Raw genomic sequence first — 230,686 nt, forward strand, 5'->3', positions numbered from 1 at the left:
ACATACAGCAAAGGGCTACATATCCACGCTAAATGCCGATAAAGCAATGCGTTAGCTACACAAGATGATCAATTTCATCGACACTTCGTTTATACTTCACCCCATATAAAATAATTGTTTTAACGGCAACTTTATTATGTCCGATACTATTTCTAGCAATACAGAAACCATTGCTGCACAAGCTACCGCACCAGGTCGTGGTGGTGTTGGTATTATTCGTGTTTCAGGTCCTTTAGCGACCAAAGCAGCGTCACATTTACTTGGTAAAGTACCAACGGTGAGAAAAGCAGAGTACTTGCCTTTTTTCGATCAACAACAGCAGGTCATAGATCAAGGCATTGCGCTATTTTTCCAAGGCCCTAATTCGTTTACTGGTGAGGATGTATTGGAGCTACAAGGTCATGGTGGACCGGTTATTCTTGATATGCTTCTAAACCACATATTGAGTTTAGATGGCATCCGTATGGCACGTCCCGGTGAGTTTTCAGAGCAAGCATTTATTAATGACAAACTGGATTTAACGCAAGCTGAAGCCATCGCAGATTTAATCAACTCCAGCTCAGAACAAGCCGCAAGAGCAGCTTTACATTCACTACAAGGTGACTTCTCTAAGCTGGTACACCAACTGGTTGACGAAGTTATTCACTTGCGTATGTATGTCGAGGCTGCCATTGATTTCCCTGAAGAAGAAATCGATTTCCTAGCCGATGACAAGGTAGGCGCGGATCTTCAGCAAATCATCAATAAAGTCGCTAGTGTATTAAAACAAGCACAACAAGGCGCCATCATTCGCGAAGGTATGCGAGTGGTTATTGCTGGCCGGCCAAATGCAGGTAAATCCAGCTTGCTTAATGCCCTCAGTGGCAAAGACTCCGCAATTGTTACCGATATTGAAGGTACCACTCGCGATGTTCTATCTGAACAGATCCACATCGATGGCATGCCCTTACATATCATTGATACCGCTGGTTTACGTGAATCGCCTGACAGGGTGGAACAAATAGGTATTGAGCGCGCTTGGAAAGAAATAGAGCAAGCTGACCGAGTATTATTGATGATCGAGTCGGGTAAAGGTGAAAGTAAAAATCCACAACAGTTTTGGCCAGAGTTTTTCGAGCGACTGCCAAAGGATTTAGGGCTTACGGTAGTTAAAAATAAAGCCGATATTAGCGGTATGAAAACCGGATCGAGTATCGAACACGGTAATGAAACCATTACGTTATCGGCAATGACAGGTGACGGTGTTGATGCGTTAAAAGAGCATTTGAAGCAAATTATGGGCTACCAAGGCTCAACAGAAGGCAGCTTTATGGCACGCCGTCGACACATCAGTGCCCTTGAAAAAGCTCAGCAGCACTTACAAGTAGGCCAAGACCAGCTACAGTCTTTTGTAGCTGGCGAGATACTGGCTGAAGAGCTACGCATATGCCAGCAACATCTAAACGAAATCACCGGTGAATTCACCTCGGATGATTTACTCGGTCAAATTTTCTCTTCGTTTTGTATAGGAAAATAGCCGAATTAAATTTAACGACAGTGCTTTATAAAGGTAACATCATCACATACAGGTGATGTTACCGATAACAAATAACGACCATATTAGCTATGTAAACACAGCCTAATAAGCGTCAATAACGGCGCTGAAAAACAAATTTAACCGTAAAATAAATCAGCAAAATCCCCTACTCGCCTACATACTTTACCCTGTAACTCACCATCTGTAGGCACGAAATAACCGTAAAATAAGGATAGCAAATGTCATCATTTCAAATCATTGTTGGCTCAATGTTGGGCAATACAGAGTACGTTGCAGAGGCTGCACAAGCAGCATTAGAAGAGCTCGGTCATCAGACAGTGATGCATTTTCAGCCAGATTTCTCAGCGATCGACAAGCAAGATCAAATATGGCTATTTTGTACATCAACTCATGGCGCTGGTGATTTTCCAGAAAACATCGAGATCTTTATCCACGATCTAAAACAAAGCGATCACAACTTTAGCGATCACCCCTTTTTAGTTATCGCAGTCGGTGACAGTAACTACGACACCTTCTGCATGGCTGGAAAGTCTATATATAACATGATGTTAGATAAAGGCGCCAAATCACTATCAGATACTTTTTGTATTGATATGGTTGAAATAGATGATCCAGAAGCTGCTGCCGATCAGTTTATCCGATCAATAAGTGATCACTTATAAATAACTTATACACAATTTACGATCCGAAAATAATCTTCTGTGAATAAATCTGGGGGAAAGGTATTAATTTTCTATTATTATTCAGTGTTCAAAATAAATCATGGATCTGCTTGTGGATAAAACAAGGTTTTGATCATAGCTTTCAAGGGACTTGATCAACCCTTGATCACAGCAAGTGATCTTATCTATCGCTATGATTTATATGGTTAATTTACCGTTATACACAGAGATCGTTGGATCTAATAAGAGATAATAATAAGATCTTTATATAGATCTTTATATATTATTTAAGATCGAGTGGAATTTCGATTTTCGATCTTTTTAACATTTTGATCATTTCCCTAACCAACAAATAACGGTACAATTAGCACCCTTTTGATTAAGATGAATTGAGGCATTTAATAAATGTGGTATCAAGATAACTTCGACGTTATTGTTATTGGTGGTGGTCATGCTGGTACAGAAGCCTGTTTAGCTGCAGCCCGTATGGGATGTAAGACCCTATTGTTAACACACAATATCGATACCCTAGGTGCTATGTCATGTAACCCTGCCATTGGTGGTATCGGTAAAGGCCATTTAGTAAAAGAAATTGATGCACTTGGTGGATTAATGGCAGAAGCGATTGATCACTCAGGGATCCAGTTTCGTACCTTAAATTCATCTAAAGGCCCAGCCGTTCGTGCGACTCGTGCACAAGCAGATCGTTTGTTGTACAAAGCATACGTGCGTAACTATCTTGAAAACCAAGAAAATTTAACTATTTTCCAACAAGCATGTAGTGATCTTATTTTTGAAGGTGATCGTGTTGTTGGCGTAAACACCGAAATGGGCTTGAAGTTTAAAGGCCAAAGTATTGTGTTAACGGTTGGTACTTTCCTTGCTGGTCAAATTCATATTGGTTTAAATAATTATCAAGGCGGTCGCGCAGGCGATCCGGCATCAACGAGTTTAGCGGCTCGCTTACGTGATATGCCATTTAGAATCGATCGCTTAAAAACGGGCACACCACCGCGCTTAGATGCGAGAACCCTAGATTTCTCACAAATGCAGGCTCAGCCAGGTGACGCGCCGGTACCGACATTTTCTTTTATGGGTAAAGCGGCTCATCATCCGCAGCAAATTAATTGCTACATCACTCATACCAACGATAAAACTCACGAGATCATTCGTGCAGGTTTAGATCGTTCACCAATGTACACAGGTGTTATTGAGGGTGTTGGCCCACGTTATTGCCCATCGATCGAAGATAAGATCATGCGCTTTAGCGACAAACAATCGCATCAGATCTTTGTTGAACCAGAAGGGTTAACAACCCATGAAATTTACCCTAATGGTATCTCAACAAGTTTACCGTTTGATGTACAAATGAATTTAGTGCGTTCAATTAAAGGTTTTGAAAATGCGGTAATCACCCGTCCAGGTTATGCGATTGAATACGATTTCTTCGATCCGCGTGATTTACAACAAACCTTAGAAAGTAAGTTTATTGAAAACTTATTCTTTGCGGGTCAAATTAACGGTACCACGGGTTATGAAGAAGCCGGTGCACAAGGCTTAATCGCTGGTTTAAACGCAGCGTGCCGTGCACAGGGTAAAGATGGCTGGACACCAGGTCGAGAGCAAGCCTACATGGGCGTATTGATTGATGACTTGTCGACTTTGGGCACCAAAGAACCATATCGTATGTTTACCTCTCGCGCTGAATACCGCTTGTTGTTACGTGAAGATAACGCTGATATTCGTTTAACTGCGAAAGGCCGAGAACTAGGTTTGATTAGCGATCAACGTTGGGCACGCTTTAATGAAAAGCTTGAAAATATCGAACTAGAGCGTCAACGCTTGCGTAGTACTTGGATCCATAAAGATCATGTTGCAGTCGATAAGCTTAATCCAATGTTAAAAACACCATTAGCTCGCGAAACAAACTTGGAAGATTTATTGCGTCGTCCTGAAACACGCTATGAAGATTTGATGTCAATCGCAGAGCTGGGACCGGGCATTGACGACAAACAAGCGGCAGAGCAGGTCGAGATCCAAACCAAATACCAAGGTTATATTGATCGTCAATTAGATGAAATTGACAAGAAAAAGCGTCATGAAAATACGGTAATACCGACCGATTTTGATTATTCGAAAATATCTGGTTTATCAAATGAAGTCGTTGCCAAATTAACAGATGCTAAACCTGAAACCTTAGGCAAGGCATCGCGTATTTCAGGTATTACTCCTGCGGCAATTTCACTGCTTTTGGTTTACTTGAAAAAACACGGTTTATTGCGCAAAAGCGCTTAACCGCGACAGACAACATCAAGGTCCGCCAAGTGCGGACCTTTTTATTAGCTAGCGAAGATTAAATCTTTATTCTGGCAAGCCTTCGAGATAAACTATAGCGCTAGGCTAATAGTAACCAATTTCTATTCCAATACTGAGGTCCACGATGGATTTAACTGCCAACTTACAAGCCCTACTTAAGCAAACTGATTTAGTGTTATCAGATCAGCAAATTGCCAAATTAGTTGGCTATGTTGAACTCCTTGATAAGTGGAATAAAGCATACAACTTAACGTCGGTTCGCAATCCACAAGACATGCTGGTTAAGCATATCCTAGATTCGCTTGTAAATGGTCCGCACTTGCAAGGTGAGCGTTTTATTGATGTTGGTACAGGTCCTGGTTTGCCAGGCATCCCATTAGCGATCATGTACCCAGAAAAACAATTTGTTTTGCTAGACAGTTTAGGTAAGCGCGTGACGTTTTTAAAACAAGTGGTGTTTCAACTAAAACTCGACAATGTTACGCCGGTGCAATCACGAGTAGAACAATATCCTGCTGAACCTGGTTTCGATGGCGTATTATCGCGCGCCTTTGCATCGCTTGAAGATATGCTGAGCTGGTGCAAACACTTAGTAGCGGAACATGGCAAATTTTATGCGTTAAAAGGCGTCTATCCTGCCGATGAGCTGGCTAAATTACCAGACGATATCGAGTTGGTAAAATCGACTAGCCTGCAAGTACCAGAGCTTGAAGGTGAACGCCATTTAATCGAATTGAAATTGCGTGAAAGTTAAAAAATAATTCACCACTGACTTAAAAAATTTGCTAAGTTAGTCAAGTTGACAGACTAATTTATAAACAATCGATATTTTAGATTTATTTAACGGGGAACACGTGGCTAAAACCATTGCAATTGCCAACCAAAAAGGCGGTGTTGGTAAAACCACCACATCGGTAAACCTTGCTGCATCGCTTGCTGCAACAAAGCGACGCGTATTACTTATTGATTTAGACCCGCAAGGTAATGCAACCATGGGCAGTGGCGTCGACAAGTACGAAGTACACGCTACTAGCTACGAGTTGTTGATTGATGAAAAGCCCCTAAACGAGGTAGTCTGTAAAGATACTTCGGGCGGTTACGATTTAGTTGCTGCAAATGCTGATGTAACGGCTGCTGAAATCAAGTTAATGGAAGTATTTGCACGTGAGTTACGTTTACGTCATTCATTAGAGCCATTTGCTGACCATTACGATTTTATAATTATTGATTGTCCTCCATCACTTAACATGCTGACCGTAAACGCTATGGGTGCGGCAGATTCGGTATTGGTGCCAATGCAATGTGAATATTATGCATTGGAAGGCTTAACGGCGTTGATGGATACGATTTCTAAGTTATCATCTGTCGTTAATAAGGATCTTCACATTGAAGGGATCCTGCGCACTATGTATGATCCTCGAAACCGATTAGCCAATGACGTATCTGAGCAGTTAAAACGTCATTTTGGTGACTTGGTTTATCGAACTGTGATCCCAAGAAACGTTCGTTTAGCAGAAGCGCCATCTTTTGGTGCACCTGCCATGTATTACGACAAATCAGCATCAGGTGCTAAAGCCTATTTGGCGCTAGCTGGTGAACTTATCAAACGTCAAGCGCAACCAGCCTCGGTTGCCTAACAAGTATTAGTAAAACGAAAGGATAGCAATGAGCAGCTCAAAGCGTCGTGGCCTTGGCCGTGGATTAGATGCCCTGTTAACATCAGCTCCAAGAAAACAACCTGAACAAGCAGAGGTTGTTGCTGAGCCAAGCGACTTACAAAAACTGCCTATTGAATTTCTTCAGCCTGGTAAATATCAGCCACGTAAAGATATGTCACAGCAAGCGCTGGAAGATTTAGCAAATTCAATTAAAGCGCAAGGTATTATCCAACCTATCGTGGTTCGTCCTCTTGCCCAAGAGCAATATGAAATTATCGCTGGTGAGCGTCGTTGGCGCGCAGCGCAACTTGCGCAAATGGATACAGTACCGGTCATCATTAAAGATGTACCTGATGAATCTGCTGTTGCTATCGCTTTGATTGAAAATATTCAGCGTGAAGATCTTAATGCCATGGAAGAAGCCGTGGCACTAGAACGCCTATTACAAGAATTTGAACTGACTCATCAAGAAGTTGCCACTGCCGTTGGTAAATCACGTACTACTGTAACCAATTTATTGCGTCTAAATAGCCTAAACGATGAAGTAAAAACCTTCCTTGAAAATGGCGACATTGAAATGGGACACGCTCGCGCACTATTGGCGCTTGAGGGTGAGCAGCAAACCAATACCGCAAGAACGGTAGCGGCCAAAGATTTAACCGTACGTGAAACAGAAAAACTCATCAAGAAAGTTCTACAGCCTGAAGCTGTAAAGACTCCTACAGAAAAAGACGCGAATACCCTGAAATTAGAGCAATCATTGGCAGAACGTATCGGCTCGCCAGTGACGATTAAGCATAACAAGAAAGGCAAAGGGCAAATGGTTATCTCTTATGCCTCACTTGATGAGCTTGATGGCATACTATCGAAAATTCGATGAACGGGTAACAAAATTCATTGTTAAATGACAACGGCTATAGCGTCGACGACAGGCATTATTATATGTCTAAAATTGTTGCCAAATTGCCGTAATGTGTGGGCCGTAAAAGTTGCAAAAAAGCTGTAAATCAGTATACTTGCGCACGCGTTTGACTAGAAAAAAGTCAACCACAAAAAAATAAGGCTTTATTGCGCAGTTTCTTGGGAGTTTCCGGTGACAAATGTATTAACGAAACCGGGTAAAAAATATGCTTACACACAATTGCTTATGCAGTTGTTGGTTACCCTCCTGAGTTCTGTAACAGTTTATTTAAATTGGGGATTTTCTCCTGCTGTATCGGCATTAGTCGGTGGTGCGGTGAGTATAGTCCCTAATTTTATATTTGCTCTAAAAGCATTTCGCTATGCTGGAGCGCGCCAGGCAAAACAAGTTGTCGATTCGTTTTACTCTGGTGTGAAGCTAAAAATGATGGTGACAGCAATTTTATTTGCATTGTCGTTCAAGTTTCTTGAATTACATCAGTTAGCATTTTTTGCGACGTTTTCCTTGGCTATGGTAGCGCCCTTCGTGACTGCCGTGGTTAATAAAATTTTTAACTTTAACTTACAATAACTAGGATAGAAGATGGCTGCAGATACAGGCTCTTATATCAAACACCATTTGACCAATGCGCAAATGTGTGTCAACGACGGTGGCATCGCTTTTAACAAAGCATGTGCCGATGCAGGTTTTTGGACTGTGCATGTTGATACCTTGGGCTGGTCAATTGTTCTTGGTTTGATTTTTCTACTTTCATTTCGCTCAGTAGCGAAAAAAGCAACCACTGGTGTTCCCGGCAAATGGCAATGTGCTGTGGAAATGGTCGTTGAATTTGTCGACAAGAGTGTTAAAGAAACATTCCACGGCAAAAACAACCTAATCGCGCCACTTTCCTTAACTATTTTTGTTTGGGTTCTACTAATGAACGCCATGGACTGGGTACCAGTTGATTGGATCCCTACCATTGCAGGTGCTATTGGCCAATACGGTTTTGGTATGGACCCTCACGATGTATACATCAAGTCAGTACCTACCACTGATATGAACATGACGTTCGCGCTATCTATTGGTGTATTCTTCCTAATCATTTACTACTCAATTAAAGTGAAAGGCGTTGGTGGCTTCATGAAAGAGCTTACTTTACAGCCATTTAACCACTGGGCATTCATCCCTGTGAACTTTATTCTTGAGTCAGTTACCCTTATCGCGCGTCCAGTGTCATTAGCACTACGTTTGTTCGGTAACTTGTACGCTGGTGAGTTGATCTTCATCTTGATCGCAACCATTGGTTTATTCCAATTACCAGTGCACTTCTTGTGGGCAGCGTTCCACTTGTTAGTAATTCCTCTTCAAGCGTTCATTTTCATGATGTTAACCATCGTGTATTTGAGCTTAGCGCATGAAGATCACTAACTCTTCGGGATTGAGTTAGAACATAACCATACGGTTATCACCCGAAGGGTAAAAGAGCACGGATGCTCGGAAAACAAATTTAATTTTTATTAAATACTTTAATTTTAATTTTTTAACTTTAACTAACTATAAAATAACTGGAGATACACATGTTATATATTGCTGTTGCTCTACTAATCGGCTTAGGTGCACTAGGTACTGCGATTGGTTTCGGTCTATTAGGTGGCAAATTCCTTGAGTCTGCTGCTCGTCAACCTGAACTAGCTCCACAGCTTCAAGTTAAAATGTTCATCGTAGCTGGTCTAATCGATGCGATCGCGATGATCGGTGTTGGTATCGGTCTATATCTACTATTCGCTGTTGGTGCATAAGACAAACCTTAACCCTTTGCGAATTAACTAGATATTAGGAGATACGAATATGAATATGAATGCTACCTTAATCGGTGAATCTATTGCATTTATCGTATTTGTGATCTTTTGTATGAAGTTTGTATGGCCGCCAATTATGGCTGCTATCGAAGATCGTCAAAAGACTATTGCTGACGGCCTTGCTGCTTCTGAGCGTGCAGAGAAAGATCTTGAGTTAGCTCAAGAGAAAGCTGCTGCACAGCTTAAAGAAGCGAAAGCTCAAGCTGCAGAAATCATTGAAGCTGCGAAAAAACGTGAAGCACAAATGATGGATGAAGCAACTGAGAAAGCCCAAGCTGAGCGCGATAAAATCATCGCATCAGGTCAAGCAGAAATTGAATCAGAGCGTAACCGCGCACGTGAAGAGCTACGTCAACAAGTAGCAACTCTAGCTGTAGCTGGTGCTGAGAAAATTCTTGAACGCTCTATTGATGGCGCTGCGCACAGCGACATCCTAGACAAACTAGTTGCTGAACTTTAAGAGAGGATTGAGCTATGTCTGAATTGACTACCATTGCTCGTCCTTACGCTAAAGCAGCGTTCGAATATGCCGTTGAAGCTCAAGCGATTAACGCTTGGTTAGAGATGCTAGTGTTTGCATCTGAAGTAAGCCAAAACGAAACTATGGCCAAGTACCTTTCTGGTGGTTTGGCTACGGAACAAATCACAGATTTGTTCCTTAAAGTTTGTGGCGAACAGCTAAACGACAAAGGTCAAAACTTTATTAAGGTGATGGCTGAAAACGGACGCTTGTTGGTGCTACCACAGGTAGTTGCTCAATTTGCTGAGCTAAAAGCAGAATATGAGCAGGAAGTATCTGTAGATGTAGCGTCTGCGGTAGAACTAAGCGCAGAACAAGTAACTACATTGAGCGCCGCGCTTGAAAAGCGTCTGGCTCGCAAAGTTAAGCTAAATTGCACAGTCGATGCCACCATCGTTTCTGGTCTTGTAATCAAGGCAGGTGACATGGTAATTGATGGTTCAGTACGTGGTAAACTGAATCGTTTGGCTAATACATTGCAATCCTAATCGGGGAAATGAGCATGCAATTGAATTCCACTGAAATCGCTGAATTGATCAAAGGTCGTATCGATCAATTCGACGTTGTAAGTGAAGCTCGTAACGAAGGTACTATCGTTTCTGTAACAGACGGTATCATTCGCATTCACGGCCTTGCAGATGTAATGCAAGGTGAGATGATCGAACTTCCTGGCAACCGTTTTGCTATCGCGTTAAACCTTGACCGTGATTCGGTAGGTGCGGTAGTAATGGGTCCTTATGCGGACCTTGCTGAAGGCGTAAAAGTAAAAGGTACTGGCCGTATTTTGGAAGTACCAGTAGGTCGTGGCCTGTTAGGTCGCGTTGTTAACACTCTAGGTGAGCCAATTGATGGTAAAGGCCCTATCGACAACGATGGCTTTGCTCCAGTTGAAGTTGTAGCACCAGGTGTTATCGATCGTAAGTCAGTTGACCAACCAGTACAAACTGGTATCAAGTCAATCGACTCAATGATTCCAATCGGTCGTGGTCAGCGTGAGCTTATCATCGGTGACCGTCAGGTTGGTAAATCTGCGATCGCACTAGATGCAATCATCAACCAGAAAGACACTGGTATTAAGTCTATCTACGTAGCTATTGGTCAAAAAGCATCAACAGTTGCTAACGTAGTACGTTCTCTAGAAGAGCACGGCGCTCTTGAGAACACGATTGTTGTTGTTGCAACTGCTTCTGAAGCGGCAGCACTACAATACTTAGCACCATACGCTGGTTGTACTATGGGTGAATACTTCCGTGACCGCGGTGAAGATGCCCTAATCGTATACGATGATTTGTCTAAGCAAGCTGTTGCTTACCGTCAAATCTCACTACTACTTCGTCGTCCTCCAGGACGTGAAGCATTCCCAGGTGACGTATTCTACCTTCACTCACGTCTACTAGAGCGTGCTGCTCGTGTAAACGAAGAGTATGTAGAGAAGTTCACTAATGGTGAAGTTAAAGGTAAGACTGGTTCACTAACTGCTCTACCTATCATTGAAACACAAGCTGGTGACGTATCTGCGTTCGTTCCTACAAACGTAATCTCAATCACCGATGGTCAGATCTTCCTTGAGTCTAACCTATTCAACGCTGGTATCCGTCCTGCTGTAAACGCAGGTATCTCGGTATCTCGTGTTGGTGGTGCAGCTCAAACTAAGATCATCAAGAAGCTTGGTGGTGGTATTCGTCTAGCACTTGCTCAATACGCAGAACTAGCTGCGTTCGCTCAGTTCGCATCAGATCTTGATGACGCAACTCGTGCACAACTTGAGCACGGTCAGCGCGTTACCGAACTAATGAAGCAAAAGCAATACAGCCCGCTTTCTGTGGCTGAAACTGCTGTTTCATTGTTCGCAGCGGAAAAAGGCTATTTAACTGACATCGAAATCAACAAGATTGGCGATTTCGAAGCAGCGCTACTTAGCTACGCGAATAACGAACACGCTGAGCTTATGACTACCATCAACGAAACTGGCAACTACGATAAAGATATCGAAGCAGGTTTAAACAAGTTACTTGAAACTTTCAAGTCAACTCAAACCTGGTAATTAACAGTTTTCGGAGACAATAGTCATGGCCGTCGGTAAAGAAATTAAAGACAAGATTGGAAGTGTAAAAAATACACAGAAAATCACCAGCGCAATGGAAATGGTTGCTGCATCGAAAATGCGTCGTGCGCAAGATCAGATGTCGTCAACTCGTCCATACGCTGAGAAAATCAGAAACGTGATCGGTCATATTGCATGCGGTCAGCTTGAATACCGCCATCCTTATTTGGAAGAGCGTCAAGCGAAGCGTGTAGGCTATATCGTAATTTCTACCGACCGTGGTCTTTGTGGTGGCTTAAACGTTAACTTGTTCAAACAGGTCTTAAAAGACTCAGCCAAATGGCAAGAACAAGGCGCTGAAGTAGAGTTTGCATTAATAGGTTCTAAAGCCTCAGCATTCTTTTCAAGCTTCGGCGCGAACGTAACCGCACAAAAATCCGGTTTAGGCGACAATCCTTCAGTTACTGATTTAATCGGTTCTGTTAAGGTGATGTTAGACGCCTATGATAAAGGTGAAATCGACCGTTTGTTCGTTGTGTACAATAAGTTTGAAAACACAATGAGCCAAAAGCCGACAATCGATCAATTGTTACCTTTGCCTAAGTCTGATGAAGACGAAATTGCTCACCGTTGGGACTACATCTACGAGCCAGATGCGCAAGCATTGCTTGACCAATTATTGGTTCGTTACGTTGAGTCTCAAGTATACCAAGGCGTGGTTGAAAACCTAGCGTCTGAACAAGCTGCTCGTATGGTTGCGATGAAAGCCGCAACTGACAACGCAGGCAGCCTAATTGATGACCTTCAATTGGTATACAACAAAGCGCGTCAAGCGGCGATCACTCAAGAGCTGGGTGAAATCGTAGCTGGTGCAGCAGCGGTATAGGCAGAGTTTAATTAATAGTTTAGAGGAATAAACATGAGTGCAGGTAAAATCGTGTCAGTAATTGGCGCAGTTGTGGACGTAGAGTTTCCACAAAATGCTGTACCTCAGGTATATGACGCATTGAACATCACTGAAGGTGACCTAGCTGGCCGCGTACTTGAAGTACAGCAGCAATTAGGCGGTGGCGTAGTACGTACTATCGCTATGGGTTCATCTGACGGTTTGCGTCGTGGTCTGAATGTAGAAAATACCGGTAACCCAATCCAAGTACCAGTTGGTACTGCGACTCTTGGTCGTATCATGGACGTATTGGGTAACCCAATCGATGAAGCTGGTGATATCCCAACTGAAGAGCGTTGGACTATTCACCGTGAAGCTCCATCTTATGAAGATCAATCAAACAGCAACGAACTACTAGAGACTGGTATCAAGGTTATCGACCTTGTATGTCCATTCGCTAAAGGTGGTAAAGTTGGTCTATTCGGTGGTGCCGGTGTTGGTAAAACCGTAAACATGATGGAACTTATCCGTAACATCGCAATCGAGCACAGCGGTTTCTCTGTATTCGCTGGTGTTGGTGAGCGTACTCGTGAAGGTAACGATTTCTATCATGAAATGAGCGAATCTAACGTACTTGATAAAGTAGCGCTAGTATACGGTCAGATGAATGAGCCACCGGGTAACCGTCTTCGTGTTGCGATGACTGGTCTAACTATGGCTGAGAAATTCCGTGACGAAGGTCGTGACGTTCTATTCTTCGTAGATAACATCTACCGTTACACCCTAGCGGGTACTGAGGTATCGGCACTTCTAGGTCGTATGCCATCAGCGGTAGGTTACCAGCCAACTCTTGCAGAAGAGATGGGTGTACTACAAGAGCGTATTACGTCAACTAAGACTGGTTCAATCACTTCAATCCAAGCGGTATACGTACCTGCGGATGACTTGACTGACCCTTCTCCAGCGACAACCTTCGCTCACTTAGATGCAACTGTTGTACTTTCTCGTGACATCGCTGCGCAAGGTATCTACCCTGCAATCGATCCACTAGATTCTACTTCTCGTCAGCTTGACCCACTAGTTGTTGGTAACGAGCACTACGACGTAGCACGTGGCGTACAGTCTACTCTACAACGTTACAAAGAACTTAAAGATATCATCGCTATCCTAGGTATGGACGAGCTTTCTGAAGAAGATAAGCAAACTGTTGCCCGTGCCCGTAAGATTGAGCGTTTCTTATCTCAACCGTTCTTCGTTGCTGAAGTATTCACTGGTTCACCAGGTAAGTACGTATCGCTTAAAGATACTATTTCAGGCTTCAAGGGCATCCTAGCGGGTGAACACGATGACCTACCAGAACAAGCGTTCTACATGGTTGGTTCGATCGAAGAAGCTATCGAAAAAGCGAAGAGCATGTAATTCGGCCTAAAGTTAGGTTCAGGAGACGAATATGGCAGCCATGACCACACATTTGGATGTAGTAAGTGCAGAAGAGAGCTTATTCTCTGGTCGCGTTGAATCATTGCAAATTACGGGTAGTGAAGGTGAGCTAGGTATTATGCCTGGTCACGCACCTTTGTTAACTACACTTAAACCAGGTATGGCGCGTATTGTTAAACAGCATGGCGAAGAAGAGGTAATTTACCTTTCAGGCGGCATGCTGGAAGTTCAACCGGGTTCAGTTACCGTATTGGCAGACGTTGCCGTACGCGGTGGTGAGCTGGATGAACAAGCTGCTTTAGAAGCCAAGCAACGTGCAGAAGAGCACATTGCCAACGCATCAGCTGATGTTGATTATGCAGAAGTTGCTGCAGAGCTAGCCAGAGCGGTAGCGCAATTACGTGTTATCCAGGAAGCAAACAAGTACAGAAAGTAAGCGATTACTTCTTGTTAAAAAGGCGCCATTAGGCGCCTTTTTTGTATCTATTGTTTTTTAAATGGATAAATGTTATCGTCGAAAAATGCGCTGTCATTGCGGCTAAGGTCGCAACCTAGCTGAGTAATAGAGTGTATCTAAAGTCACCCCACCATTTATACCAATCAACTAAATACATCGCATCTAATTCACATTTATTTTACACTTCGGGCAGTAATATAAGAAACGTGTTTATCAATCTTATTTAAACTGCTTATGAAATTTATCAAAATTAGTGTATCCATTATTGTATTACTCGCATTTGCTGTTTTTCTCTTGGCCTATTCATTTAGGCTTGGCATTGGCACACCGAATGATACTTATCAGGCGCAACCCGTTTACTCGCCAAATGGTGCCATTGCAACGAGTCAGCCATTGGCAAGTCAGGCCGGTATGCGTGTACTACAGAATGGTGGAAATGCAGTGGATGCTGCCGTTGCAGCTGCCGCGGTACTTAGTGTGGTTGAACCTTATATGACCGGCATTGGTGGAGACATGTTCGCCATACTTTGGTCTGAAGCAGATCAAAAGCTCATCGGTATTAATGGTAGCGGTTATGCTGGCTCGTTGATGAATAAGGAAGTTTTCGGTGACAGGAGTAAAGTCGATGATGAAGGCGCGTTATCAATCACATTACCCGGTGCACTTGGCGGCTGGGCAAAATTACTTGAGGAACATGGCACTATTACACTGTCAGAAGCGCTGCAACCTGCGATTGAACTCGCAGCTAATGGCTTTCCCATATCCGAAATAACAGCCAAAGAATGGGACATGTTTACCGGTAAGCTTGCGTATGATGAGGGGGCCCGAAAAACGTTTCTCATCGATAATGAAAGAGCTCCCATGCCTGGAGAGTGGTTCGTCAATCAAGATTATGCCAGTACACTGAAGTTAATAGCTGATCAAGGTATCGGCGTTTTATATGGTGGATCTTTAGGTAATAAGATAGCGGTACGAATACAAGAGTTGGGCGGTTTCATTACCGAGGATGATTTTGCCAACTATCAAGCTCAATGGATTGAACCAGTATCGGTGGAGTATCAAGGTTATCGTGTGTGGGAATTGCCTCCTAATGGTCAAGGCATTGCGGCATTGGAGATGTTAAAACTCCTTGAACCATATGACCTTAAAGCTATGGGGCACAATTCGGTTGATTATTTACACCACCTTATTGAAGCTAAAAAATTAGCTTACGCTAATCTTGAATATTACGTTGGCGACCCTGAGTTTATGCAAGTTACGCCTGAAAAACTTCTCTCTGACGAAGTCATAGAGAAACGGCGATTGCTTATTAATAGCGAGCAAGCCAGTGCGAGAGTCAACCCAGATAAGTCTTTAACAACCACAGAGACAACGTATATTAGTGTGACCGATAACCAGGGTAATATGGTGTCCTTTATCAATAGCTTAGCCGGCTCATTTGGTTCAGGTGTCGTTGTGCCTGGAACGGGCTTTGCCCTGCAAAATCGAGCGGTTGGTTTATCAATGAAACCCAATCGAGCAAATACTGTAGCTCCCGGCAGACGACCATTCCATACCATCATACCGGGATTCGTTACAAAAATAGGTACCGATGGTAAAGATACTCCTTGGCTAAGTTTTGGCATCGTTGGTGGAGCACAACAACCGCAAGCACATGTACAATTGCTACTTAATTTAATGCTGTTTGATATGAACCTGCAAGAAGCTATTGATGCTCCTCGATTTAGGCATTGGCAAGACAATCAAGTTAGCTTTGAATCTTCGATATCTGAAGATGTTGTCGACGGTTTGAGAAGCATGGGACACGCTCCACAAAACCCATTTATGGCGACAGCACAAAGCGTTTTTCTTGGCAATAATCGCGGTCTTATTTTTGGTGGAGGACAAGCGGTGATGAAATTAGATAAAGGATATATGGCAGCTTCGGATTCAAGAAGAGATAGAGCAGCAGCTGGGTATTAAACTCTTCTCTACAATTAAAAGTCTATTCGCCGCGATGGCTACCCTGAGGTGTGAAATAAAAAAGGCCAGTGCCTACTGGCGCTGACCTTTTTAAGTTAGTACATCTAAGCCACTATAAACTTAATGCTTTTCTCGCATTTCATGTCGTTGATGACCACGCGGCTTTTCTTGCCTGTGGTGCTGACGATGGTTAATCGCCTTGGCTTCACGCTTAACTTCGTGGCGCTTCACCTCATGGCGTTTTACTTCGTGACGTTTAATTTCACGGCGCTCTAGTTGTTTATGACGTTGAGGCTCGTGTTTACGCTCATGTACCTTGTGCTGTGGGCGTTTATGTTCACTCACTTTATGGTCGTTTACTTTATGATGCACTGGTTTTCGGTCACCTAAGCTAGGCTTACTGCCATGCTGTACTTTCACTGGTTGTGGGCGCTTAACCTCATGATGCACTTTATGCTTATTAAGCGCTTGTTCACGACGTAAGCGGCGATCATGGTGCTTATGCTGCCAACGGTGGCTATTGCTAACCGCTATTGGTTTACGTTGTCCACCTACGCTAATGTGCTCTTGGCGTCTGTCATAGTGACCATGGCTATACGACCTTTTGTGGCGAATATAATGGTGCTTATGACGATTGTAGTAGCGCTTATAGTAATGACGATGATGATCGTGATGATGCACTACCACATGGCCAAAGCGCCATTGCACACCAAATATAAACCAACCGTCGCTAATGGTAATCGCTGGCGACCAATGAAATGGCGAATGGTGGTGTCCGTGGTGGCGGTGGTGCGCATAATGCCAGTAAACAGGCGGAAACGCTGACCATGCCCAGTGTCCGTAGACTCTGCGGCTGTCATAATACGGCACGTACACGACTTCTTTTTGCACTGGCTGAATAATAATGGTTTGCTGATCTTGGCTTACCGTCATGTTGTCGATATTATTCAGCGTACCGGCATCCCAAGCTTTTTGACGTAGGCTTTGTACCGATGCCATCACTTGGTCTTCGTCAGTTAAGAACGCATCTCCCAGTTGCTCGGTCCAGCGTAGCTCACTGCTCATTTTATTCAGCACATCTTTAAATGGCAGTAACGCAATGATACTAGGGTCCCATTGCATCTCGTTGCCTTTGTCTATTAGCTGTTGCTTAGACAAGTGTTGATTGTTACTGACATAACGTTCAGCTTGCACCACCTCTAGAGGATAAGTACTGGCAACCAAAATATGCGTTAGTAGCGCATCTGGATATAGCGCAATAGGCGCCAGCATTTGTTCAAGCTCTGCTTGAGAGTATTGCTGTTGGCTCGCGGATACTGTCGCGTTATTTGCTTCACTGGCCTGAACACTAACTGTTGTTAGCGCTAAGCTTGCGGCAATCAATGCCAAACGGGCAATACCACGATGTCTTTGTTTGTTCATAACCACTCCTAATGGTTTTTCACGATTGCTTGCTAGTGTACAAAAGCCAAGCTGAACGGAATCTGAACATAGTATTTTTATTTTATGGATATAATTGATTAGCTCGTTAGTTATGTAGGCTGTTATCTACGGAGCAACCTAAGTAGTTACATAACTTGCTATCTATATAGCTAGCTTCTTGAATAAAAAGCGTTTTTTGTATTGGCAAAATGATATTGTTTAAGATGTTCTTTAGTTTAGCTATTGAAGTTGAATAGAAAACTTGGCACCGCCAAGCTCTGAACTTCGTGCTATATCTATGCTACCACCGTAACTTGTCACTAAATCTCTAACAATAGCCAAGCCGATGCCATGGCCTGCTTGATAAGTATCGGCTCTAACACCACGTTGTAATATCGCTTGTTGTTGAGCCTCGTCTATACCTGGGCCATCGTCTTCAATGACGACAAAAGAGTGAGCTTCATGTTCAGTCAAGGTAATTAAAACTTGCTTGTTTGCGGCTTTGCAGGCGTTATCAAGGATATTACCGATGATTTCCATTAAATCACGCTCGTCGCCTTTGAACGTGGCGTTATTGTCGAGTCGTAATGTGATATCAAGCTGCTTATCAAAATAGATTTTGCTCATGGTGTTAGCAAGCTTTTCAATGGTTTGAGCAATATTAATGCCCACATGCCAAGCTATATCACCGCCACTTTGCGCCCGCTTTAATTGGTGCTCAATAATGCCTGACATAGCTTGTAATTGCTGTTTACCGCTATCGTCTAACTGGCGTTGGTTGTTTAAAACGGCCAATGGCGTTTTTAAACTGTGGGCCAGATCACTTAATGCATTGGCAAAGCGTTGTTGCTGATGATGTAAGCTGTTAATTAAGCTATTTAATTGGTCGGCTAGTCGTTGTAATTCGTAAGGGTAACGGCCACTAAGTTGACCTTGCTTACCTTCTTCAACCTCGCTTAGTTCCTGTTGCAGTGCGCTTAGTGGTTTTAAAACCCATAATAAGTAAAAAAATTGCAACAACAGCAGAACGAATAAAATGGTGCTGCCCCATAGCCAAAGCTTGCTCTGGAAAGCGGTGAGTTGTTGTATAACAGGCGTTTTATCTTTTAATAAGTGTACTGTCAGGGCAAAGTCTTGTTCATTTGCGACAAAACTTACGCTAAAACTGTACAGTCGGTACGGGCGTTGTTGATAGCTAACATCTGTAAATTGCCCATTACCTACTGGCGGCTCATTTAAACGAAAGTCAATACTATTATCGGCGAATGATAATGAGCGCCATAATAGAGTTTGTTGTTGGCTAATAAAGGCGTATTGCCCAGAATCACTAGTATTGAAGTTAGGGTCAAGCAACACTTCAGGCATTTGCAATTGCTGATCGCTGACATCTGCAACCGCCAAAATGCTGTATGTATTGGCTATCAGCTCATTATCATGCGCTTGTTCCAGTTGTTGCTTTACAACCGTATTGAGTAACCAGGCTAAGGTTGGTACTAATATCAGCACCATAAACATAGCGCTGATCAGAATACGAAATGATAACGACCGAAAGTACTTATTAGCGCTTAGCATTATCTCCACCAACATCTCGATTGGCATCTCGAGCGCTTATGTCGACTAACATGTAGCCCTGACCGCGAAATGTTTCAATAAAACCATGGTTACCGTCGGGATCAAGCTTTTTACGCAAGCGACGAATAAATACCTCAATAACATTAGAATCAAGATCAAAATCTTCGTTATAAATATGCTCAGTTAAGGTAGCTTTTGAGTGTACTTCACCTAAGTGTAAAAACATATACTCTAACAGGCGGTATTCGCTGGCGCTTAAGTTGATTACCTGGCGATTAACACTGACTTGCTGACTTTTGGTATTGATCGCTAATGGACCATTTTCAATAACCGGGCTTGCCTGCCCTGCACTGCGACGAATTAACGCGTTTAAGCGCGCGAGGAGCTCTTCCATTATAAACGGCTTGGCGAGGTAATCATCTGCACCCGCGTCAAGGCCTGCTACCTTATCTTGCCAGTGATCACGTGCGGTAAGGATTAATATAGGGAAGTTGATCTGCTGTTTACGTAGCATTTCTATTAAGCTAATGCCATCGATAAAAGGCAAGCCAACATCGATAATAGCGGCATCGTAGGGAAATTCAGTCGCCTGAAATAAGCCAACTTTGCCATCTTCAGCAATATCAACACTAAATCCAGACTCTGTTAAGTTTTGTGCTAGCTGCTGTTGTAGATGCTTATCGTCTTCAACGACCAATATACGCATACGCTACCTTTTATTTGGAAACTTTGCCGGTTTGGGCATTTACTAAAGCGTAAATAATGTGGCCTTTATTGGTTAATAGCTTAACTCGGTAAGCCTTGCCATTAAGATCTTGTACTCCAAGCACTTTGCCGCCATATTTGTTTTTCGCCAATTTAGCAGCGTGTTGTTTGGATAAGACTTTACGTTGTTGCTTGATCTTTTGATGATGTGGTTTAAAAGACAGATCTTGACTTACCGGTAGTGCAGCAACGGCATTGACACTGAAGAACAACCAAGCTAACAACATATATTTCATAAAATTCAATGCTCTATCGTTTAATTATGGTGTTTAAATACACCTGCAAGTGTAAAAGATGCGCCATATTAAATAAACCTTTATCCGCCTAAAGATACCTGAGCTTAGCTGAACACTAGCTGAATAAAATTATCGGCATGCGTTCAGATTCTATTAAGTTAGCTTAGGTTTTAATAGCAACAAGCCCATACCAAAAAGGATAAGAGGTTTTCATGAAACAGCTTACGAGTACTCAGAGTATAGATAATCAACAAACATTTTTTCGTAGCTTGCTTTGGCTAGTGATGTTACTTGCCATCATCAACACGGCGCTTATCGTAAATAAAGCCTTTGCAAGTGAGCAAACATCAGCAAGTAGCCGCAGTTTAGCCAACTTTACACATGAGTTTGACGATACAGTACGCAAGCAATTGTTTTCATTACCTGCAACTGACTTAACAAAAAGTAAGCAGCGTTTACCTGAAAAGCTGCAGCGCTCAAGTAGCTTTGATCGACAAAGCAGTGATTATGGCATTACAGCGACCATGCATTATCAAAGTTTTAGTATTTATGATGCCGACAGCCGTTTATTCGATGATGAAGATTACGACGGCTACTATCAAACTTTTTCAGTTACTTTTGATGCCGATGTGATTTCTGGGAGCAGTGACCAAAGTGCAAGGGTGTACGCCCTACTGTACCTTAGTGAAAATAATGGTCCTTGGCAGCACTATTTCTCGACAGAAGACTTTGTAATTGTCGGCGATAGCAGTGAAGATGAGTATGAAGTATTTACCCAGTTGCTTGATGGTTATTACCCGAATGACTATGACGTTCTAATAGAGCTTTACCATGCCGATACGCAAGTATTGATTGCCACATTAAGTGCTGATGACAGCAATGCGTTATATGCATTACCACTTGAAAGCAGTGACTACGATGAGGTTTATGAAGATCACGTTGATGTTCATTACCACGGTAGTATCGGCTTATTTACGGCATTGTTTATGTTTTCTGTATTAATAATACGTAAGCAACGAAAATTCATTAGAAATCCGCGACTTTAGCCAGTAAAATTAGCCTATTTACAACAATAAACGGATTTCTTATGTCATTGTCAGTCGTTATTCTTGCTGCGGGTAAAGGTACCCGCATGCGCTCTTCCCTACCTAAAGTGTTACACAAGGTGGCGCATCAGCCGATGGTACAGCATGTGATTGACGCTGCACGCGCGGTAGATTCAGATAATATTTATCTTGTATATGGCTTTGGTGGTGAAGTACTTAAGGCGCAAATTAAAGGTGACGACTTAACGTTTGTTGAACAAGCTGAGCAATTAGGTACAGGTCATGCGGTTGATATGGCAAGCCCTTATCTAAAAGACGAAGAAGACGTGCTGGTGCTTTACGGCGATGTGCCATTAACGCAAGTATCGACTTTGCAACGCTTACTTACGGCAAAACCTGACGATGGTATGGGACTACTTACCGTGAAACTTGCTAACCCAACCGGTTATGGCCGTATTGTTCGTGATAATGGCACCGTCGTTGGTATTGTTGAACAAAAAGATGCAACCCCAGAGCAACTATTAATTGATGAATGCAACACGGGGATGTTGGTTGCGAACGGCGGTGATTTAAAGCGCTGGTTATCTAACCTCTCTAACGACAATGCTCAAGGTGAATACTACCTAACTGACATTATCGCTATGGCACACAGTGAAGGCAAAGTGATTGCGACGGCACACCCGGATAGCGAAATTGAAGTTGAAGGTGCTAACAATCGAGTGCAGCTGGCCAATTTAGAACGTGCTTACCAAGCCCGTCAAGCAGAAGAATTGATGATTGCAGGCGCCAGCTTACGCGATCCAAATCGTATTGACGTGCGTGGTAAAGTAACGGTTGGTAGCGAAGTTGAAATTGATGTGAACTGTATCTTTGAAGGTACGGTAAACCTAGCAGATAACGTTAAAATAGGCGCTAATTGCATCATTATTAACTCTGAAATTAAACATGGTGCAGTGATCAAGCCTAATTCGATAATTGAAAATGCGATTATTGGTGAAGGTTGTTCTGCAGGTCCATTTGCGCGCATTCGTCCTGGCAGTGAGATGAAACCTGACTCACACGTGGGTAACTTCGTGGAAATGAAAAAAACCACCATGGGTGAAGGTGCAAAAGCCGGTCACTTAACATACTTAGGTGATACTGAAGTCGGTAAAAACGTCAACATTGGTGCGGGTACCATAACTTGTAACTACGATGGTGTGAATAAATCGAAAACCATCATCAAAGACGGTGCCTTTATTGGTTCTAATGCCTCGTTAGTTGCTCCGGTTACGATTGGTGAAATGGCAACGACAGGCGCTGGTTCTACAATCACCAAAGATGTTGAAGACAATTCATTAGCAGTTGCGCGCACGAAGCAACGCAATATTAGCGACTGGGCTCGCCCGACCAAAAAAGATAGCTAAAAAGGTATATTAACCAACTCGTAATCAAGGGCGCTTTTGCGCCCTTTTCTTTACCTGCCGATTAAAGCATTCACACAAAACGCTAATCCTAAATTGTAAAGTTCACTGTAAACATTCAATAACATCAGATAGATAGTAGTTTTTTGAACGTTTGACGTAATCCTTATAGGTATGTTTAAGATAGTGCCTATACTTTGTTCCACGAAAATTCATTTTTGAGGAGACACTATGGCAAATGAAGGTTATCACGAACCCATAAATGAGCTATCTGACGAAACAAGAGATATGCACCGAGCTATAACATCGTTAATGGAAGAGTTGGAGGCCGTCGACTGGTATAACCAACGTATTGATGCTTGCAAAGATGACGAGCTCAAAGCGATATTGGCTCATAATCGAGATGAAGAAAAAGAACATGCCGCTATGGTCCTTGAATGGATAAGACGCCAAGACAGTACCTTTGATAAAGAGCTTAAGGATTACTTGTTTACCGACAAAAAGATAGCTCATAAATAACATCACCCTTCACCATACTCGACATTCAGATAGGTCCCTGTTCTAGGTGTCGAGTGTTTAGTTTGCTAAAATAGCGCCTTTTTGTGAGGTAAATCATGGAGGAAGCAATGCAATTAGCAGGTATTCATCATGTTGCAATCATTTGCTCTGACTATAACGTTTCTAAAGCCTTCTATACCGAGGTGCTTGGTTTTACTGTCGTTGCCGAACATTACCGAGCAACACGAAAATCCTATAAACTTGATCTAGCGTTACCAAGCGGTGAGCAAATTGAGTTGTTTTCATTTCCTGATGCTCCTGCCCGAGTTAGCCGACCAGAAGCGCAAGGCTTGAGGCATTTAGCCTTTCGAGTAGCGAGTGTAGATCGCTATGCGACATACTTACAAGATAATGGTGTCGAGGTCGAACCGATCCGTATCGACGAATATACCGGCAAACGCTTCACGTTTTTTCAAGATCCTGATGGCTTACCACTCGAGTTATATGAGCAATAAAAACTGATCAGTGTTTGATATGACATATAAATTGCTCTTGGTTGTTTGATAAGGTTGCTAACATGCCAGCCTCTGCTATGAGTTAATAAAGATTTAGTAGATAAACGACATGTAACGCCAACAATGAATAAACATAGCCACAACGAAGGCGATGATGATAACAATGACAAAATAAAACCGTCATCATCTGCATCGTGCCATCATTGCGATGATGCAAGCGATCCTGATAGTAAACACGCGATAGATTGGTTATTTTGGGGTTCTTTTTTATCGGTTTTTGCGCTTTACATTACAAGCCTTCTTCCCATACATAGCCTCGTTGAGGCACCTTGGCTAGTAACTATGGTAGATACGGTTAAACATATGGTGCACGCCATGTGGTGGGGTGTGGTTATAGGTATCGTATTCATAGGTGTATTAGGTAAAGTACCGCGTCAATTTATTATGTCGATATTAGGGCGAGGTGGTACGCTTACGGGACTATTACGTGCCACCGCTGCAGGCGTGTTACTGGATTTGTGTAGTCATGGTATTTTGATGGTGGCAAGCAAGTTATATGACCGCGGCGCCAGCATTGGCCAAGTCATTGCTTTTTTGCTTGCTAGCCCATGGAATTCCTTTTCTTTAACCTTGGTATTAATTGGTTTAATCGGTTGGCAGTGGACCCTTGCGTTCATCGTCATGTCTATGTTGATAGCCATCGTTACTGGTTGGTTGTTTGAACTGTTAGTGGCGCATCGCTGGTTGCCAGCCAACCATAATCAACAGCAAACACCCCAAGATTTTCACTTTTTTAAAGAGGCTAAACTACAGTTGGCTAGTCACCAATTTGATATGAGCTTCTTCAAGGATGTTTTAGTGAGTGGTGTTAAAGACTCGAAAATGGTGGTTCGCTGGTTGTTGTTTGGTGTTTTACTAGCGGCAATATTACGGGTTATCTTTGATCAAGCACAATTTGAGCAATTTTTTGGTCCAACATTGCTGGGTTTGCTTATCACAGTACTGGTGGCAACGGTTCTTGAAGTTTGCTCTGAAGGGTCAACTCCGATTGCTGCAGATATTCTTAATCGTGGTAACGCACCTGGCAATGGATTTGCCTTTTTAATGGCTGGAGTGGCCACGGATTATACCGAAATCATGGTGCTCAAAGACACTACTCGCAGCTGGAAGGTTGCTCTTTGTTTACCTATCATCACTGTACCACAAGTACTTATCGTTGCTTGGTTGATAAATAATGCCAGTGTTTAGTCGTCCTATATAACGTAGCTCGTTATTTTCGTCATATTAGCTGGCGAGTTATGGAAACTTTTTGTGTAGGTTAAAATTCGGGGTGTTGAGCCTATAATGTATTGATAAATAGGTTATCCAATAGGAGCGTTTATGATCACTCACGGCTTATCAATTGGCTTGCAACGTATCAATGATGATGTCTTTGTCGCGATAAAAGCGATTGGTACGTTAACTTATGACGACTATCAACGTATTGTACCTATTTTGGATTCCGCTTTTGAGCAAGTAACTGAGCCTAAAATTAAGGTGTTGTTTGATGCAACAGAATTTGACGGTTGGGAATTACGCGCTGCTTGGGATGACTTAAAACTTGGCATTCGTCATGGTTCGAAGTTCGATAAAATTGCTTTAATAGGCTCTCAATCGTGGCAGCAATGGGCGGCCAAAGTATCAAGTTGGTTTATTGATGGTGAAGTACAGTCGTTTACGGATAAACAACAAGCGCTAGATTGGTTGCTATCGTAAGCTAAACTTGCTCGCGATAGCATGGTTACAATTGGTTGGTGGTTAGCTAGTTAGCCGAAGTAGTGTTAGAAGAGGTACTATTAGGTGGATTAAAGGGAGTCTTAGCAAGCTAGTTTTACCGACTTGTCACTATTTATTCAATGCATCCTTTTAATTGGAAACCGCAGCTCGCTGTAGATTAAACATCCTATTTAATGTTATGGTAATTTTAACTAGAGGCAATTCACGACCAGTTTTAACATAATGAAATTAATAGCAAAATTAGCTTTTATTGGCTTTGTTGTGTTTGTCGCTTGGGTTCTTTACATAGCTAATACCGGTCAGCAAGCGATGTTCTCTTGGTTGTTAGTCGATATACCTTACGGCGATAAAGTTGGCCATTTTGGTTTGTTTTCTACTTTAACGATACTAGCGATATGGGCAAGCAATTTTCGTGTTGTTTATATTTGGCGAATCCCCTGCTATTGGGCAACGCTTGTCGTGTTGCTGTTTGTTGCCATTGAGGAGCTTAGTCAATATTTTATACCGTCGAGACGCATGGATATTTATGACTTCTATGCTGATGCGGCTGGTATTATTCTCGCCTCATTACTTGCGACATTGCTCCATGCATGGCTGTATCGCAAGCACCGAAAGCAACTAAATAGCGTGACCGAGTAAGCCTTTTTTGAGTTTACTTTCGATTACTCTCTAAGCTTGTTGCGTCGCTTCCCTGCGGTTACCATTTGTCAGTTTATTTTGTCATTTGAGCTATTCCTGCTAGACCTTAAATATTCACTTTGTTTTGGTCCTCCTACCAAAACGCAAATGATTATTCACTTAGGTAGAGAATATGAGCAACCCAATTATTGCCGATAATAAACCAGTTAAAGTTAACTTAGAGAAAGATAAAAAGTACTTTTTTTGTACCTGCGGGCGCTCTGCCTCTCAGCCATTTTGTGATGGTGCTCATGTCGGTAGCTCATTTAAACCAAAACCCTTTGTCGCTAACAACAATGAAGAGGCGTATTTGTGCCAATGTAAATACAGCGCTTCTCAGCCATTTTGTGATGGTAGTCATGGCCAATTTAAAGCCGACGATATAGGTCATGAGGGGCAGAGCATAGCAGATGCCGCAGACAAAACTGAAAATGATATGCCTAAGGCGCAAAACAGCAAAGAAGAGCCAACGGTCGAATTTATTCATCAACTTGCACGTAGTGGTTTAAGTGAGGTGGGTCATCACGGACCAATGGCCGCTATGGGAGTGCCACGCAATCAGTTGCCACATTGGGATGATATTCAATTAATGGTGGCACAAATGGCCCGCAAGCCTCTGCTTGATGAGGCCTCGGTAACCACTAAACTGACTATTGGTCCTGAAGCGAAAAAACCGTTGCAGCTGGATATCCCTTTATTTGTTTCCGATATGAGTTTTGGCTCATTATCGCAAGAGGCTAAAGTTGCCTTAGCTCGTGGTGCTGAGTTATCTGGTACAGGGATCTGTTCTGGGGAAGGCGGTATGCTTCCTGAGGAGCAAGCCGAAAACAGTCGTTACTTTTATGAACTAGCCAGTGCTCAGTTTGGTTATTGTGAAGATATATTAACTAAGGTTCAAAGCTTTCATTTTAAAGGTGGGCAAGCGGCAAAAACGGGTACCGGCGGGCATTTACCAGCCAGTAAAAACACCGCAAAAATTGCCGCAGTTCGAGGCATTGAGCAAGGTGTCGATGCAATATCGCCAGCAACATTTACAGATTTAACCACAGTTAAAGACTTCAAACGTTTTGCTGATCGGGTAAGAGAAATTAGTGGTGGTATACCTATTGGCTTTAAACTCAGCGCCAATCATATAGAGCGCGATATTCAGTTTGCCCTTGATGCCAGCGCTGACTATATTATTTTGGATGGCCGTGGTGGCGGCACGGGGGCGGCACCGACAATGTTCCGCGATCATATTTGCGTACCAACAATACCTGCACTAGCTAGGGCTCGACGTTATTTAGATCAGCAAGGAGCATCAGGGCGAGTAACGCTGATAATTACTGGTGGTTTACGGTTACCGATTGATTTTGTAAAAGCATTAGCTCTTGGCGCGGATGGTATCGCAGTGGCTAATAGTGCTATTCAGTCGATAGGGTGTGTAGCTGCACGAATATGCAATACCAACAACTGCCCTGCTGGCATTGCCACGCAAAAAGCAGATTTACGACAACGCCTCGATATTGATAAGTCTGCCAAGCAATTGGCTAATTTTTTTAATGCATCAACCGAGTTAATGAGCGTGATGGCCAGAGCCTGTGGTCATGATGCGCTTAGCAAATTTAACAAAGATGATTTAGCTACTTGGCATCGATACATGGCACATTTGGCTGGTGTTCGTTATAGCGGATACAGCCTTGATTAACAAAGCTATTATCATTATGTTATCGATTCTAAAAGAGGATTGCATAGATAACTTTTGATAGAACACATGATGAATAATACGCTTGAAGTTTTTTACCGCTTTTTTTTGTTAGGTTGGATAAGTTTCGGTGGTCCAGCCGCGCATATTGGCTATTTTCAAAAAGCCTTTGTAGACAAATTGCAATGGCTCGACAATAAAGAGTACGGCAAGCTTGTGGCCCTTAGCCAGTTTTTACCTGGTCCAGGTTCGAGCCAAGTTGGATTCGCGATAGGCCTACAACGGGCGGGCTTAGCCGGCGCTATCGCCGCATTTCTAGGGTTTACTCTACCATCTTTTTTGTTGATGTATGCATTGGCACAAAGCCAAACTTGGTTAGCAGGTTCAACCGCTGATGGGATTATTCACGGTTTGAAGCTGTTAGCGGTGGTCGTTGTTGCCGATGCTTGTGTCAGTATGTATCAAAGCTTTTGCAAGACTCGATTGGCGAAATCGATAGCAGCATTGAGCTTAGTGATTTTATTGGTTACCCCCGGCATAGGCGTACAAATTGGCGTGCTGTTACTGGCGGCTATTATCGGCGCGATATTTTGTAAGGATGAAGCAGAAAAACACCATACATTGACGTCAAATAAGCCTAACTACACACTGTTATTGGTATTTTTTATCTTATTCTTAGCGACGCCTTGGTTAGTCGAGCAACAAGGTATAGCGCAAGTGTTTGCTTATTTTTATCAATCGGGTGCGTTAGTGTTTGGCGGCGGTCACGTTGTATTGCCGCTGTTACAAGAAACCGCCGGACAAAATATCAATAACGATACCTTTTTAATGGGCTATGCCGCAGCGCAAGCCGTGCCTGGTCCTATGTTTACCTTAGCGTCGTTCTTAGGTGCTCACTCTTTTGCACAGGCACCGTTTATGGGATCGTTAGTGGCGACACTTGCGATTTTTTTACCTGGCTTTTTACTGGTGCTGGCGCTACAAGGCGCGTGGCAATCTATCAGCGCTAAGCCTCGAGTTGCAGGAGCCGTTGTTGCAATCAATGCGGCGGTTGTTGGTTTGTTATTGAGCGCCTTGTATTCTCCGGTATTTACTCTTGCGGTTGTGAGCAACCTTCATATGGCGTTGGTGGCTACAGGGCTCTTGTTATTGCGGGTGCTTAAGTTACCTATTGGTATTTTGGTTGTGGTATTTGCTTTGGCGGGCATCTTGCTTTAGCTAATAGGTATAACAAGCCATTGAAATTCAATGGCTTGTTGCTATTTTATAGAGGTTAACTGTTACTGCCATTTACGGAGCGGTTACTTGTATTGCCATTGCCCTCGGGGCGGTAATTCGTTACTGAAATCATCTCGTCTGTTAGGTTGTGTTTACCCGTAATGAGATCTTGTAAGCTACCGCTATCTTTATCAACAATACCTAACTCCCTTATCATAGTATCAACCAATGGTGCATTGGCTCGATAGCTCAATGCGGCACTGGTAATTTGTTCAGCAAGGCCACCTTGATTGGCATTGGGCTGTTCACCGTCGCCACTGCTAGTAACGCTTTGGCCGGCACCGTAACCTTGTAATATTTTTATGCCGTCGATGTTTTCTAAAGGCTTAACAGCTTGTGCAACAATCTCTGGTAAGGCCTTCAGTATTGCCAGAGATTTTTGTAATTCAACTTGCTCATCACGTAAGGTGTTTTCTGCTTCGTAAAGTGCACGTTTACCTTCCGCCTCGACCGCATAAACTTTTTCATCGGCTTCTGCTTTAAGTTTTTTCGCATCGGCATCCGCTTTTGCCTCGGTTAGTATGGCTTCGGCTTTATCTTGCGCGGCTTGTTTATCGGCCGCTGCCTGCACGGTAATACTTACAGCATCGCGTTCCGCTTCTTTTTTGGCATCGATGACTTCGATTTCTTTTTGACGATTGGCTATAGCCACTTGTTTAGCGGTTGCTACCGCTTCTTCTTTTTCAACTTTTAGCTTTTCTGCTTCCGCTGCTTTAGCTCGCGCCGCTGATTCTTCTTCAGATTTTTGAGCAACGGCTATTTGCTTTTCTTGTTTTGCCATTTCAATGTCTTTTTCTTGCTGAATGCGCGCTTGTTCGATGGCTTTGCGTTTGTCTATTTCTTGCGTATCAATTTGTTTAGCTTTTTCGATTTCGGCAAGCTCAATGGCGCGTAGTTTGGCAATTTCTGCTTCGCGCTCTTCACGTTGCTTGATTTCTTTTTGCTTAACGATTTCAGCTTGTTGTTCGGCACGTTTAAACTCTATCGCTTGTTGCTGAATAAGTTGTGCTTCCTGCTGTTCTTTTTCTATTTCCAATGATTGCTTTTCAGCTGCTAGGTTACGCTCTTCTATTTTGATGCGATTCTCTTGCTCTATATCGTTAGTTTCCTTACGTTTTTCTTCAATTATCTTAGCTAGTCTAGCTCTACCTTCGGCATCAAAGGCATTGTTTTCATTGAAAAACTGCAGGTCAGTTTGGTCAAAGCCGGTTAGCGAAACAGACTCGAGCTCCAAGCCATTCTTTTCCAGATCAGCCATAACATTTTGTTGAACTTTTTGCACAAACTCAGAGCGTTGTTCATGCATTTCTGTCATGGTCATCTCGGCAGCGACAGCACGTAGTACATCAACAAACTTAGATTCCATTAGCTTTTTAAGTTCTTCAACACGCATGGTACGAGTACCAAGTGTTTGTGCCGCCATCGAAATGCCCTCGGCATTTGGGGCAACGCGCAAATAGAAATCGGCTTTAACATCGACTCGCATGCGATCTTTGGTGATTAGCGCATCTTTTTGCGTTTTTTCCACTTCAATGCGCAAAGTATTCATGTTTACTGGAATTGTTTCGTGGACAACAGGTAACACAATTGCACCACCGTCTTTTACCACTTTTTCACCGCCCATACCGGTACGTACAAAGGCGATTTCTTTAGTTGCTCGCACATACAATTTGGCGATAATTAAACCTATGGTTAGTAGAGCCAGTAACACACTGCCCGCAATAATTAATATCATGGTGACGTTGTCACCGCCGGTTAAAGCGTTCATATAAATTCCTTATTATTATTGTTTTAATTCACTAGCTAGCCATATGTTTGCTTGCTTATGTAGTAATACGACAGTGGTGCCTTGAGGAAAGGTGTGTTGGGTTTGCTCTGGCTCAACCATCACATAATGCTTTTGATTAAATTCATCTTGTAACACGGCTTGTGCGGCATTGCCTTTACTGGCTTTACCAATGGTGATGGTCGCGACTTTGCCAACAAAGCCGTCTACCGATACGGCAGAGGATTCATTCTTAGGTACGATCTTCGCAATCGCTTCACCAAAGTAATGACAGCAAAAACCAGCACCTAACAACGCGAATGGTTTTGATAACCAATATAAAACGTCGATGTTAAGGCTACTGGCAATAATGTAATTATAAGTTAGCCCGCATAATGCAAAACTGGTTAGCATTATCACCAGCCATACCAGTAAAGGCAGTTTGTGCAGACATAACCAACCAAGCACAGAAGTTAAGCCGCCAGTGGTTACGTCGGCATCAACGTCAAGATTGAGGTCGACCATATCGTCAAGCAGACTCATAATACTGGCGCCAATAAGCAGCGCTAGGCCTTCAAGCAAAGACAGACCAACAACAATGGCTAACGCGACGTTGTAGACAAAATTGAGGTCAGACAGAATAAAATCGAGCAAAGCATCTCTCCATGATCAACGACATACGCAATAATCTTTAATGATCAATGCGTTAGCAATAAGTTTAATGTAACCATGTTGCAAAGATGTTGCAAAGTTAATTTTGATTTCTCTAATTAGTACGCAAACAATGCCGCTGTTAATGCCATTACAGGCTAGTTTTGGTGATTGTCACATCCAGTTTTTTCGTGTCGACTCTACGTCAAATAGGGTTTCATCTAGCCATTGATACCCTTGGTGCTGATTAATATATGGGACTGAAATGGCGCCTGACGCAAGAACCATTTGCACACTGCACAGTTGTCGACGCTGTAAAAACCAGCTTTGCATGAAATGTACTTGTTGTACTTTAAAGCGCTGAAAAATGTAATAGTTAACGCCAAGCCAGCCGTTGCGAATATAAATATATTTGTCATCAGTAGCCCAGCCCCAGCGGCGGTATCGAAGATAAAATAATGCGGTGATAACTAGACCACAAGCCGCTGAGATACTGAAAGCATTCGGGTTGCTATGGGTGATTAACATATAGGTTATAAAAGTCGTTACCGGTATCACAATCAGCATCATGTTACGTAAAAACAATCGCCGACTGACGTTGTTAAAGGCAATCTCAGTAATATTAACCTCGTTAAATGCATCTTGGATTAAGTGGTCACGCTCTTTGTGAGTAACCGATGGGACAATAATACGGTTGTTTTGTGCGTGCGACTCTGGCGTTTGGTGATTGGCATTCGATTGTTCAAACTTTAAGTTGCTGCGTCTTAACAGTACATCGAGCCAACTTTGCTGACAGACTATTTTTTGCAATCGCGACAAACGCATAGTGACTTCAGTTCGGGTAAAAAAGCCACTTCGGCGGATGTATTTGTCCTCATAACGACTTAGCTTAAAATCATGAAACATGATGATAGCGCCCAGTATGCTAAGTATGCTAATGAATAACATAATGGTGATAAATAGCGTTAAAAAGGTACTGGCAATTTGCCAAAAAGACTTGTCGGTAAACTCAAAGTACTGATCAAAGGTTATGCCCCAATAGGCGCTCCAGGCTCCAACTTTGTCTAGCAAGCCATCAATAAACGGCATTAGACCAGCGAGGATCAGCCATATTCGATTATTGGTTAAGCCATGAATCACCAAGTCGTCTAAGTTACGTCGATCGAGTATGACTTCATCTGCCTCATTATGCGTTGATGACGTCGTCGATTCAGTGTCGCTCGTTAGGCTTTCAGTTTGCTCTAATGAGATTGATTTGTTCTTTTGGCTGGCGAGAATTTGTTGTTTTAATTGTATGGCAAAGGGCTTGTGCACAGCGACAATTTTCGCCTCTTGACGAGCCGAACCTGCGGTATCAAATTGCATGCAGCAATAATTAAAGGGGCGATAATAAAATGGCTCTGCTAGTTCGACGTTTTGAATTTTGGCAAACGGAAGGTCGATGTACTTGCGGGCGAAAACACCAGAACGGATTTCTATTTGTTGTTCGGTTAAGCGATATTGGAAAAAATAAAAGCTTAATATCGCCGACAACAATATTAACGTAACGCCACTGTAGATAACCGGCCACCAAAGTCCTGGATTTTCTTCAACTTTACTATAGAGAATCAGTAAGGCAGGGAGAATGTAGACGACGTTACCTAATACAGACCGCACCAACGCTTGCACAAAATAAATGATAGCCACTGGCGATATGCGTTGCCATTGTTGGCTTTTACTATTATCCATGCAAGCCTAAGTCCTTGTGCGAGAGAATGTACTGGCGAATATTTTCTGCAGTTTGAATAGATAAGCCCGGTATTTCAAAGGTGTAAGCCGCACCACCGGCACTAAAAACTTGTAAGTTAGCAAGCCCCGCTTGACGCTCAAGTGGACCCCGTTTTATTTCGACATGTTGAATTCGCAAAATTGGTTGAGTTACAACCGAGCGAAATACAAGGCCACTTTGGTAACTTAAATCTTGTTCTCGCAAGGCATAGCCTTTTTTCGGGTCAGCTATATGACGATACAGAGTGGTTAGCAGGCCAACAACCGCACTAATATAGAGCGCAATTTCTACAAGGCGCAATAGTTTGCTTGGTAAGGTTAGCCAAGGTTGATTGATTATTATGGCGCATACAGCCACGAATAATAGCGTCGTATAGAGGCTGACTTTGCGATGCAGAGGTGGATAAGCTATGGCCAGTGGTTGAAAGTCTAGCTGTTGCAAAGAGCTTAGCTGTGAGCTGTTGATCTGGTTGTTTGAAAACTCTGACATGAAGGTTAGTTTGGGTATGGATTAAAGTGAGTGCCGATACCCTAACCTAGCAAATAATCGAGCACTGTGTAAATTATTCTCTACCGAATGCTCATGCCGGTATTATCAACACAGGTGAGATCATTTCATTTGTTGTTTTTTGTACAAATTATTAAGCTGATTTAGTACCTCTATGCGGGGGGGATGTCATCAGAAGTTATCGCGCTGTGAGCTTTTGACTACATAATAACCATTGTTCACTTTAATCCTGTAAGCTTAATATATCGCTAGGCTTTATATTGATATTCATGGGCTTAGATATAACCTTTGGTTCTAAAATGCAATGTAAAACAATCTTTTTGTTGGTTTTTTTACCGCTATAATCGACATAACATGGCTTTTATCTCTGATTGTTATGTCAGGTGTTAGCGCTAACCGCAACAACTAGAATTCGCCAGATGTTTCATTCACAATGCTAGTAAGGGTATCTGTTTATGGGAACCACAACGACACAGACGTTAAGTTCGCAGCAGTTTAAAAACAAAATATTGCATCACTTAAATTTTACGTGTTCGCAGTCGGATTACCACAGTAATCCTAGCGCTTTACAGCGTGCCGTTTGCTTAGCTGTTAATGAAGTGATTTATGAAAAATTAACTGCCACCAATTCGTACCATCAACAACACAAAACGCGCTCGATAAATTATCTCTCACTAGAGTATTTAATGGGTCGTATGCTGTCGAACAATCTTCATAATTTGGATCTATTTTATATTGCAGAGCAAGCGGTTGCTGAGTTGGGTTTTCAACTTGAAGATTTGTTTGAGCAAGGGCATGACTTAGCTCTTGGCAATGGTGGTTTAGGCCGTTTAGCGGCTTGTTTTCTTGATTCATTAGCGACTATGGATTTCAGCGCTTTTGGCTATGGTATTCATTATCAGCATGGCTTGTTTAAGCAACAGTTTCACCAAGGCAGGCAAATTGAAACGCCAGACGAATGGCGTGAGTATGGCAATGCTTGGGAGGTCTGCCGGCCTGAAGCACAGCAAACTATAGGCTTATTTGGTAGTGTTGAAACCTTGATTGGTAATGACGGCAAAGAAAAAAAAGTCTGGCACCCAGGACAAACCATTAAAGGTGTTGCATGGGATATTCCTATTGTTGGTTATCGCTCAAAAACGGTAAACACCTTGCGCTTGTGGGAGTCGCGAGCTTCAAGTTTTTTTGACTGGGATGAGTTTAACTCTGGTGCTTACCAAGATGCACATGCTGCACAAAATGCGGCGGAAACCATATCAAAAGTTTTGTACCCAAATGATGAAACGCCAGCAGGTAAGGAGCTGCGCTTTATTCAACAGTACTTTTTCTGTGCCTGTTCCATCAAAGATATCATTCATCGTTACCAACAAATGCATGGTGATGATTGGTCATTTTTTGCCGATAAAATGGTCATTCAGCTTAATGATACTCACCCAACCATCGCTATTATTGAACTCATGCGCATTCTTATCGATGAACAAGGCTTTACATGGCATGAAGCGTTTGCGTTGTGCCGACAATGTTTTGCTTATACCAACCATACTCTATTGCCTGAAGCGCTAGAAGCATGGTCGTTAAGCATGTTTGAGCGTGTGCTACCTCGACATTTAGAAATTTTATATGCCACCAACGAATACTTCCTGAACGAAGAGGTGGCGACTAAGTGGCCTAATGATTTACAAGTTCGTCGTAAATTATCGTTAATTGATGAGGGTGAAGAAAAAATGGTGCGTATGGCGCATTTGTGTGTCGTGGCATCATTTAAAGTGAATGGGGTGGCGCAAATTCATTCAGATTTAGTGAAAAGTGATTTGTTTCCCGAATTCAACGCGTTATACCCTGAAAAGCTTACTAATGTGACTAATGGGGTTACGCCTCGGCGTTGGCTGAAAGCCTGTAACCCAGCGTTATCGCAGTTACTTGATGATAAAGTCAGTGTCGATTGGGCAAAAAATCTCGATCAGTTGCAAAAAATTGCAGAGTTTGCCGAAGATATGGATTTCCAACGACAGTTTATGGCGATTAAATATCATAATAAGCAAAAACTGGCGCAAGAGATTTTAAAAACAACCGGTATTGAAGTCGATGCTAACGCAATTTTTGATGTACAAATAAAACGCTTACACGAGTACAAGCGACAGCACCTCAATTTATTGCATATTTTATTGTTATATAGAAGGTTACTTGCTGATAGTGACTTTGATATGCATCCTCGTGTTTATATTTTTGGTGCTAAAGCTGCCCCTGGCTACTACTTAGCGAAAGAAATTATTTATGCCATTAACAAAGTCGCTGAAAAGATAAATAGCGATGAACGTATTAATGGCAAGCTGAAAGTCGTTTTTATGCCAAATTATCGCGTATCTCTTGCTGAAAAAATTATTCCCGCAGCGGATGTATCAGAGCAAATATCTACTGCTGGTAAAGAGGCTTCTGGTACGGGGAACATGAAATTAGCACTAAATGGCGCGATTACCATTGGTACCCTTGATGGCGCGAATGTGGAAATTGCTGAAGAAGTAGGTGCTGATAATATCTTTATATTTGGCAATAGTGTTGAGCAAGTTAAAGCATTAGAAGCAGATTACAATCCATACCATTTTTACGAAACCAATAAAGAATTAAAAGCGGTATTAGATTGGTTGCATAGCGATTATTTTACACCGGGAGCAGCAGGCCAATTATCCGCTATTTCGTACAGCTTGCTTGAAGGTGGCGATCCTTATCGAGTGCTGGCCGATTTTGCTGATTATTGTCGAGCCAATGCTGAACTTGATTTGGCTTATAAAGATAAGAGTCGTTGGGCAAAAATGGCTATTCTTAACACCGCTAAGATGGGCAAATTCACCTCAGATCGGTCGATACGAGATTATGTCGACAATATTTGGCGATTGTCAGCGATGAGCTAGCTTCAGCAAATGTAACCTGATATAGATATCAGTTAGATATATCAATAATGAAAATAATAAAGGATAAATAAGTGCAGCAACAAATTGATGCCATTAAACAAGCTCAGCACGACAACCCGTTTGCATTTCTTGGCATGCATGTAAATAAACAAGGCTATATTGTCATTAACACCTTTCAACCAGGGGCTAAAGCGGTATCGGTGGTCGATAATAAAGGCAAGGCAGTGCTTAACATGCAGAAAGTTGATGCCAGTGGCTTTTTTTCTGTGGTCACCAAAAGCCAGCAACGTTTTGATTATCAACTAGATGTACAGTTCGAAGCTGCTAATCAGCGCTTTAGTGATCCATACGCTTTTTCGCCGGTATTAGGTGACTTAGATATTTATCTATTTAATGAAGGTCGACATAAAACACTGTACAAAAAACTTGGTGCGCATTGTATTGAGCATGAGGGCGTTAAAGGGGTTAGTTTTGCTGTTTGGGCTCCTAATGCTAGCAGTGTTGCCGTGGTCGGTGACTTTAATCATTGGGATGGCCGTCGCCACTTAATGCGCAAGCGCCTTGATAGTGGCATTTGGGAGATTTTCATTCCTGAAAATGCCTGCAGCACCCCGGTTCAAGCAGGTTGTCATTACAAGTTTGAAATAAAAGACAGTGCAGGTCATTTGTTGCCATTAAAAGCCGATCCTTATGGCGTGCAAACACAATATCGCCCAGATACGAGTTCGGTGATCAGCGCGGAACAAGCGTTTTCGTGGCATGATAGACTTTGGATGGAGCAACGAGCAGCACGCCATGCGCGAGATGCGGCTATTTCAATCTACGAAGTCCATTTAGGTTCATGGCAAAAAGACGAGCATAATGAATTTTTAAATTATCGAGAGCTTGCCAATCGCCTTATTCCTTACACTTTAGATATGGGGTTTACTCATATTCAATTAATGCCAGTTAGTGAATACCCTTTTGATGGCTCATGGGGTTACCAGCCAGTTGGTTTGTTTGCACCAACGGCTCGTTTTGGCACACCGGAAGACTTTAAATATTTTGTCGATGCATGTCATAGTGCAGGCTTAGGATTGTTAATTGACTGGGTACCAGGTCATTTCCCTGTAGACTCGCACGGTTTAGCTAAGTTCGATGGCACTTGTCTGTACGAACATGAAGATATGCGCAAAGGTTTTCATCCCGACTGGAATACCTTGATATATAACTATGGCAGAACTGAAGTTGCTAATTTTTTGCGAGCCAGTGCGTTGCATTGGCTTGATACCTATCATGTTGATGGTATTCGAGTCGATGCCGTAGCATCCATGCTTTATCTTGATTACAGTCGAGAAGATGGTGAGTGGCTTCCTAATGAGCACGGTGGTAACGAAAACCTTGAAGCAGTCGCATTCATCAAGGCATTCAATGAGGAGTTGTATGCTGATTATCCAGGCGCTTTTTCTGTTGCAGAGGAGTCCACATCATGGCCGTCGGTGTCACGTCCAACCTCAATGGGAGGCCTAGGCTTTGGCTATAAGTGGAACATGGGCTGGATGAACGATACGTTACAATACATCAGTAGAGACCCTATTCATCGCCAACACCACCATAATGAAATCAGCTTCGGTTTGGTTTATGCGTTTGATGAAAACTTTATTTTACCAATAAGTCACGATGAGGTCGTGCATGGCAAAGGTTCTATCCTTGGTCGCATGCCAGGCGATGAATGGCAACGTTTTGCCAATTTGCGCGCATATTACGGTTTCATGTGGACCCATCCAGGTAAAAAACTGCTGTTTATGGGGAGCGAATTCGCTCAGCAAGCCGAGTGGAACTTTGAACACTCTTTAGATTGGCACTTACTTGAGTACGATAACCACAAAGGTATCCAGCAATTAGTTAAAGACCTCAACAAACTTTACAAATCGATACCCGCATTACATCAAAAAGATTGTGAGCATGATGGATTTCAATGGATTGATTATGAAAATTCCAGTCAATCGATATTCAGTTACATCCGTTATGGAGAGGCGGGAACCAATCCGGTACTGGTGGTTTGTAATTTTACCCCAACCGTTCATCACCAGTTTCGTATTGGTACGCCACTCGCAGGGTTTGCTAAAGAAGTGTTTAACTCAGATGCTAGCTTGTATGGTGGCAGTAATGTTGGCAATGTTTATGGTTGCGCGAGTCAATATATTGCATCTCATGGCTTTGAACATTCATTTGAAATATCTATACCTCCATTAGCAACCTTGGTATTTGAAATACAATCTTAACAAATGAGGCGCAAATGCAAGTACTTCCTGGACATCAATACCCTCTTGGAGCACATTATGATGGCCAAGGTACCAATTTTGCGCTGTTTTCTGCCAACGCCACAAAAGTGGAACTGTGTTTGTTTGATCAGCAAACCGAGAGTGAAATTGCGCGGATAGAGCTTTGTGAATATACCGATGAGGTATGGCATATCTATCTGCCAACTGTTAAGCCGGGATGCTTATATGGCTACCGAGTTCATGGCCCTTATGCGCCACATCAAGGCCATCGTTTTAATTCAGCAAAATTGCTAATAGACCCATACGCTAAAAAGCTTAATCGGCCATTCAGCTTCGACGACACCCTCTATGGTTTTGATACTCAATCAAGGCAGCAAGACTTACTGATCGATGATACCGACAATGCCGCGGTGATGCCTAAGTGCGTGGTGGTGGAGCCTTTACAGCCTATCAAGCACCACAGATATTCACGTTATACAAGCAACAGTCAAACCATTATTTATGAAACTCATGTTAAAGGATTTACCAAGCTTAACAAAGAGGTGCCGTTGCAACAACGTGGTACTTACAGCGGTTTGGCGCACGCGAGTGTGTTGCAATACCTGCAAAACTTGGGGATTAGTGCGGTAGAGTTACTGCCTGTGCATGCGTTTGCCGATGAATCTTTTGTCTTAGAAAAAGGCTTAAAAAATTATTGGGGCTATAACTCAATCGCTTTTTTTGCACCTGAGGTGCGCTATAGCACAGATAACGATATTGGCGAATTTCAGCGCATGGTTGCAACCATGCACGAAGCTGGGCTCGAAGTGATTCTTGACGTGGTATATAACCACACGGCTGAAGGAAACCATTTAGGGCCGACCTATAGCTTTAAAGGCATCGATAACGCTAGCTATTATCTACTTGATCATGAAGATAAGCGTTATTATGTCAACCACTCTGGTTGCGGTAACACCCTTAATATTGCTCATCCTAGGGTATTACAAATGGTGATGGACAGTTTAAGGTACTGGGTGGAAGTCATGGGGGTTGATGGCTTTCGTTTTGATTTAGCGCCTATTTTAGGTCGTAAAAACCGCCACGATAGTGATGCCTTTGATCGACAAAGTAGCTTTTTTACAGCTTTAAGGCAAGACCCTGTTTTGGCCAACGTACGCTTAATCGCCGAACCATGGGATATAGGCCATGGTGGTTACCAACTTGGCCAGTTCCCAGGGAATTGGCTGGAGTGGAATGATCGATTTCGCGATGCCGTGCGACGCTTTTGGCGTGGTGATGAAGGAATGGTGCCAGAGCTTGCACGTCGCTTACACGGCAGTGCTGATTTATTTGAGCATCATGGACGTCGCCCTTATGCTAGCGTCAATATGGTAACGAGCCATGATGGCTACACATTACATGATTTAGTGACCTATGAGCAGCGTCATAATCATGCCAATGGCGAAGCAAACCGAGATGGTCACGGTAGTAATTTCAGCTGTAATTATGGTGCTGAAGGAGAGACCTCTGATTTACGTACTCTACAAGTGCGACGACAACAAAAGCGCAATATTCTCGCAACGTTGTTTTTCGCGCAAGGTACGCCGATGTTGTTAGCGGGCGATGAACGTAATCATACTCAACAAGGCAATAATAACGCTTACTGTCAAGATAATGAGATGACTTGGCTAACATGGCATAAGGAGGATCTGCAGCAAGTTGAGTTTGTTAGGCAATTGATTGATTTGCGTAAGCAGCACCCATTATTAAATCGCTTGCACTATCAACATGGGCGGCAGATATCGACTAGGACGGGTTTAAAAGATCTAAGCTGGTTTAATTGTCATGGTGAACCGATGGACGAGAGCAATTGGCACAATAAGGCGTTGAAAAGCTTTGCGATGATGTTAGCAGATACTGAACATGAACCGTTGGTTGATGATGGCTTGCTGATTATTTTTAATGCGCACAGCCACGTAACCCAATTTCAGTTGCCTCATTTATTGGGGAGCTGGTCACAAATTATTGACACGGCTAACGAGCAAGCCCCTTTTTTACGCAGGCAAATTAGCGATACCCTGCTAACGATAGCTCCACATAGCACTCATGTGCTGAGTTACAGTCACACGGGACAATAGGATTTACCATGACAGCACTGCATATGCTTGCCCAACAAGTCGGTTTTCACCTAGGTTACCACGGTTTTTTTAATAATTGGGTGACGGTCAATGATGACGCATTAACAGCGTTGCTAACAGCCATGGGCTACGATGTTAGTAGTCCGCAGGCGATGCTGGATGCTACACAAGCGCTTCAATATCAGTCTTGGCTTAGGTTATTACCAGCGAGTCAGATTATTAATGAAGAAGACGAAAAATATCAGGTAACGGTGAGTGTAAAAGCGAGTGATTTATCTGAATGGTTGAGCTGGCGCTTTGATTTAGAAACTGGTCAAGTAATGACGGGACGTTGTGATGCACAGCAGCTTTCCGTTATTGAGCAACGTCACATTGATAATGAGCTTTATCTGCGGTTAACGTTACCGTTACCGAAAATAGACCAAGGGTATCATCGGTTATCGGTTGCCTTAGGTAAGCAACAAGCACAATGTTATGTCATTGTAGCCCCAAAAATGTGCTTAGTGCCGAGTGATATTGCTGACTATCGGATGTGGGGCTTGGCGGTACAGCTATATTCTTTGAAATCACAGCAAAGTTGGGGGATCGGTGACTTTGGTGATTTGCGCCGCTTGGTTAATGGCGCTGCTAGCCAAGGCATAGCGGCTATTGGCTTAAACCCTCTACATCCTTTGTTTCCGGCAAATCCCAACCATATTAGCCCGTATTCACCAAGCAGTCGCAGTTTTTATAATGTCAGTTATATTGACGTTTGTTCTGTTGATAACTTTAGTGACTGCCAAGCTGCGCAGCAATTGGTTCATTCTGAGGAATTTCAGCAACACTTAGCTCGTGCGAATCAAGCGCAATTGGTTGATTACAGCTATGCCGCACACCTTAAGCAGCAAGTGCTAGAGCTACTGTACCAAGATTTTGTCGATAATTGGCAAGATAGTGACTTTGCGATGGCCTATCGCGATTTTATATGCACCATTGGCGATGATTTGTTGGCGTTAGCGACATTTGATGCATTGCATGAGCATTTTCAGCAACAAGATGGAGGGGCTCATAGTTGGCAATCTTGGCCATTGGAATATCAAGATTATCACAGCGCTTCGGTGCTTGAATTTCAGCAGCAACATATTGAGCGTATTGGCTATTTTCAATTTTTACAATTTATTGCAGAAAGGCAGCTGGCTAAGGTCGCGAAAGATGCTAAACAACATGGCATGCCAATAGGTCTTTATCTGGATTTGGCTGTTGGCTGTGATGGTGGTGGTGCCGATGTGTGGGCTGATAAGCACAGCTATGTTGCTGGAGTTAGTATTGGTGCACCGCCTGATGCGATGAACCGTTTAGGGCAAAGCTGGGGGCTTACACCGATGAACCCAGTTACCTTGCAAGAACAAGGTTACCAACCTTTAGTCAAAGCGCTACGCAGCAATATGCGTCATGCAGGTGCGCTGCGGATTGATCATATTTTAGGGTTGCTACGACAATATTGGGTGGCACCTGGTATGGCAGCCGACCAAGGCGTATATATAAGTTTTCCTGTCGATGATATTTTTCGCATTATTGCTTTAGAGTCACATCGCAATCGGTGTGTGGTTGTTGGTGAAGATTTAGGTAACATACCAGATGGCTTTCGCGCTGTTATGGCTAAAGCTGGCTTATTATCTTATCGTGTATTGCCTTTTGAACGTTGGCCAAGTGGTTTGTTTTTTCGGCCTGAAATATATCCAGAGTTGGCAATGGCGACAGTTGCCACACATGATTTACCACCTTTGTTGGGATGGTGGCATGGTAATGATCTCGATTGGCGACAAAAATTAAATTTGTATCCAAACCAAGGCATAGCAGATGAAGAAAGACACAATCGCACTCAAGCGAAACAGCAGTTGCTGGCGGCGCTAGAATTTGAAGGTTTATTATTAACGACAGAAGATAAACAAGCGACACGTTCAATAAGCCAGCAGTGTTTAGTTGAGGCGGTGCAGCGGTTTTTGGCAAGAACCCCTAGTGCCATGTTGATGGTGCCTCTTGAGGATGCTCTGAACTTAACTGAGCAGGTAAATATTCCAGGTACCGTTGATGAGCACCCTAATTGGCGTCGACGTATGCCGTATAAGCTCGATGAGCTTTGGTCGCAGCAAAGCTTACAGCAGCTAATCAAAATTATGACACAAGAGCGACCTAAATCATCAACTTAGGTCGTTTAGGTAGGTTGAGAGTATGCTAAATACGGATATATTAAGCGACCGGTTCGCCATTTCGTGCTTGTAGCAGTCGGTACCAATCTTCTCGGCTGTAGCCAATATCAAGTGCGCGCATGGCGGCATTAATACGTTGTGGGTTTGTTGAGCCAATAATTGGGCAGATATTAACAGGGTGCTTCATTAACCATGCAAGCATGACGATCCATTTTTCTTCGTTGTAAATTTGGGCCTGACGATCTAATTCTTGGTGGATGCGAGCGATATCTGTTTCGCTAAAAGTATTTCCCCATGCTTCGTAAACAACGGTTGCGATAGGACACCAGGCCATAGCGGTGATATTATCCTTAAAGCATTGATCTAGAGTGCCATTTTCGAAAGCATCGACATTGTGAATGTTGATTTCTACTTGATTAGCAACCAATTTTTCTTGGGTGAATGATTGCAGCATGGTCAGCTGCGATGGTTTAAAGTTGCTCACGCCAAACTGTTTTACTTTCCCTTGTCGCTTTAATTGCTCAAAAGTTTCTGCGACTTCGTGTGGATCAAACAAATAATCAGGGCGATGTAATAAAAAGAGATCCAGCGCATCGACATTCAGTCGCTTGAGTGAGGCTTCGACTTCACTAATTAAGTGTTGTTTGCGAAAGTCATAGCGCTTTACACTATCTGGTTTACTTTCCACGGCAAAACGAATGCCAGCTTTACTGGTGATAATCAGTTTATCGCGCAATTCTGGCGATTCTTTCATAACCTCACCAAAAATGCTTTCGCATTGGCCGCCGCCGTAAATATTGGCATGATCAAAATGATTATAACCCGCGTCAATTGCTGTACGGATAGCGTGTTTGCCTTGAGCTACCGCTTGCGATGAACCATCACCATTGATGCGCATGCAACCGTAAACTAATCGAGATGATGGTAATGTTAAATGACCTATTTGAACTTGTTTGGCTGTGCCCATAGCAATACGTACCTTTGAATCGGTGTGATAAAGAGTGATAAACCACTATATTGTCGCTTTCAAGAGGGGCGTTTTCAAGACTAATTATCAGGGCTAGTTTTTTCCTGTGAATTTATTTGCTACTGTACCTGTTAACGTATTTTTTAACTTTTGGGGTGGCATTTCGATGTCGAAAGAGCGTTCAAATTGGCACAACCTATTTATTTATCTACTGGCCTTTAGCAGTGGCTTTTCTATTATGGGCATCGAGTTGTTGGGGGGTCGTATTCTTGCGCCTTACTTTGGTTCAAGCGTGCATGTTTGGGGCAGTATCATCACTGTATTCATGTTAGCGCTATCATTGGGTTATTTACTTGGTGGTCGTTGGTCTTTACATCAACCGTCATTGAAAAAGTATGGCGTTATTTTTATCGCGGCTGGATTAACGTTGTTGCCGTTAATACTCGCAGCGACAACGATGTTAGAGTGGGTGTTTACTTACTTTGATGATGCTCGCTACGGCTCGTTAATTGCGTCTTTGCTATTGTTTTTTATTCCGACGGTGATCCTCGGCATGATTTCCCCTTACTCGGTACGTTTGTTGGTGACTAATGAGCACGAAAGTGGTCATGTAGCGGGTATCCTTTATTTTGTGTCAACATTAGGTTCAGCTCTGGGCACCTTAGCGACATCGTTTTACTTAGTCTTATGGTTTGAAGTGAATACCATTTTGGTGACCTTTTGTACGCTATTGGCGTGTATTGGTCTTCTAGCGGTATTGGTCAGTTTTTGGGAGAGCAAATATGCCAAAGTTGCTTTGCAAGCATAACGTCGCATTTAGCGTTTTTTTAGCGACGATATTGTCATTTGCTACATCACCAGCTGTTGCCAAAGTCATCAAAGAAGAACGTTCTTTGTATCGTAATATATTGGTGGATGAACACGGTGAACGACGCTGTTTAAAGTTCTCCGTCAAGCGACGTACCTCGAGTCAGTCGTGCATTAACTTAAAACAGCCTAATAAGTTGGTATTTGATTACACAAAATTTATGATGGCTTCGTTGGTGTTTCACGCTAAGCCAGAACGAGTCCTCATTATTGGTTTAGGCGGTGGCACATTATCGAATGTATTACTGGATATGTACCCTAATATTGAGATTGATAATGTAGAAATTGATCCGGCGGTGGTGCGTGTCGCCCGTCAATATTTTAACTTCATAGAAACTGGCAATGTAAAAAGTCATACCCAAGACGGGCGTATATTCATCAAGCGGGCGCTATTAAAGTCGCAAAAATATGATGCTATTTTTCTTGATGCCTTCAATGGCGAATACATTCCGGAGCATTTATTGACCAAGGAGTTTTTGCAAGAAGCGCAAGCTCTTTTATCAGCTGATGGTATGTTGGTCGCAAATACATTTTCATCGAGCACTTTGTATGATCATGAGTCGGCCACCTATCATGCGGTTTTTGGTGGATTTTATGCCATCGAAAAAAGTTTCAAACGCGGCAATCGAGTCATTATTGTCAATATGGATAAAACGGTAAACACCGACGAAAATGTCGAATTACTGGCCCCAGCGTTAGGTAAATTTGATGTGGATGTTGCCGATATATTGTCACTCCTTGATTACCATCAGCCGACAGATTCTGAGGCGAGAGTGTTAACCGATCAATATTCACCAGCAAATCTGCTTTAGTTGTATCGTGCAGCGACGGCAGTTTTGTGTGTCGCTACAATATATTGCTCATCCTAACGAGCATTGCTTATAAGCTAGAAGCGAAAACCGCCGCCAATACTGTAAATTTCATATTGCTGCCCTTCTATTTCAAACACTTGCCATTGCGAGGTGAATATATAGTCGTCGTAATCAAACTCATAACCAACGCCATAAAACACATCTGTGCCATAGCGAATATTAGAATTTAGCTGATTCATTGCAGGAGTCAGAGCGTTTTGAGTTAATGAATCTTGTTGCTCAGCCAGCCATGCACCAATGCCAAATTTGGCAAATAATGACGATGAATTACCCAATGGTACAGAGCCTTTTACATTGACTAACACAGCGTTTAAATCACTACCAGGGGAAAACAGTGGCGAGGGGTTTTGCTGCAACCATTGAAAATCGTCGTAATCTGCTTCTAGGCCAAAATACGGAGTAATTTGTAACGCACTGCGGATAATGTCAGCGCTTGATTTTGGGTATAACTGCAAGCTATTCGTGGTGGATTCAGGTTGATTTTTGCTGTGTTGCCAAGCAAATGCGGAGAGGCTTTCTAGTGAGGTTTTTATGGTAATACTCGCCGCTTCTAAAGGCGCTATACTGTTGTTTACAGCCTTAGAGAACGACTCATTATCTGGGTGCTGCGGCTTACTCTCGGTATGCTCTTTGGTTGTTGGTGATGGCTCCGAGCTCGATGTGTTTTTATCTGTAGCTTGGCTTGTTTTTGTCGTGTCGGCTGTCGGCTGTTTTGTTGTTGGCAGTGACTGACTGGCATCAATCTCAGAGCCTGTTGATGTCAGTGATGGTTGTGAATCAATCGCTTGTGGCGTGTTCATATCTAAGCCGTGTTCAGTGGTCATGATAAACCATTTACTGATCGCTACGAGTATAAAGATAACCAGTAGGATAACAAGACTGCGTCGCATGTTTACCTCCCGTTATGGTGTTCTTGATGTCTTTGCTACACTTTAGATTGTGACAGAATTTTACTGTTTAGATAACCCTATTTGCGCGAATTTCTGAGCGAATCTTCGTTTGCTGCGCAACGCAACACCATCAGCAAATTAATGGGTCCACAATCGTGAAACTGGAGTGTTTATTTTGACTAATCAATTACCCAAGCAGTTTACACAACTCGTTGCAGCCGCCAAGCAAGCTTATGATAACGCGTATGCGCCTTATAGTAACTTTCAGGTAGGTGCCGCCGCACTAACCAAAAATGGCAACGTTGTCAGCGGCTGTAATGTCGAGAATGCCTCTTACGGTCTAACTATTTGTGCTGAGCGCAATTGCTTAGGTCAAGCGATAGCTAATGGCGAGCAACAGTTTGCATACATCGTAATTTATACCGAGATGAATAAGCTAACCCCACCTTGTGGTGCCTGCCGGCAAGTAATTGCTGAATTTTTAGATAGCGATGCCAATGTTTATGCCACCAATCATTTGGGGGATGTGGTGGCGTGGTCGGTTAAGACCATGTTACCGGATGCCTTTACCCCTAAAGACCTTACAGATTAGTTACTACAGCCTTATTCAGGAGCTACCATGTTTATTCCCCAAGAAATTATCCGCTTAAAACGTGACGGTCATAGCTTATCTGATGACTATATTCGCGCTTTTGTTGATGGCCTATCGTCAGGATCTTTTAATGATGCGCAAGTTGGCGCTATGGCCATGGCAATTTTACTTAAGGGCATGGATGTTGAAGAGACGGTAACATTAACTCAAGCAATGAAAGACTCTGGGCAGTCATTTAGTTGGCCTGATCTAGACGGGCCAATTGTCGATAAACATTCTACCGGCGGTGTCGGCGATAAAGTCAGTTTTATGTTAGCAGCTATTGTTGCCGCTAATGGCGGTTATGTACCGATGATCTCCGGTCGCGGTCTTGGCCATACCGGCGGCACAGTCGATAAGCTGGAGTCGATCCCTGGGTTTGATGTACAACCGAGCGAACAGCGCTTTCAGGAGTTGGTAAAGCAAATAGGTGTGGCGATTATCGGTCAAACAAGCAATATTGCTCCGGCAGATAAACGTTTGTATGGCATTCGCGATGTGACGGCTACGGTAGATTCAATACCATTGATTACCGCATCCATTTTGTCGAAAAAGTTAGCCGCAGGCTTGGATACCTTGGTGATGGATGTAAAAGTTGGTAATGGAGCCATGATGCAAAGCATTGATGACGCTAAGGCGTTAGCAACCAGTATCGTTAATGTTGCTAACGGTGCTGGCGTTAAAACACAGGCCTTGATTACCGATATGAATCAGGTTCTTGGTACAAGCGCAGGAAATGCCGTTGAAATCATCGAAACATTAGAATACTTGACTACATCGTGTCGTAACCCGCGTTTACATGAGGTTGTGTCAGGTTTGGCGGCAGCCATGTTAATCGATGGCAAACTAGCCAATAATCAGCAGCAAGCACAACAAATGGTTGATACGGTACTCGATAATGGTCAAGCCGCTGAAGTGTTTGCAAAAATGATTGCCGCTATGGGCGGACCAGTTGATTTTATTGAAAATTACCACCAATATTTGCCCAAAGCCAATGTTTTGGCTGATATCAAAGCACCGCATGATGGTGTGATTAGCGCGATGCAAACTCGTGATATCGGTATGCTTGTCGTGGGTCTCGGTGGCGGTCGTTTAAGTAACGATGCGCAAATCGATCACAGTGTTGGCTTTGACCACATTGTTGGTGTTGGTCATCATGTTAGCAAAGGCGATGTGATTGCACGAATACATGCTAAAGATGCTCAGCAGGCAGCAAAAGCGAGTGCGGATTACCTTTCGAAAGTAACCATCAGTGACAGTGCGCAAAATACAGAAACGCCGGTTATTTATCAGGTTATTAGTTAACGCATTTGTTAGACTTTCACAGGATAAGCTTTCAAAAGAGACTTTACTCACCACTTTGACCTGTGGTTATTGTGCAACGTGATGTGTCCGATAAAGTTTATTGGTAACTATCTACAAGGTGTATTGCTTTTGGTATGATGCCGATAAGTAAAACATAATTTTTACAAATAGATATGTCCTCATTAGCCACAGGTGTTGTGTTTCTCTCGGCAGCGGTTATCGCTGTTCCTATTTTTAGTCGCTTTAAATTGGGTGCCATTCTTGGCTACTTAGCGGCTGGAGTTATTGTTGGTCCATCCGTACTCGCATTATTTGATGATCCTGAGCAAGTGCTGCATTTTGCTGAGCTTGGTGTGGTGTTTCTATTATTCATCATCGGTTTAGAGTTAGAGCCGGAAAAACTGATGCGAATGCGCAATAAGATTGTTTTTATTGGTGGAGGGCAATTGCTGTTATGCGCAGCGGTAATTGGTGGTACCGCTTTGTTGTTTGGCTTGAGTTGGCAGATCGCCTTAGTCATCGGCTTGGCATTGGCATTGTCGTCAACAGCGTTTGCTGTCGGCTTAATGGATGAGAAGCAAATACTTAAAACCCCAATGGGGCAAAAAGGTTTATCAATACTGCTGATGCAAGACATGGCAGTGATCCCGATTGTGTTACTGGTGTCATATTTATCTGGAGCAAGTGCTGCCGATGCGCCGGCTTGGTGGGTCAGTGTTGCTATTATTATCGGCGTCTTAGTCAGTGGTCGTTATCTAATTAATCCTTTACTGAGACTGATGTCGCAATATGGCAGTAGTGAAGTTATGACGGCATCAGCGCTACTGATTGTTTGTGCGACAGCTTGGGTTATGCAAGTGGCACACCTATCGATGGGATTAGGTGCCTTTTTGGCTGGTGTTTTGTTGGCAAACTCTACTTTCCGGCATCAACTGGAAGTTGAAATAGCGCCGTTTAAAGGTTTGTTACTGGGCTTGTTTTTCATGGCAGTAGGCATGAATATTGAATTATCGCTACTATGGCAAAATGCCATGATAGTGCCGATGGCTATTGCCTTAATCGTTACCAAAACGTTGATCATTTATTTGTTGGTTCGGTTCAATAATCGACAAGGTACTCATCCATTGCGATTAGCGTTAATGCTTTCACAAGGTGGTGAGTTCGCGTTTGTGATTTTTAACGTTGCTACTCAAGGTGGCTTGTTACCAAGTAAAATAGCCGATGAAGCAACCTTGGTCGTGGGTATTTCTATGGCACTAACCTCGCCATTGGTGATGGCATATGAATACTTACAACGACAAAAAAGCGCTCAACCTGAATACGATCAGCAGACCGATGTCGTTGAACCTGAAGTTATCATTGCCGGTTTTGGCCGATTCGGTCAAATTGCAGGGCGTATTTTATCGGCCAATAATATTCCCTTTACAGCGCTAGATAATAACGCGCAACATATTGAATTTATTAAAAAGTTTGGCAACAAAGTGTTTTTTGGTGATGCGACCAACTTAAAGTTGTTGCAAGCCGCAGGGGTTAAACACGCGCGTGTCATGTTCATTGCCGCGGATTCAGATAAGCATGGTTTGCAAATAGCAAAGGTAGTAAAAGAGCATTACCCGCACATTAAAATCATTGCCCGTGCGAAAAGTCGTATTAGTGTTTTACAGTTTCGTGATATTGGTGTTTACAGCAGTGTCCGAGAAATGTTTGACAGTTCACTGCATGCAGCAAAACTAGTATTACAAGAATATGGTTTTGATGAAGCGCGTGCTGAATATATGGTGCAAGTGTTTAAGATGCACGATGAAGAACTACTAGATAAGTCATATCATAAGCAACATTACGATTTGCAAGAAGTCATTAAAGTCGCCAATCAAGGCCGTGCTGAGCTCGAGACTCTGTTTAAGCAGGATCACCAACAATAATGACGGCGTTTTCCGATAAAATTCTGATCAGCAGTTGCCTATTGGGTAATCCTGTTCGCTATGATGGACAAAGCAAAGGTTTGATTCACCCACAAATAACAACTTGGCAGCAACAAGGTAAGTTAGTTTTGATTTGTCCCGAAGTTGCTGGCGGATTACCTGTTCCGAGGCCTAGAGCAGAACAACGTAACGGTAAGGTGATTGATGAGTATGGTAACGATGTCAGTGAAGCGTTTACGCGAGGTGCCGAAGCAGCCTTAGCATTATGTAAAGCGCAGCAGATAGGTTTTGCTTTATTAAAGGAATTTAGTCCATCTTGTGGTAGTAGCCAAGTGTATGATGGTCAGTTTAATGGCACGAAAATTCAAGGCCAAGGGGAAACGGCTAAGCTACTTACCGAGCATGGCATTGGTGTTTATAGTGAGTTAACCTTGTCACAACTTATCAATGATTATCAAGCCCTATGTGGTCACTAGCATTGACCACCACAGCAAAACATAACGAGAAAAATAATGATCAAACACGTTGTAACATTCGCTTTTTCACTACTACTCATAGCGTGCGCTACCGAGCGAAATGATAATAGAAATGACGCTGAACAGCAGTTAATCAAGATAATTGCACAGGAGCAGCAATATCGTCGTAGCCAAGACCCTTTTGTTAAAGAAAATAACATTCTTTATTACGACCTATCGCCGACCGCATTGGCTGAAAAGCATCAAGTTATAAGCGATATTTACCAAAGGTTACAACAAATTGATGTGACCAAGCTTGCCAAGCAGCAACAAATTAATCACGCGATATTATCGTATAAACTGAAGAATGACATAGATTCATATAATAATCTCGATCATTACTTACCGATTACTGCTGAAGCGGGTTTTCATGCGTATTTAACCTTTATGGTATCACGCTCAAGCTTTCAGTCTTTAGCTGACTATGATTTATATTTACAGCGATTAGCGGCATTGCCTGAATATTTTCAACAGCAAATAGCTTGGATGCGCAAAGGGTTAGCAAACGGTATGACCCAGCCACAAGTGGTATTAACTGGTTTCGAGCAATCAATCAGTGCTTTTATTGTTGATGATGTAACCGCCAGTGATTTTTATCAGCCATTTGTTCAGCTACCAAAATATTTAAGCGATGCTGAACAGCAACGTTTGCGCAATGACGCAAAACAAGTGATTCATGATTCGGTATTGTCGTCGTATCAGCAGTTTTATGATTTTATGGTGGACGAATATATCCCCGGAGCACGACAAACGATTGCGGCAAAAGATTGGCCTAATGGTGAGGCTATTTATAAAAACCGCGTCAAACATTACACCACGTTGAATTTGAGCGTTGATGAGATCCATCAAATTGGCTTAGACGAAGTTGCGCGTATCCGTGATGAGATGGAAGATATTATCGAACAAGTGGGCTTTGACGGAAGTTTTGCTGAATTTGTTGAATTTTTGCGTACCGATCCAAAATTTTACGCAACCACTCCAGAGCAATTACTTAAAGAAGCGTCATATCTTGCCAAGCAAGCCGATGCCCAATTACCTCGATTTTTTAAAACACTACCGCGTACACCATATGGTGTTATTGCGGTACCGGCGGCAATCGCCCCGAAATATACAACTGGGCGTTATTCCGGGCCAGCTAAGGATGATCAGCCTGGGAACTACTGGGTAAATACCTACGCACTGGAGCGTCGCCCATTGTACGTTTTAGAAGCGCTAACCTTACATGAAGCGGTGCCAGGGCACCATCTACAAGGCTCGATTGCAAGAGAAATGACTGATGTTCCTGAATTTCGCAGACAAACCTATATTTCAGCGTTCGGTGAAGGTTGGGGTCTATACTCAGAGTACTTGGGGTTAGAAATGGGCTTTTATCAAGATCCTTACGCTAACTTTGGTCGTTTAACGTATGAAATGTGGCGAGCAGTTCGCTTAGTGGTTGATACCGGTATGCATATGAAAGGCTGGACTCGTCAACAGGCGAAGGACTATTTAGCCAGTAATTCGGCACTCTCACTACATAATGTAAAGACGGAAATCGATCGTTATATTTCTTGGCCAGGACAAGCGCTGTCATACAAGCTTGGCGAGATCACCATCAAACGCTTGCGTGCAAAAGCAGAAGTCGCGCTTGGTGCACACTTTGATATTCGCGAATTTCATGATCGTATTCTCGAAAATGGCTCTATTCCATTGTCGATGTTAGAGCAAACAATTGAAGCTTATATCGCTGACAAAAAACGACGCGCTAATGGCTTGACGGGGTACGGGGCGTTAAATTCGCTAAAAAAGATTGATAAGGATGAGAGTCGGGTCTGAAAGGGCCCGTAAAGGCAAGGCATGCAAAGTACAGATCAATAACGGCTGAATTGCAAATAAAGGTAAGCCCCCACTATACCTTAGTCGGCAGTCCCGCTGTCATCATCAATGTGCAATGCACGTTGACCTAAGACCGGTAACTTTGCGTCCCTAACTTTCGTCAGGTTTGCCTTGGACGAGCTAAAAGTAAGTAGCCCTATTCGAGATTATAGACAAAACTTTTATTCTGTAAAATATTTTTTGAAAACTTTTAGATAAATATCCAAAAATATCAATAAAGTACCATAACCACATGAATCACAGGACTTAATATGAGCCAAGTTCTTAACGAATTGTTAACGCTGCTGCAGCTGGAAGCGTTGGATGACAACCTTTACCTAGGGCAAAGTCAGGACTTAGGTTTTCCGGCTTTATTTGGTGGCCAAGTAATAGGCCAAGCGCTATCCGCAGCGAAACAAACTGTCGATAGTCAACGCACACTGCATTCTTTCCATAGCTACTTTTTGTTGCCTGGCGATGCGAAAAAACCAGTGACGTACTTAGTTGATACAACCCGTGATGGCAAAAGTTTTTCTGCAAGACGGGTACAAGCCATGCAAAATGGTAAAGTAATTTTTACTTTAATGGCATCGTTTCAAATTGAGGAAAGCGGTTTTGAGCATCAAGATGCCATGCCTGATGTTACGCCCCCTGAGCAGCTTTTATCACTGGAAGAATTGCAGTTGCAGTATAAAGATCGTATTCCTGAGCAATTACACAGTGTAGTGTTTGCTGAAAGGCCGATAGAATTTCGACCTGCAAAAGATTATGACTGGCTCACACCAGAAAAATCGTCGCCAAGTAATCAGGTGTGGATGCGCGCAAAATCTACGATGCCTGATGATTTAAGGGTTCATCGCTATTTGTTGGGTTACGCGTCTGACTATAATTTTCTACCGACGGCTTTACATCCACATGGCTGCAGCATGTGGTCGCCAAAACTGCAGGTCGCAACCATAGATCATGCGATGTGGTTTCATCGTCCGTTTCGTTTTGATGATTGGTTGCTATACGATATTGACAGCCCATCAGCGAGCGGTGGCCGTGGTTTAGTGCGCGGTAAAATATATAATCGCCAGGGGCAGCTTGTTGCATCTACGATCCAGGAGGGTGTTATTCGCCAGTGGTAGTATCGACAGTTAGAGCAGATATGGGGCATCATACCTGCTCCTTGCATTTGCAGCGGGTTAGTCAGGCACTACTTGTTTAAAGCACTGTTGCTGATGGCGCCCTGCCAGTCATGACCTGTTGGGGTTTGAAATAATCGTAATTCAAAGATTGGCGCAATGGCTAACATATGATCAAAAATATCCGCTTGAATATTTTCATAATTTACCCAAGCAGTATCATTACTGAAAAAGTACAGCTCTAATGGTAAACCCATTTCAGTGGGCGGCAGTTGCCGCACCATGCATGTCATGTTGCCATGAACGTTAGGGTGATTGCGTAAATATTCGCTGATATAGGCTCGAAAAGTACCAATATTGGTTAATCTGCGAATGTTTGGGTTATCGGCGTCATGATAACCTTTCTGTTTGTTGTAATCGTTTAGCTGGCTGCTTTTTTGGCTTAGGTACTCTTTTAAAAAGTCGAGTTTTGACAATTTATCGAGTAACGCCTGATCACAAAACTGAATGCTATTCATATCTATATTAATACTGCGCTTGATACGGCGCCCGCCAGATTTTGCCATCCCTCCCCAGTTTTTGAATGACTCACTGACCAGCGCATAGGTTGGAATTGTGCTGATGGTATTATCGAAGTTTTTCACTTTAACGGTGGTCAGAGCGATTTCTTGTACATCGCCGTCAGCGCCATATTGTGGCATTGTAATCCAGTCACCCGGTGCCACCATCTTATTGGCGGATACTTGGATACTGGCGACGAGCCCTTTGATGGTGTCTTGAAAGACCAAAATCAATACCGCGGTCAGCGCACCTAAACCACTTAATAAATAGACTGGATTCTTATTGATAGCGATCGAAATCGCGAGGATGATTGCGACCAAATAAATGGCGAGCTTTATCAATTGGATGGTAGCGGTGAGTGGTAGATAGTTGTCTTTACTCTTGGCACCTAGTTGGTGATTAACAACACTAAGTAGAGCACTGAAACATTGTGCCACTTGCATGGTTAGCAAGATTTTTGCGAATAGCTCGATACCATAGGCTAGCTCGGGACTATCACCGATAAACAATTGGTGCAGTGCCAATAACAGCACCGTGGGTACCAGTCTGGCGATGCGGCCAAATACATTATGCTCAATTAGTAGATCATCAATGGTATTGCTAGAACGCAGTACTAAGCGATGTACTGCGGTGAGTACATAATGTTTGCTTATATAAAAGCTTAACCAACAAATAATCAGTAACAGTGACAGCCCAATAGCTGCCGTCAGGGGGGTATGCAGGGAGGGGTCTATTGCTAATTTTTGCAACCACTGGTTTATCAATTCGGCCATAGCATCACAATATTAAAGAATATTTATATGCTCTAGGTTAACGGCAGACGTTAGATTGAGCAAGCTTGTTCACCGTTCAACTTTATTTATGTTGTTGTAATCGATATAAAAAGTTGATTTCAATGAGGCGTCGTATAGGTGTGGCTATAATTTGCCATACGTGATGCTTCATTGTGACTTCCTCCGTGGTGAGCTTTAATCACTTGCAACCTTTCATATCAATATAACAACATGAAAATATTTCTAAATAGACGTTAATTGCACGTTGCTTAATCCGCTTGATTCTGGTTATTGTAGAAAATACAAACAAAGGTCAACACGCCCTAGGTGCTGTTAAAAATATACGGCTGAGGATGAGTTAACGCTATGCAGTTTAAACGGATCGTTATTAAGGTTGGGAGTGCACTGATTGCGCCAGAGGGCACAAGCTGCAAGGTAAGCAGCGTTTTGCCGATCGCTCAGTTTATTCAGCAGTGGCAGCAGGCAGGGGTAGAAGTCGTGTTAGTGTCATCGGGTGCGGTGGCTGCAGGTCGCGTTCATGTGGCTCATGGTAGTCGTAATGTGTCTATTACAACGAAGCAAGCGATGGCGTCGGTTGGGCAATCGTTGTTAATGAGCCACTGGCAACGATTTTTCGATAATGCCTGTGCGCAGTTGTTAATTACCCATGACGATTTAAAAGATCGAGCACGCTATCTGAATATAAAAAACACCTTAAGAACGTTATTAGCCAATGACATCCTGCCGATTGTTAATGAGAATGATACTGTGGCAACACAAGAGCTGAAAGTCGGTGACAATGACAACCTCGCAGCCCTTGTAGCAATGGTTTGTGACGCCGATGCATTAGTTATTTTAAGTGATGTAGATGGTATTTTTGACAGCGACCCTCGTTCCAATCAGCAAGCTAAGCTAGTTAACAACATACCAAAAATTACCGAGGCAATTTATGTAATGGCGGGCGGTACCAGCAACGCTATAGCAACCGGCGGTATGCGCACCAAAATTGAGGCGGCAGAAAAAGCAACGCTGCACGGTATTGATACCTTTATTATCAATGGCAGTAAATCGGAACACTTTAGCCGTATGCTCGAAGGTTCCTGCCCGGGTAGTCATTTTAAAGCACAAAAACCGTTATTGAAGGCGAAAAAGCATTGGTTGCAGCAAACCTTGCCGTCAACAGGTCGCATAGTTATCGACCAAGGTGCTCGAGATGCCTTACGAGATAACGGCGCATCGCTGTTAGCAACGGGTATCATTGCCGTTGAAGGTTATTTTGTAAAAGGCGATGCGGTGAACGTTGTGGCACAACCTGATAATCAGCTCGTCGCCAAAGGCATTGTTCAATATAGTCAGCAAGAATTACAAAAAATTATTGGCAAAAAATCTCAACAGTTTGTTGAGGTTCTAGGTTATTGCCCTGCAACAGAAGTGATCCATCGCGATGACATGGTGATACAACCCGTATTACCAGAGGAAGATATATGACAGAATTTGCTATTGAACAGGCCGCTAGTCAGGCCAAACAAGTCGCGCCAATAATCGCCAGTTTAGCAACAGCGGATAAAAACAATTTACTGCACTTGATAGCGACTCAAATTAATGAGTCTAAAGCGCAGATCCTCAGTGAAAATAGTAAAGATATTCGTGCTGCGAAAAGCCGAGGATTGAGTGAGGCAATGATAGATCGCTTATTACTTACCGAGGCACGTATTGACGCTATTGCGACGGCAATTTGTAGCATTGCAGAGTTGGCCGATCCTGTTGGTGAAAAGGCCGACATAAAAATACGCCCAAATGGCATCGAAGTGAGCAGGATGCGTATACCTTTAGGGGTGATTGCGATGATTTACGAAGCACGTCCCAATGTCACCGCCGAAGCTGCGGCGCTGTGTATTAAGTCAGGTAATGTGGTGGTATTGCGTGGTGGTAGTGAGGCGATTCATTCTAATTTGGCAATCGCAGCTGTGATCAAAAAATGCTTGTTGAAAATGCATTTGCCAGAACAATTGGTGACCATTATTCCCGATACATCCCGCGATGTTATTGCCAAGCTACTGACATTAAATCAGTATATCGATTTAGTGATCCCACGCGGTGGTGAAGGGTTAATTCGTTATGTCACCGACCATGCCAGAATCCCTGTTATTCAGCATTTCAAGGGGGTGTGTCATTTATTCATCGATAAGTTTGCTGATACTAACAAAGCCATCGACATTCTGATCAATGGTAAAGCTCAGCGACCAAGTGCCTGTAATGCGATTGAAACATTACTTATCCACCGTGATATCGCCACTGAGGTATTACCGAAGATAAGTGAAGCGTTGGCACAATCATCTGTAACAGTGCATGCTTGTGGTGAGAGTTTATCTTATTTTTCGGGAGCAGCATTGGCATCAGAGCAAGACTATCATGCGGAGTACTTAGCGCTGGAGCTGGCGATTAAAGTGGTCAATGGCTTTGATCAAGCGATTGAACATATTCGCCAATTTGGCTCAGATCATACTGAAGTTATTGTGACTCAGGATATAACGAGAGCCCAACGATTTGTACGTAATATCAATTCGTCGGTGGTCATGGTCAATGCCTCATCTCGGTTCTCAGACGGTGGTGAGTTGGGCTTAGGCAGCGAGATAGGTATTTCAACCAGTCGTTTGCACGCTTATGGGCCGATGGGCTTACAAGCGCTAACAACACAAAAATATGTGGTTATTGGTGATGGCCAAGTGCGCCAGTAATCACTGGCGCGGATGATATTATTGGCGTTAAAGGCTACTCATTTCGCCACAAATTGACGTGCTCAACAATTTAAACAATTGTTTTTGACGGTGCTCGGCACCGAGCACCCACATAAGCTTAGTGGTTGCTGCTTCTGGGGTCATATCGCGACCATCAATAATATAATCACTGCGCAGATTTTTACCTGCAGCATAACGATGCAGGTCTAAGCTGCCGTTATAAACGTCGGTCACGATCACTGCGCATTTAAAGCGGTCATTGGTGCGTTGCTTCGCTAGCTCGACAATATCGGCTAAATTAAAGTTATCTGGTGCGGTACCGCTACCAAAAACTCGTACCACTAACGCTTCAATATCACTGCCTTCAATGATTTTAAGTAACATATCACCAGTAAAACCAGGGCTAAGGTTGATACTTAGGACTTTGTCATTAAAACCAAGAGAATCGGTACTTAACGGTGGGTAGCTGTTGGGCTGTGAACGCAGTTGCTCTGGAAAAATGGTTGGTACAGGAAACAGCTCGCCAAGGATTTGCGCATTGGGGGTGGAAAAGCCAATCGCAGAGCGAGTACTGGATTTACGAGAGCGATTACCTCGTAATAGTTGCCCGGCAAAACATATCATCACTTCGCTTAGCGCAGGTAATGATTTACCGGCCTGATCGGCAACAAATAAGGCTAAGCGTAGGTTTTGTAAACCATCGCTGCCTGGCTTACTGAGCGGCACCTGGGCACCAGTAATAACCACGGGTTTACTGTTTTGCGCCAACGCAAACGATAACGCAGATGCGGTATAGCTCATGGTATCGGTGCCGTGCAACACAACAAAGCCATCGTAGTTATCATTTTCGGCAATGATCATATTCGCCATGGCATCCCAATGGAAAGGGCCTATCTGGCTTGAGTCACTGGTACCAATAATATCACCTGCTGGGCTTTGTAAAGGCTTTACCTCGATCTTGGAGTATAAGTCACTGGTTAGCTCTTCAATTAGCTCAACGAGTACTTCTCCCTTCCCTGCTTGTAATTCACCACTGGCTTTGGCGGCCATGGTTATGGTACCACCGGTGTTAATAACTAAAATCTTGTTGGTCGGGTTTGCCATGTGCGTTGACCTTTGTGAGCATTTATTTGCGCTGCATTTTAATATTAATATCATTGGAAATAAATGCTTGGCGAAAGCTATTTGTTGTGGCTAGTACGTGTTTATTTCTCAGTAAAATTTTAAACAAAGATAAATACGGCCTAGAGCATGAAAAACGCCAGCTATGCTGGCGTTGGTTATTTATTTTTCGCTCGTAACAGTACTGACTTGTTAATGATTAACTATTTTCAACAATACGCTTCATATCGGTCATGTAGCCACGTAGCTTTTTACCAACCTTTTCTACCGGGTGACTGCGGATCGCTTCATTTACTTCAATAAGGCGCACATTATCAACCCCATTATCGCTTGATGCTAAGCCTTTACCGATATCTTCGCTACTTAAGCTGTTGGTGAAGTCACGCAATAGTGGCACCGCTGCATGAGAAAACAAATAGTTACCGTATTCTGCAGTATCAGAAATCACCACGTTCATTTCGTACAGCTTTTTACGCGCAATACAGTTCGCAATCAGCGGCGTCTCATGTAACGACTCATAGTAGGCGGACTCTTCAACAATACCGGCAGCACACATGGTTTCAAACGCAAGCTCAACGCCTGCTTTGACCATCGCCACCAAATAGATACCTTTATCGTAATATTCTTGTTCGCTAATAGACGCTGACGAAACGGGAGCTTGTTCAAAACTTGTTTGTGCTGTTTGTTCACGCCAAGTCAGCAAGTTGTCGTCATTATTCGCCCAGTCTTGCATCATGGTCGCTGAGAAGTGACCATCGATAATATCATCCATATGTTTTTCAAATAGAGGGCGTAAAATACCTTTTAATTGCTCACTCATATCAAAAGCACGAATTTTAGCTGGGTTTGATAAGCGGTCCATCATATTGGTGATGCCACCATGCTTTAAGCCTTCGGTAACCGTTTCCCAACCATACTGGATTAATTTGGCTGCATAACTTGCGTCTATGCCATCAGCGATCATCTTTTCATGTGCTAATATCGCGCCGGTTTGCAACATGCCACATAAAATGGTTTGCTCACCCATCAAATCGGATTTTACTTCAGCAATAAACGAAGATTCCAACACACCAGCGCGATCGCCACCCGTGGCACAGGCATACGCTTTGGCAATAGCTAAACCATTGCCATTGGGATCGTTCTCTGGATGCACAGCAATAAGGGTTGGTACCCCAAAGCCGCGTTTGTATTCTTCACGTACCTCGGTACCTGGGCATTTCGGTGCAACCATGACAACGGTAATATCATCGCGAACTTGCATCCCCTCTTCAACAATATTAAAACCGTGCGAGTAAGATAGGGTCGCCCCTTTTTTCATTAATGGCATCACTGCTTTGACAACATTGGAGTGTTGTTTATCAGGGGTTAGGTTTAATACTAAATCGGCATCCGGGATCAGTTCTTCATAGGTACCGACAGTAAAGCCGTGCTCGGTTGCCCACTGCCAAGATTGACGCTTCTCATCGATGGCTGCTTGGCGTAAGGCGTAACTGATATCTAAACCGGAATCGCGCATATTTAACCCTTGGTTTAAGCCTTGTGCGCCACAACCAACAATGACGATGCGCCAATCTTTGATAAAGTTGCAACCATTACTAAACTCCTCTCGCTTCATAAAGCGGCATTTGCCTAGTTGGGCTAACTGCTCGCGCAAGCTGATGCTATTAAAATAATTGCTCATGACTAACTCCGATGTACTTTTATAAATTTTATTACTTGCTGTAACCATAGCGAATAATTGATATTGCTTAAAATGATATATTTGCACTACTATGTTTCATAAAGTGAAATGTAGTGTTGTGACTTAGGGGGAAGGTGTCATGGAAAAAAAGTTATTAGAAGTATATGTGCATTTATGCGATACATTGCACTTTGGTCAAACAGCGTATGCCCACCATGTCAGCCCATCTACCTTGTCGCGGATGATTCAGCGAATTGAGCAAGAACTTGCAACCTCTTTGCTTGTCAGAGATAACCGCTCAGTGGTGCTCACTCGTGCAGGACAACAGTTTCGCGCGTTTGCTAAGCAACAGCTTGCCGCCTGGCAACAGTTTGAATATCAACTTAGCGAAGAGACTCAGCAACTGAGTGGTCGCTTAAAAATTTATTGCTCGGTAACCGCGGCTTATTCGCACTTACCTCGCCTACTTGATACCTTTCGCGAGCACCATCCAAAAGTGGAGATCTTGCTGCAAACCGGTAATGCTAACGAAGCCATCGATAAGGTTAGCAAAGGCGAAGCAGATGTAGCGATTGCTGCTGCTGATGATCGGCCAAATAGCGCTATTTACTTTCAGCCCATTGCTGATATTGAGCTGGCGGTGATTGCCCCAACCCTCGACTGTCATGTTGCTCACTTGATTAAGCAGACGCCTATTGATTGGCAACAAATCCCGGTAATTTTTGCCGAACATGGTCCAGCAAGAGAGCAGTTTATTCAATTATTGCGCCTTCATGGCGTGCAGCATGCCAATGTGTATGCCACAGTAAGTGGCCATGAAGCTTTGGTATCTATGGTTGCTCTAGGTTGTGGTATTGGTATCGCGCCACAAGTGGTGATTGACAACAGTCCGATGCAACAACGGGTGGAGGTGCTCGACTTAGGCACACCGCCAGCATCTTTCACGTTAGGTTTATGTTGCCAGCAAAAACAACGTCAACAGCCGATTATCGATGCTTTCTTGCAATGCTTGGCTACCAATAGCTTGGTCGAAAAAGATCAGTAATAGCTTGGCGAATTAGGGGGTAACACTCTCCGTTAGCAGGCGAATTAATCGGTCCATGGCACGATAGCTTAATGCTTCAACCAAGTGATGGCGATCAATATCGGTTTGTTGCTTTAGGTCGGCAATGGTTCGGGCTATTTTTAGTATTTTATGGTGCGCACGCGTCGATAAACCAAGCTTTTCAAGAGCTAAATCGAGAAACTCCGCATCGTCAGTAGTCAGTTGGCAGTATTGTTTTAACTCTGGGCTGGTTAAGTGGGCGTTGGTTTTGCCTTGCCGCTGCTGCTGTCGCTGCCGGCATTGAATAACCCGCTGTAGTACGGATTCGCTAGACTCCTCTTGTGCTGAACTCTGCGCCCATGCGCCTCTGGGTAATCGTGCTACTTCAAGCTGAATGTCAATACGATCGAGAAATGGGCCTGACAACTTACTAAGGTAACGCAATGTTTGCTCTGGTGTTGAGCGTTTATCACTGTAGAAACCTGTCGGGCTTGGGTTCATTGCTGCGACCAGTTGAAACTTAGCTGGGTAGGTAGCTTTTTGCAGCGCTCTGGATATGGTGACCTCTCCTGATTCCATCGGTTCGCGTAATACATCGAGCACTTTACGATCGTATTCAGGCAGCTCATCTAAAAACAAAATACCATTATGAGCCAGCGATATCTCCCCTGGTATTGGTGTAGAACCACCACCAACTAATGCCGCCGATGAGGCGGTATGATGTGGAGATCTGAATGGCCGTTGTTGCCAATACTGTAAATCGATATCGTGCTGGCATACAGAATGAATGGCCGCAGTCTCTAAGGCCTCTTCATTGGTCATTGGTGGCAGAATTGACGGTAATCGTGATGCTAGCATAGTCTTGCCTGTACCCGGAGGGCCAATAAACAGTAAGTTATGGGCGCCAGCAGCGGCAAGTTCTAATGCTCTTTTGGCAAGGGGTTGGCCTATTACATCGCACATATCATTAGCAAATGCTGCCTTGGGAGCTGGCATGTGCTGGTACTCTGATAGCGGTAATACTTGTTGTCCGGATAGGTGGCTAAATAGTTGATCAAGACATTGCAAGGCGATTATTTCAGCACCGGCTACGCGACAAGCAATGTCGGCGTTTTCGCTTGGTAGAATGAGTTTACGGCCGGCATTACGCGCAGCAATTGCCATGGGGATATCGCCAACAATTCGCCGTAATTGGCCGTTGAGAGCCAATTCTCCGGCAAATTCAAGCCGCTCAATGGAATGCTTTGGCAGTTGCCCTGAGGCAACCAAAATTCCCACCGCAATAGGTAAGTCAAAGTGACCACCCTCTTTGGGTAAATCAGCGGGTGCGAGGTTAACAATAATTTTTTTTTGTGGAAACTCAAAGCCACAGTTGATGATGGCACTGCGGACCCTATTTTTAGCTTCTCTCACCGAGGTTTCCGCCATGCCTACCATTTGAAACGCTGGCAGGCCATTACTGAGGTGAATTTCAGTACAGACGCTCGGTGCGTCCAGTCCAATACGAGCACGAGTATAGATGCAAGCTAAGCTCATTTGATGTCCTTATCAAATTGATGGTCGGTAGTCTTGAGTTTAGTCGCTTTTACTCAATACACTACGACAAATTTGCTACTCGATTAAGCCTTGGTCGCGAACACACAGTCGTTATAAAAAGGTAAACAAGGGCTTGTGAATAAAATTAAGCTATGCTATTTGTTTTAGTGTGTTAACAATTATGTAACCCAAGCTGTTTGAAATAAGCTATTTGAAAATTTGCTGGCTTATAGTTGCGAGAGACGTTTATCAGACGCCGAACTTTGCCAGTAAATGGAGGACAACACGTGGTACAAGCTATTTATTTTGCTACAGCAAAGCGAATTTTACTGGTGATTATTGATCGCTTGCGGGCGTGTTGTTAGGCAGTGTTGATGCCAATAACCCCCCCGCTTCGACTCGAACCGGGGGGGTTATTTTTTATAGGCAAGTGAATACCCGTTAGGTGGTCACCAAACGTGTTTAATGGCGGTAAATGCTGTGGAAGTTAACGTAAATAATTAGCGTGAACGACAAGGTGTCATTAGATAGTGACAAAATGATAAAAATTCTATGTGTCAATTTTTTGAAAAAATTCGACATCGAAGCGAAAAATGTGAAAGATCGTGCCAGCAAAATTCATGTAATAGTTTAGGAAATAATAATGGCTAAAGTAAACGCTGAGCAAATTTGGTTTAACGGCAAATTGATGCCTTGGGGAGACGCCAAGGTTCATGTGATGAGTCACGCTTTGCACTATGGTTCATCGGTATTTGAAGGTATCCGTGCATATAATACACACAAAGGTACTTGTATCTTCCGTCACCGAGAGCACATTGAACGCCTGTTTGATTCAGCCAAGATTTATCGCATGAATATTCCATACAACGTTGAACAAGTTATGCAGGCATGTCGCGATTCTGTGGTTGAAAATAACTTACATTCGGCTTATCTGCGTCCACTGGCATTCTTGGGTGATATAGGTATGGGCTTACGTCCAGCTGACGATGCAGTAGCCGATTTGATGATCGCTGCGTTTAGCTGGGAAGCGTACTTAGGTGCTGATGCCCTTGAAAATGGCGTTGATGTTGGCGTTTCAAGTTGGAATCGTTTAGCACCTAACACTATGCCTACAGGTGCCAAAGCTGGCGGTAACTATTTGTCTTCACAACTTATTTCACGTGAAGCGGCGCGTCATGGTTACACTGAGGGGATTGCCCTTGATGTGAATAATTACGTCAGTGAAGGTGCAGGCCAAAACTTATTCTTAGTGCGTAAAGGCGTACTTTATACACCACCATCAACGTGTTCGATTCTACCTGGTTTGACCCGTGATACCATCATTACCCTTGCAAAAGAATTAGGCTATGAAGTTCGCGAAGAGCTGATCGCTCGTGAAGCGTTATACCTTGCAGATGAATTCTTTATGTGTGGCACGGCTACTGAAATCGTACCGGTAAGCACAGTTGACGGCTTGCAAGTTGGCACCGGTAAACGTGGTGAGGTAACCAAACAAATTCAAGACGCATTCTTTGGTTTGTTCGACGGCACGACCGAAGATAAATGGGGTTGGTTAGACCCAGTAAAGTAACTACCTAAAAACCAAACTGTCACCACGATAGTCGTCATTTAGGTAGTACGGCTTGCTTGCGAGGTTAACGACTTAGTGAGCAAGCTACTTCATGTTAATTAAAGGAAGTAGGAAGTACATTATGCCTAAATTGAGATCGGCTACCTCAACTCAAGGTCGTAACATGGCAGGCGCCAGAGCATTATGGCGCGCAACTGGCATGACCGACGAAGACTTTGGCAAACCCATTATTGCCGTTGTTAATTCTTTTACCCAGTTTGTTCCCGGTCACGTTCACCTTAAAGATTTAGGCCAGTTGGTTGCTCGACAAATAGAGCAAGCCGGTGGTGTTGCCAAAGAGTTTAATTCAATTGCCGTTGACGATGGTATCGCCATGGGTCACTCCGGCATGCTTTATTCCTTGCCATCGCGCGAGCTGATAGCCGACTCTGTCGAGTATATGATCAATGCCCATTGCGTTGATGCCATGGTGTGTATTTCTAACTGCGACAAAATCACCCCAGGCATGTTAATGGCGGCAATGCGCTTAAATATTCCTGTTATTTTTGTCTCTGGTGGGCCAATGGAAGCCGGCAAAACCAAACTAAGCGAGCAAATTATTAAACTCGACTTGGTTGATGCCATGATCCAAGGTGCCGATCCCAATGTCTCTGACGAACAAGCGGCACAAGTTGAGCGTTCAGCGTGCCCAACCTGCGGCTCCTGTTCGGGTATGTTTACCGCCAATTCTATGAATTGTTTAGCTGAAGCCCTTGGTTTAGCGTTGCCAGGTAATGGCTCGATGCTGGCTACTCACGCGGATCGTGAAAAACTATTTTTACAAGCAGGTGAGCAAATTGTTGCTCTTACTAAACGTTATTACCAAGACGATGATACTTCTGCCCTACCGCGCAATATCGCCAATAAACGAGCATTTGAAAATGCCATGTGCCTAGATATTGCCATGGGTGGCTCTACCAATACGGTATTGCATTTATTAGCTGCAGCGCAAGAAGCTGGTGTTGATTTTACCATGGCAGATATCGACCGTTTATCTCGCCGTGTACCGCATTTATGTAAAGTTGCGCCGAGTACGCAAAAATATCATATGGAAGATGTACACCGCGCTGGTGGTGTCGTCGGCATTTTAGGTGAGCTAGCAAGGGCAGGCTTACTCGATACCTCTGTGACTAACGTGCTGGGTATGAGTTTGGAAGAGCTGCTAGCGCACTACGATATCACGCAAACTGACAGTACCGAGGTAGCTGATTTTTATCGTGCCGGCCCTGCTGGCATTCGCACCACTAAAGCTTTCTCACAAAATTGTCGCTGGCCAAGTGTTGATGCCGACCGACAAAATGGCTGTATTCGTAGTATTGACCATGCCTATTCACAAGATGGTGGTTTAGCAGTGCTGTTTGGCAATGTAGCTGAGCATGGTTGTATTGTTAAAACCGCCGGTGTCGCCGAAGAAAACTTAACTTTTGATGGTACAGCGCATGTATTTGAAAGCCAAGAGTCGGCGGTAGATGGCATTTTAGGTGGTAAAGTGACGGCAGGTGATGTCGTGGTTATTCGCTACGAAGGTCCTAAGGGTGGTCCAGGCATGCAAGAAATGCTTTATCCAACAACGTACTTAAAGTCGATGGGGCTTGGCACTAAATGTGCGTTAATCACCGATGGCCGATTTTCGGGTGGTACCTCGGGCTTGTCTATTGGTCATGTTTCACCTGAGGCTGCTGCAGGCGGCACAATCGCCTTAATTGAAGACGGCGACCGTATTTGTATTGACATTCCCAAGCGTCGTATTGAATTACAGGTAAATGATGATGTGTTAGCAGCGCGTCGCGCTGATATGCTTGCAAGAGGTAATCACGCGTTTAAACCTAAGAATCGTCATCGTCCGATTAGTTATGCCTTGAAAACGTATGCGATGTTAGCAACCAGTGCTGACCAAGGCGCGGTACGCAATACCCAATTATTAGATGAGCAAGGCTAACGCTGATGTCAGCATAGTGTTTATAACGGAGGCGAAAAATGGCTGAACAGGATCCAGTATCAGATACGAAGCAGGGTACTGAGCAACGCTGCGAACAAAACCGTGAGCAAGTCGCCCTCACCTATTTACGGCGAATACTAATGGCGCCGGTGTACGATGTGGCGGTTGAAACCGATTTAACGCCACTAACCTCGTTGTCAGAGCGTTATGGTAAGCAAATCTTTCTTAAGCGCGAAGACCAACAGCCGGTGCACTCCTTTAAACTACGCGGTGCTTATAATCGACTTGCTCAACTCAGTGACGAACAGCGGCGCAACGGTGTTATTGCTGCTTCAGCAGGAAATCATGCACAGGGGCTAGCTCTTGCGGCTCAACGTCTTGGTGTTCGAGCGACTATTGTGATGCCAATAACTACGCCAGATATCAAAGTCGATAATGTGCGTCGCTTTGGTGCAGATGTGCGCTTACTCGGTAAGAGTTTTAATGAAGCGGCAGAAGCTGCTGTGAATATCGCACAGCAAGATCAGCTATTGATGATTCACCCTTTCGATGATGCTGACGTTATTGCGGGGCAAGGTACTGTTGCTAAAGAGTTGTTACAACAGCTACCAAATGCCGATGTGGTGTTTATTCCGGTTGGTGGTGGTGGCCTATTGGCAGGTATGGCCGTTTATATCAAGCAAATTAACCCACGTATTAAGGTGGTGGGCGTCGAAGCGGCCGATTCAGCTTGCTTGCAAGCGGCTATGTTAGCAGGTAAGCCGGTTGATCTTGAGCAAGTTGGTTTGTTTGCTGATGGTGTCGCTGTTAAACGTATTGGCGAAAACACCTTTTCGTTGATTAAACAATATTGTGATGACGTGATTACCGTTAGCAGTGATGAAGTGTGTGCCGCAATTAAAGATATTTTTGAGCAAACCCGGGTGATTGCTGAGCCGGCTGGCGCTTTATCATTAGCGGGCCTGAGTAAATATTGTCATAGCCATAACAGCCAAGACGACACAGAAAATCTGGTAGCGGTATTATCAGGTGCCAATATGAATTTTCATTCACTGCGTTATGTATCAGAGCGTTGTGAGTTAGGTGAACAAAAAGAAGCGGTGCTGGCAGTACAAATCCCTGAGCAAAAAGGTAGTTTTAAACGCTTTTGCAAAGCCTTAGCCGGTAAGGCTATCACAGAATTTAACTATCGCTACGCCAATAATGAGCAAGCTTTCGTTTTTGTTGGGGTTCGCTTAAGCCGTGGTCAACAAGAGCTGAGTGAAATAGTGATTGATCTGTCTGGCAAGGGATATCAAGTTAATGATTTAACCAATAATGAACTGGCTAAATTACACGTGCGTTATATGATTGGTGGTTTGAGTCAAGAATCGACACAAGAAAGACTATTCCGCTTTGAGTTTCCTGAATACCCTGGTGCATTAGAAAATTTTCTTGATACACTTGGCGAGCTTTGGAATATTTCGTTGTTTCACTACCGCAATCACGGTGCGGCATTTGGCCAAGTATTGGCTGGAATCGAGGTGGATGCAGGCGATGAGTTGGCGTTTTTTCGCCATTTAAAGGAATTGGGTTATCAATTTCAAGAAGAAACTAACAACCCCGCCTATCAAATCTTTTTAAAAGGTAATTGATGACTGTAGCGAACACGTTTAAGACGAATGTTCGCAAGCGTTAGAATAAACCGCCAACCTTTTTCAATTGATGGTGACTAAGACTGCTCTTCGCTGTCATCAATTTGCGCTAATTTAGCTTCTAATTCAGCAACTCTTGTCGCTAATTCGTCTAGCTTGGCACGGGTTTTTATCAGTACTTGCGTTTGTACATCAAATTCTTCACGACTCACCACATCAAGCTGTGATAGCTTGCTTTGTAATACTTGTTTGGCTTTTGATTCAAAGTCATTGGCAACCGTTTTAACTTGTGGTGGGATTGCTTCGCTAATTTGCTTGGCGATATCTTCAATTTTTTTGGCGTTGATCATTGCTACTCTCATTTGCACTGTTCTGCTGGCATGATAGCCATGTTACCTTCAATGATAAAACTTAGCCCTTAGAATAACAACGTATTGGCAACGCTAAATCACATTAATTGTCTTGGTCTGGGCTTGAATAGCGGGTAAAATTTGCCTTTTAACTAAACCAACCAATTAAGCCAAACGATATTGATGAAATTAAATCCTAGACAAGATGAAGCTAAGCGCTACGTGAGTGGCCCTTGCTTAGTGCTCGCGGGTGCTGGCAGTGGTAAAACCGGTGTTATTTGTCAAAAAATCTCTTATCTGATCCAAGAGTGTGGATATAAGGCTCGCAATATTGCCGCGGTTACCTTTACCAATAAGGCTGCGCGGGAAATGAAAGAGCGTATGAGCAAAATGCTTGGTCGTGACTTGAGTCGTGGCTTGATGGTATCAACGTTTCACTCATTAGGCTTAGATATAATTCGTCGTGAACTTGCCACCTTAGGTTTTAAACCTGGGTTTACCTTATTTGATGATCAAGATACCACGGCATTATTAAAAGAGCTCACTGAAAAAGAGCTCGATGGTGACAAAGAGTTATTGTCACAACTGCAAAGCCGTATATCTAACTGGAAAAATGATCTATTACTACCGGATGGTGTGCTAAAACGAGCGTCATCAGCCGATGAGGCGCTATTCGCACAATTTTATCAACGCTACCATCAACATATGCGTGCATACAACGCATTAGATTTTGATGATTTGATCCTTATCCCGACCTTGTTGTTACGTAATTATGAGCAAGTTCGTCAACGTTGGCAGAAAAAAATTCAATACTTATTAGTGGATGAATATCAAGACACTAATACCAGCCAATATGAGTTAGTGAAATATCTTGTCGGTGAGCGGGCTCGCTTTACCGTGGTCGGTGACGATGATCAGTCGATTTATTCGTGGCGTGGCGCGCGCCCGCAAAACCTAGTGTTATTGGGTAAAGACTTTCCTAATTTGAAGCTTATTAAACTGGAGCAAAACTATCGTTCCAGTGGACGTATTCTGAAGTGTGCTAACGTACTGATTGCCAATAACCCGCATGTGTATGACAAGGCTTTATTTAGTGAGCTTGGCTACGGACCTGCGCTACGAGTCGTTAAAACCAAAAATGAAGATCATGAAGCTGAGCGTGTTGCGGGTGAATTATTGGGGCATCGCTTTTTAAATAAAAGTAAGTTCAAAGATTACGCAATTTTGTATCGCGGTAACTTTCAATCGCGAGTGATTGAAAAGGTACTTATGCAAAACCGTATCCCATACAAAATTAGTGGCGGGACATCATTCTTTTCTCGCACCGAAATCAAAGACATCATGGCTTACTTGCGACTGATAGTGAACCCTGATGATGATAATGCTTTTCTACGTATTGTGAATGTGCCAAAGCGAGAAATAGGCCCTGCAACGTTGGAGAGGCTTGGTACGTTTGCCAATAGCAAGCAGATCAGCATGTTTGCGGCAGCTTTTGATCCTGATTTAGAGCAACATTTAACCGGGCGAGGCCTTGCTGCGGTACAACGATTTGTGAAAATGATGGTTGAGACCGAAGACAATGTTAATCGCGGAGACAGTGCAGCAGTGTTGCGTGGTTTAATTCAAAGCATTAACTATGAAGATTGGCTGTACGAGTCGTCACCAAGCCCTAAAGCCGCAGAAATGCGTATGAAAAATGTTACCACACTATTTAGTTGGGTAACGGATATGCTCGAAGGTAATGATGGCGATGAGCCAATGACATTAGCGCAAATTGTTACTCGCTTGACCTTGCGCGATATGATGGAACGCGGTGAAGACGAAGACAACGCTGATCAAGTGCAACTTATGACGTTGCATGCATCGAAAGGTCTAGAGTTTCCATATGTATACTTGATTGGTATGGAAGAAGGTATGTTGCCTCATCAAACCAGTATTGATGAAGATAATGTTGAAGAGGAACGCCGTCTTGCCTATGTTGGCGTGACCCGAGCTCAACGGGAGTTAATTTTCAGCTACGCACAAGAGCGCCGCCAATATGGTGAAATTATTCGTACTGAGCCTTCGCGTTTTCTATACGAAATGCCACAAGATGATTTACAGTGGGAGCAAGGTGGTCAACGCCAACAAAGCGCCGAAGAAAATCAACAAAAAGGCAAGGCTGGTGTGGCAGGGTTAAGAGAAATATTAGCGCGTAAAAATAGTTAATTTAGGGCCGTATTGGTCATGAAAAAGCCAGGCATTAGCCTGGCTTTGTTGTCTTCAAATGCTCAATTTGAGTTAAACGTTAATGGCACCCTTCAGTTTACCTAATGCGTTTTTTTCTAATTGGCGAACACGCTCTGCAGATATTTGATACTTGTCTGCTAAGTCTTGTAGCGTCGATTTGTTTTCATCTAACCAGCGGGTTTTGATGATATCTTGGCTACGATCGTCAAGTGTTGCCATAGCGTGCACCAACTGGGTATTAACATGATTATCCCAATCGGCAGACTCTACTTGCTCCGATAAATCTGAATCATCATCTTGCAAGTATTGCGCAGGTGCAAACGTACCGGTCGATCCTGCACCATCGTCGTCGCTATCGGTTAAGTCAAAAGCTTGATCGCTACTTGCCATGCGGTTTTCCATTTCAACAACATCTTTAGCGCTAACGCCAAGTGTTTCTGCAACGGTGTTAACCTCATCTTGGCTAAACCAACCTAGACGCTTCTTATTTTTACGCAAATTGAAAAACAGTTTACGCTGCGCTTTAGTTGTCGCAATTTTGACAATACGCCAGTTTTTCAAAACAAATTCGTGGATTTCCGCTTTGATCCAATGTACCGCGAAAGATACAAGGCGCACCCCAACTTCAGGGTTAAAACGTTTTACCGCCTTCATCAAGCCGATATTACCCTCTTGAATAAGGTCAGCTTGCGGTAAGCCATAGCCTGAATAGCTTTTGGCAATATGAATGACAAAGCGAAGGTGTGACATGATCAATTCTTGTGCGGCATTTAAATCATTGTCATAGTGAAGCTTAGAGGCTAATTCTTGCTCACGCTCGGCCGACAACATTGGAATGCCATATGCCATTTGTACATAGGACTCAATGCTGCCACTTTGTGGAACAGTAAGTGCCATTGATTGTACGTTATTAGTCATCTATACCCCTTAAATTACTCGTCTTGTCGCGCTATAGCGCGTCATTCGCAGCCACTTCTTGTAGCTTAGTTTTTGGATACTATCATAGCTATTTCAAGATCGCTAATATAAAAAAGTGTATGATGCAATCGAAAAATACGACTATCTTAGTTTGTCAGTTAAAGTATATGTCATTATGTGGATTTTGCCTTGCATACCACGGTTGTTGAGCACTTGCTAGGCTTCGCTATGTTATTGATAGATATGAACTTTTGTTGAAATTCACATTCCATCAACGGCAACTTGTAGATTAGACAGGTTATTCTGCGCTCGGTTCAATATCACGTATGTGTTTGCGTACCGAGATATAACTGCCCAATAAACCAAGAATAATTGCCGTCAAGATCAGCAGTATATTGTCACTAAAGGTCAGCGTTTGTAAGGTAAATTGGCTATCGTAAAGTTGCGCAACGTCGATAATGGCAATATTTAAATAAGCAGCTAACCCTGATGCTGTGAGCGCTGACAATAGCCCACCAAACAAGCCGTACCAAAAACCCGTGTACATAAAAGGACGTTGAATGAAAGCATCTGTAGCACCGACCATTTTCATAACACTGATGGTATTTTTTTGGTTAAGAATGGCTAAGCGGATGGTATTGCCAATAATGAGCACGACAGACAGACTCAGTAACAGCGCTAATGAAGCGACAATGTCTTGTATCAAAGTCATCATTGCTTGTAAACGCGTTAGCCACTCTAAGTCCAGTTTTGCTTGTGCGACTTCACGCTCTTTTTCAATTTTGGTTAGCAATTGCTTTGCAGCATTGGGTTGGCTGTTACGTTCGGTCGGGGTAACAATCAGCGTTGCCGGTAGTGGGTTACTGTCCAGATAAGCTAGCGCTTTACCAAAACCCGATAACGCTTTAAATTCTTCAAGTGCTTGCTCCGAACTAATAAAATTAACTGACTTTACCTCTGGATATAAGCGAATTCGACTAACAATATTCTGTGCCGCTTTGTCATTGGTGTCCAATTTTAGGAAAACGTTAATTTGTGCCGCAGAATCCCAGTTTGTCGTTATTTGCTGCGCATTTTTGCTAAATAAATGCAAGGTAGCAGGCAACGCTAAGCTTATGCCAAGCACTAATATGGTCATGATCGAGGCCATAGGTGTGCGCCATAAGTTACCCAAACTTGCTATAGCTTGTTGTAAATGACGTATCGGTAGCATTACTAGAGCGGTTAATGAAAACCTTGAACGATCGCGAAATTGATTATGATCTTTACTCATCATTATCCCCTTCAACGCTATCGTTAATACCGTCGGTAATCATTCGTCCGTCTTTTAACGTTAACGTGCGATATTTCATGCGCGCAATAAGCCCTAAGTCATGCGTTGCGATAAGCACGCTAACCCCAACCGAATTAAATTCTTCAAACAATTTGAGGATGTCCCAAGATAGCTTAGGATCAAGGTTTCCTGTTGGTTCATCGGCAAGAATGATGGGGGGTTTATTAACGATGGCGCGGGCAATACCAACGCGCTGTTGTTCGCCCCCAGAGAGCATGTATGGGTAGCATTTACTTTTGTTACCCAAGCCCACCTTATCAAGCGCGACATGCACCCTTTTTTTGATTTCGCTTAGGCTTTGATTTTCGATGACTAAGGGCAAGGCAACGTTATCGAATACGGTGCGATCGGTAAGCAAGTTATGATTTTGAAAGATCATACCGATATTGCGGCGCATGTAAGGTATTTGCCGATAAGCAATATTAGAGACATCGCGGTTATTTATATATACCCGACCAGAGGTCGGTTTTTCCATAACGCTGATTAATTTTAGTAAGGTACTTTTACCCGCACCAGAGTGGCCAGTTAAAAATACCATTTCTCCTTTGTCGAGAGAAAAGTTGATATTTTTTAGCGCACTAAAGCCACCTGGGTACGTCTTGTTTACAGCGTTAAAGCGGATCATAGTTAATTATTATTTTTGATAAACCGTATCGTGATGCTTCACGTTAACCTGATTAATCTTGTTTGGCAAACAAGGCATCAATAAACTCTGTGTCATTAAATGGTCGTAGGTCGTCGATGCCCTCGCCCACCCCTAAATAACGGATAGGTAATTGGAATTTATCAGCTAACGCAAATACTACCCCACCTTTTGCTGTGCCATCTAATTTAGTGATATTAATGCCCGTTAGTGGCACTGCTTCATTAAATAATTGGGTTTGGCTAACCGCGTTTTGTCCCGTGCCAGCATCGATTGTGAGCATTACCTGATGCGGCGCGTGAACATCAAGCTTCTTCATTACCCGCACGACTTTTTTCAATTCTTCCATTAAGTGTGATTTGTTTTGTAGGCGACCGGCGGTATCGGCGATCAAGATATCAACACCTTTGCTCTTTGCCGAATTGATTGCATCGAAAATAACCGAGGCACTGTCTGCGCCGGTATGCTGGGCTACAACTGGGATATCATTGCGCTCTCCCCACACTTGTAGCTGTTCTACCGCTGCTGCCCGGAAGGTGTCACCAGCAGCCAACATCACTGACTTACCTTGCGCTTGGAATTGCTTCGCTAATTTACCTATGGTTGTGGTTTTGCCAACACCATTAACACCGACCATTAAAATAACATGTGGCCCTTCGTTCATGGCAGGCTCATCGCTGGCAACCTTTGCCAAGATGTCAGCCATTTCTTGCTTCAGTAAATCATACAAGGCTTCGCCATCTTGTAATTGGGCTCGGCTGGCTTTTTCTGTCAGCGAGTCGATGATGCGCATGGTGGTGTCTACACCAACATCGGCAAGGAGCAATTGTGTTTCTAACTCTTCAAATAACTCGTCATCGATTTTTTTATTGCGGAATAAATCAAAAATTCCGCCACCTAAATTAGCACGTGTTTTACTTAACCCTTGTTTTAAACGGGCAAAGAATCCAGGCTTCTTGGCAACTACTGGCGGCCCTGCATTTTCTTCTCTAGCCGTTGAATTTACGTCGTCAGTATGTGACTCGTTGACATTTTCTGGAGCTTGTTCTTCACTTTCCTTTGCTATGTCATCAGCATCAGAAGATGGCGCTATATCGATCACAGTCGATTCATCACTAACGGAAGCCGGTTGAGATGACGGCTGGTCAATGATGTCAGCAGATGCAGACTCTTGTTGAGATTGTTGATTTTGCTCGCTAACGTTGTCGTCGCGTTGCTGCTTATCTTTTTTAAACCAGCCAAAAAGGCCTTTCTTCTTTGCCATAGAATTCGTTTTATAATCGTTGCTGTGCCATCGCATTAAACTGCTGCAGATTAACCGCAAGAGCGGTCATTTTACAGAATTTTCATTGGTAACTTGCTATGATAGCGCACAAGGTTAGTGGAATGTGCATATAATATCATCAACCTTCACGCTGAAAAACCAGCAACATAGATATTCGCAGGAAATTTAGAAAGTTCATGGCAAAAAAACGTAATTTAGCGAAAGCACCGAGCACTTCGGGGCAAGTGCGTATTATTGCAGGTAAGTATCGTGGTCGAAAATTGCCGGTACTTGATCACCAAGGTTTGCGACCTACCACTGATCGCGTTAAGGAAACCGTGTTTAATTGGCTGATGTTCGATATCGCCGGCGCGCACTGCTTAGATTGTTACGCAGGTTCGGGTGGCCTCGGCTTTGAAGCGTTATCTCGAGGGGCTGAGCATGTGAGTTTTTATGAGCTAGATAAGGGAGCAAGTAAACAACTGCAAACGAATATCCAGCAACTCAATGCTAGCAATGCAAGTATCCGCCAAGGCGATTGCTTGCAATTATTAGCAAGTGAAGGTAATCGTTTTGATGTTGTTTTTATTGACCCGCCATTTCGCCAAGGCTTAGCAGAAAAGACGATCGCGCTATTGCAGCAGAAGCAGCTACTGAATTCAAAGGCGCTAGTGTACGTAGAGGTTGAAAGTGATAAAAGCAACTTACCTATGCCGCCTAATTGGCGTCAGTTGAAAGAGAAAGTGGCAGGCCAAGTGACCTACCGCTTATATCGCGTTGCTGAATAACTGGTTTGGTTTAGCTGTATCTTAATCTAAAGCCAACTTTGATCGTGACTTGATAGTGTGCGACTTTACCATCGACAATATGGCCGCGAGTTTCGACAACTTCAAACCAGTTCATATTGGCAACGGTTTTGTTACACTCAGCCAAGGCGTTTTCAATGGCATCTTCAATCGACGTGGGTGAAGAACCGACAATTTCAAGCTTTTTGTAAGTGTGATGTTCAGACATAGCTAAGCTCCTTTCAGTAAACCAAGGTTAAACCAAGTGGTATACTGAAAAGCTTAGCTAAAAATACGCTATTTGCTTACAATATGCGGTGATTGTTTTAGCGGTCGATCTCGATCCCCAAGTTTGACATCCCTTCTGTAAGGGCCATTTGCTTTAGTTGTTGACACGTTTGCTGGTTCTCTTTGGCTTTTGCTAAAAACGTAACGAGCTCACGTTTACTCTCAAGCTCCCATTGCATCAACGGGTGATTATCAATATCTTGTTGTTGAATGACGATTTCATCATTGTCAGCTTGCTCACTGGCGAGCAATATTTCCAGATAATAACTAACACTACCTTTTGATAGTAAGCTGACATTGCCGATTATTTTAGCGTCATTTTCTTGCATGCCTTGTAATAATGATCCGAGTGCCATACATACATCGAGTGCGGGATGAACACCAAAAAAATCAAAGTCATCAACATCCGGAATAACGTCTTCGAGCTTTTCTAATTGTGCTTCGTAATTGATTTTGACTTTGCCTTGGCTTAAACGTTGCCAAATTAAGTCCAGTTGATTTCGCAATACGCTATAGTCACCAAAGTTAGCTGCATCACTAAACATTTTATAATTTGGTAGCATGCGTTCTAACATAGCGGCGGCTAATGCTGTTTGCTGCCACATTGTTAAATCGCGTTCAGTTAAGTGTTTTTTCACATTATTGCCTATCGAGGTTATGTTATATGGCAAAAAAATTGCGCTAATTATAGCGCAATTTTGTATTAGCTTTGCTAGTAAATCTTGCGATTAAGCACTGGCTGTTAATTGCTTCTGTGCATATTCAAACTTGAGGCGATACTCGGTTAGTTGATTCTGTAACTCGCCAAGTTCGTCATCAATGCGCTTCTTCAGTTCGTAATTTTCGTCTCGCAAGGCTTTTAGCGTGGCACGAATTTGTTCGTCACTGGCATCTTGCTTAGCCCGTAGATTCGCGTTTTTCTCGAAGAAATCCGCTGATTTTTGTCGCTCTTGTTGCAGTTGTTGTTGCACTTTTTGCAATGCTTGCTGATCATTTGCATGATCTTTGCGTTTGCTATCTAGCTGCAGTTGTAATGCATCCAGCTTTTGATTCAATGTTGCTATGGTGTCATCAGATGCTTTTTGTAGTTTACTCAACCTTTGTTTTTCGTGTGCTAGTTGCTCGCTTAGTGTATCCACACGGTGTTGCAAGTCGCGTTGTATCGTATCACCTTGCTGCTGTACCGAGCTGAGTTGCTGCTTAAAATCATCGATCAGGTCGGCTTTTTCTTGTTCTTTGCTGTTGCGCGCTGCTTCAAGCTGTTTTTCGAGCGTTTCATACTGTGCTTCAAGACTCGCTATGCCTTGCTGCTGCTTATGTAAACTTTTCTCTAAGTCAGATTTTTGCTTGTTTATCGACAGGTTTTCCTGATTTGACTGGTCCAATTGTTGCTGCAGCTTTTCAATTCGTTCAGATAATGGCACCGTTGCATCATGCAGTTGCTGTTTATATTGCTTTTCTACTGACACCGTATGTTGCTGTTCAGCCGACAATGTTTGCTTTAATTTTTTAAGCTCTGCCTGAGATTGTTCTGCAGATGATTTATAACGTTCGAGTTGCTGAGATAACTGTTTAATTTGTGTCTGGCTATTGCTAGCGGACTGATCATACTCACTGATTTTAAGCTCCAGTTTTTGTTGTTGCTTTTGGTGTTGGGCGGTGAGTTTATTCACGTCACTTTGGAGTTTTTTCTCGATGGCTAGTTTTTCTCTGCTGAGTTTTTTATTATCTTGCTGAGCCGCTTGCAGTGACTCTGTTAATGACGTCAGTTGTAGTGCTTGCTGTCGACTATTGTCTTCACTAGTCGCCAGCCTTTGTTCCAGTTCTTGGATTACAGTACTGCTTGAACCTACCGCTTTCTCAAGGTTTTTCAATTTTTGCTGATGTTGTTTTTTCTGCTTGGCAACCGCACTTTGGTGTTGTTTAGATTGCTCTTCTACTTGTTGTTTTAATTGCTCAACTTGTTGCAGCAGTGCTTGCTCTTGCTGTATGAGTTGTTGCTTATCTGTTTGCCACTGTTGTTGCTCTAATTGCAGCGTTGCTAAGGTGGCCGATTCAGATTTGCTGAGTTTGGTTAGTTCGGCAATTTTATGATCGCGACTCTGTTTTAATTCTTCATATTGTCGTTCAAGTTGGCTTAATTGGTGAGTATACTCCTGTGCTTGCTTGTGCAGATTTTTGTTTTCTTCAGTAAGCGGAGTGAGTTGCGATTGCAACATTTCTCTATTTTGCTTGGTTAGCCGTAACTCTTCATTGCGAGATTCTTCCTCACGCAATTTGATTTTAAGGTGGGTCTTAAATTGCAGCATTTGCTCCTGCAGCTTTTTAAATCGAGTTTCGCTGTGCAGTAGCTTTTTCTTGAGCTGTTCTATTTCGCTGTATTTTAGATTAACAGAGTCTAGCTTTGACTGACTTAGTTTCTCATGAACTAAGTTATATTTTTTATCGAGCTCTTGCTTCTGTTGCAATAGAGCTTGTTGTTTTTCTTGCTCGGCATTGTCTGTAATCTTTTGCGTTAATTGATTAAATTTGTCTTCAAGTTGCACAAAAATATCACCAGCGAGTTGCTGTAAATATTCTTCCATTTCTTGATTTATTACCGACTTACTCATAGGTGACCCTGTCGCTTATTATTGTTGTTGCCAAACAGAACATAGTAATTTTTTTATTTAACCACGTTTCTCATTTTTTAAAAAGTCTATAGTTGCTTTATGTTGTTGGTTATGTTGATAAAAACGATGTTTAGCTGTGTTTTTCGCTGTCTTATCGGTGTTATCGCTGAATTTGGCTTATCAGCGCAGGTATTGAGCAATGCCATCAAGCAACATTTGTACGGCAATCATCACCAAGATCATCCCCATTAGACGCTCCATAGCAACTAAACCTCGAATGCCCAATAACTGTTGAAACAGTCGAGAGAAAAATAAGATAACGGCGCTTACAAACCAGGCAATAATGAGTGCCACAGTCCAGTCAAGCATTCTATTGGGATCTTGGTTAGCCATTAAAATTAATGCGGCTAAAATGGAAGGCCCGGCGACCAATGGAACCGCAAGAGGTACAAGAAAGGGCTCTTCGCCTTCAGGCATTCCGCTAACAGAGCCATGAACAGGAAAGATCATTTTCACGGCGATTAAAAATAGGATAATCCCTCCCGCAATCGATACCGATTCTTGACGCAAATGAAGGAAATCGAGGATGCTTTGCCCTGCATAAAGAAAAAACAGCATAATGATGAGAGCAAATAATAACTCTCGAATTAAAATAAGTCGCTGACGTTTTTCATCAATGCCTTTTAGTACAGAGATGAATATGGGGAGATTGCCTAGCGGATCCATGATTAAAAATAGGGTAACTGCGGCAGTTAAGATATCCATGAGGGTACTTTATGTAACTGTTATTACTACTTTTAACCATAGCAGAATTTATCGATAAGTTTAGTCGGTAAATAGTAGGCATACGATGTTAGCTAGGTTAATAGGGCATTTATTAAAGTAATGGCTAGACACACGTTGATGCTGTTATTTTCGGTTACTGCTGGCGTAGATATTGATTTTGACTATAAGGATTGAAGAGGCAACCTAAATTAATAATGGTTGATTTGGCTGTGTGGGTAATTTTGTCTGCATTGAGGCTTCCCCATGAAACTGAGATAGCAGTAATTCATTAGCTTTATCTTTCCATTGTTCACGCGAATGTTGTTTTTACAGTAGCTTGATGCTTGCTATGGGAGATGTACTTGATTTTTTGGGGGGGACAGGATAGCCGAGTGCTTAAAACGGCTATCCATATTCATTTGATTAAAGTTACTTACAGTACTGCATCGTTACCAAAAATAAGAGACACGGGTACTAATAAAATCCTCACCTGCGTTATCTCGCCCAGCATATAGGTTAATGCCTAACATTGCTTTATTTAATTGGTAGTTTAGTTCAAGATCAATTTCATGAGAGCGCTGCGACAGCATACTATTGGTCTCTGTGTCGTATGTTGCAGTGCGATATGTTGCAATAACATACAAGTCTTGATGATTATCCCATGCAAGTTTAGTGCTTATCGCTTCGCCTGGTGAACGATCTCCTTGGGTTTTATTATCACCCCACCAGTGTCCCATTTCATTGCCGTCGTTACTAAAACCCTCACCATAAATGCCATGAACATACCATGCACTGTGGAACTTACTCCATTCAATATTTAGAGAAGTTGATTCGGTAACATAAGGTAAGAAAATACCGTAGTTTTGGCCAATATTACCAAACCTGTAATTGCTATACTTCCCTGTATCTTCGCCACCATATTCGGCAAAAAGGCTAATAGGATAATTCCATAAGGAGAAATCAAATTTACTGGTAATTGAAGCGATCTGATTACCAACTTCTTCTTTACAGTCTTGCAATTCGGTACCAGAACCGCCGCAATTATCACTATTTACAGGGTCTATGATGGCTTGCCAAACATCGCTTAACGTGACACTCCGTTCACCGCCACCAAACATTAGAGCCCGATTGCCGCCAAGAGTCCACCAATCGAAAGGCTGAAAACTTAGGTGCATGGTTAAAAAGCCCGGCTCACCCGAGTATCTTTGCCCATCGTAGGCGATGTTATCCATTTCATCTAATATACCCACCGACAATTCATATTTTATATTCCAATCGGTAATTAACTTCGAATTACTGAAGGTGGCCATTAACACAGGCTTTGCTTGCGTTGTCAGCACTAAAGCTCCTTCATGATGGGGGGCAAGCCAATGCTCACGATAACCTATATCGACTTGGAAAACATCCCAACCCGCAGAAAGGTAGGTCCCGTGAGGCATAAAGCCTCCACTCTCATAATGTGTGCCACCGAGGTTAACCGCGAAGTACGAGTTCGCTTGAAGAAATCCTGTAGCAGTTAAGCGGTAAGCGTCATCAATCTGTTGACCTCGGGAGTTAGGGATGATGACATCGTTATCGTCAGCAATCGTTAGCTCTGCCGATAAATGGGTGATACCTGCTGGCGTCTTATACCGTTCCATGTAAGTTGACAATCGCTGATACAAATGTGGGTGAGTATCCTTCACCTTTGCCAAATATTGATTAATAGTTGTAACGTGATAAGGCTTACTAAGTGCCGGTAATTTACTAATGCTAACCAAGCGTTCTATTTCAATTTCAATAGCTGCATCAAGTTTTAGTGGTAAGTATGGTGAGACACCTTTAGCTAAGACTGCTGGTGTTAAGCAAAGTAAGATGGCTAGGTAAATCGAGCGCAATAACACAATAAATATTCCATTAATTCAATTCGCGAATATTCTAGCTTGTTATTGATTAATTACCAAGTTAGGCATTGTGTTTTGGCGAAGGTTTAGGCGTAGCTTAAATTACGTTATACAGTTCACTAAAGAAAAAGCAGCGCTAGGACATGTGTTATTCTAGCGCTGTTGTTGCAGGAGTATAATCGTTTTAATTGCTGAGTTTTTTTATCATACTGAACAATTCGTCTTTATGATGCAGGCGCTGTTTCTTTAAGTTTTCTAAGTATTCATCACTGGTGTTTTCAACACCTTCTTCGATACGAACGACTTGCTGATTCAACTCATGGTATTCCTTAAAAATACGCGCAAAATGATTGTTGGTCATTTTTAGAGTACGAATCTCGTCTTTATACTCTGGAAACTCGTGATGTAAGTCGTGTTTAGCGATGATCATAATATTTTCCTATGACGTTATTTATAAAATTATTACAGTGATTTATCGTGCGCATTGAATACAGGTTTTCACAGAAGGCATGGTAGCTAAGCGCTGCTCATCGATAGCTAAACCGCATTGGCAACAAATGCCGTGTTGTTCTGTTTGCAAAAGGGCAAGAGTGTCTTCAATTTTTTGTAGCTGCAATTGAGTCTGTTGGTAAATCTCTTGAAGACTTTGGCGGCTGCGACATTCATCATCGTGATCATTAAAGCGTTGGTCGCGCTCTGTGGTTACATCATTACTGATATCTTCTAGGCGACGCTTAAGCTCTTGCTGTTTAGCCATTAAGGTTTTTTGTAATTGCGCTACAACCATGTGTAGACCTGTCGTTGCAAATTGATTGAATAACTACAGGGTAACCAAAATTGATATTTGCATGTTGATCTGGCTCAACTTAGTCGTTATTGGATAAAAACTATCTGGGCAGGAAATTTATGAAACAGGAGTGCAGTATTAACCGTCATTGCGTTCATCACTATCCTGTTGCGCTTGCTGTATTTGATGACGGTATTTGATGTATAACTGTTCGACTTTGTCGCGTGCCCAAGGGGTTTTGCGTAAAAAAGCTAAGCTAGACTTTATGCTTGGATCATGTTTGAAACAACGAATATCGACAAAAGAAGCTAATTGCTCAAAACCAAAGTGTTCTACTAGTTCGGTGACGATTGTTTTAAGGGTGATACCGTGCAAAGGATTGTAGGGCTGATGTTGCATAGGTCTGTTTTCAAAGCTGTTAGTCGAACTTGTATCTTACCATACCTAGGATATTTGAGCGATGTTCATTAAACCCCATAAAAAAGCCCGGCAACTCCATATACCGGACAACGCGACACAACTGCTTATATTTGGGTTATCACTAACGGATTGGAGCATAACAGTATCGTCTTTATGTCTATTTTTACGCACAAAGGTGATATTGAGATCAAACCTAGTGTTTACTCGAACGTGCAAGATTTGCGCTTTACAGGCTAAGCTTCTGTAAACTTCATTATATACGAATAACCATATATAATAATTCCCATATGTGAGGATGCTATGAACCCGATTGATTTTTATAAGGCGCTTGCTGACGAAACTCGGCTGATTATTTTGTTGTTATTAGTCGAAGAAAATGAGTTGTGTGTATGTGAGTTAGTTACGGCACTGAATTATAGCCAACCTAAAATATCGAGGCACTTAGCGTTATTAAAACAAGCTGGTTTACTTTGCGATCGCAAACAAAAGCAGTGGGTATATTACCGTCTTAATTCATCGTTACCTGATTGGTGTCATCAGGTGTTACAGACGACAGAGCTCAACAATAATGAGTTGATTATTAGTGCTCAACATCAGTTACGGGCTATGCAAAATCCCCCAGAAAGTAATTGTTCATAATATAGTGAAACGACTTCTATTGGTAATCGTATCGATAGCGTCAATGATATCTAGCGAGATAGGTATAAGGTAATTAACATGACGATAAAAATTGGTATTAATGGTTTTGGTCGAATGGGCCGTTTAAGTATGCGTGCAGCATTTGATTGGCCAGAGGTTGAGATCGTGCAAATAAATGATCCAGCTGGTAACGCTGAGACTCTCGCACATCTGCTTAATTTTGATTCGGTGCACGGTATTTGGCATCACCAAGCAACAAGTGATGCTAATAACATGCTAATAAATGGTCGGATTATTCCATGTACGATGAATAGCGCAATTGCCGATACCGATTGGTCTGGTTGTGATGTCGTCATTGAAGCGAGTGGCAAAATGAAGACCAAGGCTTTATTGCAAGCTTATCTTGATCAAGGCGTAAAACGTGTCGTTGTAACGGCACCAGTGAAAGAAGATGGTGTGTTAAATGTGGTCATGGGTGTGAATGACCATCTGTATAATAAAGACGAGCACTCTATCGTCACAGCAGCGAGTTGTACCACAAACTGCTTAGCGCCAGTGGTTAAAGTGATTCATGAAACGTTTGGTATTGAGCACGGCTCAATGACCACGATTCATGATATTACCAATACACAAACGATTTTAGATGCGCCGCATCAAGACTTACGCCGCGCACGAGCTTGTGGCATGAGTTTAATTCCGACAACAACTGGCTCGGCAACGGCTATCACCCATATTTTTCCGGAATTAAAAGGTCGCTTAAATGGTCATGCGGTGCGAGTGCCATTGGCCAATGCCTCATTAACCGATTGTGTGTTTGAATTGCAGCAAAAGGTCACCGCAGAGCAAGTTAATACTGTTTTAAAAGAGGCGGCAGACAATCAATTGCAGGGAATCCTAGGTTTTGAGTCTCGCCCGCTGGTATCGATTGATTACAAAACGGATCCTCGTTCGTCGGTAATTGATGCGCAATCGACCATGGTGATAAATGGTACCCAGCTGAAAATCTATGCTTGGTATGACAACGAGTGGGGTTATGCGAACCGTACAGCTGAGTTAGCTCGAAAAGTCGGCTTAAGCGATAAGTGACGGCATACAGCAAACGGCCAAAGGTGTAGGAATTAATCGTATTATGTTGAGCAATGCATCAGCACAAGTGCGACAGTACTTGTTAATCACGGGCAATTATTGGGCATTCACCCTAACCGACGGTGCTCTGCGGATGCTCATTGTGTTGCATTTTCATCAACTTGGCTTTGCTCCGCTACAAATTGCCTTATTGTTTTTATTTTATGAGGCTTTTGGCGTTGTCACCAATTTACTTGGTGGCTGGTTAGGCGCACGGTTAGGATTGAATCGAACCATGAATATTGGTTTGGGGTTGCAACTTGTCGCACTAGCAATGTTAACCGTATCAAGTGACTGGTTGTCTGTTGGCTATGTAATGCTAGCCCAAGCATTATCAGGTATCGCTAAAGACCTTAATAAAATGAGTGCCAAAAGTGCCATAAAACTATTGGTACCCAAGGGTGAGGAGAGCACTTTATATAAGTGGGTTGCGATTTTAACCGGCTCTAAAAATGCCTTAAAAGGAATTGGTTTTTTCTTAGGCAGCGTGTTGCTGTCGTTGTTCCAATTCCAAGGTGCGATAGTCATTATGCTAGTGATGCTGTTACTGGTTTGGCTGTTAAGTCTGTACGCTTTGAAAAATGATTTAGGTAGGGCAAAAAACAAGCCGAAATTTAAAGAAATTTTATCGAAGAGTCGGGCTATTAACATGCTCTCAGCTGCGCGGATGTTTCTATTTGGTGCCCGTGATGTCTGGTTTGTTGTAGCGCTGCCGGTATATTTAGCCGCGACATTTGCTTGGGATCCATGGGAAGTTGGCGCCTTTATGGCAACGTGGGTCATCGGCTATGGCATTGTGCAGTCGATAGCCCCATATTTCACGGGTAAAAAGCAAGGTAAAATACCCAATGGCTCTGCAGCAGTCAGTTGGGCATTAGCATTAGCTTTAATCCCGATGGTAATTGCTATCGCAATGCAGGCAAATGTTTATATTCAAGTAAGTTTGTTGGCCGGGCTGTTAGCCTTTGGCGCTTTGTTTGCCATAAATTCGTCGTTACATAGCTATTTAATTGTCAGCTATGCTGATAGTGACGGGGTATCTCTAGACGTTGGTTTTTATTACATGGCCAATGCAATGGGGCGCCTACTTGGCACGATATTGTCCGGTTGGCTATATCAAGCTTATGGCATGGCGACGTGTTTGTGGGTTTCTGCTGGCTTTATCTTTATTGCCGCCTTGATCTCAAAAAAATTGCCGCATAATTAGGAATTTCTATGACCATAAATGTTGGCGTGATAGGTTTTGGTTTGTCAGCGAAAATCTTTCATTTACCATTTATTGATGCGTTACCAAGCTTTGCGGTAAAAGCGATTGGGACCTCACAACAACAACTCGCAAAACAGGCGTGGCCTAATGCGGTTGTTTTTACCCAAGTTAGTGATTTACTCGCCGACAAAAATATCGATTTAGTGGTGATCACCAGCCCTAACGACAGCCATTATCATTTGGCTAAACAGGCTTTGCTGGCGCATAAGCACGTGGTCGTGGAAAAGCCGTTTACGGTCACCGTTGCACAAGCAGATGAACTGATTGATTTAGCAAAGCAGCAGGGGCGCGTGCTGACGGTTTATCATAATCGTCGCTTAGATGGTGATTTTCTCACGGTTAAAGATTGCATAAATCAAGGACAATTAGGCAATGTCCGAATGTTACATTCTCGCTTTGATCGTTTTCGTCCCGAGGTTCGCAATAAATGGAAAGAGCAATCTGGTCAAGCAACGGGCATATTATATGATCTTGGCTCGCATTTAATTGATCAAGCATTGCAGTTATTTGGTCAGCCACAAGCTATAACAGCGCAATGTTTGGCCATGCGCAACGGCTCTCAGGCGGTAGACTATTTTGATGTATTACTGCATTACCCTGACCTTCAGGTGAGGTTAGGCTCTAGCCCATTTAACGCTGGGGTTAACCAACGTTTTATGGTTCATGGGGATCTCGGTAGTTTATTGATTACAGGGGTAGATGCACAAGAAGCACAAATTGTTGCGGGCATGACGTTTAATGACCCAATGTTTGCTGATAATAGCGAACAGAAGGTAGAGTCATCATTAGCTAGTGTCGCCATCAAAAAAGGTAATTACCATAAATTTTATCAACAGCTTGCAACGGCAATCAACAGCGGTACAGCACCATTAGTTAGTGCCGAATCAGCACGTAATGTTATCGCCATCATAGAGCTTGCGATGCAAAGCAGTGAACAGCAACGAACTCTTGCTATTCGCGATTATTTATGACGACTATAATGATCTGTTTATAGTCATATTACCTATTGCTATTTTACATCAATATCGTAACGGTTTTTGAAACAGGTGCTATCATCTAAGTATCGGTTTTAACGCAAATAACATTGCCCAGTTGAGCTATCGAATCAGGCACTATTGTATATGAATGAGGTAAACCATGAGTGAGCAATATCAGCCGGAAACAGTTTGGACGTGGAAACAAGATAATAAAGGCGGCGGTAAGTTTTTTAAGATAAACCGTCCTGTAAGTGGTGCTACTCACGATAGAGTGCTTCCGCAAGGTAAGCACCCTTTACAATTGTATTCATTAGCAACCCCAAATGGTGTGAAAGTGACCATTATGCTAGAAGAGTTATTAGCCAAAGGCATAGAGGGGGCTGAATATGATGCGTTTTTTATCTCTATCCTTGAGGGTGATCAGTTTTCTTCTGGGTTTGTCGATCTAAATCCAAACTCAAAGATACCGGCGATGATTGATAACAGTGAAGATGATCCTGTGAAACTGTTCGAGTCAGGTTCAATATTGCTTTATTTAGCGGAGAAGTTTGGTGAATTTCTCCCTTTTGATGTGCATGGTCGTACCCAGTGTTTAAACTGGTTGTTTTGGCAAATGGGCAGTGCACCATATCTCGGTGGTGGCTTTGGTCATTTTTATGCTTATGCACCGGAAAAATTTGAGTACCCAATTGAACGTTTTACTATGGAAGTGAAACGACAACTCGATGTCCTTGATAAGCACCTTGCTAATAACCTGTATATGTGTGGCCAAGATTACACTATTGCCGATATTGCGATTTTTCCATGGTACGGTTCGCTGGTATTAGGACGACTATACGGTGCGGCTGAGTTTTTAGATGTTGAAAGCTACGCCAACTTGCTACGCTGGGCAAAACATATCGACAAACGTGACGCGGTTATTCGTGGTTGTATGGTTAATCGTGATTGGGGCGAGCCACATGAGCAATTATTTGAACGCCATGATGCCAGTGACTTTGATAGTGTACCAAAGCCTTAAAAGTTTGAGGGTTTATCTATACTGGCAAGGCAAGATCGTAACTAAGTTCTCGAATGCATAAAGTCTCACAGTCGTATCAGACTCTATGCTTATTAGTATTTCATAACGACAGCCTGTTATCGCTTGTCGGCTAGTTCATTGCGTACAAGTTTCTAAATTGTGTTAACAGCTGTTGGTTATCATTGTCTTTGCGGTAAACCATATAGATAGGTCGCTGTATTTGTAATGGTGAGTCAATGCGATATAGTTGCTGGTGATCAATCAAGGGTTCGACCAATTGTGTTGGCAAGTAGGCAAACCCCCCTTTGGCTTGAATCACTTCAAGCGCAATCATTGCCGTCGATGTTTTAAAATTCGGTCTGACCTTATGATGCAGGGCATGTTCTTTTTGAAAAGTTATTCCCCAATCCACCAGAATGTAGTCGTCTATCTCACGGTTAAAACTCTCACGACTGCCTACCAACGACAAGTCAAAGTGACCAATCAACTCATTGTAAAATTCATCGTCTTTAATCGGATCTGCGAGTAAGCCAACATCTAAACTTCGATCATCAAGTTTACGCTGGATGGCTTCTCGTACCGATATTTCCGCACCTAAGACCAAATGTTGAAACAACTCCACAGCTTCATGGATTTGGTTACTAAAGAATGCATCCCAGATATTAGGGGTGGCAGCAATATTAAACGAAAGCTTTTGTTGATTCGCAATTGATATCGCTAACTTTGATTGTTCCATTTGACTGACCATGAGGTGTGCATGCGATAGCAGAGCTTCGCCTGCTGGGGTAAGGCGTAGGTTTTTCTTATCGCGAATGATAAGTTGAGTTGCGTAAAACTCCTCCAACTGTTTTATACGGGCGCTCACGGCTGCTTGGGTTATATATAAAGTTTCAGCAGCACGGCCGAAGTGTTTGTTTTCTGCAACAGTAATGAATGTTTTATAAACTCTAATGTCCATTTGAAAGTCCTTAAGGTGACTGTCGAAATGTAAATTAATCTTATCGACTAGACAAATATTTTTTGATGTCTTTTTTCAACTGTTTCCCATAATTTTTAACATCTAAGTAACACGTAGATGCTTGTAGTACGTAATCTAGCGCTAATCCGTGACAAAGTGCGCATAGATGTTGCTAGCAAGCAACATTTTGCGGTTATTAATAACAAAAAATATTATGACTTTGGTATTTAGAGGGGTGAGATGTGGACACTAACATTCGTAAAGGCAAAATGATGTTTTACGGTGATGCGATGTTTTCTCGAGGTTTATCACGCAGTGGTTATTTTAACCGCCGCGAAGCGATGGAATTAGAGGAATATGGACACACCTTTATGGCACTGCTAGATGGCTCTCTGACGCCTAATAATGATGATGAGCAACGTTTTGTCAATGAGATGCAAAACTCTACTGTTGAAGCTATGTATGCCGTCAATTTATGGCGTAAGTACCTAGATGTTATAGCGAAAAGTAAAGTTTATCATGGTTTTGCTAAAAGCTATGCGGGGTCGAGTGCGATGACGGACTTTAGTTTGTAGTGGTGTGGAGAGAATAAGTAATCTTAGAAAAATTTTTTTGATATAACGACAAAAATTTTTTGCAATCATTATTGTTTGCTTTTCTTTATGCTCCGAGCTTATTGACCGTAAAAGTAACAGCGTCAACGCATATATAGGAGAAATAGCGACAATGAAAATATGTTTTATCATGTACCCATGGGAAAGAGTCGAGCCAGAAAGTGACTCGACTCTTCGACTTATTCATGAGTGCGTGAGACGAGGCCATACTGTTGCCTTAGCAACGGTTAACAATTTAACTATCCGTGATAGTGTCGCAAGTGCATTTTGTGATGTGTTTCTGAAAAAAGTTAAGGCCCCAGAAAATATTGTCAGCTTTTATAAAAATAGCCAATTCAAGCGCGTCCAACTGCCGTTAGCAGGCTTTGATGCAATCATCATGCGCGCCAATCCGCCATTAGATACACTGGCTCTTAATTTTCTCGATTCAGTCCGTGGCGATACATTCATCATGAATGACTTAGATGGTTTGCGTATCGCCAATAATAAAGTCTATACGGCCTCTTTTCAGGATACTGAAAGTGAGTTTATTCCAGCAACACATGTGTCTAAGAACCGCGAATATTTAGAACGTATATTTGAAGAGTCACAAAGCGATAAAATGATCCTCAAGCCTCTTGATGGCTATGGTGGTCGTGGCGTTATCGTATTAGAAAAGAGCGCACAGCAAAGTTTCCGTTCATTGCTCGATTTCTACATTGGTGGTGATGAGCACGGTAAGGGCAGTAACTATGTGATCTTGCAAGACTATGTGGAAGGTGCGCATGAAGGTGATGTGCGTATTCTAATGCTTAATGGTGAACCTATTGGTGCAATGAAACGTATTCCTGCGGCCAATGATGTCCGCTCAAATGTGCATGCTGGTGGTGCTGTGGTTAAACACAGATTAACAGCGCAAGAAAAGAAACTGTGTAAGTATATCGGCCCTAAGTTAGTGCGTGACGGCTTGTACTTTACTGGTATTGACGTTATTGGTGGCAAGTTGATTGAAGTCAATGTCTTAAGCCCTGGTGGCATCGTTCGCATAAATAAGCTTAACCGCGTTAAGTTGCAAGCGCAGGTAATTGATTTTGTAGAAAGTGTTGTGCATGCAAAAGAGCTGGTGATGAGCCGTAAATCTCAGTTTAGACAGGTGATTGAAGATGCTAACGCTGTCTGAGCACGAATGCATTGCGCTGATTAAACAACAAAAGTGTTTTCATGCTGAAGTTGATAACGGCGCTTTTATTGTCAAAATCGATGAATATTCACCGATGATCTGCGCGGCCATTCATAATGGTCATAAGTTACGGGCAGATTTACAAAAAAACTTTTTGTTGAGTGAAGATGAACGGTTTTATGAAGAAGATCCATTCACTGATGATCTGATATCATCTTTTCCAGTTCAACTTATTGGTAATGACTCGCGCTTTGAATATGATTTGAATCGCGCCAAAACCTTGTCGACGTATTTTAAGACCGCATGGGATAAACAGGTTTGGCACAAGCCGTTAACGCAAAAACAAAGGGCAGTAAGCCACGCTAAGCATCAAGCTTTTTATAATGTGTTGTCGGCTATTGTTACTAGCATTGAGAGGCAGTTTGGCAATGCGATTGTTTTTGACATTCACTCATATAATCACAAGCGCATAGTGACTGATACGCCCACCTTTAATATTGGCTCGGGACAGATCGATATTGAACGCTGGGGCAAGGTAGTTAACCATTTCGAACGGCAACTCAATAAGATAGAGCTACCAAACCTGGATGTAAGAGCGGCGACCGATGAGGTGTTTCAGGGACGGGGCTACTTAATATCACACGTAAATGCGCACTTTGATAATACCTTAGTGCTACCTACGGAAGTAAAGAAAGTATTTATGGATGAAACCTCTGGAGAGGTTTACCCACTGGTGTTAGAAGACTTAAAAGCAGGTTTTAAGGATGCTATCAGTGAAACAGCGGCGTTTTTTGTACGCCGCTATGGTAAGAAAAAGCGGACTCAAAAAGCAGATATACTGTCATCTAACATAAGCCCTGAAGTACTTCGTTTAGATAAAAAGTTATTTGCACTGTGCAAGCATGTTGAAACGCTGAACTTTATTAATCCAATCAATTTAGCGCCAGAGCGCAATAGATTTTTAAAGCGCAATAGCTACATCGCCCCTAACTTCACTTATAAACAACTGAATATTAATCCGTATCAGTTTCGTGAAAACCTTTATAAGTTAGCGGTTGATGAGATCAGTGATGCGAGTATTCAACAGTTGTATCGGCATGTTGTTGATAATCTGTCGTATAAAATTGATTTATTGACAACGATTGGAACGGATGATTTTGTTTATAACTCGCTGAAATACTACGGTGAGCCAAATAAAGCGGATATCGATAATGCTCGTTTCTTGTTGCATCTGAACGACAGCGAGCCGAGCGCAAGCGAACCGAGCGCAAGCGAACCAGAATACGATGCCGACCAGGCTATTGACTATTTTAAAGAGCAAGCGTATCAATGGCAGCTCAGTTGTAAGATTGAAAAATCATCAAAAATTGTCGCTAAAGCCATGGTGAATAACGAAAAAGCGTTGTTACTTATTAATAAAGATGCGCGCTTTAGTGAAAAAGAATTGCATGCCTTTGCTTATCACGAACTCGGTATCCATATGTTGACGACCATTAACGCCAAAGCTAATCCATTAAAAGTGTTTAGTTTAGGCTTAGTGGGTAACACGCATGCGCAAGAAGGTATAGCTTTATACAGCGAATATTGCTCAGGTAGTTTAACGATGAAACGTTTAAAGACCATTGCGTTGCGTGTTATTGCTGTCAAGTACATGCTTGAACATGGTGATTTTGTCAAAACCTATCATGCGTTAATGAGTGAATTTGATCTGGATAAAGAGCAAGCATTCACATTAACGACGCGTGTATACCGAGGTGGTGGCTTTACTAAAGATTATCTTTACTTACGCGGCTTTAAGGACATCATCAATGTTGCTAAGCAACAACCAATCGATAATCTATTGGTCGGTAAAACGGGCTTGTTGGACTTTGATATTGTTTCTGAAATGGTCGAGCGTGGTCTATTAGTACAGCCTAAACCTTTGTTTGATCTGTCCTATAAGCCATCAGGCGATAAGATCATTGATTTTATTGTTAACTCAATAAAATAGCGCTATCTAAGCAGAGGTTAAGCAACAATATACTCGAATGGCTTCATTAACGAAAAAAGCGACCCATATTAGGTCGCTTTTGTTTATCTAGCCATATGACTAATATGGCAATTGACAGTGAGCCGTTTGCGTTTACTCAACGGTTACTGATTTTGCTAAGTTACGAGGCTGGTCAACATCGGTACCTTTAATAATGGCCACATAGTATGAAAGCAATTGTAGCGGTAAGGTATAAATGATTGGCGCAATAGACTCTTCACAGTGTGGCACATTGATCACTTTCATGGTGTCATCTGATTCAAAGTGTGCATCTGCGTCAGCAAACACGTACATTAAGCCACCGCGAGCACGGACTTCTTCAACGTTTGATTTTAATTTTTCAATCAAGTCGTTTTTTGGTGCCACAACAATAACAGGCATATCCGCATCAATAAGCGCTAACGGGCCATGTTTCAATTCGCCTGCTGCGTAAGCTTCAGCATGAATGTACGAGATTTCTTTTAACTTTAAGGCACCTTCCATAGCAATAGGGTATTGATCGCCTCGACCAAGGAATAATGAATGATGCTTATCGGCGAAATCTTCAGCTAAGTCTTCAATTTCTTCGGCAAGTCCCAATACTTCATCGATTTTCGTTGGTAGTGACATTAAAGCGGATACCAGTTCTGCTTGTTGTGCTTGGCTCATGTCTTTGTACTTACCAAGTGCCAATGTCATCATCATTAAGCCAACGAGTTGCGTCGTGAACGCTTTAGTTGAAGCAACACCAATTTCTGCACCAGCTTTGGTCATGAACGCTAAGTCAGATTCACGAACCAACGAAGAGCCAGGTACATTACAAATGGTTAATGAGGCTTTGTAACCAAGCTCCTTGCCAAGACGTAATGCTGCTAGGGTATCCGCGGTTTCACCCGATTGAGAAATGGTCACCAACAAGGCATTCTTAGGTACAAATGATTTGCGGTAGCGAAATTCTGACGCGATTTCAACATTACAGCTAACACCTGCGTATTGCTCTAACCAATAACGAGCAACCATGCCTGAGTGAAATGAGGTGCCACAGGCGATGATTTGTACGTGTTCAATCTCTTTGAAAATTTGTTCCGCATTGTCACCAAAAGCATTGATATCAATGGTTTGACCATCAAAGCGATTAGCAAGAGAGTTACGAATTGCGGTTGGTTGCTCGTAGATTTCTTTGAGCATGTAGTGACGATATTCGCCTTTATCACCGGCATCGTGGCTCACACTGGCTTCGGTTGTTTCACGTTCAACAGCTTGACCGTCTTTATCAAAAATATTCACTTCAAAGCGAGTAATTTCAGCAACATCACCTTCTTCTAAAAAGGCGAACTTACGAGTAACCGGTAATAAAGCCATCATGTCTGAAGCTAGGAAGTTTTCACCAAGGCCGTAACCGATAACCAGTGGACTACCAGAGCGGGCGACAACCAAACGGTCTTTATCATTACGATCCATGATCACCGTGCCGTAAGCGCCTTCAAACTGTTTCACTGCTGTTTGTACCGCTGCTAGCAAACTGTTTGCTGTTTTTAATTCGTGATGAACAAGGTGAGCGATAACTTCGGTATCGGTTTCAGAAGCAAATACGTAGCCTAAACCTTGTAGCTTTTCACGTAACTGTTGGTGATTTTCAATAATACCATTATGCACAACGGCAATGTTGTCAGATACATGCGGATGGGCGTTAGTTTCACTTGGTACACCATGAGTTGCCCAGCGAGTATGAGCAATACCTGTACCACCTTTGGCTGGTGATTGCTCTAGCGCCGATGCCAATTCTTGTACTTTACCTAAGCGACGTACGCGCATCATATCGTTATTATCATCGATTACGGCGACACCGGCCGAATCATAACCGCGGTACTCTAGACGGCGTAAGCCTTCGACTAAAATATCTGCTACATCACGTTGCGCTACTGCGCCTACAATTCCACACATAATATTATTCCTGTAATTTTTGCTTGTTACTCAGATGTACAAATGACATTGACACCTTGAGCTTGAATTTTTTGCTTTATGTCTTTTGCCAAGTCACTGTCGGTAATTAATGTTGTGACTTTGGCCCATGGCAGTTCTAAATTTGGGATTCTACGACCAATTTTTTCAGATTCGACCATAACGATAACTTCTCTCGCAACATCACTCATAACTTGTGATAAACCTATCAGCTCGTTGAAGGTCGTTGTGCCGCGGTCAATATCAATGCCATCGGCACCTATAAATAGCTGATCAAAATCGTAAGAGCGCAATACCGATTCGGCTACTTGGCCTTGAAATGATTCAGAACTACTATCCCATGTGCCACCGGTCATCAATAATGTTGGCTCGCTCTCAAGTTCATTCAATTGCTGCGCAACCGCTAATGAATTGGTCATAACAACTAAGCCACGCTTAGTGTTTAATTCGCTTATCATTGCCGCGGTAGTGCGACCACTGTCAATAATAATGCGATAATGATCTTTGATAAGCGCTGCCGCTTGCTTGCCAATGGCTTGTTTTTGCTTTGAAACTTTATCGTCATTGTCTGCGGAGGTGATCTCCGAAGGTAATGGAATCGCCCCACCATAACGCCTCAACAATAAGCCACTTTGCTCTAATGCTGCTAAATCTTTGCGAATCGTCACTTCGGATGTCGCAAATTGCTTGGCAAGCTGATCGACACTCACCTCACCGTTTTGATTGAGCTGAACCAAAATGGTATGGCGGCGTTGTTGAGTGTTTCGTTTTGACATAAGTTATAGATTTTAAGTTTCAGGTTGCTTAGATTATGTTTCGTTTCGAAAGTTAGCAATTAAAGCAAAACTTAAACGATTACGCAAGTTATCGTTATTACGATGGGAAGGATGCTTTGCCTACAACGGCTATAAATGCTACATTTGCGCGCGAAAATTTGATTATTCAAATAAGCCAAATAACAACAGATATGTGTATTTATCGATGTTACAGTCGATGAAGCCTAGACAAGGGATACAAGATCTTATGACTGATTGCAGTTACACTTTAATTGTCGGTAGTAAACCCTTGCTGATATCTATGCCACACAATGGCACTGAAATCAGTGACGAGATAAAGCAAAACATGACCCAAGAGGCACTTAAAGTTGCTGATACGGATTGGTATTTAGATCGTTTATATGATTTTGCTAAAGATTTAGGCGCGTATATTTTAGTACCCAAATATAGTCGCTATGTTATTGACCTAAACCGTGATCCTAGTGGTGCCAGTTTGTACCCAGGTGCCAACACTACCGAGCTTTGTCCGACTAGTGCATTTAACTTACAACCCTTATATGTCTCAGGTAAAGAGCCTGATGAAGCCGAAATAAACCGTCGCATTGAGCAATATTGGCAACCGTATCATGATGCCATAGCAAACACATTGGCATTGATGAAAAACAAATATGGTAAAGCGGTTATGCTAGAGGCGCATTCAATCGCTTCGGTTGTACCGAGATTTTTTGACGGTCAACTACCCGACTTTAACTTTGGTAACAACGATGGTGATAGCTGTGCCGAGCAAATGCTGGCGATGGTAGAGCAATTGGATTATCAGCCATACACCCAAGTGAGCAATGGTCGTTTTAAAGGTGGGTATATTACCCGAGCTTACGCTGATGTCAGTAATAATATTTATACCCTACAGCTTGAGCTGTCGCAGCGGACCTATCTAGATGAAAGTAATTTACAGTACAGTGCCAGTAAAGCTGAGCAAGTAAAACCAAAGCTACGTGCGTTAGTTGACAGCCTAATTACCTTTGTGGAACGTGCGTAATACTCTATGTACGCTTTTTAGTGATAACAAATGATGACAAAATTATATGTAAAACATGTGCTTGTTAGCCTTGGCGAGCACAGCCAATGGCAACAAGATAAAACTCTTATTATTGAAAACGGCGTGATCACCGCTATTGAAGATGGCCAACTTGACGGTAGTGTGGCCGCTAAAGGGCCGGTTATTCCTGGCATGGTGAATTGTCATTCCCATGCATTTCAGCGAGGTTTTGCAGGATTTTCTGAGCAAGGTAGTGACGGTAACGACAGCTTTTGGACGTGGCGCAAAATAATGTACCAATTTCTCGATAGCATCACCGTTGAGCAAGCGCAAACGATTGCCAGTCAATTATATATTGAAATGCTTAAAGCCGGTTACACTCGAGTTGCTGAGTTTCATTATTTGCATCATGCACCGGATGGTCGTCCATATCCGCAATTGTCGGCAATGTCGAAGGGATTATTTGATGCGGCAAGTGATAGCGGTATCGGCATCACGTTATTGCCCGTACTGTATCGCTTTAGTGGCTTTGGACCGTTACCTGCAAACGATGGCCAAAAACGATTTATTAATGACATCGACCAGTTCAATCAGTTAGTGAGTGATTGTCACCAACTGAGTACTCAGTACGACAATGCCAATGTTGGTATTGCACCACACTCATTGCGCGCGGTTGACTTGCCATCGTTGCAAGCGGCTGTATCACATGTCCGTAAGCTTGATAGCCAAGCGCCAATCCATATCCACATCAGTGAGCAACAAAAAGAAGTCGCCGACTGCTTAGCACATTACGGCAAGCGCCCGGTGCAATGGTTGTTAGATAATATGCGGCTCGATAAACAGTGGTGTCTAATCCATGCTACTCATATTGATGAGAATGAGCTACAGGGTATTACTGATACTGGCGCAGTAGCAGGCATTTGTCCTACAACTGAAGCGAACTTGGGTGATGGTATTTTCCCTACCACGGAATTTATGGCTAAAGGTGGCACCGTCGCGATAGGCTCAGATTCACATATTAGTATCAGTGCCATCGAAGAGTTGCGCTTGCTCGAATATGCACAACGATTGATCAAGCAACAGCGTGCGGTTCTAGCGAATCGAGATACTGCATCAGTTGGTCAAAACTTATGGCATCATACAGCGCGCGCTGGCGCACAGAGTACTAATAGTAATACCGGTGAAATTGCCATTGGTAAGCAAGCCGACCTATTAGTATTAGATGAGCAGCAAAATCGCTTGTTTGCGAATCAGGGCTCTCACTTACTTGATAGTATGGTTTTCGCCAGCCAAAGCAACCCTATTGTCGATGTGATGGTAAATGGTCAATGGGTGGTTATTGATGGTGAGCACCCGCAGCAGCAACGTGTTGCCGATGAATTTGCTACAGTGTTGCAACAACTAGGTGGTAACCGTTGCTAATATAGCTCGAATTGAAACGGCTATTGTCGCCGTAAATAACTTGATTTACGTTATGTGATTAACTAAAAAGCCAACATGATTGTTGGCTTTTTAGTTTCTAACAATTGTCTGTTCTAGTGGATAGCTGTTTAGTTACGTAAAATTCGGTAGTCATCAACCGCTTTACAAACTTGTCTGACATAAGCACGACGTAACTTTCGATTTGGTTTGAGTTCTGGACAATAGTCACTATAAAAGGCGCGCAAATTATCTCTCGAATCGGTAATTTGCTCAACGTAAGCTAATTCTGAGTTTGAGTAGTTTTGCAGTTCTTTACTTAATACCGTGATCACCTTTTTTGGTGAAATGCGTAGCTTCGTTCCTGCAACTTCATTAAACATAGTTTGCGCGGTATTAAGCTGTTTATCATACCAAGCGTTTAGCTCTTGATTAGGATAGTAGTGAAGGTATACAGCGATAGCGACAATAATGATGAGCAGGTTTTTCATAGCGCCTCTATTTTTATTATTATTTGCAAAAATGTAACTTAGGGCTTTCAACCCCTTCTGTCAGAAAATAGCAGAAAACTTAATCTAAATCACACTTTTACTCATATGAGTTGTTATAATCGCTGGCGTATAAATAAAAACTTATTCATTTTCGGCAAATTCAACGCTTTTAGTCATAATTAACATGTTGCCGTCAGCTTTGGGAATTGCATATGAGCGAAGACAACAAACCTGCAAAACCGGTCCAAAAAATTATTCCTGTCAAAAATATTAAAGTTGATAAGGGATCAGCTGCGGCGGTTGAATATAAACCGCGTGATCAAATTTATGTCCGTAAAGTTGAGGGTGTTTTTCAGCGTTTACGTCGTTATATGAATCTTTTCTTCTTTTTCATCTTTGCTGGTATTCCTTGGCTGCAATTTAATTCACAACAAGCTGTGCTATTTGATATTGGTGAGCAGCGTTTTAATATTTTTGGTCTTACATTATGGCCGCAAGACCTAACTCTATTGGCTTGGATTTTTATCATCGGTGCATTTGCCTTATTTTTTGTCACCACCTTTTTAGGTCGTGTATGGTGTGGTTACTTGTGCCCGCAAACGGTCTGGACGTTTATTTTTATTTGGTTTGAAGAAAAAATAGAGGGCAGTGCTAACAAGCGGAAAAAGCTTGATCAAAAACCAATGGATGTTGATAAGTTTTGGCGCAAAACCGCTAAACACAGTTGCTGGATTATGTTTTCGTTATTTACGGCTATCACCTTTGTTGGCTATTTCACGCCAATCCGTGATTTGGTGGTGGATTTCTTTACCTTTAAAGCCAGTATTATGGCGACTGCCGTTATCTTATTCTTCACGTTTTGTACCTACGGCAATGCCGGATGGATGCGTGAAGTTATGTGTTTACACATGTGCCCATATGCTCGTTTTCAGTCGGCGATGTTTGATCAGGACACGCTAACGGTATCATACGATGCTGCACGTGGAGAGTCGCGCGGGCCACGTGGGCGCAAAGCCGATCCTAAACAGCTTGGTCTTGGCGATTGTATTGATTGTAATTTGTGTGTTGAAGTTTGCCCTACCGGCATTGATATTCGCAATGGCTTACAGTATGAGTGCATTAACTGTGGTGCGTGTGTCGATGCGTGTAATGGCGTGATGGAGCGCATGAACTACGCGCCTAACTTAATTAGTTATACGACAGAAACCCGCTTACAAGGCAAAACTGTGCATATTCTCCGACCTAAGTTGTTCATGTATGCGCTGGTTATGGTGGTGATGTGTGGCTTGTTGGTGAATGAGTTGGTGACGCGAGTGCCTGTACAATTGGATATTATTCGTGACCGCAATGCGTTATCTCGCGAGAATATCGATGGCTATATCGAAAATGTTTATACCTTAAAAATTCTTAATAAATCACAAATTGACGCAACCTACCGTATTCGTGCCCAAGGCTTGCCGGAGCACCAATGGCAAGGGCAACAAACGGTTGAGGTAAAAGCAGCAGACATAGAAACAGTCACCATATCGTTAGCGATAGATCCCTACGAGTTGAAGCAGTTTAAAACCGATATGTCATTTGTTGTTGAGCAAATACAGCCACAAGACGATGCGGTACGTATTTCTCAAAACAGTGTCTTTTTTAATAAACGCTAATGACAGATTTTACTTTTTCCAAGCTCTCTCCTGAGTGCATTATCGACGCTCTTGAAGCACATGGCTTTTATGTTGCTTCAGGGCTATTACCACTGAATAGTTATGAAAATCGGGTATACCAATTTCATGACGATGACCGCATAAAGTATGTGACTAAATTCTACCGGCCACAACGCTGGACAAAGTCGCAAATTATCGAAGAGCACCTGTTTGCTCTCGAGCTTGCTGATGCTGAAGTGCCTGTTGTTGCGCCTATCGTTCGCGATGGACGTTCGTTATTTGAATACAATGGCTTTTATTTCGCGGTATTCCCATGTCGAGGCGGCCGTATTTTTGAAGTGGACAATTTAGACCAGCTTGAATGGATGGGGCGATTTTTAGGGCGCATACATGCGGTTGCGAGTAAGCAAAACTTTATTCATCGGCCAACATTTAGCTGTCAAGAAATGTTAGTTGATGCGCGGCAAACTTTATTGTCTGCCGAAATTAGTTCTACCCTACAGACGCCTTTTTTTACTGTTTTAGATCAAGTCATTGACCTGACACAGCAACAATATAACCCAAGCAAACTAATGCGCTTACACGGTGATTGTCATGCCGGCAACATTTTATGGACGGATGCTGGGCCGCACTTTGTTGACTTAGACGATTGTCGCATGGGACCCGCGGTACAAGACATATGGATGATGCTTAGCGGCGAACGTGCTAACAAATTGTTACAACTTGATACCTTGCTGCTTGGCTATGAAGAGTTTTTTTCATTTGAACATCATGAGCTTTCATTGATAGAATCGATGCGTTCAATGCGATTAGTTAACTATATGGCTTGGTTAACAAAGCGCTGGCAAGATCCTGCATTTCCAAGAAACTTCCCTTGGTTTAATACCGAAAAATATTGGGAACAACAAATACTGGCACTGAAAGAACAGTATGCGGCAATGCATGAACCGGCGTTAACTTTGAACCAAGCATTTTAATTGTGGTCATAGCGCACATGTTTTTATAGGAAATCCAATAATGAAAAAATTAATCTCTACTTTTTTGCTAACCTTGTTGTTACCAATTGCTGCGCATGCCGCAGATTATAAAGAAGGTAAGCACTACACCGTTGTCAACGATACTCTGACTAAAAAGCCAGAAGTTCGCGAGTTTTTCTCGTTTTATTGCCCACACTGTATGCGCTTTGAACCGTTCATGAAAGATTTGGCAAAGTCTCTACCAGAAGGCGTTAGCTTTGAAAAGAACCACGTAGATTTTTTACGTGCAGCAAGCCCAGAGGTACAGTTTGAAATCACCAAAGCGATGATTGTTGCAGAGCAATTACCACAAGCAGACAGCCTTGTTGCCGCAATGTTTGATGCTATTCAAGTTCAACGCAAACCTCTTGCATCGCAAGCTGAGTTGCGAGAGCTGTTCACTAAGCAAGGCGTTGATGGTGAAAAATTCGATAAGTTAATGAAAAGTTTTGGTGTTAACTCAAAAGCAAAGCATATGAAGAAATTGCAAGAACAGTACACTAAAAAGCGTGCCTTAACGGGGGTGCCAACCATCATTGTTAATGGTAAATATCGCGTCAATGCTAGCGAATTAAACCGCGAAGCATTCTTAGATGATTACAAGAACATTGTTCTATACTTGCTTACGCTAAAATCATAAATCAAAGGCTTTGATCACCACGACGTGTAATGTGTTGCGTGTTAATGTTATCTAAGGGGCTAGTTAGCCCCTTATTTTTTACCCGCTATGTGGCAACTATTATAGAGTGTCTAATGGCTTAGATGAGTTCAACACCACGAGCGGCGTTTACCACCTTGGTATGTGTAACCGTAACCGGCTTTTGTCAGTAATAGCGCAAGATTATTGCCGTCAACATAGACATCAGCAAGTAAACGAAAGTACTTACCGCGCCCTATATTGCGCAGTTCAATACGTTGCGCTTGTTCAAGTTGCTGTTGACTGAATAGCTTAGCCTTTTTCGCCAAATGCTTTTCTTGTGGGCATTTTCCTCGAAGCTCTGGAGTATCGACACCTTTTATTCGTATTGGCGTATTTTCACCAATGATTTGTGGCCAACCAACAATGTTGGCTCGAAAGGTATCGCCATCGTAAACACTGACCAATAATACATTGGCGACATTGCCATATTCTTTACCATGACTATGACCCGAATAAGCGGCAATAAAGAAACTACAAATAAAATATAAATACGGCATAGACAATGGTGGGTTCGTTGTGTTGAGCGTTATCCGTTAGCGGGGCAAATAATGATTTTTTTCGCGTCAATAAATTGTTGTCGTTTATTATTTGCAAGGTAACTTAGAGAACCCTCTACGAGCAACTGATCGCCTACGCTTGCTTTGTTGTAAAAGTATTCTGCAGGTCGTCCCCAAAGGTGCACTAACCGTTCAATTCGCTGACCAGCGACTCGGTGCTCAGTATCACCAAAACCTGATGCATTAATCGTTACGTTGAATTCTACAAGTGGGGTGTTGTTTTCTGTGTGAACAAGCTTTACATCGTTTTGCAGTGTTGCTTGGCAGATAAGTTGGTTTACCGAATTGTGAACACCTTTGCCTAATAAAGACAATGATTGCACTTGCACAAAGTCTTTGCTTAGCTTAGTACTGGTCGTTAGCGCACCATGAATTAATACCAGTTGCCCTTTGTTGGCATATAAAAATTGGTCTTCAACATGCGCTCCTTCAAAATGACAAGGATGGTAGCTTGTCCAATCTTTATAAGAGCTAGTTTTTTTATCGAACCATGAGTGATTAGTGGCGATGACAAATTCAGCGACCGGCACGACAGGGTTGGCACGGTAACGAATCTCTGGCTTGGCAACGAGGTTACCAGCTAGTAGTACGTGACATTGCTGTTTTTTTTCTGGTTTCTTGTCTATAGGGCGTAAGGTCTCAGACATAATACTAGAGTGTCAGGTAAAGAAAATATCATATGCGAAATCGCTCGCTTCGCCAACACTTAAAGTTTATCCACAGATCGCGGTTCCCTTTACTTGTTATATGCGTAGTGCTCTTCAAGCATTTTGTCGATCATTAATTTACCAAAATTTTGCTTGTAATGAGCTGGCTCCCAAAAGTATTGATGATTGTTGTTATCATCTAACACGTTAGAAAGCTCTTTGGCTAATTCGGTGAAATCATAAAAGTGGCAATTTTCCGCGATATTATTTTTGAGTAGTTGTCGCCAATCTTCAAATGCATTGGTTAATGCTAAGTTATCGATAACCTGATAATAATCCCGATGGTAACCGTTGATGAATACGAAGATTTGCGCTTTTTCATGTTTTTCTATAAATCGTTGTAAAACGTGATAGTCACTGTTGGGGTTCAGGTGTTGGAATTCGCCATACCAAGTCCGTTGTCGAATCTGTTTATACAATGCGTCTATCTTTTGCTGAAATAACACTTGTTCTCCTTCATATTTGAGCACGGGTAAGAAATCCAATGCAGGGTTAAACCCGTTGCTCATTCGATTTGAGTATTGTTTATCTTGTTGAAGAGTAGTGTTTAATGATGCGATTAGTGCATCAAGGGAAAATATTGCTGCGAGCTTATCGGTGATTTCGTTTACTTTTAATTCTGCGTGCGTCGTGGCACGCCCAGCTGGTGGGTTCCTATGAAGAAAATCGACGAAATCTAAGGACAAAAATATATATTGCACATCATTTTCAGCCAAAACACGATCGGCATATTGCAGTTGTTTTACTATGCCAACACCAGGAAGACCAAGATTGTAAGTGTTAGCGAAGATATCTTTGGGAAAGTCTTGCGGATTAAGACCCATTTCAACACGTGAGTTACCAATAATTAAGGTATTAATATTATTGAAAAAGGGCTGATATAACTTGGTTGTTCTTACTCTATCTGAAATATATGGCTTAATTTTGTTAATCTTGTCGAATCGACCGATGTTAAATATATCGAAAGGATTTATCACAATGTTAATTGTGGCGATAAGTGTCATCAATACGACAAAAGCACTAAAGAATGAAATTAAAAATTTTGACGGTGACATAACTACCTTTAGAACTGAAAATATAAAAATTCTGAAATTTGGAGCAAGGTCAATACACCAAATGTCAATGCATCGAAGATAGTGCGCCAATCCTAAAATCAAGTAGGTAGCTTCCATGAGCTGTTTGTGACGTTAATTTGGCGATGATTTGGTTGCTATTCGGAGCCCCAATAGCGATTATCGTTGCAATAATAATTAGCCCCCAGGCTTTTACAAAGTTGCTACCACCGCCAAGATAGGTTGTGATGCCCATTGACTGTATCAGTTCATTAAGTGGTAGCCGTACATAGATAGCATTTGGTATCGCAACACCGTTAGCGCCAAACATGCCCATTAAAATTGATGTTGCAGTGTTAAGGTCATGGCTTCGGAAGAAAACCCAAGCAATACAGACAACAATAAATGTAACAATTAGGCTAGCTGTTCGATACACGCGGACTTTGAAAAGAGCAGGGAAAGTTCGCTCGATGAATGAACGCCAAAAATGATGAATAGACAAATATAGGCCGTGTAGTCCACCCCATAGGATAAAGTTCCAGCCAGCACCGTGCCACAAGCCTCCCAAAAGCATTGTAATCAATAAATTCCGATAGCGTTTTACTTGACCAAACTTGTTGCCTCCTAACGGGATATATAGGTAGTCCCTTAAAAATGAAGAAAGGGTGATATGCCATCGTCGCCAAAAATCAGAGATATTGCGAGCCTTATACGGCGAGTTAAAATTGACAGGCAGAGTGAAACCAAACATATAGCCTAAGCCTATCGCCATGTCTGAGTATCCTGAAAAGTCAAAATATAACTGAAACGTGTAGGCTAAAGTACCTTGCCATGCGCTAAGCAGAGTGATTGTTGTATCTGGATTATCAAAAACCATATTTGCATAGGGAGCGAGGCTATCTGCAATGACCGTTTTTTTAAACAAACCAATTGAAAAAAGGCAAATTCCGGTAGCCAAATTAATCGCGCTTGTATTCGTTGTCGAGAGCGAAGTGATCTGTGGATGAATATCCTTAAATTGCACAATTGGGCCAGCGATAAGCTGCGGGAAAAACGTCACAAATAGCATGTATTGTGCAAAGGTATGCTTTGGTGTGTTGTATCGATAGCACTCAACTAAATAAGCAATCTGTTGGAATGTAAAAAATGAAATTGCTAAAGGTAAGAAAATTTGTTCAAGGTGAATAGGTTGCTCGAGAAAAATGTTAACTTGCTCAACAGTGAAATTGGCGTACTTAAACAGCAAAATAACAAATAAATTTAGGGCTATACCTAGAGTCGCTATGATCTTTCTATATAAGACTTGGGATAACAGATAATTGCCTAAAGCAAAATTTATGCATATTGACAGGATTATTAGGGCGAGGTATTCGATCCGCCAGTAGCCATAAAAAAATAATGAGCAAATCACGAGGCCGTATATAGCCCACGTCGCATTGTTCCGTAACAGAAAACGAAACAAGAAATAAGCGACAGGTAAAAACGCAAAGATGAATATATACGAATTAAATAGCACTGTATTTTTTTTAGTATGAGCACATTTAAAGTAAGTATGTACACCAATGATGGTATTGCAAATTTATGGTGGGTTAAGGTTAAATTTCGACAAACTCACTTCAATGGAATAGATGTTAACAGCAGGGAATACTGACGAGGACTCTTTTGCTATGGCTCCTACTTGGGGTGGGAGGTACGATCAGCTGTAAAACGGTTAATAAAACATGCTATTAACGTTGAAAAAACTTATAATGGCGAGGCTCGTTAAAAGGGGCCAAAACAAAATAGAATTATAACAAATCACTAACCAGATGATAACAACATGTTGAATAAGCTTAGTTTTAATAATCTTAGGGGAGATTTATTTGGCGGTTTATCCGCTGCGGTGATCTCATTGCCTTTAGCACTAGCATTCGGTGTCGCCAGTGGTGCCGGTGCTGCAGCAGGTGTTTATGGTGCTATTCTCGTTGGTTTGTTTGCGTCTTTGTTCGGTGGGACGAAAACGTTAATATCAGAACCAACAGGTCCAATGACTGTTGTCTTTACCGTGGTGATAGCTAACATGTTAGCAGAGAACCCCGAAAATGGTTTAGCAATGGCTTTCACTGTCGTGATGCTGGCAGGTGTATTCCAAATCATATTGGCCAAGCTGAAGTTGGGTCGATACATCACTATGATGCCGTATAGTGTTGTATCAGGGTTTATGTCGGGGATCGGGTGTATATTAATTCTCATTCAGCTTGCCCCGCTGTTGGGAACGACCGCACCAGAACCAGGGGTAATGGGAACCGTTCTTCATTTACCGCAAATCTTATCGTCCATTTCATTCTCTGAATTAGCTCTATCAATACTCGCTCTAGCCATCTTATTTTTCACTCCCAAGCATGTTAAGAAAAAAGTACCACCGCAGTTAATTGCGCTCGTAGCACTTACTGTGATTGCTTATTTATTGTTTGGTGAAGATCAAATACAGCGTGTCGGTGCTATTAATATTGGCTTACCAGAGCTACAGTGGCCAACCATCGACTTGTTTCTTATTGACGACATGCTTGTTGATGCACTCATTCTTGGAACGTTAGGGTGCATCGATTCTATGTTAACCTCATTAATTGCCGATAATTTAACGAAAGAAGATCACGATTCAGACAAAGAGTTAACTGGTCAGGGGATTGGTAACTTGGTATCTGGATTATTCGGCGGTTTACCTGGTGCTGGTGCTACTATGGGGACCGTGGTAAATATCCAAACAGGTGGTCGCACAATCTTATCGGGTGTGTTCCGTGCGCTGATTTTAGCGTTAGCGGTATTCTTGCTAACAGATTTATTATCATTAATTCCTGTTGCAGTGCTAGCAGCGATAGCATTGAAAGTGGGCTTGGATATTCTTGATTGGAGTTTTATTAAACGAGCCCATAAGGTTTCCGGCCACACTGCGATGATCATGTACTTAGTCTTGATTATTACCATTTTTGTTGACTTGATTGTTGCCGTTGGTATTGGTTTGTTTATCGCCAATATTGTCACTATTGAGCGTTTAAGTGCCGCACAGCAAAGTCGTATTAAAACCATTACCACAACCGATGATGAGCTAACACTATCTGAAAGTGAACAAGCGGTATTTAATAAGTTCTCTGGTAAATTATTACTGGTTTACTTAAGTGGACCAATGATGTTTGGCTTATCTCGAGCAATGTCCCGACAGCACCGTGTGCTACCAGATTATAGTTATGTTGTTATGGACATATCAGATGTCTCATTTATCGACGATACGATCGCTTTGACATTAGAAAATGCGATTGCCGAAACTAAAGAGCATAATGTTGAGTTGCTCTTAGTGCGTCGTAGTAATGGTATTAGCTCAAAGTTAGCGAAATTAGGGATACTAGATTTAGTTCCCGATTCACATCAGTTCTCTTCACGAGCTGATGCCTTTGCTTGGTTAAATGATATTAGCGAGCAGTAACACACTGTGCGATTAGCCGATGATTTAACAATTAGGCTAATCGCATACTCTCTTAAAAAAGCAACCATAGAGTGCTACTCATTAATACAAGATAAGCAATATAGCTACATCAGTAATAATTACAGCTGTGGATACCGACGTGTTGATAATTTACGCAGCTACAAGCCTGAATGCGCGATCTTATTAATTTACGCTAGCAAATAAAATAGCAATCTAATAGAATTCAAAACAATTGGTAAGCTCCCGTGGTGAAATGGATATCACATGGACCTCCGGAGTCTAGGTTACAGGTTCGATTCCTGTCGGGAGCGCCATTCTTTTCTTATACAACCTTATCCCCTATATATCTCGTGAAATTGTAAGTAATGTCGTGTCGACCCAAAAGGCTCATTGCGTCGGCTAGTCGATTATTTACAAGCTAACCTATAGCATACATTGGATGTAAAAACGTATTAATCACTTAGTTCGAGCCCTTGCTCCAGTATTTCGCAGATATTAGACATACTTTACTTGGTATAACTGCTCGTCAATACTCACTAAAAGACAATTTGATAAATTAATAAGCATCTTCCTGTTGTAGCGGAAACAACCGCAAATAAGTCATTACTTACGGCTTTAAAGGTAATAAAGCTCTTGGTTGTGCGTTTTTTGAACGCTTGAACGTGAAAATGATTTTTTTCAAAAAAAGGTGTTGACGTCTTCACAAAAATCCCTAAAATGCGCTTCCACTTCGACGGCAAAGGCCAACGGGGTGTTTTGATAAGTTAAGTTGTTCAATATGAGCCTTAACGGCCAACAAAAACTTTTGAAAATTAATTTTTAAAAAGTGTTGACATCGAAACTGAGATGCGTAAAATGCGCATCCACTTCAACGGCAAACGCCGATGAGGTTCAAGTGATAACGAATGCGATTATTACTTCAATTCTTTAACAAATAGTTATCATGCAATTTGTGTGAGCACTCACAAGAAAATGGTTTTACCATATTGTCTTTAAGACATAGCTTGATGAGTGACACGCAAAACGACATATGTCAAGTTGGTAGCAATACCAACAAGCGTAATTCATTGAGCAGATTCTTCGGAATCACGATTTAATTTTTAATTGAAGAGTTTGATCATGGCTCAGATTGAACGCTGGCGGCAGGCTTAACACATGCAAGTCGAGCGGAAACGATTCTAGTTTACTAGAAGGCGTCGAGCGGCGGACGGGTGAGTAATGCTTGGGAATATGCCTTTAGGTGGGGGACAACAGTTGGAAACGACTGCTAATACCGCATAATGTCTACGGACCAAAGGAGGGGATCTTCGGACCTTTCGCCTTTAGATTAGCCCAAGTGAGATTAGCTAGATGGTGGGGTAATGGCCTACCATGGCGACGATCTCTAGCTGGTTTGAGAGGATGATCAGCCACACTGGGACTGAGACACGGCCCAGACTCCTACGGGAGGCAGCAGTGGGGAATATTGCACAATGGGCGAAAGCCTGATGCAGCCATGCCGCGTGTGTGAAGAAGGCCTTCGGGTTGTAAAGCACTTTCAGTAGGGAGGAAAGGGTAGTCGCTAATATCGGCTATCTGTGACGTTACCTACAGAAGAAGCACCGGCTAACTCCGTGCCAGCAGCCGCGGTAATACGGAGGGTGCGAGCGTTAATCGGAATTACTGGGCGTAAAGCGTGCGTAGGCGGATTGTTAAGCGAGATGTGAAAGCCCAGGGCTCAACCTTGGAACTGCATTTCGAACTGGCTGTCTAGAGTATTGTAGAGGGTGGTGGAATTTCCAGTGTAGCGGTGAAATGCGTAGAGATTGGAAGGAACATCAGTGGCGAAGGCGGCCACCTGGACAAATACTGACGCTGAGGCACGAAAGCGTGGGGAGCAAACAGGATTAGATACCCTGGTAGTCCACGCCGTAAACGATGTCAACTAGCTGTCTGTGGACTTGATCCGTGGGTAGCGTAGCTAACGCGCTAAGTTGACCGCCTGGGGAGTACGGCCGCAAGGTTAAAACTCAAATGAATTGACGGGGGCCCGCACAAGCGGTGGAGCATGTGGTTTAATTCGATGCAACGCGAAGAACCTTACCATCCCTTGACATCCAGAGAACTTACTAGAGATAGTTTGGTGCCTTCGGGAACTCTGAGACAGGTGCTGCATGGCTGTCGTCAGCTCGTGTTGTGAAATGTTGGGTTAAGTCCCGCAACGAGCGCAACCCCTATCCTTATTTGCCAGCGCTTTGGGCGGGAACTCTAAGGAGACTGCCGGTGATAAACCGGAGGAAGGTGGGGACGACGTCAAGTCATCATGGCCCTTACGGGATGGGCTACACACGTGCTACAATGGCGGATACAGAGGGCAGCAAGACCGCGAGGTGGAGCGAATCCCAGAAAGTCCGTCGTAGTCCGGATTGGAGTCTGCAACTCGACTCCATGAAGTCGGAATCGCTAGTAATCGTGGATCAGAATGCCACGGTGAATACGTTCCCGGGCCTTGTACACACCGCCCGTCACACCATGGGAGTGGGTTGCAAAAGAAGTAGCTAGTTTAACCTTCGGGAGGACGGTTACCACTTTGTGATTCATGACTGGGGTGAAGTCGTAACAAGGTAACCCTAGGGGAACCTGGGGTTGGATCACCTCCTTACCTTAAGTAAAACATTCCTTGTCGAGTGTTCACACAAATTGAATGATAACATTCGCATGCCTAAGTCTTAGATTTAGACATGATGCTCTTTAAAAATTTGGAAAGCTGATATTAAACCCGGTATTTCATAGAAGACTATGTCGCGTAGTTCTTCATTAATATGTGAAATACCAAAACGAAGAAGAAATTCTTCAAAATTGATTTTTAAAATCAATTTCTTTCAAGGTCGAATTTAGTACTTCCATGTACAATTCGACATCCAAACATCCGTGTTTGGAACATTCATTTATGAATGCGTGAACATGTCAGACATACATTTGAGCTTGGTTTTGTCACCAAGCTACTCGAAACTTTTTGGGGTTGTATGGTTAAGTGACTAAGCGTATGTGGTGGATGCCTTGGCAGTTAGAGGCGATGAAGGACGTGTTAATCTGCGATAAGCTGTGTTGAGCCGATAAAAGGCGTTATAAGCACAGATTTCCGAATGGGGAAACCCACCTGTCATAAGGCAGGTATCGTTAAGTGAATACATAGCTTAACGAGGCGAACCGGGAGAACTGAAACATCTAAGTACCCCGAGGAAAAGAAATCAACCGAGATTTCCTTAGTAGCGGCGAGCGAACGGGAATTAGCCCTTAAGCGGTTTGTGAATTAGTGGAATAAGCTGGAAAGCTTGACGATACAGGGTGATAGTCCCGTACACGAAAATAACCTTACCGTGAAATCGAGTAGGACGGAACACGTGAAATTCTGTTTGAATATGGGGGGACCATCCTCCAAGGCTAAATACTCCTAACTGACCGATAGTGAACCAGTACCGTGAGGGAAAGGCGAAAAGAACCCCTGTGAGGGGAGTGAAATAGAACCTGAAACCGCATACGTACAAGCAGTGGAAGCCTTCGGGTGACTGCGTACCTTTTGTATAATGGGTCAGCGACTTACATTTTGTAGCAAGGTTAACCGATTAGGGGAGCCGTAGCGAAAGCGAGTGTTAACTGCGCGTTTAGTTGCAAGGTGTAGACCCGAAACCCGGCGATCTACCCATGGGCAGGTTGAAGGTTGAGTAACATCAACTGGAGGACCGAACACACGTATGTTGAAAAATGCGGTGATGACCTGTGGGTCGGAGTGAAAGGCTAATCAAGCCGGGAGATAGCTGGTTCTCCCCGAAATCTATTTAGGTAGAGCCTCGGACGAACACCACTGGGGGTAGAGCACTGTTAAGGCTAGGGGGTCATCCCGACTTACCAACCCTTTGCAAACTCCGAATACCAGTGAGTGATATCCGGGAGACACACGGCGGGTGCTAACGTCCGTCGTGGAAAGGGAAACAACCCAGACCGCCAGCTAAGGTCCCAAAGTCTATGTTAAGTGGGAAACGATGTGGAAAGGCCCAGACAGCTAGGAGGTTGGCTTAGAAGCAGCCATCCTTTAAAGAAAGCGTAATAGCTCACTAGTCGAGTCGGTCTGCGCGGAAGATGTAACGGGGCTAAACATAGCACCGAAGCTGCGGATTTGAACTTAGGTTCAAGTGGTAGGGGAGCGTTCTGTAAGCCGTTGAAGGTGTGTTGTAAAGCATGCTGGAGGTATCAGAAGTGCGAATGCTGACATGAGTAACGATAATGGGGGTGAAAAACCCCCACGCCGAAAGACCAAGGTTTCCTGTCCCATGTTAATCAGGGCAGGGTAAGTCGGCCCCTAAGGCGAGGCGGAAACGCGTAGTCGATGGGAAACAGATTAATATTTCTGTACTTCTTATAATTGCGAAGGAGGGACGGAGCAGGCTAGGCAAGCATGGCGTTGGTTGTCCATGTGAAAGTATGTAGGCTGAGAGTTTAGGCAAATCCGGACTCTTAAGGCTGAGATACGAGACGAGACTCTACGGAGTTGAAGTTGTTGATGCCATACTTCCAGGAAAAGCTTCTAAGCATCAGATTATAAGGAACCGTACCCCAAACCGACACAGGTGGTTAGGTAGAGAATACTAAGGCGCTTGAGAGAACTCGGGTGAAGGAACTAGGCAAAATAGTACCGTAACTTCGGGAGAAGGTACGCCGGCTAGTGTGAATCCCTTGCGGAGTAAGCACCGGTCGGTCGAAGTAACCAGGTGGCTGGAACTGTTTATTAAAAACACAGCACTGTGCAAAATCGAAAGATGACGTATACGGTGTGACGCCTGCCCGGTGCCGGAAGGTTAATTGATTGGGTTAGCGCAAGCGAAGCTCATGATCGAAGCCCCGGTAAACGGCGGCCGTAACTATAACGGTCCTAAGGTAGCGAAATTCCTTGTCGGGTAAGTTCCGACCTGCACGAATGGCGTAATCATGGCCACACTGTCTCCACCCGAGACTCAGTGAAATTGAATTTGCGGTTAAGATGCCGTATACCCGCGGCTAGACGGAAAGACCCCGTGAACCTTTACTATAGCTTGACAGTGAACATTGCTCCTACATGTGTAGGATAGGTGGGAGGCTTTGAAGCGAGTACGCCAGTATTCGTGGAGCCAATCTTGAAATACCACCCTTGTATGCGTGATGTTCTAACCTGGGCCAATAATCTTGGCTGGGGACACTGTCTGGTGGGTAGTTTGACTGGGGCGGTCTCCTCCCAAAGCGTAACGGAGGAGCACGAAGGTTGGCTAAGTACGGTCGGACATCGTACGGTTAGTGCAATGGCATAAGCCAGCTTAACTGCGAGACAGACACGTCGAGCAGGTACGAAAGTAGGTCATAGTGATCCGGTGGTTCTGTATGGAAGGGCCATCGCTCAACGGATAAAAGGTACTCCGGGGATAACAGGCTGATACCGCCCAAGAGTTCATATCGACGGCGGTGTTTGGCACCTCGATGTCGGCTCATCACATCCTGGGGCTGAAGTCGGTCCCAAGGGTATGGCTGTTCGCCATTTAAAGTGGTACGCGAGCTGGGTTTAGAACGTCGTGAGACAGTTCGGTCCCTATCTGCCGTGGGCGTTTGAGAATTGAAGAGGGCTGCTCCTAGTACGAGAGGACCGGAGTGGACGAACCTCTGGTGTTCCGGTTGTCACGCCAGTGGCATTGCCGGGTAGCTATGTTCGGAACTGATAACCGCTGAAAGCATCTAAGCGGGAAGCAGGCTTTGAGATGAGTTCTCACTGGGACTTTAAGTCCCCTAAAGGGTCGTCGGAGACTACGACGTTGATAGGCAGGGTGTGTAAGCGTTGTGAGGCGTTGAGCTAACCTGTACTAATTGCCCGTGAGGCTTAACCATACAACACCCAAGAGGTTTTCCTCAGGTGTATATGGTCTGACATAAAAAAGTTCAAGCATTCATATTGAAAGAAAAAAGTTAAATATCAGATTTCCGAATTTATAAAAGTTTTTTGTCTGGCGACAATAGCACTTTGGAACCACCTGAACCCATGCCGAACTCAGAAGTGAAACGAAGTAGCGCCGATGGTAGTGTGGGAGTTCCCATGTGAGAGTAGGTCATCGCCAGGCTTCCAATTCTGAAAAGCCCGTTCCTTTGAACGGGCTTTTTTCGTTTAAGGTATTGGCTCGGCCTACGTCGTAGTTATCGAAAGATCGCATCTATGCATTTTCGATATTCACCACATCCATATGGCTTATCCCTATGCTTTCTTGCTATATGGCTGAAATGAAATTTTTGACCTAAAGTTGCTTTTCCTCTTTGATAGAGATTACCACAGTGTCATCTTTTAAAATCTTTGCTCCATTTCGTGTTTTAAGGCGGCCATCAAGGACATTGCCTGTTGCAGTAACCCGAGTTTCAGGAAAGCGTACATCAATGCCAACCGAGTTGAAAACAACATTTTCAACCAGAAGGCTATCTAGGGCTTTGTTTAGGTAAATACCAACGTCATTGGGGCAATTAACTATCGTATTTTTCAGCATTTTACCATTGTAATGCTCAACATCACATTCTTCAGTTTGGCAATATTGTTTCCCTGTTCCACCACCGCCGAAAGATAGTCCGACTCTTACATCATTTGGTGACTGATGTGGCACTTTCCATTCACAAGAAACCAAATTATCTTCAAATACGCCATTTTCGCCCCCGCCTTTTAGAAATGCTGCGTACGATATTTGATTTCCTGCAGCTTTTGAAAAATCAGCGATAAAGTTTTGCTTAATTAGCCAATCGTTACCGCCAATAATATCAAGTGGCGTTATAGCGGATCCTGTATCGCGGCGCCATTCGTTTATAAATGTATTGTGGTTAACGGTTACGCTATCAGGAAATGCTTTGGTGCGGGTTCTGTGGTTAACCCAACCATTACTTTTTATGTGTGAATTAAAATTAATGAACTCATTATTCTGTATGATTAGATTATCGGCATCACCAACGATATGCATTGCATGCTCACAAGCGCTATCTGTTGCGCACATACCTTTGAAGATTAAATCTTCAAATATCCAAAATGCTTTGTTGATATAAAATCCTTCGTAACTGTTCAGTTCTAATACGACACTACCCACAGCTTCTGCTCTAAGGCGGATAGGTTGTTCTTTGATGCCGTGGTTGCCAAGCGCAATACTCCTTTCCTTGATCTGATACTTGCCCGATGCGAGAACTATATCGCTACCCGGTGGCGCATTTTTGAGTGCTTTTAGCAATGCAGTTTCATCCGTAACATAGATTTCCTTTTGGGGTATGAAGTTACCATATGGTAGATATGATCCTACACCTGGAGTGCCGTTACGCTTGATGTTGATGTTGATGTTATTGTTACCTTCCGTTAAAGGTGTATGATTTTTGGGTAGCGTATCCTTGTCAAGATATGCACCTTTTAAAGCGATATAGGCACTACTTAGGTGTTGGCTAAAACTACTTTTTATAGCTATTAGGTGGCTGGGAAATAATAGGAATGATACACCTATGCTGGCTAACGCTAACATGAATAGGGCAATGAAACTTTTTATTATCATTTTCAACATATCGTTTATTTAAAAAGTTAAGTTATAAATTTCTTCTGATAATGCACTTTGTGTATTCAGATAAGTTATTATGAATAAGGGGGTATTCCTGTATTAAACATCTGCCAATTGCGACTACTGCATGTTATTTTTTATTAAAGCCGTTAATCTGGTAACTTGTTTTGCTAATAGTTTTCTGTTTTTTTTGGTCTCGACATTTAGGCGCAAAACAGGCTCAGTATTTGAGCTTCGAAGATTAAAGCGCCAATCTATGAAGCTCATTGATAAACCATCGGTCAAATCAATATATTCTGCGAGTGCTTGGTAGTGTTTTTTTACTTTTTTTATAACAGCATCGCTATCACTAACGGTCATATTAATCTCTCCCGAAATTGGGTAGCGATGCTGCATTTTCGTAATATAACTCGACAATGGTACGTCTTTTTGGCTGATAAGTTCTGCTATTAATAGCCAAGTAATCATCCCTGAATCACAATAATTGAAATCACGGAAGTAATGGTGAGCACTCATTTCACCACCGTAAATGGCATTTTCATCACGCATCCGTTGTTTGATAAACGCGTGCCCCGTTTTACTCTTTACTGCGATCCCTCCTGACGCTTTAACGACTTCCTCAGTATTCCAGTAAACACGCGGATCGTGAATGACTTTTTCTGGTTTGTTAGCTTTAGTTAAAAATGATTTTGCCAATAATCCCACCAAATAATAGCCATCGATAAACTGACCTTGTTCATCAAATAAAAAACAGCGGTCAAAATCACCATCGAAAGCTATGCCAAAGTCTGCACTGTGTTCGATGACTGCTTCTGAAGTTTGTTGTCGCCCTTCCGGTAATAAAGGGTTAGGGATGCCATTAGGGAAATTACCATCTGGTTGGTGGTTGATTTTAATGAAGTCTATTGCGTAATTTATTTGCTGTAATTGTGCTTCAATTTCATCAATTGCATGTCCTGCGACACCATTACCACTGTTTACAACGATACGCAGCGGTTTTAGTTTTGTAGGGTCGATAAAACTTAGCATTTTCTGGGCATAGGCAGCTTTACAATTTATGCTGCGACAGTGGCCTTTTTTACTCGTTGTAGAATTTTTGTCGTTTAGTAAATAGTCTTCGACTTTATCTTTTATTGCTAGTAAGTGGTTATCATTGGAAATCGGAATACTATGCGTTTTAACTAGCTTCATACCGTTGTAGTCTTTGGGGTTATGGCTAGCGGTAATTTGTATCCCACCATCACAATTAAAATATGACGTTGCAAAGTAGACTTCTTCTGTTCCTGTAAGGCCTATATCTATGACATCAACACCGGAGTCGATAAAACCCGCGATAAGGGCTTGCTTTAATGATTCAGAGGATAGTCTGTTATCAGCACCAATGACGATTTCTTTGCAGCGTATTTCATCGGCGAATGCACAACCGATGTAATAAGCTATACGCTCATCAATCTGAGCTCCAACTTTGCCGCGGATATCATAAGCTTTAAAGCACGACAGTGGATTAATTGCGTCCATAGCGGTCCTCAAAACGAACGATGTCGTCTTCTCCAAGATAACTGCCCGTTTGTACTTCAATGATGTGGACAGGAATTTTGCCAGGATTTTCTAAGGCATGGACAACACCTACCGGTATAAATGTTGATTCGTTCTCACTAAGCAAGAATGTTTTATCGCCATTGGTTACCTTGGCACTGCCTGATACGACTACCCAATGTTCAGCGCGGTGGTGGTGCATTTGAATAGAAAGCTTTTCACCTGGGTTGACGACAATATGTTTTACTTGATAGCGTTCTCCGTAGTCTACACCATCGTAACTTCCCCACGGGCGATATACTTGTCGTGGTAGTTGTACTTCAGTACGTTCGTTTTGTTTAAGGTGCTCAACGATGGCCTTAACATGTTGTACTTTATCTTTCTTGGCTACGAGCACAGCATCCTTGGTCTGTACAACTATGGCATTATTAATACCGACAGTGGTTACTAATGAGTTTTCGGCTAGGACTAAATTATCATTCGATTGGTGGCACACGACGTCTCCTCGTGTAACATTATCATGTTCATCTTTCTCACCAATTTCCCATAATGCAGCAAAGTTGCCTACATCACTCCAATTAGCTGCTAATGGTAAAACGACTCCGCGAGTGGTGTGTTCAAAAACAGCATAGTCGATTGAGTCAGCAGGACATAAATGAAACTCGGAGGCATCGATACGTGTAAAATTCATGTCACTAGATTTACGGCTTAAAGCTTTTTTACACTGGCTGAGTATATTCGGATTGAACTTAGCAAGCTCTTCTAAATATGTTTTCGCAGAAAACAAAAACATACCACTGTTCCATAAATAATCACCACTTTCTATATAAGCTGTCGCGGTTTCAAGGTCTGGCTTTTCAACAAATTGATTCACTTTAAAACCATTGTCGAGTGGAGCACCTTTTTGAATATAGCCATAACCTGTTTCTGGCTTGGTTGGAACGACGCCAAAAGTGACCATGTTGTTGTGACGAGCCATAGGTAGGGCTTGCTCTATCGTCTGACAAAATATATCGGTTTCTTGAATAACATGATCTGCACTTAATACTAATAAAATGGCATCGTCATTTTGTTCCAAAGCATGTAATGCCGCTAATGCCACAGCCGGGGCCGTATTTTTGCCTTCCGGCTCCAGTAGTATTGGACCGAGTTTATCGATAGCTCTTAGTTGCTCAGCAACAATGAAGCGGTGTTCTTCATTGCAGACGACTAGAGGTTGTTCAATTGGTAATTGCTCTAAACGATTTACGGTTTGTTGGATCAACGAGTATTCACTATTAATTTTAAGAAATTGTTTGGGGTATAAGGCTCTTGATAATGGCCAAAGTCTGGTGCCGTTTCCGCCTGCAAGTATTACTGGAGTGATCATAGTTTCATTCTTGTTATTACTATTACATTAAATTTAGTCGAAAATTTTAAGAAGACGAATATTTGATGCATCACTAGTGTTATTTTTTTGCTATAGCGTGCCTGTTTTTTCTTAGTGTAACTTGTTGATATGGTAGATTTTACTTGTAAATGAAAGCCATATTTATATTTTTCGTCTAAGCTTAATTAAAATAACAAAAAATTAGCGATACTATGGATGCAATAGGAGATGCGATTGGCCAAGCAGGCTACTTGTTAAGCTCTATAACCTATCTTATTTTTTTAGTGCTATTGTGCGTGGCTCGTCAGGCTACGTTTGCCACTAAATTATTAATGTTAACGGTTGCGGCGATCATTATCGCCAGCATTATGGCTCTGGGGCAACTTCATTACTCGTACAGCCTTTCTTTGGTGTTGCTTGTTGAACCGATAAAACATCTGCTCATTTCTTCCTTGTTACTCGCCATAAAATTTAATATCTCTAACTATATGGAGCTACTTAAGACTCGTAGTTTTGTCTACTGTTTATCTGCGATGCTGGCTTTGTCTATGGTGGTGTGGATGCTATTTATCGGTATGGTCTCTGCATATTGGGTATTTGCACTATTACTTGTTGCCAACTTGGTACCACTAATTGGGGTTGAGCAGTTATACCGCATGGCTGATCAAAAGCTTCGTTGGTCACTTTGGCCTTTAGTGATTGCATTTGCTACACAGCTTATTTTTGATTTCGTTTTGTATTCGCAAGCCTTACTTGTTAAGCAGCTAGACTTTAACCTTTGGTATAGCCGTGGTTATGTGCTTTGCATCTGTCTGCCTTTTCTACTCTTAGCGAGTAAGCGTATCAAGCATTTGAGTAGTAATTTATTTGTATCTCGAGAAGTGGTGTTCGTGAGTTCACTATTAATGATAGCTGGTTGCTATCTGTTGTTGTTAGCCGCTACAGGTTATGTGATTCAATTGATTGGTGGTCAGTGGAGCGAATTTTTAAGCGTTATGTTTTTACTAATTGGCGGTCTGATTTTAGCTACCTTATTACTCACTGACACGTTTAGAAGAAAAGCGAGAGTTTTTATCTCGAAACATTTCTTTACTAACAAGTATGAATATAGAGAAGAGTGGCTTAAGGTTACTGATGCAATCGAAGCGGCAGAGGACGATGATGTTTTCACTGTTGCCGTTAATGTTATGGCGTCTTCTATTGATGCGCAACAGGGGGTATTGGTTGAGCGTTGTGCATTCAATATGCTTAAGTCTCGTGGTAGCAAAGATTTCATGCTATCGGCAGATGCAGAGCAACAATTAAAGGCAATTTTGCAATTTTGCAATTTTGCCAAGTAAAGCAATGGATTGTTGATGTACGTGAATATCAACGATATCCGCAACGCTATCGCTCGTTAACGATTGATGCGTTGGCACTGCGAGCAAGTGGTGTTGATGTTATCGTACCTTTGTATCAACAGCATAAACTATATGGTGCATTCGTGTTACAGCTTGGAGCACAGCGCGTAAGTCTTGATTGGGAAGATCGGGATTATTTATTTGCTGTTGCACGGCAGCTAGCAAATTTTATTTTCATGAAAACGTTCAAAAGTCAGATTATTGAAACTGAACAATTGGCAGCATATAACCGCATGTCGGCTTTTTTACTCCATGATTTAAAAAATGTGCAAGCGCAGATGGCACTGATAACGCAAAATGCTCACTTTCATCGAACGAACCCTCAATTTGTTGATGATGCTTTCACTACCGTCGAAGAGGCAACGAAAAGGCTGAGCAAAGTCATCGAACAATTGAGTAATCAGTCAGCCTGGCAACAGCCAAATAAAAATTCGGACATTAATATTAGCGAAGTTATTGATGAAATAGCTAATGGTCGAGGTTGGCACAAAACACAGCTAGAAAAAGATTGCCCACCTGATTTACGTCTTTCGGCGAATAAAGAGCAATTTAGCAATGTGTTAGCGCATGTGATTGATAATGCTTTTCAAGCAAAGCGAAAAGATTCTGATGTCCTTGTTAAGATTATTGGCGATAAGTTACAAGATAAACTATCTATTACCGTAGAAGACAATGGTTGCGGTATGTCGAAAGACTTTATTGAACAGCACTTGTTTGCGCCATTTAAGACTACCAAAGGCAATGCTGGCATGGGAATAGGAGCGTTCGAAGCAAGGCAATTTTGTCTTGATATGGGCGGCTTTATGGATGTCGAGAGTGAAGAGGGCAAAGGCACGCGCTTTACTATGTATTTGCCAGTTGAAAATAATGATAACAACAGAGGTAATTAAGCAATGGAAAACTTATTAATCGTTGATGACGATAAGGGGATACAGAAGCAAATAAAATGGAGTTTAGCCGATTATCATTGCTTGTTTGCCGATAACCGACAACAAGCCATCAATATGGTAAGACTGCATGAACCTAAAGTGGTCTTGCTTGATATGGGCCTACCACCTGATGCATCGAATGCCAGCGAAGGGCTACTTGCATTGCAGGAAATCATCAGCTTAATGCCATTGTGTAAGGTCATTGTTATTACAGGTAATGATGACCGACAAGTGCCAATAGAGGCGATAACTCGCGGTGCTTATGACTACTTCCAAAAACCTGTCGATAATGAGCTAATTAATGTGATTGTTAGTCGGGCATTTTATTTAGCCAATATTGAAGCTGAAAAGAATGAAATCAGCCGCTTGGCAGGGGGAAGTAATAATATGATTGGCAGTAGCGAAGCGATGGAAAGCTTACGTAGTGTTATTGCTCGTATTGCTCCGACACAAATCAGTGCATTGATTCTCGGTGAAAGTGGTACTGGTAAAGAGGTTGCTGCACGAGCTATTCATCAGCAAAGTGATCGCGCTGGCAAAAATTTTGTAGCGATTAACTGTGCATCGATTCCTGAAAACTTGTTAGAAAGTGAGCTATTTGGCTTTGAAAAAGGAGCATTCACTGGCGCTCATAAAACCACCAAAGGTAAAATTGAATTAGCACAAAAAGGTACACTATTCCTCGATGAAATCGGTGATATGCCAATGTTGCTGCAGGCAAAATTGTTGCGCTTTTTGCAAGAACGGGTTATCGAACGAGTGGGTGGTCGTCAGGAGATTGATGTGGATGTAAGAGTGGTATGCGCAACTAATCAGAATTTAGCTACCTTAGTTTCCGAAAAAGTGTTTCGAGAAGATCTGTACTATCGTATTAGCGAGATTGAGTTAAAGCTAAAACCTCTGAGAGAGCGAGAGTTAGATGTTGTGTTACTGGCGCAGTTTTTCTTACTGCAAAATGCTCGTGAATATAATACCAAGGTAAAAGGTTTTAGTGACAATGCGATTGATGCTCTGAAAGGCTACCAATGGCCTGGAAACATTCGAGAATTACAGAACAAAGTAAAGTCAGCGGTCATTATGGCGCAAACCAGTTTAGTGAGTGAGTATGATTTGGGTCTAGCGGTACCTGATGCGACTGGATTGCAATTGAATTTACGCACTGTGAGGGAACGAGCAGAGTCAAAAGCTATTAAGCAAGCCCATATTCTTGCTAAAGGTAACATGAGTAAAACCGCAGAGCTACTTGGTATTACTCGACCAACGTTATATGGCTTAGTCGATAAGTATGACTTACAATTACCTGAATTAGTGAGCGAAAAGTGTCAGATTTAGTCTGAACTAATACAAGTGAGGGATACAAAACTATAAACGTCCTCAGCGAAAATGGTAACGTACCCTTTTCGCTATCGTAGGATAGCCTCTAATCGTCACCTTAGTTAGCATGCCGAGCTAATTGGGTTTAAGTTTGGGTTGTAAAAATCACGTGTTTTTTAGGTGGCGCTTCTGTTCGATAACTTTATCCAGATAACGATTTAACTTGAGCTTTTTGTTGATGTTTAACTGTAAGTATTCATCAATATCTTTGAGGCTAATATTAATACTATTGGCATCTTCTAATAACTGAGTTGGCAATATAGTATTATCATTTGCAGGCAAGGTTGCATTGTCATTAGTTAGCGGACCAAGTTCTAAAGCAAATTCGTTAAGGACATTCTCGATATCAGTCGCCTTAAACAGTTTGATATCATTTAAATAGCCATATAGTAAAACTCGGTCCATTAACAAGTTAACTTTGCGAGGAATGCCGCCACTCTTGTGATGCAATACAGGTAAGCAATCATCACTTATGAGCCTTTCTTGTGCACCTCCAGCTCGATTCAAACGGTGATGGATATACTCTTCCAGCTCATCCATAGTCAATGGTTTTAAGTGGTAAGAGGCAATAATTCGTTGCCGAAATTGCTCCATGTTCGGGTGCTGTAGTTGTTGTTTAAGCTCGACTTGACCAAGTAAAAAGCTTTGCAATAGAGGTTTGTTATCTTGTTGAAAATTAGAAAGCATGCGCAACTCTTCTATGGTTTCCATAGGTAAGTTCTGTGCTTCATCGACAAGCAATAAGGCACGTTTACCAACGGAGTGGAGTTTTAACAGAAAACTTTCAATGGCGTGTAAAATGCCAGCTTTATTGCTTTTATCTACACTCAGGTGAAATTGTTCGGCAATAATAATGAGCAAGTCTAGCGGTGATAAGTTTGAGCTAACAATCTGTATGGCGATAATGTCTTCGCTATTAATATCGGCCAATATACTGCGCGCGAGCATGGTTTTGCCAGTGCCTATGTGACCGGTAATAACGATAAAGCCTTCACCTTGTTGCAAGCCATACTTTAAATACGCCATAGCTTGGCTATGTTCTTTTGAACCAAAAAAGAATTTAGGATCAGGACTTAGCTGAAACGGTTTCTCGGTTAACTGATAAAATTTTTCGTACATAATTAAAATAACTTTTCAAATTGCACGGACAAGCGATTTTCTTCGTAGTTATAAATGCTACTCGAATCACGATTGACATGCTGTGCGCTATATTGTGTGGAAACTTTTTGACTTAGTTGTTGCTGCCACGCAAGTCTGTAAATTCGATAATGGTCTTGTTGGCGGATATCGGTATTATTGGTATCACCACCAAAGGTGATACGGTTGTATGATGTTGAAAGTTCTAATGTATTATGTCTATTAAGCGCTCTATTAATACGAAAAGAGGCTGATTGATACTCATCTTCATTATTGGAATCTAAATTGTTACGACGAGTGTGGTTCACATTGAGTTGGTATGAATTGCGTCTACCATTGAAGTCCAAACTCATAGTTAACGCTTTGTTTAGAGTGAAGCTTTTGTTTTCATCGGCAATCAATTCTCTATAGCTAGTCGCTAAGTAGTAATTACTGAGATCTTCGTTATCAGAAGGTTCAAATAGACATTGTTCTATGTTGCTAGGATCAGCAGTTAGGCACCAAACATTGATAAGGTCACCTTCGACGTATTCGAGCCTATCGAAAGCATCTAGCGTTTCATCATAGGCTAATGAGACGGTTAGGCGTTTATGACGATGTGAAAATGATCCCTGATAAGCATCTCCAAAAAAACGCTTATAGTAGCTGGCTATCAATTTGGTTCTAGGTGATGGTTGCCAGCTTACATAAGCGCTAACATGATCATCCGCCTGCTGCCCCTCATCTAGTTGGTTATTTTGTTGTACCCAATTATAAGCAAGTTCAACATCGATTAACTTGCCTACTCGCCAACTGAGCCCAGCTCCCAAAGAGCGATTACCAACAATTGTATTATTATTGATATTGCCACTGGTATCTTCATCGTAATAGCGTACAAATGGGTTAATGTGATAATTACTGATCAAACCAAGTTGGGCCTCGATATTGTAAAATCGACCCGTTAATGTATCGTTTTCATAATCGTTATAAAGTCCGTTCAATCGCCAAAAGATTGTTCGACTAGCGACGCCGCTGTTACCACTAAGTGTGGCATTATAGCCTTTTCGCTCCGATAAATTATCTTTATAGCCTGTGTTAGTAAACGCTATTTGACCAGTAATGCCAAAGGCACTTGATTCTGTAGCGTAGCTCAAACCATAGCTGCTATTTGTAGATTCAACTGTATCGCCACTCACTATATCTGCAAGAGCATTACGAGAATTCGAAGCACTTATATTGCCTATTTGGTGAGAGCCGAATAAATTAAACCCTGTATTAGCGAGTTTGATTTGTGCATTGATATCTGCGCTATTGAAACCGCTATCAAGGTCGTGGTTATGGCTATAGAAAGCGCGAATGTGCTCATAACCTCCTTCTAAAGAGATGTCCCGCCCTTGATAGCCAATCATTATTCCAGGTGTGACCAAAGTCACTAGGGACTCTGTCTCCTGCTCTGTCGTTAATTGGACATTATCCGAATATACAATCTCTGCAGTGAGTTTAGGTGCTAGCTGCAAACCTTGTCCATAACTAATGTTAGGCATCATCAGCAGGCTGATTAATGCGCCTGCTGAGGCATATTTGTTTTTATTATTTGGTGCCGTAGCCATAGCCATAACCGTAGTAGCCGTAGTTATCCTTATGTGAGTGGATCGCTTTATTCATGACAGTGCCTTTTGCTAAGCTATCGGGTAATAGCTCGTTGGCTTTTTGAATTTCATGAATGCTTGAGCGGTTTTCTTCGACAACAATCAAGGCTTGCCCCATCAATTGGCCAAGAATTGCTGTTTCATTAATACCTAAAAGAGGTGGGGTATCGAACACAACCAGGCGGTCACTATAGCGTTGTGATAGTTGAGTACAAAGTGCCGCCATTTTTTCACTTGCCAATAGCTCATTTGCTAAATAGTGATACCGGCCTGAAGGAATAATACGAAAATTATCGACATTGGTGGGATAAATAATATCGGCTATATCGTCTACATCTCCTAGTAGGTAATCAATTAACCCTGGACGATTTTCAAAGCCAAGAGTCTTGGGAATACTTGGTTTTAATACGTCTGCATCTATTAGTAGTACGGTTTTGTCTTGCTCTAGGGCGACGCTAACCGCAAGATTAATTGAGATAAATGTCTTGCCTTCGTTTGCTTGAGATGAAGTTATCATTACTAAGTTAGAGTTGTGTAATGTTCTTGCCATCGCCCCGAATGCGTTGTTAATGAGTTTACGCTTGATTTGTTTGAACTCCCCTCGCAATAATGATTGCTCTTTTCTAAGTTCGGCTTCTTCCTCATTGTTTGCTTGCTCAAGCTTAAACGGTGTAAGAAAATGATTGTTTATCATTCGTTTATGGCAAAGCTTGATTACATCATTAGCTCTTGATGTGTCTTTGTCATTAGCTAACGGTGATGGTGCTGTCGTTGAGATATCATCAATAGCTTGTTTAGTTACTGGTTCAAGATCAGCTGTTACCTCACTAGGCGTAACATCCTTATGTGGCTCTTCGTTAATCAAAGCTTGCTCATCGATTTTTTTTTGTAATGCTTTTTGAATGGTCGACATTAGAAAAACCTTTTTACATGAGGTTGAATTAAATCTGGTACTTGGAAATAAATAATAAACAACACGAGTATTGCGAATAAAACACTAGTCGAGACTATAAATAACCTGTTTTGGCGTTTATATTTGGTCATGATATTCAGATTTTCAGTCGCAGATATTACGCCAAAGACGGGCAGTTTTGTGGTTCTGGTTAACTGATTGCTAGATATCACAGTAGGATTTATTTGTATCTGTAAAAAAGCAATCCCAAAGCCCGCGGCGAGCGCAACAATGAAGGAAGCAATAAAGTATAGCACTCGATATGGACCACTTGGCTCTAGAGGCAATTTGGGAGGGTCAATGACTCGAAATTGTATTTTTTCGGTTGTTCTTTCTGCCTCTTGCGCCAGCATTGCTGTCTCTTTGCGTTCAAGTAACTCCTCATATCGAGCTTTGGTAATGTCATAACCGCGATTAAGTGCAGTCAGTTTGGCGTCAATTTCTGGGATTGCGAGAATATTTGTCTCAAGTCCTTGTACTCGCTGGCGATAATCATTGACACGCACTTTTAGTGATGCGACTTCATTTTGTAAATTATTGGCTTGAATCTTCATATCCTGATAAACAGGGTTTTCATTGAGATTCGTTACCGCTTGCGGGTTGTTTTTTTGCACCTCAATATAGCGTTCAATCTCTTCTTCTCGCAATGCGTTAAGATCATCGTAGCGTCGCTTTAATTCTTTTATATCAGGGTGTCTTTCAGTGTAGAGCAGTAGCATTTCATCAATTCGTTGCTGTAAAGCAATTAAACGAGAATCATATTCGGTGGTAAAGCTATTGGCACCAGAATTTCCTGAATATAATCCAAATACAGGCTCTTCACCCACTAACTGTGCCTGTGCCGAATCCAACCGAGTTTGAGCTTCACGTAAAGCGAGTTCGGCTTCCTTCAGACGTGCTTTTTCAGCTGCGAGGGCTTGGCGAAAATTAACGGTGTCCCCTTCCAAAAAACCACTGTATTGTTGTTTGAAATTCTTCAACCTTGTCTCTGATTCAAGAAGGCGCTTCTCATAATCTTCAATTTGCTCATCAAGAAATTTATGAGCACTATCAGTATCTTGTCGTGTTTCACCAAGGGTGTTTTCAATAAATACAGTAAGTGCCGATTGGACAATGTTTTTTGCAAGTTCGGGTTCTTTTTCCGTTATCGCAATCGTGAAGATATTTTCTCTGCCGGCGGCAGAGAACTTGATATCGGATCGGAGGTTATTAATGATTCTTTCGTAGTCTTCTTCAGTTTCTGCTTGAATATCTAAGTCAGTCATTCGCGCAATACGTTCAAGGTTAGGCCGACTAAGCAAGGTTTTTACAATCAAGTTTACTTGAGTGTTTGGATCAGTCTCTACCATCAACCCGCGCATCAAAGGACGAATTAACGATTGCGTATCAACATAAACTCGAGCCTCGGATTCATATTGATCGGGCATAGAAGAAATAGCTAACCATGCTAAGGGGCAAATTAGCCAACTACTAATAATGGCATAATGTTTTTTATGCCAGATACTCAGTAATAGCTCTTTAATAATCAGAAATTGTTCTTGCATAAGTGAACCAGCTTATATTTTTATTAAAACCATGCTTCAGGAATGACGATGATATCGCCGGGAAGGATATCGACATTGGCTTGGATATCACCATCTCTGACCAAGTCTTCTATGAATATTCTATATTCTCGCTGTATACCGTCTTCAATACGCACTAACGTCGCATCATTACCATCAGCAAATTCGGTTAAGCCACCTACACTAATCATTACATCAAGCAGTGTCATATACTGGCGATAGTTTATTGCTTGAGGCTCTGCTGCTTCACCAATAACTCGAATTTGTTCACTGTAAGGGCCAACAAACCCTCCGACAGTAACGGTAACAATAGGCTCTCGTAAATATACAGACAAACGCTGTTCTATTTGCCGCGCTAGCTGGGTTGGAGTCAATCCTGCTGCCTTGATATCTTCTACTAAGCTCGTAGTTATACGGCCATCGGGTCGCACTAAAAACGAACCTGATACTTCAGGATTGCGCCAGACAAATATGTTTAAATTATCGCCAGGACCGATAAGATAGTTGTATGCATCAGCGGTGTCTGTATTAGCAGAATATAGTGTTGCAGGGGGTAGTGTTGGTGTGCCAGAACAAGACATCAAACAGCATAAAGAAATCAGTGTCAATATTGGCCTTGTACGGTATCTTGTTGTTTTTATTAGTCCATTTAACATGCGGTAAATCTCTATATTAATTATTGTTATCACAATTATGAGATTAGACCAAAGAACGTTTTTTGCACAAAAAAGCTGAAAAAAATTTGCCTTTGATGTTATTCGTCTATTATTAAGACAAAGCTTGCTTAAATTAACAACAACAATAGGCTTGTAATAGCTAGTAGTTTTTAAGCGATTTATGGCAATGTTTTTTGTGCTTTAAATTGTGTTTGGATGCTGTTTACAAGCAAAACGGAAGGAATGACGTTTTGCAAACAAATTATCATAACCATACTCGATGGGCGATAAAGCTGTTGATCGTCATCGACTTTGCCTTGCTCGTTTTGAGTCTGTTGGCTGTTACTCAAATCATATCAATTTCATCACCTGGATTTAAATCTCCTTTCGTTTTGTTTGAAATGTTGATAGCGGTACTGATATTGCAGCTAATGTTCTTTAGCCTTGGCTTGTATCAGTCGCGGATTAGAGAAACTTTTTGGGGAATTGTTCAGCGTGTTTTCGTGGCTTCAGCACTGGCGTTTGCACTGTTGATTATCATACTGTTATTGATGAGTAACACAGACATTACCCAGCCACAATTGTTGCAGTTTTGTGTTCTGAGCTTTTTACTTTGTACATGCCTCCGTATCATTTTTTATAAGCTAAATGTGTTGTCGCTCGTCAAGCGTAACGTCCTCGTTTTGGGTGCTGGCAAGCGTTCGGGGATTATTCGCCAGCGTATGCGTCGAAAAGTTGATCGACAAACCTTTAACTTGCATGGTTTTGTCGCTATGCGCGGTGATGCAATTGACGAGTCGTACCAAAGTGAAGCTCTTGTGCAACCAGATTCGTTATTGCAATACGCAATTGATCATAATATCCACGAGATTATTATCGCTAGCGATGAGCGTCGTAATAATTTACCCATCGATGAATTGTTTTATTGCCGTGTTAGAGGCATTGAGGTGACAGAAATTCTTGATTTCATCGAGAAAGAAACAGGCCAGATAGCCGTTAACTTAATGTATCCCAGCTGGTTGATTCACTCCACCGGCTTTCGCTCTCAAGATGACTTGCGTAATTCTTTAGATTATTTATTTAACGTTTTTTTGGCGTTGCTATTACTGATGCTTACTTGGCCTCTCTTACTACTGGCTATGATAGCCATTAAATTTGAAGATGGTTTAACGGCTCCCATCTTTTATCGGCAAGCTCGCGTTGGTTTGCGAGGGCGCATTTTTAATATTGTTAAATTTCGCTCAATGTGTCCAGATGCAGAAAAAGCTGGTGCACGTTGGGCTAGTGCGGGCGATAGTCGGATCACCAAGGTCGGGCGAGTTTTGCGTAAATATCGTATTGATGAACTGCCACAAATTTTTAATGTGCTCAGTGGCGACATGAGTTTTGTTGGCCCTCGACCTGAGCGTCCTGAATTTGTCGATCAACTTAAACAAAAAATTCCTTATTACGATGAACGCCATAATGTCAAAGTCGGCTTAACGGGTTGGGCTCAATTGAAATACCCCTATGGTGCTAGCGAAAAAGATGCTGAAGAAAAGCTTAAATTTGATTTGTACTACATTAAGCATCGTGGCTTTTTACTGGATTTACGGATTTTGTTACAAACCGCGGAAGTCGTTGTTTTCGGCAGAGGGAGATAGCAATCATGCATGTTGGTGCTATGACCGTTGATGTTGAAGATTATTTTCATGTTTCAGCCTTTGAGCAAAAAATACAAAGACATGATTGGCCAAGCTTACCGGTACGAGTTGAAAAAAACACTCACAAAATTTTGGACTTATTAGATGAGCACAATGCCAAAGCGACTTTTTTTGTCTTGGGGTGGGTTGCTGAACATTATCCGTCCTTGGTGCAGCGCATTGTTACTGAGGGGCATGAGTTGGCGAGTCATGGCTATTTTCATCAACGCTTAACATCATTAACTGATGAACAGATCAAGACCGATATAGGTGACAGCAAAAAATTACTGGAAGATGTATCCGGTCAACAAGTTATCGGCTATCGCGCGCCGAGTTTCTCTATTTCTAGTCGAAATATTGAAGTGATGGATACGTTGTCTGAGCTTGGATTTAAATACAGTTCCAGTACCTACCCTGTCAAGCATGACCTGTATGGTGAACCGAATGGACAACGGCAGTCCTATAAAACCGCTAGTGGCTTATTGGAAATCCCTATGTCGACATTGAAGATTGCTAACAAGAACTGGCCAATTTCGGGAGGCGGATACTTTCGTTTATTACCGTATTGGTTATCCGTCGCAGCGATAAAACGTTATCAGGATAGCGATCGAGATCCTTATGTTTTTTACTTTCACCCTTGGGAAATCGATCCAGAGCAGCCTCGTATTAAGGGCGTGCCGTTAAAGTCTAAGTTTCGTCATTACACCAATTTACATCGCATGCAACAGAAGTTGACATGTTTATTAAAGCATCATGAATGGAAATCTTTTCAACAACTTTACTTTGGGAAGCAAGCGATATGATGGCAGAAGAAATACAAACTGTAACGGTCAATAGGGCAACAGATGCCGACTTTGAAGCATGGGATTGTTATGTGAAAAGTCACCAAGATTCGACGTTCTGTCACCGCTTTGGTTGGCAAACAGTATTGTGTAATGCATTTGACCATCGTAATCACTCTCTAATTGCCACAAGGGAAACTGAACAAGGCCCCAAAGTTGTTGGTGTGTTACCTCTCTTTGAGGTGAAAAGTCGTTTGTTTGCGCATGCGCTAATATCGTCGCCATTTTGTGTTTATGGCGGCGCCGTCGCCGATGATCACAATGTTCATATATTGCTGGAAAAATCAGCAATTGATTTGGCTGAACAGTTACGTGTTGATTATTTGGAACTGCGGTATAAACAAAAAACTAAAAGTTTACTTACCGAGCAGAGTAAGCATGCAACATTTATTACAGAAATTGTTCCTGAACCAGAGAAAAATTTACAAAAAATACGCAAAAAACAACGAGCAGTGGTTCGTCATTCGTTAAAAAATGGGCTCTCCCTGAGTAGTGCGACAATCGACCAATTCTATCGATTATTGTCGATTAACTTTCGTGATCACGGTACTCCGGTTATGACTAAGCGTTATTTTTACGAGTTAGTGGATGCTTTTTCGGCCGATATTGATTTACTGACTGTCGAGCACGACCGCAAACCAATCACGAGTGTATTGAGCTTTATCCATCAGCAGCAAATCCTCCCATATTACGCAGGTAGCGATGCTGAGTGTAAACAGTATAAAGCAATGGACTTTATGTATTATCAATTGATGAACCGAGCCGCGGGTAAAGGGCTCACTGAGTTTGATTTTGGCCGCAGTAAAAACGACAGTGGAGCTTTTCGTTATAAAAAAAATTGGGGTATTACGCCTCAGCCATTGCACTATTGTTATCACCTTGTTGAGGCGACGGAGTTACCTAATTTGTCACCAAACAATCCCAAGTATCAATTTTTTATAAAACTATGGAAACGGCTACCGCTAGGTATCAGCCAGTGTTTTGGGCCATATTTAGCAAAGAGTTTAGGGTGATTGTTTATGACTGAGAAACCCGGATTATTATTTCTTGCACATCGCATACCTTTCCCGCCTGATAAGGGTGACAAAATTCGCTCGTTTAACATGCTGAAAAAGTTAAGCGAAGATTTTGATGTTTATCTTGGTTGTTTTATTGATGATGCCAGTGATCAAGGAAGAGAGCGTGCATTGCTGCCCTACTGCAAGCAGGTAATGGCGTTACGGCAGCATAAGCTGCTATCGAAATGCATGGGGTTAACGGCGCTCGCTACAGGTAAATCGATAACTGAGCCATATTACTATAGGCAATCAATGCAAAACTGGGTGAAACACATCGTCGTTAGTAAATCGATCAATTACGCCTTTGTTTACTCATCGTCAATGGCCCAATACGTGATGTCGGATGAATACAACCAATTACACCGAGTAATCGATTTAGTTGATGTGGACTCGGATAAATGGCGACAGTACGCTACAACTCAGTCGGGTGTATTTGCTTGGTTGTGGCGTTGGCTCTACCAGCGAGAGTTTCTGACATTGTCTAAGCTTGAACGGCAAATTTGCGACGTGTTTAATCACAGCCTATTGGTATCGGATGACGAAGCCAATTTATTTAAAAGTCAAACTCGAGCCGATTTACACCATAAAGTGTCTGGTGTGTTAAACGGTGTTGATGTTGAATACTTTGCCCCTGGTGCAACAGATATCGAACCTTTATCTGCACCACTGTTGTCGCGCAGCGTGGTATTTACAGGTGCAATGGATTATGCCGCCAATGTGGATGCTGTTATCTGGTTTGTTGCTGAAGTTTGGCCGCAAATATTAGCGCATTTTCCAGAAGCCCATTTTTACATTGTAGGTGGTAATCCTACTGCAAAAGTTCGCGCGCTTTCACAGAAGTCAGTGACCGTAACTGGAAGGGTCATTGATGTGCGTCCATATATCTTACAAAGTCGTTGCGTGGTTGCGCCTCTGCAAATTGCGCGAGGTATTCAAAATAAGGTGTTGGAAGCCATGGCTATGGACCGCCCTGTAGTTTGTACTTATATGGCAATGGAAGGTATCAATGCGCCCAATTCTAACAGTGTTCGATTAACCGATGATGCCCAGGAATTTGCCGAACACTGTTTGGCTTTGTTAGCTGGGGCTCGTAACCAATCAACAAATAGAGCGTGGCTGCTTGAGCGCTTTACTTGGCAAAATACATTAGCGAATTTTGCGAGACGATTTTATCCGTTACCTGCTATTGATTGTGACTCTGTATCGTCTTCAGGCGATGATTTATTAGAGCTAACTAGTTCTCAAGAGGTTAGTAATGCCTATCGCTAGTTATCGTTTTTTACTGCTATTGACATTAAGTGTACTAATTTGGCTGATTGTCTTTTGGGATGCCGTTTTTGCTATGGAAGCGATTTGGCGTCGTTCAGATACTTTCGCGCATGGCTATTTCATTTTACCTATCAGCGTTTATTTATTATTGCGTCAACGCTGTCACCTAAAGCACGCTACAGCATCACCGACTTGGCTTGGCGTCGTCTTATTAGTGTTAGTCTGTGCGGTTTACCTGTTAGCGTTCGCCGCCGATATAAATGTGTTGATGCAACTGTCAGCGGTGCTGGCGCTGATCTTTATTTGTTATACGTTAATCGGTCATCATCTAGCCTGGCATTACAAATTTCCTTTGGCTTACTTAATTTTTATGGTGCCAATGGGCGAAAACTTAATTCCCGCGCTACAAGAAATTACCGCTGATATTAGTGTGTTAATGCTCAATCTATTCGGTATTAGTAATTTCAGAGAAGGGCTCTATATTCAACTGCCATCAGGTATGTTTGAAGTCGCGGTCGCTTGCTCTGGCATCCGTTATTTAATCGCGTGCTTAGCGCTAGGCACTGTTTACGCTCATTTAACTTACCGCTCATTGCCCAAACAACTATTGTTTATAGCATTTTCTATCGCGATGCCTATTGTCGCCAATGGCATTCGAGCATTTTTAATCATGTTTATTGCGCATACATCCGATATGAAATATGCCACAGGGGTGGACCATTTGATCTATGGTTGGCTGTTTTTCGGTTTCGTTATCGTGCTTATGTTTTATATCGGTAATAAGTTTGCCGATTGTGGGCACAAGGCGAGCACGGCAAGTGGCTTTGTGAAAGCTGATACTAGCGTATTATATGGACATATTTCAGCCCTAATAGTTACCCTTTTGCTGACAATACAGTTGCAAAAAAATGTGGATACAGTGACTTGGGCCAGCGTGCATGCGTCAACAGCCAATCCCAATTTACAACAGCCTAAAGATGTGGGGAAAAGACAAAATATGGCTGGCGAAGATTTATGGGGTATTGAATTTCAGAATGCCTTAAAGCATGAGCAAGTTGCCGTCGATGGTATTGACATCTTTCAAGCATTTTATGCCAATAAACAAGATGTGGGTGAGTTAATAAATCATCATAATCAGACACATAACCCAAATCGATGGACGATTGTTAGCTCAGAAATATTACATATCAATTCGCAACCATTTCGCCTAATTGAGTTGCGAGATATCCAACAAAAGTCATTAACTTACCTTTATCACTACGGTGTGGGTAGCGCTTACTATACCGATCAAAACATCGCCAAATTAGCTCAGGCATGGCAGAGTTTGCGGGGAGATAAGCGATATAGTTACGTGTTTGCTTTGTCGCTTCCTGTGGAAAAACAGAGAGCAAAAGGTCGATTTATTGACTATTTGACAAGCCCTATGTATGTACAGCATTTAGATTCAGTTGTTGCAATGCGTAGCGAGGCATTAGGTGAGGAGGTGAATAAGTTTGAATAAGAGAAGCGTAAATATTGCAATTTATACTGGTGATATGAGCTATTACACCTTGAAAAGTATTTTTAGTATAGCTGAAAAATATCGCGAAGCTACAGTTATGGTTTTTATCGATAAAAGAAAGGGACCATTATCGAAAGTGCTACGTGCTCAATTAATGAACTTGAGACTCAATGGCATTTATCGGATTCAAGAAGTGTTCAGTATATGTTGCCAAAGGTTATTAAACGGTATCTCACAAAATGGAAATATTCACGATGAGGTTATTAATTACCAGAGATTGGTAGATAATCACAACCGAATATCACTTTGCTCTGTCGAGAATATTAACTCAAAGGCATCATTCAAATTAATAAAGGACTTCCAACCAACAATTGGTATATCAATTGCGGCTCCCATACTGTCAAAGGATGTATTAGATATCGCTAAGATTGAAAATCTAAACTTGCACAAAGGTAAACTTCCTGAATATCGAGGAATGCCGCCAGCATTTTGGGAAGTTTATAATGGAGAAACTGAAGTTGGTTGCTCTGTACACACGATGAGCGAGTTTTTAGATAAAGGAGATTTGGTGTGTCAGCAACTTGTGCCGATTGATCGATATTCAACGCCTCGAGGGCTTAAAGTAAGATTAGATGAAGTCGGTGTAGATTTAATGTTAGAGGCGATAGATAAAGTTTTTGATGGTCAAAGCTTTACGAAACTATCGTATGAAAACAGCAAAGTTTATACAAAACCACCCCTTCGACTTGAGAAAGAATTATGCCAAAAGAGGCAATGCATTAGGGATGAAGTTTTTTTAAGACAAGTATTAAAATCTTCAGCGTTCATTTTTTGGTCTTTCATATTTGGACCAATCAAAGGTTGGCTTTTGGGTTTTTTGGGCAGACAAGAAGTTTCAGTTCTTCTATACCATCGAGTTAATGATAGGGATAGAGATTCGCTAACGGTCGGTATTGAGCAGTTTGATGAACAGATGAGCATGATAAATCAAAAATTTGTTGTGTCTTCGATTTCCAGTTTGGTTACGGGTAAAGTCGACCGAACAGTGAAAAAGCCAATAGTGATAATTACATTCGATGATGGGTATTTAGATAACTATCATCATGCTTACCCTATTTGTGCCAAGCATGGAATACCCGCGTCTTTTTTCGTTAGCACCGAGAATATTGAAAATAATACTCCGTTTGAACATGATGATAGTTCTGGTAAAAAATTCGAAAATATGAATTGGCGCCAGTTAAATGAGATGAAATACCATGGCATGTTTATTGGTTCTCACACTTGCTCGCATATTCGCTGCAGTGATGTCGATGATGATACATTGATACAAGAGTTCACTAAATCAAAGTTGCATATAGAGTCTAATCTTCAACAAGACATTCCTGTTTTAGCTTATCCGTATGGAGGTATTAATGATTTTAACTATCAGTGTTTGCAGAGGGCTAAAGAAGTTGGGTATCGAGCTGTCTTGTCTGCGTATGGCGGAAGTAATCGGGATATCGATTTAGCCAATATTAGGAGAAAGGGTATTGATTGGAAATTTTCTCTTTTGGCCGTAAAAGCTAGAATTTATGGTTGGGGGTGAGTTTTGTTAAGCGTAGAGGAAAGTACAGGTCAATATAAAAAAATTCACATAGTTCACATTGTTCATGGGTTTGTGATTGGCGGGCTAGAGAATGGTATGGTTAACTTAATCAATTCTCTTCCTGAAGATCGCTATCACCATAGTATTATATCCATAACTAAGCACGATCCTGATTTTGCGACAAGGATTAAGACTGCTAATGTAGAATTATACGACTTAGAAAAAAAACAAGGGTTAGGCTTCTCTTGGTTAATAAAGTGTTACTTTTTAATTCGAAGACTTAGACCATCAATATTTCACTCGCGAAACCTAAGTGGTTTAGAAGCTCAAATAGCTGCCTTTTGTGCAGGGGTGCCTATTAGAATTCATGGTGAGCATGGCTGGGATGTTAATGATTTGCATGGTAGTAACACTCGTTATCAAAAACTACGCCGTCTGATTAAACCGATTGTTCATCACTATATTGCTTTGTCTAGTGAAGCAGAGCAGTACTTGCAACACGTCATTCGTATTCAACCAGAGCGAGTGAGTCGTATTTGTAATGGCGTTAATACGAAAAAGTTTCAGCCATTAGATAATCAACATAACCCATTTGCTGAGTTTTTAGCTCCGACAGACCTTGTCTTTGGCACTGTTGGTCGACTCGCGCTTGTAAAAAATCAAGCATACCTTATTCGGGCGTTCGCTCAACTTGTAAAGCACTACCAAAATGCCAAATTTGGTCTAAAGTTGATCATAGTAGGCTGTGGCCGCGAAGAATTGCCATTAAAAAAGTTAGCAGTTGACTATAGAGTTGATGAGTATGTTCTTTTTGCCGGTGCAAGGGATGATGTCGCGACGGTTATTAATGCTTTTGATGTGTTTGTTTTGCCGTCAAAAGCAGAAGGGATATCAAATACCTTACTTGAGTCGATGGCCTGTGGGGTGCCTGTTATAGCGACAAATGTAGGGGGTAATAAAGAACTTATACCGCCAGCGCTATGGTCAGGAAATGTCGTCGATGTTGAAGATGATGAGCAGCTTGTCAGGGCTATGGGGCAGTATGTCAACAACACTCAGCTATGTCGTTTGCATGGTGAACTTGTGTTGCAACATTGCCGGAAAAACTTCAGCCTAACAGCAATGGTTGAGCAGTACGCAAGTGTATATGATAAAAATAATAAGGAGCACGACACATGTGTGGTATAGCGGGCATATTTGACCTACATAAACAGCGACATATTGATGCCTCGTTGATACAGCGTATGAACGATAAGCAGTATCATCGTGGTCCTGATGCCGGAGATTATTTTTTTGAAGCAGGTATTGCCTTAGCCCACCGTCGTTTATCTATCATCGACCTTGAAGGTAGTCCGCAACCCATGCACAGTGCTTGTGGGCGTGCGGTTATTGTGTTTAATGGTGAAATTTATAATTTTAAAGAATTGCGCCAAGAGCTTATAGGGTATGGTTTCCATTTTAATACTGACGGTGATACGGAAACCATATTAAATGCTTATTTACATTGGGGCGAGTTATGCGTAAACCACTTGCGAGGTATGTTTGCGTTTGCGATTTGGGACAAGCAAACAGCGCAGTTGTTTTTAGCCCGAGATAGGCTTGGGATCAAACCACTTTATTATAGTCTGACAGACAGTAGTGAGTTTATATTTGCATCCGAACTGAAAGTGTTAGTGGAGCACCCGGAGTTTGATAAGCGACTGCGCATAACGGCTATCGAGGACTATTTTACCTTTGGTTATATACCGGAACCGCACAGTATTTATAAGAACACCTATAAGCTACCACCAGGGCATACCCTGACAATAAAAAAATCACAATCCCAATTACTGCAACCTAAACAATACTGGGATATTCCTACTGAGCCATGTGGTTTGGATGAACAGGAGTTCAATGATCAACTGATTACTCGTCTCAAGGAAGCGGTACAAATTCGTATGGTGGCGGACGTCCCTCTAGGAGCATTTTTGTCCGGAGGTGTTGATTCGAGTAGTGTAGTGGCGATGATGTCGCAATTGCAATCAGAACCCGTGAATACCTGCTCTATTGGTTTTGATAGTGCCAAGTTTAATGAGACAGAATTTGCTGAACAGGTGGCGGATCGTTATCATACCAATCATAGGGTTAAGCAGGTGCGCCAGGATGACTTTGAGCTTATTGATGAGCTTGCCAGTTTATATGACGAGCCTTATGCGGACAGTTCAGCATTGCCTACTTACCGGGTCTGCCAGTTAGCACGTGAACATGTCACTGTCGCACTCAGTGGTGATGGGGCCGATGAATTATTTGCAGGCTATCGCCGCTATGTAATGCACGGTCGTGAAGAGAAGTTGCGTGCGGCTATTCCTTGGTCGATTCGTAAACCAGTATTTGGTCCATTGGGCGAGCTTTATCCAAAACTCGATTGGGCGCCTAGATTCTTACGAGCCAAAACAACATTTCAATCACTGGCACTTGATGGCGTGGCAGGATACCTTAATTCGATTTCCATTTTACGTGAAGACGAGCGGCGTAAACTGTATTCCGCTAGTTTCAAAAAGACTTTGAATGGATATAGCTCATTGCAGGTGTTTGATCAATACCGTGATAAAACAATCAACCTAGACCCTATCAAGACTGCACAATACCTTGATTTAAAAACCTATTTGGTTGGTGATATTTTAACAAAAGTTGACCGAGCGAGTATGGCCCATTCACTAGAAGTACGAGTACCGTTCCTAGATCACAAACTCGTTGAGTGGGGTTTTCAAGCATCTACCAATGACAATATTCAGCAGGGTATTGGAAAATTTACCTTAAAAAAACAAATGCAGCCATTACTGCCCAATGATGTGTTATATCGCAATAAGATGGGCTTTGCAGTTCCTCTGGCGGAGTGGTTTAGAGGACCATTGCAAGATAAGTTAAGACAAACACTATTATCGGATGTGATGCGCGATAGTGATATCTTCTCGATGCCTACTTTAGAGAAGCTGATTGATGACCATGTTGGTGGCGTAAAAGATAACAGCGCGCCATTGTGGACGTTAATGATGTTTGCAGGTTTCATGCAGCATGCGGGCGTTACAGGAGTTGGCCGATGAAAGTGTTACATGTATTTGACCACTCTATTCCGCTACAAAGTGGTTATACCTTTCGAAGTCGTGCCATTATCAAATATCAGCAGCAACTTGGTATTGAAACATGTCATGTGACCGGTTTAAAGCAGGGCCCGAGTACTAAAGATAGTGAAGTAACAGATGGAATTCGCTTTTACCGTGTTCACAAGTTTTATCATTTGCTGACCAAAATTCCCGTGGTGAGGGATTTGCATGTGGTTTGGACACTCTATAAGAAACTCATCAAGGTTATTAACCGGGAGCAACCCGATATATTACATGCACACTCTCCGGCCTTGAATGGTTTGGCAACGTGGCTTGCAGCAAAAAAATATAATCTACCATTTGTTTATGAGATTCGAGCCTTTTGGGAAGATGCTGCCGTCAATCACGGTACCTGTAAAGCCGGCGGCTTGCGCTATAAGTTAACACGAGCATTAGAGACTTTCGTTGTTAAGCGTGCCGATATGGTTTCGACCATATGCCATGGCTTAAAGCAGGATCTCGTTGCCCGCGGTATCAGTGCCGATAAGTTTTTTGTGATTCCGAATGCGGTGGACATTGACAAGTTTAAACCACAGACCAGCAAAGACTTGACGTTGTTACAGCAACTAGAGCTGCAAGAATGTCATGTCATTGGTTTTATTGGCTCGTTTTATGAGTACGAAGGCATAGATATGGCTATTCGAGCCATGTCTAAGCTACAACATCATAATATTAAGCTGTTGCTTGTGGGTGGCGGACCACAAGAGCAAAAATTAAAGAATTTGGTTGCTGAGTTAGGTCTAGAGGCTTCGGTGGTTTTCACCGGCCGGGTTGATCATGAGCTTGTGCAACGATATTACAGCTTAATTGACTTATTGGTATTTCCTCGCAAGCGCGAGCGCCTAACAGAGTTAGTAACCCCGTTGAAACCGCTAGAGGCTTTCGCACAAGGCAAGCCTTTTCTTGCCTCGGATGTCGGAGGTCATAAAGAGTTACTAGATAGCAGTATGCAACAAATGTTATTTAGAGCTGATTCTGAGCAAGACTTGATTGATAAAGTGATAGCGTTTGCCAATGCGCCACAGTCACTGTATCAGCTAGTGAGCGACAAAGCCGGTACCATTTGCGATACGCGCAACTGGGTGCGTAGTGTGGAAATCTACTTGCCTTTTTATCAGAGGTTGCTGGGTGAGTAGCGCATGAGGTATTCTATGGGAAATCCCTTAAAGCTCTTAACAATAACAAGCCTCTATCCGAACTCTAGAAACCCTAATTTCGGGATTTTTATTCGTAACAGACTACTAGCACTGCGCCATTATCACTCGGATATTGAGCATACGGTTATAGCACCAGTTCCTTGGTTTCCTTGGCGCAATAAAATATTTGGAAAATATGCTGAGTACGCTCAGGTGCCTTCGGATGAAGTTGTTGATGGGGTTCATATATACCATCCCAAATACCTAGTTGTACCGAAACTAGGCATGATTTTTACCCCATTTTTCATGGCATTATCATTGATAAAAACAATGAGGAAAATTCACAAAACAGGTTCCTTATATGATGTTATTGACGGTCATTATTTTTATCCTGATGGCGTAGCTGTCGCAATAGTAGGCAAACTGTATAAGATTCCTTTTACGCTCAGTGCACGTGGTAGTGACTTGAACTTGTTACCTTCGTATTCTATTCCGAGAAAGATGATTCAGTGGAGTGCTAAATGTGCCGATCATTGTATAACAGTTTCTCAAGCATTACGTGATGTTTTGATAGGTTTAGGTATTGATAGAAGTAAAATTACAGTAATTCGTAATGGTGTCGATTTGAACTTATTCACGCCTTCGACAGATAGAGAGAATAATAGGAAATTATTAACCTCGAAAAAATTCATAATCGTGAGTGTAGGTAATTTAGTGCCATTAAAAGGACATGATTTAATTATTCGTGCAGTAGCGAAAATTGACGATGCACAATTATTTTTAATTGGCGAAGGACCACGCAAAGAAAATTTGCAAGCATTAGCTATAGCTGAAGGAGTGGCAGATCGCATAACTTTCTTAGGTCGGTTAAAACAGTCGCAAGTTGCAGAATACTTTCAAATTGCGGATGTCAGTATATTGGCATCAAGTAGAGAGGGATGGGCGAATGTTCTGCTCGAATCTTTAGCATGTGGTACCCCGGTTATCGCAACAAAGGTTGGAGGGAATCCTGAAATTATCGCTGATCATACTGTCGGTATCTTAATCGAGAGAGATTATAACTCCATAGTTGAAGCGATTCGACAAATAAAATCATACGGTTTGTGTCGCGATACCATTCGTAATTATGCTGAAAAATTTGATTGGCAAGAGGTATCTAATAAGCAATACCAAATATTTTGTAATTTGAGTGTATCTTCGAAAACACAATGTGTAAATATTGGAGTCAATAAGCCTGATAGAGAAGTTAACTCCGTTGTCGAGGATATAAAACATGATTGATAGTCTATTTTTGTTAGTCGATATAATAGCAATGTGTGTATTGTTTTGGTGGGGCGCGAAGGATGATACAGCTAGCGAAAATGAGAGTAATAAGCCTTGAGAGACCTAATCTTAGTTTTATTCCTATTTATTGCTATATATTTTGCTTTCATGCGACCGCATCTTGGCCTAGCTGCATGGGTATGGATTTCACTAATTGCTCCAGCAAACTGGGCCTTTGGTTTTTCGAGAGACTTTCGGCTTAGTTTTACTATAGGCATAGTAGTATGTATCTCTTATATGTTTATGAAAAATAAACCATCGATATCCTATAGTAAAATACATTTATGGATGTTGTTGTTTGGTTTTTGGATGCTTATAAGTACTATTTTTCATAATCAAGTAGATAGTGGTTTTGTTTGGGGTAAGTTTATTGAATTTTTAAAGATGTTCACACTATTTTGGTTGGTTTGTTTGATTTGTGATACTCCCAAAAAAATAGACACGATAGTTTGGGCAATCATTTTATCCATTCCAGCCTATGCTGGAATGGAAGCTGTTAAGTTTTTATTATCTGCAGGGGGACATAAAATTGTTGGTGTAGCTGGAATTATCGCAGATAGAAATGATTTAGCTGTAGCAATTAACATGTGTTTACCGTTAATTATTTACCTTATCCACAGAGTAAAATCTCGCTGGTTTAAAATAGGGTTAAGTATCTTGTTTATATTGAATCTGATAGCTATCATTGGGACATTTTCGCGTGGCGGATTTGTTGGCTTGAGCTTGCTACTTTTGTTTTGGTGGCTGCGTTCGAATTACAAAATGGCTTTATTAATTTTGGCGCTTATTTGTCTTCCTGTCGTGAGTCAGATTGCACCAGAAGATTGGAAACAGCGTCAAGCAACAATTCAAACAGCAACAACACAGGATGGTTCGTTTATTGGGAGGCTTTGGGCATGGAAGATTGCGACGTTAATCGCAATAGATGACCCGTTAACGGGGGCCGGCTTTAAAGGAACTTCGGACCCCCTTTTATGGAACCTATACGCACCAGAAACCCCTTTGTTTGGTTATATTGAGACCCCTCCAATACCTAGTCATCTTTTGCCTAAGGCTGCTCACAATATCTACTTTCAAGTATTAGCCACTAGTGGTTTTGTTGGGTTATTTATTTTTGTGATAATTTTGTGGAATGTGGCATTTATGGCATTTAAATATAAGAATTCACTTTTGCTCAACGCAATACTCCTATCAATGATAGGATATGGAGTTACGGGAATGAATGTTAGCCTAGCTTATTTTCAATTAGTGTATATTTTGTTTGCAATTGTTTGTGTAGTGAGTCGCTTTGAACAAGCCAAACTCAAACGGCATAAAAATGGCGCTGATTCATTTCTGTGTTGACAATAAGTTTTGCGCAAATCCAAGCCAACATGACAAACTGACTGTTAGTATAGCCTTAATCTTAATCTGTCAATATATCTTCTATGCTCCATATTTTTCTTTTTAGTGGTCGCCTATCCCTTCTTTCTAGATAAGAAAAAGCGTATGGAAGGAAAATACTCCCAGCCTCGGTATTTAAACAAACATATAAGGTAAGGTTTCAGCGCGTTAACTTTACTGTTTTTAAGCTTCTCCATCGCAACTAAATAATGATAGTTTGCCATTCGCTTTCTAATTTTTGTTTTTATTGAATGCGTAAGAGGGTACTTGAGCATTCGTGTCATTAGCTCTGGCAGTGCTTTATTGTAGCTGTTGGTTTTAGATAGTGATTCTTCTGTATTGTGGTATATAAATGTTGGTGTATCGAGTCCAATTATTTGATGCTGGTTATATGCCAATTTAAATGCGAGCCAAGTCCATTCAAAATATTGCATAGGTTTTTCGAAAAGTTCAATTCCCACTTTTTCGGAATCGAAAAGGTTATTACAGCTAGCTAACCAGTTCTGAATAAATAAGTATTCCATCGGATTCGCGCTTACGTTTGCTAAATTTTTATAATGCAAACTCCTTGTTGAGCCGTGATCACTATATCCGCCTGTTACGACTACAGATGCATTAGGATTGGCTCTCAAAGCTTTTAGCCGTATATCTAGGGCTCCAGGAAAAAATTCATCATCATCATCTAAAAAGGCAAAATATGGAGTTGTAACGTGCCGTCTCCCATCTAGGTGCGCGATTGGTAAAGAACCTATAGGGTTATAAATTACAGATATATCTTTTTGCTTCTTAAGGTAAGATAAGACACTGTTGTCATAGATCTTTCCATTTACCGCCGCTATGATTTTAACTGATTGCTTACTTGCCACGCGAATCGAGTTTATTGCTCGATTTATTGAATTGGCTCTTGCTTTTTCTGCTGTTGTAGGAATTATTACACTAATTAAAGTCATTGAAATTTTCCTTTTGATTTAGTCTATGAACTAAAAGGTTAAACTTTGTTGCTATATCCTTTTCTATACCGGCTTGCTTACCTGTTAAGTGCCAAATCAAAACAATACTAGATGTATAAGTAATGAAGCCGATAAGTATTTGTAAAAAAAGGTTGTATAGAGTCATGCTGTGGTCTATTAACTGGTATTGATAAACAGCATAGACCATGAGTATGCAACTGAGCGCCGGACGATAAACAGTATTTAATAGGTTTAATATTGAAAATGATAATTGGTTTTTTACTAGAATAGAGTAGTTAATGAAAGACGCAATAGCGCTTAAAATAATTGAGTAACATGCTCCCATTAATCCATACTCAGGAATTAATAGTATCATTGATATTGTTAATATAAGGGCTCTGAATAAATTTGCAGCAAATGTTACTTTAGGCAAACCCAAAGCAATGAACAAGTAACCGGCGTTAGACGTCAAGCATGTAATAATGCTCGTTAATGATATTGTTTGCATAATCGGTATAGCAGCTAACCATTTTTCACCTAATGCTACAGGAATGAAAATTTCACAGGTAATAGCTATACCAAAAGCACTTGGTAAGGCTAATAAGCCAATAAGGCTTATTGTATTTGCATAGGAGTGGCGCAACTCTACAGGTGAATTGGCTAACTTCGAATATACAGGAAATGTTGCTTTGTTTATCGGAGCGGCCATCTCAGTTGTTGGCAGTGAACCAAACTCATTGGCTATCGAAAAAACACCCGTGGCACGAGCTGAGATAACTTTACCAATAATTAAATCGATTGCTCTCGTATTTATATAAAACAAAATATTATTCGCAAGTAACCATTTGGAAAACGACAACATACTGCCGGCTTTTTTTAGACCTAATTTAGGCCGATATGGGTGCATCCAATAACTAATTATGACTTGTAGGACAGAGTTGAAAATCATCCCATATACAAGCGCCCAATAATTATTTAAGAGATATGCTGCCGTGAGTGTAAAAATAAAAGAAATTAGTTTGGGTGTAACTTGAAAACGGAGTTCTTTTTGAAAGTTTAGGTCTTGTTGAAACTCTATTACGCCAATATTTCTTAATCCGCTAATAATAAACATGCTTGAGATAGCGTAGATAACATCGACTATCCTACTGTCATCATAAAAAATAGCGATATAAGGTGCACATAAGATTAATGATATAGCTGCGATACAACTAAATAGCACGTTAATTGTCCAAACGGTATTATAGTCATCATGATGTTTGGTTTGGCGTTGAATGATTATTGATTCTAAACCGAATGAACCAAAGAGACAGATGAATGCATAAATTGCCATAGCGATAGCAACGATTCCGAAATCTTCAGGCTGCAACAGTCGAGCAAGGCATATTGAACTTATTAATCCAAGGCTTTTAATAATCAGCCTTGTAATTATCATTAGTAAAGAACCATTTACAATGTTCATTAGATACCTGTTGTTATTATAAATGAGGAGCCTGTGCGCTATGTTATTGAGTTGCCGCGCTGAGCTTTCTTTTTAGTCCTGACAGGGGATAATTTTGGCTGTAGGCTACATCAGCATGCTTTTGGGCTCTGCGCCAATCTCCCATATCGACAAATAGCAGACCTATGTTGTAGTTTATTTCTGGATGCCTAGGGCTTAGTGCTAAGGCTTCTAAGTACTTTTGCTTTGCTTTAGATAGAGCATCAGATTGATGATAATACATCGCAAAAAGCATCTTTGTTATATAATCCTTAGGGGAAAAGTATTCCGCACGTCGAAAGTAACACTCTGGTGTATAATAAGGAAAGCTCTGAGTGACTCGATGATCAAGCTTCCTCTTATTTCGTTGTGCCAACTTATTTAATGCAAAAAGACCAGGATGGAAATTGGGTATTGCGCGCAATGTGTAATCAATATCACCATAAATGGAACCCGTGGCTCCTTTCTTTAAGGAGGCTACGTCTTTAGTGAAATGATAATCTAGAACAATTTGCCAATCCTTTTGAAGGGCTTTGTTTGTATAATCATAAGGTCCTACGGCATTGGCTAACGCCTTGCCATTAATGATCCCGCAAGTAACATTGTCCCTATCGACTCCTAATGCACCAAAAGAGAGGGCAAATAATGCATACGAAGCTAACATTCTTTTCATTTTTATTTTCATGCGATCTGTTAAAAATGTGTTATAAGTAATGGTAGCTTTAACTATATAAAATGCTAATAACAATGAGAAAAAAATTATTATATGTTGCATATCATTACCCCCCTATAATTGGTAGTAGCGGTGTTCATAGAACAGTTTCGTTTGTCAAACACTTAGCTAAATCAGGGTGGGACGTTGACGTATTGACCTGTAAAAAGCTAGCTTATGACAAGGTTGATACAAAGCATTCTAAGCAAGAGCCAGCCTGTGCAAATGTGATTCGATGTTTCGCGTTTAATACTCAAAGACACCTGAGTATTAACGGCAAATACTTGAGTTGGTTAGCTCAACCGGATAATTGGCAGAGCTGGATTTTGACAGGTGTTCTCCGTGCTAGTGCTCGACTCATCAGAGTTAAAGTGGATCTCATCGTCTCATCCTATCCAATAACTTCGGCCCATATCATTGCGTATATTTTACATCGTATGTTTAAGGTGCCATGGGTCGCAGATCTGAGAGACCCCATGTTACAAGATGACTATCCACAAAATAAAACCAAACGAAAGATATTTAAGTGGATAGAAAGTAAAATTATTAAACACTGCTGTTTTGCTGTTGTAACTACGGAAGGTGCTAAGCGGCTCTATCAATCAAAATATCCAGAAATACCCGAATCATTCTGGAACCTGATACCTAATGGTTTTGATGAGGATTTAATCGAGTCGTTAAACCCGCATCAGCCAAATCAACCTAAATTAACCTTGCTTCACAGTGGATTAATATACCCTAGTGAACGAGATCCCTGTCAATTATTTGCAGCTATATCTTCAATGAAACATGATGGTAGCATTAGTTGCTCAACATTTGAGCTTCGACTTAGAGCATGTGGTCATGAGCACATATATCGTCCGATATTAAAAAAGTTAGACATAGAAGATGTCGTAAAAATAGGAGGTTTGATAACTTTTGCCGAAGCTATCAAAGAAATGCAAGCGGCATCTGCGTTGTTAGTGATACAGGCTGAAAACTGTAACTATCAAATCCCTGCTAAAGTTTACGAGTATATCCGTATTGGTAAGCCCATCTTGGGGTTAACGCCAAGTAAAGGTGACACGGGTATGCTGTTGTCAAAGATACCGCAAGCAATTTTGGCCCCTCTAGATGATACGTATATGATTAAAACAGCTATTTGCGAATTGATTGATAAGGTTAATACGGGAGCGTTTACATTTTTGAGTGAGCATGAGGTCAAAAGATATTCGCGGCAAAGTCAAGCACTAGAGTTTGATAAGTTATTGACTGAGGTTGTGTCCATACCTGAGGGCAAATTTTCATAGATTCGCTACTTTTGAATAATGAATCGCCACCAATAAGTTAGAAACTTCTTAATTTTTTTTGATAGCGTTTTTCATACTTTACTGGAGATAGTAGATCATTGAGACCATGCTTCCGCAGAAAACACTGCCAATCTTGACTGATCTACAGGCTACCTTGATGTAGTGGCATAGTTATTTTGGCCACCTAATTAGAGGATGTTATGATCCGTTCATAGCAATATTAGGTGAATTAAATGACTAAGAAGTCGCGTAAGAATTTTAGCCCAGAATTTAAATTAGAAACCGCCCAGTTGGTTGTTGATCATGGTTATACCCATGAAGAAGCATCCAAGGCGATGGGTGTAGGTTATTCAACCATTAGTAAATGGGTGAAACAGCTAAAAGAAGAACGTCAAGGGAAGTCGCCGAAGGCGACACCAATGACGCCAGAGCAACTCAAAATACGTGAGCTTGAGAAAAAATCGAACGCATTGAATTAGAGAAAGAAATATTAAAAAAGGCTACCGCTCTGTTGATGTCGGACTCATTGAACAATTCGAAATAATCGAAAAACTCAATAAGAGCCAAAAAAGCCAATATCCAGTGAAAGTGTTATGCGACGTATTTGGTGTTCATCGCAGCAGTTATAAGTATTGGCAACAACGCGATAAGTCTCTTTCGATTGAGCAACGTACGTTGATCAATAAAGTAGAAGAAGCACATGAGTTAAGCGGTGGCTCTGCTGGAGCGAGAACCATTAGCGAGATAGTCACTCAAGACGACAGTGACCTCACGTTGAGTCGTTACCGTGCCAGTAAGCTCATGAAAAAGCTTGGGTTAGTCAGTTGCCAACTGCCGCAGCATGCCTATAAGAAAGCATCGAAAGAGCATATAGCCATTCCTAATTTGCTCGAGCGACAGTTTGATGTTGTGGAGCCAAATCAAGTCTGGTGTGGTGATGTTACTTACATTTGGACAGGCAATCGTTGGGCGTATTTAGCGGTTGTAATCGACCTCTTCGCACGAAGACCTGTTGGGTGGGCCATGTCCCATTCTCCAGACAGTGAGTTAACAGTTAAGGCTTTGACGATGGCTTATGAGTTACGTGGACGTCCGCAAAACCTTATGTTCCATAGTGACCAGGGGAGCCATTATACCAGTCGTAAATTCAGACAAAGGTTATGGCGCTATAAGATAAAACAAAGCATGAGTCGCCGCGGTAATTGTTGGGACAATGCTCCAATGGAGCGTTTCTTCAGAAGTTTAAAAACGGAATGGATTCCAACAACGGGTTACAGTAGTTTCAAGGAAGCTAAGTTAGAAATAACGAAATATATTATTGGCTATTACAGCCAAGTCAGGCCACATCAGCATAATTTTGGTTTGTCGCCAAACGAGTCAGAAGAAAGATACTGGCAAAACTATAAAACTGTGGCCAATTTAACTTGACCACTATACTCTCGATAAAAGCGTTTTCTGTTATCACCTGACCAGACTGAATAAATTCCAGCTTCTATAGTCTTTTACCAAGAGAACTGAATGAAAATATGTTTGAGTATATAGGGGAGCTAATGATAAGAGCCTTGCACTTATTTTTATAGTAGCGGAGGTACCCTTTGAACGAGCTGGTCAGTATTTTCTTGTTAAAACATTGAAGGCCCCAAAGCTGTTGTTTGCAGGACATCCAATCCGCTTTATACTTATCATCTCCAGTTAAAAAATCAATATAGTTAATATTGTGCTTCAGTATAACGTGATTAACTAACTCAGCAGTTAAAATGCTTCCTGGACTTTGTTTAGTGTATGCGGGGTCGTGAGCAAGTTTATATATATGCGCTTTTTGACTAGATAGTATCCATGCTTGAGAGGCTATGGGGCAATTATTATGGTAAACGAATCCAAATACTAATTGTTCCCTTTGCCAAGCCTGATAATAGAGTTCATCTATAAATTCAGGGTAAGGCTCGTTTTTCTTCCAGCTTTTTAAATATACATGGTGATATTGGGCTAGATACTTGTAGAAATCTTTCTCATTAGTCATTTCTGGAATTACTATTTTAAACTGTTCATTTTTTAAAAGTTTACTTTTTTTTCGTCTTATCGTGTTTTTTAATCGCGAACCTCGTTTATTCCAGTAATCGTCAACGCTTTTTATATCTGGCTCATACCAATTAGTAGAGTGTCGATATGGGATGCATAAGAAGTTTGCACTGTCAAAAATGCTTTTGAAAAGCTTCAATTGTGCATCTTTTAAAGGTACTAATTGTATATATTTAGTCTTTTTAATTGATTGGATATCGAGGGATATATGGTTATTGATTAAAGATGATTGTTGTTCACATGAGTCTAAAAAATTGTATTCAGGTGTATAGTAGTTTGACATCGAATGTATAGTATTAGATTCAACATCTTGCACAAACATCGCGGCCAACTTCTTCTTTTCTATATCTACCATAAAGAGGGCTGGTTGCATCTTTGAATCCACTATATATTTTATAAAGATTTGATACCATAGTGGGGAGTTTAATATATTCTGTTCTAATTTTTCTGTCATGGCTAAGCTCTTATATTATTAGGTACTAAAGGAATATCTATAATCAAATTTCCGAGATTGAAAGGTTAGGCTCCAATTAAATTTTTTAATAAGCGAAGATGAAATTTTAATGGGGTTTTATCCCACGGGGTAAACCTCTTAAGCCTGTAGAAATTATCTCTTGATGTATTAACTCCCCAATCGGTAGATGTTGCTAACGAAAACTCGGCGTTTCTTACGAGTTGCATATCTGTATCTAAAAAGTCTTTTTCATATTTACCGTTTGGGTACGCAAAGGTATCTACCACGTCGCCTAAAATTGACTGTAGTATGCGTTTGCTTGTGATGATTTCAATATCGCTCGATTTTATGTCACCAGCAGCAAGAATAGGGTGGTTATGAGTGTGAGCACCAATGTCAAAACCAAGTTTGGCGAGGGCTTTGATTTCTTCAACATTCATCATTTTAGGCTTAGAATGGACTCGATTATCAGCCACAAGTTTATCAACGATAGCTTGTCTTTTTTCAACGGGTAAGTACTTTAAAGCATTAATAATCTTGGTAATCCAGTATCTTCTGTCCGCAATATTTAATAGTTTAACGACACCTTCACCTACAGCACTTAAATCGACATTCTGCTTACGCTCATTTATAAAAAGATCGATGATAGAGTCATTCCACATATTTTCACCATCGATGAATTTCGTGGCGATAAAGAATGTCGCATGCACTCCATGTGATTGTAGAATGGGAGCAGCTATATCTAGATTGTTTTTATAACCATCGTCGAACGTGACACATATACTGCCCCTGGGCAGTTTTTTGTTTTTCAAAAGGCTAACGGCTTCTTTCAAAGGCAAAGGCCTGAAGTAGTCCTTTACAAGTTGCATTTGCCAGTTGAATTCTTTCTTGCACGGTTCACTTGGTCTAAGTAGATCTTTGTGCTCAAGGACCTGATGGTAAATCAATATATTGAGTTTGTTTTTACTAAACAAGCAGTACGCTAAAAAAACAGCTTTGTGTATTAACTTTATGATTTGATCAGCCATAATTCCAAAACCAAAATTAACCAAACAAATTCTCCGTAATATTGTTCGCTACCCTTTTTGTGCTCGGTAAGCAGGTCATCAATGAATTCCGGCTTCAGGATATTACGTCGTTTGAAGTCCTCGATTTGTTGTAGTGCTAACTCTTGAAATTTGTGATTAGTTTTCAACCAATGCCCAAAAGGTAAACCAAAGCCATGTTTACTTTTAGTTAATGTTTCTTGAGCAAGAAATCCCTTACAGCTCTTTCTAAAAAAATGCCGCAATTTAAAGCCGGGTAGTTTTATTGAACTTGGTATGTCGCATGAGTAGTTGACAACATTTTTATCAAGGAACGGAAACCATGGTAGAATACCCGACATCTGGCTCGCTTCATTTACTTTGACGATGTCGTTATCTGCAAGTGTATACTTCCAATCAAGATAGAGAAGTTTCTCAACTAGATCATCGCTAGGGCATTGATCTAACCTCTGTTGTTGGGCATTTGTCGGTTGCTCGATATCGACCTGTTTTAAAAAGTCTGAATGAAAGATTCGCTCCGATCCAAAGTGATTTATAAAGTTATAAGACTCGATACGATTAACTAGTGGTAACTTAGCTTGCTCAATGTAACTGGCAACTTTTTTTAGCAAAGGTATCGATTTAGCCAGCTTGTTAATAAAAAATATATCGAAAATGGGTTTTATCGAGTTAGGTACAAATTGATATAAATGAAAAACTTTTTGCTTTACGTATCGCTCATTACCAGCAAAGATTTCATCTCCGCCATCACCAGCAATTAATGTCTTTATACCATTCTGAGCAGCATGTTTAGCGCAGAAATAGGTAGCCAAAGCAGATGAGTTACCAAATGGTTGTTCAAAGCCTTGAATCATTTCAACTAAGCATTCATAGGCCTCATCAGAATCTAGAAGCTTGGTATGATGTTGGGTATTAAACTTGCGTGCAGTGATCTCTGCAAATGGTGTTTCATCATAACGCTTTTCATGAAAACCTAGAGAAAAAGTTGGTGCCTCTTTTTGAGCTTGGCTTAACAAACCCGCTAAGGTTGAACTGTCTAAGCCACCACTTAAAAACGCACCGGTTTGTTTTGATAATGCAGGAGCCATAGCTTGTTTAAGTAATGAAAAACAGTGTTGAGGCTCTTCGTTGTACTTGTCCTTGTGAGTTGCATATGCTGGAGTATAAAGGATTTGTTCAACTACTTTCCTTTGCTCGTTTAATCGAGTCAAACATCCCTGGTTGCACTTATAAATGCCTTGATAAATTGTTTCGGGAGATGGAATGCAGTGAAAATAAAAGTAATTAAATATGGCCTGTTGATTCCAGCGAATTGGTTTAGCTATGTTCTTTGCTAGTTGCCGCAACGAATTAGATATTAATACATTATTGTTGGTGGCATCCCATGTATAAAATATTGGTACAGTGTTGAATAGATCGGTAATCAGAAGTAACTCATTATCATGGTATATGATGAGTGAAAATTGCCCTGACAATTTCGAATATAGTTGGTAAATATCGTGATCACATGATTGAAAGGACTTTAATATGTCTGATCTTGATGCACTTTTACCCTCGATTAATACTTCGCCAAACACACAAATGGGGTGAGCTTCATCGCATAAGTGTGTATCGCCGTTGGTGTCAAATATGTTGATTATAAAAGGTTGCTGAAACGAAGTTTGGGCAGCTGCATCCATAAAACTTAAAGCCATTATTCTTACTATTATGCTATTAATGTGTAGCTGCTTTTTTGATTAATGCAAGTTTGATAATTGACAGAAATGAAAGTAGTGAACACGTTAAGATATCGCAGATGCAATATTACTTAATCATATCAAACTACTTTTTTTTGTTTTTTATCTATAGTTATATAAGTTAATAACAATATTCAAAATGGATGACTTGTAACAATGCAATCTCAAATAATTCAACTGGTTAAGGTGGCTTTACCAACCTATAGTGATGCTCTTTGGGGCTTCGATACACCTATATTGGGGGCTCTACCGGAATTCGATTCAATGGCTGTTGTAACAGTACTTACAGCGATAGAAGAAGAGTTTGGTATTTTTATTGCGGATGATGAATTAAGTGCCGAGGTCTTTGAAACTATAGGGTCGTTAACTCGGTTTGTTGAAGCTAAAGTCGGATAAAAGATGCTAACCGGTCATTTTATTGATTCAGCTCAGGGTAAGATTTTTGTCACCCAGTTTGGGAGCTTTGCTGGGCAAACTGCCATCTTGTGTTTGCCCTCGATATTCGAAGAAATGAATTTAAGTAGAGCTGTGATTGCTAATCAAGCCCGTAGATTCGCAGCTAACTTTCCGTGCGTTGTCATGGATTATGTTGGTACAGGGGACAGCGAAGGGGAATTGGTTGATGTTGATGTATCGATATGGCAGCAGGATATTATTAATGTTTGCCATTGGTTAGTCAGTCAAGGTATCACGAAGGTGGTTTTATGGGGAGTTCGTTTTGGTGCTTTGATTGCGGCGAGTATCGAAGATCGCATTAAAGCGGCAATGGATATCACTAGTGTCATTCTATGGAAGCCAGTAATTAACGGTACGATATTTATGGGGCAGTTTATTCGTATTAAACAAATGAACGAGCTAATGAATACTGGCGCTAAAAATATTAATTGGCGTGAGCATATTTTACAGGGAAAGGAAGTAGAGATTAGTGGTTACTTAATATCTTCTCAGTTACTGACTTCGATTGAGGCACTTAAATTATCACCACCGCTATTTACTGGTATTGATACACATTGGTTTGAACTAGCGTCAGCATCAATATCACCAGCAGTAGATAAAATTGTCAGTGATGCAGAAAATATTGATGTAAAAGCTGTGCCATCCCAAGCATTTTGGCAAACCCCAGAAATTTATGAGCAGCCATCTCTGTATCTATTACATCAGCTAATTATTAATAACAGTGTGAACTATGAAAGAGAGCGCGATTCCATTTTTTTGTGATGGGCAAAACTTACTAGGCATATTACATCAGCCAACTAATGAGGTCGATGATATAGGTGTGTTAGTGGTGGTTGGTGGACCTCAGTATAGAGTTGGCAGTCACCGACAATTTGTGCAGTTAGCTAGGTTTTTGGCAAACAATAATATTGCTTGCTTTCGCTTTGATTATACCGGTATGGGAGATAGTGCAGGTATTAAAAAAACATTTGATAATGTTGGACCTGATATTAGGTCCGCGATTGATGTTTTTATTGAACAAGCTAATATCAAACAAGTGGTTTTGTGGGCTCTTTGTGATGGTGCTTCAGCTGCATTGATATATGCGCCTACCGACGAGCGAGTTAAGGCCGTGATGTTGCTGAATCCTTGGTTAGAATCGCCTCAAGCTAAAGCCAAAACAATGCTTAAACACTATTATCTAAATCGTTTGGTTAGCAAATCATTTTGGACTAAATTGGTATCAGGACAATTTAAGGCTTATAAAAGTTTAAAAGCTTTTTTGGGGTATGCAGCACATCAGCATCATCAAACTCCTAATGAGCAAAGTAACCAATCATACCAAGCGCGGATGATAGATGGATATTTGAATTTTTCTGGTTCTTCCTGCTTTGTTCTCAGTGGCGACGATCTCACTGCTCGAGAATTCGAACAGGTGATTAACTCAAACTCTGCTAAGCATCAGTTTTATGCTCATGATAATTTGATACACAGGATAAAGGATGCTGATCATACGTTTTCTCAACGACTTTGGAAACGTGAAGTTGAAGTTCTTACTGTTGATTTTGTAAAACAACTTGAGATTATTTCTGGGTAGCACTGGAAGCATATAGCTACGTAAAAAACAGGGTAAAGTAAAGACTAAGCTGGCTTTAAATCAATCAAGTGGCTTAGCGAACGCGCCTAACATCGCGATATCGATGACTAAGAATAATGGCGCAGAAGATATTATTCTTAGTTGAGCATTTGCAACCACAGTTTTAAATCCAAGTAGCAAGTGCAGCCCCTTCCAATGATGCCATACTCACAAAATATACCTAGATATAGATTCGTTGCTCGATATGACTTATATCACTGAAGGTCAGAGTTGCGACATAGCGGGTATTATTTTTAATCGCTACGCGCTGACCAAAAGTAATATTGTAGTGGCCAATTTAACTTGACTAATACACACCTATCATAAGCAGAACTGATGCCTGCCAGTTTTCCTCTGACCGTGTTAAAAATCCCGTTTCAACACTTAATAATTAAGAGGCTTCATGGAACTTCGCGCATGGTACTCTAATGCTAATTAGACACCATTTATTTGGTGTAATAAGTAACGCGCCTTTTAATGCTAAATCATTGTTTATATTTGCAAATATAATTTACTTTTTAATTTAGCACGTTTTTATAATTGAACTACACTTAGGTAATCTAGGAGTGATGTTTTAATAAAAAAGATATCGAGCAAGCTAATGTCAGATAACACGAACAAAGATAATCGTAGTGGCGATTCGGCTAACGTAAATGGTGGAGTGGCATCGCGTCGTGCCTTCATCAAAAAGGCATCGGTTGCGGTTCCTTTGATTACGACCATGGCGGCTAAGCCTGTTTGGGGCAGTGAGTATTACGGTAAGAGAGGCGGGTGTAGCATTTCAGGCCAAGTTTCAGGACATAACTCTGGACCTGAAACTATTTCAACGGAATGTAAAGAAATTTCATATTCTCCGAGTAGTTGGTTGGGGGGAAAAGCATGTGGTATTGGCAGTAGTTATGGTAATGTTTGGGGGTATTTAGATTTCTCATTAGATACTTCTATTTCTACTCTTCTGTCGACGAATAGTAAAATTTTGATTGGTAAAGCTTTAGCAGACAATACTAATATTTCACGGCAGGTTAGTGTGGCTGCCGCTTTAAATGCTCACCTTTGGGAGAAAACATTAGCTATCTGTAACCAAGACGCTTCGTCGTGCGACATGCTGAAAGTAATAGAGCCCGGTTTTTTCTTTCCGTACAGTGTAGCTTATATTCAAAGCCGGTATAGTTACGGCCCTGACAAAACGACACTCACAGCATGGCAAACAGCACAAATTATAGACTAAGTTGTGGCGTGAAGGCACTACCGCTTGGCGACAATATGGTTGTCTTTAACCAACTAGATTGCTCAACGCATGTATTAGCATTTGAAGCCGCTGAAGTTTTAAAGCGTTTCTTGTGTAATGGAGCAGCCTGGAATGATGAAATAGCATTGGATGTGCAAGAGGATATTTTGAAAAACTTAGTCATGCTTGAAATTGTCGAGTGTAAGGCAGTCTAGTAAATATCAAAATATTCTAGAGTTGCCCCGCAAAACAGACAATAATAAGAAGAAGGTCTACTGTGTATTCTAAATCGTTATCAATTGGCCCGTTTACGACCGAAATAAAAACAGATGTGGCTAGCGTCGCCAGCATGTTAGAGCGTATGTATGCAGATTTTTCTCCTCCCAGTGAAGAGTCTTTTATAGACTTCCCTGTCTTTATAAGATCAGCCGATGGTTTGCGAAAGTGGCTCTATCCGCAAGTAGAGTTTTTTTGTGATACATTTAAGCCTTTCAAACCTTTACCTCGCAAGCAAGCGTACCCAATGTTGGAGTGGGGATTAAACTGGTGCATTGCTAATTATGCACATCAGTATCTTATCCTCCATGCTTCAGTATTGGTTAAAAACGATAAAGCGATTATTTTCCCAGCGCATCAAGGTTCAGGTAAAAGCACGTTATCTGCAGGCTTAATGTTACGAGGTTGGCGCTTGTTTTCTGATGAGTTGGCTCTAATTGACATGCAGTCAATGCAAGTGCAGCAATGTACCCGACCGATCAATCTGAAAAATGATGCGATAGAATTAATTGCATCGGAAAGTTCTCAGGTATGTTTTAGTGATGTGAGCAATGACACTCATAAAGGTAGCGTTGCTTTACTTAAGCCGAGCACTGAATCCTTAAGCGGTAAACCGCAAGCATCGATTGGTGCCTTTGCTTTTGTAAAATATCAACCCGGTGTTAAGGGAAGTTTAAACCAAGTCACTGCAAGCGATGCATTTTCAAGGATCATCGATAATAGCTTTAATTACCATGTGCAAATGCATCAAGGCTTTGAGGTAGTGCATCAGCTCGCAAGTCGGCTTAAGGCTTTTGACTTTCCTTATAGTAACTTTGATGATGCAGATGCCCTGCTTTCGGAGTTGCTATGTCAAAATTAATTGCTTGCTTAACCAGCCCCGAGATAGCCGAGTTATATCAACCAAGTGACTGGCAAGAGTTAATGCGAGAGGCTCGAGTTACCGGCCTACTGGGTCGATTACATTATGTATTTGAAAGTAATCATATTGAGTTGCCCAACTATGTGCAGTGGCACTTTGCTAGCGCTGCTAAAATAGCAAAAAAGCAACAACAGCAGTTACGTTTAGAAGTCATAGAGTTAACTAGCTTACTATCTCCACATTTCTCTGTGTGCTTCTTAAAAGGAGCTTCTTATTATTTGTCTAATCTTGATTGTAGCCAAGGAAGAATAGCATCGGATATAGACATTTTAGTGCCATACAAAAGTATTTTAAATATTGAGTTTACACTGAAAACCAGAGGTTGGATGCCAACTAAAGACGATGAATATGATGATTATTATTATCGCCAATGGATGCATGAAATAGCGCCGCTCATTCATCACGAGCGCCATACCATATTAGATGTTCATCATAACATTTTACCGTTAACTAATCGTCAGTGCCCAGACGCTAGCAAATTTGATTATCAAACCGTATCTTTGCCCTACGGTGATATTAAAGTGTTATCCAAGCTTGATACGATCATTCACAGTGCGTCGCATTTATTCAGCGAATCTGAATTCCATACCGGTTTACGAAATTTGTCGGATATTGACATGATGTTGCGTCAGTTTGTAAGCGAAGACGCTGACTTTGTAGCCTCATTAATTGCTAGAGCCAAATCATTGGGGCTACAGCACTACCTGCATTTAGCGTTGCGATATTGTCATATGATCTTCAATACACCTGTACTTACGGAGCAGCACTATGCTCAGCAAAGTCGGCAAATGATGCCGGCGAAGTTATGGATCTATGATCAATGCTTTATGCGTATTTTTAAGCCTAAAAGTCTTTATCAGCCGACGTGGCAAGATGTTCTCGCAACGACCATTTTATATTGGCGTGGACACATACTAAGAATGCCATTAAGGCTTTTGCTCCCCCATTTATTGCGTAAAGCAGCAAATCAGTTAATAGAGAAAATAACAGACAATTCATTATTTAAAAAAAATCAGCAAACCATTGGCTAATATGGAGATTTCCATAATGTTGTCTAGACTTTGGTTGTATACCCTAGCACTCGGAGACAACAATAATGAAAATAGGGATTATCGTTGGTACACGACCTGAAATAATAAAAATGGCACCTGTGATCAGGGAATGCCAGCAGCAAAATATTCCATTCTTTCTTATCCATTCGAATCAACACTACTCGAAAGATATGGACGAAATATTTTTCGAAGAATTACAACTGCCTACACCTCACTATAACTTGGGTGTCGGCTCTGGTTTACATAGTAATCAAACAGGCAATATATTAATTAAAATTGAGCCCATTCTAGCAAATGAAAGGCCAGATATTGTCCTCGTGCAAGGCGATACCAATACGGTGCTTGCAGGTGCTTTGGCGGCAAGTAAGCTAAATATTAAGGTTGGTCATATTGAGGCAGGGCTGCGCAGTTACGATAGGATGATGCCAGAAGAAACGAACCGAATTCTAACTGACCATATGAGTGACTTTCTGTTTGCGGTAGGACCAAACCAAGAGCGTATATTAACCACAGAAGGCATCGTAAAAGAGAAGTTGTTTGTTGTAGGTAATACGATATCGGATTCTCTACAACAGCACTTAGATATTGCTCAGCACCAATCGAACGTACTTACTCAGTGGAGTCTTAAAGATAAGCAATTCTTTTTAGTGACTGCACATAGAGCGTCCAATGTTGATGTTAAAGCACACCTGCAAGAGTTACTTAGTCTCTTTTCGGCATTATATGATACCTATCAGTTACCGGTTTTTTGGCCAATACATCCGCGTACTGTCGCTAAGCTGAAAGAATTCGAACTGCAAGTGCCTGACTTCTTGATTTTATCACCACCAGTCGGATACATGGATTTTATTCAGTTGCAACGTAGCGCAAAATTAATTTTGACGGATTCTGGTGGTATTCAAGAAGAGGCGTGCTTACTTGGTGTTCCTTGTATCACGCTAAGAGAAAACACAGAGAGACCTGAGTCGGTAGAGGTTGGTGCTAATGTATTGGTAGGTCGAGACACTGATAAAGCACTGTCAGCAGCGGCAAGTTGGTTCGGTAAAAACAATGTTTGCTGGGAAAACCCATTTGGCGATGGCCAAGTGGCAAAACGTATTGTACAAATATTAGCGACGCAATTAGAGCCCAAAACAAAGCATATTGTCGCTAATGGGCACAGTGTTACCGTTGTTGGTCTTGGTTATATGGGACTACCTATCTCATGCTTAATGGCCCAAGCTGGCGCACGAGTCGTCGGCGTTGATGTTAATGCTGATAAAGTCGCATTGATCAATCGAGGTCAGTGTCCATTTGATGAGCAGGGCATGCCACAATTGTTAACTGACGTTACTGAAGCGGGCTTTTTACATGCATCGACAGCGGTCGCAAATAACCCGATATACTTAGTCGCCGTGCCAACGCCTCATATTGATGGCAAATGTGATCTTAGCTATGTAAATAAAGCGATTGATGATATTGCAAAGGTAGCCACCGATGGGCAGTTGATCATAATAGAATCGACTGTCGCGCCAGGTACTTGCACAGAGATTGAACAACGCTTACGCCAACAAGGGTTACAACTTAATGTTGTACATTGTCCAGAGCGTGCTATCCCAGGGCAAACCCTGCATGAGCTAACCCATAATGATCGTATTATTGGTGCGGCAGCCCAAACTGCTATGCAACAGGCGAAAGACTTATATGCTAGTTTTGTCAGGGGGGCGTTGTTCACAACAGATTTAACAACCGCGGAATGCGTAAAACTGGTAGAGAATACATCGCGCGATGTTGGTATTGCTTTTGCGAATGAACTTGCCCAAGTGTGTGAGCAAATTGGCGTCGATTGTAAGGAGGTTATCAAGCTAGCTAATCGTCACCCTAGGGTAAATATCCTAAACCCTGGGCCTGGCGTTGGCGGGCATTGCATACCCATTGATCCCTACTTTTTGGTAGCCGATGTTGAAGCTGGTAAGTTAATCCGTTTAAGTCGGCGTATTAACGAACAAAAACCGCATTTGGTGGCTGCCAAAGTAAAGGCTGAACTTGAACGCCGCGGTGCTCATAAAGTTGGTATCTTAGGTGTTGCATATAAGCCCGACGTGGATGATGCGCGAGAAACTCCGGCACAGGCTATTATCGAACACCTACAAAAGTCTGGTGTAGAAGTTCATTATCATGATCCATACATCAAACAATGGGAGGCACCTTTTATGGATATCGAGGCGTTACAACAGTGGGCCGATATTTTGTTGATGGTTACAGAGCATAGTGACTACAAGCAATTGAACTTAACTACCTTTGCTTATTAGCAAAGGTAGTTATTGGCTTGATAATGTTGAAGCGCATGTTGCAGGCTTTCAGGCGAGATTAAAGCAGGATTTGCTGACATTGCTTTTGACTTAGAAAGTCATGTGGGCTAGCGCTATAGCCATAAGCACCCGATTGCATCACGGCAATTAAATCACCGACCGAAGTATCTGGAGCTTGTAAGTTACTGGCGACAATATCGAGAGGCGTGCACAGCGGACCAACTACTTGATACATTTGATCTTTTTCTTGCTGCAGTTTGTTGGCTACTGCGACAGGATAATTCTTTCTCAGGACTTGGCCAAAGTTTCCCGAATTGGCTAAATGGTGATGCAAGCCGCCATCACACACTAGATAGTTTTCTCCACGAGAGTGCTTTACATCGACCACTTGGCAAACATACACTCCCGCTTCGGCAACAAAATAGCGACCAAGTTCCATAACGATATCAACACCATTAAGTTGAGCTTGATATTGCTCAAGTAAATGGCTGAGATTATCCGCAATAGCCGACAAAGGTAATGATTGCTCGCCAGGAAAATAGGGGATACCAAGGCCGCCACCAATATTAATGTACTCGGGGTTTTCTGGCAGCAAGGAGCACAATGTCGCGGCTAAGCGAAATGTGTTTTGTTGCGCCTCAATAATGGCTTCATTATTGAGGTTTTGTGAACCTGCAAAGATATGAAAGCCTTTAAAATTTATGGTCTGATGATCTAGACTCTGCAATAAATCGGCAACTTGTTCTTCATCAATACCAAATTGTTTGGGGCCTCCAGCCATTTTCATACCGGAAGATTTCAGTTCAAATGCGGGGTTTATTCGTAGTGCTATATTAGCGCGCAGCCGTTGTTGATTAGCAATATCAATGGCACGAGCCAATTCATTTTTAGACTCGATGTGTAAAACTACGCCGGCAATGATTGCCGCCAGTAAATCATCATCAGATTTACCTGGGCCTGCGAAACTGATCTCGTTTGCTAACATGCCTGTTTGCAGAGCGATTAGCATTTCTTGGCTAGACGCGACATCAAAACCATCAACGAGATTGGCGAGGTGGTGAACGACAGGCGCAAAAGGGTTTGCTTTGATTGCATAGTGCAATTTGATCTCATCTGGCAACATGGCTCTTAACGTTGTCACCCGCTCAGTTATCATGGCACGGTCATAAGCATAAAAAGGTGTATCGCCAAGTATATGTTTAATCTCTGATACGGACTTGCCACCAATATGAACCTCATTGTGATCAGTATTTAGTAATGGATGTTGTTGATGTGTCGGTTTACTGTTCATAAATTTACTCGAAGTGTTGTTGGTAGCGTTTAGCTAGCGATGCTCTATCCAACTTACCGTTATCATTTTTGGGTAACTCATCCAACACGGTGATATCGGCAGGCACCATAAAGTTAGGCAGATTTTGTTGGCAGTATTTGTTGAGTAATAATTGCGGGTTAGCCAAATCCTTTTGTCGCAAGCTAACAATGGCTAAAATAGCCTGCCCTAATTCTTGATGCTTACAGCCTAGCACCACACAGTCATCGACTAATTGCGATTGCATTAAGCACTCTTCGACCTCCGTGGGACTAATTCGGTAGCCTGAGCTTTTTATCATTTCGTCATTACGGCTGACAAAATATAAATCGCCATCAGCATCTTTACTAACGATATCACCTGAGTAGACAGCCATTTTTTTATTGATGATGCCATTGGGCTTTTGTGGTGCATACTTAAATCGAGCGCTGGTTTTATCGGGGTTATTCCAATAACCGAGCGACACTAAAGGGCCAAGATGTACTAACTCACCAGGCTCATCAATATCGCATTCGCTACCATCTGCTCGCAGCACTTTTATTTCGGCGTTGGGGATTGCTTGACCAATAGAGTTAGGTTTTTGCTTTACTTTTTCAGGAGCAAGATATGTGGAACGAAAGGCTTCTGTTAAACCGTACATTAAATATGGGGTAACTTGTGGGACCTTAGCGATGATCTGTTCGAGCAAACTAGGGCTCATCGCGCCACCTGAATTAGTGATATAGCGTAAACTGCGAGCTTTATTTTGCCAGTCTAATTTACATAGTTGCGTCCATAATGGTGGCACCGCGGCTAAGCCAGTAATTTGGTGTTTTTCGATAGCATTTAGGACATCATTAGCTAGCAAATAGTCGAGCATAATCACTTCTCCACCAACGAGCAGGCCAGTGGTAAGCTGGCTAAAGCCGTAATCGAAGCTGAATGGCAAAACCGCGAGTATTTTGTCGGCTTGTGAATTGTTAAGGTATTTGGCGACTGATTGTGCACCAATAATGATATTGGCATGGGAAAGCACGACACCTTTAGGCTTTCCTGTGCTGCCTGACGTATAAAAGATGGCAGCCATATCATCCGATGTATTGGGGCATGTGGCGTCGGGTAAGTCACCCTGCTGGCTAATTGCATGCCAGCTAATAATCGCTAACTGATTGAACTGTTCAGTGGGCGCCTTTATGTCATCGGTAATGATCACCGTTTGTAAGCTCGCGAGACTATCAAGGTTTGCTTGAATTTGTACAAAGCGCGCCCAGCTTGTGACTAATACTTTGATATCACAATCGTTAATGATGTACTCCACTTGTGGAGCCTTTAAAATCGGATTTATTGGCACAAAAACGCCACCAGCCTTACTTGTCGCAAAGGTTGTCAGTACAAACTCGAAAGTTTTGGGGAGATAAATCCCCACACGATCAAAATGTTCAACACCAAACGCCACTAAAGAAGACGCTATATGCTCGGTTTGCTGCTGCAATTGTCGGTAGCTTAGACTGTGCTTGCCATGAGTGATGGCAGTTTTTGATGGTTCATGGTTAGCAAATATGATGTCGTGTATTTGCGTTAACATAGACAAGCCCTTGTGATTATTGTTGTTTGTTTGCCGTATTGGTAAAGTCGAAGCCAATAAGAGCCTCTCCTTAACCCTTTAAAGTATGGTTTAAGTTGATGAATTCGCAAATAAAAAGTCACTTAAACGATAAACCTAATGGCATCAATTGATTTAAAAGAAAAATTTCAATATTGACCTATACTTGCAAAATAACCTCGCCATTAGTGACAGTTTGTCAACCAAGGCTTAACAACAATAAATAAGGGGCTAACCGTGTATTATCGTCAACTTCTTTGCTGCTTCGCTGTTCTTTTTTTGTTTGCTTGTAGCGATAGCTATCGTGCCGAGAAAGCAATATCTAAAGCGGAAAATCACTTAACATCTAAACGTTACAAAGCTGCAGAAGTTGAGCTGAAAAGCTTAATTCAAAAACAACCGGAACAAGCCAAAGCGCGTTTTTTATTAGGTAAGGCGTACTTCTTTAATGGTAATTTAATGCGTGCCAGTAAAGAGCTGTTGCGAGCACAGGAGCTTGGTTATGCTAATGAAGAATTATTACCGTATTTGCTACGGACTTATATCCTCACCGATCAAACGACACTAGTTGATGCAACCATAGCCAGTTATTACGGTGAACGAAGAGATCTCAAGGCGATGCTGAATGCCATCGCTGGGGTGTATTTCGCGATTCGTGAAAATCAAGAGGCAAACACATATCTAGATAAGGCCATAGCCCAAGCTCAAGCGGAAGACTTCTATGCCAAGTTGAGTAACATCAGCTTATTGTATGTTAAAGGCGAACACGAGCTCGTTTTGCAGTTACTGCAACCTTTAATTGCTCAAGATAACGAGTTTTCAGAAGCGCTGTTATTAAAATCCATGACGTTAAATCAGCGCCAGGAAACCGATCTCGCTATTGACGCTTTTGCCGAATATATAGCTATGCATAGCTATAATTTACTGGCGAATGTTCGCTATGTTGAGCTATTAATAGAGCAAGAGGCGTGGCAGAGAGCAGATAGAGCAGTAACGCGCTTTTTAAGCTTATTCCCCGGCTATACCGCATTGCATGTGCAAAAAGCAGAAATTAAGTTCAAACAACGAGACTACAAAGTAGCGATAGAGTTTGCTAATAAACTGATCAATTCAGGTATGGTTAATTTTAAAGCCAGTTTAATAGCCGGGTTAAGTTATTATGAGCTTGATAATTATCAAATGGCTTATAAGAACCTCAAGGACATTGAACCTTATTTACAGTCACAACACGTCGCTTACAAAGTATTATCGGATGTGAAATTTAAGCTTGGTTATGTCGATGAGGCAATCGCATCGGTTGAGCAACTCGAATCTAGCGAAGATGAAGACTTTATACTTTTAGAGCAAGCCAGCATTGGTTCGATCATGGCTGGAGACAAAGAGCAAGCGCAGCAATACATTGATAAAATTGATAAATTAGAGTTGAACGATCCCGGTAAGCTTCAACAACTTGGTTTATTAAAAATGTCTGTTGGTGATGAATCTGCTTATGACGATTTACAGCTTGCGATAGAAAAAGAGCCTAAACTCCATCGAGCAAGAGCAGGCCTATTGTACAGTTATTTACGTGATAATGACTTAGAAAATGCAGAGCGAACAGCGCAGCAATGGCTAGACCAAGCCGGTGACTCTGAATTTGGTCATTTAGCTTGGGCGTTAATATATAAATATCAAAACAAGTTACCGTCAGCAAAGCAGGCTTACCAGAAGGCACTTTCCGTGAATGCTAAGAGTGAAAGTGCTTTGTATAACCTTGCAATACTTGCCCTTAGAGAGGCAAACCCCGAAAAAGCGACAAACTATCTGCATCAGCTCTTTACGGTGACAGGGAAGCATGTTGGTGGCTTTGCTTTGTTATTACAAAACTATAAAAGGCTAGATACTGAAGCGCTAACGGCACTGTTACAGGAGTCTTGGCTAGCATTACCTGAACAAGAGCAGCCATCACACGAAAATTTATTACTGACGATCGTTCAACTGTATGAGATGACAGAGCAGCGATCGGCAGCCATTAGGTTATTGGAAAATCATCAGTCGGTCTTTGCCAATAGTCCAGGGTTTCTATCGCTAGCATCAAAAATACATTCACGCGGAAAAAATTTTGAGATAGCCGAAAATTTAGCTGAAGCTTTAGCTAAAGCTCGCCCTGATTCTTTAGCGGCACACCTGAATGTCCTGTCGGTTCTTGAATCAAAGCAAGATTATCAACAAGCGCTTTTCCGTGCTCGCTTGCTTAGTAAGCAGTTCCCCAAAAATCAAAATTTACAGGTTGTTCAAGCGTTTTACTTAGCTAATTTACAAAAACTGGCAGAAGCAAAACAAATTATCAAAAACGTAGATAGAGAGCAGGTGGAACCAAGTGTCATGTATTCGTATTTGGTGCAGGAAGCTAAATCAGAAGGCAACTATCAGCAAATGGAACAATTAGCGAAAACCTTATACCAGCAGTTTCCAAGCCTTCGTTCCGCAACTTTTTATATACGATCATTAACATTGCAAAATAAAATGCAAGAAGCCATTCAGTTTATTGATAATGCACAGCAACGGGTAGGCAATGATCGAGTATTAGAAAATTTAAAAGCAGAGCTCTCAGTGAATACAGACCCCAACTATTCATTAGACTACTATCAGCAACAAGTTGATCGTGATCCTAATAACTTTATTGCCTTAAATAACCTCGCTTGGTCAGCATTGCAAGCTGAGAAATATGATATAGGTTTACGAGCGGCGAAAAAGGCACACCAGATAGCACCTGAGCATTCGCAAGTGATTGACACATTAGCGCAAGCATACCTGAAAAATAAGCAGTATGAAAACGCCGAACAGCTACTAGCAAAAGAGCTTGAGAAGTTACCAGTCGATGTAAAAATTATTCACTATTATGCTGAAGCATTAATTAATCAGGGCAAGACGGATTTGTCTCGGCAAGTAATAAAGGACTTGCCTGATAGCGAGCAAAAACAACACCTTGAAAAGCTTCTCAATCAAAATATGTAAGGTTCAATCGGTTGTCTCACTATATTAACGTCGCCATATTATGAGGTACATAATGTACAAATTATTTCCTTTACTTTTGTTACTGCTGATGTTGCCATTTAGTGTGGCTCTCGCCACACCATTATCTGATACGGTAAAAAAAGTAAAACCCGCGGTTGTTGGCGTTGGTGTTTATGATCCGACAGGAAGGCCACAAAATCAGCTATGGGGGACTGGTTTTGTGATTGGCGACGGCCGCTATGTTGTGACCAATCATCATGTCATTGATGGCGCAGTAAAGGCTAGTGATAATCAACAGCAAGTGGTGTTTATTGGCAGTGGTCAGGCGGTTGACATCCGTCCTGCTAAGGTCGTGGCATTTTCTCGTGAACATGATTTAGCCATTTTAGCTATCCGCGGTAACTCATTGCCGGCGTTAAAATTAGCCTCCCTAGCATTGCAAACGGAAGGCAATACTATTGCTTTTACCGGGTTTCCCATAGGTGCTAGTTTAGGCTTATATCCTGCAACGCATCGAGGCATTATTTCAGCGATCACGCCCGTTGTTATTCCATCGAATTCATCGACAAAACTTACTCCAGCGATGATTAAACGCCTTAAAAATCCCTATTTAGTTTATCAACTTGATGCTGTCGCCTATCCAGGCAACAGTGGCAGTCCGGTTTATTTGCAAGATAGTGGTGAAGTGATAGCGATAGTGAATAAGGTATTTGTTAAAAAAACCAAAGAGGCGGCGTTAAGCTCTCCCTCGGGCATCACCTACGCGATTCCTGTTAAGTATTTATATCAATTGATTGAGCAGGCCCGCATTGATATTTAATTAACGTCTCAGAAATAATCGCTAAGCACCTAACGTTTTAGTCATTTGGGCTAACCGCATCACTACGGTTTTCAACCGAGATGTCATTGGTATTTGGTACTGCTGATGAATGTTGGCTTGCATATTGTTGCGTTGGCAGTAATTCGGAAATACTTACCAGATCAATACGATGCTTTTGCAGTAATGGTAACATACGTTTTAGCACGCGAATAGTTGGCGGGTGCGGGTGGGCAATAGCTACTGTTTGTTGATTTTGCTTACTCATTTCTAGCATCTTATAAAACTGGCGCTCTATGTAGGCTTCGTTGCGCTTATTATCGAGAAATATGTGACGATGTAAGCTGGGGACGCCTTGACGCTGCGCGACTTGTTGAGCTTGCGAGTTAGCACTGGTTTTTGAATCAAGAAAAAATAATTGCTTTTCTTTTAAGAAACGCATCGTCCAAGACATGGGTTCAAATTTTTGCGTCAGCAAACTGCCCATATGATTATTGATACCAATAACATAAGGGATATCTGCAATCGACGCTTCTAATGTTTTGCGGACACTGGCTTCATCCATATCCGATGTCAGGGCACCTGGACCTAATAACAGGTTGTAGACCGACTGCATGGGTACATGCAATAAGACTTCTCGTTGTTGAGCATTGGCTAAAATAGCAAGATCGCGACCAAATGGTGTATGCGGCAGGACGGACAGGGTCACTTCTTTTGGTAAAGCTAAGGTATCGCGATCACTGGCGCGATAACCAATGTCATCAATGACGATAGCTAGCTTGTTTGAATGTTGCTGTGCACGAGCATCAGCGATGAATATGCAAAAAAGTAAAAACAGTATCCGCACAGAAAATTCTTATTGTTATAAAGCTTTGTGTTAACAGCGTTTGCAGGCGATTAAGCAACCGTATATTGCAGTGCTAGGTACGTCAGCTTGTTATTATAATGATTCTACTCTACCTTATTCTGTTATCGCAAATCCAGCGTCTTTTGTAATTTACTCGTTAAGGTGTGGTGACTGCTTAAAAAATCGCTGAGACGAGCAATTGCTAACCGTTTTAATCGGTTATCTTAGTCGTAAATAAGATATTTAATTACCTGCTGATTGTGCTGAGGAGCAGTGACTAGCGACACCAGAGTTTGGGGTTAACCGGTTTACCTTTATGACGGATTTCAAAATACAAGCCTGATTGATTTACCCCGCCTGACTGGCCAACGAGAGCGATAGGCTCGCCAATAAGGACATTGTCACCGACATTTTTTAGTAACGCTTGATTGTGACCGTAAAGACTCATGTAGCCATCACCGTGATCAATTACAATCACTAAACCGTAGCCTTTTAGCCAATCAGCGAACAACACCGTACCATTGTGAATAGCATTAACTTGCCGGCCAACAGGCGCATGCATCAGTACCCCTTTCCAGCGTAAATAACCTTGCTTACGGCTACCAAAAGCGTGAGCGACACGGCCTTTGACAGGCCATTTTAGTTTACGTTTTAATTTGCTTAAACCATTGAACTCATTCTGTTCGCGCAGTGATGCTTGTATTTTTGCCAAAGTGCGGATCAGTGATTTCTCTTCACCTTCGAGCTTTTTCAGACGCTGCTTAGAGGTGGTGATTTGGGCACTTAATTCATCAAGTGTTGTTTGTCGTTGTGTTTGTTTTTGAACCAGCAGTTGACGTTGCTGTTGTTGTTGTTCGATAAGTTTTTGCAGTTGTTGTGCTTGTTGTTGTTGTTGCTGTTCTACTTGATTAATCTTTTCCAATAATTCAGTAAAGTTACTGATACTGCTAATACGCGCATCATTTAAGTATTGATAATAGGTTAATGTGCGTTGAACTTGCTCAGGTTTTTGTTGGTTAAGGAGCAGTTTAATATAATCGTGATGTCCCGCGGAATAGGCGCTGCGTAGTTGCTCGGCTAATAGTTGTTCTTGTTGATGTTTTTGTTCTACAAGTTGTTTTTGCTGAGTGTTTAATTCCGCTAAACGTTGCTTGGTTTGTTGTTGCTGGTTTTGCGTTGCGCGTAATTTTGTTGCTAATTGGGCAATCAACAAGTCGTCTTGCTTAAGTTGTTCCTCGACTTTTTGACGCTCTTGGTCATTGCTTTTAAGCTGCTGTTGCTGTGACTTAATTTGTTGCTTTATATCGTTTAAATCTTCTTTGGTTGCTTGTTGTTGAGTCTGTGAAGCAAATCCTAACCACGGCAATACGGCGCACAGTACCACTACCGTGCGCCATATGTTTTTTAGCTTGATAATCGAGGCGTTATTACTCACTCAGCTGCATCAATGCTTGGCCTGTCATTTGTTCAGGCTGTTCCATTGCCATTAGGTGTAATAAAGTGGGGGCTATATCGCTCAAAGCGCCCGTTGGTTTAACACTTGCATTGCGACCAACATAGATCAATGGCACCGGCTCACAAGTATGCGCGGTATGCGCTTGTCCGGTTGCCGCATTCACCATCATTTCGGCATTACCGTGGTCAGCTGTAATTAGACACTCACCACCGTTGCGTTGTAATGCGTCAACTACTCGGCCGATTGCGCTATCAACCGCTTCACAGGCTTTTACCGCAGCATCGAATTTGCCTGTATGGCCGACCATGTCGCCATTTGGGTAGTTACAAACAATAAGGTCGTACTTACCACTATCAATCGCTTCGACTAATTTGTCGGTAAGCAGCCCTGAATTCATTTCTGGCTGCATGTCGTACGTGGCAACTTGCGGTGATGGCACTAAAACACGATCTTCACCAGCAAAGGTATCTTCACGGCCACCACTAAAAAAGAATGTGACATGCGCATACTTTTCAGTTTCTGAAATGCGCAGCTGGGTTTTATTGTGTTGCTCTAGCCATTCACCCAATACATTGACCAGATCTTCAGTAGGAAATGCTACGCTGGTATCAATATCGGCTGCATATTCGGTTAACATCACAAAATCGCCAATATTTGGCACACGTTTACGTGTAAAGCCAGCGAAATCACTATCGGTAAAGCAGCGGGTAAATTGACGTGCACGATCAGCCCTGAAGTTCATAAAGATCATCGCATCGCCATCTTCAATAGTAATGGTTTTACCATCAGGCGTTTTAATGGCTGTTGCACTAACGAATTCGTCGTTTTCATCGCGTTGATAGGCTTGTTGTAAGGCGCTAACGGCATCGTCAGCAGAATATTGGCCAATACCGTCAACCATTAAGTCATAGGCTTGTTCTACACGTTCCCAACGTTGATCGCGATCCATTGCATAATAGCGACCAATAATCGACGCGACTTGACCGTTACCAAGCTCGGCAAACTTTTGTTCTGCCTTTTTTAACGACGCCTCAGCGCTACGAGGTGGTGTATCACGGCCGTCAAGAAAGGCGTGTAGATACACTTTGTTTGCACCGCGAGCTTTAGCCATGTCGAGTAGTGCAAAAATATGGTCTTCATGACTGTGTACGCCACCAGGCGACATCAATCCAAATACATGAACCGCCTTATCGTTGTTAACAGCGTTATCAATGGCGTTGGTTAATGCTGGAGTTTCACAAAAGCTACCATCGTCTATAGCTTTGGTGATACGCGTGAAATCTTGATAGACGATGCGGCCAGCACCAAGATTTACATGACCAACTTCTGAGTTACCCATTTGCCCTTCAGGTAGACCAACGGCCATACCAGATGTTTCAATTAACATGTTTGGATAGGTTTTCATTAGGTTATCTAATACCGGCGTATGCGCGTGGAAAATAGCATTAGACTCAGTGTTCTCACGATATCCCCAACCATCAAGGATAAGTAATACCATGGTTTTTTTGTTGCTCATTTTGAAATGTCCAAATCTCTACGAAAAATAAATTACTGCAATACAACTGTCGATTTTGCCAAAGTTCATAAAAAAGCGCCAGCGTGCAGTTTAAAAGATAGGCTATTTTTTGAATTAACTGGATTCTTTGTCGGCAAAAGGTATACTTTGACCCCGATTTATAGTTATAGGTTATCGGTGGATAACCATTATTTGCGAGAACAATGTACATGGATCAATTTATCACTTTTGCAGCGAACAATCAGCTATTAACCATGTTGTGGTTAGCAATTGCGACAATGCTTGTTGTTTCGATTGTAAAAAGCAAGCTGTCTAAGGTTACCGAAATTAATAACCAGCAACTGACTCTGCAAGTGAACCGTGAAGATGGCATTATTGTTGATATCCGCAATGACGGTGAATTTAAAAAGGGCCACATTATCGGCTCTAAACAATTGTCGATGGAAAAAATCAATAATAATAACTTTCAAGGTCTTGAAAACAGTAAAGACAAACCCATTATAGTGGTATGTACGGCTGGAATTTCGGCTGTTAAGGCGGCCAATGCCTTATCTAAAGCAGGCTTTGAGAAGGTCAGTGTGCTTAAAGGCGGTTTTAATGCTTGGCAAAGTGCCAGTCTACCAATTGCAAAATAATTCACCAATATCGTTATCTCGTTGGTAATTTAGTCAGGAAAGTTTATGGCAAACGTTGTTTTATATACGCGACATACCTGTGGTTTTTGTTTCCGCGCCAAGGCGCTGTTACAGCGCAAGCAAATTGCGTTCGATGAAATTAGTATCGATGACTATCCTGAAAAACGCGATGAGATGATTCAGCGTAGCGGTGGCGGCATGACAGTACCGCAAATCTTTATTAACAATAAGCCGATTGGTGGTTGTGACGATTTGTATGCGCTGGAATATCGTGGCGAGCTTGACGCATTATTGGCAGAAAAATAGTAAACAAGCCGTTCGGCTTACATAAATTTTAGGAAGTAACTATGTCTGAACAAAACCAGAACCCAGCAACCAATGGTGCTGACGAACAACAAGCGCAACCACAATTTGCTATTCAGCGTGTCTATACTAAAGACGTATCGTTTGAAACGCCAAGCAGTCCGGCCATTTTCCAAAAAGAATGGCAGCCAGAAGTTAAACTAGATATCGACACGCGTTCTAAGAAACTAGCTGATGACATGTATGAAGTGGTATTAGCGCTAACCGTTACTTCTAAGCTAGGTGAAGAAGTGGCATTTTTATGTGAAGTACAACAAGCCGGTATTTTCACTGTTGCAAATATGCCAGAGCCACAATTAGCGCACACGCTAGGTTCATTCTGCCCGAACACGCTATTCCCATACGCTCGCGAATTAGTGTCTAGCCTAGTATCTCGTGGTACCTTCCCGCAGTTAAATTTAGCACCAGTTAACTTTGATGCGTTATTTGCGTCATATGTTCAACAGCGTGCAGCGCAAGCTGGCAACGCAGAGCAAAAAGCGGACGCCTAATGACTTCGCAAACGGCAGATATTAGTGTAATCGGCGCTGGCTCATACGGCACGGCGCTGGCTTTTTGTTTCGCTCGCAATGGCCATAAAACCCTATTGTGGGGGCGCAATACTGAGCACGCTGCAGAGATGCGTAAATCAAGAAGTAACGAACGTTATTTGCCGGGCTTTACCTTTCCTGACTCGTTAATCGTAGAAAGCGATCTCGAAGCCGTGGTTAAAGCCAGTCACAATATTTTATTGGTGGTCCCATCGCATGCCTTTGCGGATATGCTCAAGCAGATTAAGCCTATGCTGTCTAGTAAGCATCGTTTAGCCTGGGCCACTAAGGGCTTAGATCCCGAGCATGGTCGTTTACTGAGAGATGTCGCGGTTGAAGTGGTCGGTGAAGATATGCCGTTAGCGGTATTATCCGGACCAACCTTTGCCAAAGAAATGGCAGCAGGCTTACCAACAGCGATTTCGGTTGCGGCAACTAACGATGCCTTTGCCAAATCTTTGGCAGATTTACTGCACTGTGACAGAACATTTCGCGTTTACCAAAACGATGACTTTATCGGCGTGCAATTAGGCGGTGCAGTAAAGAATGTTATTGCTATCGGTGCAGGTATGGCTGATGGCATGGGCTTTGGTGCTAATGCACGAACAGCGCTTATAACACGTGGTCTCGCGGAAATGTCACGCTTAGGTGCGGCGCTTGGCGCGAAGCCATCTACTTTTATGGGCATGGCTGGTTTGGGCGACTTAGTTCTTACTTGTACTGATAATCAGTCTCGCAATCGTCGTTTTGGTTTGGCGTTAGGATCTGGTGAAACGGTTGAGCATGCGATGACTACGATTGGCCAAGTGGTCGAAGGTTATCGCAATACCAAAGAAGTGCACATGCTAGCAAAACGCCATCAGGTTGAAATGCCGATTGTTGAGCAAATTTATCAAGTGCTTTATCAGGATAAGCCTGCCAAAGAAGCCGCCTTAGATTTACTCGGTCGAGATCGTAAACACGAGTCTTAGTCTTGATGTTATCACTAAAAAAACTGGCAATGGCCAGTTTTTTTATATCTGTGAAACGGCAATGATTAGTCGCGTTTAGACTACAAGTCAGCGCCAGCAAAACCGAGTTGGCGCCACGCTTCGTATATAAGCACCGACACCGAATTAGATAAATTCATGCTCCGCGAATCTTTCACCATCGGGATACGCACTTTATGCTCAGCTGGTATATAGGCGTGTATTTCTTCTGACAAACCGCGCGTTTCTGCACCAAACATAATGTAATCACCGCTTTGATAATCAATATCTGTGTGCGCTACGGTCCCGCGCGTTGTTGAGGCGATAATGCGCTTAGGCTGTTCGCTAGCGAGAAAAGCAGCAAAGTCTTTGTGACGCTTTAAGTTAGCAAATTCATGGTAATCAAGACCTGCACGACGTAAGCGTTTGTCGTCGATATCAAAGCCTAACGGCTCAATAAGGTGTAAACGAAAACCACTGTTGGCGCACAGACGAATAATGTTACCCGTATTGGGTGGTATTTCCGGTTCAAATAGGACAATATCTAACATAAGCAGTCAGTAAAAAGAAATAATAACGATTATACTTGATTTGAGTAATTAAGGGATAGGTAAACGTAAATCGGTGCAGGATAGTCAATACGATAGTTTGGTAAAAATGGCAAGTCGAGCGTCGATAGGTGTTGCCGCAACGATGCTATTGATCAAACTTTATGCATGGTATGTTTCCTCATCAGCGGCTATGCTGGCCTCTGCAACGGACGCTTTGTTAGACTTGTTGGCATCTAGCATCAGTTTTTTGATTATTTCGTTCTCACTCACGCCAGCTGATGCGGAGCATCGCTTTGGTCATGGTAAAGCCGAAAACCTCGGCGCTTTATTGCAAGCAACATTGATAGTCAGCTCTGCGGCATTGTTAATTTTTCACGGTGTTGAAAGAATGATAACACCTCAACCTATATTGCACAGTAAGGCCGTTATCGTCGTCAGTATCATTGCCATGCTTGCCACCGTGATGTTGCTATCATTGCAAAAATACGTCATCAGCCGAACGGGTTCTGTGGCCATTCGCGCCGATTCACTGCATTATCAAAGTGATTTATTACTTAATGTTGGGGTCATTGTCGCTGTATTATTAGCCGATTATGCTTTTGCTATTGCCGATGGCTTATATGCGGTTATTGTCGCATTGTTTTTGTTGTACGGCTGCATCGGTATTGTAAAACATGCCGTAGATCAGTTGCTTGACCATGAATTAGAGGCCCAAGACATTGATAAAATCAAAGCGATATTGAGACAACATCCACAAAGCTTAGGGTTTCATCGTCTGCGCACTCGTCGCTCTGGAAAGCATCGTTTTATCGAGTGTCATGTTGAGTTGGCTGACGATATTAGCCTGATACAGGCTCATGGCATTGTCACTGAACTCGAGCAACAACTCGTACAACTTTTTCCAGATTGTGAAGTGTTGATCCACGTTGATCCTGTGACAGCGGTAACGGATAAGCAGTGACTATAGTTAAGGGCGATATGACCCTTTTAAGTTGTTACAGAGCTTTGCTTGTTAGCAAACCAATCTAAAATATGACTAAGCGCTTGGTTTCGTAAGTGGTCGGATTCAAATAATAATTCATGCAATGCGCCATCGATAAGCCGTGGTGACGCAGCGTCTGCTTTACTGTTGGGGCACATTTGCAATGCCTGATAAAACGTATCTTGTTTATCATTACAGACAATGCTTTCATCGCCTGACTGCAGCATCATGATTGGTGTTGTGAGTTTGCAGATGTTGGTAAAAATTTGCTGCTCGGCATTAATGGCCGCGCTTAACCAAGCAAAGGTCACTCCACCTAATTGAATTTCGCTATGTTTTTTATATAACGCCTGAAACAGTGCAAATCGCTGCGCTGACTGCATTAAATCGTTACCGTCAAATTTCTTTTCTTTAAACGGACCATAGCCAGGAAAGTACCATGACTGCGTAGTTAACAATCGATTCAGGTGATGAATGAGTTTTACTATAGCTTTGGCTAACCATGCTGGCACACTGCCAACATCAACTGCAATCATCGGTGCGGTTAACGCTGCTGCAGCAAATACATCGGGGTAGCGTTGTAAATACAAAATCGCAATATTTCCTCCCATAGAGTGACCGAGTAATAGGGGTTTGCTATTGCATAATGGTAAAACATAGTCACTTACAAGTTGATGAAGGTCATCAACATAATCATTAAAATTGGCAACATAACCTTTGTGTTTATCCTCTAATTCTCGCTCTGATAAACCTTGTCCACGATGGTCGATAAGGGCAACATTATAACCATTATTAATGAAATCATAGGTGACTTCTTGATACTTTAGGTAGCTTTCACTGCGACCAGGAGAGATAACGATCCAAGGGCGCGCCGCATCAATGTTAAATAACGCATAATGAATCGCTAAGCCATCATGACTTGTAAATGAGTCAAATATACCGTGCTGCCAGCGATCATTGATCGCCGCTTGATTGTCATCGAGCTCAGTTTCAGAGCTTAATTGGTATGTTGAAACGTTGTTATGGGCCATATTGGTTTGTTTATCATCGGGCTAGTGTGCGGATAATATTTCCAGTATATATGTTTGCGCGATGACTTTGTAAGTGGTTCTTGAATTAACTTTTATATGCGACCCAGTTTACTTGTTTGCGTTGTCCATTACGCCGGCTGTTCGTTTTGCGCGGCTGATTTGTTAACAGGCACGGTTATGGTTACCTGCAGACCAGGCATGGTTGGTTCATTGGAAGCCAGTTGCGCTTTGATATCGCCGCCATGCTCAGTAATGGCCTTATAGGCAATCGCCAGCCCTAGACCTGTTCCGCCGGAGCTGCGATCTCTCGCTTCACTGGTGCGATAAAACGGTTTAAAAATATCGGTTAATTGATTTGGACTGACACCCGGACCTTGATCTTGAATCGTTATTTCTAGACGGTCGATGAAACGCTTGGCAATAATGGTAATGGTACTTTTGGCCGGACTGTAACGCAGAGCGTTTTGGAATATATTGTCAATTGCCGAGCTTAGCATCTGTTGATCACCAATAAACATCATATCGTTATCGATTTGTGCATTAATGTGTAGCTGCTTTTCTTCGAGTAGCAAGTGATAGTCATCGAGTAGCGTCTGAATAAGCGTATCGAGTGCTAAAGGTTGTTTATTGACTGCCTGTATTTGGTTTTCTAATCGCGATAATAGCAGTGCTTGGCTTATCATCTGCTCAAGTTTCGTGAGCTCTTGCTGACATCGCTGTAAATATTTATCTTGCGTCGCATCCTGTTTGTTGTTGCTGTTGCTGTTGCTGGCAAGGGTTAGGGCTAATTGAAGCCGTGTTAAAGGTGAACGTAACTCGTGAGAAATATCCCCAAGCAAGCGTTGCTGCGCAGATACTGACGTCTGAATGCGCTCGGCCATAGTATTAAAAGACTTACCAAGTAATCCCATTTCATCGTGACGATGAGCAAAACCTTCGACCCGCGTAGCTAAATCTCCTTGGCCAAACTGATCGCTTGCGCTGATCAACTTATTAATCGGCCGCATTAACACCCAAGCAACAACATATGACAACAGTGCGGTGATAATTAATGCGCCAGTGACGCGTATCGACAGTGGTATGTTACGTATTGCGTGGGCTATATCGCGCCCTTTTAATGGCCGACCATAAAAAAGTTGCCCAGCTTGATTGTCAAGATGAATATCAACTGGGCCAACAATACGGTAATGACGAAATGTTTTGGCAACGGGTTGTGGATATTTCTGACTATGCAGATACTGGTTAATTTCCGTATCTTTGGGTTGTCGATTACTGGTGACTAGGGTGTTATCGAGTTTTAACCAAATACCTTTGGGGACACGAGGGTCATCATTTTCGATCATGACAGATATGCTGTCAGGGTGTAATTTGGCTAGTTGACGGACAAGGTTTGCGGTCTTTTCTAGGTGCTGTAACTGACCTCGATACAGTGGTTTTACTTCCTCAAAGTCAAGCCATTGTATTGATACCCAACGGGTTATAAGCACCGCGATGATGGCGATAAGCCAGAAACTAAGGAATATCTTTAAACCAAAACTTGATAATACTATCAGTGATTTTTTCATACTGTGCCACTCATAAATACATAGCCAACACCGCGTACCGTTTTGATTTTATCGTCGTTGCAAAATTGATGAAGCTTGCGACGAATATTGGATATATGCATATCGATACTGCGATCATAAGCGCTAAGTGGGCGACCAAGTACGTTATTACTCAGAATCTCTTTTGACACAATTTGGTCTGGACAGGTCATTAGTAGCCTTAACATCTCATATTCTGTCCCAGTGAGTAGCAGCAATTGTTGATGACAGAATACTTCTCGGGTGTGGCCATTGACTCGCACGTCATTAAGTTCCATAGTCATGTCGCTATCTTTGTTTTGCAAAATATCAATTCGACGCAAGATAGCGCGAATGCGAGCAAGCAGCTCGCTTGGATTATATGGTTTACTTAAGTAATCGTCAGCGCCCAGCTCTAGTCCTAATACCCGATCACTATCACTGTCTTTGGCAGTAAGCATTAATATTGGTGTTTGATATTTCCCCCCTAGAGCTTTTAACACATCAAAGCCGTTTAATTTCGGCATCATGACATCGAGCAAGATCAAATCAAACTTACCTGAACGTATTTTTGCTAAGCCCTGTTCACCATCATAGGCACATGCAACTTGGTAACCCTCATTCGCTAAGAAGTCACTAAGTAATTCTACCAGTTCAATATCGTCATCAATAATCAATAGTTGTTTATGCATGCTGTTAATACTTATATCGCATCATCGTCAAGCTATAGTGTAACCTGACTCTATCAGCTTGCATCGCTCTTTACTCAATCTTTACATTACCTTTGCACAAGCTTGCACAGCATTGGGTTATTATTTTCTCGTCAAATGGCAAACCTATTGGAGCGACGAAATGATCAATAAAACTTTATTTACAGCCACTGTGTTAACGTTAGCGATGCTGGTTAGCGGTGGCGTTATGGCGAAACATCATGGTGAACGAAGCCATAAAGGTGGCTGGTTTGCACGAGCTGTGCAGCAACTGGAGCTTAACGATTCGCAGCAACAGCAGATTAAGCAAATTCGCATGGACAGTAAAAAACAGTTAAAGGCATTGCATCAACAAGGGCGTGATTCCAATGCCCGTCAAGCGATGTTTGAATTAATAAAGGCAGAAGACTTTAATGAACAGCAATTTTTGCAATTACACCAGCGACAAGCTGATATGAAGGCAGAGATGGCGCTGATTAAGAGCAAATCAATGCATCAAGTTTATCACCTGTTGACGCCTGCTCAGCAACAAGAGCTATTACAGATGATGGCAAAACATCAGCAGCGCAAAAGAGACAGGCACAGCGCCAGTAATAATTAAACTTACTTAAGCGTTAAATTCAAATAAGGTGCTATCACTTCAAGGTGTTAGCACTTTTTGTTTAATTGCATCGCTAACTTGATACTACGGGCTATATTCTCACTGGTATCGACGATATTCTGGTGACCTTGAGTTAGCGCTTGTTGGATCGTTTGAGGCTGGTTAACCACACTAAATACAGCGGTGACACCATGTTGATAAACCTGCTTGATACCATCTCCTGTAGAGCCACAAATCGCGACAACGGGCACTTGATGGTGCTGAGCGAGCTTAGCTATGGCCACAGGAGCCTTGCCGTGAATTGATTGCCCATCCATGCGACCTTCACCTGTAATCACTAAATCAGCCTGCTCTATGTGCTGATTTAAGTTGATGGACTCGATAACTAATTCACTGCCACTTTGCAGTTTACCGCCCACGGCTGCCATCAACGTTGCCCCTATACCACCGGCAGCGCCAGCCCCTGGCTTTGTCGCTACATCCACCGCAAAGTGCTGTTCTATCAACCGGGCAAAGTGCGCCAAGGCGTGATCAAGAAGGTTAATATCCTCTGCCGATGCACCTTTTTGCGGGCCGAATATGGCGCTCGCACCACGAGGACCACATAGCGGGTTATCAACGTCAGCGGCGATGGTAAACTTGCAATGGCTAAGGTTTTTGTTCACATCGCTGTCGTCAATGCAGGCAACATTAAGCAGTGCAGCGCCTCCAAGTTCCACCGGTCGCATAGTATGGTCAAGCAAGCGATAGCCCAGTGCAGTTAGTATGCCAGCTCCAGCGTCATTGGTTGCAGAACCTCCTAGCCCCAAGATAATGTGCTTTGCGCCATGGTTTAGTGCGTCGTTAATGAGTTGGCCGGTACCGTAGCTTGAAGTGATTTTCGCATCGCGTTGCTCGGGTTCAACTAGATGTAAGCCTGATGCCGCAGCCACTTCAATTATTGCGGTATCACTGTTACCAAGCCAACCATAATTAGCCGATATTGGTCGACCTAGAGGATCAAGCGCTTTGACACAACTATAGTGACCAGCGGTTGCTGTGACCATAGCTTCAACCGTACCCTCACCACCATCGGCCATCGGTAGTAGATGAAATTCAGCATTGGTAAACACTTGGCGAAAACCCTGCTGTATTGCCGCACAGACTTGTTTGGCGCTAAGGCTTTCTTTAAATGAATCCGGTGCGATAACGATATTCAAAGGCATGTGCTCTGGCTCAGGGGTGTATTGGCGTTAAATACTTAACATAATCAACTTTATGTCAATCAACAAGGGCTATAACTGAGCATAATAAATGACACCCTGACATTAACGGTGGTTGTTAAATCGACTAACGGCTGCCTAGCTAAGCAGAATAGGGACTACAAGAGTGGCGGGTAGATGTTAAGGTGTTTGTCGTTATTAGCGTTGATGAAATTTAATCATCTATGCCAAGCATCTAAGAACAGCGCCTACAGAGCCATACTTATCCAAGTGCAATGTTATGGATAAGTATGGTTTGTGAAGCTGGTGGTACTTCGCGCGTGCAAAGCTTTATTACCAGCATTTTAGTCATGAGTGTAACAATATCAACCAGTTAGTTTTTCTTGGCTTTGGCAAAGGCTTCAGCGAAGGCATTACCCATCATGCTATTACCCTGCGGCTTATTCTGGCGCGGTTTCGCTTTGTTGCTATGTGCATTGCCAGTCTTACCTGATGCGGATTTGTTTGTCTGTTGGCTTTTCTGGCCTTTGTTTACCGCAGCACTTTCGTCAAGGCGCATTGTCAGGCTAATACGCTTACGCTTGGAGTCAACTTCAAGGACTTTTACTTTAACAATATCCCCCGCTTTCACGACGTCTCGTGGGTCACTAACAAACTTGTTGGTTAACGATGAGATATGAACTAAGCCATCTTGGTGAACACCAATATCGACAAACGCACCAAAATTAGTGACATTTGAAATAACCCCTTCAAGTAACATATTCACTTGTAAGTCATTGATACTTTCTACCCCCTCTTTAAAACGCGCGGTTTTAAATTCAGGGCGTGGATCGCGGCCGGGTTTGTCGAGTTCGTGGATAATATCGATGACTGTCGGTAATCCGGTACTTTCACTAACAAAGTCAATTGCTTGCAGGGCATTTAATATATTGCTGTTGGCGATTAATTGTTCGACCTCAGTGCCTGTCTTGGCAACGATCGCTTCAACAACATGGTAACTTTCCGGATGCACAGCAGAGCCATCAAGTGGATTTTTCGCTTGGCGAATACGTAAAAAACCGGCGGCTTGTTCAAATGCTTTGGGGCCAATACGCGGCACTTTTAGCAGTTGCTGGCGCTCGTCAAAACGACCGTGTTGATCTCGATAGCTAACAATGTTTTGCGCCATGGTTTTCGTTAAGCCAGCCACCCGGTTTAATAATGGCACAGATGCACTGTTTATATCGACGCCGACGGCATTTACGCAGTCTTCCACAACCGCATCAAGGGTATGGCTTAAGCGGCTTTGACTGACATCATGCTGATATTGGCCTACACCAATGGCTTTCGGTTCAATTTTTACTAACTCTGCTAACGGGTCTTGCAGGCGACGAGCGATGGATACCGCACCTCGCAAAGAGACATCGAGTTCAGGAAACTCATTAGCGGCAAACTCGGAGGCTGAATAGACACTTGCACCCGCTTCAGAGACAATCATTTTGGCAAGCTTATGGTCGAGTTTGGCTATGGCTTCAGCCACGAGTTTATCGGTTTCACGCGAGCCTGTGCCATTGCCAATGGCGATCAAGTCGACCTTATATTGCTGGCATAAATTCACCAAGGTACGAATTGACTTGTCCCAGTGTTTTTGTGGCTCGTGAGGGTAAATTGTGGTGGTATACAGTAACTTGGCGGTTGCATCAATGATAGCGATTTTACACCCCGTTCGGATACCAGGGTCAATGCCAAGGGTGACTTTCGCGCCACCAGGCGCTGCCATTAATAAGTCCTTTAAGTTATCAGCAAACACTTTTATCGCTTCCAGTTCTGCCTGCTCACGCATATTGGCAAGCAACTCATTTTCTAACGATAAGCTTAATTTAGCTCGCCAAGTTTGGCGAATCACGCGACTGAGCCACGCGGCACCGTTTTGCTGGGTAAGGTGAACACCTAAGTGATCACGAATGATTTCTTCAGCGCTTGATTCACCGCTTTGTTGGCCTGGATCGGCGTTAAGTTGCAATTGCAGCAAACCTTCGTTACGACCTCGTAACATAGCCAGTGCTCGATGTGACGGCACTTTACTGAGTAATTCGCTATGTTCAAAATAGTCTTTAAACTTTTCTGCTGCATGTTGTTTGCTACTAACAACTCGGCTTTCAATGTGAGCACGACGTTGCAGGTGGCGGCGAAGTTTTTGAATAAGCTGTGCATCTTCGGCAAAACGCTCGATAGCGATATAGCTAGCACCTTCGAGTGCTGATTTTACATCGTCAATATGACCTGCGGGGTTAAGGTATGCACTGGCAACCTGCTCAGGGACAAGAGATAAGTCGTTAAGCAATGCTTCGGCTAATGGTGCTAGCCCTGCCTCGATTGCCATTTGCCCTTTGGTACGACGTTTAGGCTTATATGGTAAATATAAATCCTCAAGCTCGGTTTTGTTGTCGACCTGAAAAATTTTGTTTTTCAGTTCAGTTGTTAATTTACCTTGTTCGTCAATGTTTCTTAGGACTAACTGTCGACGTTCATCGAGTTCTCGTAAATACGTTAAGCGTTGTTGCAAATGACGTAAATGAGTGTCATCTAAACCTTGCGTCGCTTCTTTACGGTAGCGGGCAATAAATGGAACGGTAGCGCCTTCATCAAGTAGGTTGATCGCGGCATTAACTTGGCTAGGTTTAACGTTTAGTTCGCTAGCTATCGTTTGTGCAATTTGTTGCATAGTGTAATGTTAACTGTGCCAGAGGAAATTTAATTGTTGCAGAGTATATACCTTTAGGATGACAATAATTCCAGTTAATTTTAATTTTTCTAATTATGAATAAAAGCGATTACATTACCAGAGAAGGCTGGGAGCGCCTTGATAAAGAACTTAAATATTTATGGAAAGAAGAGCGACCGAAAGTAACCCGCGCTGTATCAGAAGCGGCCGCGCTCGGCGATCGCAGTGAAAATGCAGAATATATTTATGGTAAAAAGCGTTTACGCGAAATTGATCGTCGGGTTCGTTTTTTAAGCAAACGTTTAGACCAACTGAAAATCGTTTACCCTGAAAAACAGCAAGAAGGACGCGTGTTCTTTGGCGCATGGGTTACCTTGCTCGATGAAGACGATAAACAAGTGACGTACCGCTTGGTTGGACCCGACGAATGGGATGTGAAAAAAGGCGAAATTAGTATTGATTCACCGGTTGCAAGAGCCTTATTAGGTAAACGTATTGATGATGAGGTGGTGGTCAAAACGCCGGATGGTGAACGTTATTTGGAAGTTGTCGACATTCGTTATCAGACGACAAAATAACCCGAGATAATTCATAGTTTGTAACAAATTCACTGCTAAACTACTGTTAATTACTCGAAATTTTCAATATCTTATGGCTAATAAGCTAGTAATAGCATTGATAATAATATTATGGGGCGTTTATGGGACAGGAAACTCCAAAGATTTTAGTGGTTGATGATGATATGCGTTTACGGGCACTGCTTGAACGCTATTTGGTTGAACAAGGTTACCTTGTTCGTAGCGCCGCTAATTCTGAGCAAATGGATCGTTTGCTAGAGCGAGAAAACTTTCATTTAATTGTGCTTGATTTAATGTTGCCTGGCGAAGATGGCTTATCGATTTGTCGTCGCTTGCGTCAAGACGATAATCAAGTGCCTATCATCATGCTAACGGCAAAAGGGGATGAGGTTGATCGCATCATTGGCCTTGAGTTAGGTGCCGATGATTATATGCCTAAACCGTTTAACCCAAGAGAATTGCTGGCTCGTATTAAAGCGGTATTACGCCGTAAAACCAGTGAAGCGCCTGGGGCTCCATCACAATCGGAAGAGGTTATTGCCTTTGGCGATTTCAGTTTGAATTTGGCGACCCGTGAAATGCGCAAAGGCGATATCGCCATGCCGTTAACAAGTGGCGAATTTGCCGTGTTAAAGGCGTTAATCACCCACCCGAGAGAGCCGCTATCGCGAGACAAGTTAATGAACTTAGCACGGGGTAGAGATTATTCGGCATTAGAGCGCAGTATTGACGTACAAGTATCGCGGTTACGCCGCATGCTGGAGGTCGATCCGGCAAGCCCGCGTTATATTCAAACCGTCTGGGGTTTAGGTTACGTGTTTGTGCCAGATGGCCAACAAGCCTAGAACCGTTAAACTGTCGAAATGAAATTGTTACCCAAAAGTGCCTTTGGCCAAACGGTACTGCTGATAGGTTTTTTGTTATTAATTAATCAAGTGGTGTCTTACTTGAGTGTTGCCATTTATGTGATTAAGCCAAACTTAGAGCAAATTAATCAGTTGTTGGCCAAGCAAGTGAAAGTGGTGTTTATAGATGGTGGGGATAGTGGCTTTAACCCACAACTGGCTGAAGCCTTCCACAAAGAGACCGGTATCGGCGTATATCGCCAAGGCGATGCTCAATTGCTTGGTTTGCAAGAAGCTGCTCACTATCCCTACTTATCAATGCAAATGAGCGAGCTACTTGAAGGCGATGCTGAAGTCAGAATTTCGCAGGGTGATGAATATTTATTTTGGATACGGCCACCGCAAGCACCTAACTTATGGGTGAAGATCCCGTTACATGGCTTAGATGAAGCCAGTTTTTATCCGTTAATTTTTTACTTGGTGGTTATCGGTGGTTTGAGTGTGATCGGCGGTTACTTATTTGTAAGACAACTTAATCGTCCCCTAAAAGCCCTACAAAATGCTGCGCTCGATGTTAGTCGAGGAAAATTTCCTGAGCCACTGAAAGAGCAAGGTTCAAGTGAGATAGTGGAAGTCACCCGTGCATTTAATCGCATGTCAAAAGGTATTAAACAACTAGAAGCGGATCGCAGTTTATTGATGGCAGGTATTTCACATGATTTACGTACGCCACTGACCCGTATTCGCCTGGCATCCGAAATGATGAATAAAGACGATGAATATCTTAAAGAGGGTATTGAAAAAGATATCGATGATATGAACTCGATTATTGATCAATTTATTGATTATATTCGTCATGACATGATGGAAAAATCCAGTCTTAATCAGCTCAATACCTTAATTAAAGAAGTGGTTGAAACTGAGCAGTTAGAACAGCGTCAGATCCATGTTAAGTTAGCAGAACTGCCGCAAGTGCCGATGGTTTATCCTGCACTTAAGCGAGTGCTTACTAACTTGGTGCAGAACGCATTTAAATATTCTAGCAACGATATTGAAATTCATTCAGGCCTTGATCGCCAACGCAGTATGGTCTTTTTTAGCGTTGAAGATCGTGGGCCAGGTATTGCGGAAGGTGATGTGGAGCGACTGTTTCAGCCATTTGAACAGGGAGATACGGCTCGAGGCACTGAAGGAAGTGGTCTTGGCTTAGCGATTATCAAACGCATTGTCGATGGCCATAACGGCCAGGTAGTGCTCACTAATCGCCAAGGTGGTGGCTTAAGTGCCAGTGTCTATTTACCAATAACCTAAATTACTTAATTTGTCGCTCTAGTTTGCCGTTAATAATAGCTGTTGATGAAAATAGCAACGCAGTTAAGGCCAATAATAAGCAGTAAGATAGGGCGAGACATTTCACGTGATAAGGCACAAAAGGCGAGTGCCGAGCAGAGTTGCAATACTTTGCCTATAGCGACGCCAGCGTACATGCCAAATGTATGGGCCAACTCGCGAATAATGCGATTAGCTTCTAAGTCGATGCCGCCGTAATGCATAAAATAAATGGTGGTGAGATAATCGAGGCAAGCGGTGAGGATCAACAATAGCCAAAATGGTCGATGCTGCTTTAAAGCGAATAACATGTTGTGACGCAAAGGCACGTCTTGGTCCAAAATGATCATATTAAAATCATAGGCAATCAATGTCCTGTTAGCGCTTGCTAGCTTTTTGTTGTTATTTCCCTGCCAATTGACGTCCATTATGCTCCTTTATATATTGTTGATATTAAGTAATAAATAGATATTCACAGAACGTTTTATAAAGTATAGACCAAATTTTGGCGGGGCTTAGATACGGTCAATGTTGGCGCTCTTTACGGTGAGTTCAGTAGCTCATGATGTTAACGAAGGTGACCAAAGAACATATGCACTGTGGTGTGAGTTATTAACTGGTATTGTCAGTTAGGGCCAACGGTAAGATGACCATAGTTGCCGTGATGTTGGTTAGCTTGGGGGTATAAAAAAGCCAGCATCAATGCTGGCTTTTGCGATCTTTAATGTCGTTGGTTACAGTTTTGGACCTGCGGCAACTAATTTCTGACCGTGTTCGTTATCGGTAAATTTCTCAAAATTATTAATAAATTTAGCCGCTAAGTCTTCAGCTTTTTGTTGCCACTCGGTTGCATCTTGATAGGTGTCACGCGGATCAAGAATACCGTCATTGACTTGCTCAAGTGACTTAGGAACAGATAAGTTAAACATTGGTAAGGTTTGACATTCAGCCTGTTCAATCGAACCGTCTAAGATAGCATCGATAATGGCACGAGTATCTTTTATTGAGATACGTTTACCACTGCCATTCCAGCCGGTATTGACTAAATAGGCTTCGGCGCCACTTGCTTGCATACGCTTAACCAATACATCAGCGTATTTGGTTGGGTGTAGACTTAAGAATGCCGCACCAAAACAGCTTGAGAACGTTGGTGTAGGTTCGGTAATACCGCGCTCAGTACCCGCTAGTTTGGCGGTGAAACCAGATAAGAAATAGTACTCTGTTTGCTCTGGTGTTAATTTCGCAACCGGTGGTAATACCCCAAAGGCGTCTGCGGTAAGGAAGATTACTTTGGTTGCATGGCCGCCACGCGATATCGGTTTAACAATGTTGTCGATGTGGTGAATCGGGTACGATACTCGGGTGTTTTCAGTTTTGCTGGCGTTATCAAAATCGATATCGCCATTTTCTTTAACAACAACATTTTCAAGTAGCGCATCACGGCGGATGGCGTTATAAATGTCGGGTTCGTTTTCAGCGCTTAGATTGATGGTTTTAGCGTAACAGCCACCTTCAAAGTTAAATACGCCATTGTCATCCCAACCGTGTTCATCATCACCAATTAGCTGGCGATTAGGATCAGTTGATAGGGTTGTTTTACCTGTACCTGATAGACCGAAGAAGATCGCTGTGTCACCGTCTTTACCAATGTTAGCGCTACAGTGCATAGAGGCGATTCCCTTTAATGGTAATAGGTAGTTCATCATTGAGAACATGCCCTTTTTCATTTCACCACCGTACCAAGTACCACCAATAAGCTGCATGCGCTCGGTTAGGTTAAACGCAACAAAATTTTCAGAGTTTAAGCCTTGTTGTTGCCAGTTTGGGTTATTGGTCTTAGCGCCATTCATAACCACAAAATCAGGCTCATAGTTTTCTAGCTCTTCATCACTTGGGCGAATGAACATATTCTTCACAAAGTGTGCTTGCCATGCCACCTCAGTAATGAAGCGTACTTTTAGACGAGTATCTTCATTGGCACCACAAAAAGTATCAACCACAAACAAGCGCTTCGTTGATAACTGAGTAGTGACGAGATCTTTTAGCTGTACCCAGGTTTCAGGGGACATTGGCTTATTATCATTTTTACCTTGATCAGACCACCAAACGGTATCTTTTGTTGTGTCATCTCGAACAATGTATTTATCTTTTGGCGAGCGACCGGTAAAAATACCCGTGTCTACCGCAACCGCACCACTATTGGTAACGGTGCCCTTCTCAAAACCTTGCAAATCTTGCTTAGTTTCTTCGGCAAATAATGTGTCGTAACTAGGGTTGTGAACGATTTCAGTGGTATTGTGGATACCGTACACTGATAAATCTATCGTTTTAGGCATTCGAGCGAGCTCCCCAAAATATAAAGTGATGCTGAATTATATTAGAGTTATAAGTCTAAATTCTTGTTGAATTGATCGCATACTAAACAATATAAGGGGTAAAGGAAAGGGAAATGTCGACGATGTTGAAAGTTTTTTGAGGGCCTTTCAAAAGTGGCGTTAACAACCGTAAATTATAACAAACTCAGGAAAGTTAACGCCAAAAAGGTAGTAAAATTACATCATTTTTATGATGCGAAAATTAGACTTAATTTGGCTGTAATAATGGTTTTAATTTTTCAGCATCGAAGTGGTATTCGGTTAAACAGAAATCACAGGTGATATTAAAGGCACCATGTTCCGCTAAATGCTGTTCAATACCTTCCTTGCCCATGTTGGCTATCGCCGATAAGCATTTATCTTCAGTACAGCCACAAACAAAGCTAACCTGTTGAGGATCATACAAGCGAACTTTCTGTTCATGATAAAGGCGGTATAGTATTTCTTGCGCATCAAGCTCAAATACTTCTTTAGCGGTTAACGTATGAGTAAGTTGGCTGATATGTTCAAAATCATCAAGTTGCTGCTGCTTGTCTTCTGAATCGGGTAATACTTGAATTAACGAGCCCCCTGCTTGCACCGTCGTAACATCAGCATATAGCCAAATACGTGTTGCCAACTGTTCAGATGTGGCAAAATAATGTTCAAGACATTGCGCTAAGGTATCTCCTTCTAAAGCAACAATACCTTGGTAACGCTCGCCTTGTTTTGGAATAACGGTAATGATCATATTGGCTTTGCCCATCAAATCATGCAGGCTGTCACCTTCTATATCTGCAACGATGCGGGCTATACCGCGCATTTGTTGCTGATGATCACCATTGATTACCATGTATTTAACTGGACCATCACCTTGAATTTGTACGGCAATTTCGCCTTCAAACTTTAGGGTAGCGGTGAGTAGGCATGTTGCAGCCATTAATTCACCCAACAGTTTTGTTACAGCGCTTGGGTAATCGTGGTTTTCAATAATTTGTTTAAAACTTTGATCAAGCTGTACAAGCTCGCCACGAGCGTGTAAGTCTTCAAATACATAACGATGTAATATATCTTTACTAACAGTCACGTTAGATCCTTTCTTTAAATTCTCGTAGTTTACGACGTTGTTTTTTATCTGGCTTGGTATCACTGCCAGGACTAAATAATACCCCTTGCTTACGAGCGAGGGCGTTATTTTCACGAGTGCTAACGCTTTGCTCGGTTTCCTGATAGAGTGTCTGAGCAAAGCTGGCATCGCGTCGTCGTTCGGCTAAAGCGATGATTAATACTTCTTTTTCATCGTAGCCTTGACGGACACGGATACGATCGCCAATTTGTACATTTTTACTCGATTTACTGCGTTGACCGTTATAAAACACTTTACCACCATCAATCATCTGTTTGGCGATGGCTCGAGTTTTATAAAATCTTGCTGCCCATAGCCATTTATCAAGGCGTACGGCGGTGTTTTCAATGTTTGCGGATGAATTTTTAGCCACGATATACCTGCTATCAGAAATTTGCCGCATTTTTATCATAAATGATAAATTTTAGCCAGTTTAGCCCAACTTTGCGGCGTTTTATTACAAGTTGTTGCCTTTATCAAAATGATTTTACCTTTGAAGATAATTATTACACAAAGGTCAATATGCGCTGTGCAATAGTCCTCGCTAGCTATGATGCCATTGTCGACAAACGTGGAGCTTTGATTCGTACGTGATTAACTAAGTTCACGACTGATTGTGAAATATAGGAAATATTGTGTTTCAATACCGCCAATGTAAATAAATTGTAAATAGCCAGTGTGATTGGCAAAAAAGTCGTTACGGCGCTTGTGACTGGCGTTATCGTTAAGTATTATCGGGACAGCGAATTTTTATTAATAGTTTACCGGCAATAGCGAAATATGGATCTAGCGCAGATTACTCATCAGTTTCAAACCTTATGGCAGAAAGTGCCACAAAAGGCATTAAGTCAAGTGTTACTGGTGGTGCTATTTATCTATTTAGCATATTGGGCAGCTGCCACGACTTGGTTGTTGGTACCGCAACCTGTTGTCACGTCATCGCCAAGCACGGGGGGGGCGTCGGTAAAACAAAAAGCCAATTCAGCCGAAGATATCGATATTAATGCTATCACCAAGCTCAATCTATTTGGTGAATATAACAAGCCAAGTGCAGTACCTAAGCCAGTACCACAGGTAGAATCTGCGCCGCAAACTAAGCTGCGATTAACCTTAACCGGTGTGGTTGCATCGGATGACATTAGCATTGCTGCAGCCATCATTGAGTCACAAGGGACACAGGAAACCTACGGTATTGACGATAAAATCACAGGTACGCGAGCTGTATTAAAGCAAGTACATGCTGACAGAGTTATTATTGAGTCTGCTGGTCGCATGGAAACATTAATGCTCGATGGTTTTGAATACAGCAAACAAATCAATGGTGAAGCGACTCAGCCGAAAAACGATAAACGTTCGCTGTCGTTGCGCAATGTCCGAGCACAGCAAGAGAAAAAAGATGACAATTCCGAAGAGGCGCAAGCACGCATTAAACAACGCGTTGCGCAACTGAAAACAGATATTTTAAACGATCCCAGTAAGATCACCGATTATCTTAGAATTTCACCCTATCGTCGTGAAGGCAAAGTGGTTGGTTATCGTTTGATGCCGAGCAAAGATCCAGAATTTTTCCAAGAAGTTGGACTAATTGCTGGTGATATTGCTGTGCAAATCAATGGCCGTGATTTAACTGACATGCGAGAAGCACAACAAGCACTTATGGAACTTCGTAGTGCTGAGCATGTCGACTTATTAGTTGAACGCGATGGCGTATTACACGATATTTCCTTGGGACTATAACACTAACTGGAGAAGATTCATGCGCCGAATTCTTTGCGCAAATACAATAAAAAAAGCCTCTGCGGGTATGCTAACCGCCATCGCTATGGCATCAAGCCTAAACGTATCGAACGTTTGGGCGGCACAGTACTCTCCAAACTTTAAAGGCACTGAAATTACCGAGTTTATTAACATTGTTGGTAAAAACCTTAAGAAAACCATCATTGTTGACCCAAAAGTACGCGGTAAGGTGAATGTTCGCAGTTACGACTTATTAACCGAGCGCCAGTACTACCAATTCTTTCTCAATGTGCTTGAGGTTTATGGCTTTGCAGTAGTTGAAATGGACAACAACATTTTAAAGGTTGTGCCAAATAAAGAAGCCAAAACGAGAAACATTCCGGTCGTTGGCGACAATAACCCTGGTGTTGGCGATGAAATGGTTACCCGTGTTATTGAAGTAAAAAATGTATCGGTGCGTGAATTATCGCCATTACTACGTCAATTAAGTGACCAAGCCGGTGGCGGTAACGTCGTTCACTACGAGCCATCTAATGTGATTATGATGACCGGTACGGCAGCGGTGGTGAATCGTCTTGCCAATATCATTCAACGTGTTGATAGAGCCGGCGATAAAGATGTGCAAATGGTTAAGCTTGAGCACGCATCAGCTGGCGAAATGGTGCGTATTATCGAAAACATCAACAAACCCGCGACCGGTAAATCGGACACCCCGGCGTTTTTAATCCCACAAATTGTCGCCGACGATCGTACCAATACTGTCATTATCTCTGGTGAGCGCCAAGCGCGTGCACGTATTGCTAAATTGATCGCTCGTCTTGATAGCGAATTAGAAACCTCAGGTAACACCCGCGTTTACTATCTTAAATACTCTAAGGCTAAAGACTTAGTTCAAGTATTACAAAGCGTTAGTGACTCAATTCAAAAGTCGACTACCAGCACAGGAACAACAGGGACACCGGCGGTTCGTCGTAACTCGCAGCGTAATGTCTCAATTGAAGCGCATGAAGATACCAATACCTTAGTGATTACCGCTGAGCCTGACATGTTGCGCTCATTAGAGTCGGTAATTCGCCAGTTAGATGTACGCCGTGCGCAAGTTCTGGTTGAAGCAATTATCGTCGAAGTATTCGAGTCAAACGGTGCCCAGCTTGGTATTCAATGGGGGTCGGCCGAGGGTGGCTTCACCCAGTTTACTAATGGTGTAGTGCCTATTTCAGGTATTGCAGCTGGTGCGGTTGCCGCTGAAGGAGAAAAAGCCTCACAAACAACGATCACCAATGCCGATGGTTCGATTACCGAGTCTAAAAACCCAGATACACGTGGCGATTACACCATCCTTGCGCAATTGCTAGGTAACGTCAGCGGTATGATGTTTGGTTTAGTTGACGATGATTGGGGCGCGATCGTTCAAGCGGTGAGCAGTGATGTAAACTCAAACATCTTAGCAACACCAAGTATTACCACGCTAGATAACGAAGAAGCCTACTTTATTGTCGGTCAGGAAGTGCCGATCATCACTGGCTCATCTACCGGTAGTAATAACTCAAATCCATTCCAAACGGTAGATCGTAAAGAAGTGGGTATCAAGTTAAAAGTCACCCCACAAGTGAATGAAGGCACTGGTGTACAACTGATGATTGAGCAAGAAGTGTCATCGGTAAGTGGTGCAACCGGTGTTGATATTGCCATTAATAAACGTGAGATAAAAACTACGGTGATGGCCGACCATGGCTCAACGGTTGTGTTAGGTGGTTTGATTGACGAAGATGTGCAAGAGTCGCAACAAAAAGTCCCGCTATTGGGTGATATCCCTATTCTAGGTCATTTATTCCGCTCGACCGGCACCACCACGCGTAAACGTAATTTGATGGTGTTCTTGCGTCCAACGATTCTGCGTGAAGGTTCAGCGATGGATGCCATCACTAAGAAAAAATACAACTACATGCGTGCGGTTGAACTGCAAAAACAAGAAGAGGGCTTGTCGTTAATGGACGATGAGAAACTGCCTCTATTACCTGAGTGGCAAGACAGTTTAGAGTTACCACCATCGTTTAATCAGTACATGCAAAATCGTGCTACAGAAAAGTTTGAACAAGAGGTTGTTGAGCCGGCATTGCGAGAAGGTGATGATGAGCAATAACGAGCAGTTACCATTAGGTGATGAAGCCGAAGCATTAATTGATAGTGCAGCCAATGATGAGCAATTGTTGCAAGATGAACAAGCCGTTGCCGCCGTTGGTCGTGATCCGGTGCGTTTACCATTTGGTTTTGCGAAGCGTCATGGTGTGCTGACCGAGCAACAAGAGCAGCAATTAATTTTGCATTGTTCAGGGCAGCCTAAGCTATCGACTTTGCTCGAAGTACAGCGCTACTTGAAGACATCGTTTAATGTTGAAATACATGACCATGATGAATTTGAGCGATTATTAACGCTGGCTTATCAGCGCGACTCTTCGGAAGCACAACAGTTAATGGAAGATATTGGTAATGAGGCCAATTTGTATTCGCTTGCTGATGAAATTCATGATGTTGAAGACTTGCTCGAAAACGAAGATGATGCGCCGATCATTAAATTAATCAACGCTATGTTATCTGAGGCGATCAAAGAAAGCGCATCGGATATTCATATCGAAACCTTTGAAAAAGTATTAAAAATTCGTTTCCGTGTCGATGGTGTATTGCGCGAAATTTTAAAACCAAATCGTAAGCTAGCATCCATGTTAGTATCACGTATTAAGGTTATGGCTAAGCTTGATATCGCCGAAAAACGTATCCCCCAAGATGGTCGTATTTCCCTGCTTATTGGTGGTCGTGCCGTAGATGTGCGAGTATCAACCATGCCGTCGAGTCATGGCGAGCGTGTAGTATTGCGTTTATTAGATAAAAACGCTGCGCGGTTAAACTTAGTTGACTTAGGCATGACTAATGAGATCCGCAAAAAATTTACCGATGTTATCAATAAACCGCATGGTATTATTTTGGTGACCGGCCCGACCGGCTCTGGTAAAAGTACCACTTTATATGCTGGTTTGACACAGATTGACTCGCGTGAGCGCAATATTTTAACGGTTGAAGATCCGATAGAATTTGCTATTGAAGGTATTGGTCAAACCCAGGTAAACACGAAAGTAGATATGACGTTTGCTCGAGGCTTGCGCGCTATATTACGTCAAGATCCGGATGTGGTGATGGTGGGGGAGATCCGTGATTTGGAAACGGCTCAAATTGCTGTGCAGGCCAGTTTAACGGGTCACTTGGTGTTATCAACCTTGCATACCAACACTGCCGCAGGGGCAATCACCCGTTTAGAAGACATGGGCATTGAGCCATTCTTATTATCTTCAAGTTTATTGGGTGTACTTGCTCAACGTTTAGTGCGTACCTTATGTCCACATTGTAAAGAACAGCATGTAGCTACCGAAGAGGAAGCACGCTTGCTTGGTGTTGACGAGCAAGCACAGCATATTATTTACCGCGCTGTCGGTTGTGAAAAGTGTAAATATCTTGGTTATCGCGGTCGTACCGGTATTCATGAGTTATTGGTAGTTGACGATAACGTTCGTGAGCTGATTCAAAATAATGCTGGTGAGCAAGCCATCGTCAATATGGTGCGCCAACACACGCCGAGTATTCGCCATGATGGTTTTGACAAGGTACTTGCTGGCGAAACCACATTGGAAGAAATTTTACGAGTAACCCGGGAAGGTTAAGCTAAATGGCGGCATTTGATTACCAAGCGGTGGATAGCCGAGGTAAAAATAAAAAAGGTGTAATTGAAGGCGATAACGCAAGACAAGTACGTTCAATGCTACGTGAACAAGGCTTGATTCCCCTGCAAGTGACGCCATCATTAGCGAAAGAGAAACAGCAATCATCGGCAGTACGCTTTGGTCGACAAAAAATATCGGCGGCAGAGCTTGCGCTGATCACTCGACAATTAGCAACTCTGGTCGAGTCCGGCTTGCCATTAGAAGAATCGCTGATGGCTGTTGCCGAGCAGTGCGAAAAAGATAAACTAAAAAGTATGATTATGTCGGTCCGAGGCAAAGTTAACGAAGGTTTTACCTTGGCTGACTCTATGGCTGAATTTCCTTACATTTTCGATAACTTGTTTCGTGCGATGGTAGCCGCTGGTGAAAAGTCAGGCCATTTAGATAAGGTATTAAATCGTCTTGCCGACTATACCGAGCAACGTCAAAATATGCGGTCGCAAATTATTCAAGCATCGATTTATCCGGTCATTATGACGTTAGTCGCGGTATCTGTTATCGTGGTGTTATTGGTTGCTGTGGTACCACAAATTGTCGGCCAATTTGATCACCTAGGTGAGCAACTCCCTGCAACGACGCAATTGCTCATCGCGGTGAGTGAATTTTTACAAAATTACGTGTTGTGGATTGTCGCTGCAATTATTATCGCCTTGCTTGTCTTTAAGCAAATGATGAAAAAAGCCAACTTTCGCATGCGGGTCCATCAAAAGTCACTATCGGTGCCAATAACAGGCAAAGTAACCAAAGGTTTGAATACCGCACGCTTTGCCCGTACATTGAGTATCTTAACGGCAAGCTCTGTGCCACTGCTGGAAAGTATGCGCATCGCCGGTGAAGTTCTCACCAATGATTTTATTAAAGTTAAGGTCCAAGAAGCTGCCGATAAAGTCCGTGAAGGTGGTAGTCTGCAGGCGTCTTTAAAACAAACAAAACTATTTCCGCCGATGATGGTCCATATGATCGCGAGTGGTGAAAAATCTGGTGAGCTTGAGTCTATGCTTGAGCGCGCTGCTGATAATCAAGATAAACAATTTGAGGCGTTAGTCGGTATCTCGTTAAAGGTATTTGAACCAGCCCTAATGGTTACCATGGGGGTAATTGTGTTGTTTATCGTTATGGCTATTGTTCAGCCAATATTGCAATTAAATACAATGATATAAGGTGTTGTTAATGAAAATTCAAAAGCGTCGTAATGCACGCGGTTTCACATTATTTGAAATCATGATTGTTATCGTTATTTTAGGTTTGCTTGGTGCCATGGTATTGCCTAATGTGATGGGTAATTTAGACCGTGCTAACGTGCAAAAAGCCATCTCAGATGTGCAAGCATTAGAAAAAGCGCTGATTACTTATAAAGCCGATAACTTTAACTTCCCAACTACAGAGCAAGGCTTAGAAGCATTGGTTGAGCCTACCGATATCGAACCAACACCGCGTCGCTTTTTAGAAGGCGGCTATATTTCTTCATTACCGCTTGATCCATGGGGTAATGATTACATTTTAATTAGCCCGGGTGAGTTCGGTCGCTACGATGTATTTTCTGCAGGTGAAGATGGTGAACCAGGTACCGATGACGACATTGGTAATTGGAACATTAAACAGTGGCAAGAAGGTGGTCCAAACGCTGGTAATTAGCGTTAAGACGATGCTTTAGGGGACTTATGAAACGCGGGGAAAAAGGTTTTACCTTATTGGAAATCATGATGGTGATGGTGGTACTCGGCATCATGTTTTCTGCGGTGGTGCCGAATATTCGTGGCGCCGATCCTCGCGATGAACTTGAGCAACAAACTCATCAGTTTGTACAATTGTTTACCTTAGCCAGCGAATTTGCTTTGCTCAACAACGTCGAGCTTGGCTTGCGTATTGAGGACAATACCTACCAATTTCTTGCCTATGATGGCCGTCGCTGGGTACCTGTGCCCGACCAGGACATGCTTACTCAGGTCAGCCTTGAACAACCCATACAGTTAGCATTGAGTCTTGATGACTTACCGATAGACGATGATGCTATGGTGGTTGAGCAATCGATGTTTCGCGATCTAGAAGACGATTTGTTTGAGGGAGATTTAGAGGAAGAAAAGCCGATTTATCCGCAGGTTTTTATTTTATCAGCGGGCGATATCACCCCCTTTAAATTGACCTTTATCTACGATAATGGCTTTGAGCAACCACTATATGTCGATGTGTCCGCATCTTATACATTGCCATTGACGGTGACCGAGGCTACTGATGGCTCCCGTTAATTTGACAATGCCATATAATCGCCGGCGCTCTGGGTTTACCCTAATTGAAGTGTTATTAGCCTTAACCATTTTTGCAATAGCTGGCACGGCGGTCATGGGCGTAGCGAGTACCAGCTTAGTCGGTACGGCTAATTTAGAAATCAAAAGTATCGCCAGCTGGGTTGCCTCAAATCAGTTAGTCGAAGTGAATTTGCAGCAAGCTTGGCCACCGCAAAAGAAAAAAGGCAAAGAAGAAATGGCGGGGCATGAGTGGCATTGGCAGCGTATTATCGAGGAAACGGAAGATCCTAATATGCGTGCCGTGACCATCGAAGTGCGTGAGCAACTCAATGATCAATACCCTGTGGTTAGTATGGTGACCTATGTTAGTAACCCGAAAGCGAGATAGTCGGTCGTGATGATGAGCAAAGAGCAAGGTTTCACGCTTATTGAAGTACTGATCGCCATTTTAGTATTTGCGATGATCTCACTGGCCAGCACTTCGGTGTTGTCGGCCATTAATACTTCCAGTGACGTCAATCAGCGTAAAAGTATGCGCTTGGCCGAATTACAGCGTGCATTTTTGTTGATGGAACGTGACTTTCTGCAAATGACTAAGCGTACGGTACGCCTCAATGGCGAGCAACCTCTCGATGGTTATTTATTTAGTAATGAATCCACTTATTCAAGCAATACACATGGCATTGCCTTCGTTCGACAGGGCTGGCGCAACCCCGCCTTGTTATTACCACGCTCCGATGTACAAGCAGTTGCTTATCAATTAGCAGACGATACATTAAATCGCCTACATTATTTATTTGTTGACTCTGTCGTTGGTACCGAGCCGAAAGTTAGACCATTGTTGAGCGATGTCGAGCAAGTTGATTTTGAATTCTTTGATGGTAAAAAATGGCAAAAAAAGATCCCTGAAAGTGACTTGCCATTGGCGATAGCCATAGAAATTACCTTAAAGGATATGGGATTGATAAGACGACAGTTTTTAGTACCCGGTACCATGTCTGCCGACGAGGCGAGCAATGTATAACACGCCATCCAGCAGAATCATGCAGCCAAGCAAGCAAGCCGGTGTCGCGTTAGTGACGGTTATGTTAGTGCTAGCGCTGTGTGTGGTGCTGGCATCACGGATGAGCTCTAACTTGATCTATCAAGTGCAACGCAGTGAAAATCTCTATTCAAATCAACAAGCCTATTGGTATGCAATGGGGGCAGAAGCGTTTGCTAAAACGGTATTGGCGCAATCGTTTAAAAGCAGTAATGATAAAGAGGTTACTCACTTAGCTCAGCCTTGGGCTGCCGGTGAAACGGCATTCCCTGTCGACTTAGGTGAAATTAGTGGCGAAATAAAAGACTTGCAGTCGTGTTTTAATTTAAATTCGTTGCTCAATAAGCAGCAAGGCAACAATGACAATACGTTACCGGCAGAGGCTGGTGATAATAACAATAGTGACAACGAAGCAGAGCCGCAAGCCAGTCAAGATAATCACCCTATAACCCCTATAGAGAATAAAGCTAAAGCGTCGCTTATTGAGCTAATCACGTTATTAGAAGTTGATGGGGTCGATCGCTTTAGCGCTGAATATATGGCCGAGGCGCTATTGGACTGGCTTGATGAGGACTCGTCTATCGTCAGTGCCGGGGGCGCGGAAGATAATGATTACGCGGCGCGGGAATACCCCTATTTAGCAGCCAATAATAAATTGGTTAGTGTTAATGAATTGCGTTTAATAGAGCATTTTACGCCGCAAGTTATTATGGCGTTACAAGATTATGTTTGTGTTATCCCAGATTCCGATATTCACCGCATTAACATCAATACCATTGATAATGATAATGTCTTGTTATTACAGGCATTGCTGGGTGGTGTCGATGAAGGTACCGCAGAAGAGATTTTGAGTAAGCGCGGTGACAAGGGGTTTAAAACGATTAATGAATTTTATGACTTAAGCGTTGTAAAAAATATTAAAAACCAACAGCAATGGCGTCAACAGTTTGTGGTTGATAGCGATTACTTTGAATTGACCACCAAAACCTCATTTAATAACAGCTATTTCAGCATGAGGTCGGTGATGAAAATTAATGAAGATGACACCATTACCGTGGTGGATAGAACGATTGGAGTCAATTAATGCGAGAGACGTTATATATTCGCATCTCGAGTCAGGCTGAGGCGCCAATTCAATGGCTTATTGTGGCCAAAGAATTAGCCGATGAAATAGCCAGTGGGGTGATCGATGGCAAAGCGCAGCTAATTGAACTAGCGACCAAGGCACAGGGCCGAGACGTTAAAGTATTAGTTAATAGCCAAGCTATTGGCTTTAAAGCGCTGCAAGTACCCGGCAAAAATAGTCGTGCTTGGCAGACGGCAGCGCCTTACATGTTAGAAGAAGAACTGGCTAACGATGTGGAGCAGCTATTTTTTGCTTATGGCAGCAAACCTAAAGACTACCATGGTGACGAAAATGTCTTTGTCGCTTGGCTTGCACATAATCAGTTACAGCAATGGTTAACTTGGTTTGATGAAGCGGGTATTAAGGTAACGCATATGATCCCTGACGTGCTGTGCATGCCACAACATCAAGCAGCGAGCATGGTTAATATTGCCGATCAGTGTTTGTTGCGAATTGATGGCTTCTCAGGTTTTGTTGTCGATAAAAGCTTGTTACCGATGGCCCTAGAGCAACTAGCGGTATCGCGAGGGGCAAGGTTAGATACATCATCGGATCAACCTGTGCCGCCAAGGCTTACGGTTCATAATTACGGTGAGCCAAGTTTAGCTATTGAGCATCAAGCCATAACATGGCAAGCCCAACCATTAGAGTTACCAATGTTACTGTTAGCAAAAGAAGCGAGTAAGCAAAGCTTCAACTTGTTGCAGGGGCAGTATCAAGTTAAAAAGCAACAATCGCCAGTAATGAAAAACTGGTTATGGGTAACAGGTTTGGCAAGCGTTGCATTGTTGTTGACCGTACTTGGTAAAGTTGTTGAATTACAACAGCTTGATAATCAGTATGCTCAAGTCAGCGAGCAAATTGAACGTCGTTATAAACAAGCATTCCCTAACACCAAGCGAGTGCGATTAGCAACCGTTAAAAGTCAAATTCAACGCCGTTTAGCGGAGTTTGGTTCATCGGCTGGTGATGAGAGCTTCTTATCAATGCTTAACGATTTACAGCCAGCCTTTGCTAGCGCAACCTCAATAAAACCGACGTCTATTCGCTTTGATAGCAAGCGCCAAGAACTTCGCTTATCAGTAGAAGGAAAGGACTATCAAAGTTTTGAGAAGTTTAAGCAGCAACTGGAGTCGGCCAATTTCGACGTGCAAGCGGGTGCACAAAATAACCAAGGTGATCAAATCACCGGCTCATTCAGCATTAGGAGCAAATCATGAAACAATGGTGGTTAGGACTGAATCAGCGTGAGCAGCGTTTAGCGATCATCATGGCCAGTGTGGTTGTTATTTTTGTATTTTTCACAGCAGTATGGCAACCGCTCAATCAAAGCATCACTAAAGCGGAGCAAAAGCTTGCCCGTCAACAGCAGTTGGCGATTTGGGTTGATGAACATTTGTTCAAGTTGAAAGCATTAGAGCAAACGACAGGAAAACGTGTGTCATCGGCAAGTTTATCGACCGTGGTTAACCGTACCGCCCGACGCCAAAATATTGATATTGCTCGTATGCAACCGCAAGGTGAAGATTTGCAAGTGTGGATTGATGAGGTGCCGTTTAATACCTTTATTACGTGGCTTGATACACTCGCTAATAAAGAAGGATTAAAAGTGATGTCGCTTGATGTTAGTGAAAGCAATACCTCTGGCTCGATTGCCGTGCGCAGATTGCAGTTAAGTAAAGCAGGATAGTTGTATTGTATGAGTAAAATAAAAATATATTCCGCATTTGCTAGCCTATTCTTGGTTTTATATTTGCTGTTTTTGTTGTTGTTAGCGCCTGCCGATAAACTTGTTGGTCAGCTAGCTCTACCAAATCATATTAAGCTTGGCAAAGTGTCTGGCTCGTTATTTTCTGGTGATGTCGATACCATCTATATGGGGAGCCAGCAACTTGAACAAGTGAGTTGGTCGGTTAATGTTTTATCGCTGCTGTCATTTAATCCGAGTGTTAATGTGACCTTCGGTAGCACCGCCCTCGGTTATCAAGGTCAGTTTCGTGCTGAAGATATTACTGCTGATGTACCAACGATAAAAGCTCTCAATGCACAAATAGACGCCGATTATATGGCAGAGCAACTACCTCTAATGATGACTGTTAAAGCGGCTGGTCAAGTACGGGTTAATATTGAGGTGTATCGCCCAGGCAAGGCTGTATGCTCAGCGGCTAAAGGTAAAGTGAATTGGCTCGCTGCGCAGCTAGATGCAACCGGCGAATATGTGCCACTAGGTGACTTAGCCGCAGACTTATCTTGTACCAATGGTAATCTTACAGTGTCTGTGTCGCCAGAGAATAACCTAGGGCTAGAATTAGACGCCGTGTTTAATGGCAAGCGCTTTAATGCCAATGGTTATGTAACACCAGGAGCAGAGTTTCCTGAACAGTTACAATCGTTCGTTGGTTTTTTAGGGCGTAAAGATAACCAAGGGCGCTACCGTATTCGAATTTAGGAAATACGCTATGGCTGTCAGGGCTAGCAATCTGCTAGCCTTTTTGTTGTCTGTAAATAATTGCTCGGATAGCTAGCCTAGGGGGTAATAAGTGAAGGAGTTGCTTGATCGTTATTAGGGGCGTTCAAATGAGCTATTTTTACTAAGCTGCGCTTTGGATAGTTGCTAAAAATGCCATCGACACCAAGGCGATGCATATCGATGATGTCCTCTTCGTCATTGACAGTATAGACAAACACTTTTAAGCCTCGTTGGTGCGCATCATCAACAAAAGCCTGATTAATGCAGTCGATATCGACGTGCACACTAAAAGCCTTTAAACGTTCCGCAAAGGTTGCATAATCAAGCGGACAACTGGCTGTTAGGGCACCAATGTGAATGTTGTTGTTGAGGCTTTTCAATTGATAAAGTAAATGATGATTAAAGCTTGAGACCAACAATTGGTCGAGATCAAAACCATAGTCATCAATGGCTTTTTTGATACAGCGTAACAACGGAGTAACGGTGCCTTCGGCTTTTAATTCGATATTAACCGAGCATGCCCCATTAATACAACGCAACACTTCATCAAGAGTAGGTATTTGTTGGCCTTGACCAGCGTCCAATTGTCTTAACTGGGCAAAACTGAAGTTTGTTAGCAAGCCTTTACCATTGGTCGTGGCGTCGACCTTGCGGTCATGGATGACGATAAGTTCATCGTCGCAGAGGTGGACGTCAACTTCAATGCCGTCCACCTTCATTACTAACGCTTGTTCAATCGCTGCAAGAGTGTTTTCTGGTTTATGACCACTGGCTCCTCGATGCGCGAAAACAAGCATAAGCCTTACTCCTCAGTAACGTAACCGTATGGTTTACCAAGGCGGGTCACCTTACCGGGGCCATCATCTTTGACGAAGTCCATGGCTCCTTTAGGGAAACAACACACTGTCGTTGAGCCCAGCTTAAAGCGGCCCATTTCAGCACCCTTCTCTAAGGTGATAGCACCTGGCTCACCAGCGGCAGGGTAATGCCAACGCTGCAATGCTTTGCCACCACTTGGGGCGATAGTACCCGCCCAGACGGTTTCGATACTGGCGACAATGGTTGCACCAACCAAAACCAGTGCAATAGGACCGATTTCGGTATCAAAAATGGTTACCACACGTTCGTTGCGGGCAAATAGGTTAGGGACATTTTCAGCGGTTAATGGGTTAACACTAAATAAATCACCTGGCACAAAAATCATCTCACGCAAGGTGCCAGCGATCGGCATATGAATGCGGTGATAGTCTTTTGGCGCCAGATAAATCGTCGAGAACTTACCACCTTGAAATGGCGCAGCGGTATTAGCATCGCCACCAAGTAAGGTTTCTAGTGAGTAGTTAAAACCTTTGGCTTGAATGATTTGGTTGTTAACAATATCGCCTTGCTGGCTAATCGTTCCGTCAACGGGAAAACAAATTTCTTTGCTGTCGGCGCTAATTGGGCGCAAGCCATCTTTTAATTCACGGGTAAAAAAATCGTTAAACGTTGCAAAGTCTTCCGCATTTTCTAGCTTTGCTTCACTCATATCGATGTTGTAAGACTTAATGAAACGCTTAATTGCAAACGTGGTCACCGCGCCTGCTTTAGCGCTTGCAAATTTGCCTACTAACCTTGATAGAGCTGTTTTAGGCATTGCGTACTGCAACGCAATTTTTAAAGAATCGAAAGACACATCGTGTTCCTTATAGTGACTTGCACACAGGCTGCAAGTATCGATTATTATAGATGAATAATATCGGGCTGAATTAATGATACGCAAGCGAACCAGCTGTAGTGATTCGCTCTAATTTTATTTAAAGCGCGATGTTAGTGTATTACTGTCTAAACTTGCAAGTATTCTTTGATAACTCGCAAAGCGTTGTTCGCTAATTTCACCATCCGTAAGTGCTTGTTTCAGCGCACATCCTGGATCATTTTGATGTTTACAATCGCGAAACTTGCAGTAACCAAAATGCGGTTGGAACTCAATGAAGCCTTTGTCTACTTGATCAGGTGTTAAGTGCCATAAACCAAATTCACGAATACCCGGTGAATCGATCAATCGTCCGCCATCGGGGAAATCATATAAACGAGCAACCGTCGTGGTATGCTGACCGAGGCCAGAAACATCACTGACTTCCTGGGTAAGTAAGTCGAGACCTGGCATTAATGTGTTAACTAAAGTCGATTTACCTACACCAGACTGGCCAACGAAAATGCTGGTTTTATCTTTCAAGCGTTGGCTAATTTGTTCCAGTCCCTGTTGTTGTTTGGAGCTGACCAGAATGACCTCATAACCAATGTCTTGATAAAGTTGTAAGTAGTTGTCGATATCGGTACGGTTGTTAGCGTCGAGCAAGTCAATTTTGTTGAGTACAATAATGGCTTTAATACCGGTCAATTCCGTGGCAACTAAATAACGATCGATAATATCGGCGTTAAAGGCGGGGACAACAGAAGAGACAATAAAAATTTGATCGATATTGGCTGCAATAGGTTTTACACCATCGTAGACATCGGGGCGAGATAGCACCGAGCTGCGCTCATGTACGGCTTCAATAACGCCACTAATACTGTGCTTTGTTTCTTTGCCGGGGCGCCAAATAACATGATCACCACACACCAGCGAATCAACGGTGCGACGAATGTTACAGCGGATGATATCGCCATTTTCACTCTGTACATCGGCGTGTTGACCAAAACGACTGATAATGGTGCCTTGCTGGGTCTCGCCAAGTTCGGAATCTTTCCAAATCTCGTCGTTACTTTTGGTCGACAATTTATTGGCGATGTTTTTCTTGATTCGCCTGTGCTGCCCTTTCGTTAATTTCTTCGCTTTAGCCACAATGTATGATGTTCTGCTGTTAATTCACGTGTATGAATGGTGTTAATAATGCCGTATTATACCTCTAGCAGCTTGATAAAGAAAATTCCGTATAGGTGGCGTAATGACTAGCAATGCAAATAACTTGATTTGGCTTGATTTGGAAATGACAGGATTGGATCCTGAACACGATGTGATATTGGAGATAGCGACAATAATCACCGACGCTGAGCTTAATATTCTTGCCGAAGGCCCTGTATTCGCGATATCACAACCTGACGACGTATTAAATAATATGAACGAATGGTGCATTAAACAGCATGGCGCCAGTGGCTTGACCGAGCGTTGTCGCCAATCGACTATCAGTTTGGCAGATGCAGAAGCCGCGACCATTGACTTTATTAGCCAGTATGTCGATAAAGGCGCATCACCGATGTGTGGTAATTCTATTGGCCAAGATCGTCGCTTTGTGCATGCCTATATGACTGACTTTGAACAGTGGTTTCATTATCGCAATATTGATGTCAGCACGATCAAGGAGCTTGTGCGTCGTTGGCAACCAGAGATATTAAATAAAGTACAAAAACAAGGCACGCATTTAGCCCTTGATGATATTCGCGAATCGATCGCTGAGTTACGTACCTATCGAGAATATGTATTTAAAATCTAATTAGACGCAATTTAAACGACACAGTGGCGCAGGTAATTTTAGCTAAATCATAGGCTTGCTAAATTGCTTGTGCTTTTTTTTTAAATAATGTTCTATTATGGATAATAGATTTATTTTTGCGCAATACTTGTTATTATGAAATCAGCAGGTGTTGTCTTGACAAGCTGAGACTGCTAATCAGCTTGATATGAGTCCGCGATAAGAATTATAAAAAGGATTGGTGTACATGACCGATGTAACAACCGAGCAAGTTAAATTGCCCCGTGTTATTGTATCAAAAGCCGTTATTTATCTTGCTCTGTTGCTTATTGCTATGGCTTCGCTGATAGGAGCGTCGCTGTGGTTATACAATCAACAAGCCAATAAAGCCGAATTTCTTAAGCAGCAGCAAATTCCGTTTATTAAAAACAACGCGCAATTGATGAAAAGTGTGGCGGAGTTAGAAAATAGCCTTGTTGCCCAGCAGTTAGCTATTCGTCATCAGCAAGTTGAACAGCCATTAGAAGATTTAAAATCCGCTTGGTTAGAAATTGTTGAACTAAGCCGTAACCACGTGCTTATGGTGAGAGACAGTGTGCGTGATAACAGCGCTGAAGATATTGCCTCGACGGCGCAAGACTTTGCTAACGGCTATAAGCGATTTGTTATTTTAGTTGATGATTTAATTCTTATACGCCAATCTCGCAATAATCAGTATCAAGCGAATCGTACCGAACTTAAACAAATTATCAAAACTGTCGAAGGTTTACGTCGTGATGCGTTGAATCAATTAGATGATTATTCTTATCAATTTGTTAATCGTCAAGATCGCCAAAAATCACAGTATATGAACGATATTATTGGTTTAACCAGTCGTGCCAATTTTTATCAATATTTATACCAAGAACTGTTGAAGGTTGATAATAAACTAACCGCCTTATCAACCGCCGTAACGTCGCGAAAGTTTAATCAAATATCCAATGATGTCGCCCATTTGACTCGCAATATTAATAAGCAATTACAAGAAAAGTCGAGCAATGATGCATTGCAAGGCATACAAAAAGATGTACTTGCGTTAACCAATCAATTTATGGGCTCTGGTCAACTGTTTACCAAATGGCGTGACGAAAACGTGACAACGGAAAAAGTCGTTGAGCAACTTAGCGTTTACCAAAACTTTCTTAAAGATACCGCGCAACTCATTGATCGCGATAGCTTCTTTGATTTGCCTGAGTTTTCGTTAAATATTCCATTTCTACAAATCACCTTGAAAGAATCCACCATGCTACCAGCAGCGATCGGCTTTATCACCATACTGCTTACGTTTAGTGGCTATATTGCTTGGAAGCTCTATACGGTGGTGACTCGCAGTTATTATGCCGGCTCACAGCATATGCAAATACGTTATCAAAAACAGCGCCAAGCAGAGCGATTACAGAAAAAGCAACAAGAGAAAAACCTCTTTAACGAACTGAATCGCGAGCACGAAGCGCCTAAAAATAGCGCGACGAATGCTAAGCCGGGGGCTGTTGGCGTTAACCGTGACGCTGTTGCTGCTGCCGCGGAATCAATACCAGAATCTGCAGAATCTAGCTGGTCACCCGCTAGCGATAGCTTTTATAAAATGAATAACCTAGTGATGAATTTAGATAAGTTTAATGCTTATCATGGTTCTGCTGAAGTCGCGGTTGAAATGCTAGACGATTATATTGAGCGAAATCAAAACCACTTTAAAGTGTTAAAAACCGCCCTAGCCAACGGTGATTTAATTGCCGCAGAGCAGGCTAATAAAGGCTTGTTACACGTTGCTAACGTGCTAAGTTCTCCTCGCGTTATTAAAGTGTGTGAACAAGTACACCGTGGCTTGCAAAACTGTGATATTAAAGCCGTTGGTAAACTGTTAATCGAGGTCGATGCTGCCCTTCGTGAAGTGGCTGAGTTTGTTGCTGAATCGTAGCCGGAGAGAGTGGTATCTGAGCAAGGCTAATGACTGACATTAACAATCAAGATAAGTGAGTTGCTTGGTTGATTGAGGCGCAAAGGTGTATGCCATTGCGCCTTTTTTGTTAGGGAATGTTAGCGAACATCAATTAGGCATCTCTCGGTAGGCCTTTTTCTATGGTGCGGATCAATCGTGCGGTAAGCCTTGAATGCTGTTTATCTTTATTCTGTTGCTGTTCAGCAAGTGCCCAATCTATGTGTTCGGCAACCAATTCACACACATGAGGACGTTGTGCTGTTAACGCATCAACAATTTCTGCTTGATAGGGTGCATTGCCGAGCGCGACGGCGATGTTGCGCTGCCAGCTTTGATAACCAATGCGGCGAATTGGCGAACCCTGGGTGTTATCTAGAAATTGCTGTTCAGTCCATGCAAACAGCTGCAACAGCTCAGCATGATCAAAGTTGTTGCGAGGCTTAAAGTCGTCCTCGGTTGTTATTTGGCCGTATTTATTCCAAGGGCAAACTAATTGGCAGTCATCGCAACCATAAATTCGGTTACCCATAAGCTTACGATATTGCTCAGGGATACTGCCTTTCATTTCTATGGTTAAGTAAGAAATACAGCGTCTCGCATCCACAACATAAGGTTCAATAATGGCTTGTGTTGGGCAAATCTTTAAGCAAGCAACACAGCTGCCACATTGATTGTCACTGGCTTTGTTTGTTGGCAACGGGATGTCGACTAATAATTCACCTAAAAAGAACCAAGAACCTGCCTGTTCATTAATCAGTAAGCTATGTTTACCAACCCAACCTAGACCGGCTTTTTCAGCCAATGGCCGCTCCAATATCGGCGCGGAATCGACAAATGGGCGAAAATCGAGCTGTTGGCAATAGTGTTTAATTTTATCACCCAACTGTTTGAGACGGTTACGCATCAGCTTATGGTAATCTCGCCCTAAGGCGTAACGCGATATGTAAGCTCGACTGGGTGATCTTAATGTATCGGCAAATTTTGCATCTTCAACAAGGTAATCCATGCGGGCGCTAATAACGGTGATCGTGCCAGGATGCAATAGGTCCGGTTTAGTACGCAACTCTTTGTGGCGGGACATGTATTCCATGTCACCATGATAGCCTTTATCTAGCCATGCTTGCAGCGCAGCTTGGTGATCGCGCAAATCAATATCACTAAAACCGATTTCGGCAAAACCAAGTTCTTTGCCCCAAAGCTTGATTTTTTCTGCAAGTTCTTGATAGTTAATAGATAAGGGTTCAGACATAGCTAAATTGAGAACGCAATGTTACCAGTGAAATTATCCGATAGCTTACCACAAGTTGCCTATTTGTCAGAAACGGTGGTCGATAACGAAGCCAGATTTGCCGCTAAGTTATCAATTACCATGCAAGAGTTGATGAATTTAGCCGGTTTATCAGCATTTAAGTTATTGCAATACCGCTACCCCAAGGCGAAAACCATATTAATTATTGCCGGTAGCGGCAATAATGCTGGCGATGGTTTTGTTTTGGCGCGTTGCGCATTAGCTCAGGGCTATCATGTATACGTGCATGCTGTACAACCTCTTGACCAATATCAAGGTGACGCGCACATTGCTTGTCAGCAGTTTCTAAAACAAGGTGGTAGCCTGTGCAAAATTAATGACGTCGACTTTAAACGCGTCGATGTCATTGTTGATGCGCTGCTTGGTACCGGTTTTCGCGGTAAAGTGAAAGACACTTATGGTTACTTGATTAACCTGGTTAATCAGTTGGACATTCCAATTTTAAGTCTGGATGTACCCTCTGGCGTTGATGCTAACTGCGGTGTTAAACGCGGTAGCGCAATTGTTGCCGATGCAACGGTAACCTTTGTTGCGGTAAAACAAGGTTTGCTAACTGGCGAGGCGAGTAATTATTGCGGTGAACTTTATCTCGCTGATTTGCATGCCGGTCATGAGCTGAGCCAAGAATTAGCAGGTGATGCACAAGTTATCCAACCTAAAACTCTAGCCAAATTAAAACAGCGAACAAGAGCTTGTCATAAGGGGGATACCGGCATGCTGTTAGCGTTAGGCTCTGATGCCTTAACGCCGGGGGCTATCGCCTTAAGTTCAATGGCGGCATTGCGAGCTGGCGCCGGCTATGTGGTCATTGACTGTCACCCACAAAACCAAGCGATTATTGCTGGTCGACAAGCCGAGTTCGTCTTTACCAGTGTTGTTGATGCAACTGAGCGAGATCACACTCTGCTTAGCAAAGCAAATGCAATCGTCATTGGCCCTGGTTTAGGTATTGGTGATTTTGCCCAGCTGCGTTGGCATTACACCCTAGATACCGATTTACCACTGGTTGTTGATGCTGATGCGTTGACGTTATTAGCTAAACAACCTAGTCGACGTGACAATTGGATTTTAACGCCGCACCCTAAAGAGGCTGCACGCTTGTTGTCGGTATCGGTTGATGAGGTTAATGCTGATCGCTTTAGTGCTGCGCGTGCCATTAGTGACATGTACGGTGGTATATGTGTGCTAAAAGGGGCTGGTACTATAGTTACCGATGGTCAGCAGGTTCACATTTGCCCTATTGGCAACCCAGGTATGGCTGTTGCGGGGATGGGCGACGTATTAACTGGCATCATCGGCGCTTTACTATTACAATCATCATCCTTAATAGATGCTGCGTTAAATGCGGTATATATTCATGCTCACGCTGCAGATCTGGCAGCCCGAGACGGTGAAAAAGGACTATTACCTAGTGATTTATATCCATTTATTCGGCAATTGGTGAATCAACGCTAATCAACACCCATATGCAACAATTAACATTATCTTTAGAAAACGAACAACACACCGTAGAATTTGGTCGTCAATTAGCCAAGGCAGTGCAACAGCTCGATGTCGACGCATTAGTGGTATTTTTACATGGCGACTTAGGGGCGGGTAAAACCACCTTAACGCGCGGCTTTGTGCAAGGCTTAGGCCATAAAGGCAATGTTAAGAGTCCAACCTATACCTTAGTGGAGCCCTATGAGTTGCCACCGTGGCATGTTTATCATTTTGATTTATATCGCTTAGCTGACCCCGAAGAGCTCGAATACATGGGAATTCGTGACTACTTCTTGCAAAAATCTTGTTGTTTTGTTGAGTGGTCTGAAAAAGGGGCTGGTATTTTACCTGCAGAAGATCTTATTATTAACCTGACATATAATGAAGATAAGCGCCATGTCAGTATTACTGGTAATTCAGAGCGCGGTGATAATATTATTAAATTTCTTTCCTTGTTGCTCGCCGAGCTGTAATAAGGGTAACAAACAAAAATAAGTAATACGTGGGATTGATCAAATGCGCTGATCGTCTTAATGCCCACCGAATTTTGGGGAAGCTAGTACTGATGAAAATGCGTATTGATCCAATACTGCTTTTGTTGTTTTCGTTGCTGAGTTTCAAGGCACTGTCACAAAATGTGATTGAGGGTGTTCGTGTTTGGCCAGCACCAGAAAACACGCGTGTTGTTTTCGATTTAAGTGACAAGCCTGACTATTCTTATTTTTTTCTTAAAAACCCTAATCGCCTTGTTATTGATTTCAAAAATACCGACAACGTTGCCGCACTAACGGGACTTGCAGCTGATGACAAGCGTATCAAGCGAGTGCGTACCAGTAAGGGTAAAAGTAAACAGTCGGTGCGTATTGTTCTTGATTTATCCACAAGCTTTAAAGAAAACATTTTTGTGTTGGCGCCTATGGGCCCATACGGCGACCGTTTAGTGGTTGATCTACATGATAAAAATCAGCCGAAAAAAGTGGTTAAGTCGCAGCCGATAAATAATAACCGCGATGTGATTATCGGTATTGATGCCGGTCATGGCGGTGAAGATCCCGGTTCAATCTCAAAAACTGGGGTATACGAGAAGAAAATCACTTTAGCTATCGCCAAACGTTTGCAGCGCATTATTAATGCTGAAAAGGGTATGAAAGCGGTGTTGATTCGTACCGGTGATTATTTTGTTAACTTGAATCGCCGTACCGACATTGCTCGTAAACACGAGGTAGACTTTTTAGTCTCAATTCATGCTGATGCATTTCATAGTTCAAGACCACGTGGGGCCTCAGTCTGGATAGTAAATGATCGAAGAGCGGAGTCTGAACTGTCTAAATGGCTTAAAAACCGGGAGCAAAACTCTGAGTTACTTGGTGGTGGCGGTGAGCTAATAAAGCGCACCAATGATGATAATCTGGCGGTGTTCTTGGCTGATTTGACCAAAGATAAGTCGTTAGAGATCAGTGACCATATTGCCCGTAATGTCATTAAGGAACTTAAAAAAGTATCGAAAATGCATAAGCTTAAGCCACAAAATGCCAGCTTAGCGGTACTTAAATCTTCAGATATTCCATCGATGTTGGTGGAAACGGGGTTTATTTCTAATCCTTATGACTTTAAAAATTTAATGTCGGGTAATCACCAAGAGAAGCTAGCAAAAGCAATTTTTAAAGGCATGCAGCAGTACTTTTATCGTTACCCGCCCCAAGGTTCATTGTTAGCAAATTTACGACCAACGGTGCATAAAATTAGCCGTGGCGAGTCATTATCTTTGGTTGCGCAAAAGTACAACGTGAGTATCAGCCAATTAAAGTTAGCTAACAACCTCACGTCAGACATGGTCAGAATCGGGCAAACCTTGACCATTCCTAGAGTGAATTAATGAGTATATCAATATTACCGGCACGCCTTGCTAACCAAATTGCCGCTGGCGAGGTTGTCGAGCGTCCAGCATCTGTTGTTAAAGAACTGGTTGAAAATGCCATTGATGCTGGCGCGACTAAGATCAACATTGATATCGAAAAGGGTGGCAGTAAGCGTATTCGTATCATTGATAACGGCCACGGTATTAAAAAAGATGAACTCACTTTAGCCTTGTCACGTCATGCCACCAGCAAGATAAAAAATTTAGACGATCTTGAGTCGATTAATAGTTTGGGGTTTCGCGGTGAGGCGCTGGCCAGTATCAGTTCCGTTTCAAGGTTAACTCTTACCTCAAAACCAGCAGAGCAAGACTCAGCTTGGCAAGCCATTGCCTTGGGCCGCGATATGCAAGTTGAGGTAAAACCAGCTGCACACCCTAATGGTACCTGTATTGATGTTGAAGATTTATTCTTTAATACCCCGGCGCGGAGAAAGTTTTTACGCACAGAGAAAACCGAGTTTAGTCATATTGATGAAGTGGTAAAGCGGATTGCCTTGTCAAACTTATCGTTGAGCTTCACTTTGAACCATAATGGTAAAACAGTACGTCAATATCGCGCTGCAAAAACCGATAAGCAAATTGAAAAGCGCATTGCTGCAATATGTTCGCAAGGCTTTGTTGATAATGCGCTCGCGTTAAGTTTTGAACATCATGGTATGCGCTTATGGGGTTGGATTGCGGCGCCGTCTTTTGCTCGTAGTCAGAATGATTTGTGCTATAGCTACGTTAATGGCCGTATGATGCGTGACAAGCTAATTAATCATGCTATCCGTCAAGCATATGGGCACTTACTTAGCCGTGATAGTTACCCCGCCTTTGTGCTGTACTTTGAACTAGATTTTGCCGAGGTTGATGTTAATGTTCACCCAGCAAAACATGAGGTGCGCTTTCACCAAGCACGTTTGGTTCATGATTTTATTTGTGCGGCTATAGAACAAACACTAGAGCAAACTTTGCAACCAGCGGTAGCCTTTGATAGTGACAGTGGTGAAGTATTAACACCTGCTGATGAAAACAGTAGTAGATATACTTACCCAGATGACACTCAAGCGACTGAGGTTGGCGTGCGAGACGATCACCATGGCGAATACCAGCCCCAACATCAGCGTTCAGGAAGCTCTGCTTCTACCTTAGATAGCGCGCATCATGCAAACAGCGGTGTTTATGCCGGCGATTATGACCGAGGTTATGTCAAACCATTGCGCCAGCATGACAATGACGATTTCGGGCAGCAACACAATAACGTTGATAGCGCAACTTCAGGTGCAAGCTATGGTCGTCAACAAGCCACCCACTATGCGCCCAACTATGCTGCGAATAGACCATCGTCGCAAGAGCTGAATAACTATCAGCAATTGCTAAAGACTTGTGACGACGTTGAAATATCAGCACCCGAGAATGATAACAGCGCTCGTGCTACTTCCACGAATTCAGCCGACATTGCTGTTGCACAAAGTCAGGCAAACATCCAAGTATATAAGCAAGTTAGCGATTATGTATTTGTTGCCGATGTAGAGCAGCGCTTTTGTCTGGTAAATTTACAGCCTCTGCAAATTCTACATTTTCAGCGACAGCTACAAAGCCAATATCCACAAGGCTTGGTATCACAACCATTATTACTACCTGTATCGGTTGCGATGACAACTGATCTTTGTCAGTTTGTGAAGCAACATCAACAAGCCATGCTACACATTGGCGTTCACCTTGACGTAAATCGCGATAAAGTGATTATTCGCCAGTACCCAGCTCAGCTCAGACAACAAGATGTGGCTGAGAGTTTTTGCTTGTTAGCAGACTTATTACATGGTCTAGAGCAAGCAAATGGCTCGCTCGTTGATAGTGATTGGTATGGTGTGGTGGCGCAAGTTAAAGCGGCTCAAGCTTTCACTGCGCAAATGGCACAACAACTATTGCTAGCGGCGCAACAATGGCAAAACTTTGATCTTTCTGCACACTTACTCTTGAATTCTCAGCAGCTTGACCTTACATCCCAGATAGAGCAGCTACTAGATTAGGTTTATCTATTGTTCTACCTTAATTAGGTGGGCAATAACTTTCGATAAGATATCAGCGTGACCGACATAACTTGTAAACCGCCAATCATTTGCATTATGGGGCCTACCGCCTCAGGAAAAACCGATCTCGCTTTTCAGTTAAGTGATCATTTGCCATGCGATATTATCAGTGTCGATTCCGCATTAATATATAAACATATGGATATTGGTAGCGCCAAACCTACAGCTACTGAGTTGGCGCGTTATCCTCATAAATTAGTGGATATTATCGAACCAACTGACAGCTATTCGGTAGCGGATTTTTGCCGAGATGCCAAGGCGCTGATTGCTGAAAGCCAAGCTAAAGGGCGTATCCCAGTGTTGGTCGGTGGCACCATGATGTATTTTAAAGGTTTGATCGAGGGAATTTCACCATTACCCAAGGCCGATCCGGACGTCCGTGCAGAGATAGAGAAACTGGCCGCCGATTACGGTTGGCAGCACATTCATACATTGCTCGAAGCCGTCGACCCTGTTTCAGCCGAGCGTATTCACCCTAACGATCCGCAGCGGTTAACCCGGGCGCTAGAGGTTTACCGCATCAGTGGTAAGTCGCTAACAGAGCTTACGGCAGTTAAGGGAGATACTTTGCAGGGTGATATCTATCAGTTTGCTATTACCACTAAAGAGCGCAGTGAATTGCACAAGCGTATTGAGCTACGTTACCAAATCATGCTTGATCAAGGTTTTGATCAAGAGGTAAAAGCGCTGATAGCGCGAGGCGATTTGCACGAAGATTTGCCATCAATTCGTTGTGTAGGTTATCGCCAAATGTGGCAGTATTTGCACGGTGAATGTGACTACGACGAAATGGTATTTCGTGGTGTTTGTGCAACCCGTCAACTTGCCAAAAGGCAGCTGACATGGCTGCGCAGCTGGCCAAACCTTAATTGGTTAACAACGGGTGACGATACCAACTTAGAAAAAGTGTTATCGATTATTGGTGCAACTAAGCTAAACCAATAGTCTCGAGTCAGCGTCATTGCTGGCTTGACTAACAATATGGATCAATTAGCAAAGTTAAAATCTTTGTGTATACTTAAAGTGCTCGGTGTATTCAGGACTTACCGATTTTCGCTGGTCAACTTTAAGTTACTGACTTTATTAAAATTTTAAGTGTAAGTTAATCTAATTTACAATAACAATAAGGAGCCAAAACCAATGGCTAAAGGGCAATCTTTACAAGACCCGTTTTTAAATGCATTACGACGCGACCGCATTCCCGTAGCGATTTATCTTGTCAATGGGATTAAGTTGCAAGGGCAGGTTGAATCATTCGACCAGTTCGTTATTTTACTAAAGAACACTGTAAGCCAGATGGTATATAAGCATGCTATCTCAACGGTAGTGCCATCTCGCGCTGTCAATACCACCCCTGCTGATGGAAATCAGACCGCGGAATAATTAAATGAATTACATTTGGAGTTGCTCATTTGTTTGATAGACATCAAGCAGGTGAGCAGGCAGTACTTGTTCACATTGACTTTTCTCAAGAAAACGCTCGCGAAGACTTATCTGAATTTGAAATGCTGGTTCCATCCGCAGGCGTTAATGCCTTAACGGTTGTTACTGGCAAGCGTGATACCCCTCATTCAAAGTATTTTGTTGGTACAGGTAAGGTTGAAGAAATAGCCGAAGCAGTAAAGCTATATGGTGCCGATGTGATCTTGTTTAATCATGCTCTCTCACCTTCTCAAGAAAAAAATGTTGAAGCATTATGCGAATGCCGAGTCATTGATCGGACAACGCTAATCCTTGATATTTTTGCGCAACGAGCGCGAACCCACGAAGGTAAATTACAAGTTGAATTAGCGCAACTGCGTCATATCAGTACCCGGTTGATCCGAGGCTGGACCCACCTTGAGCGACAAAAAGGTGGTATAGGTTTGCGTGGGCCAGGGGAAACCCAGCTGGAAACCGACCGTCGTTTGTTACGTGAACGAATGCAAAATATTCGAGCTCGTTTAGACAAGGTTGAAAAACAGCGCCATCAGGGGCGCCGTGCTCGTGAGCGTGCAGAAATTCCAACCGTATCTTTGGTCGGTTATACCAACGCGGGTAAATCAACATTATTTAACCGAATTACCAATGCAGACGTGTACGCCGCCGATCAATTGTTCGCAACGCTTGATCCAACGCTACGTAAAATGCATATAGAAGACGTGGGCAGGGTGATCCTTGCTGATACGGTTGGTTTTATTCGTCATTTACCGCATGACTTAGTGGCGGCGTTTAAAGCGACCTTAACTGAGACTCGTGAAGCGCACTTGCAATTGCATGTGGTCGATATTGCCGATGAACGTCGTGCTGACAATATTGCCCAAGTAGATGCGGTATTGGAAGAAATTGAGGCAAACGATATTCCTCAGTTACTGGTGTGCAATAAAATCGATAAGTTAGATGATATTGCACCGCGTATCGATCGTGATGAAGACGGCAAGCCGATACGGGTGTGGGTGTCAGCGCAAGCTAATCTTGGCATGGACTTATTATCGCAAGCCCTACAAGAGTTATTGGCGACGGATATCGTTGAATATCGTTTAAAATTGCCACCCGCCGCAGGACGTTGGCGCGGTGCGCTATATCAGCTAAATTGTATTAAAGAAGAGTCATTTGATGAGCAGGGTAATTGCCTGCTAAGCGTAACAATGCCGTTGCGCGAATGGAATAAGTTATTAAAAGCCGGGAAATCTGAGTTGGAAACCTTTATCCAACACTAACCTGCTGATAATATAAAGTAATATCAATCTAAAAATTGAGGGAAACCATAATGGCGTGGAATGAACCGGGGAAAAACGATAATGATCCCTGGAAAAACAAAGGTGGACGTGATCAGGGGCCGCCGGATCTTGATGAATTACTCAAAGATCTAGGTAATAAGTTCGGTGGTGTATTTGGTGGTAACAAGCCTGGTAAATCGGGCGGTAGCCGCTTTAGTAGCTTTGGCGCAGGCCTTGTTCTTGTTATTGCTGCTGTCGTTTGGGCAGTCAGCGGTTTTTACACCATTAAAGAAGCCCAAAAAGGCGTGGTACTGCAGTTTGGTAAGTTTAATGGCTTTGTTGATCCAGGTATTCACTGGTTACCAACTTTTGTGCAAACGGTTATTCCCGTCGATGTGCAAACAACGCGTAACTTACAAACCGAAGGCTTTATGCTTACCGAAGATGAGAATGTGGTTCGCGTTGAAATGCAGGTACAATACCGTATTATCGATGCGCGCAACTTCTTATTTAACGTAACTAATGCGCCTGCAAGTTTAGATCATGCCTTTGACAGTGCGATTCGCTATGTTGTTGGTCATTCAAAAATGGATGAAGTACTAACATCGGGTCGTGAATCAGTGCGTCAAGCAGTATGGGCTGAGCTTGATAAAGTGATCGAGCCATACAACATGGGCTTGGTTATCACGGACGTTAACTTTAAAGATGCGCGTCCACCTGAGCAGGTTAAAGATGCGTTTGATGATGCCATTGCTGCTCGAGAGGATGAAGAGCGTTTTGTTCTTGAAGCTGAAGCTTATGCCTTGTCAAAAGAACCTATTGCTCGTGGTGAAGCGAAGCGTATCGAGCAAGAAGCGTTAGCATATAAAGATCAGATTGTATTGGCTGCACAAGGTAATGTCGCTAAATTCAATCAGCTATTACCACAGTATCAAGCGGCACCTGAAGTGACTCGTCAACGTTTGTATTTGGCGACCATGGAAAAAGTATACTCTAATGCATCAAAAGTCATGGTTGATGTGGAAGGTGGCAATAACATGATATATCTACCATTAGATAAAATCATGCAGCAGCAAAGCCTACCACAAACGTTGAAGCGTGATTTATCACCGCTATTGCAGCAAAACCCAACAACACAGGGTCGTAACTCAACAGTAAATTCGACCTCTTCTCGCAATGATCGCTTTAGCCGAGGAGGTAATTAATCATGAAGAACTTTTCAATAATTGTATTGGTTGTATTAGGTCTTTTAACGGTATCGTCGGTATTCGTAGTTAATGAAGCTGAACGTGGTATTGTTTTTGCTTTCTCAAAAATCAAACGAGATGGTAACGGCGATGTAAAAATTTACGAACCAGGTTTACACTTTAAAATTCCTTTAATTGAGCGTGTGCGTAAACTCGATGCGCGTATTCAAACTTTAGACGACAAAGCTGACCGCTTTGTAACGGCAGAAAAGAAGGACGTATTGGTCGATTCGTACGTAAAATGGCGTATCGTTGACTTCCCAACCTTTTACGTTCGTACCAATGGCGGTGACTTTAATAATGCCGAAGCGCTATTAAAGCAAAAAGTGAATAACGGTCTACGTACTGAATTTGGTTCACGTACCATTAAGCAAATCGTATCAGGCGATCGTGATTCACTGATGGAAGAGGCAATGCTAAGTGCCGAATCATCAAAAGCGGAACTGGGTATTGAAGTAATTGACGTACGTGTTAAGCGTATCAACTTACCAGAAGAAGTCAGTAACTCGATTTATCAGCGTATGCGTGCTGAGCGTGAATCGGTGGCTCGTGAAGTACGTTCTAAAGGTAACGAGCGTGCTGAAGTGATTCGTGCGACGGTTGATGCCAAGGTTGTGGTTATGATTGCCGATGCCAATAAGCGTGCTTTTGAAATGCGTGGTGAAGGTGATGCATTAGCTGCTAAGGTGTACGCGGATTCGTATAACCAAGATCCTGAGTTTTTCAGTTTTATCCGTAGCCTTGAAGCTTATGAAAAGAGCTTTAGCAACAAAGGTGACGTCATGATTGTTAAACCAGATAGCGACTTCTTCCACTACTTGAAAGAAACCACCGCTGCAAAATAACACCCCTTAATATAAACCCACCACTCGGTGGGTTTATTTTTATCTACCATGAAAACAGGCAAGGATGACTATGACCGTCGATATTATTATTTCGGCATTGGCATTAATGTTGATTTTTGAAGGGCTAGGGCCACTGCTATTTCCTAATCGTTGGCGTAATTTTATGTTGCAAATTGCCAATGAGAAACCCAACAGTATTCGCCAAATTGGCGCTGTGTTGGTGGCGATAGGCGCTATTATTTGGCTACTTAACACTTAATCTTGGCTACGCTTGCAATATATTTACAATTTAGCTTGAAAAAAGTGCGCAAAACAGATGATCTAAAAAGCCAGTTTTGCTAGTATTGCGCACCTAATTTTGTTTCCGATTTGCAAAGTATATTATGGGCAAAAACGTCGTTGTGTTAGGCACCCAATGGGGTGACGAAGGTAAAGGTAAAGTTGTTGACTTGTTAACTGATAAGGCCAAGTATGTTGTGCGTTATCAAGGTGGTCACAACGCAGGTCATACATTGATCGTTAATGGTGAAAAAACCGTTCTGCATTTGATTCCATCAGGTATCTTACGTGATAACGTAAAATGTTTGATCGGTAACGGCGTTGTATTGTGCCCAACTGCATTAATGAAAGAAATCGGCATGTTAGAAGAGCGTGGCGTACCAGTACGTGAGCGCTTACTAATTAGTGATGCATGTCCACTAATCATGCCATATCACGTTGCTCTAGATAACGCTCGTGAAGCGGCTCGTGGTAGCAAGAAGATTGGTACGACTGGTCGTGGTATCGGTCCAGCTTACGAAGACAAAGTTGCTCGTCGTGGTTTACGTGTTGGTGATTTGTTTGATGCTGAATCATTCAAAGCTAAGTTAACCGAAATTATGGAATACCATAACTTCGTACTAACGAGCTACTACAAGGCTGAAGCATTAGACGTTGAAGCAGTATACGAGCAAGTAATGGCAATCGCGCCGATCATCCAAGCGATGACTAACGATGTAAGCGAGACCCTAGACCAAGCACGTAAGAACGGTGAATCAATCATGTTCGAAGGTGCACAAGGTACATTACTAGATATCGACCACGGTACTTACCCATATGTAACCTCTTCAAACACTACTGTAGGTGGTGTAGCGACTGGTTGTGGTTTTGGTCCTCGTTACTTAGATTACGTACTAGGTATCACTAAAGCGTACACAACACGTGTAGGTTCAGGTCCTTTCCCTACAGAATTAAACGACGAAATTGGTAATCACTTAGGTACTGTTGGCCATGAATTTGGTGCAACTACGGGTCGTGAGCGTCGTTGTGGTTGGTTTGATGCCGTTGCAATGCACCGCGCAGTACAAGTTAACTCAATCTCAGGTTTCTGTTTAACTAAGCTAGATGTTCTAGATGGTTTAAAAGAACTAAAAATCTGTGTTGGTTATAAAACTGAAGCAGGTGACGTGCTTACTGTGCCACCAATGGCTGCAGAAGGTTATGAAAATATCACACCAGTTTATGAAACAATGCCTGGTTGGGACGAGTCAACGGTTGGTGCTACTTCTGTAGAACAGCTTCCAGCAAATGCTCGCGCGTACATCAAGCGTCTTGAAGAAGTAACAGGTGTACCAATTGATATTATTTCAACCGGTCCAGACCGTGTTGAAACTATGATTCTTGTTAATCCATTTGACGAGTAATCAATCTAATACGTTTCATCGTACTGATGGCTAAACTAAAAGGGATCGTGAAGATCCCTTTTTTGTATCTGCGTTATGGCTTAAATCACTAACCGGTTATTTAAGATTAAAACGATACGCGGATTAACAGTTCTGAGGTATCGAGATCGGATAAATCTGCATATTGAGCACTGATATACCAGTTATTGCTAAGTGATAAAGAGCCACGCCATTGTTCACCTTGCAAGGTTAGGTCTTCATCATATTGATGGCTAGCATACCCGAGCTACAAGTAGGTTCGACTGGTTATATCACTCTGTTGCGCTTTTAATGGTGTTGCAAGCGCAATTGTACTCAATAAGATGATTGTCAAACATGCTCAAATCATGGGGGCTCCCTATATTGTTGTTATTAATTCAGAGCAGGTGTTAGCACTGGCTGTTCAGCGCTATGCTCACAATGAGTACGCCACTGGCTCTGGTATTACCTTTTGAGAGCATGCCACGCTGAACATGAACGCTAGCTTAACATTTTTTAAGTTTATGATTTATTTTGCTTTTTAAGAATTTGATGGTGTCATATCAATTTGTAATACGTCATTCTTTAACGTTGTAAGCGGAAGATGTCTGTAACAGATCTCATATGTAAATAAAACTCATTAAGGTTCGTAAGTGCTTACTAGTTGGTAGGTTGTTGAAAAACATCGTACCTCTTATTGGTGGTCAATATGAAAGCTTTTAGGTACCATTACATTTCTGTTGTTCCTCCCCAAAAACATTGAGAATTATAAAAATGACCGACTTACGTCAACAAGCCCTAGACTACCATCTACAACCTAAGCCTGGAAAAATTGCTATGGCAATCACCACCGAAGCTGAAACGGCGGAAGATCTCGCTTTAGCATATAGCCCTGGTGTTGCGGAGCCGGTACGTGAAATAGCCGATGATGTGAATAACGTGTATCGATATACCAATAAAGGCAATACGGTTGCGGTGATCAGTAACGGTACGGCGATTCTTGGTCTAGGTAATCTTGGCCCGCTTGCTTCTAAGCCGGTTATGGAGGGCAAGGCGTTGTTGTTTAAGCGTTTTGCTGATATTGACTCGTTTGATATTCAAGTGAAACACAAAACGATTGAAGAGTTTGTGAGTACCGTTGCTAATATCAGTGACAGTTTTGGCGGTATTAATCTTGAAGATATTAAGGCACCGGAATGCTTTGCTATTGAAAAGGCGTTGATTGAGCGCTGTAAGATCCCAGTATTTCATGATGACCAACATGGCACTGCAATTGTTACCGCTGCAGGTATGCTTAATGCGCTAGAAGTGCAGGGCAAACAGCTGAGCCAAGTTAAAATTGTCTGTTTAGGGGCTGGCGCTGCAGCCATCGCTTGCATGGAGTTGTTGATCAGTTGTGGCGCGCAACGTGAAAATATCTACATGTTAGATCGCAAGGGCATCATCCATACTCGTCGCGATGATCTTAATGAGTATAAAAAGCTATTTGCTAATAATACCGACAAGCGAACGATAGAAGAGGCGTTGCAGGGGGCCGATGTATTTGTCGGCGTATCTGGGCCAAACTTGTTATCTGCCGAACAATTGCTGTTGATGGCGGAAAACCCCGTTGTATTTGCTTGCTCGAATCCCGATCCAGAAATTAAACCTGAACTTGCCTTAGCAACCCGCAGAGATGTCATTATTGCAACGGGCCGCTCTGACTACCCTAACCAAGTTAACAATGTGTTGTGTTTTCCTTTTATTTTCCGTGGTGCATTAGATGTTCGAGCGCGAACCATTAACGATGCAATGAAGGTTGCAGCGGTGCATGCAATCCGAGAAATCGCCAAACAGCCGGTGCCAGATGGTGTATTGCAGGCCAGTGGCTGTGAGCAGCTAAGCTTCGGTAAAGACTATATTATTCCTAAACCAATGGACCCACGTTTATTAGCCAATGTTGCTTATGCCGTTGCAAAAGCTGCGGTTGATAGTGGCGTTGCTGAAATAGACCTACCCGCAAATTACATGGGTATGGAAAACACCTAAATAAAAATGAGCAATAAAAAGGAAGGCCAGCAATGCTGGCCTTCTTTTTTGTTCTAGTTAGCGCTAAACGCTTTCAGCGTTAATCTTCTTGTTCATAGTCACTAAAATCAGTGATGCCATTTTCGGCTAGCACCTTGCGAACACTCTCTGGTAATTGATGCTCGTTATCTTTCGCTAAGTCTTCATCACTAGGCAGTGGCTGGCCGGTAAATGCGTGTAAAAACGCTTCGCATAGCAATTCACTATTGGTAGCGTGACGCAAGTTGTTTACTTGGCGACGAGTGCGCTCATCAGTTAACACTTTCAGCACACGTAACGGAATCGAAACGGTGATTTTTTTTACTTGTTCGCTTTTCTTACCATGTGGTGCGTAAGGGTTAATGTATTCCCCATTCCAATCAGCCATTGTGACTCCCTAAACATTACTTTGCAGATGTCCCATCGTCATCATCTTGCTGATTGATGTCGCGGGTTTAACTGGTGTGATGAAATTGTACTGTATCCAGTAGATGAGTCAACTTTTAACGGCAAAGATGTATAGATGGCTAAAAATAGTTGACCTTGGTGAAAATTCGTCCTAGATTGGATAGACGTCTAAACATCCAATTTTGTTTTTGGAGATGCACCATGGCTTATGACAAGCAGCAAACTATGGCAGTACAGGCCGGCATTAACAGTGACCAACATCACGGTGCAGTGGTCCCAGCCTTGCATTTATCAAGTACATACAGTTTGCAGGGTTTTAAACAAAAAAGAGAGTACGACTACTCCCGTACCGCAAACCCAACTCGTAGCACGCTAGCGCAAGTACTTGCTGAGCTTGAGGGTGGTGACGCTGCTGTCGTTACCAATACCGGGATGTCGGCGATTCACCTTATTTGTCAATTGCTGAGCAAAGATGATCGACTGCTTATTCCACATGACTGTTACGGCGGCAGTTATCGGCTGTTTGTCCACCTCGCAAAGCGTGGTCATTTCCATCTCGATATTGTTGATCAGAGCGACGCAACCGCGTTAGCGCAGGCTCTCGCGAAAAAGCCGAAATTGGTATTAATCGAAACACCGAGTAATCCGTTATTGCGTATTGTTGATATCGAGCAAATCGCTGCGGCCGCCAAGCGCGTAGGTGCACTTGTTGCGGTAGACAACACCTTTCTATCACCACTTTTACAACAACCATTGGCGTTTGGCGCAGATATGGTGATTCACTCTACCACCAAATTCATTAATGGCCATTCTGATGTTGTTGGTGGCGCAGTTGTATGCAAACAACAAGCATTAGCCGACGAGTTGGCATGGTGGGCAAATTGTATTGGCATTACCGGTAGTGCGTTTGATGCGTATTTGACATTGCGTGGTATTAAAACCTTACCTGTGCGTTTAAAACAGCACGCTGCAAACACACAAGCGGTAGTTAGTTTATTGTGCAATCATCAAGCGGTAAGCAAGGTTTATTACCCAGGGCTTGTCGATCATCCTGGACATCTGCTTGCTCAGCGACAACAAGCAGGCTTTGGCTCGATGATCTCGTTTGAGTTAGCCGGTAACGACGAACAAGTAGGTCAGTTCTTGGCAACATTGCAATTATTTACACTGGCTCAATCGCTGGGCGGCGTTGAAAGTTTGATTGCTCATCCAGCGACTATGACCCACGCGGGCATGGATGCAGAAGCGCAAAAACAAGCCGGAATTAGCCAGTCGCTATTGCGGCTATCTGTGGGGATCGAAGATGGCGAAGACTTATTGGTTGATTTACAACGGGCATTAGATGCGATGGCTGATAGTTGATAACAAAAGCCAACTTACCGTTAACGGCTTAGCGTCAGTGTATACATATTAGTGAAGACAAAATGAGTAAATAAAGAGGATTTAGTCGATGAATGCAAAAGCAAGGCAATTGGAATTGCTTAATCGAACGGTACGAGATATTGACCGTGACTTAAATGTGTCGTTTGAATTTTTTCCGCCAAATTCAGAGCAAATGGAAAATACCTTGTGGAGTTCAATAGACCGCCTCGCGCCACTGAAACCAAGCTTTGTTTCAGTAACGTATGGTGCAGGCAGTGGAACTCGCGATCGCACTCATGGTGTTATTAAAAAAATACAGCGAGATACCGGTCTTATAGCCGCGCCGCACCTCACTTGTATCGATGCCAGTCGCGATGAGCTAATCACGATTGCTAAAGATTATTGGCAAAGTGGCGTGCGCCATATTGTTGCCCTGCGTGGCGATTTACCCGATGGTTCGCCAAAGCCTGATATGTACGCCAATGATTTAGTGACGCTTCTTAAAGGGGTTGCCGATTTTGAAATCTCGGTTGCCGCTTACCCTGAAACTCATCCGGAGGCATCAAATGCGCAGGCTGATTTGGTGAATCTAAAGCGTAAAGTCGATGCCGGTGCAACGCGTGCGATCACCCAGTTTTTCTTTGACATGGATGCTTACTTACGTTTTCGCGACCGCTGTGTGGCGGTGGGTATTGATGTGGAAATTGTCCCGGGTATTTTACCGGTATCGAATTTCGCCACTTTAAAACGCTTTGCCGCGTTAACCAACGTCCATGTGCCAGACTGGATGGGCAATTTATATCAAGGTTTAGATGCCGACCCGATGACACGTAACTTGGTCGGTGCAAATATTGCTATGGAGCAGGTGAAGATTTTACGCAGCGAAGGGGTTAATGACTTTCATTTTTACACCCTCAATCGTTCAGAGCTTACCTACGCAATTTGCCATACGTTAGGCGTTAAACCGCAAAGTTAAGCGTTTTAAGTCCTTGTTAGCGCAGTATTAGCCACAGTAGTGATGAATAAACTGCAGCAACATATGCTCTGCGGGTTTAATTTGCTCAAATGCCAAATGTTCATTGTTTTGGTGTGCCTGCTCAATTGAGCCGGGGCCTAATACAATGGTTTGGCAACCAAGTTGCTGAATATATGGCGCTTCGGTTGCGTAATTAACTGCTTGGCAACAATGACCTGATATTGTTTTGGCGGTTTGCGCAAGCTCACTATCTGCACGTTCGGCAAACGCCGGCGAACTCAGGTGTAGTTCACGAATATTGATGCGACCCGGATATTGATCGGCGATGGGTTTAATGGCGTCAGCTAACCAAGCGACTAACTCATCGTCTTTAATGCCGGGTAAGGCGCGCAAATCGATATCCAGATAACATTCACCACAAATGCGATTGGCTCCATCACCGCCATGAATAGCCCCTAAATTCAATGTTGGCTCAGTCACTGAGAATGCTTTATTTTGATAGGTATTTGCTAAATGTTGCTTAAAGTTAAGTAACCGGCCAATAACTTGGTAGATGATCTCGATAGCATTAACACCATGATCCGGCAAACTCGAGTGGCCAGATTTACCAGTTACCGAAATTCGATGTGACATATGACCCTTGTGCATGATCACCGGCTTTAATTTGGTCGGCTCGCCAATAATGGCCACATCGGGTTTAACTAATTGTTGCTTGATAAAGAATCGCGCACCGGCCATAGAGGTTTCTTCATCGGCGGTTGCTAAGATATATAAAGGCTTTTTCAGCTTTGTTAAATCGACGGCTTTACATGCTTGCAATATAAAGGCAAAAAAACCTTTCATGTCACACGTACCAAGACCATAAAATTTATTATCTCTAACGCTTACCTTAAAAGGATCGCTGTGCCAGCCTTGTTCGTCAAATGGCACGGTATCACTATGCCCAGCCAATAATAAACCGCCTTCACCGTGACCTATCTTAGCCAGTAAGTTGTATTTATTTCGGGTGTGCGGTACTGGCTGAATATCAATTGTAAAACCTAAATCAGCAAACCAGTTACCGAGCAAGTTAATGATGGCTTGATTGCTTTGGTCTAACTGAGCGCTTTCGGCGCTAATAGAAGGCGTAGCAATCAACTGACTTAGCGCATTTTCTAAATTGGGTAAGGTATTTTCGATTGCCATAGCTATCCTTTGATTAACTTTTGCGCACCTTGGTCGTTAAATAGTTATGCAAAAATATTGCATTATTATTTTTGTGTTGTTATCTTTTTTAAGAAGTTGTTAATCAAGTTATTAATAAATCGTCAATAATGCAATAGATAAGCTTAGGTTAGTTATTAATTAATTGTTTGATACTGTTTGGTGTCATGTCTTAATGGCTCAGCATCGACTTAATTTGACTTACCATGGATAGACGATTTATGAATAAAATTGCGAGATATAAAAAATATGAAAATAGCTGTTATCGGTGCTAGTGGTTACGCTGGCGCCGAACTCGTTAAAATTCTCATTAATCATCCTCAGGTAGATGATTTAGCTTTGTTGGTTTCCGAACACAGCGAATCGCAAAATCAGCCGTTTAGCCAGTTGTATCCGCAGATGCATGGTATTTGTGACATCCCTTTACAAGCGTTTAATATTGCTTGGTTAAATGCTAACCAATCTGAAATTGACGCGGTATTTTTCGCAACCCCACATGAATACTCTGCACAGTGGGCGCAACCGTTTATCGATGCCGATATTAAAGTGTTTGATCTGTCAGGGGCTTTTCGTCTCAAGGATGTAGACGATTATCCCCAACACTATGACTTCACTCACCAGTACCCACAACTTTTGGCTGAGGCGGTTTATGGTTTGGCCGAATTTAACGCACAAGCGATAGCTGCTAGTAATATCATAGCCGTCCCCGGTTGTTACCCAACGGCGAGCTTGCTAGCTATTAAACCTATGGCTGATGCCGATTTACTCGACGATAACAGCATCACAGTAATCAATGGTATTAGCGGTGTCAGTGGCGCAGGTCGTAAAGCCAGCCTTGCCACCAGTTTTAATGAGCTCAGTTTAAAAGCGTATAACGTGTTGCAACATCGCCATCAACCTGAAATTAGCCAACAAGCAGGCTGTTCGGTGATCTTTAATCCGCATATCGCCCCGTTTAAACGTGGTTTGCTAGCGACCGTAACCATGCGCCTTAAGCAAGGTATTACTACGGACGATATCAACGCGTTATATCAGCAATATTATCAACATCAACCATTGGTTCGCTTAATGCCAAGTTGGCCACAGGTTGATGACGTCGCCAATACACCATTTGCTAATTTACATTGGCAGTACGATGCTAAGTTACAGGTATTGGTGGCAAGTTGCGCTATCGACAATTTGTTAAAAGGTGCTGCGGCGCAAGCGGTACAGTGTTTTAATATTCGTTATGGTTTCGCACCAACACAGGCATTAGTTGGAGGCAACCATGGCTGACTCATTATGTTTAAGCAAGCCACTGGTGATTAAGATTGGTGGCGCTATCGCTCAGTCTGATCAGGCTTTAACTTCATTATTTTGCGTAGTCGCAAAATTACAACAACATGGACAAGCGGTGGTGATTGTTCATGGTGGTGGTTGCGTTGCCGATGTTATGTTGCAGCAAGCGGGTTTCATCAGCCATAAAGTCGATGGCTTGCGGGTTAGCGAGCAGGCTCATATGCCGATCATTGCGGGCGCCTTGGCTGGAACGGTTAATAAACAAATCGTTGCTATAGCCAATAATCAGCAACTTAGCGCAGTAGGCTTGGCGTTGCACGATGGTCAAACATTGTCATGTATACCTGCTGCAGAACACTTAGGTTGTGTTGGCATACCAAGCCCTAGTGAAGGTGCCCTGTTAAATACCTTATTAGCAACCAATGTATTGCCTATTTTCAATTCTATTGGCGCTTTAGCTGATGGCCAGTTGGTCAACGTTAATGCCGATGATGCAGCGGTTGCTATTACTCAGCTTGTTGATGGTGAGTTGGTGTTATTAACCGATGTTGCCGGCGTAAAAGGTGCAGATCAACAATATCTAACCTCCCTCGATCACCATATGGCACAACAACTGATCAGTGATGGTGTGATCACTGACGGTATGGTGGCTAAAGTCAATGCCGCTTTTGTGGCGGCGAATCATTTACGACGAAGTATCGCGGTTGCCAGTTGGAAAACACCGGAGCAATTATTTGCGCTAACCACCGGTGATTCAATCGGCACCCGCATTATTCCTAACAGCTAATTTCATCAAGACGCATTTTTACTAAACCGAATTAATTTATTACAGGAATAACCTTATGTCGTTACAACATTATCTCGCTGATCATTATCAGGATAAAAGCACTTTGCAAAGCCTTATTGCTAAAGGCATTGCCATTAAATCTAATCCACAAGCTTATAGCAATGCATTGGCAGGCAAGTCGGTCGCGATGTTGTTTGAAAAACCGTCGCTACGCACTCACATCAGCTTTGATATTGGTATCAACAAAATGGGCGGTCATGCGCTCTATATTGGCCAACAAAATGGTCAACTTGGTGAGCGTGAGCGCATTAAAGATGTTGCGCAAAACTTGGCGTGTTGGGCCGATGCCATTATTGCCCGTGTGTTTAAGCAATCGGTTCTCGATGAGATGGCCGAACACGCCAATATTCCTGTCATTAATGCATTAAGTGACTTGTATCACCCTTGCCAAGCATTGGCTGATTACATGGCATTAACCGAAACCTTTGGCACAGTTGCAGGCTTAAAAGTGTGTTACATCGGCGACGCGAATAATGTCAGTAACTCGTTAATGTTAATGGGCGCTGTGCTCGGCGCGCATGTCACTGTGGTAACACCACAAGGGCATGGTCCGAGCCAAGTGATGATTGACACAGCAGAGCAATTGGCCACAGAAAATGGTGGCAAAGTGCTGGTAAGTACCGATGTTAACGCAGCAAGTGATCAACAAGTTATTTACACCGACACGTGGATCTCCATGGGTGACAGTACTAAGGTTGAAGAAATCCTCGAAACCTTTATGCCTTATCAAGTCAATGAGCAGCTTATGCAGATATCCGGGGCGCAGGCGGTGATGCATTGCCAGCCAGCGCATTTAGAGCAAGAAGTGACCACACAAGTATTCGACTCGAATAAATCTATCGCCATGTTACAGGCCGAAAATCGCATGTGGGCACAAAATGCTTTGTTACTAAGCTTGCTAACGCCTTTGGCAAATAATCAACAATCGTAATGAATGTAGGGAAACAGCAATGAATCATGATATTAAAAAAGTCGTTTTAGCCTATTCAGGTGGTTTAGATACCTCGGCCATCATTCCGTGGTTAAAAGAAAACTACAATGGCTGTGAGGTCATCGCCTTTTGTGCTGATGTGGGACAGGGCGAGGAAGAGCTCGATGGTATTGTTGAAAAAGCCATTTCGTCAGGTGCATCAGAATGCCATGTAGTCGACTTAAAAGAAGCGTTTGTTAAAGATTATATTTATCCGATTTTAAAAACTGGTGCCGTCTACGAGGGGCAATATTTACTTGGTACCTCAATGGCACGGCCAGTGATTGCCAAAGCCCATGTCGAGGTTGCCTTAAAGGTGGGCGCCGATGCGGTGTGTCATGGTTGTACCGGCAAAGGCAATGATCAGGTGCGTTTTGAATCCTGTTTTGCCGCGCTGGCACCACAGCTTAAAGTGATTGCCCCTTGGCGTGAATGGGATATGGTCTCACGTGAAGACCTTTTAACATACTTAGAAACGCGCAATATTCCTTGCTCAGCTTCCTTAACAAAAATTTATAGCCGTGATGCCAACGCTTGGCATATTTCTCATGAAGGCGGCGAGTTAGAAGACCCATGGTGTGAGCCATCAAAAGAGGTATGGACCATGACCACCGATCCGCTTGAAGCACCGGATACGCCTGAAACTGTGCTATTGAGCTTTGCTAAGGGGGAGTTGGTCAGTGTTGATGGCGAGCATTTAAGCCCTTATCAAGCATTGCAATATTTAAATCACAAGGCGGGTAAGCATGGCGTTGGTCGTATAGATATTGTCGAGAACCGTTTAGTGGGCATGAAGTCTCGCGGTTGCTATGAAACCCCAGGTGGCACTGTGTTAATGGCCGCTTATAAAGGTTTGGAAACGCTGATTTTAGATAAAGAGTCATTAAAATTTCGCGAGTCAGTTGGTCTAGAGTTTTCTCATGTTATTTATGACGGTCGCTGGTTTACGCCGCTCGCCAAAGCACAGCTTGCAGCTTGTCAAAGTTTTGCTGAACAAGTGACTGGTGATGTGGTGGTTAAATTGTACAAAGGTCAAGCAGTGGTGACCCAGCGTCGTTCACCAAACAGTTTGTATTCGGAAGAGTTTGCTACCTTTGGCGCTGACGATGTTTACGATCAAAAACACGCCGAAGGCTTTATTCGTTTGTTCAGTCTGGCTAGTCGCATTAAAGCGCTAAAACAGCAGGAGGTGTGATATGGCATTATGGGGAGGCCGTTTTCAGGCTGGCAGTAGTGACAAATTTAAGGCGTTTAATGATTCGCTGGCGTTTGACCATGTGTTAGTACATCAAGATATTCAAGGCTCGATTGGTTGGTCGAAAGCCATTTGCAAAGCTGGGGTTATCAGTAGCCAAGAGCAGCAAACACTAGAGCAAGCGTTATTGGACTTAGCCGCTAAGGTCGAACATGGTGAGGTTGATTTTAGTGAGTCGACCGCTGAAGACATTCACAGTTTTGTGGAACTGGCATTGATTGATGCGGTGGGTGATGTAGCGCGCAAGCTGCATACTGGGCGTAGCCGTAATGATCAAGTAACCACTGATTT

At 42.5% G+C, this 230,686-nt stretch carries 198 protein-coding genes, 1 tRNA gene, 3 rRNA genes and 1 riboswitch (1 of these 203 cut by a window edge); of the genes, 132 read left to right on the plus strand and 70 right to left on the minus strand.

Annotated features, from left to right (window positions below; genetic code table 11):
- Window positions 1-136 precede the first annotated feature (136 nt).
- The 16 genes from mnmE to ggt all read left to right on the plus strand — a co-directional run bounded on the left by mnmE (window position 137) and on the right by ggt (window position 16,245).
- Entirely contained in the window at window positions 137-1,516 is a 1,380-nt protein-coding gene (mnmE, locus tag ACAX20_RS00005) for a tRNA uridine-5-carboxymethylaminomethyl(34) synthesis GTPase MnmE (protein WP_371187440.1), read from the plus strand.
- A gap of 239 nt (window positions 1,517-1,755) precedes the next feature.
- The gene (locus ACAX20_RS00010) at window positions 1,756-2,199 is read left to right on the plus strand and encodes a flavodoxin domain-containing protein (RefSeq protein WP_371187442.1); all 444 of its coding nucleotides are present in this window, start codon (window positions 1,756-1,758) and stop codon (window positions 2,197-2,199) included.
- 405 nt (window positions 2,200-2,604) lie between these two features.
- Complete coding sequence (mnmG, locus tag ACAX20_RS00015; RefSeq protein ID WP_371187443.1) at window positions 2,605-4,494, plus strand: tRNA uridine-5-carboxymethylaminomethyl(34) synthesis enzyme MnmG; 1,890 nt, start codon at window positions 2,605-2,607, stop codon at window positions 4,492-4,494.
- Window positions 4,495-4,639: 145 nt separating this feature from the next.
- Window positions 4,640-5,269: a 16S rRNA (guanine(527)-N(7))-methyltransferase RsmG gene (rsmG, locus tag ACAX20_RS00020; RefSeq protein WP_371187445.1), complete on the plus strand. Its 630-nt coding sequence runs from the start codon at window positions 4,640-4,642 to the stop codon at window positions 5,267-5,269.
- A gap of 100 nt (window positions 5,270-5,369) precedes the next feature.
- A complete protein-coding gene (locus tag ACAX20_RS00025) occupies window positions 5,370-6,152 on the plus strand; it encodes a ParA family protein (RefSeq protein ID WP_371187447.1) in 783 nt (260 codons plus the stop codon).
- Window positions 6,153-6,180: 28 nt separating this feature from the next.
- The gene (locus ACAX20_RS00030) at window positions 6,181-7,053 is read left to right on the plus strand and encodes a ParB/RepB/Spo0J family partition protein (protein WP_371187449.1); all 873 of its coding nucleotides are present in this window, start codon (window positions 6,181-6,183) and stop codon (window positions 7,051-7,053) included.
- A gap of 213 nt (window positions 7,054-7,266) precedes the next feature.
- On the plus strand, window positions 7,267-7,665 hold the full coding sequence (locus ACAX20_RS00035) for an ATP synthase subunit I (protein ID WP_371187451.1): 399 nt from the start codon (window positions 7,267-7,269) through the stop codon (window positions 7,663-7,665).
- 12 nt (window positions 7,666-7,677) lie between these two features.
- On the plus strand, window positions 7,678-8,505 hold the full coding sequence (gene atpB, locus ACAX20_RS00040; protein ID WP_371187453.1) for a F0F1 ATP synthase subunit A: 828 nt from the start codon (window positions 7,678-7,680) through the stop codon (window positions 8,503-8,505).
- 149 nt (window positions 8,506-8,654) lie between these two features.
- On the plus strand, window positions 8,655-8,876 hold the full coding sequence (gene atpE / locus ACAX20_RS00045; RefSeq protein ID WP_089153031.1) for a F0F1 ATP synthase subunit C: 222 nt from the start codon (window positions 8,655-8,657) through the stop codon (window positions 8,874-8,876).
- Window positions 8,877-8,925: 49 nt separating this feature from the next.
- Entirely contained in the window at window positions 8,926-9,396 is a 471-nt protein-coding gene (gene atpF, locus ACAX20_RS00050) for a F0F1 ATP synthase subunit B (RefSeq protein WP_371187455.1), read from the plus strand.
- A 14-nt stretch (window positions 9,397-9,410) separates the two neighbouring features.
- On the plus strand, window positions 9,411-9,944 hold the full coding sequence (atpH, locus tag ACAX20_RS00055; protein ID WP_371187457.1) for a F0F1 ATP synthase subunit delta: 534 nt from the start codon (window positions 9,411-9,413) through the stop codon (window positions 9,942-9,944).
- A gap of 14 nt (window positions 9,945-9,958) precedes the next feature.
- Window positions 9,959-11,500 (plus strand): F0F1 ATP synthase subunit alpha, encoded by a 1,542-nt coding sequence (gene atpA, locus ACAX20_RS00060; RefSeq protein WP_290251932.1) that lies wholly within the window; start codon window positions 9,959-9,961, stop codon window positions 11,498-11,500.
- Window positions 11,501-11,525: 25 nt separating this feature from the next.
- Entirely contained in the window at window positions 11,526-12,386 is an 861-nt protein-coding gene (gene atpG / locus ACAX20_RS00065) for a F0F1 ATP synthase subunit gamma (RefSeq protein WP_371187459.1), read from the plus strand.
- Window positions 12,387-12,419: 33 nt separating this feature from the next.
- On the plus strand, window positions 12,420-13,805 hold the full coding sequence (gene atpD / locus ACAX20_RS00070; RefSeq protein ID WP_371187461.1) for a F0F1 ATP synthase subunit beta: 1,386 nt from the start codon (window positions 12,420-12,422) through the stop codon (window positions 13,803-13,805).
- 31 nt (window positions 13,806-13,836) lie between these two features.
- On the plus strand, window positions 13,837-14,262 hold the full coding sequence (locus ACAX20_RS00075; protein ID WP_290251935.1) for a F0F1 ATP synthase subunit epsilon: 426 nt from the start codon (window positions 13,837-13,839) through the stop codon (window positions 14,260-14,262).
- Window positions 14,263-14,517: 255 nt separating this feature from the next.
- Window positions 14,518-16,245, plus strand: coding sequence for a gamma-glutamyltransferase (ggt, locus tag ACAX20_RS00080; RefSeq protein ID WP_371187463.1), 1,728 nt, complete (start codon window positions 14,518-14,520; stop codon window positions 16,243-16,245).
- 120 nt (window positions 16,246-16,365) lie between these two features.
- Here ggt and ACAX20_RS00085 read toward each other — a convergent pair whose 3' ends face one another.
- From ACAX20_RS00085 to ACAX20_RS00100, 4 genes are all read right to left on the minus strand, one after another.
- Complete coding sequence (locus ACAX20_RS00085) at window positions 16,366-17,667, minus strand: DUF3300 domain-containing protein (RefSeq protein ID WP_371187465.1); 1,302 nt, start codon at window positions 17,665-17,667, stop codon at window positions 16,366-16,368.
- A gap of 240 nt (window positions 17,668-17,907) precedes the next feature.
- Entirely contained in the window at window positions 17,908-19,239 is a 1,332-nt protein-coding gene (locus ACAX20_RS00090; RefSeq protein ID WP_371187467.1) for an ATP-binding protein, read from the minus strand.
- Window positions 19,226-19,945 (minus strand): response regulator transcription factor, encoded by a 720-nt coding sequence (locus ACAX20_RS00095; RefSeq protein ID WP_371187469.1) that lies wholly within the window; start codon window positions 19,943-19,945, stop codon window positions 19,226-19,228. The genes ACAX20_RS00090 and ACAX20_RS00095 overlap by 14 nt, the downstream gene beginning before the upstream one ends.
- Before the next feature lie 10 nt (window positions 19,946-19,955).
- Window positions 19,956-20,240, minus strand: a complete 285-nt coding sequence (locus ACAX20_RS00100) for a PepSY domain-containing protein (protein ID WP_371187471.1) — start codon at window positions 20,238-20,240, stop codon at window positions 19,956-19,958.
- Between the two features lie 212 nt (window positions 20,241-20,452).
- Here ACAX20_RS00100 and ACAX20_RS00105 point away from each other — a divergent pair, with 212 nt between their 5' ends.
- The 9 genes from ACAX20_RS00105 to chrA all read left to right on the plus strand — a co-directional run bounded on the left by ACAX20_RS00105 (window position 20,453) and on the right by chrA (window position 29,058).
- On the plus strand, window positions 20,453-21,286 hold the full coding sequence (locus tag ACAX20_RS00105; RefSeq protein WP_371187473.1) for a choice-of-anchor H family protein: 834 nt from the start codon (window positions 20,453-20,455) through the stop codon (window positions 21,284-21,286).
- A 41-nt stretch (window positions 21,287-21,327) separates the two neighbouring features.
- A complete protein-coding gene (gene glmU / locus ACAX20_RS00110) occupies window positions 21,328-22,692 on the plus strand; it encodes a bifunctional UDP-N-acetylglucosamine diphosphorylase/glucosamine-1-phosphate N-acetyltransferase GlmU (RefSeq protein ID WP_371187475.1) in 1,365 nt (454 codons plus the stop codon).
- A gap of 228 nt (window positions 22,693-22,920) precedes the next feature.
- Window positions 22,921-23,208 carry an encapsulin-associated ferritin-like protein gene (locus ACAX20_RS00115; protein ID WP_371187477.1) on the plus strand — a complete coding sequence of 96 codons (288 nt, stop codon included), beginning with the start codon at window positions 22,921-22,923 and terminating at the stop codon, window positions 23,206-23,208.
- 107 nt (window positions 23,209-23,315) lie between these two features.
- Entirely contained in the window at window positions 23,316-23,702 is a 387-nt protein-coding gene (locus ACAX20_RS00120; protein ID WP_371187479.1) for a VOC family protein, read from the plus strand.
- Window positions 23,703-23,825: 123 nt separating this feature from the next.
- On the plus strand, window positions 23,826-24,950 hold the full coding sequence (locus ACAX20_RS00125; RefSeq protein WP_371187481.1) for a permease: 1,125 nt from the start codon (window positions 23,826-23,828) through the stop codon (window positions 24,948-24,950).
- Between the two features lie 132 nt (window positions 24,951-25,082).
- Complete coding sequence (locus tag ACAX20_RS00130) at window positions 25,083-25,457, plus strand: STAS/SEC14 domain-containing protein (RefSeq protein WP_371187483.1); 375 nt, start codon at window positions 25,083-25,085, stop codon at window positions 25,455-25,457.
- Window positions 25,458-25,700: 243 nt separating this feature from the next.
- Entirely contained in the window at window positions 25,701-26,117 is a 417-nt protein-coding gene (locus ACAX20_RS00135) for a VanZ family protein (protein ID WP_371187485.1), read from the plus strand.
- Window positions 26,118-26,289: 172 nt separating this feature from the next.
- A complete protein-coding gene (locus tag ACAX20_RS00140) occupies window positions 26,290-27,843 on the plus strand; it encodes a glutamate synthase-related protein (protein WP_371187487.1) in 1,554 nt (517 codons plus the stop codon).
- A 66-nt stretch (window positions 27,844-27,909) separates the two neighbouring features.
- Window positions 27,910-29,058 (plus strand): chromate efflux transporter, encoded by a 1,149-nt coding sequence (gene chrA, locus ACAX20_RS00145; RefSeq protein ID WP_371187489.1) that lies wholly within the window; start codon window positions 27,910-27,912, stop codon window positions 29,056-29,058.
- A gap of 55 nt (window positions 29,059-29,113) precedes the next feature.
- Here the strand turns inward: chrA and ACAX20_RS00150 are convergent, their stop codons facing one another.
- The 4 genes from ACAX20_RS00150 to ACAX20_RS00165 all read right to left on the minus strand — a co-directional run bounded on the left by ACAX20_RS00150 (window position 29,114) and on the right by ACAX20_RS00165 (window position 33,791).
- Window positions 29,114-30,886 (minus strand): flotillin family protein, encoded by a 1,773-nt coding sequence (locus ACAX20_RS00150; RefSeq protein WP_371187491.1) that lies wholly within the window; start codon window positions 30,884-30,886, stop codon window positions 29,114-29,116.
- A gap of 15 nt (window positions 30,887-30,901) precedes the next feature.
- The gene (locus ACAX20_RS00155; RefSeq protein WP_371187493.1) at window positions 30,902-31,537 is read right to left on the minus strand and encodes an OB-fold-containig protein; all 636 of its coding nucleotides are present in this window, start codon (window positions 31,535-31,537) and stop codon (window positions 30,902-30,904) included.
- 171 nt (window positions 31,538-31,708) lie between these two features.
- A complete protein-coding gene (locus ACAX20_RS00160; protein ID WP_371187495.1) occupies window positions 31,709-33,262 on the minus strand; it encodes a PH domain-containing protein in 1,554 nt (517 codons plus the stop codon).
- A complete protein-coding gene (locus ACAX20_RS00165; protein ID WP_371187497.1) occupies window positions 33,255-33,791 on the minus strand; it encodes a PH domain-containing protein in 537 nt (178 codons plus the stop codon). Before ACAX20_RS00165 ends, ACAX20_RS00160 begins: the two co-directional genes overlap by 8 nt.
- Window positions 33,792-34,264: 473 nt before the next feature.
- Here ACAX20_RS00165 and ACAX20_RS00170 point away from each other — a divergent pair, with 473 nt between their 5' ends.
- The 4 genes from ACAX20_RS00170 (at window position 34,265) to malQ (ending at window position 43,288) form a co-directional block, all read left to right on the plus strand.
- Entirely contained in the window at window positions 34,265-36,718 is a 2,454-nt protein-coding gene (locus ACAX20_RS00170) for a glycogen/starch/alpha-glucan phosphorylase (protein WP_371187499.1), read from the plus strand.
- 71 nt (window positions 36,719-36,789) lie between these two features.
- On the plus strand, window positions 36,790-38,982 hold the full coding sequence (glgB, locus tag ACAX20_RS00175; protein ID WP_371187501.1) for a 1,4-alpha-glucan branching protein GlgB: 2,193 nt from the start codon (window positions 36,790-36,792) through the stop codon (window positions 38,980-38,982).
- A 14-nt stretch (window positions 38,983-38,996) separates the two neighbouring features.
- Window positions 38,997-41,099: a glycogen debranching protein GlgX gene (gene glgX / locus ACAX20_RS00180; RefSeq protein ID WP_371187503.1), complete on the plus strand. Its 2,103-nt coding sequence runs from the start codon at window positions 38,997-38,999 to the stop codon at window positions 41,097-41,099.
- 8 nt (window positions 41,100-41,107) lie between these two features.
- On the plus strand, window positions 41,108-43,288 hold the full coding sequence (malQ, locus tag ACAX20_RS00185) for a 4-alpha-glucanotransferase (RefSeq protein WP_371187505.1): 2,181 nt from the start codon (window positions 41,108-41,110) through the stop codon (window positions 43,286-43,288).
- 40 nt (window positions 43,289-43,328) lie between these two features.
- On the opposite strand, the gene ACAX20_RS00190 is transcribed toward malQ, so the two are convergent.
- Window positions 43,329-44,255, minus strand: a complete 927-nt coding sequence (locus ACAX20_RS00190) for an aldo/keto reductase family oxidoreductase (RefSeq protein ID WP_371187507.1) — start codon at window positions 44,253-44,255, stop codon at window positions 43,329-43,331.
- Between the two features lie 166 nt (window positions 44,256-44,421).
- On the opposite strand from ACAX20_RS00190, the gene ACAX20_RS00195 reads away from it, so the two are divergent.
- Window positions 44,422-45,063, plus strand: coding sequence for a fused MFS/spermidine synthase (locus tag ACAX20_RS00195; protein ID WP_371189678.1), 642 nt, complete (start codon window positions 44,422-44,424; stop codon window positions 45,061-45,063).
- Entirely contained in the window at window positions 45,038-45,934 is an 897-nt protein-coding gene (locus ACAX20_RS00200) for a spermidine synthase (protein WP_371187509.1), read from the plus strand. Before ACAX20_RS00195 ends, ACAX20_RS00200 begins: the two co-directional genes overlap by 26 nt.
- 74 nt (window positions 45,935-46,008) lie before the next feature.
- Here the strand turns inward: ACAX20_RS00200 and ACAX20_RS00205 are convergent, their stop codons facing one another.
- Window positions 46,009-46,884, minus strand: coding sequence for a hypothetical protein (locus ACAX20_RS00205; protein ID WP_371187511.1), 876 nt, complete (start codon window positions 46,882-46,884; stop codon window positions 46,009-46,011).
- Window positions 46,885-47,059: 175 nt separating this feature from the next.
- On the opposite strand from ACAX20_RS00205, the gene cdd reads away from it, so the two are divergent.
- The 6 genes from cdd (at window position 47,060) to tesB (ending at window position 54,241) form a co-directional block, all read left to right on the plus strand.
- Window positions 47,060-47,476: a cytidine deaminase gene (gene cdd, locus ACAX20_RS00210; protein ID WP_371187513.1), complete on the plus strand. Its 417-nt coding sequence runs from the start codon at window positions 47,060-47,062 to the stop codon at window positions 47,474-47,476.
- 27 nt (window positions 47,477-47,503) lie between these two features.
- Window positions 47,504-48,820 (plus strand): thymidine phosphorylase, encoded by a 1,317-nt coding sequence (gene deoA, locus ACAX20_RS00215; RefSeq protein ID WP_371187515.1) that lies wholly within the window; start codon window positions 47,504-47,506, stop codon window positions 48,818-48,820.
- A gap of 173 nt (window positions 48,821-48,993) precedes the next feature.
- Window positions 48,994-50,742 (plus strand): monovalent cation:proton antiporter-2 (CPA2) family protein, encoded by a 1,749-nt coding sequence (locus ACAX20_RS00220; protein WP_371187517.1) that lies wholly within the window; start codon window positions 48,994-48,996, stop codon window positions 50,740-50,742.
- Window positions 50,742-51,218 carry a DUF523 domain-containing protein gene (locus ACAX20_RS00225; RefSeq protein ID WP_371187519.1) on the plus strand — a complete coding sequence of 159 codons (477 nt, stop codon included), beginning with the start codon at window positions 50,742-50,744 and terminating at the stop codon, window positions 51,216-51,218. Before ACAX20_RS00220 ends, ACAX20_RS00225 begins: the two co-directional genes overlap by 1 nt.
- Window positions 51,219-51,254: 36 nt before the next feature.
- Window positions 51,255-53,072 carry a DUF885 family protein gene (locus ACAX20_RS00230; RefSeq protein ID WP_371187521.1) on the plus strand — a complete coding sequence of 606 codons (1,818 nt, stop codon included), beginning with the start codon at window positions 51,255-51,257 and terminating at the stop codon, window positions 53,070-53,072.
- 83 nt (window positions 53,073-53,155) lie between these two features.
- Window positions 53,156-53,253, minus strand: a riboswitch (cyclic di-GMP riboswitch).
- Window positions 53,254-53,383: 130 nt separating this feature from the next.
- A complete protein-coding gene (gene tesB, locus ACAX20_RS00235) occupies window positions 53,384-54,241 on the plus strand; it encodes an acyl-CoA thioesterase II (protein ID WP_371187523.1) in 858 nt (285 codons plus the stop codon).
- A gap of 68 nt (window positions 54,242-54,309) precedes the next feature.
- Here the strand turns inward: tesB and ACAX20_RS00240 are convergent, their stop codons facing one another.
- Window positions 54,310-55,572 carry a mechanosensitive ion channel family protein gene (locus ACAX20_RS00240; RefSeq protein WP_371187525.1) on the minus strand — a complete coding sequence of 421 codons (1,263 nt, stop codon included), beginning with the start codon at window positions 55,570-55,572 and terminating at the stop codon, window positions 54,310-54,312.
- A 366-nt stretch (window positions 55,573-55,938) separates the two neighbouring features.
- On the opposite strand from ACAX20_RS00240, the gene proB reads away from it, so the two are divergent.
- Window positions 55,939-57,060 (plus strand): glutamate 5-kinase, encoded by a 1,122-nt coding sequence (gene proB / locus ACAX20_RS00245; RefSeq protein WP_371187527.1) that lies wholly within the window; start codon window positions 55,939-55,941, stop codon window positions 57,058-57,060.
- Window positions 57,057-58,310 carry a glutamate-5-semialdehyde dehydrogenase gene (locus tag ACAX20_RS00250; protein WP_371187529.1) on the plus strand — a complete coding sequence of 418 codons (1,254 nt, stop codon included), beginning with the start codon at window positions 57,057-57,059 and terminating at the stop codon, window positions 58,308-58,310. Before proB ends, ACAX20_RS00250 begins: the two co-directional genes overlap by 4 nt.
- A 27-nt stretch (window positions 58,311-58,337) precedes the next feature.
- Here the strand turns inward: ACAX20_RS00250 and ACAX20_RS00255 are convergent, their stop codons facing one another.
- Both ACAX20_RS00255 and ilvC read right to left on the minus strand, forming a co-directional pair.
- A complete protein-coding gene (locus tag ACAX20_RS00255; RefSeq protein WP_371187531.1) occupies window positions 58,338-59,414 on the minus strand; it encodes an asparaginase in 1,077 nt (358 codons plus the stop codon).
- A 217-nt stretch (window positions 59,415-59,631) separates the two neighbouring features.
- Window positions 59,632-61,113, minus strand: coding sequence for a ketol-acid reductoisomerase (gene ilvC / locus ACAX20_RS00260; RefSeq protein ID WP_371187533.1), 1,482 nt, complete (start codon window positions 61,111-61,113; stop codon window positions 59,632-59,634).
- Between the two features lie 139 nt (window positions 61,114-61,252).
- Here ilvC and ilvY point away from each other — a divergent pair, with 139 nt between their 5' ends.
- Window positions 61,253-62,158 carry an HTH-type transcriptional activator IlvY gene (gene ilvY / locus ACAX20_RS00265; RefSeq protein WP_371187535.1) on the plus strand — a complete coding sequence of 302 codons (906 nt, stop codon included), beginning with the start codon at window positions 61,253-61,255 and terminating at the stop codon, window positions 62,156-62,158.
- A 12-nt stretch (window positions 62,159-62,170) separates the two neighbouring features.
- Here ilvY and ACAX20_RS00270 read toward each other — a convergent pair whose 3' ends face one another.
- A complete protein-coding gene (locus ACAX20_RS00270) occupies window positions 62,171-63,694 on the minus strand; it encodes a YifB family Mg chelatase-like AAA ATPase (RefSeq protein WP_371187537.1) in 1,524 nt (507 codons plus the stop codon).
- A 643-nt stretch (window positions 63,695-64,337) separates the two neighbouring features.
- Between ACAX20_RS00270 and ACAX20_RS00275 the strand changes: the two genes are divergently transcribed.
- The 3 genes from ACAX20_RS00275 to ilvA all read left to right on the plus strand — a co-directional run bounded on the left by ACAX20_RS00275 (window position 64,338) and on the right by ilvA (window position 68,876).
- A complete protein-coding gene (locus ACAX20_RS00275) occupies window positions 64,338-65,264 on the plus strand; it encodes a branched-chain amino acid transaminase (RefSeq protein ID WP_371187539.1) in 927 nt (308 codons plus the stop codon).
- Between the two features lie 121 nt (window positions 65,265-65,385).
- Window positions 65,386-67,242, plus strand: coding sequence for a dihydroxy-acid dehydratase (gene ilvD / locus ACAX20_RS00280; RefSeq protein WP_371187541.1), 1,857 nt, complete (start codon window positions 65,386-65,388; stop codon window positions 67,240-67,242).
- Between the two features lie 38 nt (window positions 67,243-67,280).
- A complete protein-coding gene (ilvA, locus tag ACAX20_RS00285; protein WP_371187543.1) occupies window positions 67,281-68,876 on the plus strand; it encodes a threonine ammonia-lyase, biosynthetic in 1,596 nt (531 codons plus the stop codon).
- A 77-nt stretch (window positions 68,877-68,953) separates the two neighbouring features.
- Here ilvA and ubiK read toward each other — a convergent pair whose 3' ends face one another.
- Window positions 68,954-69,226: a ubiquinone biosynthesis accessory factor UbiK gene (gene ubiK, locus ACAX20_RS00290; protein ID WP_371187545.1), complete on the minus strand. Its 273-nt coding sequence runs from the start codon at window positions 69,224-69,226 to the stop codon at window positions 68,954-68,956.
- 183 nt (window positions 69,227-69,409) lie between these two features.
- Between ubiK and rep the strand changes: the two genes are divergently transcribed.
- Complete coding sequence (gene rep, locus ACAX20_RS00295; RefSeq protein ID WP_371187547.1) at window positions 69,410-71,434, plus strand: DNA helicase Rep; 2,025 nt, start codon at window positions 69,410-69,412, stop codon at window positions 71,432-71,434.
- A gap of 72 nt (window positions 71,435-71,506) precedes the next feature.
- Here the strand turns inward: rep and rpoH are convergent, their stop codons facing one another.
- The 4 genes from rpoH to ftsY all read right to left on the minus strand — a co-directional run bounded on the left by rpoH (window position 71,507) and on the right by ftsY (window position 75,613).
- Window positions 71,507-72,373 (minus strand): RNA polymerase sigma factor RpoH, encoded by an 867-nt coding sequence (rpoH, locus tag ACAX20_RS00300; protein ID WP_371187549.1) that lies wholly within the window; start codon window positions 72,371-72,373, stop codon window positions 71,507-71,509.
- A gap of 298 nt (window positions 72,374-72,671) precedes the next feature.
- Window positions 72,672-73,646 (minus strand): permease-like cell division protein FtsX, encoded by a 975-nt coding sequence (gene ftsX, locus ACAX20_RS00305; protein ID WP_371189536.1) that lies wholly within the window; start codon window positions 73,644-73,646, stop codon window positions 72,672-72,674.
- Window positions 73,639-74,331, minus strand: coding sequence for a cell division ATP-binding protein FtsE (gene ftsE / locus ACAX20_RS00310; protein ID WP_371187551.1), 693 nt, complete (start codon window positions 74,329-74,331; stop codon window positions 73,639-73,641). The genes ftsX and ftsE overlap by 8 nt, the downstream gene beginning before the upstream one ends.
- Before the next feature lie 52 nt (window positions 74,332-74,383).
- Window positions 74,384-75,613 (minus strand): signal recognition particle-docking protein FtsY, encoded by a 1,230-nt coding sequence (gene ftsY / locus ACAX20_RS00315; RefSeq protein ID WP_371187552.1) that lies wholly within the window; start codon window positions 75,611-75,613, stop codon window positions 74,384-74,386.
- A 197-nt stretch (window positions 75,614-75,810) separates the two neighbouring features.
- Between ftsY and rsmD the strand changes: the two genes are divergently transcribed.
- The gene (rsmD, locus tag ACAX20_RS00320) at window positions 75,811-76,401 is read left to right on the plus strand and encodes a 16S rRNA (guanine(966)-N(2))-methyltransferase RsmD (protein ID WP_371187554.1); all 591 of its coding nucleotides are present in this window, start codon (window positions 75,811-75,813) and stop codon (window positions 76,399-76,401) included.
- A 10-nt stretch (window positions 76,402-76,411) separates the two neighbouring features.
- Here the strand turns inward: rsmD and ACAX20_RS00325 are convergent, their stop codons facing one another.
- The 8 genes from ACAX20_RS00325 to ACAX20_RS00360 form a co-directional block, all read right to left on the minus strand.
- Window positions 76,412-76,627 carry a dodecin gene (locus ACAX20_RS00325; RefSeq protein WP_371187556.1) on the minus strand — a complete coding sequence of 72 codons (216 nt, stop codon included), beginning with the start codon at window positions 76,625-76,627 and terminating at the stop codon, window positions 76,412-76,414.
- Window positions 76,628-76,724: 97 nt separating this feature from the next.
- Window positions 76,725-77,324, minus strand: a complete 600-nt coding sequence (locus ACAX20_RS00330; protein ID WP_371187557.1) for a YjaG family protein — start codon at window positions 77,322-77,324, stop codon at window positions 76,725-76,727.
- 90 nt (window positions 77,325-77,414) lie between these two features.
- Complete coding sequence (locus ACAX20_RS00335; RefSeq protein WP_371187559.1) at window positions 77,415-79,298, minus strand: hypothetical protein; 1,884 nt, start codon at window positions 79,296-79,298, stop codon at window positions 77,415-77,417.
- A gap of 180 nt (window positions 79,299-79,478) precedes the next feature.
- Complete coding sequence (locus ACAX20_RS00340; protein WP_371187561.1) at window positions 79,479-80,063, minus strand: YhgN family NAAT transporter; 585 nt, start codon at window positions 80,061-80,063, stop codon at window positions 79,479-79,481.
- Between the two features lie 449 nt (window positions 80,064-80,512).
- Window positions 80,513-81,946 carry a capsule assembly Wzi family protein gene (locus tag ACAX20_RS00345; protein ID WP_371187563.1) on the minus strand — a complete coding sequence of 478 codons (1,434 nt, stop codon included), beginning with the start codon at window positions 81,944-81,946 and terminating at the stop codon, window positions 80,513-80,515.
- Window positions 81,947-82,130: 184 nt separating this feature from the next.
- On the minus strand, window positions 82,131-82,376 hold the full coding sequence (locus ACAX20_RS00350) for a YdcH family protein (protein ID WP_371187565.1): 246 nt from the start codon (window positions 82,374-82,376) through the stop codon (window positions 82,131-82,133).
- Between the two features lie 42 nt (window positions 82,377-82,418).
- A complete protein-coding gene (locus ACAX20_RS00355) occupies window positions 82,419-82,733 on the minus strand; it encodes a TraR/DksA C4-type zinc finger protein (RefSeq protein ID WP_371187567.1) in 315 nt (104 codons plus the stop codon).
- A gap of 138 nt (window positions 82,734-82,871) precedes the next feature.
- Entirely contained in the window at window positions 82,872-83,132 is a 261-nt protein-coding gene (locus tag ACAX20_RS00360) for a VF530 family DNA-binding protein (protein ID WP_371187569.1), read from the minus strand.
- 321 nt (window positions 83,133-83,453) lie between these two features.
- On the opposite strand from ACAX20_RS00360, the gene ACAX20_RS00365 reads away from it, so the two are divergent.
- The 5 genes from ACAX20_RS00365 (at window position 83,454) to yghU (ending at window position 88,179) form a co-directional block, all read left to right on the plus strand.
- Window positions 83,454-83,792, plus strand: coding sequence for a metalloregulator ArsR/SmtB family transcription factor (locus ACAX20_RS00365; RefSeq protein ID WP_371187571.1), 339 nt, complete (start codon window positions 83,454-83,456; stop codon window positions 83,790-83,792).
- Window positions 83,793-83,870: 78 nt separating this feature from the next.
- Complete coding sequence (locus ACAX20_RS00370; protein ID WP_371187573.1) at window positions 83,871-84,878, plus strand: ArsJ-associated glyceraldehyde-3-phosphate dehydrogenase; 1,008 nt, start codon at window positions 83,871-83,873, stop codon at window positions 84,876-84,878.
- A 43-nt stretch (window positions 84,879-84,921) separates the two neighbouring features.
- Entirely contained in the window at window positions 84,922-86,124 is a 1,203-nt protein-coding gene (arsJ, locus tag ACAX20_RS00375) for an organoarsenical effux MFS transporter ArsJ (RefSeq protein WP_371187575.1), read from the plus strand.
- 8 nt (window positions 86,125-86,132) lie between these two features.
- Window positions 86,133-87,155 (plus strand): oxidoreductase, encoded by a 1,023-nt coding sequence (locus ACAX20_RS00380; protein ID WP_371187577.1) that lies wholly within the window; start codon window positions 86,133-86,135, stop codon window positions 87,153-87,155.
- A 166-nt stretch (window positions 87,156-87,321) separates the two neighbouring features.
- Window positions 87,322-88,179, plus strand: a complete 858-nt coding sequence (gene yghU, locus ACAX20_RS00385) for a glutathione-dependent disulfide-bond oxidoreductase (protein WP_371187579.1) — start codon at window positions 87,322-87,324, stop codon at window positions 88,177-88,179.
- Between the two features lie 130 nt (window positions 88,180-88,309).
- Here the strand turns inward: yghU and ACAX20_RS00390 are convergent, their stop codons facing one another.
- Window positions 88,310-89,137, minus strand: coding sequence for a LysR family transcriptional regulator (locus tag ACAX20_RS00390; RefSeq protein WP_371187581.1), 828 nt, complete (start codon window positions 89,135-89,137; stop codon window positions 88,310-88,312).
- A gap of 242 nt (window positions 89,138-89,379) precedes the next feature.
- Between ACAX20_RS00390 and maoP the strand changes: the two genes are divergently transcribed.
- The 3 genes from maoP (at window position 89,380) to ACAX20_RS00405 (ending at window position 92,900) form a co-directional block, all read left to right on the plus strand.
- Window positions 89,380-89,712: a DUF413 domain-containing protein gene (gene maoP / locus ACAX20_RS00395; RefSeq protein WP_371187582.1), complete on the plus strand. Its 333-nt coding sequence runs from the start codon at window positions 89,380-89,382 to the stop codon at window positions 89,710-89,712.
- A 151-nt stretch (window positions 89,713-89,863) separates the two neighbouring features.
- Entirely contained in the window at window positions 89,864-90,910 is a 1,047-nt protein-coding gene (gene gshB / locus ACAX20_RS00400; RefSeq protein ID WP_371187583.1) for a glutathione synthase, read from the plus strand.
- On the plus strand, window positions 90,894-92,900 hold the full coding sequence (locus ACAX20_RS00405) for a flavohemoglobin expression-modulating QEGLA motif protein (RefSeq protein ID WP_371187584.1): 2,007 nt from the start codon (window positions 90,894-90,896) through the stop codon (window positions 92,898-92,900). Before gshB ends, ACAX20_RS00405 begins: the two co-directional genes overlap by 17 nt.
- Before the next feature lie 132 nt (window positions 92,901-93,032).
- Here the strand turns inward: ACAX20_RS00405 and glmS are convergent, their stop codons facing one another.
- Together glmS and ACAX20_RS00415 are read right to left on the minus strand one after the other, a co-directional pair.
- Window positions 93,033-94,862, minus strand: a complete 1,830-nt coding sequence (gene glmS, locus ACAX20_RS00410) for a glutamine--fructose-6-phosphate transaminase (isomerizing) (protein ID WP_371187585.1) — start codon at window positions 94,860-94,862, stop codon at window positions 93,033-93,035.
- A gap of 26 nt (window positions 94,863-94,888) precedes the next feature.
- A complete protein-coding gene (locus tag ACAX20_RS00415) occupies window positions 94,889-95,656 on the minus strand; it encodes a DeoR/GlpR family DNA-binding transcription regulator (RefSeq protein WP_371187586.1) in 768 nt (255 codons plus the stop codon).
- Between the two features lie 247 nt (window positions 95,657-95,903).
- On the opposite strand from ACAX20_RS00415, the gene hutG reads away from it, so the two are divergent.
- On the plus strand, window positions 95,904-96,695 hold the full coding sequence (hutG, locus tag ACAX20_RS00420) for an N-formylglutamate deformylase (protein ID WP_371187587.1): 792 nt from the start codon (window positions 95,904-95,906) through the stop codon (window positions 96,693-96,695).
- A gap of 30 nt (window positions 96,696-96,725) precedes the next feature.
- Window positions 96,726-98,117, plus strand: a complete 1,392-nt coding sequence (locus ACAX20_RS00425) for a formimidoylglutamate deiminase (protein WP_371187589.1) — start codon at window positions 96,726-96,728, stop codon at window positions 98,115-98,117.
- 128 nt (window positions 98,118-98,245) lie between these two features.
- Here the strand turns inward: ACAX20_RS00425 and ACAX20_RS00430 are convergent, their stop codons facing one another.
- Window positions 98,246-98,605 (minus strand): hypothetical protein, encoded by a 360-nt coding sequence (locus ACAX20_RS00430; protein WP_371187590.1) that lies wholly within the window; start codon window positions 98,603-98,605, stop codon window positions 98,246-98,248.
- 212 nt (window positions 98,606-98,817) lie between these two features.
- On the opposite strand from ACAX20_RS00430, the gene ccoG reads away from it, so the two are divergent.
- From ccoG to ACAX20_RS00445, 3 genes are read left to right on the plus strand one after another with little or no spacing between them, the layout of a single operon-like run.
- Window positions 98,818-100,260 carry a cytochrome c oxidase accessory protein CcoG gene (ccoG, locus tag ACAX20_RS00435; protein ID WP_371187592.1) on the plus strand — a complete coding sequence of 481 codons (1,443 nt, stop codon included), beginning with the start codon at window positions 98,818-98,820 and terminating at the stop codon, window positions 100,258-100,260.
- Complete coding sequence (locus ACAX20_RS00440) at window positions 100,260-101,237, plus strand: serine/threonine protein kinase (protein WP_371187594.1); 978 nt, start codon at window positions 100,260-100,262, stop codon at window positions 101,235-101,237. The genes ccoG and ACAX20_RS00440 overlap by 1 nt, the downstream gene beginning before the upstream one ends.
- Before the next feature lie 40 nt (window positions 101,238-101,277).
- Entirely contained in the window at window positions 101,278-101,916 is a 639-nt protein-coding gene (locus tag ACAX20_RS00445; RefSeq protein ID WP_371187596.1) for a thiol:disulfide interchange protein DsbA/DsbL, read from the plus strand.
- A gap of 128 nt (window positions 101,917-102,044) precedes the next feature.
- Here ACAX20_RS00445 and ACAX20_RS00450 read toward each other — a convergent pair whose 3' ends face one another.
- From ACAX20_RS00450 to ACAX20_RS00465, 4 genes are all read right to left on the minus strand, one after another.
- A complete protein-coding gene (locus ACAX20_RS00450; protein WP_371187598.1) occupies window positions 102,045-102,473 on the minus strand; it encodes a thermonuclease family protein in 429 nt (142 codons plus the stop codon).
- A 29-nt stretch (window positions 102,474-102,502) separates the two neighbouring features.
- Window positions 102,503-103,180, minus strand: a complete 678-nt coding sequence (locus ACAX20_RS00455; RefSeq protein WP_371187600.1) for a single-stranded DNA-binding protein — start codon at window positions 103,178-103,180, stop codon at window positions 102,503-102,505.
- An 89-nt stretch (window positions 103,181-103,269) separates the two neighbouring features.
- Entirely contained in the window at window positions 103,270-104,295 is a 1,026-nt protein-coding gene (locus ACAX20_RS00460; RefSeq protein ID WP_371187602.1) for a hypothetical protein, read from the minus strand.
- Window positions 104,296-104,359: 64 nt separating this feature from the next.
- Window positions 104,360-105,703 carry an MBOAT family protein gene (locus tag ACAX20_RS00465; protein ID WP_371187604.1) on the minus strand — a complete coding sequence of 448 codons (1,344 nt, stop codon included), beginning with the start codon at window positions 105,701-105,703 and terminating at the stop codon, window positions 104,360-104,362.
- A 408-nt stretch (window positions 105,704-106,111) separates the two neighbouring features.
- Between ACAX20_RS00465 and ACAX20_RS00470 the strand changes: the two genes are divergently transcribed.
- The 5 genes from ACAX20_RS00470 (at window position 106,112) to rrf (ending at window position 113,871) form a co-directional block, all read left to right on the plus strand.
- Window positions 106,112-107,752 (plus strand): SulP family inorganic anion transporter, encoded by a 1,641-nt coding sequence (locus ACAX20_RS00470; RefSeq protein ID WP_371187606.1) that lies wholly within the window; start codon window positions 106,112-106,114, stop codon window positions 107,750-107,752.
- Window positions 107,753-107,991: 239 nt separating this feature from the next.
- Window positions 107,992-108,066: transfer RNA gene (locus ACAX20_RS00475), tRNA-Arg, on the plus strand.
- Window positions 108,067-108,853: 787 nt separating this feature from the next.
- A 16S ribosomal RNA gene (locus tag ACAX20_RS00480) occupies window positions 108,854-110,393 on the plus strand.
- A gap of 366 nt (window positions 110,394-110,759) precedes the next feature.
- Window positions 110,760-113,641, plus strand: a 23S ribosomal RNA gene (locus tag ACAX20_RS00485).
- Between the two features lie 115 nt (window positions 113,642-113,756).
- Window positions 113,757-113,871 (plus strand): 5S ribosomal RNA (rrf, locus tag ACAX20_RS00490).
- The 16S, 23S and 5S rRNA genes sit together here, the layout of an rRNA operon.
- A 171-nt stretch (window positions 113,872-114,042) precedes the next feature.
- On the opposite strand, the gene ACAX20_RS00495 is transcribed toward rrf, so the two are convergent.
- The 3 genes from ACAX20_RS00495 to ACAX20_RS00505 form a co-directional block, all read right to left on the minus strand.
- Window positions 114,043-115,329: a chondroitinase-B domain-containing protein gene (locus ACAX20_RS00495; protein WP_371187608.1), complete on the minus strand. Its 1,287-nt coding sequence runs from the start codon at window positions 115,327-115,329 to the stop codon at window positions 114,043-114,045.
- Window positions 115,330-115,443: 114 nt separating this feature from the next.
- Window positions 115,444-116,841: a phosphomannomutase CpsG gene (locus tag ACAX20_RS00500; RefSeq protein WP_371187609.1), complete on the minus strand. Its 1,398-nt coding sequence runs from the start codon at window positions 116,839-116,841 to the stop codon at window positions 115,444-115,446.
- The gene (locus tag ACAX20_RS00505) at window positions 116,828-118,228 is read right to left on the minus strand and encodes a mannose-1-phosphate guanylyltransferase/mannose-6-phosphate isomerase (RefSeq protein WP_371187611.1); all 1,401 of its coding nucleotides are present in this window, start codon (window positions 118,226-118,228) and stop codon (window positions 116,828-116,830) included. Before ACAX20_RS00505 ends, ACAX20_RS00500 begins: the two co-directional genes overlap by 14 nt.
- Window positions 118,229-118,440: 212 nt before the next feature.
- On the opposite strand from ACAX20_RS00505, the gene ACAX20_RS00510 reads away from it, so the two are divergent.
- Genes ACAX20_RS00510 through prsR form a run of 3 tightly spaced genes read left to right on the plus strand, consistent with a single transcriptional unit; the run spans window position 118,441 to window position 121,889 of the window.
- On the plus strand, window positions 118,441-119,568 hold the full coding sequence (locus ACAX20_RS00510; protein ID WP_371187613.1) for a hypothetical protein: 1,128 nt from the start codon (window positions 118,441-118,443) through the stop codon (window positions 119,566-119,568).
- Window positions 119,550-120,518, plus strand: coding sequence for an XrtA/PEP-CTERM system histidine kinase PrsK (prsK, locus tag ACAX20_RS00515; RefSeq protein WP_371187615.1), 969 nt, complete (start codon window positions 119,550-119,552; stop codon window positions 120,516-120,518). Before ACAX20_RS00510 ends, prsK begins: the two co-directional genes overlap by 19 nt.
- 3 nt (window positions 120,519-120,521) lie before the next feature.
- Window positions 120,522-121,889, plus strand: coding sequence for a PEP-CTERM-box response regulator transcription factor (gene prsR / locus ACAX20_RS00520; protein ID WP_371187617.1), 1,368 nt, complete (start codon window positions 120,522-120,524; stop codon window positions 121,887-121,889).
- A gap of 147 nt (window positions 121,890-122,036) precedes the next feature.
- On the opposite strand, the gene ACAX20_RS00525 is transcribed toward prsR, so the two are convergent.
- Genes ACAX20_RS00525 through ACAX20_RS00545 form a run of 5 tightly spaced genes read right to left on the minus strand, consistent with a single transcriptional unit; the run spans window position 122,037 to window position 127,791 of the window.
- Window positions 122,037-123,050: an XrtA/PEP-CTERM system-associated ATPase gene (locus ACAX20_RS00525; RefSeq protein WP_371187619.1), complete on the minus strand. Its 1,014-nt coding sequence runs from the start codon at window positions 123,048-123,050 to the stop codon at window positions 122,037-122,039.
- A gap of 2 nt (window positions 123,051-123,052) precedes the next feature.
- Entirely contained in the window at window positions 123,053-124,657 is a 1,605-nt protein-coding gene (locus ACAX20_RS00530) for a TIGR03016 family PEP-CTERM system-associated outer membrane protein (RefSeq protein WP_371187621.1), read from the minus strand.
- Window positions 124,638-125,609, minus strand: a complete 972-nt coding sequence (locus ACAX20_RS00535) for an XrtA-associated tyrosine autokinase (protein ID WP_371187623.1) — start codon at window positions 125,607-125,609, stop codon at window positions 124,638-124,640. Before ACAX20_RS00535 ends, ACAX20_RS00530 begins: the two co-directional genes overlap by 20 nt.
- Window positions 125,609-127,192: an XrtA system polysaccharide chain length determinant gene (locus tag ACAX20_RS00540; RefSeq protein WP_371187625.1), complete on the minus strand. Its 1,584-nt coding sequence runs from the start codon at window positions 127,190-127,192 to the stop codon at window positions 125,609-125,611. The genes ACAX20_RS00535 and ACAX20_RS00540 overlap by 1 nt, the downstream gene beginning before the upstream one ends.
- Before the next feature lie 23 nt (window positions 127,193-127,215).
- Window positions 127,216-127,791: an XrtA/PEP-CTERM system exopolysaccharide export protein gene (locus tag ACAX20_RS00545; protein ID WP_371187627.1), complete on the minus strand. Its 576-nt coding sequence runs from the start codon at window positions 127,789-127,791 to the stop codon at window positions 127,216-127,218.
- 326 nt (window positions 127,792-128,117) lie between these two features.
- On the opposite strand from ACAX20_RS00545, the gene ACAX20_RS00550 reads away from it, so the two are divergent.
- From ACAX20_RS00550 to ACAX20_RS00600, 11 genes are all read left to right on the plus strand, one after another.
- On the plus strand, window positions 128,118-129,509 hold the full coding sequence (locus ACAX20_RS00550; RefSeq protein WP_371187629.1) for a TIGR03013 family XrtA/PEP-CTERM system glycosyltransferase: 1,392 nt from the start codon (window positions 128,118-128,120) through the stop codon (window positions 129,507-129,509).
- Between the two features lie 5 nt (window positions 129,510-129,514).
- Window positions 129,515-130,351: an XrtA system polysaccharide deacetylase gene (locus ACAX20_RS00555; RefSeq protein WP_371187631.1), complete on the plus strand. Its 837-nt coding sequence runs from the start codon at window positions 129,515-129,517 to the stop codon at window positions 130,349-130,351.
- The gene (locus tag ACAX20_RS00560; RefSeq protein WP_371187633.1) at window positions 130,306-131,403 is read left to right on the plus strand and encodes a FemAB family XrtA/PEP-CTERM system-associated protein; all 1,098 of its coding nucleotides are present in this window, start codon (window positions 130,306-130,308) and stop codon (window positions 131,401-131,403) included. Before ACAX20_RS00555 ends, ACAX20_RS00560 begins: the two co-directional genes overlap by 46 nt.
- A gap of 6 nt (window positions 131,404-131,409) precedes the next feature.
- Entirely contained in the window at window positions 131,410-132,717 is a 1,308-nt protein-coding gene (locus ACAX20_RS00565) for a TIGR03087 family PEP-CTERM/XrtA system glycosyltransferase (RefSeq protein ID WP_371187635.1), read from the plus strand.
- Window positions 132,704-134,218, plus strand: coding sequence for an exosortase A (xrtA, locus tag ACAX20_RS00570; protein WP_371187637.1), 1,515 nt, complete (start codon window positions 132,704-132,706; stop codon window positions 134,216-134,218). The genes ACAX20_RS00565 and xrtA overlap by 14 nt, the downstream gene beginning before the upstream one ends.
- Complete coding sequence (locus ACAX20_RS00575; RefSeq protein WP_371187638.1) at window positions 134,211-135,803, plus strand: polysaccharide deacetylase family protein; 1,593 nt, start codon at window positions 134,211-134,213, stop codon at window positions 135,801-135,803. Before xrtA ends, ACAX20_RS00575 begins: the two co-directional genes overlap by 8 nt.
- A 3-nt stretch (window positions 135,804-135,806) precedes the next feature.
- Window positions 135,807-136,991 (plus strand): TIGR03088 family PEP-CTERM/XrtA system glycosyltransferase, encoded by a 1,185-nt coding sequence (locus tag ACAX20_RS00580; RefSeq protein WP_371187640.1) that lies wholly within the window; start codon window positions 135,807-135,809, stop codon window positions 136,989-136,991.
- Window positions 136,979-138,886 carry an XrtA/PEP-CTERM system amidotransferase gene (locus tag ACAX20_RS00585; protein WP_371187642.1) on the plus strand — a complete coding sequence of 636 codons (1,908 nt, stop codon included), beginning with the start codon at window positions 136,979-136,981 and terminating at the stop codon, window positions 138,884-138,886. Before ACAX20_RS00580 ends, ACAX20_RS00585 begins: the two co-directional genes overlap by 13 nt.
- Window positions 138,883-140,082 carry a TIGR04063 family PEP-CTERM/XrtA system glycosyltransferase gene (locus tag ACAX20_RS00590; RefSeq protein WP_371187644.1) on the plus strand — a complete coding sequence of 400 codons (1,200 nt, stop codon included), beginning with the start codon at window positions 138,883-138,885 and terminating at the stop codon, window positions 140,080-140,082. Before ACAX20_RS00585 ends, ACAX20_RS00590 begins: the two co-directional genes overlap by 4 nt.
- Window positions 140,083-140,097: 15 nt before the next feature.
- The gene (locus ACAX20_RS00595) at window positions 140,098-141,363 is read left to right on the plus strand and encodes a glycosyltransferase family 4 protein (protein ID WP_371187646.1); all 1,266 of its coding nucleotides are present in this window, start codon (window positions 140,098-140,100) and stop codon (window positions 141,361-141,363) included.
- 96 nt (window positions 141,364-141,459) lie between these two features.
- On the plus strand, window positions 141,460-142,749 hold the full coding sequence (locus tag ACAX20_RS00600) for a putative O-glycosylation ligase, exosortase A system-associated (protein WP_371187648.1): 1,290 nt from the start codon (window positions 141,460-141,462) through the stop codon (window positions 142,747-142,749).
- A 113-nt stretch (window positions 142,750-142,862) separates the two neighbouring features.
- Here ACAX20_RS00600 and ACAX20_RS00605 read toward each other — a convergent pair whose 3' ends face one another.
- From ACAX20_RS00605 to ACAX20_RS00615, 3 genes are read right to left on the minus strand one after another with little or no spacing between them, the layout of a single operon-like run.
- Window positions 142,863-143,738, minus strand: coding sequence for a glycosyltransferase family 2 protein (locus ACAX20_RS00605; RefSeq protein WP_371187650.1), 876 nt, complete (start codon window positions 143,736-143,738; stop codon window positions 142,863-142,865).
- Window positions 143,725-145,200, minus strand: a complete 1,476-nt coding sequence (locus ACAX20_RS00610) for a lipopolysaccharide biosynthesis protein (protein ID WP_371187652.1) — start codon at window positions 145,198-145,200, stop codon at window positions 143,725-143,727. The genes ACAX20_RS00605 and ACAX20_RS00610 overlap by 14 nt, the downstream gene beginning before the upstream one ends.
- Window positions 145,201-145,243: 43 nt before the next feature.
- Window positions 145,244-145,993, minus strand: coding sequence for a tetratricopeptide repeat protein (locus tag ACAX20_RS00615; RefSeq protein ID WP_371187654.1), 750 nt, complete (start codon window positions 145,991-145,993; stop codon window positions 145,244-145,246).
- Between ACAX20_RS00615 and ACAX20_RS00620 the strand changes: the two genes are divergently transcribed.
- Both ACAX20_RS00620 and ACAX20_RS00625 read left to right on the plus strand, forming a co-directional pair.
- Window positions 145,966-147,219, plus strand: coding sequence for a glycosyltransferase (locus ACAX20_RS00620; RefSeq protein ID WP_371187656.1), 1,254 nt, complete (start codon window positions 145,966-145,968; stop codon window positions 147,217-147,219). The genes ACAX20_RS00615 and ACAX20_RS00620 overlap by 28 nt on opposite strands.
- Before the next feature lie 233 nt (window positions 147,220-147,452).
- A protein-coding gene (locus ACAX20_RS00625) for an IS3 family transposase (protein ID WP_371187658.1) occupies window positions 147,453-148,647 on the plus strand; the annotation gives its coding sequence in 2 pieces (ribosomal slippage) (window positions 147,453-147,697 and window positions 147,696-148,647; 1,197 coding nt in all).
- A 64-nt stretch (window positions 148,648-148,711) separates the two neighbouring features.
- On the opposite strand, the gene ACAX20_RS00630 is transcribed toward ACAX20_RS00625, so the two are convergent.
- The 3 genes from ACAX20_RS00630 to ACAX20_RS00640 form a co-directional block, all read right to left on the minus strand.
- Window positions 148,712-149,752, minus strand: coding sequence for a GNAT family N-acetyltransferase (locus tag ACAX20_RS00630; protein WP_371187660.1), 1,041 nt, complete (start codon window positions 149,750-149,752; stop codon window positions 148,712-148,714).
- A gap of 65 nt (window positions 149,753-149,817) precedes the next feature.
- Window positions 149,818-150,780 carry a polysaccharide deacetylase family protein gene (locus ACAX20_RS00635; RefSeq protein WP_371187662.1) on the minus strand — a complete coding sequence of 321 codons (963 nt, stop codon included), beginning with the start codon at window positions 150,778-150,780 and terminating at the stop codon, window positions 149,818-149,820.
- Window positions 150,762-152,492, minus strand: coding sequence for an asparagine synthetase B (locus tag ACAX20_RS00640; protein WP_371187664.1), 1,731 nt, complete (start codon window positions 152,490-152,492; stop codon window positions 150,762-150,764). The genes ACAX20_RS00635 and ACAX20_RS00640 overlap by 19 nt, the downstream gene beginning before the upstream one ends.
- A 198-nt stretch (window positions 152,493-152,690) precedes the next feature.
- Between ACAX20_RS00640 and ACAX20_RS00645 the strand changes: the two genes are divergently transcribed.
- The 8 genes from ACAX20_RS00645 to wecB all read left to right on the plus strand — a co-directional run bounded on the left by ACAX20_RS00645 (window position 152,691) and on the right by wecB (window position 160,374).
- Window positions 152,691-152,930: an acyl carrier protein gene (locus ACAX20_RS00645; protein WP_371187665.1), complete on the plus strand. Its 240-nt coding sequence runs from the start codon at window positions 152,691-152,693 to the stop codon at window positions 152,928-152,930.
- A 3-nt stretch (window positions 152,931-152,933) separates the two neighbouring features.
- Window positions 152,934-153,752: a hypothetical protein gene (locus ACAX20_RS00650; protein ID WP_371187667.1), complete on the plus strand. Its 819-nt coding sequence runs from the start codon at window positions 152,934-152,936 to the stop codon at window positions 153,750-153,752.
- Window positions 153,721-154,566, plus strand: a complete 846-nt coding sequence (locus ACAX20_RS00655; RefSeq protein WP_371187669.1) for a hydrolase 1, exosortase A system-associated — start codon at window positions 153,721-153,723, stop codon at window positions 154,564-154,566. Before ACAX20_RS00650 ends, ACAX20_RS00655 begins: the two co-directional genes overlap by 32 nt.
- 640 nt (window positions 154,567-155,206) lie before the next feature.
- Entirely contained in the window at window positions 155,207-155,833 is a 627-nt protein-coding gene (locus tag ACAX20_RS00660; RefSeq protein WP_371187671.1) for a hypothetical protein, read from the plus strand.
- Window positions 155,834-155,841: 8 nt separating this feature from the next.
- A complete protein-coding gene (locus tag ACAX20_RS00665; protein ID WP_371187673.1) occupies window positions 155,842-156,048 on the plus strand; it encodes a hypothetical protein in 207 nt (68 codons plus the stop codon).
- A gap of 62 nt (window positions 156,049-156,110) precedes the next feature.
- The gene (locus tag ACAX20_RS00670; protein WP_371187675.1) at window positions 156,111-156,971 is read left to right on the plus strand and encodes an HprK-related kinase A; all 861 of its coding nucleotides are present in this window, start codon (window positions 156,111-156,113) and stop codon (window positions 156,969-156,971) included.
- Entirely contained in the window at window positions 156,959-158,062 is a 1,104-nt protein-coding gene (locus ACAX20_RS00675; protein ID WP_371187677.1) for a nucleotidyltransferase family protein, read from the plus strand. The genes ACAX20_RS00670 and ACAX20_RS00675 overlap by 13 nt, the downstream gene beginning before the upstream one ends.
- A 65-nt stretch (window positions 158,063-158,127) precedes the next feature.
- Complete coding sequence (gene wecB, locus ACAX20_RS00680) at window positions 158,128-160,374, plus strand: non-hydrolyzing UDP-N-acetylglucosamine 2-epimerase (RefSeq protein ID WP_371187679.1); 2,247 nt, start codon at window positions 158,128-158,130, stop codon at window positions 160,372-160,374.
- 58 nt (window positions 160,375-160,432) lie between these two features.
- Here the strand turns inward: wecB and ACAX20_RS00685 are convergent, their stop codons facing one another.
- Together ACAX20_RS00685 and ACAX20_RS00690 are read right to left on the minus strand one after the other, a co-directional pair.
- A complete protein-coding gene (locus ACAX20_RS00685) occupies window positions 160,433-161,665 on the minus strand; it encodes a pyridoxal-dependent decarboxylase, exosortase A system-associated (RefSeq protein WP_371187681.1) in 1,233 nt (410 codons plus the stop codon).
- A 4-nt stretch (window positions 161,666-161,669) separates the two neighbouring features.
- The gene (locus ACAX20_RS00690) at window positions 161,670-163,247 is read right to left on the minus strand and encodes an acyl-CoA ligase (AMP-forming), exosortase A system-associated (RefSeq protein ID WP_371187683.1); all 1,578 of its coding nucleotides are present in this window, start codon (window positions 163,245-163,247) and stop codon (window positions 161,670-161,672) included.
- A gap of 255 nt (window positions 163,248-163,502) precedes the next feature.
- On the opposite strand from ACAX20_RS00690, the gene prsT reads away from it, so the two are divergent.
- Both prsT and ACAX20_RS00700 read left to right on the plus strand, forming a co-directional pair.
- Window positions 163,503-166,262 (plus strand): XrtA/PEP-CTERM system TPR-repeat protein PrsT, encoded by a 2,760-nt coding sequence (gene prsT / locus ACAX20_RS00695; protein WP_371187685.1) that lies wholly within the window; start codon window positions 163,503-163,505, stop codon window positions 166,260-166,262.
- A gap of 52 nt (window positions 166,263-166,314) precedes the next feature.
- Window positions 166,315-167,082, plus strand: a complete 768-nt coding sequence (locus ACAX20_RS00700) for a serine protease (protein ID WP_371187687.1) — start codon at window positions 166,315-166,317, stop codon at window positions 167,080-167,082.
- 37 nt (window positions 167,083-167,119) lie between these two features.
- On the opposite strand, the gene ACAX20_RS00705 is transcribed toward ACAX20_RS00700, so the two are convergent.
- From ACAX20_RS00705 to gpmM, 3 genes are all read right to left on the minus strand, one after another.
- Complete coding sequence (locus ACAX20_RS00705; protein WP_371187689.1) at window positions 167,120-167,926, minus strand: divergent polysaccharide deacetylase family protein; 807 nt, start codon at window positions 167,924-167,926, stop codon at window positions 167,120-167,122.
- Between the two features lie 277 nt (window positions 167,927-168,203).
- The gene (locus ACAX20_RS00710) at window positions 168,204-169,361 is read right to left on the minus strand and encodes a murein hydrolase activator EnvC (protein ID WP_371187691.1); all 1,158 of its coding nucleotides are present in this window, start codon (window positions 169,359-169,361) and stop codon (window positions 168,204-168,206) included.
- On the minus strand, window positions 169,354-170,898 hold the full coding sequence (gpmM, locus tag ACAX20_RS00715; protein WP_371187693.1) for a 2,3-bisphosphoglycerate-independent phosphoglycerate mutase: 1,545 nt from the start codon (window positions 170,896-170,898) through the stop codon (window positions 169,354-169,356). Before gpmM ends, ACAX20_RS00710 begins: the two co-directional genes overlap by 8 nt.
- A gap of 209 nt (window positions 170,899-171,107) precedes the next feature.
- Here gpmM and ACAX20_RS00720 point away from each other — a divergent pair, with 209 nt between their 5' ends.
- Genes ACAX20_RS00720 through gpsA form a run of 4 tightly spaced genes read left to right on the plus strand, consistent with a single transcriptional unit; the run spans window position 171,108 to window position 173,397 of the window.
- The gene (locus ACAX20_RS00720; protein WP_371187695.1) at window positions 171,108-171,533 is read left to right on the plus strand and encodes a rhodanese-like domain-containing protein; all 426 of its coding nucleotides are present in this window, start codon (window positions 171,108-171,110) and stop codon (window positions 171,531-171,533) included.
- A 45-nt stretch (window positions 171,534-171,578) separates the two neighbouring features.
- Window positions 171,579-171,839 (plus strand): glutaredoxin 3, encoded by a 261-nt coding sequence (grxC, locus tag ACAX20_RS00725; RefSeq protein WP_371187697.1) that lies wholly within the window; start codon window positions 171,579-171,581, stop codon window positions 171,837-171,839.
- Window positions 171,840-171,880: 41 nt separating this feature from the next.
- Window positions 171,881-172,387, plus strand: coding sequence for a protein-export chaperone SecB (gene secB, locus ACAX20_RS00730; RefSeq protein WP_371187699.1), 507 nt, complete (start codon window positions 171,881-171,883; stop codon window positions 172,385-172,387).
- Entirely contained in the window at window positions 172,387-173,397 is a 1,011-nt protein-coding gene (gpsA, locus tag ACAX20_RS00735; RefSeq protein ID WP_371187701.1) for an NAD(P)H-dependent glycerol-3-phosphate dehydrogenase, read from the plus strand. The genes secB and gpsA overlap by 1 nt, the downstream gene beginning before the upstream one ends.
- 80 nt (window positions 173,398-173,477) lie before the next feature.
- Here the strand turns inward: gpsA and trmL are convergent, their stop codons facing one another.
- The gene (gene trmL, locus ACAX20_RS00740; RefSeq protein WP_371187702.1) at window positions 173,478-173,945 is read right to left on the minus strand and encodes a tRNA (uridine(34)/cytosine(34)/5-carboxymethylaminomethyluridine(34)-2'-O)-methyltransferase TrmL; all 468 of its coding nucleotides are present in this window, start codon (window positions 173,943-173,945) and stop codon (window positions 173,478-173,480) included.
- A gap of 73 nt (window positions 173,946-174,018) precedes the next feature.
- On the opposite strand from trmL, the gene ACAX20_RS00745 reads away from it, so the two are divergent.
- Window positions 174,019-174,906, plus strand: a complete 888-nt coding sequence (locus tag ACAX20_RS00745) for a cation diffusion facilitator family transporter (protein ID WP_371187704.1) — start codon at window positions 174,019-174,021, stop codon at window positions 174,904-174,906.
- A gap of 26 nt (window positions 174,907-174,932) precedes the next feature.
- On the opposite strand, the gene ACAX20_RS00750 is transcribed toward ACAX20_RS00745, so the two are convergent.
- The 3 genes from ACAX20_RS00750 to ACAX20_RS00760 all read right to left on the minus strand — a co-directional run bounded on the left by ACAX20_RS00750 (window position 174,933) and on the right by ACAX20_RS00760 (window position 178,212).
- Window positions 174,933-175,958: an alpha/beta fold hydrolase gene (locus ACAX20_RS00750; protein WP_371187706.1), complete on the minus strand. Its 1,026-nt coding sequence runs from the start codon at window positions 175,956-175,958 to the stop codon at window positions 174,933-174,935.
- 128 nt (window positions 175,959-176,086) lie between these two features.
- A complete protein-coding gene (locus ACAX20_RS00755) occupies window positions 176,087-177,523 on the minus strand; it encodes an ATP-binding protein (protein WP_371187708.1) in 1,437 nt (478 codons plus the stop codon).
- Entirely contained in the window at window positions 177,520-178,212 is a 693-nt protein-coding gene (locus tag ACAX20_RS00760) for a response regulator (protein ID WP_371187710.1), read from the minus strand. Before ACAX20_RS00760 ends, ACAX20_RS00755 begins: the two co-directional genes overlap by 4 nt.
- Window positions 178,213-178,372: 160 nt before the next feature.
- Here ACAX20_RS00760 and ACAX20_RS00765 point away from each other — a divergent pair, with 160 nt between their 5' ends.
- Window positions 178,373-178,831 carry a Spy/CpxP family protein refolding chaperone gene (locus ACAX20_RS00765; RefSeq protein ID WP_371187712.1) on the plus strand — a complete coding sequence of 153 codons (459 nt, stop codon included), beginning with the start codon at window positions 178,373-178,375 and terminating at the stop codon, window positions 178,829-178,831.
- Window positions 178,832-178,878: 47 nt separating this feature from the next.
- Here the strand turns inward: ACAX20_RS00765 and ACAX20_RS00770 are convergent, their stop codons facing one another.
- Both ACAX20_RS00770 and ACAX20_RS00775 read right to left on the minus strand, forming a co-directional pair.
- Entirely contained in the window at window positions 178,879-180,036 is a 1,158-nt protein-coding gene (locus ACAX20_RS00770; RefSeq protein ID WP_371187714.1) for a glycerate kinase, read from the minus strand.
- Between the two features lie 370 nt (window positions 180,037-180,406).
- Window positions 180,407-182,737 carry a Tex family protein gene (locus ACAX20_RS00775; RefSeq protein ID WP_371187716.1) on the minus strand — a complete coding sequence of 777 codons (2,331 nt, stop codon included), beginning with the start codon at window positions 182,735-182,737 and terminating at the stop codon, window positions 180,407-180,409.
- 95 nt (window positions 182,738-182,832) lie between these two features.
- Between ACAX20_RS00775 and greB the strand changes: the two genes are divergently transcribed.
- The 3 genes from greB to envZ all read left to right on the plus strand — a co-directional run bounded on the left by greB (window position 182,833) and on the right by envZ (window position 185,471).
- Window positions 182,833-183,315, plus strand: coding sequence for a transcription elongation factor GreB (gene greB / locus ACAX20_RS00780; RefSeq protein ID WP_371187718.1), 483 nt, complete (start codon window positions 182,833-182,835; stop codon window positions 183,313-183,315).
- Between the two features lie 122 nt (window positions 183,316-183,437).
- Entirely contained in the window at window positions 183,438-184,160 is a 723-nt protein-coding gene (gene ompR / locus ACAX20_RS00785; RefSeq protein ID WP_371187720.1) for a two-component system response regulator OmpR, read from the plus strand.
- 18 nt (window positions 184,161-184,178) lie between these two features.
- A complete protein-coding gene (gene envZ, locus ACAX20_RS00790; RefSeq protein ID WP_371187722.1) occupies window positions 184,179-185,471 on the plus strand; it encodes a two-component system sensor histidine kinase EnvZ in 1,293 nt (430 codons plus the stop codon).
- 29 nt (window positions 185,472-185,500) lie between these two features.
- On the opposite strand, the gene ACAX20_RS00795 is transcribed toward envZ, so the two are convergent.
- The 4 genes from ACAX20_RS00795 to hslR all read right to left on the minus strand — a co-directional run bounded on the left by ACAX20_RS00795 (window position 185,501) and on the right by hslR (window position 189,342).
- Window positions 185,501-185,917: a hypothetical protein gene (locus ACAX20_RS00795; RefSeq protein WP_371187724.1), complete on the minus strand. Its 417-nt coding sequence runs from the start codon at window positions 185,915-185,917 to the stop codon at window positions 185,501-185,503.
- A 306-nt stretch (window positions 185,918-186,223) separates the two neighbouring features.
- Window positions 186,224-187,825, minus strand: a complete 1,602-nt coding sequence (gene pckA, locus ACAX20_RS00800) for a phosphoenolpyruvate carboxykinase (ATP) (RefSeq protein ID WP_371187725.1) — start codon at window positions 187,823-187,825, stop codon at window positions 186,224-186,226.
- Window positions 187,826-188,072: 247 nt separating this feature from the next.
- Entirely contained in the window at window positions 188,073-188,930 is an 858-nt protein-coding gene (gene hslO, locus ACAX20_RS00805; protein WP_371187726.1) for an Hsp33 family molecular chaperone HslO, read from the minus strand.
- 1 nt (window position 188,931) lies between these two features.
- Window positions 188,932-189,342, minus strand: coding sequence for a ribosome-associated heat shock protein Hsp15 (gene hslR, locus ACAX20_RS00810; protein ID WP_371187727.1), 411 nt, complete (start codon window positions 189,340-189,342; stop codon window positions 188,932-188,934).
- A 407-nt stretch (window positions 189,343-189,749) separates the two neighbouring features.
- Between hslR and gspC the strand changes: the two genes are divergently transcribed.
- From gspC to ACAX20_RS00870, 12 genes are all read left to right on the plus strand, one after another.
- The gene (gene gspC / locus ACAX20_RS00815; RefSeq protein WP_371187729.1) at window positions 189,750-190,706 is read left to right on the plus strand and encodes a type II secretion system protein GspC; all 957 of its coding nucleotides are present in this window, start codon (window positions 189,750-189,752) and stop codon (window positions 190,704-190,706) included.
- A gap of 67 nt (window positions 190,707-190,773) precedes the next feature.
- Window positions 190,774-192,849, plus strand: a complete 2,076-nt coding sequence (gspD, locus tag ACAX20_RS00820) for a type II secretion system secretin GspD (protein WP_371189537.1) — start codon at window positions 190,774-190,776, stop codon at window positions 192,847-192,849.
- Entirely contained in the window at window positions 192,836-194,419 is a 1,584-nt protein-coding gene (gspE, locus tag ACAX20_RS00825; RefSeq protein ID WP_371187731.1) for a type II secretion system ATPase GspE, read from the plus strand. The genes gspD and gspE overlap by 14 nt, the downstream gene beginning before the upstream one ends.
- Before the next feature lie 5 nt (window positions 194,420-194,424).
- Complete coding sequence (gspF, locus tag ACAX20_RS00830; protein WP_371187732.1) at window positions 194,425-195,639, plus strand: type II secretion system inner membrane protein GspF; 1,215 nt, start codon at window positions 194,425-194,427, stop codon at window positions 195,637-195,639.
- A gap of 10 nt (window positions 195,640-195,649) precedes the next feature.
- On the plus strand, window positions 195,650-196,114 hold the full coding sequence (gspG, locus tag ACAX20_RS00835) for a type II secretion system major pseudopilin GspG (RefSeq protein ID WP_371187734.1): 465 nt from the start codon (window positions 195,650-195,652) through the stop codon (window positions 196,112-196,114).
- A gap of 26 nt (window positions 196,115-196,140) precedes the next feature.
- A complete protein-coding gene (gene gspH, locus ACAX20_RS00840; RefSeq protein WP_371187736.1) occupies window positions 196,141-196,725 on the plus strand; it encodes a type II secretion system minor pseudopilin GspH in 585 nt (194 codons plus the stop codon).
- 7 nt (window positions 196,726-196,732) lie between these two features.
- Entirely contained in the window at window positions 196,733-197,113 is a 381-nt protein-coding gene (gspI, locus tag ACAX20_RS00845) for a type II secretion system minor pseudopilin GspI (protein WP_371187738.1), read from the plus strand.
- 9 nt (window positions 197,114-197,122) lie between these two features.
- Window positions 197,123-197,749, plus strand: a complete 627-nt coding sequence (gene gspJ / locus ACAX20_RS00850; protein ID WP_371189539.1) for a type II secretion system minor pseudopilin GspJ — start codon at window positions 197,123-197,125, stop codon at window positions 197,747-197,749.
- Window positions 197,750-197,768: 19 nt separating this feature from the next.
- Window positions 197,769-198,851 (plus strand): type II secretion system minor pseudopilin GspK, encoded by a 1,083-nt coding sequence (gene gspK, locus ACAX20_RS00855; protein WP_371187740.1) that lies wholly within the window; start codon window positions 197,769-197,771, stop codon window positions 198,849-198,851.
- Window positions 198,851-200,113, plus strand: a complete 1,263-nt coding sequence (gene gspL, locus ACAX20_RS00860) for a type II secretion system protein GspL (protein WP_371187742.1) — start codon at window positions 198,851-198,853, stop codon at window positions 200,111-200,113. Before gspK ends, gspL begins: the two co-directional genes overlap by 1 nt.
- A complete protein-coding gene (gene gspM / locus ACAX20_RS00865; RefSeq protein WP_371187744.1) occupies window positions 200,110-200,583 on the plus strand; it encodes a type II secretion system protein GspM in 474 nt (157 codons plus the stop codon). The genes gspL and gspM overlap by 4 nt, the downstream gene beginning before the upstream one ends.
- Before the next feature lie 9 nt (window positions 200,584-200,592).
- Window positions 200,593-201,342 (plus strand): type II secretion system protein N, encoded by a 750-nt coding sequence (locus ACAX20_RS00870; RefSeq protein WP_371187746.1) that lies wholly within the window; start codon window positions 200,593-200,595, stop codon window positions 201,340-201,342.
- Window positions 201,343-201,419: 77 nt separating this feature from the next.
- Here the strand turns inward: ACAX20_RS00870 and ACAX20_RS00875 are convergent, their stop codons facing one another.
- From ACAX20_RS00875 to rsgA, 3 genes are all read right to left on the minus strand, one after another.
- On the minus strand, window positions 201,420-202,160 hold the full coding sequence (locus tag ACAX20_RS00875) for a glycerophosphodiester phosphodiesterase (protein WP_371187748.1): 741 nt from the start codon (window positions 202,158-202,160) through the stop codon (window positions 201,420-201,422).
- 5 nt (window positions 202,161-202,165) lie between these two features.
- Window positions 202,166-203,038, minus strand: a complete 873-nt coding sequence (gene asd, locus ACAX20_RS00880; protein ID WP_371187750.1) for an archaetidylserine decarboxylase — start codon at window positions 203,036-203,038, stop codon at window positions 202,166-202,168.
- A gap of 117 nt (window positions 203,039-203,155) precedes the next feature.
- Window positions 203,156-204,190: a small ribosomal subunit biogenesis GTPase RsgA gene (gene rsgA, locus ACAX20_RS00885; RefSeq protein ID WP_371187752.1), complete on the minus strand. Its 1,035-nt coding sequence runs from the start codon at window positions 204,188-204,190 to the stop codon at window positions 203,156-203,158.
- A 103-nt stretch (window positions 204,191-204,293) separates the two neighbouring features.
- Here rsgA and orn point away from each other — a divergent pair, with 103 nt between their 5' ends.
- Both orn and ACAX20_RS00895 read left to right on the plus strand, forming a co-directional pair.
- On the plus strand, window positions 204,294-204,839 hold the full coding sequence (gene orn / locus ACAX20_RS00890) for an oligoribonuclease (protein WP_371187754.1): 546 nt from the start codon (window positions 204,294-204,296) through the stop codon (window positions 204,837-204,839).
- A 226-nt stretch (window positions 204,840-205,065) separates the two neighbouring features.
- Window positions 205,066-206,775, plus strand: a complete 1,710-nt coding sequence (locus tag ACAX20_RS00895; protein ID WP_371187756.1) for a hypothetical protein — start codon at window positions 205,066-205,068, stop codon at window positions 206,773-206,775.
- 133 nt (window positions 206,776-206,908) lie between these two features.
- On the opposite strand, the gene queG is transcribed toward ACAX20_RS00895, so the two are convergent.
- On the minus strand, window positions 206,909-208,045 hold the full coding sequence (gene queG / locus ACAX20_RS00900) for a tRNA epoxyqueuosine(34) reductase QueG (protein WP_371187758.1): 1,137 nt from the start codon (window positions 208,043-208,045) through the stop codon (window positions 206,909-206,911).
- 18 nt (window positions 208,046-208,063) lie between these two features.
- Between queG and ACAX20_RS00905 the strand changes: the two genes are divergently transcribed.
- The 13 genes from ACAX20_RS00905 (at window position 208,064) to ACAX20_RS00965 (ending at window position 222,078) form a co-directional block, all read left to right on the plus strand.
- Window positions 208,064-209,560, plus strand: a complete 1,497-nt coding sequence (locus ACAX20_RS00905; protein WP_371187760.1) for an NAD(P)H-hydrate dehydratase — start codon at window positions 208,064-208,066, stop codon at window positions 209,558-209,560.
- A gap of 11 nt (window positions 209,561-209,571) precedes the next feature.
- Entirely contained in the window at window positions 209,572-210,060 is a 489-nt protein-coding gene (gene tsaE / locus ACAX20_RS00910; protein ID WP_371187762.1) for a tRNA (adenosine(37)-N6)-threonylcarbamoyltransferase complex ATPase subunit type 1 TsaE, read from the plus strand.
- 98 nt (window positions 210,061-210,158) lie between these two features.
- Window positions 210,159-211,463: an N-acetylmuramoyl-L-alanine amidase gene (locus ACAX20_RS00915; protein WP_371189540.1), complete on the plus strand. Its 1,305-nt coding sequence runs from the start codon at window positions 210,159-210,161 to the stop codon at window positions 211,461-211,463.
- Window positions 211,463-213,520 (plus strand): DNA mismatch repair endonuclease MutL, encoded by a 2,058-nt coding sequence (gene mutL, locus ACAX20_RS00920; protein WP_371187764.1) that lies wholly within the window; start codon window positions 211,463-211,465, stop codon window positions 213,518-213,520. The genes ACAX20_RS00915 and mutL overlap by 1 nt, the downstream gene beginning before the upstream one ends.
- A gap of 51 nt (window positions 213,521-213,571) precedes the next feature.
- A complete protein-coding gene (gene miaA / locus ACAX20_RS00925; protein WP_371189541.1) occupies window positions 213,572-214,525 on the plus strand; it encodes a tRNA (adenosine(37)-N6)-dimethylallyltransferase MiaA in 954 nt (317 codons plus the stop codon).
- A gap of 195 nt (window positions 214,526-214,720) precedes the next feature.
- Entirely contained in the window at window positions 214,721-214,963 is a 243-nt protein-coding gene (gene hfq, locus ACAX20_RS00930; RefSeq protein WP_371187766.1) for an RNA chaperone Hfq, read from the plus strand.
- Window positions 214,964-214,992: 29 nt separating this feature from the next.
- On the plus strand, window positions 214,993-216,279 hold the full coding sequence (gene hflX / locus ACAX20_RS00935; protein ID WP_371187768.1) for a ribosome rescue GTPase HflX: 1,287 nt from the start codon (window positions 214,993-214,995) through the stop codon (window positions 216,277-216,279).
- 50 nt (window positions 216,280-216,329) lie between these two features.
- Complete coding sequence (hflK, locus tag ACAX20_RS00940; protein ID WP_371187770.1) at window positions 216,330-217,484, plus strand: FtsH protease activity modulator HflK; 1,155 nt, start codon at window positions 216,330-216,332, stop codon at window positions 217,482-217,484.
- A 2-nt stretch (window positions 217,485-217,486) separates the two neighbouring features.
- The gene (hflC, locus tag ACAX20_RS00945; protein ID WP_371187772.1) at window positions 217,487-218,371 is read left to right on the plus strand and encodes a protease modulator HflC; all 885 of its coding nucleotides are present in this window, start codon (window positions 217,487-217,489) and stop codon (window positions 218,369-218,371) included.
- Between the two features lie 70 nt (window positions 218,372-218,441).
- Window positions 218,442-218,630: a DUF2065 domain-containing protein gene (locus ACAX20_RS00950; protein ID WP_371187773.1), complete on the plus strand. Its 189-nt coding sequence runs from the start codon at window positions 218,442-218,444 to the stop codon at window positions 218,628-218,630.
- Between the two features lie 124 nt (window positions 218,631-218,754).
- Complete coding sequence (locus tag ACAX20_RS00955; RefSeq protein WP_371187775.1) at window positions 218,755-220,053, plus strand: adenylosuccinate synthase; 1,299 nt, start codon at window positions 218,755-218,757, stop codon at window positions 220,051-220,053.
- A gap of 341 nt (window positions 220,054-220,394) precedes the next feature.
- Complete coding sequence (locus ACAX20_RS00960; RefSeq protein ID WP_371187777.1) at window positions 220,395-220,526, plus strand: hypothetical protein; 132 nt, start codon at window positions 220,395-220,397, stop codon at window positions 220,524-220,526.
- A gap of 298 nt (window positions 220,527-220,824) precedes the next feature.
- Window positions 220,825-222,078 (plus strand): malic enzyme-like NAD(P)-binding protein, encoded by a 1,254-nt coding sequence (locus ACAX20_RS00965; protein WP_371187779.1) that lies wholly within the window; start codon window positions 220,825-220,827, stop codon window positions 222,076-222,078.
- A 79-nt stretch (window positions 222,079-222,157) separates the two neighbouring features.
- Here the strand turns inward: ACAX20_RS00965 and metJ are convergent, their stop codons facing one another.
- A complete protein-coding gene (gene metJ / locus ACAX20_RS00970) occupies window positions 222,158-222,484 on the minus strand; it encodes a met regulon transcriptional regulator MetJ (RefSeq protein ID WP_371187780.1) in 327 nt (108 codons plus the stop codon).
- 221 nt (window positions 222,485-222,705) lie between these two features.
- On the opposite strand from metJ, the gene metB reads away from it, so the two are divergent.
- Together metB and metF are read left to right on the plus strand one after the other, a co-directional pair.
- Window positions 222,706-223,866, plus strand: coding sequence for a cystathionine gamma-synthase (gene metB, locus ACAX20_RS00975; RefSeq protein WP_371187782.1), 1,161 nt, complete (start codon window positions 222,706-222,708; stop codon window positions 223,864-223,866).
- A gap of 88 nt (window positions 223,867-223,954) precedes the next feature.
- Window positions 223,955-224,842, plus strand: a complete 888-nt coding sequence (metF, locus tag ACAX20_RS00980; RefSeq protein ID WP_371187784.1) for a methylenetetrahydrofolate reductase — start codon at window positions 223,955-223,957, stop codon at window positions 224,840-224,842.
- A gap of 27 nt (window positions 224,843-224,869) precedes the next feature.
- On the opposite strand, the gene argE is transcribed toward metF, so the two are convergent.
- Window positions 224,870-226,027, minus strand: coding sequence for an acetylornithine deacetylase (gene argE / locus ACAX20_RS00985; RefSeq protein WP_371187786.1), 1,158 nt, complete (start codon window positions 226,025-226,027; stop codon window positions 224,870-224,872).
- Between the two features lie 267 nt (window positions 226,028-226,294).
- On the opposite strand from argE, the gene argC reads away from it, so the two are divergent.
- The 5 genes in view from argC to argH are tightly spaced (at most 55 nt apart) and all read left to right on the plus strand, a layout consistent with a single transcriptional unit that may run on beyond the window.
- Window positions 226,295-227,320: an N-acetyl-gamma-glutamyl-phosphate reductase gene (argC, locus tag ACAX20_RS00990; RefSeq protein ID WP_371187788.1), complete on the plus strand. Its 1,026-nt coding sequence runs from the start codon at window positions 226,295-226,297 to the stop codon at window positions 227,318-227,320.
- Window positions 227,313-228,110, plus strand: coding sequence for an acetylglutamate kinase (gene argB / locus ACAX20_RS00995; RefSeq protein WP_371187790.1), 798 nt, complete (start codon window positions 227,313-227,315; stop codon window positions 228,108-228,110). Before argC ends, argB begins: the two co-directional genes overlap by 8 nt.
- 55 nt (window positions 228,111-228,165) lie before the next feature.
- Window positions 228,166-229,101, plus strand: coding sequence for an ornithine carbamoyltransferase (locus tag ACAX20_RS01000; RefSeq protein ID WP_371187792.1), 936 nt, complete (start codon window positions 228,166-228,168; stop codon window positions 229,099-229,101).
- 19 nt (window positions 229,102-229,120) lie between these two features.
- Window positions 229,121-230,335 (plus strand): argininosuccinate synthase, encoded by a 1,215-nt coding sequence (locus ACAX20_RS01005; RefSeq protein ID WP_371187794.1) that lies wholly within the window; start codon window positions 229,121-229,123, stop codon window positions 230,333-230,335.
- 1 nt (window position 230,336) lies between these two features.
- On the plus strand, window positions 230,337-230,686 hold the beginning of the coding sequence (argH, locus tag ACAX20_RS01010) for an argininosuccinate lyase (protein ID WP_371187796.1). 1,540 nt of this gene lie beyond the right edge of the window; only the first 350 of its 1,890 coding nucleotides appear in the window; the start codon lies at window positions 230,337-230,339; its stop codon lies beyond the right edge, outside the window.

Origin of the sequence: Thalassotalea sp. Sam97 (assembly GCF_041379765.1) — a bacterium.
GTDB lineage: Bacteria > Pseudomonadota > Gammaproteobacteria > Enterobacterales > Alteromonadaceae > Thalassotalea_A > Thalassotalea_A maritima.

Coding starts and splice junctions, on each gene's coding strand:
- ACAX20_RS00275 (WP_371187539.1), top strand. CDS start 64,338: ATGGCTAAAGTAAACGCTGAGCAAATTTGGTTTAACGGCAAATTGATG.
- atpE (WP_089153031.1), top strand. CDS start 8,655: ATGTTATATATTGCTGTTGCTCTACTAATCGGCTTAGGTGCACTAGGT.
- ACAX20_RS00875 (WP_371187748.1), bottom strand. CDS start 202,160: ATGCTTGTTTTCGCGCATCGAGGAGCCAGTGGTCATAAACCAGAAAAC.
- ACAX20_RS00755 (WP_371187708.1), bottom strand. CDS start 177,523: ATGAAAAAATCACTGATAGTATTATCAAGTTTTGGTTTAAAGATATTC.
- ACAX20_RS00455 (WP_371187600.1), bottom strand. CDS start 103,180: ATGTCTGAGACCTTACGCCCTATAGACAAGAAACCAGAAAAAAAACAG.
- ACAX20_RS00775 (WP_371187716.1), bottom strand. CDS start 182,737: ATGCAACAAATTGCACAAACGATAGCTAGCGAACTAAACGTTAAACCT.
- ACAX20_RS00415 (WP_371187586.1), bottom strand. CDS start 95,656: ATGTCAAAACGAAACACTCAACAACGCCGCCATACCATTTTGGTTCAG.
- rsmD (WP_371187554.1), top strand. CDS start 75,811: ATGGCAAAAAAACGTAATTTAGCGAAAGCACCGAGCACTTCGGGGCAA.
- ACAX20_RS00270 (WP_371187537.1), bottom strand. CDS start 63,694: ATGAGCTTAGCTTGCATCTATACTCGTGCTCGTATTGGACTGGACGCA.
- ACAX20_RS00765 (WP_371187712.1), top strand. CDS start 178,373: ATGATCAATAAAACTTTATTTACAGCCACTGTGTTAACGTTAGCGATG.
- ACAX20_RS00390 (WP_371187581.1), bottom strand. CDS start 89,137: ATGGACATTAGAGTTTATAAAACATTCATTACTGTTGCAGAAAACAAA.
- yghU (WP_371187579.1), top strand. CDS start 87,322: ATGAGTGAGCAATATCAGCCGGAAACAGTTTGGACGTGGAAACAAGAT.
- ftsE (WP_371187551.1), bottom strand. CDS start 74,331: ATGATCCGCTTTAACGCTGTAAACAAGACGTACCCAGGTGGCTTTAGT.
- ggt (WP_371187463.1), top strand. CDS start 14,518: ATGAAATTTATCAAAATTAGTGTATCCATTATTGTATTACTCGCATTT.
- ccoG (WP_371187592.1), top strand. CDS start 98,818: ATGAGCGAAGACAACAAACCTGCAAAACCGGTCCAAAAAATTATTCCT.
- tesB (WP_371187523.1), top strand. CDS start 53,384: ATGAGCCAAGTTCTTAACGAATTGTTAACGCTGCTGCAGCTGGAAGCG.
- ilvY (WP_371187535.1), top strand. CDS start 61,253: ATGGAAAAAAAGTTATTAGAAGTATATGTGCATTTATGCGATACATTG.
- ftsX (WP_371189536.1), bottom strand. CDS start 73,646: ATGAGTAAAGATCATAATCAATTTCGCGATCGTTCAAGGTTTTCATTA.
- ACAX20_RS00100 (WP_371187471.1), bottom strand. CDS start 20,240: ATGAAATATATGTTGTTAGCTTGGTTGTTCTTCAGTGTCAATGCCGTT.
- ftsY (WP_371187552.1), bottom strand. CDS start 75,613: ATGGCAAAGAAGAAAGGCCTTTTTGGCTGGTTTAAAAAAGATAAGCAG.
- proB (WP_371187527.1), top strand. CDS start 55,939: ATGCAGTTTAAACGGATCGTTATTAAGGTTGGGAGTGCACTGATTGCG.
- ACAX20_RS00530 (WP_371187621.1), bottom strand. CDS start 124,657: ATGGCTACGGCACCAAATAATAAAAACAAATATGCCTCAGCAGGCGCA.
- ACAX20_RS00230 (WP_371187521.1), top strand. CDS start 51,255: ATGATCAAACACGTTGTAACATTCGCTTTTTCACTACTACTCATAGCG.
- gspM (WP_371187744.1), top strand. CDS start 200,110: ATGAAACAATGGTGGTTAGGACTGAATCAGCGTGAGCAGCGTTTAGCG.
- ACAX20_RS00545 (WP_371187627.1), bottom strand. CDS start 127,791: ATGTCTTGTTCTGGCACACCAACACTACCCCCTGCAACACTATATTCT.
- ACAX20_RS00160 (WP_371187495.1), bottom strand. CDS start 33,262: ATGGATAATAGTAAAAGCCAACAATGGCAACGCATATCGCCAGTGGCT.
- ACAX20_RS00795 (WP_371187724.1), bottom strand. CDS start 185,917: ATGGACGTCAATTGGCAGGGAAATAACAACAAAAAGCTAGCAAGCGCT.
- gspJ (WP_371189539.1), top strand. CDS start 197,123: ATGATGAGCAAAGAGCAAGGTTTCACGCTTATTGAAGTACTGATCGCC.
- argE (WP_371187786.1), bottom strand. CDS start 226,027: ATGGCAATCGAAAATACCTTACCCAATTTAGAAAATGCGCTAAGTCAG.
- pckA (WP_371187725.1), bottom strand. CDS start 187,825: ATGCCTAAAACGATAGATTTATCAGTGTACGGTATCCACAATACCACT.
- ilvA (WP_371187543.1), top strand. CDS start 67,281: ATGGCTGAACAGGATCCAGTATCAGATACGAAGCAGGGTACTGAGCAA.
- ACAX20_RS00360 (WP_371187569.1), bottom strand. CDS start 83,132: ATGCAACATCAGCCCTACAATCCTTTGCACGGTATCACCCTTAAAACA.
- ACAX20_RS00365 (WP_371187571.1), top strand. CDS start 83,454: ATGAACCCGATTGATTTTTATAAGGCGCTTGCTGACGAAACTCGGCTG.
- ACAX20_RS00090 (WP_371187467.1), bottom strand. CDS start 19,239: ATGCTAAGCGCTAATAAGTACTTTCGGTCGTTATCATTTCGTATTCTG.
- ACAX20_RS00380 (WP_371187577.1), top strand. CDS start 86,133: ATGACCATAAATGTTGGCGTGATAGGTTTTGGTTTGTCAGCGAAAATC.
- ACAX20_RS00650 (WP_371187667.1), top strand. CDS start 152,934: ATGCTAACCGGTCATTTTATTGATTCAGCTCAGGGTAAGATTTTTGTC.
- ACAX20_RS00955 (WP_371187775.1), top strand. CDS start 218,755: ATGGGCAAAAACGTCGTTGTGTTAGGCACCCAATGGGGTGACGAAGGT.
- metF (WP_371187784.1), top strand. CDS start 223,955: ATGAATGCAAAAGCAAGGCAATTGGAATTGCTTAATCGAACGGTACGA.
- ubiK (WP_371187545.1), bottom strand. CDS start 69,226: ATGATCAACGCCAAAAAAATTGAAGATATCGCCAAGCAAATTAGCGAA.
- argB (WP_371187790.1), top strand. CDS start 227,313: ATGGCTGACTCATTATGTTTAAGCAAGCCACTGGTGATTAAGATTGGT.
- ACAX20_RS00720 (WP_371187695.1), top strand. CDS start 171,108: ATGGATCAATTTATCACTTTTGCAGCGAACAATCAGCTATTAACCATG.
- argC (WP_371187788.1), top strand. CDS start 226,295: ATGAAAATAGCTGTTATCGGTGCTAGTGGTTACGCTGGCGCCGAACTC.
- gspI (WP_371187738.1), top strand. CDS start 196,733: ATGCCATATAATCGCCGGCGCTCTGGGTTTACCCTAATTGAAGTGTTA.
- ompR (WP_371187720.1), top strand. CDS start 183,438: ATGGGACAGGAAACTCCAAAGATTTTAGTGGTTGATGATGATATGCGT.
- ACAX20_RS00205 (WP_371187511.1), bottom strand. CDS start 46,884: ATGCGACGCAGTCTTGTTATCCTACTGGTTATCTTTATACTCGTAGCG.
- ACAX20_RS00075 (WP_290251935.1), top strand. CDS start 13,837: ATGGCAGCCATGACCACACATTTGGATGTAGTAAGTGCAGAAGAGAGC.
- hfq (WP_371187766.1), top strand. CDS start 214,721: ATGGCTAAAGGGCAATCTTTACAAGACCCGTTTTTAAATGCATTACGA.
- ACAX20_RS00150 (WP_371187491.1), bottom strand. CDS start 30,886: ATGAACGCTTTAACCGGCGGTGACAACGTCACCATGATATTAATTATT.
- ACAX20_RS00125 (WP_371187481.1), top strand. CDS start 23,826: ATGAATAAACATAGCCACAACGAAGGCGATGATGATAACAATGACAAA.
- ACAX20_RS00095 (WP_371187469.1), bottom strand. CDS start 19,945: ATGCGTATATTGGTCGTTGAAGACGATAAGCATCTACAACAGCAGCTA.
- ACAX20_RS00685 (WP_371187681.1), bottom strand. CDS start 161,665: ATGAACAGTAAACCGACACATCAACAACATCCATTACTAAATACTGAT.
- ACAX20_RS00620 (WP_371187656.1), top strand. CDS start 145,966: ATGAGAAAAAAATTATTATATGTTGCATATCATTACCCCCCTATAATT.
- ACAX20_RS00630 (WP_371187660.1), bottom strand. CDS start 149,752: ATGACAGAAAAATTAGAACAGAATATATTAAACTCCCCACTATGGTAT.
- ACAX20_RS00140 (WP_371187487.1), top strand. CDS start 26,290: ATGAGCAACCCAATTATTGCCGATAATAAACCAGTTAAAGTTAACTTA.
- ACAX20_RS00960 (WP_371187777.1), top strand. CDS start 220,395: ATGATTGTCAAACATGCTCAAATCATGGGGGCTCCCTATATTGTTGTT.
- ACAX20_RS00700 (WP_371187687.1), top strand. CDS start 166,315: ATGTACAAATTATTTCCTTTACTTTTGTTACTGCTGATGTTGCCATTT.
- atpB (WP_371187453.1), top strand. CDS start 7,678: ATGGCTGCAGATACAGGCTCTTATATCAAACACCATTTGACCAATGCG.
- ACAX20_RS00325 (WP_371187556.1), bottom strand. CDS start 76,627: ATGTCTGAACATCACACTTACAAAAAGCTTGAAATTGTCGGTTCTTCA.
- ACAX20_RS00770 (WP_371187714.1), bottom strand. CDS start 180,036: ATGCCTTTGAATATCGTTATCGCACCGGATTCATTTAAAGAAAGCCTT.
- ACAX20_RS00450 (WP_371187598.1), bottom strand. CDS start 102,473: ATGCCGTATTTATATTTTATTTGTAGTTTCTTTATTGCCGCTTATTCG.
- ACAX20_RS00540 (WP_371187625.1), bottom strand. CDS start 127,192: ATGCAAGAACAATTTCTGATTATTAAAGAGCTATTACTGAGTATCTGG.
- ilvC (WP_371187533.1), bottom strand. CDS start 61,113: ATGAGCAATTATTTTAATAGCATCAGCTTGCGCGAGCAGTTAGCCCAA.
- gspL (WP_371187742.1), top strand. CDS start 198,851: ATGCGAGAGACGTTATATATTCGCATCTCGAGTCAGGCTGAGGCGCCA.
- rep (WP_371187547.1), top strand. CDS start 69,410: ATGAAATTAAATCCTAGACAAGATGAAGCTAAGCGCTACGTGAGTGGC.
- ACAX20_RS00470 (WP_371187606.1), top strand. CDS start 106,112: ATGTTGAATAAGCTTAGTTTTAATAATCTTAGGGGAGATTTATTTGGC.
- greB (WP_371187718.1), top strand. CDS start 182,833: ATGAATAAAAGCGATTACATTACCAGAGAAGGCTGGGAGCGCCTTGAT.
- gspE (WP_371187731.1), top strand. CDS start 192,836: ATGATGAGCAATAACGAGCAGTTACCATTAGGTGATGAAGCCGAAGCA.
- ACAX20_RS00340 (WP_371187561.1), bottom strand. CDS start 80,063: ATGGATATCTTAACTGCCGCAGTTACCCTATTTTTAATCATGGATCCG.
- secB (WP_371187699.1), top strand. CDS start 171,881: ATGTCTGAACAAAACCAGAACCCAGCAACCAATGGTGCTGACGAACAA.
- ACAX20_RS00335 (WP_371187559.1), bottom strand. CDS start 79,298: ATGAGTAAGTCGGTAATAAATCAAGAAATGGAAGAATATTTACAGCAA.
- ACAX20_RS00905 (WP_371187760.1), top strand. CDS start 208,064: ATGTTACCAGTGAAATTATCCGATAGCTTACCACAAGTTGCCTATTTG.
- atpD (WP_371187461.1), top strand. CDS start 12,420: ATGAGTGCAGGTAAAATCGTGTCAGTAATTGGCGCAGTTGTGGACGTA.
- atpF (WP_371187455.1), top strand. CDS start 8,926: ATGAATATGAATGCTACCTTAATCGGTGAATCTATTGCATTTATCGTA.
- metB (WP_371187782.1), top strand. CDS start 222,706: ATGGCTTATGACAAGCAGCAAACTATGGCAGTACAGGCCGGCATTAAC.
- ACAX20_RS00760 (WP_371187710.1), bottom strand. CDS start 178,212: ATGCATAAACAACTATTGATTATTGATGACGATATTGAACTGGTAGAA.
- ACAX20_RS00555 (WP_371187631.1), top strand. CDS start 129,515: ATGCATGTTGGTGCTATGACCGTTGATGTTGAAGATTATTTTCATGTT.
- ACAX20_RS00605 (WP_371187650.1), bottom strand. CDS start 143,738: ATGACTTTAATTAGTGTAATAATTCCTACAACAGCAGAAAAAGCAAGA.
- ACAX20_RS00250 (WP_371187529.1), top strand. CDS start 57,057: ATGACAGAATTTGCTATTGAACAGGCCGCTAGTCAGGCCAAACAAGTC.
- ACAX20_RS00120 (WP_371187479.1), top strand. CDS start 23,316: ATGCAATTAGCAGGTATTCATCATGTTGCAATCATTTGCTCTGACTAT.
- ACAX20_RS00425 (WP_371187589.1), top strand. CDS start 96,726: ATGATGACAAAATTATATGTAAAACATGTGCTTGTTAGCCTTGGCGAG.
- ACAX20_RS00560 (WP_371187633.1), top strand. CDS start 130,306: ATGGAAATCTTTTCAACAACTTTACTTTGGGAAGCAAGCGATATGATG.
- ACAX20_RS00190 (WP_371187507.1), bottom strand. CDS start 44,255: ATGGGCACAGCCAAACAAGTTCAAATAGGTCATTTAACATTACCATCA.
- ACAX20_RS00370 (WP_371187573.1), top strand. CDS start 83,871: ATGACGATAAAAATTGGTATTAATGGTTTTGGTCGAATGGGCCGTTTA.
- ACAX20_RS00505 (WP_371187611.1), bottom strand. CDS start 118,228: ATGATCACTCCAGTAATACTTGCAGGCGGAAACGGCACCAGACTTTGG.
- grxC (WP_371187697.1), top strand. CDS start 171,579: ATGGCAAACGTTGTTTTATATACGCGACATACCTGTGGTTTTTGTTTC.
- ACAX20_RS00355 (WP_371187567.1), bottom strand. CDS start 82,733: ATGGTTGTAGCGCAATTACAAAAAACCTTAATGGCTAAACAGCAAGAG.
- ACAX20_RS00350 (WP_371187565.1), bottom strand. CDS start 82,376: ATGATCATCGCTAAACACGACTTACATCACGAGTTTCCAGAGTATAAA.
- ACAX20_RS00510 (WP_371187613.1), top strand. CDS start 118,441: ATGGATGCAATAGGAGATGCGATTGGCCAAGCAGGCTACTTGTTAAGC.
- gshB (WP_371187583.1), top strand. CDS start 89,864: ATGAAAATATGTTTTATCATGTACCCATGGGAAAGAGTCGAGCCAGAA.
- gspD (WP_371189537.1), top strand. CDS start 190,774: ATGCTAACCGCCATCGCTATGGCATCAAGCCTAAACGTATCGAACGTT.
- ACAX20_RS01000 (WP_371187792.1), top strand. CDS start 228,166: ATGTCGTTACAACATTATCTCGCTGATCATTATCAGGATAAAAGCACT.
- ACAX20_RS00430 (WP_371187590.1), bottom strand. CDS start 98,605: ATGAAAAACCTGCTCATCATTATTGTCGCTATCGCTGTATACCTTCAC.
- ACAX20_RS00675 (WP_371187677.1), top strand. CDS start 156,959: ATGTCAAAATTAATTGCTTGCTTAACCAGCCCCGAGATAGCCGAGTTA.
- gspH (WP_371187736.1), top strand. CDS start 196,141: ATGAAACGCGGGGAAAAAGGTTTTACCTTATTGGAAATCATGATGGTG.
- ACAX20_RS00440 (WP_371187594.1), top strand. CDS start 100,260: ATGACAGATTTTACTTTTTCCAAGCTCTCTCCTGAGTGCATTATCGAC.
- ACAX20_RS00255 (WP_371187531.1), bottom strand. CDS start 59,414: ATGGCAAACCCGACCAACAAGATTTTAGTTATTAACACCGGTGGTACC.
- ACAX20_RS00565 (WP_371187635.1), top strand. CDS start 131,410: ATGACTGAGAAACCCGGATTATTATTTCTTGCACATCGCATACCTTTC.
- ACAX20_RS00195 (WP_371189678.1), top strand. CDS start 44,422: ATGTCGAAAGAGCGTTCAAATTGGCACAACCTATTTATTTATCTACTG.
- envZ (WP_371187722.1), top strand. CDS start 184,179: ATGAAATTGTTACCCAAAAGTGCCTTTGGCCAAACGGTACTGCTGATA.
- ACAX20_RS00220 (WP_371187517.1), top strand. CDS start 48,994: ATGTCCTCATTAGCCACAGGTGTTGTGTTTCTCTCGGCAGCGGTTATC.
- mnmG (WP_371187443.1), top strand. CDS start 2,605: ATGTGGTATCAAGATAACTTCGACGTTATTGTTATTGGTGGTGGTCAT.
- ACAX20_RS00965 (WP_371187779.1), top strand. CDS start 220,825: ATGACCGACTTACGTCAACAAGCCCTAGACTACCATCTACAACCTAAG.
- glmU (WP_371187475.1), top strand. CDS start 21,328: ATGTCATTGTCAGTCGTTATTCTTGCTGCGGGTAAAGGTACCCGCATG.
- ACAX20_RS00590 (WP_371187644.1), top strand. CDS start 138,883: ATGAAAGTGTTACATGTATTTGACCACTCTATTCCGCTACAAAGTGGT.
- tsaE (WP_371187762.1), top strand. CDS start 209,572: ATGCAACAATTAACATTATCTTTAGAAAACGAACAACACACCGTAGAA.
- ACAX20_RS00200 (WP_371187509.1), top strand. CDS start 45,038: ATGCCAAAGTTGCTTTGCAAGCATAACGTCGCATTTAGCGTTTTTTTA.
- ACAX20_RS00495 (WP_371187608.1), bottom strand. CDS start 115,329: ATGTTGAAAATGATAATAAAAAGTTTCATTGCCCTATTCATGTTAGCG.
- ACAX20_RS00030 (WP_371187449.1), top strand. CDS start 6,181: ATGAGCAGCTCAAAGCGTCGTGGCCTTGGCCGTGGATTAGATGCCCTG.
- ACAX20_RS00170 (WP_371187499.1), top strand. CDS start 34,265: ATGGGAACCACAACGACACAGACGTTAAGTTCGCAGCAGTTTAAAAAC.
- ACAX20_RS00660 (WP_371187671.1), top strand. CDS start 155,207: ATGTCAGATAACACGAACAAAGATAATCGTAGTGGCGATTCGGCTAAC.
- metJ (WP_371187780.1), bottom strand. CDS start 222,484: ATGGCTGATTGGAATGGGGAATACATTAACCCTTACGCACCACATGGT.
- malQ (WP_371187505.1), top strand. CDS start 41,108: ATGACAGCACTGCATATGCTTGCCCAACAAGTCGGTTTTCACCTAGGT.
- atpH (WP_371187457.1), top strand. CDS start 9,411: ATGTCTGAATTGACTACCATTGCTCGTCCTTACGCTAAAGCAGCGTTC.
- ACAX20_RS00105 (WP_371187473.1), top strand. CDS start 20,453: ATGAAACAGCTTACGAGTACTCAGAGTATAGATAATCAACAAACATTT.
- ACAX20_RS00115 (WP_371187477.1), top strand. CDS start 22,921: ATGGCAAATGAAGGTTATCACGAACCCATAAATGAGCTATCTGACGAA.
- mutL (WP_371187764.1), top strand. CDS start 211,463: ATGAGTATATCAATATTACCGGCACGCCTTGCTAACCAAATTGCCGCT.
- ACAX20_RS00535 (WP_371187623.1), bottom strand. CDS start 125,609: ATGTCGACCATTCAAAAAGCATTACAAAAAAAAATCGATGAGCAAGCT.
- ACAX20_RS00130 (WP_371187483.1), top strand. CDS start 25,083: ATGATCACTCACGGCTTATCAATTGGCTTGCAACGTATCAATGATGAT.
- gpmM (WP_371187693.1), bottom strand. CDS start 170,898: ATGAGCAACAAAAAAACCATGGTATTACTTATCCTTGATGGTTGGGGA.
- rpoH (WP_371187549.1), bottom strand. CDS start 72,373: ATGACTAATAACGTACAATCAATGGCACTTACTGTTCCACAAAGTGGC.
- prsR (WP_371187617.1), top strand. CDS start 120,522: ATGGAAAACTTATTAATCGTTGATGACGATAAGGGGATACAGAAGCAA.
- ACAX20_RS00240 (WP_371187525.1), bottom strand. CDS start 55,572: ATGGCCGAATTGATAAACCAGTGGTTGCAAAAATTAGCAATAGACCCC.
- ACAX20_RS00460 (WP_371187602.1), bottom strand. CDS start 104,295: ATGTCACCGTCAAAATTTTTAATTTCATTCTTTAGTGCTTTTGTCGTA.
- ACAX20_RS00500 (WP_371187609.1), bottom strand. CDS start 116,841: ATGGACGCAATTAATCCACTGTCGTGCTTTAAAGCTTATGATATCCGC.
- ACAX20_RS00950 (WP_371187773.1), top strand. CDS start 218,442: ATGACCGTCGATATTATTATTTCGGCATTGGCATTAATGTTGATTTTT.
- wecB (WP_371187679.1), top strand. CDS start 158,128: ATGAAAATAGGGATTATCGTTGGTACACGACCTGAAATAATAAAAATG.
- ilvD (WP_371187541.1), top strand. CDS start 65,386: ATGCCTAAATTGAGATCGGCTACCTCAACTCAAGGTCGTAACATGGCA.
- gspG (WP_371187734.1), top strand. CDS start 195,650: ATGAAAATTCAAAAGCGTCGTAATGCACGCGGTTTCACATTATTTGAA.
- ACAX20_RS00655 (WP_371187669.1), top strand. CDS start 153,721: ATGAAAGAGAGCGCGATTCCATTTTTTTGTGATGGGCAAAACTTACTA.
- ACAX20_RS01005 (WP_371187794.1), top strand. CDS start 229,121: ATGAATCATGATATTAAAAAAGTCGTTTTAGCCTATTCAGGTGGTTTA.
- ACAX20_RS00645 (WP_371187665.1), top strand. CDS start 152,691: ATGCAATCTCAAATAATTCAACTGGTTAAGGTGGCTTTACCAACCTAT.
- gpsA (WP_371187701.1), top strand. CDS start 172,387: ATGACTTCGCAAACGGCAGATATTAGTGTAATCGGCGCTGGCTCATAC.
- ACAX20_RS00690 (WP_371187683.1), bottom strand. CDS start 163,247: ATGTTAACGCAAATACACGACATCATATTTGCTAACCATGAACCATCA.
- queG (WP_371187758.1), bottom strand. CDS start 208,045: ATGTCTGAACCCTTATCTATTAACTATCAAGAACTTGCAGAAAAAATC.
- ACAX20_RS00870 (WP_371187746.1), top strand. CDS start 200,593: ATGAGTAAAATAAAAATATATTCCGCATTTGCTAGCCTATTCTTGGTT.
- chrA (WP_371187489.1), top strand. CDS start 27,910: ATGATGAATAATACGCTTGAAGTTTTTTACCGCTTTTTTTTGTTAGGT.
- ACAX20_RS00010 (WP_371187442.1), top strand. CDS start 1,756: ATGTCATCATTTCAAATCATTGTTGGCTCAATGTTGGGCAATACAGAG.
- ACAX20_RS00165 (WP_371187497.1), bottom strand. CDS start 33,791: ATGTCAGAGTTTTCAAACAACCAGATCAACAGCTCACAGCTAAGCTCT.
- ACAX20_RS00525 (WP_371187619.1), bottom strand. CDS start 123,050: ATGTACGAAAAATTTTATCAGTTAACCGAGAAACCGTTTCAGCTAAGT.
- xrtA (WP_371187637.1), top strand. CDS start 132,704: ATGCCTATCGCTAGTTATCGTTTTTTACTGCTATTGACATTAAGTGTA.
- orn (WP_371187754.1), top strand. CDS start 204,294: ATGACTAGCAATGCAAATAACTTGATTTGGCTTGATTTGGAAATGACA.
- gspC (WP_371187729.1), top strand. CDS start 189,750: ATGGATCTAGCGCAGATTACTCATCAGTTTCAAACCTTATGGCAGAAA.
- ACAX20_RS00595 (WP_371187646.1), top strand. CDS start 140,098: ATGGGAAATCCCTTAAAGCTCTTAACAATAACAAGCCTCTATCCGAAC.
- ACAX20_RS00135 (WP_371187485.1), top strand. CDS start 25,701: ATGAAATTAATAGCAAAATTAGCTTTTATTGGCTTTGTTGTGTTTGTC.
- mnmE (WP_371187440.1), top strand. CDS start 137: ATGTCCGATACTATTTCTAGCAATACAGAAACCATTGCTGCACAAGCT.
- atpA (WP_290251932.1), top strand. CDS start 9,959: ATGCAATTGAATTCCACTGAAATCGCTGAATTGATCAAAGGTCGTATC.
- ACAX20_RS00405 (WP_371187584.1), top strand. CDS start 90,894: ATGCTAACGCTGTCTGAGCACGAATGCATTGCGCTGATTAAACAACAA.
- hutG (WP_371187587.1), top strand. CDS start 95,904: ATGACTGATTGCAGTTACACTTTAATTGTCGGTAGTAAACCCTTGCTG.
- gspF (WP_371187732.1), top strand. CDS start 194,425: ATGGCGGCATTTGATTACCAAGCGGTGGATAGCCGAGGTAAAAATAAA.
- ACAX20_RS00915 (WP_371189540.1), top strand. CDS start 210,159: ATGCGTATTGATCCAATACTGCTTTTGTTGTTTTCGTTGCTGAGTTTC.
- ACAX20_RS00585 (WP_371187642.1), top strand. CDS start 136,979: ATGTGTGGTATAGCGGGCATATTTGACCTACATAAACAGCGACATATT.
- glmS (WP_371187585.1), bottom strand. CDS start 94,862: ATGTGTGGAATTGTAGGCGCAGTAGCGCAACGTGATGTAGCAGATATT.
- ACAX20_RS00615 (WP_371187654.1), bottom strand. CDS start 145,993: ATGCAACATATAATAATTTTTTTCTCATTGTTATTAGCATTTTATATA.
- glgX (WP_371187503.1), top strand. CDS start 38,997: ATGCAAGTACTTCCTGGACATCAATACCCTCTTGGAGCACATTATGAT.
- ACAX20_RS00895 (WP_371187756.1), top strand. CDS start 205,066: ATGACCGATGTAACAACCGAGCAAGTTAAATTGCCCCGTGTTATTGTA.
- ACAX20_RS00750 (WP_371187706.1), bottom strand. CDS start 175,958: ATGGCCCATAACAACGTTTCAACATACCAATTAAGCTCTGAAACTGAG.
- ACAX20_RS00445 (WP_371187596.1), top strand. CDS start 101,278: ATGAAAAAATTAATCTCTACTTTTTTGCTAACCTTGTTGTTACCAATT.
- arsJ (WP_371187575.1), top strand. CDS start 84,922: ATGTTGAGCAATGCATCAGCACAAGTGCGACAGTACTTGTTAATCACG.
- atpG (WP_371187459.1), top strand. CDS start 11,526: ATGGCCGTCGGTAAAGAAATTAAAGACAAGATTGGAAGTGTAAAAAAT.
- ACAX20_RS00610 (WP_371187652.1), bottom strand. CDS start 145,200: ATGAACATTGTAAATGGTTCTTTACTAATGATAATTACAAGGCTGATT.
- rsmG (WP_371187445.1), top strand. CDS start 4,640: ATGGATTTAACTGCCAACTTACAAGCCCTACTTAAGCAAACTGATTTA.
- ACAX20_RS00640 (WP_371187664.1), bottom strand. CDS start 152,492: ATGGCTTTAAGTTTTATGGATGCAGCTGCCCAAACTTCGTTTCAGCAA.
- hflK (WP_371187770.1), top strand. CDS start 216,330: ATGGCGTGGAATGAACCGGGGAAAAACGATAATGATCCCTGGAAAAAC.
- trmL (WP_371187702.1), bottom strand. CDS start 173,945: ATGTTAGATATTGTCCTATTTGAACCGGAAATACCACCCAATACGGGT.
- deoA (WP_371187515.1), top strand. CDS start 47,504: ATGTTTATTCCCCAAGAAATTATCCGCTTAAAACGTGACGGTCATAGC.
- hflC (WP_371187772.1), top strand. CDS start 217,487: ATGAAGAACTTTTCAATAATTGTATTGGTTGTATTAGGTCTTTTAACG.
- ACAX20_RS00085 (WP_371187465.1), bottom strand. CDS start 17,667: ATGAACAAACAAAGACATCGTGGTATTGCCCGTTTGGCATTGATTGCC.
- gspK (WP_371187740.1), top strand. CDS start 197,769: ATGCAGCCAAGCAAGCAAGCCGGTGTCGCGTTAGTGACGGTTATGTTA.
- ACAX20_RS00635 (WP_371187662.1), bottom strand. CDS start 150,780: ATGGCTGATCAAATCATAAAGTTAATACACAAAGCTGTTTTTTTAGCG.
- ACAX20_RS00225 (WP_371187519.1), top strand. CDS start 50,742: ATGACGGCGTTTTCCGATAAAATTCTGATCAGCAGTTGCCTATTGGGT.